The following is a 230,686-nucleotide window of genomic DNA, read 5'->3' on the forward strand; positions in this document are numbered from 1 at the left end:
GCAAGTTATTGTGAAAGCGGCCAACCTACTCGACCGCACTATCGACTTCGAACTGGTAGATGAGCGCCCTATGTCGCAGCGCCGCAACGATGCTCCCCGCCGTGAAGAGAGCGGCCGTGGCCGTCGGTCGGAGCGAGGACCTGAGCGCGAGCGTGGCGGCAAAAGCAGTGGTGGCCCAGGTGGCGGTGGTAAGCATCGGCGCTAAGTAATGCCTCCTGAGTTATGAAAGCCTGACGGCTGCACGGTGTGCGGACGTCAGGCTTTTTCTGTGATACAAATTTGCCCCCAGTACCGCCTCTAAGCCACTCCAAACCGTTCCTCCGTACCTTGCCTGCCCAACACAATTTGCCCCCTGTGAGCCCCACTGATTTCACGCAGAAAATAACCGCCGCCCTGGCTAGCCTTGAGTACGGTCAGCAGCCAGTTGCCCTCTACGAGCCCATCCGCTACATCATGGCGCTGGGGGCAAACGCATACGCCCGTTGCTTACGCTCATGGGCGCCCACCTCTTCACCGACGAGTTGGAGCCCGTGCTGCGGCCGGCCCTGGCCACGGAGGTTTTTCACAACTTCACCCTGCTCCACGACGACATCATGGATCAGGCTCCTTTGCGCCGGGGCCAGCCGACGGTGCATGAGAAGTGGAACGCCAACGTAGCTATTCTGAGCGGCGACGTGATGCTGGTGCGGGCCTACGAGTTGTTCCTGGATGTACCACCGGTGCTATTGCCTACGGTGCTGCGCAAGTTCAGCCAGACGGCTGCCGAAGTCTGTGAAGGCCAGCAATGGGACATGGATTTTGAGACGAATGAGCAGGTCACCATCGAGCAATACCTGGATATGATCCGGCTGAAAACGGCCGTGCTGCTGGGCTTCTGTCTGGAGCTGGGCGCTCTGCTCGGCGGCGCTTCCATAGAGGATGCCGACCACCTGCGCCAGTTCGGCACCGACGTAGGCATTGCCTTCCAGCTCCGCGACGACCTGCTCGACGTGTACGGCGACGCGGCCACCTTCGGCAAGCGTGTGGGCGGCGATATCGTATCGGATAAGAAAACCTTCCTGCTGCTTACAGCCCAGGCTCAGGCAAATGCCCCCCAGCAAGCCGTACTGGCGCAGTACCTCGGTCAGCCCATCACCGATGCCGCGGCCAAGGTGCAGGCCATCACAGAAGTATATGACCAGCTCGGCATTCGCGCCCAAACCGAAGCGCTTATCAACGACTATTTTCAGGATGCCCTTCAGCACCTAGAGCGCGTGGTTGCGCCGGCTGAACGTAAGGCTATCCTGCGGCAGTGGGCTCTGGAACTGATGGCCCGCGAAAGCTAAGCCTGGTTTTTGGCTTAATTTAGGCTCTCTGCGCGCATTTTGCCCCCCAGCGCACTTTCCCGCCCACCAAAGCCGCCGAAAGCGCCGGGAAGCCGTATAGGCGGCTTCTTTCTTATTACTTCTTACTTGTCTTCTGATGCTTAATCTGAATGTGGTGCTTGTGCTCGTTATCCTCACGGGGGCATTTCCTTATACGCTTGGTCAAACCCCACCTTGCGGGAAAGCTGGATCATGACGCCCTTCCTGGTGCGGCGTCGAAATGAGTGGTACCGCTTCCTCACATCCGGCTTCCTGCACGCCGACTGGATGCACCTTATCTTCAACATGCTGGCCTTTTACTCCTTCGGCGGCTTGATTCAGGACGTCTTCGTGCAGGTGTTCGGCGTCATGGGCGGCATCTGGTGCTTCCTGCTGCTGTATCTGGGGGGCATTATTGTGTCGGATATTCCTACTTACCTGCGCCACCGCAACGACCCCAACTATCACAGTCTGGGTGCGTCGGGTGGGGTAGCCTCCGTCATTTTTGCAAGTATCCTGTTCCGGCCCATTGAGGGCGGCATCTACATCTTCCCAATTCCTTTTGCCATTCCAGGTGTCCTTTTTGGTATCCTTTACCTGGCTTATTCCTACTATCAGGGTCGTCGGCAGGGCGATAATATCAACCATGATGCTCACTTCTATGGGGCTATCTACGGTATTATCCTGACGCTGCTACTCGTCCCGATCTCAGGATCAATTTTCTGGAAGGAAATCCAATCTTATTTATTTAACTAATTGATTGTTAAGAGCTTATATAACAAACATAAGCAAAATAATATCTAATATCTCAGCAGGTGCGTAAAGGGCATCATATCATACTTTTCTCTCCAACGACACCTGCTATGAACAAGCTTCTTTCTCTTACCAATCGACTGCCCGCAGTAGCCATGCTTTTCACTCTGGCTTTGGCTCCTCTGCTTGGCGGTTGCTCGGGCCGCAGTTCCAACGGTAACATCACCATTGCCGGTATTATCTATCTTTTGCTGGCTGTGCTGGCCGTTGTCAGCCTGATCAAGCAGGACTGGTCTATCGGCAAAAAGATCATCTGGGGTCTGGTGATATGGTTCTTCCCTTTCCTGGGCTCCATCATCTACTTCCTGTTCTCAGGACGCAAATAACTCCTGCTTGATTCAACGGAAAGGCCCCGGCGCTCTCTTGCGCTGGGGCCTTTTCGTGTTTATTAATGCAGGTCTCAGAGTTCTGAATAGTTAGTTAAAATGACTCGGTTAGCTATCTGTTTTTCAGTAAGCGTTGCTTTTCCAATCGAGCTGTATGCTTAATCAGTGTGCCCATATTGGCAATTTCCGTTACGCGCCAGTAGTCACCTTGGTCGAGCATTTTTAATTCCAGAACCAGAGTAGTGTCATACTGTGGCTGCGTTATTTCTAAGCCAACCAAAGTTTGATCATCCTTCTGATTAACGTATTTGATGCCTTTGAATTGGGGGTTTGGCCCAATCACCCGGCCAGCCAATCCCAGCACCGACACGTTCATTCCACCAATATTTTGTCCTGCTGCTGCTGCTTCCGCCGAGCCTGATTCGATATAAAGTCTTACTTCTTGCGTCGCAGATTGTGCCAGTTGCGGCTTCAGTAGTCGTAGGGCGCTTTGAATAATCGCTCCGTTTACATTCAGTCCTTCCAGCGCGGAGCTTTCATCCGACACCTGATCTACTAAGTTGCGCGCTACCCTATTAACGTCAACATAGCGCTCGAAGGTGGTAACATCGTGGGTACGCACAGCATTGGCGGCCTGCGCCAGCGAGTACTGCGGACTTGCCGTTACTACCGTACGATAGTACCAATAGCCACCTACTCCGATAATTATCAACAGGGCGAGCAACAATACTTTCTTCATAGAGTGTGGTAATAAAAGGAAATGATTTCGCTTTAAAGAAGGGCCAAAGTACCGCATTTCATAGCTGGCATCGGGTTCGAATAACTGCCTGAAGCATTCTCTGCTCAAATATCATGTAAGGTATTCTGGGGGGCTTTTTCCCAACTAAACCCAGCCAAGCAAGCTGGGCATGCGTATTCAGGATCTCGTAGTACGCTAAAAAATGCCCCCCAAGCCTTTTACAATTCCTGAAGTACATGGCCATCGCGGTTGCCGTGGCTTGCGTCCTGAGAATACGCTTGCGGGCTTCCTTCATGCCTTAGAGTTGGGGGTAGATGCCCTGGAATTAGATGTCGTCATCTCAGCCGATGAGCAGGTAGTTGTATCGCACGAGCCCTGGCTTTCAGCCGCTATCTGTCGGGATGCGGCCGGCGAGCGCATCGACCCCGCTAGTGAGCGTCTGCACAATCTTTTTTTGATGCCATACGCTGTCATCCGCCACTGTGATTGCGGCTCTGTTCGAAACCCTCGCTTCCCTCATCAACTGCTTAATACCGCTTACAAACCCCTGCTTCAGGAGGTCATTGCGGAGGCAGATAAGTATGCTCAATACCTCGGCCGACCGTTGCCATTTCTCAGCATCGAGATAAAAAGCAGTTCGGCTGGCGACGGCATATTTCATCCTTCCCCAGCACGCTTCGTCGAGTTGGTCTCGGCAGTTGTGCATGCTGCTGGTGTAGCTAAAAGAACCACCGTCCTGAGCTTCGATAAACGGGTCTTGCAAGCCGCCCGGACCCAAGTTCCATCACTGCCCTTATGCCTATTAGTCGAAGATGCACAGCCGCTTGCTGAGCACCTGAAGGAGCTGGGTTTTGTGCCCGCCGTCTATGGCCCAGAGCACTGCCTCGTTGATAAGAAGCTCGTAGCCGAAGTTCATACTCTTGGCATGCGAATTATTCCCTGGACGGTAAATGAACTAGCCGATATGCACCGCCTCATCGCGCTTGGCGTCGACGGTATCACCACTGACTATCCCGACCTCCTGGTGAGTTCACTAGTGCGATAGCAAAAAGCAGAAGTGTAGCTCTGTTCAGTGTGGCGTATCGCGCCGCCTTCGGGGTAAAAATTAACTGAGTCCTTATACTGGCAGGTTTATCTCAGGTGTACTGTAGGATGCTACAAGGTCTATAGCCTAAAAAGTGCTTTTCCAGCCTTATAAGGCGGGTTTATCATATTGTTATACATATGTAACACTAATTGTAACGATATGTATTGTTACAATGTACTTGTAAAGTGTACAACGTTACGCGTTACAGGTTGTATCAGTGTATTGTATCTGTTCACGATGTAACTGTCCGTTTTTACGAACATATTTGTACATATGAAACAAATTAAACACCTTTACAGCCCCACTAATACATAACGCTTACTTATGCCGCACCAGGGCAAAATCCTTCAAGATGCCATCAAAAACAGTGGTATTTCCATCACGCGCATCGTGGAGGAGCTGGGTATTACGCGTCCAACTATCTATCGCAAATTCAAGGAGGAAACACTTGATTACGGTTTTGTAAAGCAGGTTGGCGAGATCATTACACATGATTTTTCGCATGACTTTACATCGTTACAGCAGGCAGTGTTACCTTTTGTGTCTGTTACACCCAGTGTACCTGTTACAAGTGGTGTATCGCAGCGCTCGGCACCGTTACAATCTAATGACAATGATCCTGTTAAGCAGCTTATGGCTCTTCAGGCTAAGTATATAGCCCTATTAGAGGACTATAATGAGCTCTTGCTGAAAGTGTACAGCCCTAAGTAACAAATATGTTCCACGTGAAACATGTGGCCGTTACGGGCGTGTATTAGGGATAGTCTTTTAAGCCGTGCTTTTGCTACTAAAAGCAACAGGTTTTAGTAGCCCAATTGGCAGTTCTCGTTGCGTAACAGATCGGCCTGCTGAGCTACGGCCAGCCTAGAGCGGGCGTTGTCAAACTCGACGCTGTATTGCGTTTTGAGCTCCTTGCGTTTGATAGCTTCCATGAAGCGCCGCGTGTCATCTGGAGTCTCTAGTAGGAGGCCCGGCACCGGAGTTGGGCGACCATTGTCATCCTTGGCAACCATAGTAAAATAGCAGGTGTTAGTATGCTTCACGGTGCCGGTTCGCACGTCTTCGGCTATGACTTTGATACCGATTACAAGCGAGGTGCGACCGACGTAATTGACGGAAGCAAGCAGTGATACTAGCTCTCCCACTTCCACTGGCTGGAGGAAGTTTACGCCATCTACACTTACCGTCACGCAGTATGTGCCGGCGTGCTTTGCGGCAGCAGCGTAAGCCACCTTATCCATAAGCGATAGCAGAATCCCACCATGAATTTTGCCCCCCAGATTGGCATAGGATGGTATCATAAGCTCGGTGAGAGTTACCCGTGAATGGGATACTAATCGGAAGTCGGGTCGGAGGGAGGATGACATAAAATGAAAGTTCAGGACAAGATGTAGAGACCTAAATGCAGAAGGCCATGGCCCATGAGGAAAAGGGTGCCGGTAGAATCAGGGGGTGTTTAACATGAAGCAACGCCAGCTGACTGACGTGAAGATATACAGCTCACCATATAGCCTTGGCGCAGCCGTTGGTGAACAAGAATAGAATGATGAGAGCAGGAGAGTCGGAACCGAAACGAAATGAATGGCCGACTTAATGATGACGATAAGCCTGGCATACCTTCTTATTGAAGCCGCGATAAGTCCCGGCTCACATAAAATACAGGAAGTGCCAGAAAGCATTATGCTTCGAGCCGCGAAGGATGATATAGGAATGAGGAGTAGCTTACTAGAGGAAAATCACCTCTTTAATAACGGTTTCGCCTACCTCATCATTAATAAGCTCCATGACGCGCGTCTTGGCCATAACGAGTTCGTGCTTGAGAGGAGCCGAGTTCAGGCGCACGAAGAGCTTGCCATTGCTTATATAAATCTCCTGGGTCTTGAGGGCTACAGCCTTCCCCATGATGCGTTCCCAACTCGACACGACAAACACCTCGTTCAGCTTTCCCTGTAAGCGATACGCTTTAAGCAGTGCCTTGATACCGTCCTTCAAAGGGACAATATCAGCCTGACGCGAGTTGTCGGAGTTGCTTGGTTTTTTCAAGTGAATACAATACAATAATGCGCGAGCCAAGTAGCGGAATAGCCGTTGGGAGGCAAAATTGAATGATTACAAAGGTACGTGATTCAAGCTCCGCTAAAGGGCCGTAACGGTTCCGTTGTGCACCGCGAAGCGAGCTACTTGCTCCGAGATAGTAGCAAGAATTCGGTCGGTGCGCTCCAGGTGTGTATCCGTAAGGAATACCTGGCCAAAGGTATGCTCCGCTACTAACTGCATCAGGCGCGTGATGCGCTTCTCGTCGAGCCGGTCGAAGATGTCATCAAGCAGGAGTAGAGGCTTGTGTTGCTTACGGCTGGCAAAGATCTCGAACTGAGCAAGCTTCAGTGCAATAGCATACGACTTCTGCTGGCCTTGCGAGCCGTAACCCTTAACCGGCAACTCATCCATTAGAAAAGTGAAGTCGTCTTTGTGAGGTCCAACAGTGGTGCGCTGCAAGGTGATATCGCGCCGCTCATTGGTGCGGAGCAAATGGGCAAAGTCGGCGCCGGGAAGTTGGCTCTTATATGCAAGCGTTACCTGCTCGCGGCCATCAGCCAGCTGCTGGTAGTGGCGTTGAAAAAGAGGAGTGAACTCTGTCAGAAATTGTTGGCGACGCTCCACAATTTGCCCCCCAGCGGGCACTAGCTGTTCATCTAGCACCAGCAGATAATCGCGGTCATAGCCGCGGCCGTCGGCGGCAAGCTTGAGTAAAGCATTGCGTTGACGCAGCAAATTGGAGTAGGTGATAAGAAGCTCCAGATAGTCATGATCCAGCTGAGAGATCAGGCTGTCGAAGTACTTGCGCCGCTCCTCGCTGCCCTCCCGAATCAGGTCGGTATCGTAGGGCGAGATAAGCACAACGGGGTAGCGTCCAATATGGTCCGCGATGCGCTCATACGCTTGCTTGTTGCGAGTGACCAGCTTCTTTTGCCCCACCCGGAGGCTGCACTGAATAGTATCGGTGTCGCTGAGGGGCGTTTGGAAGCGGCCCTTCACTACAAAGAACTCGGCACCTTGCTTAATGCTCTGAGCATCGGCGGTAGCAAAGGCGCTGCGAGTAAGCGACAAATAATGGATGGCATCGAGCAGATTCGTCTTGCCACTTCCGTTGTCACCGACAAAGCAATTGATGTGGGGCGAGAAAGCCAATGTGGCTTCGTCGTAGTTTTTAAAGAACAACAGGTGTAGGCTTTCCAGAATCATCCGGTTCGAAATTGCAATCCTTTTGCGTACTTTCGCATCCCAAACGCGAACAACCGAAAGCACGATGGCGGAGACGAAAGTAAAGGCTGACTCAAAAGCGACTAAGTCGGCAAAAAAAGCGGCAAGCCCGAAAGGCACTTCCAACGGTAACGACGCGGCGTCGGTTACCAAAACGGTGAACCAGCCTGACTCGGGTATGCCACCCTCTAACGAGGAAGCGAAAGAAGCGACTGGTGCGCCCAAGGCTACTGTGCCCGCCAATCCAAAGTTTCCTAAGGAGACTTACTTGCAGTGGTATGAGCAAATGCAGCTCATGCGCAAGTTTGAGGAGAAGGCCGGGCAGCTTTATGGTCAGCAAAAAATTAAAGGCTTCTGCCACCTGTACATCGGTCAGGAGGCTTGCGTAGCCGGTGCGGTATCAGCCTTAACTAAAGATGATAAGTGGATCACGGCTTACCGCGACCATGCTCATCCGCTGGCACTCGGTACTTCGCCTAACGCCATCATGGCCGAGCTGTTTGCGAAAGCTACCGGTTGCTCCAAAGGCAAAGGTGGCTCCATGCACATCTTCGATAAAGAAGTGAATTTCATGGGTGGACACGGCATCGTAGGTGGTCAGGTTCCGCTGGGTGCTGGTATTGCTTTTTCAGAAAAGTATAACAAGACCGGCAACCTCTGCATCTGCTATATGGGCGATGGTGCCGTACGTCAAGGTGCCTTGCATGAGGCCTTCAACATGGCCATGCTCTGGAAGCTGCCGGTTATTTTCGTTATCGAAAACAACGGCTACGCGATGGGCACAGCGGTACAACGCAGCTCTAACGTGACGGAGCTATACACGCTGGGCGAAAGCTACGACATGCCATCATTCCCGGTGAATGCCATGAACGTGGAAGACGTGCACGAGGCCGTAGCTCAAGCGGCTGAGCGCGCCCGCGCCGGCGAGGGACCTACGCTGCTCGAGTTTAAAACTTACCGCTACAAGGGCCACTCCATGAGCGACCCAGCGAAGTATCGGACAAAAGAAGAATTGGAAGACTATCGCTCACGCGATTCCATCGAGGCTGTTCGTCATACCATCCTGACGAACAACATGGCCACCGAGGACGATCTGAATGCTATTGACGAGCAAATCAAAGCGGCCGTAAACGAGTCCGTAGAGTTTGCTGAAACTTCTCCATATCCCACTGCCGACGAGCTCTACAAGGACGTGTACGTGCAGCAGGACTATCCTTATATCCGCGACTAACTGTCGAATTTCCCCAGCCGCGAGGCTGCCTTTTTGCCCCCCGCAATGTCGAAGATTCCCTACACGCGCAATACCCCTAACGCCCGCCAGCGAACCGAGGTGCCCGCAGATCCAAACCAACCTATCACGGACGGTGTGACCGAGCATCCGTTGATGGAAGACCCCGACGCGCTGGCTCTTCGGCTGGTAGAGTCCGAGGACTTTGTTCGGCGCAACAAGACGGCCTTGCTAAGCTTGCTTGCGGTGGTAGTGCTGGCCGTCGTTGGCGGCTTTGCTTTCTACACATGGCGTAATACCCAGAACGAAAAGGGGCAGGCTGCCATGTATCAGGCGGTGAACTATTGGGAAGCTGATTCGCTGAACAAAGCGCTCAAGGGTGATGGGCAATACGATGGTTTGGCTACCATCACTTCTGAGTACAATGGTACGCAGGCAGCTAATCTGGCTAACTTTTATGCCGGTGTAGCTGCTCTGAAAGAAGGTAAACACCAAAACGCCATTGACTATCTGGAAGACTTCACTTCCGATGATTTGCTGGTGCAGGCCCGTGCTTACTCCCTGATCGGTGACGCTTACCTGGAACTGAATAAGTTTAAAGAAGCAGCTGATCAATATGAGAAGGCTGCCAACTACAAGTCCAATGAGTACTTCTCGCCCAGCTACCTGATGAAGGAAGCTACGGCCCGTGAGCTTGCCAAAGACTATGAAGGAGCCATTAAGGCTTATACAAGAATCGTTGATGAGTATCAGAATGCTGCTGAAGTAACAGAAGCTAAACAGTATCTGGCTCGCGTTCAAGCTTTGGCTGGTAAATAGTCATTCCAAGCCGTAGATTCTGCGGCTCAATAAAAGGAAAAGGACGGTTTCTTACCGTCCTTTTCCTTTTATTGATGGTGAGTTTATTCATATTACTTCAAAGAATAGGCAGCCTTAAGCTTTCCTAACCTTCGCAAGACCGACCGTTCTGCAAATCTCTGATCCATGGCAACCGCTCTTAAAAATCTTAGCGATTACAATTCCGACCACTTTGTTGATGTTACCGATAAGCGCTTCGGCCTGGTGGTAGCCGAGTGGAACCGCGAAATAACGGATATACTCAGCACCGGCGCCTACGAGACCCTGCTCAAGCATGGTGCCCAAGCCGACAATATTTTTCGCAATACGGTACCGGGCAGCTTTGAGCTAACCTTAGGCGCTCAGCTGTTGGCCCAGCATGAGGAAATTGATGCTGTCATCTGCTTGGGCGTGGTAATTAAAGGCGATACAAAGCACGACGATTACATCTGCCATGCCGTAGCCAATGGTATTACCAATGTAGGATTGAAGTACAACAAGCCCATCATCTTCGGCTTAGTAACAACCAATACGTTGGAGCAAGCCTGGGATCGGGCGGGGGGCAAACACGGCAACAAAGGAGTGGAAGCGGCGGTAGCGGCTATTCAGATGCTAGGCTTCTAATAAGCACAAGATTAGGGTTTTGTTAAGATGAAGGTATTGTGGTCAATTAGCGCACAAAAGCGTAGCTTTGCGGCCAAATGCACCATAGGAATCCGTAAGAATACCAACTCCGTAACTCCCTAAAGCCATTTTATCTTCTAACAACTAAACTGCTTATACCAGTGTTAGAAGGGGTACAAAGCTGATCTTGGTTCTGAAAAAGGTTGGCTAATTAATTCACATTCAATAGTTTACTTTCCTTAGCTAACATGAGTGAAGAAACCATACGCTACTCCAGAGAAGATCTAGCGGAGTTCGAAGAAATCATCCAAGACAAGCTTACGGCCGCCCGTAAGGAGGTGTCATTTATCAAAGAAACACTGAGCCGCCGCAACGATTCGGGTACCGACAATACTGCTTCTTCTTCCAAAGTATTGGAAGATGGCGCTGATACGGCCGAAAAGGAAAGCATGAACCAGCTGGCTTCGCGCCAGATGAAGTTCATTCAGCAACTGGAGAATGCGCTGGTGCGCATCAAGAACGGTACGTACGGTGTGTGCATCGGCACCGGCAAGCTGATTCCGAAGGAGCGTCTGCGGGCTGTACCGCACACTCAGCACTCCATCGAGGCTAAGATGGCGCGCCGCGACTAACAGCTTTCCTGCTACCTACAGAATTGCCCGGACTTGCGACCGGCTACCCACAGCAGGGTTGCGGCGCAGGTTCGGGCACTGTTTTGTTGACTAGTACGTTAGCATCACCTCGTCTTATTTGACGATATTTACTTCTTAACCGTACCGTAGCGATACGGCACTTAATTCCCCGACCATGGGCAAAAAGCACAAACCTGATTTTAACGCCGGCCGCAACAGCCGCAACGACTCTCGCCCATCCGGTAATACGGGCGGCTCTGAGGGTTTCCGTAAGTTTTCGGACCGACCCGCTAATCGGGATGGCAACGACTCTCGCCGGGGCAGCGACTTTCCTTCGCGCCCTGCTTTTGGTCGGCCTAACACTGGCGGTAGTACCGGCGGCGGTGGTCGCTTTGGTGGAGGCAACGCGGGGGGCAAATTTGGCGATAGAAACAGCCGGCCAACTGGTGGAGACTTCAACCGAGGTGAAGAGCGCGGACAACGCGGCAACTTTGCCCCCCGGCGCGATGACGACAGCCGTCCTCCATTCAACCGAAACAATAACGAGCGCCCGCACGCTCATTTGACCGCGATGCTCCCCGTCGCTTCGACGACCGCCGCGACAGTGGCTTCGGTCGTGACCGTGACCGCGCCGATGAGCGGCCAGCGCAACCTTATCAGCCAAAGGCTAACTGGCCCGGCCAGCCGTATCGGCAGGAAGGCAAGCCAGCCGTTCCACGCGGTGGGGCAGGTGAGCGCAACCGGAAGTTTAATAAGGTCAATCCTTTTGAAACTGATAAACCGACGCCGGCTAAAGCTCCATACGAGCCCGATACGCGTCGCGACTCACGGACCGACGAATCGGGTCCGGACCGGCCGATACGCCCGGCGCGTCCTTTCGATTTCAAAAATGCCCCCAAGACAGAGACACTGTCCGCGACGACCAGCGTCGGGAAGGCAGCTACGAACGGCGCGACCGAAACGAAGGCAGCTTCGGTGGCCCGCGCCGTGATGATGAGCGAGGTAAATTTGCCCCCCGTGGCGACCAACGCCGCGAAGGTGGATTTGGCAACCGCAACACGGATGACAGGCGCGGTAATTTTGCCCCCCGCAGTTCCGGTGAGCGCGGTAGCTACGGCGACCGGAGCAACGCCGGTGGCCGCGACTTCGGCCCCTCTGCTCCCCGCGACGCCCGCCCATTTGGGGAGCGTCCGGCGCGACCTGAGGGTCGGCCGACGCGTGATGCCGGCAGCAACCGGGCAGATAAGCCCAAGCGCGATGAAGTACCCGGCGAGGCGCCTGCTTATAAGAACCTGAAGTTTTACGAAGAAGATAAAACCCGCGGCAACAAGCGTCGGCGCGAGGAAGACGATTCGGCCGGCGACACGCTGCGCTTGAATCGTTATATCGCCAACGCGGGTGTTTGCTCACGGCGTGAGGCGGATGCGCTTATTGCCGCCGGTGAAATTCGCGTGAATGGCGAGGTCGTTACCGAAATGGGCTACCAGGTGCAGCCCACGGATACAGTGCAGTATGGCAAAACCAACCTCAAGCGTGAGAAAGAGGTATATGTGCTGCTCAATAAGCCGAAAGACTTTATCACTACCACCGACGACCCTGAAGGCCGCAAAACGGTAATGGATCTGGTGGCCACTGCCTCGAAGGAGCGTATCTTCCCAGTTGGCCGCCTAGACCGCAACACGACTGGTCTGCTGCTCTTCACCAATGATGGTGAGGTGGCCCAGAAGCTTACTCATCCGTCGCACAAGAACAAGAAGATTTACCAGGTAGAGCTGAATACGCCGCTCACCGAAGACCATCTGCGTCAGATTGCCGAAGGCGTTGAACTGGAAGATGGCAAAGCGGAGGTGGATGATGTGGCCGTGGTGGCCGGCAATGCGCACTTTGTGGGCGTAGAGCTGCATATTGGTCGTAACCGTATTGTGCGCCGCATCTTCGAGCACTTGGGCTATGAGGTAGTTTCCCTGGACCGGGTTCAGTATGCAGGGCTTACCAAAAAAGACTTGCCCCGCGGTAAGTGGCGCTATCTGAACGAGAAGGAAGTTATCCGCCTGAAGTATTTCTTGTAAAAAGCAACCTACGGACGCTTTACCGACTCATGATTAAAGTCGGTAAGGCGTCCTTTGCTTTTGACCCTTCCCGCCGCTTTTAGCTTCTGTATTTCATTCATCCCGACTGCTTTGGTGGCCGTTATGATCGGTTACTTCTTTCCGGGAAGAACTGACTTAGCTAGTGCCTTTCATAAGCTCTGTTTTCATGCGCACCCTCACCCTCGACATTGGCAACACCACCGTGAAATACGGTTGCTTCGAGGACGATGTACTGCGCGAAACCGCCATTGCTCAGACCAAAGAGCAAGTTGGCGAGGTGGTGCAAAGGTGGAAGCCAACGCACGTGATTCTGGCGTCGGTGGCGGGGCCGACAGATACGTGGGCTGCTGATCTGTGCGCGCAAGTGCCGGGGCGGATAGTGGAGTTTAAACCGGCATCTACGCCTCTGCCTATCCGTAATGGATATGCAACTCCTCAGACTCTCGGCGCTGATCGGCTAGCGGCGGCAGTGGGCGCGGCGTGGCTCCGGCCGGGCCGCGACACACTGATAATTGACGCGGGTACGGCCATCAAGTGCGACTGGGTGGAAGGCGGGCATACGTTTCGGGGCGGTAGCATTGCACCGGGGCTGCGGCTGCGCTTTCAGGCGCTACACACGTTTACGGGCCGGCTGCCGTTACTGGAAATGCCCCCAACCTGCTGACCGATATTCCGCTGACCGGTGATGACACAGAATCGGCTATCCGAAGCGGCGTGCTCAATGGGGCCGTGGCGGAAGTGAATGGACTCCTTGATCAGTACCGCGCTCAGCGGCCCGCGTTGGGAGTACTCCTGGCGGGCGGCGACGCGGCCTTTTTTCAATCGCGGCTCAAAGGCCCTATCTTTGTAATTCCCGAACTCGTGCTGCTCGGGCTTCACCGAATACTGGTGCATACCATTGACTATGTGGAAGAATAAATTAGCCGGCCTGGTCGGTGTAGGGTTGATGGGTTTGGCAACAGCGCCGCAAAGCCAAGGACAAGGGCTCGGCAACTCGCCGTACTCGCGCTTGGGCCTGGGCGATTTCAACCTCAATACTGGCGGGGCGCGTCAGCAAGGAATGGGCGGTGTCGGTTTGGCCGCGCCTAACAGCGTTCATATAAACGAGCTGAACCCGGCTCTGCTTTATTACACAGCTCGAACTACCTACGAAATGGCTGTGAATGGGCAAATCAAAACGCTTCGTAACCAAACTAATTCTCAGCGCGATGGAAGCGGTACGCTGGGCTATCTGGCCCTGGCCGTGCCGCTGTCTAAGAGTTGGGCTGGCGCTGTTGGCCTGAAGCCCTACAGCGCCGTCGATTATGAGAGCAATGTAATCGAAACCGTAGCTGCCGGACCTGCTGGCACGCAAGTACTCAAGCGCTATCAGGGCGAGGGTGGCCTGTCGGAGGCTTACATAGGGCAGGCCTACCGATTGGCTAAAGGCCTGACGGTGGGCGGTACGGCCGCATACGTATTCGGCAGCATCGACCAGCGCGTAGCTACGCAGGTAGCACCCGCAGGCGTTACCGACCCTTCGCAGCTGGCCAGTGTAGTATTGCTGGAACACGTGCGCTACTCTGATTTTACCTTCCGGGGCGCGGTGCACTACCGGGGCGCAATCAACAGCAAGCTCAACTATAGTCTGGGGGGCGTTTATACCTTCCGCTCAAGCATAGACGGCGTGCGCAATACTTCCCTGGACCGCGAAGACGTTGCCGGCAATCAGCTGGAGCGTATTCAGCTGGAAGACAGTCAGAAAGGTGAGGCCCGCGTGCCCGCCATGGCTCAATTCGGCATCAGCATCGACAACAACAAAAACTTCAGCGCCAACCTCGATGTAGCTCACCAGCAATGGTCGAAGTTCCGCTCCTTTGGTATAACTGGTGGGGCCGGCATCGGCACTCCTCTGGATAATACGGTGCGCGTAGGGCTGGGGGCGAATATACCCCCGATCCGACCTCCGTGGATAACTACTTCAAGCGAGTGACTTACCGTGCTGGCATTAGTGCCGCGCAGCTGCCATACCGTCCGGCTGGCCAAACGCTCTACGACCGCGCTGTAAGCTGGGGTTTCAGCCTTCCTGTACCATCGGCTACGCCTTTGGAAGCCGCCAGCATGAACCTGGCCTTCACCTACGGGCAGCGCGGCAACACCGACCCCAACGTGGATAACCCCAATGGCAACGTGCGCGAAGACTATGTACGGGTGCAACTGGGCCTAACGCTCAACAACCGCTGGTTTATCAAGCGGCGCATTGAGTAACCAAGGTACGCTCGTGCAAACGCTTAGTCGTAGTTGGATGAGGCTCCTGGGGGCATTTTAATGGTGGCCGGTTTAAGTACGGGTTGCCAGAAAAATGACGCCGAGGTCAAAAAGAAAGTAGTGTACAATGGGCCACTACTGGAAGCCACCAACGTGACCATGCTGGTCAGCGACTCGGCCAAACTCCAGATCAAGCTGACGGCTCCTGTGTCGCAGCAATTCGAAAGCGGCGACCAAGTATACCCGAAGGGCATGAAGGTGACCTTCTACTCAAAGGATGGCGGCATCGTGAATACGCTGCAGGGCAAGTACGGCCGGTACGACAAAGCCAAAGACCTTTACCTCGTGCGCAGTGATGTGCGGGTGAGCAATGAGGAGAAGAAGCAGAAGATGAACTCCGAAGAGCTGTATTACGACAAGCAGAAAGCCATCATCTACACCGAAAAGTTTGTGCGCGTCGAAACGCCTACCGAAATTCTGACAGGCACCGGCCTGACCGCCAACCAGAATTTCTCGCGCTACAAAATTCTCAAACCCGCTGGCGTCTTCACCGTCGAAACGCCGGTAGAAGAGTAACGAAAAAGCCCCTCAGCCATGCTGGTGCATTACTTCCTACGTGGCTGGGAGCTTTTTAAGCGACTAAATAAACTAGCCAACGCAATCCGTTGGTTTATACCATAGCAACCGCATGGATTTTAAATTTGATAGAGCGCTGGGGCGCACCGTGCTGTTTTCCGTGGCGGTAGTAGCCCTGGTTATTGGCGTCTATGAAACCATTCTGTCGAATAGTCTGGACGCCATTTCGCGCAATTACTGGCTGTTTATGGTGTCGTTTGCCTGCATGATGTGGTACCGCTACCTGGGCCAGACCAAAGCCGATACGCCCGGTCCGGCTGCGCCAGCCAAGTCTGCACCCACCAAATCACAGTCGCGCAACCTTGCTCCCCGCAAGAAAGGCCGCCGCTAGGCAATCGTCTGCTGGGGCATTCTGGCAATGCGCTTTGAATGTCCGGCGGATTCTGGTTATTTTGCGACTCTTTCCACTTTTCTATACTGCGCTTTTTTTCAAGTACATGGCATTAATTAACACGATTCGAGAAAAATCGGGCTGGGCCGTCGGCGCCATCGTTTTTGGCCTACTGCTCTTCATTATCGGCGGCGACCTGATTTCGGGCCAGAACCGACTCTTCAATCGCAACGATACGACGGTAGGGGAGATATCCGGTGAGAAAGTGGAGCTCAATGACTTCAACAATACCCTTGAGCAAGCCAAGCAGGCTTTTATCGCTCAGCAGGGCCGCCAGCCCGACGAAAACACCCTCGGCTACCTTCGCGATCAGGCCTGGAATCAGACCATTTATCGCATTGCTTTCAAGGAGCAATTTGAGGCGCTGGGCTTAGCGGTAAGCGACGATGAACTCTACGACATGGTGCAGGGCCGCAACGTGCACCCTAGCATTCGCCAGGCCTTCTCCGATCCGCAAACCGGCCAGTTCGACCGCAATAAGGTGGTTGAGTACCTGAAGAACCTCGACAAATTGCCCCCCAGGCGCAGGATCAGTGGCGGAATTTTGAGGCCGGCCTGACTCCCGACCGCTTGGCTACAAAGTACAATAACTTGCTTAAGCTGAGCACCTACGTAACCTCGGCCGAGGCTAAGCGCTTCCATGAAGCTCAGAACACCCGCGCCAATATTCGCTACCTCATCGTACCGTACTTCTCTATTTCGGATTCGGCGGTGAAAGTAACGGACGCTCAATTGCAGGCTTATCTGGACAAAAATAAAGGCCGCTATAAGGTGGAAGACGGTCGTGACATCGAGTACGTGACCATCCCGGTAACGGCTTCAAAAGAAGACAGCGCCGCCGTACGTGCTTCCGTTGATCAGCTGACGGCTCAGTTCCGTACGGCTCCTAATGACTCGCTGTTCGCCAAGCTCAACTCCGACCAGCCTTACAGCGGTGCCTACGTTTCGCCCGCCGATTTGCCCGAGAAGCTCCGCGAGCAGCTGCCGTTGCAGGTAGGCCAGGTGTATGGCCCTTACGCCGAGAATGGTGTGTACTCCATCTTCAAAGTGACGGGCCAAAAAGCCGGCACTCAGCCAGCCGCCCGCGCCAGCCACATACTTATCAAGCCCGAAAACACGACACCAGAAGCCAAAGCTGCCGCGCTGGCGAAGGCCAAAGACGTATTGGCCCAAATTAAAGAAGGTGCTGATTTCGCCGCTATGGCCCGTCAGTACGGTACTGATGGTACTACCGCTACCGGCGGCGACTTAGGCTGGTTCACGCAGGGCCGCATGGTGCCGGAGTTTGAGAAAGCTATTTTTGGTGCTACTGCTGTTGGCTTGCTGCCTAACCCGGTTGAAACCTCATTCGGCTATCATATCATTAAGGTTACGGCTCCTAAAACCACCCAAACGTATCAGATAGCCGCTGTGCAGAAGAACCTTGTGCCGAGCGAAGCTACCCGTGAGACTGCTTACCAGAAAGCGCAGGAGCTGAAAGGTGCCGCCACCAACCTGGAGACTTTCCGCAAAGCAGTAGCTGCTGATAAGTCGCTGCAAAAGCTGGAGGTGAAAGGCCTTGGCCGCGGTGACCAGGCTGTGAACAACCTGCAAGGTGCTCGGGCAATCGTGCGCTGGGCGTATGGTGCAAACCAAGGCGGACCAGAAACCAAAATCGGTGATGTATCGGAGGTTTTTGAAATTGGTGACCAATACGTGATTGCTGCCCTTACCGGCGAGCGCACCAAAGGCACTGCTGACATATCCAGCATTCGGCCTGAACTGACTGCCGCGGTTCGCAATGACCTGAAGGCCCAGCAGATCATGGAGAAGCTGAAAGGCAAGACCGGAACGCTGGAGCAGATTGCTGCTGGCTACGGCTCACAAGCTCAGGTGAAAACGGCTAACGACGTAGTTGCCAGCTCTGGTATTATTCAGGGCTTGGGCGCTGAGCCAGTAGCTGTAGGCAAGGTATTCGGGTTGAAGCCCGGCCAGAAGTCAGCCCCCATCCAGGGTGAGCAGGGCGTAGTAATCGTGGAGCCTGTAAGTATCACGCCCGCTGCTGCCCCTGCCGATCTGAAAGCCGTTCGCCAACAGCTTGCTTCGCAGCGTACCGCCCGCACCGATGGCGCCACCTACGAAGCGGTAAAAGCTAACGCCAACATCAAAGACGAGCGCACGAAGTTCTTTTAAATCGAGTGTTACTAGGTAAGTGAAAAAGGGTCGCAAGAGCGACCCTTTTTTGTTGAGTATATATACCGGCAGTATCCGTTGTACCTCACACACTATTAACCAAAGTGTGCAGTTTTACTAAGTAGATTATTACGATCTTTTACTTGGTCATTGCGTTACTTTCTTCTCGGTGGTGAAATGAAACTGGCCCGTAACCAGTTATTTGCACACGTCACTAATCCGCTGCTATGCTGTTCCCTGATCTTCGTCAGCTTCGTTTCGCTCTTTTAATCCTGCTAAGTGTGGCGCTGGCCGTGCCACTGCATGCTCAGCAGGAGGGCGGCGACATTGCCCTGGCCCGCGAGTACGTCCGTAAAGGCGAGTTCGAGAAAGCGGCTTTCCTCTTCAACCGCCTGCGCGCCGACGAGCAATTGGCCCCCAACGTGCTGCCCGATTACGTGGGCGCTTTGCAAAATCTGAAGCGCCACAAAGACGCGGAGAAGCTGGTGAAGAAAGCCATTCGGCAGCAGCCCAAGGAAATAAGCTACGGCGTGCTGCTGGGGGGCATTTATACCGCCAGCGGCGACCAGTCGGCAGCCAACAAGCAATATGAGAAGGTAGTAAGCCAGCTCGCGGCCGAGCAGGTGGTACCCGTAGCGACGGAGTTTATGAAGCGTAAGCTGCCGGAGTGGGCTGAGAAAACCTATCTGCGCGGACGCCAGCTGGCCGGCAACGAAACCGAATTTGCCCCCCAGCTTATTCAGCTTTACACCCAGAGCGGGCAAAATGCCCCCCTGATGGCCGAAACCCTGCGCCTCATCCGCGACGACGACCGGCAATTGCCCTTCGTGCGCAACATGCTTCAGAACAGCCTGCGCGAGGAAAAGGACTTCGAGGCGCTGGAGAAAATCCTGCTCACCAACGTGCAGCAGAACCCCGATCAGGTAGTGTACAGCGAACTGCTGCTGTGGCTGCAGGTGCAGCGCCGCGACTTCACCGGCGCCCTCGTGCAGGCCAAGGCCCTCGACCGCCGCGCCCGCGCCGAGGGTGGCCGCGTGCTCGACCTCGCCGCTATTGCCCAGCGCAACAAAGACTATGAAAGTGCCATTGCCGGCTATGAGTACGTGATTCGGGAGCATAAGCAGGGACCATTTTACCCGGTGGCCCGGCAGCGCCTGGTGCAAACCCGCGAGGAGCAGGTGCGCAATACCTTTCCCGTGGATGTGGCCAAAATCCGCAGCCTCATTACCGAGTATGAGCAGGTGCTAACCGAATTGGGCCGCACGCCCGAAACCGCTCCGGTGCTGCGCAATATGGCTACGCTCTACGCTTTTCAGCTCGCCGATAAGCCCAAAGCCATGGCCCTTTTGCAACAGGTAATTGATATGCCCCGCGCGAGCCTGACGGTGGTAGACGACGCCAAGCTCAATCTGGCTGATATCTATCTGCTGCGCAATGAGCCCTGGGAGGCCACGCTGCTGTATTCGCAAGTGGAAAAGTCGCACAAGGATTCGCCCGTGGGCTACGACGCCAAGCTGCGCAACGCCCGCCTGAACTACTACGCCGGCAACTTCAAGCTGGCCCAGAGCCACCTCGATATTCTAAAGCAGGCCACCAGCCGCGAAATCGCCAACGATGCCATGCAGCTCAGCCTGCTCATTACTGATAATACCGCCCAGGATACGTCTGGCGTGGCCCTGCGTGAGTATGCGGCCGTAGAGCAGCTGGTATTCCAGAACAAGTTGACAGAAGCGTTGAAGGGCCTCGATAACCTCTTGCAGAAATATCCCGGCCACGCCCTCACCGACGACGCCTGGTATCTGAAAGGCCAGCTTCAGCGCCGAACCGGCGACTATCAAGGGGCAATTTCGACGCTCAGCCGCATCACCGGCAATCCCAAATACGACGTGCTCAGCGACGATGCCCTCTTCCTGACGGCCACTATTATGGAAGAAGACGTGAAAGATCAGGCCAAGGCCCAGGAGCTCTACAATCAGGTGCTGGTGAAGTATCCGGGGAGTATTTATGTAGCCGAGGCCCGCAAGCGGTTCCGCAAGCTGCGCGGGGATAATTCGTAGGGGAAGAAAAGCAACGTCAAATCCTCCCGTCCGCGCTACGAGAAGAAAACGAACAGCAGCGCAATAAACAGGATGAAAACCAGGTACATCAGGCCATCGGTGAGGATGTATTGCCGGTATTGCTGGTAAAACGCGCGGAGCTTTTTCATAAAACGCTGGGACCGAAGGCTGGGGGGCAAAAATACGGATTCGTGGGCGGCGCGCGGTTTTTCTGCTTACTTTTGAAGTCGCCGCCGGCTCTCGGCGACCCCCGCCGAATAGTATGGAAAAGAGATGGATTCGTAAGCCCGTGCCTGAGCCCGCCACCGTGCGGCAACTGGCCGATGCACTACGCGTAAACGAGGCCATTATTAGCTTACTCTGTCAGCGAGAGGTGAGTTCTTTTGAGGAAGCGCGCGCGTACTTCCGGCCCGTGCTCCAGGAGCTTCCCAACCCCTTGCGCATGCGCGACATGGACCGTGCCGTGGAGCGCCTCGTGCGCGCCCTGCATGAGGGCGAGCGGGTGCTCGTATTCGGCGACTATGACGTGGACGGCACTACTTCAGTGGCCGTGGTGTACTCGTATTTGCTCCCGCTTTTTGGCCCCAAGCGCATCGACTACTACATTCCCGACCGCTACCAGGAGGGTTACGGGGTTTCGGAAGCCGGCATTGACTACGCCGCTCAGCATGGCTACGCGCTGATTATTGCGCTGGACTGCGGCGTGAAATCAGTAGATAAAGTAACCTATGCCAACACCCGTGGCGTCGATTTTATCATCTGCGACCATCACTTGCCTGGTCAGGAATTGCCCCCGCCGTGGCCGTGCTCGACCCCAAGCGCACCGACTGTGAGTACCCATATAAGGAGTTGTCGGGCTGTGGTGTAGGCTTCAAGCTTATGCAGGCCCTGGGCGAGCACCTGGGTCTGGACGAAGAGCCGCTTCATGAGCTGCTTGATTTGCTGGCTGTTAGTATTGCGGCCGATATCGTGCCCATTACCGGCGAAAACCGCATTTTGGCGTATCATGGGCTTCGCTTGCTCAATGACCCCCAGCGCTCCCAGCGCCCCGGCCTCGATGCCCTGCGCGAGTTGGCTGGCTTAGGCGTAAATGAGCTGAATATCACGAGCCTGGTTTTCGGATTTTCCCCGCGTATCAATGCCGCTGGTCGCATGGGCGATGCCAAACGCTCGGTAGCAATGCTGCTGGCGCAGTCCAAGGAGGAAGCTAAGGAGAAAGCCGGCGTCGTGGACAAAACCAATCAGGAGCGGCGCGGCTTCGACACCAGTACCACGAAGGAGGCGCTGCAAATGATTGAGGACGACGCGGTGCTGCGCACGGCTAGCTCCACGGTGCTCTTCAAGCAGGATTGGCACAAGGGCGTGGTGGGCATTGTAGCCTCGCGCTGCCTCGACAAATACTACCGCCCCACCATTATCCTCACGGCCAGCAACGACGGCAAAGCCACTGGCTCGGCACGCTCCGTGGTGGGCTTCGATGTGCACGAGGCCATCGGGGAGTGTGCCGACCTGCTCGACCAGTTTGGGGGCATATGTACGCGGCCGGCCTCACGCTGCCCGTCGAAAACGTGCCGGCTTTCCGCGAAAAGTTTGAGCGCATCGTGGCCAGCCGCATCCTGCCCGAACAGATGATTCCGCCCGTTGAAATTGACGGCGTACTCAAGCTGAAGGATATAACGCCGGGCTTCTTTAACCTGCTGCGGCAAATGGAGCCATTCGGGCCAGGCAACTCCAACCCGGTATTTGAGTCGCAAAACGTATATATCGTACCCCATTCGGCGCGTATTGTTGGCAACTCTCACCTCAAGCTCGTGCTCACCCAGGATGGTCACCACACGGTAGATGCCATCGGTTTTGGACTAGGTGAATACCTCGACCGCATTATGCAGGGAAGCCCCTTCAGTGTGTGCTACACGGTGGAAATGAATGAGTTCCGGGGCGCAAAAAAACTTCAGCTGCGCCTGAAGGACATTCGCTGGGAAGAGTAAATCCCGCTTCCGAATTAAGCAAACGTATAAAAAGCGTTAATCACGAAATTCCAGATCACGACTACGCCGGTAGAAATCAGCTTAGCGACGTAAAACGGCACTTTCCAGCGCTGATACAGCCAGCGCAGGAGCAAGGTGTTCAGGCCTAATCCGATAATTGCGGCCAGCGCGAAATATCCGAACTGACCCAGAATAGCAGGGTCGTGGCTTCGAAAAGTCCAGATGCGGTTCAGGAAGAAATTGACGCAGGTAGCCACGCTGAAGCCAATAGCATTGGCTACATACGGATTCAGCCGTAGCTTCTCTTTGGCCAGATATGTTAGGCTGAAATCGACTGCTACCCCAAAGCCTCCCACCACGCCATACTTGACCAGCTTCATCAATAATTGAGCGTATTCGGGGGCATAAAGCAGGGGAGAAGCTAGACGGAAAGAGAAGCGGCAGGCGCCGCCGTAGCGGGTATTTTGGAGGCTGAGGCAGGCTGGGGGGCAAAATCGCGGGTTAGCAGCTCCACCGTCAGGCGCGCCCACACAAAGATGCAGGGCACGGCTTTGAGCACGTAAGGCACCACGTAGGCCTTACGCAGGAAGCGCGGAAACAGATCGGTGGGGGAGAGCACCGTGAACAGAACGACGCTGCACAAAAGCACCAGATCGGGCCAGCGCCGGCTGGGCTGCAAGCTCCACCACAGCCCCACGCCGGCCACCGCAATAACGAACGTAGGCGACTCGGCCTTATGATTGAACACGACTACCCACAGCAGCACCGCCGCCAGCATGCCCGTCCGAAACGCTGCGTGCTGGTATTGCTGAAATCGCAGCAGCGGCAGGCAGAACAGCGCTGCTCCTACCAGTACCACGGCCGTCTTGGGGGGCAAAAATCCGAACCATGTTTCCAGCCAGCCCATCACTGAGAGCCCGAAGGAAGCCGAATGGTCAGCCTTGAGCATAACGACCCAGCTCTGATATTGGGCCAGTAACTCAGCGGGCGATACGACTACCAGCGGCAGCAGCGCCAGCACGATTCCCAGCCCCACCGACCACAGCACGAAACGCACCCGCTGCCGCGGATACAGCCAGAACAGCACGAAAGCCACCAGTCCGAACAGCTTCACGAACACGCTCAGCAACAGCCACAGGGCCGCTCTTCCCGGCCGGGCACGCTCCAGCGCCACTGCCGCCCCAATAATCAAACCTGCCACCAGCCCGTTGCTCTGGGCATTTTGCATAGAAGTCAGCAGCTCAATGGCCGACAGCCACAGTACCACGCGGCGGGCTCTGGTATCAATGGTGGGCAGTTGTTGCACGGCCCAGTAGAGCGCAGCGGCGTTCAGCGCATTCCAGCCCAGCAGGCCTATAAAATTGGGCAATACCGCAAACGGGCCCATGAGCAGGGCAAACGTGGGACTGTACTTATACAAATCGTACTGCTCCACCAGGTGCAGAATGTACATATCCTGGCCCTGCAACAGGTGGTAAAACGCGTTGCGGAAGATGATGTAGTTATTGTAGTTGGTATAAGGCAGATTGCTGCTCTTTAGAAACTGCACCACCGTAGCGGCCACCGTCAGCAGGACATAGACGGCCGGCAAACTGGCGGGGTGGTTCACCAGCCGCTGCCAGCGAGTAGAAGAAGACGGTAGAGTAGTGGTTGGCATATAACACGGAAAGCTGGGGGGCAAAAGTACGAGCTAACCTATAAGCTAAGGTTCTGAGTTAGTCCGGTTTTGTATGTCGCCATGCCCAGGCAATGAGCACCAGCTGCAACGGCAGCCGGCCCCACACCAGCCACTCAGGCAAATGAAATAAGGTGTCATTGGCCTGAGCCATATACATGTTTGCGGGCAGTACGGCTATAAATAAGGCCACCGTACCCCAGGCCGCCCAACGCCTGGTTTGTCGGAAAAAAAGCCCCAGTCCCAGCCCGATTTCGCACAGGCCACTCAGGTATACCAGCAGGAGCGGAGCTGGCAGATACGGCGGCATAATGCGCAGATACGGCGCCGGCGCTACAAAATGCAGCACTCCGGCCACCACGAGCAGCAGGCCAAGTGCATAGCGACTAACAGTAGTAGAACGAGTCATGCTGGGGGGCAAAATAAGGGCGTATCTGGCGTCGAACTGCAGTATAGGGAATCCGGCTCGGCTATTCTGCGTTGAAAAGAATTCGCGGAGAGCAATGGTTACCTTGTGCGCTCGTTTTAACCGCTCCTTCCCTTCCCTGATACTCTTATTGCATGAAAATTCTTGGTCTTGCCCTCGGGCTTGGATTAGGGGCCGCCGTAGCGGCTCAGGCGCAGAAGCCAGCTTCCGCAGGCTATCAGATTGCCGTCGATTTGCAGAATGTGACTAATGATCAGGTGCGCGTGGTCGTGAATACGCCCCCCGTGAAAGAGTCGCAGGTATCGTATGTGATGCCTTCGGTGGTGCCGGGCTCTTACTCCAAAAAGGACTACGGCCGCTTCGTTACCAGCTTCAAGGCTTTCGACAAAAAAGGCAGAGCCCTGAAAGTCACGCAGCCTAATCCTAACCTGTTTGTTATCAGCAAGGCCAAAAACCTGACGCGCCTTGAGTACTTAGTGGATGATACCTGGGACGCCAAGCAGGGCGACGATTTTATCTTCCAGCCCGGCGGCACCAACTTCGAAGCGGGCAACAACTACGTGCTCAACCACTACGGGCTGTACGGCTACCTGGAGGGCTACAAAATGGCGCCTTACCAGGTAACGGTAGCCAAGCCCGCCGACCTCTACGGCGCTACTTCCCTGGAAAAAAAGGCCCCCACGCCCACTCAGGATGTATTTACGGCGCCTAACTACGTCGATCTGGCCGACGGCCCGATCCTTTACAGCCGCCCCGACACAACCAGCTTCGCTACCGGCGGCGCCCGCATTGGCGTATCGGTGGTATCGGAAACGGGCCAGATAAAGGCCGCCGACGTGCGCGAAATCATGCGCCCCATGGCCGAAGCCCTGACCCAGTTTTTCGGGCAAATGCCCGTGCCGAAATACCATTTCCTGATGTATTTCCCGGCTTTAGGCTCCCCGCTGATCAGCAAAGACGGCGGTTTTGGCGCCATGGAGCACTCGTATTCCTCGGTGTATTTCCTGCCCGAGTTCCCCGACTCAGCGCGCCTGCGCAGCATGGTGCAGGAGGTAGCCTCCCACGAGTTCTTGCACATGCTGGCGCCGCTGAACATCCATAGCCGCGAGATAGGTGAGTTCGACTTTCGCGACCCCAAAATGTCGCAGCACTTGTGGCTGTACGAGGGCGTAACCGAGTACTTCGCTCAGCTCGTGCAGGTGCGTGGCGGCCTGGTAACGCCCGATGCCTTCCGGGAAAAGATGAAGGAGAAAATCGACAACGCCTCCAAGTTCAAGGATGTGTCGTTTACGGAGATGAGCCGCAATATTCTGGTGCCGCCCTACAAGGATATGTACCAGAACGTGTACGATAAAGGCGCCCTGATTGGCCTCTTGCTCGATATCCGCATTCAGGAGCTGAGCCAGGGCCGCCAGAGCCTGCGCGATGTGCTCCTGACCTTGCGCCAGAAGTACGGCCCCACGCGCTCCTTCGAGGACGATAAGCTTATCCCGGAAATTGTGGCCCTCACGAATCCGCAGATTCAGCAGTTCTTCGATCAGTATGTTATTGGCAATCAGCCTTTGCCTTACGCCGAGTATTTCGCCAAAATAGGCTGGCGCTACGCTCCCACGGAGCAAAGTAAAGTACTGGCCTTTGGCCGTTTAGGCTTTGGCTATGATACCGAAAAGCAACAGTTCAAAGTAGCTTCCACCGCGCCCGATCAGAACGCTTTCGGCCTGCAAGACGACGATGTGATTCTGGCTGTGAATGGCACCAAGCTGGATATGTCGAATGCCGAAAAGCTCCTGCGCCCGTTGGTAGAGCCAACCACGGCCGCGCCCGTGAAAGTGCGCTTTCAATCCAAAGACCAAAAAGCCCCCCAGGAGCGCCAGGCAACACCCCAGGAGTTTGAGGTAGAGCTGACCAACGTGGTAGAGGCCAGTCCGGCCCCACGCCCGCTCAGCAAGCTTTGCGTATGCAGCTGCTGTCTCCTAAGGCGTAATTAAATTTAAGCGTAATAAAGGCGGTTATGCAGAGGCGGAGCCGAAGCATCTCGCGCGCTGAAGTGAGATTAATAATCCCGCTAAACACGCGAGATGCTTCGGCGTCGCCTCTGCATGACCGCTAAGTTTAAAACCCGCCAACCGTCCTACCTTTACCCCATGATTTTACGCGCCGACCACCTGATCAAAACCTACAAGGCCCGCACCGTGGTCAACGACATGAGCGTAACTGTGGAGCAGGGCGAAATTGTGGGTTTGCTGGGGCCGAATGGGGCTGGCAAAACCACCTGCTTTTACATGATTGTGGGCATGGTGAAGCCGAACTCAGGCTCCATACACCTCGACAATGAAGATATTACGAAGCTGCCCATGTTTCGGCGGGCTCAGCGCGGAGTAGGTTATCTGGCGCAGGAAGCGTCCGTTTTTCGCGACTTGACGGTGGAGGAAAATATCTTGGCGGTGCTGGAGATGACGGATCTGCCAAAGCAAGCTCAGCGTGATAAGGTAGAGGAATTGCTCAATGAGTTCAGCCTCACCCATGTGCGCAAAAACCTGGGTCGGGTGCTTTCCGGCGGGGAGCGGCGCCGCACCGAAATTGCCCGCGCTCTGGCCGTCGACCCCAAATTCGTTCTCCTCGACGAGCCCTTTGCCGGCGTTGACCCCATCGCCGTGGAGGAGATTCAGGGAATCGTGGCCAAGCTCAAGCACAAGAATATCGGCATCCTCATCACCGACCACAACGTGAACGAAACGCTCAGCATCGTCGATCGGGCGTATCTGCTGTTCGAAGGCAAGCTGCTCAAAGCCGGCACCGCCGAAGAGCTGGCCGCCGATGAAACCGTGCGCCGTGTATACTTAGGCAAGCATTTCGAGTATAAGCGCAAGATCTAGCGCCGTAAATGGCCGTCATGCAGAGCATATGGCGCATCAAGCCAGGGACGAAACATCTCGCGTGCTCACGTCTGATTAGTAATCTTGGTAAACACGCGAGATGTTTCATCTCTGCTTCATGCGCAGAATGCTCTGCATGACGGTCACGAGAGTACAACCCCATTGCTTAGGCAACAATGATTGACTCAATTATTACCTGGGCCGTGCAGCGGCGATTGACTGCTATCAACCACTTTCGGAGCCACCCGCACGAGGTGCAGCGCGAACTGTTACGGGGGCTGCTCCACACGGCACAGGCTACGGAATGGGGACAGCGCTACGGCTTCGCCGACGCCTTCGACGGCCGCGAGCTGGCCCAGCGTCTGCCCGTTAGCAGCTACGAAGACTTGTACCCTGCCATTGAGCGAGTATTGAAGGGCGAGCCCAACGTACTGTGGCCGGGCCAGGTGACGTGGTTTGCCAAATCCAGCGGCACGACCAACGCGCGGAGCAAGTACATTCCCGTCACCCGCGAATCGTTGGATGCGGGCCATTACCGCGCCGGCCGCGACATGGTGGCGCTGGCTACGGCGCTGTATCCGTCGGAGCGGATTCTGGGGGCAAAACCTTGTCTCTGGGCGGCACGCACGGCCCCAACCCTTTTCGCCCCGACGACTCCAGCTCCCGCGTCGGCGATGTGTCGGCGGTCATCATGCAGAATTTGCCCCGGTGGGCTGAGTTCCTGCGCACTCCTCCGCTGGAGTTGGCCTTGCTGGATGAGTGGGAAGAGAAAATTGAGCGCATTGCCCGCCACGTACAGCACGTCGATGTGACTACGCTGGCGGGGTGCCTACCTGGATGATGCTGTTGCTGCGCCGCGTAACGGCCTTAGCCGGCGCCGATTATATCACGGAGGTTTGGCCCAACCTGCGCCTTTTTCTGCACGGCGCGGTAGCCTTTGGGCCTTATCGGGCGCTGTTCAAGGAGCTGATTCCGCACGAGCGCATGCGCTACCTGGAGATTTATAATGCCTCGGAAGGCTACATCGCGGTGCAGGACGAGCCTGACTCGGAAGATCTGCTGCTCCTGCTCGACCACGGCATTTTCTACGAGTTTATCCCTGCTGATCAGTTTGAGGCAGAGAATCCGCGCACCCTTCAGCTGGATGAAGTAGAGCTTGGGCGCAGCTATGCCTTGGTAATCAGTACCAATGCCGGACTATGGCGCTACAAAATCGGCGATACGGTGCGTTTTACCTGTCTGGCGCCTTATCGTATCCGCATCACTGGGCGCACCAAGCATTTTCTGAATGCTTTCGGCGAGGAAGTCGTGATTGAAAATGCCGACGCCGCTATTGCTGCCGCCTGCCAGGCTACTGGTACCACCGTGCGCGACTACACGGCCGCGCCCATCTACTTCGATGCGTCGGCTGGTTCCCGCGGCGGCCATCAGTGGCTTATCGAGTTCACAAAAATGCCCCCCAGCCCCGACCAGTTCGTTGCCGTGCTGGACCACACGCTGCGCCAGCTCAATTCCGACTACGACGCCAAGCGGCACCGTGACATGGCGCTGGCTCCGCCCAGCTTACGGTAGCTCCGGCGGGCACATTTGAGCGTTGGCTGGCCAGCAAAGGCAAGCTTGGCGGGCAGCATAAAGTGCCTCGCTTAAGCAACTCGCGAGAACTGCTAGACGAAATTCTGCGCATTTTATAGACTCATGACCAGCTAATTAAACCCGAATATGAGGTTTGAAAAAAGCGGTTCTTTAGTTGAAACTACCAGCGGCGTGCCGCGCGTTGTTGTTACTCCGCTTTAACTTCAACCAGCACCCGTATGCGTCAGAAACTTTGGATTGTAGCCCTGGGGCTGTGGCTCTCGTCCTGTGCTAGCTCAGCTTCTACCGCTACCTCACGCAACCGGCTACCCATCGGATTTTGGTCACTTAATGAGTACGACCGCACCGGCGAGCGACACGGCCGATGGAACGCCTATTATGATGAGCAGTACCAGAAAATAGGTACTAAAGGGCGTTTCAAACATGGCCAGCCAGTCGGGCGCTGGCGCTACTATGGTCTGTCAGGCGTACTAGAGCGGCAGGAGGTTTATTTGCGCCGGCCGGCTGGTCGGCAGCTTATTACTTATTATCACCCCAATGGCCGGGTGGCAAAACGCGGGCAAGCACAATTCGAGACCGACGCTACCGACGCGCACTTTTACTGGCTGGGCGACTGGATTTCGTACTCACCCAGCGGGCAGGCCGAGAAAGTAGAAACGTACCATACGGGCAAGCTGCAATCGGTGAGGAAGCTCTAAGTGCATTGCTGCTGAAACAGGACTTAAGGCTTAGCACTTTAGGTGGTTATTAAATGCGCGAAAATAAAGATGATATATAACTATTTTAGACGGCATTATTGTTGATATATTACGGGGGTATTGACTTTGTGCAAATCTCAAACGATTAGACTTCACACTGTGCCCGCCCCTACTACCCGCTCCCGCTCCTATGTTTCCCGCCGCAACTCTACTTCTAAAGAGGGCGAGCTTTCTTCGCTGAGTGCCATCCTGACTATGGGGTTTATCTGCGCCTTAGTTTGCACATTAGTCGTTAGCATTGGCTTCATAGCCACGCAGCTTTAGCAACGGTTGATAAGCCCGCGCAATAACATAGAGTCAAGAATGTGCTCCGTAGCGATGACGCGAGCTTACATGTGTGGTCTTACTCCTCTAGGAAGCTGCTCAGTATACCGCCGCTTTCCTTTTTGGCATTGCCGCCATTGGGCATGAGCGCCTGAATTAGTTTCTTGACGGGCATCGATTGGACCCATACTCTACCGGTGCCGCGCAAGGTAGCCAGCATCAACCCTTCGCCGCCGAAAATCATTGATTTTAGCCCCCAGCGCGCACAATGTCGAAGTCGATGCTGGGCTCGAAGGCAACTACGCAGCCGGTATCCACGCGCAGCAATTCATTATTCAGCTGCCTCTCAATGACGGTGCCGCCGGCGTGAATAAAGGCTTTGCCATCGCCCGTGAGCTTCTGGAGGATAAAGCCTTCGCCCCCGAAAAAGCCCGCACCCAGGCGGCGGTTAAAGTGAATTGCGACTTTCGTGCCGCGCGCCGCCGCCAGAAACCCGTCTTTCTGCACAATCAGTCCTTGCGGCAGCGTGCGCAAATCAAGCGGAAGAATGGTGCCCGGATACGGTGCCGAAAACGCCACCCGGCTTTTGCCATAGCCGCCACGATGCGTAAAATGCGTCATAAACAACGACTCGCCCGTGAGCAGGCGCGACCCCGCCGAGAAAATCTTGCCCATCAGTCCCTGATCAGGCTCCGACCCATCGCCCATCTTCGTTTCGAAAGCAATAGCCTCATCCATATACACCATCGCGCCGGCTTCGGCAATGACGGTTTCGTTCGGGTCGAGCTCTACCTCGAGCACCTGAATATCGTTGCCCAGAATGCGGTAGTCTACGTCGTGGGATTGCATAGCGAAAGAGAGAAAAGCAAAAGTTTCTCAAGTATAGTGAAATGCTATGATTGCATGGAAGATTGACCGCTGACTTATGATTTTCTACTATGTCAGTGCTCAGGCTAGGTAGTTGACACTTACTAAAAAAGCCCCCCAATGGTTGTTGGGGGCTTTTTTAGTAGAGTAGATGCGGCGCTATTCGGGCGATTCGGTGGTTGGAATCATCTCTTCCTCATCAGAATCATCGGCCGCGCCGCGTGGTGATTTCTTGGGCTTCTTGGCCTCGCGGCTCGTGCGGCGCATAAATTCCTCTTCCGTTTCTTCTGGCTCGGGCGTGCCCTCTTCCAGCGGAAACTCTTCGTCTTCTTCGATTTTCTCGCCGAACTGCCCATCGCGGTTCACCAGCTTCTTGTCACGCACGTGGCGGTTCAGAAACTGGTTGACCTCTTCGATGGTATAGGTGGAGGTGATTTCGCCCAGCGGATTGATTTTTATCTCAAAGCCTTCCAGGTCTTTGTGTACCCTAGCCTTCTTTTCCGGGTCGTTTTTCTTCTTTTTGACGGGTTTCTTAGCCATATCGTCGTCCTTTTTCGGTGTGTTAGGTCACAGCACCCTGCTCCAAAACGCAAAGGCCGCCCCGTAGCAATACGGCGCGGCCCCTGTAGTGGATGCAGAAAGTAGCAGCAGCACGAAATGATGCCCCTACATCAGAGTTATTGTGGCAATTTCTGCACGGCTGTTTCGATGCGCTGAGCCGTTTCAGCGGGCCCGATAATGCTCATCGTAGCCATCAGGTCGGGGCCGGCGCTTACGCCCGTTACCACCACGCGCAGTGCTTGTAGCACCTGCCCAATCTTGATGCCCTGGCGCTCAAGTACCTGGGTAAGCAGCGCTCTAATGCCATCGGGTGAAGTATCGGAAGAGTTAGGCAACTCACGGGCAAATTCGGTTAGCGCGGCGGCCGTAGGCGCGTTCCACTTCTTGGCTATCACCTGCTCATCGTAGGTGGTTGGGGCCTGAAAGAAATACTGCGCTTCCCGCCAGAAATCCTGAGGGAACGTTACGCGCTCCTTCATCACGCTGGCAATCAGTACGGCTTTTTCCTCCGAGCACTCGATGTTGTGCTCGCGCAAAGCGGCCAGCAGGTACTGCGCCAGCTCAGTGTCGGGCTTGGCTCGCAGGTACTGCTCGTTGTACCAGCGCACCTTGTTCTGGTCGAAGCGGGCCGGCGACTTGCTCACGCGCTCAATCGAGAAAGACTCGATCAGCTCGTCCATCGTAAACAGCTCCTGCTGCGAACCGGGATTCCAGCCCAAAAACGCCAAGAAGTTGATAAAAGCCTCGGGCAGATAGCCGCTTTCACGGTAGCCACTGCTGACAGTCGGTTCACCAGTTTCGGCGTCTATGCCGTGCCATTCGAGCGGGAAAACAGGGAAGCCGAGCTTATCGCCGTCGCGCTTGCTAAGCTTGCCAGTGCCATCGGGCTTAAGCAGCAGCGGCAAGTGGGCAAACTGTGGCATGGTACCTTCCCAGCCCAGATAGCGATACAGCAGCACGTGCAGCGGCGCCGAGGGCAGCCACTCTTCGCCCCGAATCACGTGGGTAATCTCCATCAGATGATCGTCCACGATGTTGGCCAAATGGTACGTCGGCATTCCATCCGACTTCATCAGGACCTTATCATCAATGGCCGAAGAATGCACTACTACCCAGCCTCGTATCAAATCCTGGAAGCGTACCTCTTCTTTGCGGGGCACTTTCAAGCGGATAACGTAGGGCGTATCGCTGGCCAATAGCTCTTTTACCTCATCTTCGGGCAAGGTAAGGGAGTTGCGCATCTGGTTGCGCGTGATGGCGTTGTACTGCGGATTAGGCACCTTGGCAGCCGTAAGGCGGGCGCGCATGGCGTCCAGGTCCTCAGGCGTATCGAAGGCGTAGTAAGCGTGGCCACTGTCGATGAGCTGCTGAGCGTATTGCCGGTACATGGGCTTGCGCTCACTCTGACGATAGGGCGCATGCGGGCCGCCTTGCTCCGGGCCTTCGTCAATCTGGATGCCGGCCCAATGCAGGGCTTCCATGATGTACTTTTCGGCGCCGGGCACGAAGCGGTTCTGATCGGTATCCTCAATGCGAAGCAGCATTTTGCCCCCCAGCTTGCGGGCCAGTAGGTAATTATACAGCGCGGTGCGCACGCCGCCAATGTGCAGCGGCCCCGTAGGGCTGGGCGCAAATCGCACCCGAACTTCTCTTTCCATACAAACAAAAATTCGCGCTCAGACTAAAAAAACGCGGCGCGAAGGTACGACAAAACCGCCCGTTGCCGGCTGGCTCGGGCGGGTTTGTCGTTGGGTGATAACAACGAAGATGCGCCTGATCTTATCAGGCTCGAACGGCTACGCAGGAAATTTCAACCTGTACGTCTTTGGGCAGTCGGCTAACTTCTACGGTTTCGCGAGCAGGCGCGTAATCAGCCTCAAAGTAGCTGCCGTAGATGTCGTTGATAAGACCAAAATTACCAAGGTCTTTTACGAAGATGCTGCACTTTACCACATCGCGCAGAGTGAGGCCAGCAGCCTGAAGCACGGCTTGCAGATTACGCATTACCTGATGCGTTTCGGCCGTCACGTCGCCGTTGCCAACAAGCTGGCCCGTGTGCGCATCCAGGGCAATTTGACCCGAAATATAAACCGTGTTGCCTGCCTGAATACCTTGGCTATAGGGCCGATGGGAGCCGGCGCGTCGGGGGAATAAATGATGGTGGGGGGCATTTTGGTAGGGTTGTGAGGAAGGAAGGTATCTTTAAGCCGAAACTTACGAGAAAATATGCACCTGCTGATTATTGGAGCAAATCATATGGAAGCTGAATTTCGCCAGAAGTTCGGCTCGGAGCATGAGTATACATTCCTGTCCTTGCTCTTCGATGACATCCAACCGGACAAAGATCATAAGCTTGTTTACGACGAGTATATGGCGGCATTTGAATTAGCACTCCGGACTGCTACTGCACTTTTCTTCTATAGATCCGATGGTTACTTTGGTTTTGAGAAAACAGCTAAGCATGTAGTGTTTTTTGAAACCTCATCTCAAAGTGTCGCCGATTTAGGAAAGGAAGCGCCCCTCACTTTCGGCTTCTGCGGCCTGCCAACGCTTCTGAACCGTCCGCTGCTGGAAGTCAGTCTAAACGACCCCGAAAATGCCCCCCAGCTTGCTGAAATCTGTGCCGCACTAGGGACTGATTACCGCGTGGTGCAGGACCGCGTAGGCCTGGTTACGCCGCGGGTAGTGTGCATGCTAATTAACGAGGCGTGCTATACGTTGCAGGAAGGCACAGCCAGCATTCAGGACATTGACAAGAGTATGAAGCTGGGCACCAGCTACCCGCGCGGGCCATTTGAGTGGGCCAATCTGATAGGGGTTGGTCGGGTATACGATGTGCTGGAGTCGCTGTGGCAGGATACGCATGAGGAGCGCTACAAGGTGTGTCCGCTGCTGAAAACCATGCATTTGCGCGGCGAGTCTTTTCGGCTTGCAGAGTAAAGCGGTATCTACTTGGAGCTGGTTTGAATACTGCTTTTACCAAAAAACTCTGCGTAAGCCAGATTTGTCCAGCTATTAGGGTTACTACCAAGGTCAAGAAAGAGTATAGTCCTGGGCGGATTCTGCAATGGTTCTACTATCTCCTTTCGGCGCGTTGAGGCGCGCAGATATGTATAACGAGCGGTTAGCTGAGCATCATAGCGTGCGCCGGCACCCCCAGCCAGTCCTGGTAGGCGGCAACTACATTGTTTTGTTGCCGATTAACGCGCATTTGAAAATGGGAGGTCATAAAAAACCCAAAAAATAACCACCCAAAGAGCACCCAGCGAACAAGAGTAGGTAGCGAATTTGGCAGCCAATGGAAGCGCTGCCACACCAACCGGGCCCAGGCATAGGCATGCAGAAACCAGCCTCCTATAAAGAATAGATACAGTACATTAAGCGACCGGGGTGGCATCAAGTGGTTGCTGATCGAGTAGCCCATTGTTAAGACAGCCACCATCGTAACCACCATGAAGAGCCCAATAAAAAAGGGTTTTGCGCCACCCGATTCAGTGGCAGGTCTGGTATGCGGCTTAGTCGGTGGCCAAGGGGCAGAAGGAGCAGCGTAATGGCTGGCAGCACGCCATTACCCGTCCAGTCAATCAAGCAACGATAAGCGGCCGAAGCGGCGTGGTGCACGCAATCGAGCAGCCTGATATAGCGAGTAGCCTGGTTGAGTCGTACGTAGTTGCCAGGAGCTGCAAACGCCACTATACAAGCACCTAACAGTACAGCGCACAGGAATAGATAATCCCAGTCGAGGCGGCGGTGCTGTATATAACGAAGCGCCGTAAAGCCAAGCAGCCCGATTAGCAGCGGTAACGAGTTTGTTTCGTTGCTGCCTACTAAAAGCACCGTCAGCAAAGCACTTATCAGTAGACATTTGCGCCTAGCTGCCCGAGTTGGCGCGCTAGCGTGGCTCACTAATGCAGCCAGCAGAATCAAGGTTAAGGAAGCTGGCAGCAGGTAATTGTAAGCGCTGGTAATCCAGTAGATCCCTTCGGCCGGACTCGGCATTTGAAGTAGAAACAGGGCTACAAACACGCCACTACTCAGCCACAGGTACTTTTGCTGAAACTGCTCACCCAGGAGGGCGCGAAATAGCAAATAGCATGCACCTAATAAAAGCAGCAAAACCAATAGGCAGACGAGCCCATAGCCCTCTGTGGTATTGCCATAAGCTACTGGATTAAGCAATGACTGAAATGCGAGAGAAGTGTATCTGCCCGACCATTGCAGGTAGGTGAACCCGATATAGCCCCAGTGTCCATGCTTTCGAACGTCATTGCCAGTGAGAAAGTCATCTCCCGAAGGATGAGCGTACCAACACAGGGCAATGAATGGCAGCAGGCTAAGTGCGACAATCAAAGCTATGGCTACAGCACTAAAGGTCTTGCTATAGTAAGTATTGGATAAAGCTTTTCTCATTAAATTCCGAAAGGAGGGCTGCTGAAGTTCATAGTTCATAAAAAAGCCCCCCAGAAATATTCTGAGGGGCTTTTTTATATAATAGACGTCTTACTCCACTGTCACCGACTTGGCCAGGTTACGGGGCTGATCGACGTTGCAGCCGCGCAGCACGGCAATGTGGTAGGAGAGTAGCTGCAACGGCACCACTGACACAAGCGGCATCAGCACCTCACTGGTAGCAGGCACTTCGATGACGAACTCGGCCATTGCCGGAATCACCTGGTCACCCTCGGTTACTACGGCAATAATGCGGCCCTTGCGGGCTTTCACTTCCTGAATGTTGGAAACAACTTTCTCGTAAGAGCTGTCTTTGGTCGCAATAACCACCACCGGCATGTTCTCGTCAATCAGGGCGATGGGGCCGTGCTTCATCTCGGCGGCAGGGTAGCCTTCAGCGTGTATATAGCTGATTTCCTTTAGCTTAAGTGCGCCCTCCAATGCTACAGGGAAGTTGTAGCCCCGGCCCAGGTACAGGAAGTTTGGAACGTCTTTGAAGATTTCGGCAATCTGCTTAATCTCAGTATCAAGGAGCAAGGCCTGCTCTACTTTCGAAGGAATATTGCTCAGCTCCACCATCAACTCCCGCAGCTTCACGTCGGATAAGGTGCCGCGCTTGTGGCCCACAATCATGGCCAACAGCGTAAGCACCGTTACCTGCGCCGTAAATGCCTTCGTGGACGCTACGCCGATTTCGGGGCCAGCATGGGTATACGCACCGGCATCAGTAGCGCGGGCGATGCTGCTGCCCACTACATTGCAGATTCCGAAAATGGTTGCCCCCTTGCTCTTCGCCAGCTCAATAGCAGCCAGTGTATCAGCGGTTTCGCCCGACTGGGAAATGGCAATAACAATATCACGCTCCGAAATAACCGGATTGCGGTAGCGGAATTCCGAAGCGTATTCTACTTCTACCGGAATGCGCGCCAAGTCTTCGAGCAGGTATTCGGCTACCAAGCCCGCGTGCCACGATGTACCGCAAGCCACGATGATAATGCGCTGGGCGTTTACAAACTTCTGCTCGTAGGCCCGCACACCGCCCATGTTCAAGTGGCCGGCTTCCAACTCCAGACGACCACGCATGGAATCGAGAATAGAACGAGGCTGCTCAAAGATTTCCTTGAGCATAAAGTGCTCGTAACCACCTTTCTCGATGCTTTCGAGCTCCAGCTCCAGCTTCTGAATATACGGCGTTTGGCTAACGTCCTCTTTCGAGCGGATTTCCAGCTTGCCATCCCGAATAACCACTAGCTCATAGTCATTCACATACACTACCTCGTTGGTGTACTCGATGATGGGTGTCGCGTCGGAAGCGAGGAAGAACTCGTCTTTGCCAACGCCAATAACCAAAGGCGAGCCTTTGCGGGCCGCGATTAGCTGGTTTGGGTTGTCCTTACTTAACACTACAATAGCGTAAGCGCCCACCACTTCGTGCAAAGCCAGGCGAACCGCTTCTTCCAGAGAACAGTTATTCTGCTTCTTGATTTCCTCAATCAGGTTAACGAATACTTCGGTATCGGTATCTGAATGAAATACGTGGCCTTGCTGCTGCAAGTGGGTTTTCAGTGCAGCATAGTTCTCAATAATGCCATTATGAATGATGGCAATACGCTCGGAGGTAGAATAGTGCGGGTGAGCATTGGCATCGTTGGGCTCGCCATGCGTTGCCCAGCGCGTATGACCCATTCCGATTTGAGCGTGGGTATCCTTCTCTTCAATGAAATCAACCAGCTCCTGAACCTTGCCTTTCTTTTTGTATACGTTCAGAGTATCATTGAGCAGGGCCACGCCGGCCGAGTCATAACCGCGATATTCTAGGCGGCGTAAGCCTTTGATAATAATGGGCAGGCTTCACGATAGCCGATGTAAGCAACGATTCCGCACATAGCGCGTCAGGAAATTATAGTTTTGAAAAAAGGAAGGCGGCCCGCCTCCGGCACAAAGGTCGTGCCGACGTGCTGAGGCCGCCTGGGGGCAAATTGCTAGCGCAATTTAGAATAATAGACGCGGAGCGTGATATTGTCAGCGTCGAGCACAGCTCGGTTAAGGGTGAGGGTGGGTAAAGTCCGAAGTGTGGGAGAAAGAATGAGGGTGGCCGGGCGGGTGGCGTCCGTCTGGGTGTAAATGTAGTTCTGTACGTAATTCGTAATCAGAACGCTATAATAGTTGTTGTTATTCCCTAAGTCGTAAAGACGAGCTTGCGCTTCTACGCGTTGACCTTGTCCGCCAATACTATCGCCTAGTATTACCCGGTCGGTCCGGAAATTATTGGTTAAGCTCTTTAACACCTGATTATTGGCGTTGGCTTCATACAAATAAAGCCGCCGTGGCAATGGAAACAGGGCATTAGCAAATGGCTTCACCGGTATAATCAGCTCCGCCCGGTTGATGGCAATGTCCTTCCGATCCTTCAGCGCCTTAAGACCAGCCGGAATATCCAGCCGAGTGCCAAAACCGACACCTTCCTGTACATAGGTGATACCGCCGACTTCAGAAGACGTTACCGCTGCCTGTCCGTTTGTGAGACGAGCAAACGGGCCAGCCGTCGATAAATCGCTGGTGATCTGGGTGAAGTAGCGCGGCGCATTCAGGTTGATGCTTGTCGCGGCTTCGCTAGCCCCACGAGGCGGGCTGCCAAAGTAAATTGAGTACGTTCGCCGCTTAGTGGGTGTAGTTGCAGTCGCGCCGCGGAAATAGAAAATTACTCGTAAGTCGTTAGAACGATTAAAACCAACAACAGTACCAGTAAAGTTATCAGTTGGTGCAACAGCTATTCCTTTCCATAGTGCATCCAGTTGAGCCTGAGAAAAAGTCTCGGCTTGCAAAGCAGAAAAAATGCTCCCCACAAAACCAGATATTTGACCTGGGCGCGAAAGCGCAAGCCTTACTGTCCGATCTTGCACTGTCACCACGGCAGTAGCAGTGTCAGTAGTAACGGTAGAGGCAATACGTTGGCGCTGGCGCCGCGTCCGGTTGAGCGAACCCGCAAGGTTGGCGCCAATCACCTGACCTACCGGCACAGAGGTATTGGCGTTGTAAGAGCTTCTGTCGTCTAACTTCTGTTGCAGGGCAGACACATCGAAGCGCACAGCTTGCGTAGCGCTACCATAGACCTGATTAAAGCTCATGATCATGACCGTCGAGTCCAGTACGGTGCCGCTGAACTTGGCAGGCAGTGAGTCAGCAGGCATGTTCACCTGCAAATTCAGAAATGAACGGGCCGTAGTAGTTCCTAAAGCTGCGTCACTGATTCGGCCAACCAAAAAGTTGTCGGCTTTCAGTGTCTCGAGCGAGTCTTGCAAAATAGTGGCTACGGGCGCTTTGAACTCGCTGTAGTCAGTGGTGAGAGAAGTCGGATCCGGCAACTCTACCCGAATGTCATTCGGATCGTCGCAGCTGGTAGTAAGCAGGAAAGCGGCGGAAAAGCAGAGGGTCGCGGTGAGGCGGAAGGCGCTAGCTGGCCAATTCATTATAAAGCGCGTAGTATGAAGTCAACAGGTTCTCGTCGGCGCCCACCTGACCGATGCACTTCTTCTGGGTATTCTGGGCATACTCAGTGAACATAGCGTTCATGTTGTCGCTGAAATCCTCGTCAGATTTTACTACTGAGTCAGCATAGTCCATCCCAACTTTGATGAAGCCCTCGTAGTCGGCTGATTTCAGCGCAGCCAGCATTTTGTCATCAATGTCCAGCATCTTGGCCTTCTCAATGATGTCGCCGCTGAATTTGTGGTCGAACTCGTTGTTGTAGATGGTGAACACCGACTTGGCGTCCTTGAAAATCGGGTCTTTCTTGTACGTCGTTTTCAGGTACATCGGGATCAGGCCGGTCATCCAGTCGTTGCAATGAACGATGTCGGGAGCCCAACCTAGTTTCTTCACGGTTTCAAGCACACCTTTGCAAAAGAAGATGGCGCGCTCGTCATTGTCGGCGTGAAACTTATCGTTTTTATCCACCAACACGGACTTACGGTGGAAATAATCCTCGTTATCGATGAAATAAACCTGAAGCTTAGCATTCGGAATAGATGCTACCTTGATAATCAACGGCTTCTCTTCTTCGCCTACGGCGATGTTGATGCCCGATAAGCGAACTACCTCGTGCAACCGGTTCTTACGCTCGTTGATAATTCCGAAACGAGGAACGAAAATGCGGATCTCCATCCCCATTTCCTGCATGCCTTGCGGCAACATCCGCAGAAACTCCGCTACCTTGGTCGTCTGCAAAAACGGGTTGATTTCCGTAGCAGCATAGAGTATTCTCAACTTGGACATATCGGGTTAGTAGAGGTGATTAAGTAAGAGGCAATAGTTTTGGATGCACAAAATTAAACATTTTTAAGCGGAAATTCAATAAAACCCACCTGCGGGTCCTTCCCCCAGGCCTTCTACCTTATGGAGATACTGCAATCGGCCGCCGCGTTGCAAGCCCAAACTGAAAAATGGCGTCGCGATGGTCAACGCATTGGTTTAGTGCCTACTATGGGTGCCTTACACGATGGCCACCTGCGGCTGGTACAAGCTGCCGCCGCTGAAAACGACGTAGTAGTAGTCAGTATTTTTGTCAATCCGACACAGTTCAATAATCCCGACGACTTTCGGCTTTATCCGCGCCTGCCCGAAGCCGATGCTGCTTTGCTTGAGCCGGCTGGCTGCACTGCGTTGTTTTTGCCATCGGTAGAGGAAATGTACCCTCAACCCAGCAAGCTGCGTTTTGATTTTGGCTCCTTGGAGCAAGTAATGGAAGGAGCCCACCGTCCCGGTCATTTTAATGGAGTAGCGACGGTGGTAAGCAAGCTGTTCCACCTGAGCCGTCCTCATCAGGCCTACTTTGGCCAGAAAGACTTGCAGCAGGTCGCTATCATTCGCCAGCTAGTGGCTGACTTATCATTTGATCTGGAGCTTATCACTTTCCCAACAGTGCGCGAGGCCGATGGCTTGGCTATGTCCTCACGCAATAGGCGATTATCAGCAGACGCTCGACAAATTGCCCCCCAGCTTTATGCAGCATTACTGTTAGGTCAAAAACTAGTAATGCAAAAACAATTAGTAGCTGCTATAAAGGATAAAGTACACTCCTTACTAACAGCTGATAAAGCAATTCAGGTGGAATACTTTGAGATTGTCGACACACAGACACTCCAGCCCATAGAAATATTGGTCCCAAGGCAAGAGGTGGCGTTATGCATAGCTGCTTGGTTGGCAGACGTTAGATTAATTGACAACCTTTTATTTGAGGTTAAGTGACTGTAAATATTGCAGTTATATAAAATATGCAATCTATATATAGTATAAAAAATAAAAAAGATTCAATTTTTTCCTTGTCAAATGAACGATATGAATTCCTAATTGAGTTATATTAGTGTACTGATTAATCACATAAACTTAAGTATGCAGAAGAAACAGTTTACTCCAAAATTCCTTTCTTGTTTAGGCCTTGGTCTTCTTTTCACCTTTGGGTGCAGCAAAGAAGATCTGACACCAAATGAAAGCCTCAATCAGCGCTCTGCCAATAGCGCTATTGACGCGTCTGTTTCGACTTCTGTCGTGCGCGAGGGCAATCAGTACATTATTATTTCGGCTACCGATGCTCTGCCAGCGGACATTGAGGGCAAAACCAAAGGAGCTAATGGCAAAGTAACTAAGCTGCTCAGCGGTGTAGGTATTGCTACTGCTACTTCCGACGACCCGAACTTCATTGCCAAGGCTAGCAAAATCAGTGGAGTCCGCTCGGTTATTCACGATTTTACTTATCAGGGCTACGACCCACAGGAGCAGAACGTGGAGGCAGCGAACACCAATCCCCCCACCAGTGCCGACAACGATCCTGTTTTCCCTATACAGTGGGGCCATACTGCTATTCAGGCGCCAGAGGCTTGGCTCACCGGAGCTCGTGGCCAGAACGTGCGTGTAGCCGTGCTGGACGGAGGATTCTATCTGGGGCACCCCGATTTGGTAGACAATATTGAGAAAAGTATATCTTTCGTGCCTGGCCAACCGGCTCAGTTTAATCGCGAGCTCGCCAGAAACAGAAGTACTTTTAGTCACGGTTCGCACGTAGCAGGCACTGTTGCGGCTGTGGATAATACTAATGGCGGAGTTGGCGTAGCACCAAAAGCTAAACTAGTTCTGGTAAAGGTGTTAGGTGACGCTGGCTCCGGGGCTTTCTCTTGGATAATTGCAGGCATCAAGTACGCTGCTGATGAGCAGGTTGATGTGATCAACATGAGCTTGGGTGCTCAGCTGCCCCGCAATGGTAAATACATGGACAACAATGGCACACCAAGTGATCCATCGGATGACTTTTTGGTGAAGGATAGCGAGGTTCAAAAAGAAGTCGCTGAACTGGTGGAGGCCATTAACAAAGTCACGACTTACGCAGCCAGAAAAGGCGTGACCCTTATAGCTGCGGCTGGCAACGACGGGATTGATGCTAAAGACCAGAACGCGACTTTTGTACCCGCCGACTCGAAGCACGTGATTTCTATTTCGGCTACCGCTCCTTATGGTTTGGCACTGAATCCTAACACCAACCTAGACCAGGTTGCTCCATATTCCAACTACGGTTCGCCGGCTATTGACCTCGCTGCTCCCGGAGGTAGTGCTGCGCATCCTAGTGCGACAAGCGTGTTCTATAAAATAGGATCCGCGCCTGTTTATGCGTGGGACATGGTGTATAGCAGCGGAAGCCCCACCGGCTATAACTGGGCGCAGGGCACAAGCATGGCCAGCCCACACGCAGCGGGCGTAGCCGCCTTGATCATCAGTAAAAATGGTGGCCCAATGGCTCCTGAGCGGGTAGAGGCTATCATGCGGGCTTCGGCCGATGACTTAGGTATCCCCGGTCGTGATGATAACTACGGTCATGGCCGTGTGAACGCCTTACGCGCCGTAACCAGCGGCAGCTTCGCCCAGGCCAAATAGGTCGGGTTTCGTTAGGGCGATTAAAAAAGCCCCCAACGAGTCGGTAGTGCTACCGGCCCGCTGGGGGGCTTTTTTGCGCACCAACATAGGCGACGAGTTCTTTCCTCGAGGCAAGACCACGCATTCAGGCTCGAACCCCTATCTTTGCCGCCCTTATTTCAACCGCATTTTCTTCTATGCATATCGAGGTTCTGAAGTCTAAAATTCACCGCGCCAAGGTCACACAGGCCGAACTGCATTATGTTGGTAGCGTCACCATCGACGAGGACTTGCTCGACGCTGCCAACATGGTAGAAAACGAGAAAGTGACGATAGTAAATGTGAACAACGGCGAGCGTTTTGAAACCTATACCATTCGCGGAGAGCGTGGCTCGGGTATGTTGTGCCTCAACGGTCCAGCCGCCCGGCGCGTAGCCGTGGGCGATATCGTCATCATATTTTCATACGCTCTCATCGACTTCGCGGAAGCACGCGCTCACAAGCCCACATTGGTCTTTCCCGATCAGCACAATCGGTTAGTGTAAGCTGAAGATGGCAGATGGGTAGCACGTTAATTCGCTACCCATCTGCCATCTGCCATCTGCCCATTCAGGTTATTATGAAGCAACTGATCACTATACTTAAGTACGCGCTGTTAGTATCCTTATCGGGACTGCTGATGTGGTATGCCGTGCGCGGGCAGGATCTGAGCCGTATCGGCGAGTATGTGCGGGAGGCCAACTATTTCTGGCTGTTCGTTACTATGGCTTTGTCTGTGCTGGGCTATCTGAGTCGCGCTTATCGATGGAAAATGCAGATAGACCCCACCGGCTACAAAGCTTCTTACTGGGATGTATATCATGCCATGATGGTGGGCTATTTGGCTAATATGGTGCTGCCACGCATGGGAGAGGTGATTCGCTGTTCAGTGCTGCGTCGTAGTAGTGGTGTGCCTGTGCAAGTGTCGTTGGGTACCGTCATTGCGGAGCGCGTCATTGATGTGCTTGTGCTTCTGGGGCTGCTGGGAACGACACTTCTACTGGAATTTGATAAATTCTGGTCGTTTGTAATGGGCTTACTGACTGATAACTACGAGTCATTTGCTGCCTACCAAACCACATTGCTGGCCATTGCTGCCATTTCCTTGATATTGCTGTTGATGGGTGTCTATGCCCTTTTTAGAAACCTGGAAAGGCTGCGTCAGAATGCGTTTTTCAACCGTATTGTTGGGCTGGCAAGAGGACTGCTGTCAGGCGTATTTAGTGTGCTGAAGCTCGAAAATAAGGGCGTTTTTTTGCTGCATACACTCTTTACTTGGTTGGTTTATTATCTCATGGACTACCTGGCCTTTTTTGCCTTCCCCGAAACCTATAACCTAAGCATGATGGCTGCCTTGGCAGTGCTCACCTTCGGGGCATTTGGGATGGCGGCCCCGGTATCAGGCGGTATTGGAACATTCCACATAATGGTGCAAGCTACGCTGCTGGTGTATGGTGTTTCAAAGGAAGCCGGTATTGCCTACGCGTTGGTAGTACATGGGTCTCAAACTCTGCTGGTAGTATTGATGGGCGGAATTAGCTTCATACTGAGCATGGTAAAATCAGGCCGGATAGCTCGCCGCAAGGCTGCATCTTTGGCCGTAGCTACAACTGCCGATGTGGAGCAAGGATAAGATCGTTGACCGTAATGACTTAACGCCATTGCTGGAGCAGTGGCGCGCGGAAGGCCGCCCGGTGGTTTTCACCAATGGCTGCTTCGACTTGCTGCATCTCGGACACGTCGATTACTTGGAGAAGGCGCGGCACTTGGGTGGGGCACTGGTGGTGGGCCTGAATACTGACGCTTCTGTCAGCTGTTTGAAGCCGGGAAGGCCTCTACAGGACGAAATGTCACGGGCGCGCATCCTGGCGTCCCTTTTGTTTGTGGATGCCGTAGTACTGTTCGATGAGCCCACTCCGCTTTCCCTGATTGAGTTGATTAAACCCGACATTCTGGTGAAGGGTGATGACTACGCAATTAGTGGAATTGTCGGCCACGAATTGGTGTTGAATAGTGGCGGGCAGGTACTTACCGTACCACTCGTAGCTGGCTACAGTACCACGCGGATCGTGGAGCGTATACGTCAGCTTCCTTCTTAATCATTCATTTTTCTCTCCAAGCCCATGTATCTATTCCTCATTCTGGCGATGGTTGTAAGCTGGCTCATTCAGTGGCGCTTGCGCAGCAAGTTCTCTGAATACGCCAAAATAGGTCTGCAATCAGGCTTGTCCGGTAAGCAAATAGCCGAGCTTATGCTGGCTGACCACGGCATTACCGATGTGCGCGTTATTTCTACCGAAGGTCGTCTTACTGATCATTACAACCCCGCCGATAAGACTGTAAACCTGAGCGAGGCCGTGTATGAAGAGCGTTCGGCGGCGGCGGCGGCTGTTGCGGCCCATGAGTGCGGCCACGCGGTTCAGCACGCTACGGCCTATAGCATGTTGCAGTTCCGCTCCGCTATGGTGCCCGCCTTGAGCGCCGTGTCGAAGTTTATGCCCTTTATTCTCATTGCTGGGGTATTCATGATCAATACCTCCATGATTCCGCTGGGTATTGGCATTGCCTTATTCGCTCTTACCACACTGTTTTCGTTTGTTACCCTGCCAGTTGAGTTTGATGCCTCCAAGCGGGCCTTGGCCTGGATTGATAAGCGTGGCATCGTGACGACTACGGAGCATGCAATGGCTAAAGATGCCTTATGGTGGGCTGCCATGACATACGTTGTAGCCGCGCTTAGCTCACTGGCCACTTTGCTTTACTACGTCAGCATCTTTATGGGTGGCCGCAGTCGCGACTAACCTTGATGAATTGTGAGCTTCATCAGATTCAGATAGCAAAAAAGCCCCCAGAACGACCGGGGGGCTTTTTTATTTTTTAAGCTAGACATTTGTGCCAGTAGATCGGTTATCAATGTAGCGAAGTGAAGCTCGAATGAGCGTAACTTGCCTGCCGCTGCCGAGTTAGTGATTAACTTTCCACCCTAGTTTCCCACCCAAGCTTTTTACGAATGGATTTTCAGTTCACCGAAGAACAACTGGCCGTACAAGCGGCTGCCCGCGACTTTGCCCAATCCGAACTTTGGGCCGGCGTTATTGAGCGCGACGAACACCAAAAGTTTCCTGCTGAGCAAATCAAGAAGATGGGCGAGCTAGGCTTCATGGGCATGATGGTCAGCCCGGAGTACGGCGGCGGCGGCATGGATACGGTATCGTATGTGCTGGCAATGGAAGAAATTTCGAAAGTAGATGCTTCCTGCTCAGTTATTATGTCGGTGAACAACTCGCTGGTATGCTGGGGCTTAGAAAAGTACGGCACGGAGGAGCAAAAGCAGAAATACCTGCCCCGCCTGACTAGCGGCGAGATCATTGGCGCCTTTTGCCTCTCTGAGCCGGAAGCGGGTTCCGACGCCACCATGCAGCGCACCACCGCCGAGGACATGGGCGACCATTACCTGCTCAACGGGACCAAGAACTGGATAACCAATGGCTCAACGGCTTCCGTGTATCTGGTTATTGCCCAGACCAACCCTGAGCTAAAGCACCGCGGCATCAACGCTCTCATTGTGGAGAAAGATACGCCCGGGTTTGTAGTTGGCCTTAAGGAGAATAAGCTTGGTATTCGGGGCTCCGATACGCACTCCCTCATGTTCACGGACGTGAAAGTGCCCAAGGAAAACCGCATTGGCGAGGATGGATTCGGCTTCAAGTTCGCTATGCATGTGCTGGCTGGGGGGCGTATTGGTATTGCTGCCCAAGCACTAGGTATTGCCTCTGGGGCTTTTGAACTGGCGCTGAAATATTCAAAAGAGCGCAAAGCCTTTGGCGTTGAAATCTCTAAGCATCAGGCTATTCAGTTCAAGCTAGCTGACATGGCTACCAACATCGACGCGGCTCGTCTGCTTTGCCTGCAAGCTGCGCAGGATAAGGATAACCATGTTGACTATGCTAAGTCAGGAGCTATGGCTAAGCTGTTCGCTTCCAAAGTGGCCATGGAAACCACTGTAGAAGCCGTACAGGTGCACGGTGGCTATGGTTTTGTAAAAGAATTCCACGTTGAGCGCTTCATGCGCGACGCCAAAATCACTCAGATTTACGAAGGAACATCCGAGATTCAGAAAATTGTAATCTCGCGGGAATTATTAAAATAAGAAGTTCATAGATTAAAATTTAGATTATTTGCATTAAACCCAGTCAGAAAATGGCTGGGTTTTTCGTTTTTGTGAATTTTTATATGTTGTTTTGCATTGTCTACCTGTAGACAACTGTGCGGCCCCTAGATATCCCTACCCAAAACATCCCCGAATATGGAAGATTACAATAAAGTGATTGAATCGCTTGGTGTACGTTACATCAAGGCGAAGAACCTGGTATTGCAGCAGCCGTTTACGGTGCGCAATTATTATGATGTTGGTAATAATCTGATATTGCTGCACAAAGGCCACATTGCTTTCGGCGACGAGGAGCAAGCAGTGGAAGAAGGCGAAATGCTGTTCATTCCGGGCGGCCGCGCTACCAAAGTGAACTACGGTGGCTCAGGGGGCAAATTGATTACCAACGACGACCTGATCAGCAATAAGGACAAGTTTTTCCACTCCAACTCTGACCTCGACCTCATCGGCGATGCGGAGGAGAGCCACAGCCACGTAAGCTTCGAGGCGAAAGTATTTGACTCGGTCAACTTCTTTGCCTCGCTGGATGTGCCAGCCTTCCTGATCACGAATAACTCCAAGCTGGCTAACCTCGTCATCAAGGTGGTGGAGGAAAGCTTGCAGGAGCTGCCTGGTCGTGAGCGTCTCATCACGATCTACACCGAGAACATTGTGGTGGAAATTGTGCGCTACATCTTGAAAAACAAGATGTTTGTGGAGCAGCTTGCTACCAACAGCACCTACTTCAAGGATCCACGCCTGATCGACCTGTTCAACTACATCAAGGAGAACATCGGTGGCGACTTGTCGAACAAGGTGCTTTCGAGCGTAGCCAATGTGTCGGAAGACTATGTGGGTCAGTACTTCAAGATGTTGACCGGCATCAATCCGCAAGACTACATCGAGTATCAGCGTATGGAGCGTGCTGTGTTCTTGCTCCGCACTACCAAGAAGAGCATCCGCGACATTGGTAAGGAAGTGGGCTACAAGGACACGGCTTATTTCTGCCGTCGTTTCAAGATGATGTTTGGTATTCCAGCTGGTAAGATGCGCCGCCGCGAATCAGCTATGAATATCTAATTTACTGTTTTCAGTATCAAAAAAGCCCCCAGACTAGTCTGGGGGGCTTTTTTGATACTGAAAAGGACCGAATTTCTAGAGCCTTGGCTTAGACGGGATCCAGGACCGCATTAAAGCTTTGAATTACTCCAGACATCTCAGCCAAGAACTGGGGGGCTTTTTCAATCTGATTACCAACCACAATAACGTCGGCACCGGCTTCTAAAGCTGCCTGGGCTTTCTCCGTGGTGTTGATGCCGCCGCCGACGATTACGGGCACCTCCACCGCCTCCCGCACCGCCCGAATCATCGCGGGTGCAACCGGATACATAGCGCCACTGCCTCCATCCAGATACATCAGGCGCAACCCTAGCTGCTCGCCTGCCATAGCCGTGCAAGCCGCAATGCTGGGCTTATCGTGAGGCAGGGGCGTGGTGCCGCTCATGTAGCTGGCGGTGGTCTGGCGGCCAGTATCGACGAGCATGTAGCCAGTGGGCAAAATCTCGAGACTACTGGCCCTCAGCAAAGGAGCCGCTACAACGTGCTGCCCAATCAGGAAATCGGGGTTGCGGCCCGATATAAGCGACAATAGCAAGATGCCATCGGCTTGAGTATCCAGGTGCAGGCTATGACTCGGAAATAGCAGCACGGGCACCGGGCTGTTCCTCTTTATAAAAAAAATGAGCGACGCCTGGTGAGTATTCATCACCAGGCTGCCGCCCACAAAAAAGTAATCAATAGGATGAGTCTCGCTCAGCGCTAGCAAATGCCGACAGCCGGCCTCATCCAGTTGATCAGGATCGAGGAGCACAGCCAGAGATTTCTGGCCGCGCTGGCGGCGGTTGTTAAGCGTTTCATAGAGACTGTTGCGCATCCGCGTCGTCGTGGTGATAAGTAAAGTCGATGTCCTTTGTTTCCGGTTCCATGTGCGTTACCGTCGGATTGTCTGCAAGGTCGGAATTTTTGTTCACTGGCAAATATTCACCGACTTTTTTGGCCACATAGGCCATCAAAACAGCTGTTACCTGGGCCGTCAGCATCTTGCCCGTATCCGACTGCAAAAAGCTGTGCAGCACGGAAGCTATCATGTTGGGCTGTTTGTTGGCAAACTGCTGATTGGCGTCGAACATAGAAACCGGTAAGCGGCGGGCGTCATCATAAGCGAGCGGCGGGAAGGGGTCAGTTTCGGCGGAGGCGTGATATACATCAGGCGCCAGATCGGCCCGACCGGCGGCCGCGTGTTGTTGGCCGCGGTCAAACTGATGTCCGCCACCGAAGCCATAGTCGTCGCCAACGCTCTGGCGACTAGCCTCGTGCACTGCCGGATTGGAAACATAAGACGCCCGATGAGCGTTTTTATTTTGCTTCCTTTCCAGCTTTTCGCGCTTCTTCTGTGCCTTGCGGGCTAAACGGTCGTCCTCAAACTCTTCGTAGCCTTCATCGTCGTCATCGTCCGAGTCGTTGCGGCTGCCTAGCGCTTTAGAAATCAGCCAAATGCCTCCCAGGATACCTGCTCCAATGGCGGCATATTTGCCCACTTCCTGCGTCTTCTCCTTGATGTGGTCAACGTCGCCCAGCAGGGCACGCTCGTATTCGAGCTTCTGGCGCTCCAGAAATTCCTTTTCGTCCTCGAATAACGGGTTGTGTAGCTCTGCCATGAGTTAGTTACGCTTATCAGATTTATAAATCGTGTTGTCCAATGTCTTGTCGGCCAGTCCCTGGAACAGCTTTTTATCGACCCCAACCACAAAGATGATCAGCAGCACCAAGTAAAAGCCAGCTATTATTCCGAAACCCCAATAAGGGCTGTCGAGCACCTCATTGAGGAGCAAGCCGAGAAACACATTGAGAAAAATGAAGAAGAATAGGCCAATTACCGCCATCGTGACACCGTGCGCAGTAGCCACGAAAGCTGTTTTTGCCTTCTCCTGCGCTTCGAGGCGCACCAGATCGAGGCGCGTATCAAGGTAGCCTTTGAGGTTGCCTATCAGGCTGTCATTGGGGGGCGTTTTAGAGTCGTCGTCGAAAGCCATACGGCGGAAGAATAGAATGGAAAGAAAAGTTGTTAGTAGGTCGGAGGCCGGAAAAAGCACCTGATAGCAGGTTTTTCGAGCCAATTGCACATACGAAAAAGGCGGGTTTGTGTCTGAAAATTGAATTACTTTTACCCTATACTGCCGTGTTTTGAGTCAGAATCATTATCAAGTTTTAGGTGTGGGAGCCACGGCGTCGGTCCGCGACATTAAAGCGGCCTACAAGCGCCTAGCCATTCAGTACCATCCCGATAAGCACGGCGGTAGCACCCGATACGAGGAGCATTTTAAAGCCGTAAACGCCGCTTATCGAGTACTTTCTGATGCAGGGCGCAGGGCCGTCTACGACCACCAACTGCGCCGCGCCGCTCAGGCGCAGGAGGCGCAGCGCCAGCAGCAAGCCTACCGTCAGCAGGGCCAGCGCGTATATGGCGTGCCAATGCCCCCCCGCCGGCCCCGATGCGCACGCGCCCCCGGCCGGGTCGGCGGAGCGCCACTACCGTACTATCCCGAAGCGCCGGAAGTTCACGCGCCGCGACTATCTGCTAACAGCCGGGTTCATCGGTCTATTTGTGCTGTTTATATTTTCGGTGAAAGTGACCATGGATCACGTAACGGCTGTGGGAAATTATGATGATGGCCTGCGTGCCTACGCCGAGGGGGAATGGAGCACCGCTCACAGCTTTTTTTCGGAGGCCTTGCACTTCAAGCCCGACTATACGGAGGCATTGCGTCGTCGCGCCGAAATCACGGAGCTGATTTATCATCAGCCGGCCATTGCACAAAATGATTACCGAGCAGCCCTGCCCCACACAAATCACCCCGCCGACCGCGCCTTTATTCTGCACCGCTTAGGCCGTTACGAAGCGCGCCAGCAGCAGCCCGCCCAAGCCGACCGGCTACTGACCCAGGCAGTGACGCTGGACTCCACGCGCGCCGGTGCCTGGATACTGCGGGGCGAAATACGACTGCTCACCCAGCGACAGTTTGATCTTGCGGTCCGCGACCTGAGCACTGGTCTGCGGCAGCGTACCGTGGCGGGCAAGGCCCCCACGCTTTATGCGCTCACCCTGCGGGGCCTAGCCTACTACCGCCTCGGCGACTACACCCGCGCTCAACAGGATTATCAGGTGGTAGCTAAAGCAAACCCCAATAATGGCCAGATTCACTATCTGTTGGGGCGCGTAGCCCAGCGCCAAGGCCAACTTGTGGAAGCATGCGCGGCATTCACGCAGGCGGTACGCTTAGGCTATGGTTTCGCTAATACAGCCCAAAAACAAACCTGTCAATAAAAAACCAGCCCAAAAAAGCCCCCAGCTATCTGATAATAGATTGGGGGCTTTTTGGGCTGGTTTAACCTTTGTCGAAGCGCTTTATAGGTTAATCGGATATGTGGTATTCGTTTCCAGTAAGATCTGCTAATCAATAATGCCAACGCACAAAAGCTTCAATGGCCTCATACTCAGGCAGACCTAGACGGTCGTAAATCTGGGCGGTGGTGCGGTTGCGCTCCTCGGCCCGCTGCCAGAACTCGCGCTGATCAGCACCAGGAAACAGCGGCCGGTCCTTCTGCGACTGATGCTTGAAAATGGCTCGCCGCTTACGCGTCAGCTCCTCCGGACTGATGGGTACTGCCATTTCAATCTGATCAATGTCCCATTCCTGCCAGGCACCGCGGTAAAGCCACACCCAACAATCCTGTAGCCATTCCGCACCTTCCGCTTTGAGGCGCTGCACGGCCTGGAAAATAGCCGACAGGCAAACGCGGTGCGTGCCGTGCGGATCGGATAAGTCGCCGGCGGCATAAATCTGCTGGGGCCTGATTTTATTCAGCAAATCAATAGTAAGCTGAATGTCCTCTTCGCCCAAAGGCTTTTTGCGCACCCGTCCGGTTTCATAAAACGGCAAATCCATGAAGTGCGCGTTCTCGTCGGGCACGCCAGCATACCGGCACGCCGACTTCGCCTCACCGCGCCGAATCAATCCCTTAATCTGCTGTACCTCACTTGAGTCGACCTGACCGGGAGCCTTATTTTGCAGGAAGTCGACCACGCGCCTGTATAAATTCTCGGCAGGCTGCTCATCGAGCCGAAAAGCCTCATCATAATCGGCCACAAACTCGGCAAAACGAATAGCTTCTTCGTCAAATACCGCAATGTTGCCCGACGTCTGGTAGGCTACGTGCACCTCGTGGCCCTGGTCAACCAAGCGCAGCAAGGTGCCGCCCATCGATATTACATCATCATCAGGGTGGGGGCTAAAAATGAGCACCCGCTTCGGAAACGGCTCCGCTCGCTCGGGCGGTGCGAGTCATCGGCGTTAGGTTTGCCCCCGGCCAACCCGTAATGGTGTGCTGCAGCTCATTAAACACCTTAATATTAATACTATACGCCTGCCCCGATTCGGCCAGCAAGCCCGAAAGCCCGTTCTCGTTATAATCCTGGTCCGTGAGCTTGAGAATCGGCTTTTGCAGCTGGCGGGCTAGCCACGTCACGGCCTTGCGCACGAAGGCCGCATCCTGCCAGTTACAGGGCAGATCGGCTAACCACGGCGTTTTCCGGGCGGTCAGCTCAGCTCCGGCAGCCTCATCCAGAACAACGCGCACGTTGGGGTGCTTCTGTAAGTAAGTAGCTGGCACCGAGTCCGTCATGTCGCCTTCTACCATTCGCTTAATCACGGCGGCTTTTCCCTCCCCCAAGCTAGCAATACTATTTCATGGGCTTCCAGAATAGTGCCTACCCCCATAGTTATAGCACGCCGCGGTACGTTTTCTTCTCCGTAAAAGTCGCTGGCCGCATCTGTTCGGGTAATATGGTCGAGCGTGATGAGGCGAGTACGGGAGGCTGCGCCCGAACCGGGCTCATTGAACCCAATATGTCCTGTGCGCCCAATACCCAAAATCTGCAAATCAATACCTCCTGCCTCCCGAATCTGCTCCTCGTAGCGCCGGCAAAATCCTGCTACTTCTTCTACCGGCACTGTGCCATCTGGAATATGCACATTGGCCACCGGAATATCCACGTGGTCAAACAAGTACTCGTGCATGAACCGAACATAGCTTTGTAAGGAGTCCGGCGCCATCGGAAAGTACTCGTCCAGGTTGAACGTGATAACATTCTGAAAACTCAGCCCTTCCTGTTGATGCAATCGCACCAGCTCCTCATAAAGGCGGGTAGGAGTGGAGCCTGTGGCTAATCCAAGTATACAGCTTCGGCCCTCTGCCGCCCTTTGCCGAATCAGCCCGGCTATGTCTTGGGCCACGGCTACGGAAGCCTGTTCTGAATCCGGGTAAACGGTGGTGGGAATTCGTTCGGTGGAGGCACTATGTGAGGTCATAGGGACGAATGAAAAGCCAGTAAAATTTATAACCTATAATTCAGTGTAATTATGAAATTGATGGTTAAATAAAAAATATTAAACATTATCTAATTTTTAAGGCATGAAATAAATTGGGTTATGCAATAGCTTTAATTGAAAAAAAATAACTATTAATTTTGTTTGTCAGATTTTTAATGAAGTTATAACCAATTAAATACTTTATATAGAATCTGGAGATTGAATAGAGTACTCTGATGTTCTTGCTCATTTTTAGAGCCCCTTTGCTTGTGTTAAAGCGGATGACAAATCGCTAAAGTAGAGTGTGTTTGCTAATTTAGCGCAGTATAAAGCGTAGTCTGTGAGCGCTATGCGCTTTAATTCCTTGCGCTTATTTAGTGGTAAGTATTTCTGAATGATATTGATTACTGTTGTAATATCCCGCATATTCTGCCCTGTTTTTATAGACTGCTGGGTTATACTATTATTAGTAAGATATCTGTAATCTGCTAAAGGTTTAGGTGAGTAAGCAACAGGAAAATGCGCTGCTATTCGAGTCCACATTTCCCAATCTTCACCGTAATGAACAGCAAAAAATCCTCCTAACTGTTCATATACTTTCCTTTTTACTACTATAGCAGGAGGTTGAACTCTAATACTAGTGGCCATTTTTAGTAAAAAGTCCTTTACCACTCCAGTTTCCGTTGATAGTGGAGGGTTAGTGAAAGTGCCTTGCTCCGTAATATATCTTATGTGAGTGAAAGCGGCACCGGCTTCGGGGTAGGCAGAAAACAACGTGTCGATTTCCTCATAAAACCCAAGTGCCACCTTATCATCACCATGTAGTATATGTACTCGTTGTCCTATGGAGAGATTTAGACAGCTTTCAAGATTACGTAAGCTTCCAAGATTTCTAGTCTGTTGAAAATATTCAACACGATTCTTGCCTACCTTTTCTACAAGTGCCCTGACATCACCGTCTGTACTGCAGTCGTCAACAACAGCTATTTGCATGAACTCGGGCCCTGGATCTTGGGTGAGCACACTCTCAAGAGTTTCTTGTAAGAATTGCAGACAGTTATAGGTGGGTATCATTACCGACCATAGTGGCCGTTGAACGTGTCTAGGAACAGCTGCAATTATAGGAGGAACGTTGGGTATACGCTCCAATCGAGCTTTCGTGTCTGTAGATGAAATCTTAGCCCCCATAATGCTTATACGCTAAAAACCGTACAATTAGTGTTCACCCCAGTTCTCATTGTATAGGTGAAAAGCTAGTGGATTTCTAGCCGCAAGTTAATTATTTACAGGAAAAATATAAAATTACCGATTTTGACAAGGCATCTTTTGTTTCATTTTATGCCTTTATTCACCTTCAAACTAATACTCTTTTACTGATGAGCAAGCGCGTTAAATTATTGCTATGCAGCTACTTAGCGATACCGTTGTTACTCACTACAGAAAATATCAGGTATAATTTCTTTAGAAATAAAAAACCCTCTCCGCTGTATGCGAAGAGGGTTTTTAGTGGTAACGGTTGGAATCGAACCAACGACACCAGCATTTTCAGTGCTGTGCTCTACCGACTGAGCTACGTTACCAACTTTCCTTTGCCTTTTACGGCTTAGGAGTGGCAAAAGTAGTAAACCAAAAGCAAGCTGCAACACTTACCTTAAAAAAGTTTTTGCCTAAAACCTTAAATTTGTTAGGCATAACGAGTACTTTTCGGTCGAACCCACCACCCAACTGCTTTCCTGTGACTATCGAAAACATTATTTTCCTGCTGATAGCCATTGCGGGCTTCGGCTTGTTTGCCTGGCAAGCGCAAAAGATTCGCGCCAATATCCTTGTCGGCCGCGACCGGGATATGTCGGGCAATATCGGAGACCGGCTGCAAAAAACATTGCTGGTAGCTTTTGGGCAGCAGAAAATGTTCAAGCGCATCACTCCAGCCCTGCTGCACTTAGTAGTGTACGTGGGATTCTTGGTGATAAACATCGAAGTGATCGAAATTGTGATTGATGGTGTGTTTGGTACGCATCGTGTGTTGCAGTTTCTGGGGCCAGTGTACGATGTACTGATGGCCACCAACGAAATTCTGGGGGCGCTGGTAATTCTGGCGGTTATTGCCTTCTGGTGGCGTCGCAACGTGAAGAAAGTTCGGCGCTTCTCGGGGCCTGAAATGCGCGCCTGGCCCCGCATCGACGCCGACATGATTCTCTATATCGAATTAGTGCTGATGGTGGCGCTGTTCGTGATGAACACTTCCGATTTGAAGTGGCATCGTCTGCAAAATCTGGAGATGCCGGGCTCATTTCCGGTCAGTTCGCTGCTATTGGGCATTTTTCCTACTGATTTGAACCTGCTGCACTTCTTGGAGCGTGCGGGTTGGTGGGCGCACATTGTAGGTATCTTGATTTTCCTGAACTACCTGCCCAGCAGCAAGCACTTCCACATTATCATGGCCTTCCCGAATGTATACTACTCGCGGCTGGTGCCGCAGGGGCAGTTCTCGAACGTGGACAGTATTACCCATGAGGTAAAGGCCATGATGGACCCCAGCTACGAGGTGCCCGCCCCACCCGTAGGCCCCGACGGCTCCGCGCTGGCGCCCACTTCCTTTGGCGCCAAAGACGTGGAAGACCTAGCCTGGACCAACCTGCTCAATGCCTACTCCTGCACCGAGTGCGGACGCTGCACAGCTTCCTGCCCGGCCAATATCACCGGTAAGCTGCTGTCGCCGCGTAAGATTATCATGGATACCCGCGACCGGATGGAGGAGAAGTACAACTCTCCGCTGATTTTTCAGCCTAACCAGTACGGTGATGCCAGCAAAGGAACCGAGCGGGTAAAAGTAGAAGTCGACCAGAATACGCTGCTTCGTGGCAAAGTGACGCCGGAGGAGCTATGGGCTTGTACCACCTGCAACGCCTGCGTGGAGTCATGCCCAGTGAATATTAATCCGCTGGAGTCCATCATTGAGATGCGCCGCTTTTTGGTGCTGGAAGAATCGGCTGCGCCGCATTCGTTGAATGTGATGTTCTCTAATATTGAGAATAATGGGGCGCCGTGGGCTTTCTCACCTTCCGACCGCTTCAATTGGGCTGACGACCTGTACTTGGCCGACAAACAAGCTGTAACAGCATAAACCAAAGCGTCATGCGCGTATTGCTGCGCATGCCAAACGATATCAACAATCAACTAAATGGCTGAGCAAATCACCAAGCGTCAAGTTACCGTTCCCGTTATGGCCGATTTGGCCGCCCGCGGCGAGCAGCCCGAAATTCTGTTTTGGGTGGGTTGTGCCGGCGCCTTCGACGACCGCTACAAGCGCGTAACCCGGGCTTTTGTGCGCATTCTGGAGCACGTAGGCATAAAGTACGCTGTATTGGGCATGGAAGAAACCTGCACCGGCGACCCCGCCAAGCGTGCCGGCAACGAGTTCCTGTTTCAGATGCAGGCGATGCAGAATATTACCACCCTGGATGGCTATCAGATTAAGAAGATAGTAACGGCCTGCCCGCACTGCTTCAACACGATAAAGAACGAATATCCGGCGCTGGGGGCAATTATGAGGTGATTCACCACAGCACCTTTCTCCAGCAGCTTATCAACGAAGGCAAGGTGGGCGTAGCTGGCGGTGGCGAGTTCAAAGGCCAGCGCATTACGTTCCATGACTCGTGCTACCTGGGTCGGGCCAACAATATTTACGAAGCTCCCCGCGACGTACTGGCTACCCTCGACGCCGACTTAGTGGAGATGAAACGGAGCCGCGCCAATGGCCTGTGCTGTGGGGCAGGCGGCGCCCAAATGTGGAAAGAAGCCGAGCCTGGCAACAAAGAAGTGAACATTGAGCGCACTGAAGAGGCTCTCTTTACCCTCGACGGCAATGCTCCCGCGCTAGCCCAAACGCGTGGCGTGGAAGATGGCAATGCTGGCGCTACGCCCAGCCCACGGGCCAACACGCGGGGGGCAATTATTGCCGTATCGTGCCCGTTCTGCATGACCATGATGAGCGACGGCGTGAAGAACAAGGAGCGCGAGTCGGATGTGCAAGTTTTCGATTTGGCAGAGTTGATTGCTAGTGCGGAAGGTCTGAACGCATAGCGCCGGGCCGGAAGGCATTTTTGTTTATTCGAAACAGCCTCGTCGGAACTTCCCGGCGAGGCTGTTTCTTTGTAGGAGTAGAGTGTGTATTTCTAAGTTTTCAAGCTATCGTCCATGTTCGTTCCGTTCGAAGAATTGCCCCCCAGTGCCCGCGTTTGGATTTATCAGGCCGACCGACCGCTTACGGACACTGAGCTGGCGGCCGTGGAGCCTGCACTGGCACAGTTTGCGGCGGAGTGGACCAGTCATGGGCGGATGCTGCGCGCTTCGGCCGCCTTTCGGCACGGGCAGTTTTTGGTATTGGGGCTCGATGAAGCGGTTGCCGGTGCAAGTGGCTGCTCCATTGACGCTTCCGTTCGCTTTGTGCGCAGCCTAGAGGAACAACTGGGCCTGAACCTGCTGGAAAAGTCGCACTTGGCTTTTCTGGTTGACGGCCAAGTGCAGCTACTCGACCGGCGTGAGCTGCGCCAGTCAGTCGCTACTGGCCAGCTTCAGCCCGACACGCCTTACTTCGACAATACCATTGCCCAGCATGGCAAGCTAGCGGCCGCGTGGCCTGCGCCTGCCGCCCACACTTGGCTGGCCAAATACTTTCAAACCTCTCCTCAGCGTTAACCTTACGGCTCTATTCCTGCCGAAACTTAGTATTATTGCTAGGCATAACAGCATTGCTGGCCTACGCCAAGCGCCTTACTCTTCCTACCGCCTTCCTTCTATGAAGAATTCTATTATTGTATGGGCTGCCGCCGGATCTGTGGCTGCGCTGGGCCTCAGCGGCTGCGCGACCTCTGAGTCGGGTACGAAAGCTGATAAACGCTTTGCGCGTGGGGAATATGAAACGGCTATTGCCTTATACAAAGCGCAGGCAGAACGCGGCAAAAATGCCCCCCAGAGCAATTTTCGGGTAGGCGAGTCGTATCGTTTGTCCAACCGCATCGAGCAGGCCGAGCTATATTATAAAATGGCCGTGGGAGCGGGGCTGAAAAACGCTGATGCTGGCTTTTATTATGGATTGGCGCTCAAAGCCAATGGTAAGTACGACGAGGCCATTGCCCAGTTTGATGACTACGTAAAGCTGGGCACTAACCGCGCCTTGGCGGCTCGGGCCGAAATAGAGGCCAAAAACACACGGTTGAGCAAAGAGCTGCTGGCGCTAAAAACGCGCGATGAAATTCAGCCTCTTGACCAAATAAACTCCGAGTCGGCCGACTTTAGCGCCACCATGATTCCGGATACCAAGGAAATCGTGTTTGCCTCGGGCCGCGATGGAAAGAAGTACCTCGGCAATGGCGAAGGATTCAACGACTTGTACGCCATTCGCTTCGAAGATGCGGAGAAGATGACCGGCGGCACCGTCCGCAAGCTAGAGCCCATCTTCAACACCGAAGGCACGCACGAAGCCAGCGCTACATATAGCCCCGATGGCAAAATGGTGGTGTTTGCGCGCTCCAACAGCGGCAAGAAAAAGGGTTACCTAAGCGTTGACTTATGGGCTTCTTATTACCGCAGCGGTGCCTGGACCGAGCCCGCGCTCATCAATATCAACGACCGCACCACCGACGACTTCTCGCCCGTTTTCTCCCCCGATGGCGAAACGCTCTACTTCGCCTCCGGCCGTAAAGGCGGCGAAGGCGGCACCGATCTTTACAAAGCGACCATAGCCGCCAATGGCCGTTTCGCGCCCGCCGAAAACTTGGGTCCTGAAATTAATACGCCAGGCAATGAGAGCTTTCCTGCTGTTGCTCCCGATGGCACGCTGTTTTTCTCCTCCGACGGGCACCCCGGCATTGGTAAGCTGGATGTGTTTGTAGTCGATAAAGGCAAAGTGCGCAATCTAGGCGCGCCCTTCAATAGCAGCGGCGACGATTTTGCTCCCTACTTCACGGCGCAGAACGTGGGTGTATTCTCTTCGAACCGGGCAGGTGGCAAGGGCAGCGACGACTTGTACCGCTTCCGCCGCAACACCACCAAGCTCGTCAACTTCTTCGTTGATGGCACTGTGCTAGAGCGCGACGCCAAAACTGGCACTACGAAGCCCGTCGCCTCCGAAAACGTGGAGCTATTTGCCAATGGCAACCGTAAACTTCTGGAAGTCACCACCGATGCTGAAGGTAAATTTAGCTTCAAGCTCGACTCGGCCACGACCTATGCACTGGTGGCTGACCGCCCCGGCTACTTTACGGCCCGGACTTCCGTAACGACGGTAGGCAAGATGCCTGCCCAGGATCAGCTGCCGGATCTAGTGAATGATATTCGGCTGCCCGCGACGCTCACGCTCAATAAGATCGTGAAGAATGTGGCCATTGTAGTCGAGAATATCTTCTACGATTACAACAAAGCCGACATTCGTCCCGATGCCGCAATCGAGTTGGACAAGCTGGTTGAAACGCTGAATGACAATCCCAAAATTACCATTGAGCTAAGCTCCCACACTGACTCGCGCGGTAAAGATGCCTACAACGCCAGCTTATCGCAGCGCCGCGCTCAGTCGGCCGTCGATTATATTATTTCCAAAGGCATTGCGAAAGAGCGCATTACGGCCAAAGGCTATGGCGAAACGCAACCAGTAGTTCGCAACGCTAAAACCGAGGAGCAACACCAGCGCAACCGCCGCACCGAATTTAAAGTGACGCGCATCGAGGAGTAACATTTCGTAGTATAAAAAAAGCCCCCTGCATACATACAGGGGGCTTTTTTGTGTTTAGATGCGTGACCAATCTCTATAGGAATTGTTTTTAGCCAAGCATATAAATGTAAGCAGTAGAGATAGTTAGAAATGGCCTAAATCATAAAGGTCTGATATTTAAAACTCTACTGTTACTGCGAAATCGAATAGGATTTACTATATTCAAAATGGCATAATACTTGGCTTAGAGAAGCTATCGGGAGCGTCCCTGTTGCTCTCACATTCTTCACACATGAAAAAGGCCTTACTTCTGAGCTTCAGTTTGCTGATGCTGTTATCGGCCCAGCTGCGGGCGGCGCCGGTTATTGTCAATTTTGCCTCCGAGCGCGGGGTGCCGTTTCACCTGGTGTTTGATGGGCAGCCGCTGACGCGTGGTGGCGTGCGCCAAGTGTCTATCGACCGGCTTACTCCTGGTTTCCACTGGGCTGAGTTCCGAATTCCGACGCCTTATGGTCGGGCTGTTAACTACCGTACGCGTGTGTTCCTTGATCCGGGCCTGGAGACCAGCTACGTGCTTATTGCCCGTAATGGCTTTGCCCCGGCCTTGCGGAAAGTGGCGGCCGTACCGCTGGGCCTGGGGCGCGGTCCTGGTCGCCGGGCGTATCCTGACGACGTGATTTATGAGGATGACCGCCGGGAGCCGAACGCGCCCATTGACCCTTACGGCTCATATCATTCTGGTCCGGGCACGGCCTATCCCGGCGCTTATCAGGTGATGACACCCCGGGACGTGGATGCCTTAGCGGATGCCCTAGCGTCTCGTTCCTTCGATAGCGATAAGCTGCTGGTGGCGCGCCAAGCCTTAAGCGAAACAGGTATCCGGGCCGATGATTTGCGACACCTGCTCACGCAGTTCGACTTCGATAAAGACAAGCTGGAGTTGGCCAAATATGCGTATCCCGCCGTCGCCGACCGGCAAAATTTCTACCGGGTTTACGATGTGTTTCGCTTTAGCGCCAGTGCTCGTGAGCTGGAAGAGTTTGTAGTGCGCAACCGAGGTCGATAGCTAAGTATCAATGCATAAAAAAGCCCCCAGAGTAGCTGTGGGGGCTTTTTTATGCATTGATACTTAGGTAGGCATTACCGAAGCCGATCCATGCTGCGTACAAGCTGCTCGTCGCGGCGGATGAAGCGATTAGCCAACACATTGAGCAGCAGGGCTAAAGTGGGGAGGTAGAAGCCGGCCTCAAACTCGCCGGGAACTTTGATGTTGAGCAGCTGCTCGCCTACCCCGGAGTAGTAGAAGCCCGCCCCGATAGTAGCCACAATGAGCAGAAAGTTGAGCAAGCCTATCTTAAGCTGGCGGAAACGGTTTTTGAACTGGAAAATTTCGTACACCGCTACTGCCGCCGAAACCAGCGCCAGAATAGCAATAAGATAGGCAGGCGTAGGGGCTGGTGAGCCCGGTTGCGGGTTCGTAAAGGCCAGCTTATATGCCGATAGTACCACTTCCTGCCCGGTCAGCGGGTCAGTTTTGCTCCAGATGGGCAGCACTAATACACTCAGCATGGCCAGAGCCAGCAAAAGAAGGAACACGCTTTGGATTCTTTGTATCATCTTTGTGGTTTGACGGTTCGCGCCGCGTAGCCGAAGCCTACGGGCCGGCAAAAGTAGCCAACAACGACCGTAATAACCGCATTCCAAGCCAATGCTAAGTGCTTATATAGTAGATGCCGTCCGCACCCCTATCGGACGGTTTGGCGGTGCGCTCAGTAGCGTCCGCCCCGATGACCTCGCCGCACACGTATTGCGCGAGCTATTGCGCCGCAATCCAACCTTGGATAAGGCAGCCGTAGAAGACATTATTATTGGTGCCGCCAACCAGGCCGGTGAAGACAACCGCAATGTGGCCCGCATGGCTGGTCTGCTGGCTGGCTTGCCCACTACCGTGCCCGGCAATACCGTCAACCGCCTGTGTGCTTCGGGCTTGCAAAGCATCATTGATGCTTCGCGGGCGGTGCGCTGCGGCGAAGGCGATGTGTACTTGGCCGGTGGCGCCGAAAGCATGACTCGCGCTCCTTTCGTGATGGCCAAGTCAGAAACTGCCTTTGGTCGTGAGCTTACGGCTCATGATACGACCTTGGGCTGGCGTTTTGTGAATCCGAAACTCTCGAAGCTGCATCATCCCTATGCTATGGGTGAAACGGCTGAAAACGTGGCCCGCAAGTACGGTATCACGCGTTTGGAGCAGGATGAGTTCGCCTTTAACTCCCAGCGCAGATATCACCGTGCTAACGAGAAAGGCCGTTTCCGCCGCGAAATCGTGCCCGTATTTGTGCCCAATCCGAAGGGCGACGCTGCTTTGTTCGACACCGATGAGCCGCCACGTTTGTCTACCTTGGAGAAATTAGGTACCCTGAAGCCTGCCTTTCAACCCCAGGAAGGAACCGTAACGGCCGGCAACTCAGCCGGTATCAACGACGGCGCGGCCGGCGTGATAGTGGTGAGCGAGGAAGCCTTACGGCGCTACAACCTCAAGCCCCTGGCCCGGGTGGTAGCCGCTGCCGTAGCCGGCGTAGATCCGGCCTATATGGGTCTCGGACCAGTGCCTGCCAGCCAAAAGGTATTGCAGCGTGCGGGCCTAACCATGAATGATATGGATTTGATTGAGCTGAACGAAGCATTTGCTGCTCAGTCGATTGCCTGCATGCGCGATTTGAATCTGGATCCTGAAAAAGTAAACGTCAACGGCGGCTCTATTGCCATAGGTCATCCGCTCGGCGCTAGTGGTTCGCGCATCACGGCTACGCTGTTGCACGAAATGCAGCGCCGCGAAGGCGTGCGCTATGGACTAGCTACAATGTGCGTAGGTGTAGGACAAGGCGCAGCAGTGATTTACGAGAAGGTCTAATTTGCCCCCCAGCTTTATGTCTGCTGCCCGGCTGCGCCCCACGATGGAATTACCCGTGCATGGGCGCGGCTGCGGCCTTGGCAACTAAGTGACGCCCAATCATTAAGCACGCACGGCAACAGCCGCGCCATCTGGCTGAACCTGCGCGACCGGTTTCCGAACCCCTATACACTTACCGATGCGGAGCACCATCTGCGCTTCGTGCTCAGCCCGGAAGGCATGACCGATGTGCACCTGTGCATTGAGGTAGATGGTGAAGCGGCCGGCAGCATCAGTATATTATTCAAGCAGGACGTCAACCGGCGGTCGGCGGAGATTGGGTACTTCCTAGGTCAGCAGTTCTGGGGGCGAGGCATCACAACGGCGGCGGTAGTAGCGCTGACGGAATACGCGTTTGCCAACTTTGATCTGTGCCGCTTATATGCTGTAGTATTTGCCCCAAACGTTGCCTCCGCCCGCGTACTGCAAAAGGCTGGATATGAACTGGAAGCACGCTTGCACAGGAGCATCACGAAAGATGGCCAAACTATGGACTCTTTGCTGTTTGCGATGGTAAAATAGCGCAAGCAGCAGCTTGTGTACGAATTAAACGGCCCCGTACCGCGCCGTAATTGTTTACACTATACATGCGCTATTTTCTTCATCTGGCCTACGATGGCACCCGTTTTCACGGCTGGCAGGTGCAGCCCAACACGCTTACGGTACAACAGGAACTGGACCGCTGCCTCTCGCAGGTATTGCGCCAGCCCATCTACACGTTGGGTAGTGGCCGCACCGATTCGGGGGTGCACGCAAGCCACCAGGTAGCGCACTTCGACGCCGATTTGCCCCCCAGCCTGGATGAGGCCACAATTTTGTATCGTCTCAACCGCGCGCTGCCGCCTGATATTGCCGTGCGCCGCCTGCACGCAGTGCCCGACAAAGCCCACGCCCGCTTTGATGCCGAAGCCCGCACCTACGAGTACTTCGTGCGCCTCATTCCTGATCCTTTTGGTGTTAATCAGAGCCTATACTTGGACCGGGCTCCGGACGTAGCCGCCATGAATGCCGCCGCTGCCTATCTCGTTGGTTCCCGCGATTTTACCAGTTTCTCGAAAGTGAAAGGCGGCGAAAATCATTATATCTGTGTGTGTTATGAGGCCGGCTGGCACCCTATTCCGGGCGGTTTGGTATTTCGAATTCGGGCCAACCGGTTTGTGCGCGGCATGGTGCGCTTGGTGGTAGGCACGCTGCTGAGTGTGGGCCGGGGCAAGCTAACCCCCGAGGAATTTGGCCACATCCTGCATACGCAAAGCCGTATTGCCGCGAGTGGCGCGGCGGTGGCGAAAGGCTTGTTCTTGAGCAGGGTGGAGTACCCGGTGGAATTGGTTGGAGCGGAAGAGCCTACCGGAATGCCGTACTTTGTGCTGAATTCTTAAGGCTCTTCCTTCGTGGGAATGACGAGCTTGGGGGCAAAAGTGAATGTAAGCCGATGCTGTTTTTGCAACCTCTGAGGCTTATGTGTGGTTACTTCTCCTTAGTACCCTGTATTGATTAAAAAATCCTCTGTGGAGCAAACAACTACCGCCACCAAAACCGGCAACATCTTCGATTGGCAGGTTCTGAGCCGCCTAATGAAGTATGTGCGGCCGTACCGGCGGATATTTTATTTTCTGATTTTCCTGACCGTTGCCACGGCCGCGCTGGGGACTCTACGCCCTTTTCTGATTCAGAAAATGGTGGACCGCAGCATCGAGCAAGGCGACCTGACGGGCGTAAACCAGATGTTTGGGCTGCTGCTGGTGTTGCTGGTGGGTCACACCCTGGTAAGCTATCTGCAAACCTACTTTGGTGGCTGGCTGGGCCAGTATATCGTGCGCGATATCCGGGTTGATTTGTATCAACACATTCTGAATCTGCGTCTTAAGTTCTTTGACCGTACGCCTATTGGGGTGCTGGTAACCCGCAATATTTCCGACGTAGAAACCCTGTCGGATGTGTTTAGTGAAGGCTTGGCGGCCATGATTGGCGACATTCTTCAGTTGCTGTTCATCATGGGCTTCATGTTCTGGATTGATTGGCGCCTGACGCTGGTAAGCCTGTCGGTTATTCCGCCACTGATCATCAGCACCTATGTGTTCAAGGAGAAGGTGAAGCAGTCGTTTCAGGAGGTGCGCACAGCGGTAGCTAACCTGAATTCCTTCGTGCAGGAGCACCTGACGGGCATGAACGTGGTGCAGATATTTAACAACGAGGAGCGCGAGTTCCGGAAGTTCAAAGCCATCAATCAGGAGCACACGCGGGCCAACGTGAGGTCGGTGCTGTATTACTCCATCTACTTTCCGGTGGCCGAAGTGCTGGCCGCTATCGGCGTGGGTTTGCTGGTATGGTACGCCGCGCAGGGGCAGATCGAGGGCACTATTTCAAAGGGCGCGCTCATTGCCTTTATCTTGTATAACGCCCTTTTCTTCAGACCTATCCGGCAAATTGCTGACCGCTTCAATACCTTGCAGCTTGGCTTGGTAAGCACCGACCGTTTGTTGAAGCTGCTGGATAGCAAGGAACTCATTGCCGACACGGGTACGCTGGCGCCGGCCGCCATTCGCGGCGACGTGGCGTTTGAGAAAGTCTGGTTTGCTTACAACGACGAAGAGTACGTGCTGCGCGACATCAGCTTCGATGTAAAAGCCGGTCAGACCATTGCTTTTGTGGGCGCTACGGGCGCCGGCAAAACGTCCATCATCAACCTGCTCAGCCGCTTCTACGAAATCAACAAGGGCACGATCCGCGTTGATGGGCACGATTTGCGCGAGTTCGACCTCAAGGAGTTGCGCCGCCACATTGGAGTCGTATTGCAGGATGTGTTCTTGTTTGCGGGCACCATCGCCGACAACATCACGCTCGGAAACAAGGATATTACCGAAGCTCAGATTTGGGAAGCAGCCGATTTGGTAGGGGCCCGCCGCTTTATTGAGCGCCTGCCGGGCGGCCTGCATTACCCGGTAATGGAGCGCGGCGCCACGCTCTCCGTAGGTCAGCGTCAGCTTATTAGCTTTGTGCGGGCCATGGTGTATCAGCCGCGCATTATTATTCTGGATGAGGCTACTTCTTCGGTGGATAGTGAAACGGAGGAGCTGATTCAAGCAGCTATCGACAAGCTCATGGAAGGCCGCACCTCGCTCGTAATTGCGCACCGCCTCAGCACTATTCAGAAAGCCGACCGCATCATCGTGCTCGACCGGGGTGAAATCAAGGAGTCAGGTACGCACGAAGAATTGCTGCGCCACGGTGGATTTTATCAGCAGCTCCATCAGATGCAGTACAAAGACGTGAGCATGGAGCTGAACAATGAGAAAGCAGATATAGGGAGCAGCGCCCGTACTTCTTAACTCATACCGTACTTTGTTGTCCTCACTTTTAAACACACCATAATGCGTTGGTTCTGGCTTATCAGTTTTGCTCTGGCACTTATTCTGGGCGGCGTTTATGCGTATCTGGGGGGCTTTCGTCAGCCGGAAGTAGCGGTTATAACAACTGCGAAACCCATCTTTTTGGCTGGCCGCTACTACAACGGCCCCGTTCAGGGAGACGAGTTTGGGCCTTTGTTTCGGCAGGCGCAGCAGTACAAGGAGAAAAATCACCTCCAGGGTACACTAGGCAATATCTACTACAACGACCCTGAAGCGGCCGGCGACACGGTGAAAGCCTTTATTGGCCTTATCGTGGCGGATACGGTTTCGCAGAATTTGCCCCCCGGCTACCGCTACAGCACCTTCAGCGGCGGGCAGCGGGTGGTGCAGGCCCGCTTGGATGCCAGCTATATGCTGGCGCCCGGCAAGCTATACAGTGGCATTAAAGAATACGCGAAGCAACACAAGATACCGCTGCGCCAAGTGTACGTGGAGCAATTTCCAGACACCGGGCCTGCGGAAGTGCTGGCGGTTGTGAAGTAGGTAACATAAAAAGCCCCCCAGATAGTCTCTGGGGGCTTTTTGCTTGATAAGCAGTCGTGATTACTGGCGGCCGATGTAATAGGAAGCTCCCAGTGTGAGATTGCTCAAACCAAAATTTGCGGCGAAGCCCGAAATTTTAGCCTCAGTATCATTCTGACCAGTCTGCAAATCTTTAGGCTTAATATGAGTGCGAGTGTAGCCAAGGCTACCCGCAGTCAATTCTAAACCGAGTTTATTAATGGGGAAGAAAACGAATGCTGGAGTAATGCTTACAAAAGCTCCATTGGTTTGATTTCTAGGTGAAGAATAGCCCGGAAAATCAAACTTGGTAGTCGTTGTTTGACGAGACAGTCCAGCTGAGAGTTGGCCATAGAATCCAAAATTCTCAGCTGGCAGATAATAATAGCGCAGAAAAGGTGCGCCACTAAAAGAAGTCGTTTTTGTTGTTCGCTTAACTGCTTCGTCGGGAGCCGGAGAGTAATAAGGGCCGGTTTCTTTACCAGATCCAAAACCAAAGGATAAACCTACGGCAAGGTTCTCAGCTAAAAAGTAACCCACGTTTGGGTTTAAATTCAGATTGCGGGAGGTGAATTCTGTAGTGCTTTGCCCTGCAGAGGTAGCAGATCCGACATATTTGTTTTCAGAATTAGACTGGCTATATCCAACGCTTCCCCCAACTAGGGTAGTACCCTTGCTGATTTGGGCCTGAGCTGTTGAAAAAACTAGAGATAAGAATAATGGCAGAAAAAGATTCTTCTTCATACAGATAGTGAAAAGGAAGTAAAGGGATAAGGTGAGTGGATACCAAGCTGGCAAAGAACGCAACCAACGCTGCATTTTGTATAGAGAATATGAAATAAAGTATAATGCATAAAAAGCCCCCCAGATAGTCTCTGGGGGCTTTTTTATAGTCTTCGATTAAGTCGGGGTGGCAGGATTCGAACCTACGGCCTCGTCGTCCCGAACGACGCGCGCTACCGGGCTGCGCTACACCCCGAGAATGGTACCGCGTGCGGCACCGGACCTTACTTATACGGCCCAAAAAAAGCCTCCGAATCGAAATTCGAAGGCTTTTTTTTAACAGTGAACTGTTTTTGTCGGAGTGGCAGGATTCGAACCTACGACCTCCAGCACCCCATGCTGGCGCGATACCAGGCTACGCTACACCCCGATGGAATCGAGTCGCAAAGATAAGAGACGATTTGGGTTTGGCACAATCTTCGGAAGGATAAAATTTGTGGCCCAAACTGATAAAATGCCCAAGCGTTTCCCAAACCCAAATCGAAAAGTTTGATGAAAGGAAGAAGGCGTTTCTCCGCAAATGGGTTAGCGCCTACTTATCAGTTGAGGCTGAATAGAATGCAGTTGTAAAGAGGAAAATTAGAATAGAAGAATACCAACTGCATTATACTTTTACAGGATATTGGCTTTGTCCCTTTCGTTTCGAATGCATATGAAAAACTTTACTGTATTGCTGGGCTTTGGAATGGTCTTTTTGCTAACGCTGCCCACCCAAGCCCAAACGAAACCCGCTGCGAAGCCCGCTACACCTGCGCCAACCGCGTCGGCCGCCGTTGAGAAGCCTGCTGATGCTGCCGTGCCTGCTGGTGCGCCCTCCCTGATATCTGATAAGATGGATGCCCCGGCTTCCACTTCCGGAGCACTTAAAGTGAGCCTGGATAATAACCCGCTGACCAAGAGCCTGATAGTGCGCACTGACGCCGCAGGCCCTACCCGGGTAGAAATAAACGACGGGGAAGGCCGCCCCGTGCTGACCCGCAATATGATGGTAGGTAATAAGCCCACTGCCCTCGACGTCAGCCGCTTACCCGCCGGCTACTACATTGTGCAATGCACCGCCGGCGAACGAAAAGGCATGCGCAGGGTAATGCTCGGTCAGTAATAGCACCAGCCAACAAAAAAGCCCCCAGAGTCGTCTGGGGGGCTTTTTTGTCTAGTAGCGCCAGCCTTACACTTCTTCCGTCTGCAACTGCCGCTCGTAGAGGGCGCGGTAGAGGCCATTGGCGTCTGCCATCAGGGCGGCGTGCGTGCCGTGCTGCACAATCTGGCCGTCATCAAGCACCAGAATCTCGTCGGCCAGCTTCACGGATGATACCCGGTGGGAGATAATCAGGCTGGTACGGTTGGCCATAATGCGTTGCAGGCTACCCAGAATGGCGTTCTCCGTGTTCGTATCAACGGCCGAAAGCGAATCGTCCAGAATAAGGATTTTGGGCTCCTTCACCAAGGCGCGGGCAATGCTGACGCGCTGTTTTTGCCCCCCAGAAAGCGTAATCCCGCGCTCACCGAGCTTCGTATCGAAGCCCAGCGGAAACTGCACGATGTTCTCGTACACGTTGGCGTCTTTGGCCGCTTGCAGCATTTTTTCTTCCGTCGGGTTTTCGAGGCCGAAGTTGATGTTGTTGCGGATGGAGTCAGAGAACAGAAAAACATCCTGGGGTACGTAACCGATTTGCTCCCGTAGTGAGGTGAGGGCGTAGTCGCGGACGTCGGTGTTATCTACCAGAATGCTGCCGTCGGTGACGTCGTAGAGGCGACAGAGCAGGGCGGCTATGGTGCTTTTGCCCGAGCCCGTATTGCCGATAACCGCCAAGGTCTGGCCGGGCCGAATGCGGAAGCTCACGTTTTTAAGCGCCTGAATACCAGTATCGGGATACGTAAACGACACGTTGTCAAATACAATATCGCCCTGAATGTCGCGCTCTACGTTCTGGCGGGAGATGATATCCGTCTTCTGATTCATAAATTCGTTGATGCGCGCCTGCGACGCTTCGGCCCGTTGCACAAGGCTGCTGGTCCAGCCCAGAGCCGTAACAGGCCAGGTAAGCAGGTTTACATAAATCAGAAATTCAGCAATACTGCCCGTCGTAATCGTGCCCCGAATCACTTCCTGGCCGCCAATCCAGACCGTGATAATCGTGCTTAAGCCCACCAGGAAAAGAATCAGCGGGAAAAACAGGGAATTCACGAAGTTCAGACTCAGCGTTTTCTCGCGGTAATTGTCGCTGGCTACCGTAAACTGCTGGTGCGAGTCTTCTTCGCGTACAAACGACTTCAGCACCCGAATGCCCGAAAAAGCTTCCTGCACAAAAGTGGTCATGCTGGACAGCGAGCGTTGAATCTCGTCGGACTTGCGCTCAATCAGATTGTTGACGTAGAAAATGCTGACCGACAAAATGGGCAGCGGCAGGAGCGTATAAATCGTCAGCTTCACGTTCACCATCAGCATCAGCGGGATGATGAGCACAAACAGAATCACGAGCTGCATAAAGTACATAAGCGCCGGCCCAATGTACATGCGCACACGGCCCACGTCCTCGGAGATGCGCGACATCAGGTCGCCGGTATTATGGCGCCGATAGAAGCTCAGCGGCAGCGACTGATAATGCTGGAAAATCTCGTTCTTCTGGTCGTTCTCCACCCGCCGCGACATCACAATGAGCGTCTGGCGCATGAAGAACAGAAAAATGCCCCGCAGCAAGGCCATAATCACAATGAGCAGACCGTAGAGCAGCACGTTGCGCCCAAACAACTCATACACGCCACTTTGCGCCCGCGTACCGGCAAACAGGTGGTATAAGTCGATGCCTTCATTCACCAGATCGAAGGCGTAGCGCACGATTTGGGCCGGGAAGATTGCCAGCAGCGTGGAGAGCGCCACGAACAGAACGCCGCCCAGGAAATGCCATTTATAGCGGTATAAATACTTATTGGTAGAGGCAAGAGCGCGCACAGGTCGAGGGGTTGGAAAGGGTAAGCGAAGGGAGCCGCTCAGCGGTGTAAGCCCGACGGCTGGGGGGCAAAATCAGAAAAACGGGTTACTTTTGCCCCCAAATTGAGGGCTAATACCAAGCGCCAGCTCAGTAATTCGCCGTACGTCTAACGTTAGTTACGACCACAACGATTCACTACACGGGAGCTTCCGTTCGCCTTCAAAGATACAACAACCGCTTTCCACCCATTTTACCTTCCCACCCACCCATTTTTAATTTTTGTCCCGCATGGTTGAAATCCAGGAGTTGACCGATACCTCGGTCTTCGGTCAGATTGCCGAGCATCAACACGAACAGGTCGTATTCTGCCACGACCACGAAACTGGCCTCAAGGCTATTATCGGTATTCATAACACGGTGCTGGGCCCCGCCCTGGGCGGTACCCGCATGTGGGAGTACGCCTCCGACGCCGATGCTCTAAACGACGTGCTGCGCTTATCGCGCGGTATGACTTATAAAGCTGCCATTTCGGGCCTGAACTTGGGCGGCGGCAAGGCAGTCATTATCGGCGACGCCAAAACGCAAAAAACCGAAGCCCTGCTGCGCAAGTTTGGTCGCTTCGTGAAGAATCTCAACGGCAAGTACATCACGGCCGAAGACGTAGGGATGACGACTAAGGATATGCAGTATATCCGCATGGAAACCAAGCACGTAGCTGGCCTGCCCGAGAGCATGGGCGGCTCCGGCGACCCCTCGCCCGTGACTGCTTTTGGTACCTATATGGGAATGAAAGCTGCTGCTAAGAAGGCCTTCGGTTCTGATAGCCTGGCCGGCAAGCGCATCGCGGTACAAGGCGTGGGCCACGTGGGGGCTATTTATTGGAGCACCTCATTAAGGAGGGCGCCAAAATTGTGCTGACCGACTACTACGAGGACCGCAAGCTGGAAATGGCCGCTAAGTACAATGCCGTAGCCGTAGGCCTCGATGAGATATACGACCAAGAGGTTGACATTTATTCGCCGTGCGCGCTGGGTGCGACCATCAATAATGATACGATTGACCGCCTGAAGTGCCGCGTAATTGCGGGCTGCGCCAACAATCAGCTGCAGGACGAGAACGTGCACGGTCCAGCGTTGGTAGAGCGCGGTATCATTTACGCGCCCGACTTCCTCATCAATGCTGGGGGGCTAATTAACGTTTACTCCGAGGTAATTGGTGGTAGCCGCAAGTCGGCCCTCAGCCAAACCGAAAAAATTTACGACTTCACTACGGAAGTGCTTAACAAGGCTGAACAGGAGGGAACTCACCCCCAGAAAGCCGCCATTCGCCAAGCTGAGCAGCGTATTGCTGCATTAGGCAAGGTAAAATCAACTTATTAATTGTGTTGCGCGTTGTGAGTTGCCTTTTGACAGCTAGCAGAAATGCTTCTCGGCAAACAGGCAACTCACATCTCGTAACAGACACCACACCAGAATGCTCAATCGTCGCTCGCTTCGCATCAAGGTTATGCAGGCCCTATACGCTTACCATCAGGCAGTAGGGTCAGATTTTCTGCTGGCCAATGACCGCATTGCCGAGGAATTTGCCCCCGACCTCACTTCCCCCGAACCGCAGGACCGCAAGGTGCTGCAGGGCCAGCGCAAGCTGGCGGAGGTTATTTTTAAAGAGTGGCACAAGACCAAGGAAACGCCGGAAAAAACCGAAGATGCGGCTGTGAATGAAGCCGTAGCCGATGCCATCAGCTTCTACGAAAAGCAGGTGAAGAAAGAAGGAACCTTCTTTGAGGGCCAAATGCTGCACGCCGCGGAAAGCATTCACGACCAGTACATTCATCTGCTGAACCTGCCCACGGCTTTGCTGCGGGTGATGGAAGACGAGCGCGACCGGGAAGCACGGCGGTTTACACCGTCCAAGGAAGCCCTGCTCGACACTACTCGCTTTGAGCAAAACCAGGTGCTGGAAAAGCTCGTGGGCAACAAGCAGCTGCAGGACCTCACCATTCGGCGCAAGCTGCAGTGGAACGGCGAGCAGGAAATGGAAGCGCTACGCACGGCTTGGCGCCAGGAAATAAAGCAGGATGCTGATTTTCAGGCGTATCTGGCCGCGCCGGGGGGCAATTATGCCGAAGACCAGGAAGCGCTGAAGCATTTCTATAAGACCTTCGTGTTCAAGGAAGGCGCACTGGCTACCCAGCTGGATGAGGCTGACCTGAATTGGGAGGAAAACCGCTCGGTGGTCAAAAACCTGGTGGTCAAAACGGTGAAAATGCTGGACGAGGCCGCCGACGAAAACCTGGAGCTTATGGCGCTTTCAGCCAACTGGGCCGAGGACAAGGAGTTTGCGCAAAGCCTGTATCAGCAGACGCTCGCCGACGATGAGCGCTACGAAAAGCTGATTGCCGAATCGGTGCAGAACTGGGACGTGGAGCGCGTGGCGCAGCTCGACAAGATTGTGCTGAAAATGGCCCTCTGCGAAATGCACCTTTTCCGCAGCATTCCGGTGAAAGTGACCATCAACGAATACATCGAAATCAGCAAGATGTACAGCACGCCCAAAAGCAAGCAGTTCATCAATGGTATTCTGGACAAGCTGGCTCAGGATTTGACGGCTAGCGGTGCTATCCGTAAGTCGGGCCGCGGCTTGCTCGACAATCAGTAGGGAGTAAACCTGCGTAGAAAGAATAGAAAGCCGGAATTTTGCCCCCCGCGGGCCGGACTATATATCCCATTTTGCGTCTTTGCGTACTCATTACTAATTAGCATCTCATCTCACATCTGTTTGTACTCACTTCTCTAAAAAATATGGGTAGCAAAACCACTACCGGCCTTGTGTGCTTCGCGGGCGGTGCCCTTACCGGAGCCGTTTTGGGTCTGCTGTACGCGCCTGAAAAAGGCCGCGAAACCCGCAGCTGGCTTAGTTATCAGCTCGAAAAGTACCGCGAGGTGCTAGCTGATCTTACCGAAAGCTTAGTGACGAGCCGGGTAGATGCCGGTCCTTCGTCAGCCAAGTCAGAAGGCCAGAAAGTAATCCGCGAAGCCAAAGACAAAGCCGAGCAGCTGCTCGGTGACGTTGACCAGCTCATCAACCAAATCAATTCCCGTAAGACGGTTTAATTTTGGAATGGCTAAATGACGGAAGGTTAAATGGCTGATCGTTCGTAATGATTGAACGGTCAGCCATTTAACCTTCCGTCATTTAGCCATTTAGCCATTTAACCATTTATCAATCAGCTTTAATGCACACAATCACCCTTATTCCCGGAGACGGCATCGGGCCCGAAATCACGAAGGCCGTTACGGATATTTTCAGTGCTGCCCAGGTGCCCGTGCAGTGGGAAGAGCAGAACGCCGGCCAAACGACTTTCGACCAGTCGGGCGAGCTTATTCCTCAGGCGTTGCTGAATTCATTGGAGAAAAACCGCGTGGCTTTGAAAGGCCCCATCACTACGCCCGTAGGCAAAGGCTTCCGCAGCATCAACGTATCGTTGCGCCAGAAGTACGACCTCTACCAGAATGTGCGCCCTGCCAAGACCAACGCCGGGATCGTGACGCGTTATGAAGGAATTGACTTGGTGCTGTTTCGTGAAAATACCGAGGGCTTGTACTCGGGCCTGGAAACCTGGGATGAGCGGCTGGGCATTGCCGACTCTACGAATCGCATCACGGTAGCGGGTTCGCGCAAAATCTGCCGTGCGGCTTTTGCTTATGCTGCCAAGCACAACCGCAAGAAGGTGACGCTGGCTCACAAGGCCAACATTATAAAGATGGCGGGTACGCTGATGCTCAACGCCTGCAAAGAGGCAGCGGCGGAGTTTCCGCACATTCAGTTTGAGGACAAGATTATTGATAACATGTGCATGCAGCTGGTTAATAAGCCGGAGCAGTTTGATGTTATCGTGACTACCAATCTTTTCGGTGATATCCTGTCTGACCTTTGTGCTGGCCTTGTAGGTGGCCTGGGCGTAGTAGCTGGTGCCAATATCGGTGACGATATGGCCATATTTGAAGCAGTGCACGGCTCCGCGCCAGACATTGCTGGCCAGGGCAAAGCCAACCCTACGGCTCTGCTTCGCTCCGCTTTGATGATGCTTCACCACCTCGGCGAGCACACCAATGCCGACCGCATCGAAGCCGCTCTGGATGCTACTTTGCTACAAAAGGAAAAATGCACCGGCGACCTGGGGGGCAAAGCCTCAACCAGTGAGTTTGCCCAAGCGGTAATTGATAACTTGAAGTAGAAAAAAGCCCCCCGGCGCCTAATTTTGCGCGCCTTAACAGGATCAATTGGATGCTAAGTGCCGGAACCCAGCACCGCATTCACCTGTTTTAGTTTTTTTGATTGAAAACGAAGAACTTAGGCTGTCCAAATAAGACGGTCTGCTAACAATCTCCATGAAACGTACCCTGATTCCTTCCTTATTCGCCTTTGCCGTGTTGCTGGGCGCTTGCAACAATGACAAGTCCGCTGATGTAGGCACCGCTGGTATGAACGCCGCCGCCACCGCTGCCGATGTAACGGCCAGCCCAGTAGTTGACAACCCCAACGTGGCCAGCGAAACGGAAGCGCCCAACCCGAATGCACCGGTGATGACCTTCGCTGAAACCGAACACAACTTCGGCGACATCAAGCCGGGTGAGGTAGTAAAGCACACCTTTACGTTCACCAACACTGGAAAAAGCCCCCTGCTAATTGAAAATGCAACGGCTTCCTGCGGTTGCACCACTCCCAACTGGACCAAGGAGCCTATTGCTCCCGGCGGCAAAGGCACCATTGATGTGCAGTTTGATAGCCAGGGCAAAACCGGCCTCCAGAACAAGCAAGTATCTATTCGGGCCAATACGCAGCCCACAATCACCCAGATTGCAATTCGTACCAACATCCTGCCTGACGGCCAAAACGGTCCGTTAGCTCAATAAAACGGTAAGCAAGGGCGGCCCACAAGCCGCTCTTGTTATTTTTGCTGACTCGTGCGCAGCCGGCTACTTGGTGGCTTCGGCGTTTTCTCCTTAACCCAACACCTCTCCAATGTTCCTCACGCTTTTATTGCAAGCCCCGGCGGGGGGCATTACCCAGTTTCTGTTTCCGGTGGCTATTGCTGCTGTGGTTTATTTCTTCATGATCCGGCCGCAGCAGAAGCGGGCCGCTACGGCTCGTAAATTCCGCGAGTCGCTGACCAAAGGCGCTACGGTAGTTACCATTGGGGGCCTGCACGGCAAAGTCGTGGATGTGCACGAAGAGTCGGTAATTGTAGAAGTAGACCGGGGCACCCGCCTCAAGTTTGACCGTAGTGCTATTGCGCGGGAGGTAACTCCAGCCGCCAAGGCACCCGTAACAACGCCATAATTGCCTTAACTATACCGCTTTGCCGCTCACTCGTGCTGCCCGTCTGGTTCGCTGGTTCACCAGCCCGTTTTACGGGCAGGAGAGCAGCTACTGGCGGGCAGTTACGGTTTGTTTTATGGCAGCTTCCACGTTTTGGCTGCTGAATGCGCTGAACAAGACCTATTCTACCCGCATTACTTACCCCCTGACCTGGCGCTACGACACAACGCGCTACATACCAGTGCAACCACTGCCCAGCGAAGTAGCTGTAAACGTGACGGGGCGTGGGTGGAAGCTGTTGCGCAAAAGCCTCATGCTGGACGTGAAGCCGGCGGAGGTGCCCATCAGCCGTGTGCCTACGGCTACTCGCTTTGTTACGGGCAGGTCGTTGCGGCCCGCGCTACAGGCTGCGATGGAAGGAATGCAGTTCAATTATATTCTGACCGATACGCTCTGGGTCGAGTTTGATCAGCTGATCACGCGCCGCCTGCCGCTGGGACTCAGCCCGGATATTGATGGCTCCGCTTTGCCCTACGCCGCGCGCTTTGTGCCCGAAAGTATCGCATTCAGAGGCCCAGCCCGCACCGTAAATCGACTGGCCAGCCCTTACCCCGTGCACCTGCCCAAAGCGCCAGCCGGTAGCAGCGACGGCGCTATTATAGTGCCCATCGGTGGCCCAGCCTCAGTTGAAACGAATGTGCAGGAAATTCAGGTGCGGCTGCAGCCGCGCCCCCTGCTAACGGTGCCTGTGCAGGTGGTGCCTGAGCTGAACAATTTTCCGGTGGGAGAGAAGTTTGGGTTTTCCCCCGCTACCATAACCGTGGAAGTGCAGTGCTTCCCAGAAGACACTGCTCGCTTAAACCTGCAGGAACTGCGTGTAATGCTGAACTACCGCAAGTTAACTGCCCCCGATTCCAGCCTGGAACCCATGCTTGTACAAGCCCCTGCATTAGCCCGTGGTACCCTTATCAAAACGCCCGCCGTGCGGGTTTCACGGGTTCAATGAGTATGCTGCGGATTGGGATTACTGGTGGTATTGGATCGGGGAAAAGTATAGTATGCCGGTTATTTCAGCTGCTGGGCGCGCCGGTTTACGATTCCGACTATCGGGCCAAATGGATCATGGCCAATGACTTGAGTCTGCGGGCAGAGCTAGTAGCCACATTTGGCCCCCAGACGTTTAGCGACGCGGGCCAGCTGGACAGGCCTTATCTGGCCCGCGTCGCCTTCTCCGACCCCACACAGCTAGCTCTGCTCAACGCCCTAGTGCATCCGCACGTGGGCCGCGACTTTGAAACCTGGGCCGCGGCGCAGCAGCAGGCGGGGCACGTATACTCGCTGAAGGAAGCGGCCTTGCTTTTTGAGTCGGGCGCGTATCGGCAGCTCGACCGTATCATCACGGTTTTTGCCCCCCAGACCGTGCGGCAGGCCCGGGTATTACGCCGCGACCCCCACCGCACGGCTGCGGATATTCTGGCTATTGTCGGCAAGCAAATGAGCGAGGAAGAAAAGGTGCAGCGCGCCGATTACGTCGTGCATAATGATGATCAGCATCTGCTTATACCGCAGGTGTTGGCGCTCGATACGCTGTTTCGACAGCAGGCTTAGCGCTCTGCTACCTGATTATCGCGCTGCGCTCGAAGCGCCGGGTCGGGTCGAAAAGCTTGCGGTACGTAACGTGCGTTTTGGAAATGCGGGCCCCAATGGCGCGGGTAAGAGCCAACATGCGGGGGTTAAAGTCGCCGATCCAGTTCATCTCAATCTCGGTGTACCCGGCCGCTACAAGTGCCTCCTGAGCATGTACCAGCATCGCCGACTCGACGCCCTTGCCTTGGTGAGCAGGCACAACCCCAAAGATAACCCCAAACATCTTGCGCGGCTGCCGGCGTTCGTAGCGCCACTTCTCCCACACAAACCGAATTTTGCCCCCCAGATTTAGCCGTGGCCCCACGTGCTTAAAAATCTGGTTCAGCTCGGGCAGGCTCACAAAAAAAGCCACGGGCTCACCCTCGTGATAGGCAAACCAAAGCAGGCGCGTATCCATTACAGGCCGCATTTGGCGCACTAGCTGGTGTGCTTTGTCCAGCGTCATCGGGTTGATGCCCGAATGATTGGCCCACGCCAGGTTGTACACGTGGTGAAAATCCCTGGCCATCTGGTCGGCGGAACGGCCCGCGGAGTGAGCAAATGTGTAGTCCGGCTCTTCCTGTGCGTAGCGCTCGGCGGTGCGTGCAAAGCTTGGGTGCAGAGGCTCAGCTACTTCCCGATGGCAGGTGTACTGCTTGAAATATACCTGAAAGCCGTAGTGCTCAAAAAGCTGCTGATAGTAAGGCGGATGATAAAACATCCCATAGTTGGGCTCCGTGAAGCCCGAAACCAGCAAGCCCCAAAACCGGTCGCGCTCCCCGAAGTTAATCGGCCCATCCATCGCTTCCATTCCCCGTGCCATCAGCCATTCCTGGGCAATGCTGAATAGCTGGTTGGCTGCGGCCTGATCATTAATACACTCAAAAAAGCCGATTCCCCCGGTTGCTAAGGTAGTGTCGGCGTGCGCGGTAAGCTCATTCACAAAGGCAGCGATGCGGCCAATAGCCGAGCCTTGCGCATCGGTCAGAACCCAGCGGGTGGCGGTGCCATGCTGAAAGTTGGGATTGCGCCGTGGGTCGAATGCGGCCTCAATATCGTTGTCTATAGGCGAAATCCAGTTGGGATGGTTTCGGTAGATACGGGCAGGCAGCTCCAGGAATTGCCGCCGGTGCCGGGCAGTAGAAACTTCAAGCAGTGACATCACGAATTATGAAACGACACCAAGCAGGCGAGCGGTATAGTATAGAAAGGTTAAATCGCCGAAGCGCAACCACCCCGCTTACTTGCCGGAGCGTTGAAAAACAGACAGGATGCGCACACCATTAACCCGAATAGTATGCACTTCCCGCCCGGTAGTGTCGGGGAAGGGCTGCGTCCGATAACGGTAATTAGTGAGGATATAATCGGCGTTTGGGTGGTTCGTAAAGCGTAAGCGGGCTCGGTCGGTGGGGGGCAAAATTAGCGAGTTTGTATAAACCAGGTGGCCACTGGGCCAGGGCGAGTACACGCTGATTGTGGGTGCCAGGTCGTGAGCAAGCACCCACTCAAGCCCTTGGCGGTAGGAGAGGCCCCAGTAGTCGAGGTCGAAGTTGCGCTGGGCAAAGCTGGGGGCAAAATACTGAAATACGTCTGCTGGTGCGGGTGGTCGCGGGCTATGCGCCAGGCCGCGTGTATCATTCCACCCCCAACAAGCAGAATAGCACTTATAGCTACCGGACGCCATGGGGGCCGCTGCCGCGCCACTGTAGCGAGCGTATGTACGCCACGCACTGTTAGTAGCACCAGCGCCGGATAAATGAAGTATAAGTGCCGCCAGCCATCATACACTACCGGGCGCAATCCGATAACCAGCAGCACGGGCACCAGCAGCCAGCTAATGAAAAGCAGATCGAGGCGCCCGGCAAACGTGCTCAGACTTGCTCGCCCCCGCTGACTTATCTCCCACATCCAGGCACCCACTCCGGCTAAGGCAGTAAGTATGTAAGGCAAAGGCGTTGTGATGATTATCCATACCGGGATATAATGCCAAGGAAGCTGCGTACCCCGCAATACTTGCCCAAAGTATACCACCCGCCCCTCCCAAGGATATTGGCTGATTCGCTGCGTAGCCGCTAAAAGTTCTTGCCAGGGCAATGCCCACAAGTAGGGCCACCCGAGCACCGTAAACACCAACGCGGCCACACTGTAAATTCCGCCCACCCGCAGCAGGTGGCTGCGCTCAACGCGCGGGCGGTAGCGGGCTTCCAGGCTCAGCATTAATAGTGTAACGAGCACCACCAGCAAGCCCTGCACGCGTACATCCACTGCCAGCGCCGTAGTGAGCCCATGCACCACTGCCCGGCCAAGAGTAGGGCGCTGCAACAGGCGCGTGAGTGTATAAACAGCCAGCGTGAACAGAGCCATATACACGATGTCCTTGCCATTATAGAATGCTTCAGCAAAGAATCGGGGCGAGAGTACCAGGAGCAGTGCAGCCAACAATCCCCAGCGCCAACTCTCAAATCGTTGCTTCGCCAGTTGATACAGAGCCCAAATCCCAAGCACGAAAACGAGAAAGACGCAAGCGTGACGAAGACGATAGAAGGCTTGCGAATCGCCGTGGGTAAAAACAAAGCTGAGCAGGGCCAACGGCAGCTCGAAAGCCACGCCATGATCTGCATCGGCAAAGTTCTGGATATCAGGAATCAGGTGGCTGCTGGGTTGGCGGGCTACCAACTCGGGAGCCACCAGCTGGGCCAGGTACTTGGCACTCACCAGTCCGTTCAGGTGGTTGTTCGGCTCGTCCCACGATACGCCGTAATCATCATGCAGCCAAAGACCCAGGCCAAGCAGTATCGCAAAAAAGCCCCCCACAATCCATTGGCTGCTCGACGTAAAGAACCGGAAACGAAACAGATCGGGCATAAACAGGACTACTGTGGCGGCGCAAGTTAATAGCTAACCATGCAAGAGTTATGAAGCCACTTGTTTTTGAAAGGCTACATAACGGTCACAAAAAAGCCCCCAGATGTTCTCTGGGGGGCTTTTTTGTGACCGTTATGTAGCCTTAAATAGACCCATAAGTAACGGTACGAACAGTCGTTGCGCCGTTGCTGGTCGATGTTTGCTTAACAGTCATAGTAGAGGACGTTAAATCAGCCGGACCGCTGAGCGTGGAGGGGAAATTAGGGCATAAGCACGGTTCAGTAAAGGTGATGACCGTGCGGTCAGCGTTCCAACTCCAGCTGCCCTTTGCCGACTGCGGATCAGCGGCAGCGCATTTGCTAGGGCCTTCATTTATCTCCAGTTCGCCATTATCGTTGAAGCGGATGAAATCATCCTTGCCACAAGCTTGTAATGCCGCATAATTGTCAACGGTGGTAGTAGCGCCGGCACTAGTGGTTGTTACACTAACATCGGCCGTTGCCCGCCAGTCTTTATTAACCAACAGAGTAGTCTTCGGATCTGTTGCTTCTGGCTCATTCTCTTCGCTACAAGCAGTGAAAGTGACAGCCAACAATAGGGAAAGGCTAAAGGTGAGTAAGTGTTTCATAATTCAAAAACGGTAAGGAGAGATGATTTTGCTTGTACTGCGATGTAGTAGCTGCAAAGACAAGCTGAATACGCTATACGCCTCGGTAGGTTACTTTATTATAAAGATCCCACTAAAACGAATAAAAATATTGATTTTTTGCGGGTTTAATCGATCATCTCTCCCCGACCTTAAAAAGGCAAAACAAAAAAAGGACAGCCGTTACCGACTGTCCTTTTGGTGGGAGATACTGGGTTCGAACCAGTGACCCTCTGCTTGTAAGGCAGATGCTCTGAACCAGCTGAGCTAATCTCCCTTTGTTCCCGTTTGGGATGGCAAATATGGCAGGTCATTTTCGAATACGCAAAAAAAACCGCGACCTTCGGGATATTATTTTCAGTGAGGGAGACCAGAAAACCTCTCAACTGTTTCACTACCAGAAAACTTCGGTTGTTGATTCGCTTAAAAAAGTTTTTTCTGTACTCGTTGCTGGGGGGCATTTTGCTGCTGTTGGGGAGCATTTTGGGAATCTGGCTGGGGGAGGAGCGCATCATTGCGCTGTTTGTGCGGGAGGCAAACCGGCACTTGCGCACGCCCGTGCAAGTAGGTAAAATTGACCTTTCGTTAATCGACCAGTTCCCGCGAGTGTCCGTAACGCTGCAAAATGTAGTGGTGGGGGGCTCTTTTCCTCAAGATACCGTGGCGTTGGCCCGCGCCCGTCGCTTGTACTGCGCGTTTGACATTTGGGACCTTGTAGCCGGCCGCTACCGCGTCCGTGCCGTGACCTTGGACTCCGCAACGGTTCAGGTGCGCTACGACGCGCAGAGTCAACCGAATTGGGATGTGTTTCGCTCCGACTCGTCGGATGCTTCTGATGATAAGCCCTTCGCTTTTGACCTGGAGCGGATCGTGCTGCGCCGCGTGCTGGTAATATATGACGATGTAGCTCGGCGCCAACGACATACTATTCGGGCCCACGACTTGCGGGCGGGCCTTTCAGTGACCGATGAGCTGATTGATGTTCAAGCCGACGGGAAGGCGCGCATCGAAGCCATAGAGCTGGGTCAGGATAAATACTTCCGGCAGAAGGAATTGACCCTCAAAACGCTGATAGCCATTGACCGGCCTGGCCGGCGGGTTACCATTCAGCCCTCCGATTTGCACATTGGGCCCGCTACGTATAGTGTGTCGGGCACGGTAGGGTATGGGGGCGAAACGCAGCTAGATTTACGCTTGGAAGGTCGGCAGACCGATATACAATCGGTAGTGGCGCTGCTGCCGCCGCGCCTTGCGGGCAACCTGAGCGGTTACCGCAGTCGGGGGGAGGTGTACTTTCGAGGTACGGTGCGCGGAACGATGTCTGCTTACAGCAATCCGCGAGTAGACGTGCAGTTTGGCTGCCGCGATGCTTCCTTCTATCACCCGGAGTACCGCGAAACCGTGGAGCATGTTTATCTGACGGGCACTTTTGATAATGGAAACCAGCGTTCACTGCGCACCTCTACATTGGCTTTGCGGCAGGTGCGCGGCACGCTGCACGGGCGGGCGCTGGGGGCAATTTGCGCTATCATAACTTCGATGATCCTACGGTTCAGCTCGACCTGCGGGCGGACCTTGACGTGGCCCGTGCGCTGCGCTTCTATCCGGTAGCGGCCGTGCGTCAGGCCAGTGGTGATGCGCGTTTGGCAATGCGCTTCAACGGCAACCTGCGGGCCTTTCGGGCCCAGCCTGCCGCTGCGGCGGTGCAATCCAGCGGCGACCTGACGCTGCGGGGGGTGAGCTTGCGTCTACGCGATTTTGGGCAGCCGTTTACGGGGCTCAGCGGCAACTTTATTCTACGTCGCAACGATGTGGCCGTCAGTGATTTTAAAGGCCGGATTGGTCGTTCTGACTTTCAAATCAATGGTCTGTTCAAGAATGCGCTGGGCTGGCTGCTGCTGCCCCGCCAACAGCTACTAGTGGAGGCTGATGTGGAGTCGCGGCTGCTGGATTTTGACCAATTGCTGAGTGCCCAATTAGCGGATGCTGCTCTGCAAAAAAGCCCCCCAAAGGGCAAAAAGCATGGCCGGCAGTCAGAATACGAGTTTCATGTAGCGCCCAATCTGGCGTTGGATGTGCAGGCTAGCGTAAGCCGGGTGCAGTTTCGGCGGTTTCGGGGGCGCAATTTGAATGGCACGATACGGCTGCGCGACCAGGTTATTTCCTCGCCCACGCTGAGTGTAGCGGCCGCTGGGGGCCAAGCCAGTATTAGGGGGAGCATCGATGCGCGCCAGCCCGATCTGCTGAAGGTGCACACCACCATGGCCTGCTCGCAGCTGCCCCTCGACAGCTTATTTTACGTGTTTGAGGACTTTGGCCAGAAGTTTATCACGGCTCGCCACCTGCGCGGGCGCCTCACGGCCTCAGGTGAGTCGGACCTGTATTTCGACCGCCGCCTTACGCCCCTCACCGACCGTATGGAAGCCGAAGTAAGAGCAACGGTGCGCAATGGGGAGCTCAATAACTTCGAGCCGTTGCAGAAGCTTTCCATGATAGCGCGTCGGGAACAGCTGCGGCATTTGCGCTTCGCAGAGCTTACCAACAACTTTTATATTCAGAGCCGGACCGTATACATGCCGGAAATGGAAATTCGCTCCAATGTGCGCACGGCTTCCATTATTCGCGTTACGGGTACCCATACCTTCGACCAGCAGATGGATTATCATCTCTCCATTCCGGTGTTGCCGGGGCTGCTGCATCGGGCTTCGATGGGAGGGAGTGGCACCACTGGCCCTAACCTGCTGCTGGCTATTCAGGGAGACGAGAACGATTTCAAGGTGAGCTACGATCGGGCGCGGGCGCAGGCCAACCGGGCCGCCGCAACGCCCCCCAGCAGTGGTCCGCGGCCTACTCTGGGTGATTTACTGAATAATCCGGCCGCTGCTCCCGACCCGGCCGCGCTGCCTGCTGAGGCGCGCAAGCCATTCGAGCTAAAAAAGCCCCCCAAGAAGCCCGCGCAGCCGCAACCAGACGAGTATTTCGATTTCTAAGGTTTCGAGCCTTTTTCATAAGGCCGTAAAAGCGCTTGTAATACAGTGTCTTGCCTTATGCAACAGTTGAGCATCAACATTTCCGGGTGGTGTGCGTTAAGGAGAACGGTATTTCCTTTCCTCCCAACCTCAACCGCTATGGACAACAGCACGCAAGTATTACAGAACTATTCCGAACAGGAAAAAACCGCTTACCTCAGCGTAATCGCCAGCCTAGCCTCAGCTGACCGCCAAGCTTCAGACGCCGAAATCGAGTTTTTGCAGCAGCTCTCTCAGGCTGCCGGTCTTTCTGGCGCTGCCACTCAGCAGGTAGTGAGCGCCGCTCAGGATGCTAATAATAGCACCGTGCAACAGAACCTGGACGCACTAAAAGGCAGTGAGCTCCGCTTTTCTCTGGTAACCGACCTGATCAGCTTTGCCCGCGCCGATGGAGCTTATTCCAACGACGAAGAGGCCATGGTTAACAAAATTTCCACGTACCTCGGCATCAATCAGCAGCAGCAGCACACGCTGGAGCAAGTAGTTGACCAAGCCGAAAAAGTGCCCCACGATGCTAATGACCCCGCTAAGCAAAGCTTCTTCGGCGGCATTACTGATAAGCTCGAAAGCGCCGGCATCCCCAAAGGCGCCCTGATGGGTGGCCTGCTGGGCGTAGTGGCCCCGATGGTACTGTCGCGCGTAATGGGTGGCGGCAACCGTGGTGGCATGATGGGTAGCGGTGGTATGGGCGGCCTGATGGGCGGTAGCACCATGGGTGGCCTGATGGGCGGCATGGGTGGAAGCGGCATGGGCGGCCTGTTGGGCGGTCTGCTCGGCGGCGGCTTACTGGGTAGCGTGATGGGCGGTGGCGGTCAGCAGCTGCCTCAGCGGGGCTCACACGTGGGCAGCGGCGGCTTAGGCTCACTCACGTCTATCCTGGGCGGGTTGGGCGGACGTCCTAACTCAGCACCGCGCTCCGCCGGTGGTGGCGGGCTTGGCAGCCTCCTCGGCGGTGGTGGCAGCATGGGTGGCCTACTCGGCGGCCTGCTCGGTGGTCGCTAGAGCCAACGTTATATATTTTCACAAAAAGCCCCCTAGACTAATTCTGGGGGGCTTTTTTGTGGTCTTAAAATAAAAACGGTTATTTGCCCAGAATGGGCTGCTCCACTGATTCGAGGCCATGCAGCCGGTCGATGGGCGATTGAGCGGTGGCCAGCATATTAGCAAACTTGCCACCGTGACGCTCCACGGCCTCCACAATAGCGTAGTTCAACTCCTCTTTCACCGCCAGAAACTCATCGTAGTTATTCGTTTCGACGAAGTACTGCACGGCGGCTTCCTTAGCAGTAGGAGTGAGGGCCGTAAACTGCAACTGCACCTCGGTGGTCGTGAGCGGGTGCGCCCGGATGGTGGCAGTGGCATCGGCGATAATGCGGCGAAGCTGGTCGCTAGTCGTTTCGTGGCTGATGGTGAGCGTGAAATTGACGCGCCGAGCGGTGCGCAGAGACAGGTTATCCAACGGCTTGTCAATCATCGACTTATTAGGAACTGTGACGTAGCTTTTCTCTACCGTGCGCAGCCGCGTGCTGCGGAAACCCACCTTCTCGACGGTGCCGGTTACGCCACCTACCGTCACCAGGTCGCCAACGTTGAAGGGCCGGTCAAGGAAGATGGTGAAAGATGCTATGAGGTTTTCGAGGCTTTCCTTGGCCGCAAAAGCCACTGCCAGGCCACCAATGCCCAGACCACCGATTAGGGCCGTCACGTTCACGCCAAAGCCTTTGCCGAGGATAATCAGAAAGGCAATAATCATCACAAACACCTTCAGCAGATCTTTGGCAAAAGGAATCAGCTGGTTATTCAGCCGGGAAGGCAAAAGCTCGGCTCGGCGGCTGAACACCAGCACGAAAAAGTCGATGAGCCGCAGAACGACCCAGCAAATGGCTGTGATGAAGCCAATCTGGTATATCCGAAAAACAATCAGCTCTAACCAGTGCTCACTTTTATCCAGATCGGAGTTGCGAACCGGATAATCAAGCACTTTGAAGGCCAGAAAAACGGTGAGTAGAAATACGACCACTGCAATAGGCTTGATGAGCAAAGCCTGAAATTGCTTCTCGCTAACGCCCTCCGTTTGCTTGCGCAGAATGCGAAATAGCAAGTGCGACAAAAAGCGCGATAGTAAGGTTTTGAAAGCATACCCCACCAGCAGAATAGCCCCGCACACGAGGTAAGTGCCGACGTTGTTGCCAAAGAAGCGGTACTGAAGAAATTCGTTGACAGTCATTGTGTTATAAAATATGATTGCCTTGTTTAAAGAACAATCAACAAACTATACCAGCTCCCGCAGAGCCATCTCAAACGACTTCTGAGCCAGCCCCGTACGGTCGTCGCCCTGCAGGCGAGTGCGCTCCAAAGCCCGACGAATAACGCGTGACGTATCGCCGAAAATGGCTTGGTCGGTAATTTCGGCGTTGGTTTCCATCAAGTACGCGAATACCCGAGCCATCCCGCAGTTGGCAATAAAATCGGGAATGATGGAGGTGTGTTGGTCGGCATACTCGCCGGTTGGTCCAAAGAAGATCTCCGGATCCTGAAACGGTACATTGGCTCCGCAGGAAATCACTTCCAGGCCACCCGCCAGCATTTGCTCTACCTGATCCCGCGTAACCAGGCGCGACGAGGCGGCAGGAATAAATATTTCGGCCCCTGAGGACCAAATGCGCTGGCTTATTTCCTCAAACGAGAGTAAGCCGCTGGCAATAAGCGTGTTAGTTTTTCTGTCAAGAAATAACTGCCGAATTTCTTCCAGCGAAAACCCATTTTCATTGAGCATGCCGCCGGCCCGGTCGATGATGCCCGTAATGCGCACGCCCTGGCTTGCCAAGTAGTAGGCGGCGGCGGCGCCTACATTACCCCAGCCCTGAATGAGGGCGCGCTTACCCACTAGTTCTCCACCCCAAAGCTCATAGTAGTGGCGCACGGCCTCCGCCACGCCGTAGCCAGTGATAAGGTCGGCCACGGTGTACTTGCGGCTCAGGCTGGGCGTGAATGTCGCATCTTCAATCACCTTAACTACCCCTTGGCGCAACTGCCCCAGCTTCTGAATCTTCTGCGGCTCAGTGGCGCGGTAATGACCGTTTACAATGCCCTCCTGCGGGTGCCACAGGCCATAGTCCTCGGTAATAGGAATCACATCGTGAATTTCGTCTACGTTCAGGTCGCCGCCGGTACCGTAATAACTTTTGAGTAGCGGGATAACGGCTTTATACCAGCGTTCCAGCACGCCGCGCTTGCGCGGGTCATGCGGGTTGAAGTTGATGCCCGATTTTGCCCCCCGATGGCTGGCCCCGACACCGTGAACTTTACTTCCATGGTCTTGGCCAAACTCTCTACCTCGCGCTTGTCTAAGCCTTGGCGCATGCGGGTGCCGCCACCGGCTGCCCCGCCTCGCAGAGAGTTAATGACGACCCAACCTTCGGCCTCCGTTTCGGCATCCTTCCATTCAAAAACTATTTCGGGACGCTTATTTTCAAATTGGGCCAGCAGGTCTTTCATTATAAATACAAGAAAATTGATAGAGTGAAAAAAGTCGTGCAAAGGTAAGTAGACCCATGCTAGCGGTCAGGAATAAGCCTTTATAACAAAATTTTTTGTGAGCAAAACCACAGTAAACGCTGTCAGAATCAAATCTTTTCAGCGCTATGTTCGTTTCAAAGGAACTTTGCAGGTATAGAATATCGTATGATCCTTATTCTCTCCCTAAGTTTTCCACCTTTGTACTAGTATATGAAACCACTGCTGGCGCGCGTAGAATCGAAGAAAGTAGACAAGGCTGCCGCAATGCTGAAAGTGTTGGCCCACCCTAAACGCCTCGCAATCGTGGATCTGCTGGGTAAGGAGGACAAGATGACCGTAACGGAGATCTACCGTTCGCTCGACTTGCCCCAAGCCATTGCTTCTCAGCATCTTATCACTCTGAAAGACCGCGGTATCCTGTCGTCATTCAAAGTTGGTACTAAGATCTACTACTCCCTGTCCATTCCTAAGCTGCTCGATGTGATCGACTCACTCGAGGATTGCTGCGAATCTATGTAATCACCTGTTTCGCTCACGAAACCAAACGAAAAAAGACCGCTGATAGCGGTCTTTTTTCGTTTGGTGCCAACACCAGGCAAAGGCTTGGGCAATCGTTTTGGTGTAGCGCGTAGCTTCCGCGTCGCGGATAGCTGAACGACTCGCGTGGGGGGCTTTTTTTAACAACTAAACAACGATACGCGGTGCGGAAGCTATGCCGTAGTAGGCTGGTTTTCTAAGTCGAAGAGTTCGGTGATGATATCAATCACCTGATCGGCTTCGCCGCGCTTGCAGGCAGCTTTTAGCTGGAGCACCGGCTGCTTCAGAAACTTCTGCATCAAGGAACGGGTAATTTCGTCCATGCGCTTGGCTTCCTCGGGGGCCAATTTCTTCTGGTAGCGGTCCATTTCTTCCTGCCGAATCTGCTCTAGGGCATTCTTCAGCTTCTGAATGGTAGGCGACACCAGCATTTCCTTGGTCCAGTCGGAAAGGCTGGCAATGCTTTCAGCAATAATAGCGCGTACCTGTGGCACAGCAGCCAAGCGCCGCTCTAGCGCCGCGCTAGCCTTGCTATGGATAGCGTCGATGTTATATACCAGCACACCGGGCACGTTTTCTACTTCGGCCTCCACGCTGCGGGGCACCGAGAGGTCGATGAAAAACTTGTAGTTCAGTACGTCGAGGCGCGCCACCATATCGGTGGTGAAGAAGGGCGAGTCGCGGTTGATAGAGGAAATAACCACGTCGGCGTCTTTCAGGCCCGTTACCAAGTCCTCAAAGTCAAGTACACGCAGACCACACTCGAGAGCTAGCTCTTCGGCCTTAGTACGGGTCCGGTTGCATATGCTGACATTGGTGAAGAGGCTACTGTCGCCGAGGTGGCGGCATACATCAGCTCCAATTTCACCTAAGCCCACCACCAGAATGCGCGGGTTGGCTACATCGGCGGTTAGCTCTTCCACTAGTTCCAACGTGGCGTAAGAAGTAGACGCTGCCCCATCACGGAAGCTGGTCTCTTGCTGTACGCGCTTATTGGTGAAGAAGATAGTGTGCATAAGGCGGTGCAAAAACGGGCCCGCGGCGTCCGCATCGGCGGCCCACTGGTAAGCGTTCTTTACCTGATTGCTGATTTGCAAGTCGCCTACTACTTGAGCATCAAGTCCCATCGCTACCTCAAAAAGGTGCAGAACAGCTGTCTCGTAGGTGTCAAGCACATCGAAGTACGACGCATAGGCATGGCTCTCGGGCAAACCCTTGAGATGACCTAAAGCCGTAATGATGGCCGTGCTCTGGTCGTGGTCGGCGGCGTAGTATACCTCCGTTCGGTTGCAGGTGCTAAGCACGAGCAGGTCGCTGAGACCCAAATCGTGATGGAGCGTATGTAGGAAGCGGCGGCAAGCAGCCTCGTCTAATGCAATAAGCTCCCGAATTGCTAGGGGCGCTTTCTTGAAAGACAGGCTGACAGCCTTGAATGGGTGGAGCATAGCTGGTGCTAGTGCGAGAATCAGGGGGCAAAAATACGGCGGAAATCGCTAGTGTGAAAACAGCCGTTGCTCCATGGTGGTTCGAGATTACGTAAAGTATCGTGTCAAAGGGCGTATAACCAAGCTGGGGGCTTTTTGGTGCGCAGATAAACTTAAAAAATTCGTGTGGCACTCTCCTGTCAAGCACAACCCTGAAACTCCAACTGGAGCGAAAGCGTCTGCATCGGGCGCGGGCACGTATCTTCGTTGCCCGTGCGTTTATAGTTCTTTTGAGCCTCCCGTGGGGGGCATTTTTGCCTTACAGCTTTTCCGCCTTTGCTACCGATTTACGATCAGAAGTCCCGTATTAAACTTGTGGTGCTGGCTGGTGCCCTGCTCATCGCCGCCGCTACGGTTATCTACACCAATATTCTGGTAGGTCGCCTTTCTGAGCGCGAGCAGCAGCAGATAGACCTGTACGCCAAGGCCCAGCGCTATATTATCAGCACGGAGGAGGAAACCAATCTGGTGTTCGTGCAGGAGCAAATCATTGATGCCAACACCACCATTCCTATCATCTTCACGGATGATCAGGGCAATATTCAGGGCACCAAGAATATCGACTTGCCCAAGGGTATGTCAGAAGAAGCTACTATTCGGTTTCTGCGCGAGCGAATCGAGAAGATGAAGGCCCAGCACCCGCCCATTGTGGTAGAGTACGCGGCGGGGCTGCGGAATTATATTTATTACCAAGACTCCGTGCTGCTCACGCAGTTGCGCTACTACCCGCTGGTGCAGCTGGCCATTATTGCCTGCCTGGGCGTCATTGCCTACTTCGCCTTCAGCTACTCGCGCAGGGCCGAGCAAAACCGCGTTTGGGTGGGTCTTGCCAAAGAAACGGCCCACCAGTTGGGCACGCCCTTGAGCAGCCTGATGGCGTGGCACACTTACCTGAAAGAGTCGGAGACATTCCGAGATGAGCCCATTGTAGAAGAGCTAGGCAAGGATGTGCGGCGTCTGGAAATCATTACGGAGCGCTTCTCCAACATTGGATCGGTGCCCGTGCTCAAGGATGAGAACATCCTGCAAGTCACCCAAAACGCTATTGCTTATCTGCAAAGCCGGGTATCGAAGAAAGTGGTATTTAAGATTGAAACCAGCCTGCCTACGCACACGCCGGCTAAGCTCAACATTCCGCTGTTCGATTGGGTGATCGAGAATATCTGCAAAAATGCCATCGATGCCATGGATGGCCGCGGCAGTATTACCATTCATCTGCGCCGCCCCGCCCGCAACAAGTCCCAGATTGCCATCGACATCACCGACACGGGTAAGGGCATTTCCAAGAGCAAGATTGACCGCGTTTTCCTGCCCGGCTACACCACCAAAAAGCGCGGCTGGGGCCTGGGACTAGCGTTGGCTAAGCGCATCATCGAGAATTACCACCAAGGCCGACTGTTTGTGAAATGGTCGGAAGTGGGTAAGGGTACTACCTTTCGAATAATCCTGAACGGTGAGTAAAAGATTGATGGCCAGCAACTAACGAGCTATACTGCTGGCGGCCGGAGTTTCAATCGGCTTCGGGCGGGGCAGCTTCACCTCTTTACGGTTGGTGATTTCCACGTAGCTGTTGCCGCTGACCGGCTTGCCGTTGTGAGTGCCCGTCACGCGGCACATGCCTTCCCAGTAGCTCATCTTAATACCGGGCAGCAGCTTGAGCGTCAGCTCCTGGTCGAGCATAATCGGCTCAATGGTAAGATCATAGCCTTGTTTCGGTACGCGCAGTCGCCACTTGCTGGGGTAGCGCAGCTTGGTGGCCGGGCTGGTCCAGTAGTCGAGGGTTTCGAGCTGAAAATCTTCGGCGGCCAAGTGCGTATTTTCGGCCTGGGGGCCAAAATGCGAGCCCCCGCTTACGGTCTGGCCCGTGGCTTTGTTGAAAAGCTGATACGCCATAAGTTCCTCCCGAGGCTCGTCGAGCTGCACGGAAAACCAATCCCAGCCAAGATCTTTCGTGGTCACGGAGTTGCAGTTCCACTGGCGGTCGTACCACAGTTCGCCCTCCACCTCTCGGGCCTGCCCGTTGACTTCGATGGTGCCAGCGGCCGTGAGGCGCGGGTAGCTATAGTACCCAGCCTGCGCGACGGGGCCATATTTTTCGTAGCCCGTACCGCCGTGCAGCAAGATGGCTTTGGCCGGGGTCGTGGTCAGGTTCACCGCTACGCCCGGATGGGAAGCCATGCGCGCTTGCAGATGATAGCGCCCTTCCTGCCCGCTCAATGTCCAGCGCTCGTCCTTTTTCTTCATCGAGAGGCTAAGCGGGAGCGTGGCGGGCAGCAGCTTAGGCAGCCGCTCCACTTTATAGTCGTAGCGAAATTGCTTGGTTTGCGGGTCGGTGAGGGCAAAGTTCACCATCTGGTAATCCTGCTTGCCCGAGGGATTGAAGTGGAAGAATACGTACTCTACTCCGTAGGTTTCGCCGGTTGCTTTATCCTTCAAATGACCCGTAAAGTACCACCACTCCAGGGAGTTGCGCAGATGTGGTGCTTCTTCCTGCGGTAGCTGGGCGCGTTCGGTAAAAACATCATGTTTATTAGTTGGCTTAAGCGTGCAGGCAGTAGCAAGGAATAGCGATAGGGCAAGCAGCAGAATATTTCTCATACCCCGGAATAATGCCTTTAGGGGGCAAAAGGTTTGCTGCCTACTGGCGAAAAGCATTACGCACCCTATGCCATATAGCGCGCGGATGCCACGGCCAGGGTTTGCGAGAAGTGTAATCTGCTATTATGAATCGGCCTTTCGTGTCCGTATCGAGGCTTATCTTAATTGCTCTTTGTCGCTGTGGGGTGTCATCCAGGGTTATTTCTTTACTGACGTAGCCAATCGATGAAAAGACTAATGCTTGTCCAGCAGCCAGGGTCGAAATCTCCAGCTCAAAAGTACCGTCGCTGTTAGTCGAAGTACCGATTGAGGTGTTTTTGAGCAGCACTGTTACGCCCGGCAGACCCTCCCCCGAGTTATTATCTGTAACGGAGCCGCGCACCACCGTGGGGGGCAAATTCAGGGCAAGCGGCTCCACTCGGCGCGGTACTGCCACCATTCCCATCGTTATGATGTGTTGTTCCGTTGGGGTGATACGCTGAGCCTGGGTCTCGACGGCGGCTCCGGCCTGCAAACCGGCTACAGCCGCTGTGGCAGCCAGCCATGTAGGCCAGCGGGAAGCCCGTACGGCCACTACCAGTAGCGGCCTGTTCAGTTGCTGGGTTGCAAACCGCCCGCAGGTCCGGCCCGACTCTTCACGCTGAAACCACCCGATTACTTCGGCATCAGTCATACCTGAGAAGTCAACTACTTCTTTGTCGCAGGCGGCGCAGTGGCGACCTTGGGCGGCGGGCGTCATCTGAGCCCAGCTCTCGTGGCAGGGCTGCGGAATAGTGATGGTAGGGCGGTGCGGCATGGCAGCTAGCGTTTACAGGTTTCCCAGTTGATGCCGCCTTGCCACCGATTCCATACGGATCAGCCAGAATTTTTAAGCTGAAAGTTGAGTCAAGACGCAGTGCTCAGTTGCCTGCTTCTAAATCCAGAGGCTGGCACAGATGCAATAAGCTGCTGTCGGGTTATGCAGCCCCGCCGCAATATTCTTTATCTTTTGCCCCCAAACCTCCGCTTCTCACCTTCCGAATGAGTTCTTTCTCCTCCCTCTTCCGTCGTAAAGACATTTCCGCCATCCTGCAAAACCCGCCCGTCGATACGGCCGTCCACCCCGGCAGCACCGAGGAAGGCGCCCTGGAGCGCAACCTTACCGTGCGCGACCTCACGGCGCTGGGTATCGCTGCCGTCATTGGGGCCGGTATTTTCAGCACCATCGGCAACGCCAGCCACGATGGCGGCCCGGCGGTGTCGCTGCTGTTTATATTCACCGCTATTGCCTGCGCGTTTTCGGCCTTGTGCTACGCGCAGTTTGCTGCCACCATTCCCATAAGCGGCTCGGCTTACACCTACGCCTACGCCTCTTTTGGAGAGCTTACCGCCTGGATAATTGGCTGGGCCCTGATTATGGAATATGCGGTGGGCAACATCGTGGTAGCCATCTCCTGGTCTGATTACTTCACTGGGCTCATGCAAGGCATTGGCTTAGAGGTGCCTGCTTACTTAAGTATGGGTTTTCAGAGCGCCTACCAAGGCTACCACAACGTGCTGGAGCTGATGATGGCCGGGCGGCCGCTCACCGAAGCCTCACCGGCCGATATGGCCGGCTATCAAACTTGGATTGCCGCCCCCGAACTCACTGATTCCCTGCGCCTGGTCATTGATTTACCTGCTTTCGGCATCACGTTCCTCATTACCTGCCTTGTATATGTAGGAATTAAAGAGTCAAAAAACGCTTCCAATCTCTTGGTGCTGCTCAAACTCATTGTGGTGGCAATCGTGATTATTGTAGGCGTTTTCTATGTAAATACCGGCAACTGGACACCCTTTGCGCCCAACGGCGTGAGTGGCGTGCTCAAAGGCGTATCGGCCGTATTCTTCGCCTACATCGGCTTCGACGCCATCAGCACCACGGCCGAAGAGTGCAAGAACCCGCAGCGCGACTTGCCCCGCGCCATGATCTATGCGTTGATTATTTGCACCATTCTGTACGTGATTATCACGCTGGTACTTACCGGTATGGTGTCGTATAAAGAGCTAGGCGTAGGCGACCCGCTGGCTTTTGTTTTCACCAAAGTTGGCCTGCCTAAGCTGGCTGGCTTGGTAGCGGTAAGCGCCATTTTTGCTATGGCTTCGGTGCTGCTTGTGTTTCAGATTGGTCAGCCCCGCATCTGGATGTCGATGTCGCGCGACGGGCTTTTGCCCCCCGTGTTTGCCCGCGTACATCCCCGCTTCCGCACGCCATCGTTTAGCACCATCGTAACCGGCCTATTCGTGGGCATCCCGGCTTTGCTGCTCAACATGGACCTGGTAATCGACCTGACCAGCATTGGTACCTTATTCGCTTTTGCGCTGGTGTGCGGCGGTATTCTGCTGATTGACCCGCACGGCACTTCCGAGGCTCGGTTCAAGGTACCTTACCTCAACGGCAAGTTTCTGGTGCCGCTCGTGGTGCTTGTGGGGGGCTTTTTATTGCTGACTTACAACGGCGAGCAAGTAGCCGAGTTCGGTCGCGCCGTACGCGGCGACAGTGGCTACGAAGGCTTCCGCCACTACATCCCGATGCTGGTGTTCCTGGGCTTCTGCGTGTATCTGAGCATTGCTTCCTTCCGCAACCGGCTGTCGTTGCTGCCGGTGCTGGGCCTGCTCACCAATCTTTACCTGATGACGCAATTGGGCGTGAGCAACTGGCTGCTGTTTTTTGCCTGGCTGGTGATGGGCCTCGGCGTGTACTTTGGCTATGGCTACAAGCACAGCAAGCTGGGGATGAAGAAGCCCTGATGGCTAGTTATGATAGTCTGTATTTAAAAGTCAGGTAGTTACAAGCCATTGTAGCCTGTCGGGGCATTTGCTGCGCGTCAGATAGTTTGTATTTTGTAGTACCCAAACAGGCTCCTTATTATTCCTTTAGCAATTACTACCTACAGCTTTGCTGTCAATTATCCTCTGCATGATTAATGTAACAAAAACATATCTGCCACCCTTAGAGGAATATACAGCATATCTTCAGGGTATTTGGGATAGGACATGGATAACGAACTATGGACCGTTGGTGCTGGAACTGGAGGAAAAGCTAAAGGCTCATTTAGGCGTCAAGCATTTATTCTTTGTTGCCAATGGCACAATAGCCTTGCAAATCGCTATTAAGGCTTTAGAGCTAAAAGGAGAAGTTATCACAACACCGTTTTCCTACGTTGCTACAACCTCCAGCATTGTATGGGAGGGGTGCAAGCCGACATTTGTCGACATCCAGCAGGATACGCTTTGCCTTGATCCACAATTGGTAGAACAAGCTATTACCCCGCGTACGAGCGCCATTTTAGCCACACACGTTTATGGCAATCCCTGTGATGTAGAAGCCATTGAAGCCATTGCGCAGAAGCATCAATTAAAGGTTATCTACGATGCTGCCCATGCTTTTGGAGTGCAATACAAAGGTCAATCACTGCTAAACTTCGGCGATGTATCTACCTTAAGTTTTCACGCGACCAAGCTGTTTCACACAGGGGAAGGGGGGCAATTATTACCGATGATGATGAGCTAGCACATAAGATCTCATATATGAGTAACTTCGGTCACGATGGACCAGAAAGGTTCTTAGGACTGGGAATCAACGGGAAAAATTCAGAATTACATGCTGCCATGGGGCTGTGTGTATTACCCAAAGTGTCCGACTTAGCTCGTCGTAGGCAGGAAATCAGTAAGCACTATGATCAGTTGCTTGATGGCCTCGGGTTGGTGAGGCCACTGATTGCTAAGGATGTACTCTATAACTATGCATATTATCCTGTGATCTTTCCGAACGAAGAAAAAATGCTCACGGTGATACATGCCCTTAACGCTCAGCAGATCTTTCCGCGGCGATATTTTTATCCGCCTCTATCTGAATTGAATTATGTTGAGAAGCAGGAAGGCAAAGTTGCCCAGAGTATCTCCCCACGTATTCTTTGCTTGCCTCTCGCCCATGATTTGTCTAGCTCATCGGTTGTGCAAATAGTTGCTATAATAAAAGAAAACTTATAGAATGAAAATAGCGATAATGCAGCCTTATATTTTTCCTTATATTGGTTATTTTCAATTAATAAATGCTGTAGACAAGTTTGTTATATATGATGATGTTAATTATATCAAGCAAGGCTGGATCAATCGGAACAATATTCTAATTAATGGCGTAAAATCAATGTTCACCATCCCGCTTGAAGGGGCTGGCTCGAACAAGCTCATTTACGAGCTTGCGCCAAAAAATTTAGCTTATTGGAATAAAAATTTTATAAAAACGATTGAGCAAAATTACAAAAAGGCCCCGTTCTTTAGTAAGGCGTTCGACATAGTACGAACTGTTTTTGATTCGAACTATGCTAGCATATCAGAGTTGAATTATTGCAGCATTAAAAGCGTCGTTGAATATCTGGATATAAAAACTCAACTGATAAAAACATCGAGAATATATGAAAACAAAGATTTGCAATCCGAAAAGAGAGTAATAGATATTTGTTTAAAAGAGAGAGCGGAAGAATATATTAACGCAATTGGCGGGACTTCTCTATATTCCAGAGATAATTTTTTGGAAAGGGGACTTAAGCTCTGCTTTTTAAAATCTGATCCTATTGTTTATCATCAATCGAACAAATTCTGTATTCAAGATTTGTCGATGATAGACGTTATGATGTTTAATTCGCCTGCTGTCATTAGTGGATATTTAGCTAAATATAAGCTCATATGAATAGTGTTGGCGGCTATTTCGGACTGGAATTATCTAGAAAGAACGAGTACCACGATAATGCGATCAGGCTGAATACTGGTCGGAATGCTTTAGAATACATAATAAGGGCAAAAGGATTATTGAAAATATATTTGCCTTTCTTTAGCTGTGATGTGTTGCTGGAGCCAATAGAAAGGGTGGGAATAGAGTATGAGTTCTACTCTATAAGCGAATGTTTTGAGCCGATATTCGATTTTAAAAAAATAAAAAAACATCAAGCATTATTATATATTAACTATTTTGGCTTAAAAAACAAATTTATTAATGGGTTGCAAGATATTGCAGGTAATGTAATTATAGATAATTCGCAATCTTTCTTTTCTGCTCCACTTGCGCAGATGGATACATTTTATTCGCCAAGAAAATTTTTTGGTGTTCCAGATGGCGCTTATCTGTATACAGACACTTTATTATTCGATGATATAAAGATGGACACCTCATTCGAAAGGTTCGAGCATCTATTACGGAGGATTGATGTTGGAGCAGAAAATGGATATGATTATTTTATTAAAAATGACAAAAGCTTGTCAGGTAAGCCTATTTTGCAAATGTCTAATTTAACAAGGAGCTTGTTGCAATCAATTGAATATCCTTGTATTATTTTAAAAAGAAGGGAAAATTTCATTTTTTTACATCAATTGTTAAAAAAACATAACACTTTAAAAATTTATCTAGAAGATGAAGATGTGCCTATGGCTTATCCATTTTATTCAAAAAAGCCGAAAGTAAGGAGTCAGCTATTAGCAAATAAGGTGTTTACTCCCATTTATTGGAAGAACGTTCTTTCATGGGTTGATAATAATACTGTCGAGTACGATTATGTTGAAAACATAGTTTATTTGCCCATCGACCAGAGGTATGGCTTAGATGACCTTATAAGGGTCGTTGAACTAATAGAAGATGAATTAGGTAGATGAACCACAACCTTATTTCATTAAGTGCTCCTGAAATGTGGAGTGAGGCATTAAAGGATATTCCCCATTCCTTTAGTCATACATGGCAAAGTTGTTATGCAATGCATTTAACAACTGATTATGACACTTACTTATATAATTTTGTCAGCAATGATATTAAAGTGCTATGCCCTATAGCAATTCGTGAGTATAAAGGGGTTAAGGATGTCGTAACCCCTTATGGTTTTTCAGGTTTTATTGGCAATCGGAGTTGCCTCAATTTCCCAAACTATTGGAAAAAATTTGCATATGAATGTGGGTGGGTGAGTGGATATATTGGATTGAATCCGATATTAGAGAATCCCTCTTATTATGCTGAAGAAGATGTGTTTGAATATAATGAATTATATATCATAAATCTGAGGCTTACAATGGAAGAGCTTTTTCAGAATCTGTCGACGAATAGAAGGCGGCAGCTGAAGACATTTTCTGACAAAAGCCAAAATTTTACATTAGATAAAAATGTTATCAAAGAGTTTTTTCTTAACAATTATCACCAATTTTTTGCTGAGAGAAATGCATCGAGTGTATATAATTTCTCGGAAAACACTCTAAGTTATATTATAGAGTTAGATAACGTTATAATGGTTGGATATAGTGAGGGTAGCAAAATGCAAGCAGTTTCATTGTTTGCTTATACTTTGCATGGAGCAGAATATTTATTCAATATTTCCTTGCCAGAGGGTAGAGATAAAGCTGTTCCACTCATATGGTTTGGTGTGAGCTACTTAAAATCACTCAATATACCAACTCTGAATTTAGGTGGAGGGGTGCAGCGTAACGATTCTATTGCTCAGTTTAAACAGCGATTTGGCGCCGTTATTTGTCCATTGAGGTGCTTGAAACAAGTGTACAATGAACCTGTCTATTCTCAGCTTTGCCTGGAAATTTCTGCTGATCCAAGCGATAAGACTGGCTATTTCCCAGCTTATAGGGAACGTACATAATTGTTTCATGTATAATTTACACTTTCAAACCATAGAATAAATGTTTACCAAAACGGCTAGCTACTACGATGCTCTTTATAATTTCAAAGACTATAGTGAAGCATCTGACCACCTTCATCAACTTATACAATCATATAACCCCAATGCCAAGACGTTGCTTGATGTGGCTTGTGGTACTGGTAAACACATAGAGCATCTAAGAAATAGATATCAGGTTGTTGGTATAGACCTTAATGCTGAATTATTAGAGGTAGCTCACACACGATGTCCAGATGTACCCTTCTACCAGAAGGACATGACCGATTTTGATTTGTCAGTTACTTTCGATGTTGTAGTTTGCTTGTTTAGCTCGATTGCTTATGTGCAAACGGTTGACAACCTGAACAAAACCGTAAAGTGCTTAGCTCAACATTTAAATCTTGGTGGGTTATTGGTAATTGAACCTTGGATTACACCAGATCAATATGTCGTCGGAAAGATAACTGCTAACTTCGTTGATCAGCCTAATCTAAAAATTGCATGGATGTATGTTAGTCAGTTGAAAGATAATACATCAGTTTTTAATATAAATTATATGGTAGGAACACCGGAAGGCGTTAATAATTTTTCGGAGGAACATATAATGGGGTTGTGGACTGATATCGATTATAGAAGTGCGATGGAGAAAGCCTCTGTGGAAGTGAATTATGATCCTAAAGGTTTGTTCGGTAGGGGTATGTATTATGGTGTAAAACAGTAGGTATATTCCAGTTCGAGTAATTCCAACTTATAACTCTAGCTTCTGTAAATGGTAGACATAAGTATTTGGATTACTGCCTATAATCACGAAGAATATATAGCTGAGGCATTAGAAAGCGTGTTAGGTCAATTAACGACCTTTACGTATGAATTGGTCATTGGAGAAGACTTTTCCAGTGACCGAACCCGGGAGATTGTACTTGCTTATAAAGCGCGCTACCCTGATAGGATCAGGTTATATTTGCCCGACAAAAATCTGGGTATGATTCCAATGACAAAGGCCTCGTATGACCTTTGTACTGGAAGATACATTGCTTGGCTAGATGGGGATGATTATTGGATCGATCCATACAAACTTCAGAAGCAGGTTGAGTTTCTTGAAACAAATCCGGAGTTCTCTTTCTGCTTTCACAAAGTGCGTATTATAGATCGAATTAAAGATACTTTTGTTGATTCTGTAGATCCAGTACATAAAGGGATTGATAATACTTTTTCTACGGAGCATTTTTTGCAAGTCTATAATCCTGTTTATACTTCATCGGTACTACATAGAAACGTAGTAGGACACCCGTTGCCAGAATGGTTATTGAGCTTGCCTTTTACAGACTGGGGGTTCTATCTTATCTTATGTAAATATGGTAAGGGTAAGTATTTTAGTGAAACCATGAGTATTTATAGGGTTCACCAACGTGGGGCTTATTCAGGCCAGACAGATTACAACCAGATCTTGCAGATAATCAGCTTTTTTAAATTGATCAGAAATGCTGAATTTAGTCAATATAATAAATACACAAAAAAAGTAATTCAATACTATCGGTATAGGTTATATGAAATAGATTTGAAAAACAGAGATTTTGTAAATGCTATTAAAAACAGATTGTTTTCACGGTTCTGCATATAGTTACGGATGCCTTCCTGTCGATAAATATATTTAGGGTAGAGCCATATGTGTTTGGGTAAGGAAAAAAGGGAACGTTGGGCGAACTACTCCCCACCACTTGCCATACCATTGAATATTAGTGCGATAGTCTTCTAAGTCAAAACTCAGGCATTGCTCATAATCATATAGATTAATAGTAGTATCCTTCAGCACGTATAAGTTTATATAATAGGATCCATCATTGAGGAAATTGCCGGGAATAGTACATTCGCCACTTACCACTCCTTTCTGGCAAATTGTCGCAGTTGAAGCGACATCAAACACACAGTCACCATTATAGGAAAACAGCGTTAAATGGGTGCTAATGAGAATATCATCCGTGAAATTCCAAAATTGGAACCTAATGGTAAGTGGCGTGCGGATATCGAGGGGGGCATCTGGTTGAAGGAGTTGTGGAATAAGCTCAACCAGTTTAAACCGAATCTTGTCATTGCCTGGGGCTTCATTCGGATCAGTCCAGCTTTGTTTTGTTTTGAGCTGCTGATTATCAATTAAGTAACGATTCACTACGTCGTTTACGGGGCCGGTCGCTCTGACTTTGCCATGTTGCAGCCATAGCCCTTTGTCGCAGAGGTTGTTGATGGCTTGCATACTATGACTGACGAAAAGGATGGTGCGTCCGTCGTTGGTAGCTACTTCCCGCATCTTACCCAAGCACTTCTTCTGAAACTCGGCGTCGCCCACAGCCAGAACTTCATCGATGATCAGGATATCGGGTTCCAAGTGTGCGGCTACAGCAAAAGCCAATCGCACGTACATTCCTGATGAGTAGCGCTTTACGGGCGTATCTAAGAATTTTTCTACTCCGGAAAAAGCCACTATCTCATCGAACTTAGCTCGGATCTCGGCTTTGCTCATCCCCAGGATGTAACCGCTCAGATAGATGTTTTCCCGGCCGGAAAGCTCCGAGTGGAAGCCCGTACCCACTTCCAACAGGCTACTCACCTTTCCACGGCCTCGAACAAAGCCAGCGGACGGACGAATAATGCGCGACACTATTTTAAGAAGCGTGGATTTACCTGCGCCATTGCTACCAATGATGCCCCACACCTCGCCCTGCTTTACTTCAAAGTCGACATTCTGTAGAGCCCATAGGGCCTGGCTCTGGGTGGCATTTGGAAACTGGGCGTCGGGTAGCTGAAAAAATGGATCCTGCTGTTTGCGGACCGCTGTGGTCCACCAGCGCTGCAGGTCCTGGAGCAGATAACCCGTGCCAATGGTTCCTAGGCGGTAAACCTTGGATAGTTTCTCAATTTGGATAACTAATTCTGACATATGTTTTTATATCGTATCTATTAGCTTGTCTCCTTGCTTATTAAAAATAAGCAGCGCGGCCAACAAGAGGACAGCCGTAACGATGAAGCTGTAAGCGAAGAGGGGAAAAGTAACCACTCCCTGGCCCAGAAGCGCGCGGCGAAACAACTCAAATAGGGGGGTGAGAGGATTGAGTTGCACAAGCCAGCGCCACTTTTCCGATACGTAGCCGACGGGATAAATCACGGGAGTCAGGAACATGAGCAGACGGGTTCCTAATCCTATCAGGTAGTTCATATCCCGGTACTTTGCCGTCAATACAGAGAAGAATAAGCCTAGCGCGAAGCTTATTGTGCCAACGAGCAAAATGGCTACGGGCGCAAGCAACAGCCATTTAACATCCGGCACTGGTAGGCCCTGAAAAATGAAATAATAGGCCAGCACTAAGATTAGTAACCCGAACTGGATGCCGAAGTTGAATAGGTAACCGGTAAGGCGCGCAACTGGAATAATAAGGCGCGGGAAATAGACCTTGCTGAATACCTGAGCGTTGTCGCGGAAGGTGGATGAGATACTGGTGAACGTATCGTTGAACAGGTTCCAGAGAATAATGCCGGCCAGGTAGAAAAGCACGGGCGGGGTGCCGCCCGTTGAAATGCCGACTACTTTGCCGAAAACGACGACATACGTAATCAGGGTCAGGAGAGGCTGCAGCAACACCCACAGCGGACCCAAAATGGTTTGCTGGTAGACGAGCAGAAAATCGCGGCGCACCAGCCCTGAGGCTAAGTGTCGGTAAGCCCAAAGGTCAGGCAAACTGGTGCCCCACCAACTGGTTTTGGACCCGATTTCCCAGTCCCATTTGTTATCGGTGCGAATAGACATGTGTTGCGTGTGATACTGGCCCATGAGGCCCGGCAGTAGTGCTGAACTAAGAAAGAGGAGCTTTGAAGTAATCAAGCAACTACCCGCTTCTTAGGCGATAAAGAAAGGTAAGGCTGGTTCGTGTATAGACCAAACTACACAAAACGCGTCTGTGAGAAGCAAATGTAGCTGCAGGTTTACGGAATGATGTAAGATGGTTTTAATTAAATACTTGATTATCAAACCTGTTTCTATAAAGCATACAATGTGCGCCAGCTGGCAGATGAACTCCAAACTGAACTGGCCCTAGGCTGCGTACATAGCGCTCTATGCGCTACTGGCTGAGTACTTTGCTGCTGATTTTGACCCTTATTCGGACAGGACGGGCCCAAAAAATGCCCCCCGACAGTAGTGTTGTCAGCCCTGACCATCTCATCGCCTATTCTTTCGCAAACGACGCCTTTTTTCGCACTGACTATTATTTTACCCAAGGCATGAGCCTGAATGTGGTGCTACCCGCGCTGGCCAAGTCGCCGGTAAATAAAATCCTGCTGGGGGGCAAAATGGCGGCCGTGCGCTATCATGGCGTGAAGTTGTTTTATGATGGTTTTACGCCGCTGCGAATACAGGATGCGTTTATCCGGGTGGGCGACCGGCCATATGCTTCCTACATCTATGCTTCGCTGTACCGCATTGCTAATCAGCCCCGACAACGGCAGCGGCTGACTGCCGGCCTCGACCTAGGCTTTATCGGGCCGGCCGCCGGGGCGAAGGGCTTTCAAACCAAAGTACATGAACTGCTGGATGCACCCACGCCGCAGGGCTGGGATTATCAGGTGCGAAACGACTTGGTAATGGGCTACCACGTTGCCGCCGAGAAGCAAATAGCCGCGGGGGGCAAATTCGTGGAGCTGATCGGTACGGCGCGGGCCTCGGTGGGTACGTTGTACACGCTGGCGGCCACTGGCTTGCTGGTGCGCGCGGGGAAAATGAACCCGTATTTCAGCGACCTTGGTGTAAACTCAACAGTGGGCCGGGCTGGGGGGAAAAAACTACAGGTTTTCGCTCAGGGCCGCTTAGAAGGGCGAGTAGTAGGCTATAATGCTACGCTACAGGGCGGAATGCTTAATCGGCAGAGTCCTTATACGCTGAGTGCAAGCCAATTGAAGCGCGGGATAGTGCAGGGCAGCGGCGGTTTGGTGCTCACTTATGGTCGCGTACGCTTCGAGCCATCGGCTACCTGGGTTTCGCCGGAGCTTCGGGGTGGGCGCGCGCACCGGTGGGTTCAGTTTGACTTCTGGGGGCTTTTTAGGCGCTCGGGCTAGGCTCAGGTGCCAGAGCAGGCAAGCCCGACGCAGAGAATCCAGCAGCAATGCTTTGTACGTAGGTTCCAGCATGCCAAAAGCAGTGCGAAATAAGCGTCGTAAGCCGACTGGATGGTGGCGAGCCGTGAAAGCGAACTGGCCCTGGAGCCTAGCACTCGCCGCTTTCACGGTGCTGGGGCTGTTGGTGTGGCGCCACGGCTGGTAGTGGATACTTGGCTAAACAAGGCGGTAAACCAGGTTTTGCGCGGTCTATCTGGCTTTGTTTACCATAAAAACGCCCCCCAGAATGATAATCATGCCCAGGCAATGCAGCAGGTTGATGGTTTCGCCATCCAGCACACCCCAGCCCAGCGCCACGATAGGCACCAGATACGTATTGGAGCTGGCAAAAAGCGCCGTCGATTCCTGAATCAGCTTGTTGAACAGCACCATCGCTACTGCTGTGCTCATAAAGGCCAGCAACGCGATGTAGCCCAGGGCCGACCAGGCGCCGGGCACAGTAGAAAGCTTCACGAGAAAATCGGTGAAGCCGAAAAGGAAAACCAGGGCCGGGCCGCCGATAAGCATGAGGAGCAGGCTGGTAACTGCCAGCGACGGAATACCATGCAGATGGTGCTTAATCACGTTGACACTAACCCCGTAACCCATCGTGGCCAGCACGATGTAGAGGCCGTACCAGGCGTTGCCCAGGCCGGTAGGAGTGGCCGAGCCCCCGCTGCCGCCCAAGCCCATCAGAACCACCGTACCCACAAAGCCGAGCCCGATGCCCAGTGCCCGCAGCGGCGTAATACGCTGCCGGAAAAATAGAGCGCCCACCAGCAGCGTAAACACTACCGTAAGTGCGTTGAGTACGCCGGCCAGCCCCGAGGCCAGCTTGGTTTCGGCGTAAGCAAATAGGAACGCCGGAATAAACGTGCCTACTATGCCGCTCAGCAGCAAATACTTGAAGCGGCTGCGCTCTACGCGTTGCACGTGGCGCAGCCCAAACGGCAACAGCACCAACGCGGCAATGCTCACCCGCGCCGCGCCCAGCTCCAGAGCCGAAAAAACCTCCAGCCCCTTCTTCATCAGAATAAACGAGGTGCCCCAGATGCAGGCCAAAACAACGAGCAACACCCAGGCCGAGGCTGGAATACGTTGGGCAGGCGCGATGGTGGCGGTGGAAGCAGGAGCAATAGGAGGAGCAGTAGGCATAATGGCTACAAAGATCAAAACAAGTACTGAGGTATCGGGAGGATGCGGGTAAGTGGCACTAACTGCATGTGCAGCGCCAGACAAGTAAAATCAATAGTTGACTGGTTAATTATCACGCCGTTCTGTAGACTTGTAGCTGTGAAGATTCTTGTGCCAGACTGCTGCTTTACAACTTATGTTTTGAACCATACTATGGAGCCAACAGAAGCTAACAAATTAGTTGTACAGGCTTATGTAAAAGCCTTTAACCAAGGTGATATGCAAGCCTTACGCACTATTTTTGCCCCCGATGCGCTGGTGTATGGGGTGCTCGGCTGGGGTAGTATGGAGCAAGTAATACCAGTCTGGCAAGAGTTGCATAACGCCTTCAACATTCAGCTAGAGGTAGAGTCTATAATCGCTGAGGGCGATGAAGTGGCAGTGCGCTACACAGAGCGTGGACAATCGATCGGTTCGTTTCGTGGGAGCGCCATTACGGACAAGACGTATGAGATTGTCGCGATGGAACACTTCGTGGTCCGAGACGGCCAAGTTCAACGGCGCTGGGGTGCCCGCGACTCAGCGGCTCAGTTTCGGCAGATGGGCCTATCACTTGGTTAGCCAGAACTAGTCTGGGGGCAAATACCTGACTTCAGCCTTATCCCACCATTACCGGTTCGGCGGCGGCTATTTCTTCCAGAATTTCCAGAATGATTGCGGGCTGCTCGGCGTCTACTAGGCGGGTGCGCCACTGCTTGGCGCCTTCCAGCCCGCGGAAGTATTGGGCATAGTGCCGGCGCATCTCAAACACACCCACGCGCGGTCCTTTCCACTCGATGCTCTTCTCAAAATGCATACGGCACATCGCCACGCGCTCCTCAATAGTAGGCGGCGCCAGCTTTTCGCCGGTGGCGAGGTAGTGCTTTATTTCGCGGAAAATCCAGGGGTAGCCGATGCTGGCCCGACCCACCATGATACCATCGACGCCATAGCGCTCTTTATAAAGCGCCGCCTTTTCGGGCGAGTCAATATCGCCGTTGCCGAAGATGGGAATGTGGATGCGCGGGTTGTTTTTGATCCGGTGAATCAGGGTCCAGTCGGCCTCGCCTTTGTAAAGCTGCGCACGGGTGCGGCCGTGAATGGTAAGCGCCTCAATGCCAATATCCTGCAAGCGCTCGGCTACCTCCTCCACGTTTTTGGTGTCGTCGTCCCAGCCCAGGCGCGTTTTCACCGTCACGGGCAAATGGGTATTGCGCACCACCGCCGACGTCATTTCCACCATCTTCGGAATGTCGCGCAGCAGAGCCGCGCCGGCGCCCCGGCAGGCCACCTGCTTTACGGGGCAGCCGTAGTTGATATCAATCAGGTCGGGGCCAGCGGCGGTGCTGATCGCGGCGCACTCGCCCATCGTAGCTACGTCGGAGCCAAAAAGCTGGATGCCGATGGGCCGCTCATAGTCGAACACGTCGAGCTTTTTCTTGCTTTTGGCCGCGTCCCGAATCAATCCTTCCGAGGAAATAAACTCAGTGTACATCAAATCAGCCCCGTTGGCTTTGCACACGGCCCGAAAAGGCGGGTCGGATACGTCCTCCATAGGAGCCAAAAGCAACGGGAAATCGGGCAGAGCTAGGTCGCGGATGTGTACCACAAGTAGGCAGTTAGAGGAATTTGCGCAAATTTACGACACTTCCAAGTTTCCCGTAACCACCTGTCTGCTATGAAAGGTTTCGTGTCCAGCCGCTTGCACCCATTGCTGACTCTGCTCTTGCTCGTTGGCCTGATGGTGGGCGGCTTGTGCGTAGCCACATTTTTCATCGCTGTTCTGGCCAGCAGCATCTACGATATTGGCTTGCTGGAGATGGGCAACGTCACGCGCCGGCCCGGGTCGCACCCCGATGGCTGGTCGCTGCTTATGCTCAGTCAGGGCCTGACGCTGTTTATTGGCTTTGCCGGTTCGGCATTGGCGCTGGCCTGGATGCAGGGCTACCGCTGGGCCGAGTATTTTGCCCCCCGGCGGCCCACACACAATGAATGGCTGCTGCTCGCTGGAGTGCTCGTTATCGTCAGCCTGCCCGCCATGTCGAGCTTAGTAGAATGGAATGCCAAGATGCATTTCCCGCCTTTCATGCAGGGGTTTGAAACGTGGGCGCGGCAGCTGGAGGATCAAGCGGAAGCCATGACCAAGTCGCTGACGCAGTTCAATACGGTTACGCGTCTTCTGGTGGCTCTGCTGGTTATTGCCATTGTGCCGGCCATTAGTGAGGAGCTGGTATTTCGGGGAGTGGTACAGCGCAATCTGGTGCAGTGGACGGGCAGTCACCACGCCGGTATCTGGCTGGCGGCCGCTATTTTCAGCGCCATTCACTTCCAGTTTTTTGGCTTTATCCCGCGTCTGGCCCTGGGCGTAATTTTTGGCTACCTCTATGCCTGGAGCGGCAATATTCTGGTGCCCATGGCGGCTCACTTCACCCAGAATGCGTTTCAGCTCTTGCTGCTGTACTTAGTGCAGCAGCGCGCCCTGACTACCGATGCCTTCAATCCCGACTCAACCGAGAGTCTGCCCTGGCCGCTTGTATTGATTTCGGCCCTGCTCACGGCTGGCATACTGTATTATCTGTACCAAAAAATGGCCCCCACCGCCGAACCTACTGAGGCTCATACCATTGGCAGCACCGGGGTAGCCGTGCGCGCCGCCGACGCGCCCGTGCCGCATGAGCGCCACACGCTCAGCGGTCGGGGCATTGAGGTCGATGATGACAAGTCGGCTTCCTAACTTTTATCTTCCCTTAACCTCGCTATTTTGCCCCCCACGCCCGCCCCAGCCGAATCCGCTCTGACCGATCAGCCCCCAGGCAAGAAGCCGATGTCCAACCTAGCGCAGCGCGTTATTTTCGGGGCGCTGGGCGCGGTGCTGCTGTTCGGCTGCATCTGGTACAGCGCGTGGAGTTTCGCGGTGTTTTTTGCGTTGGTGCAGGCTAAGATGCTGCTCGAATTTTACCGCATGATGCGCAAGACCGGCTACGCGCCGGTCGCGGCTATGGGAGTAGGAGTGAGCGTGCTGCTCTTCATGGGCGTACACCTGATTGCAGGCGCCGGGCATTACAATACGGAAGGCAATTCGGCCATTCAGATTTACAACGCGGATGCAGCGCCGGGGAGCCCGGTGGCTTTTTATTCGTTCGGCTTTCTGATTCAGCGTGCTTTACTCAGTAGTCTGGTTCTCATCCCCGTCCTGCTGATTTTGCGGGAAATGATTCTGTGGCCGCGCTCAAAAAACCCGTTTGGGAATATTGGGGTGAACCTGCTGGGCCTGTTTTACGTGAGTATTCCGATGAGTCTGCTCAGCGTGCTGGCCTTTACCGATGCTGGCTACGACTTCCGCCGTGTTCTCGCCCTGCTCTTCCTCGTCTGGACCGCCGACATTGGCGCTTACGCCGCTGGCAAAACCATGGGCAAGCACAAATTGGCCCCCAACATTTCGCCCGGCAAAACCTGGGAAGGCTGGATTGGCGGAGCGTTGCTGACGCTGGTGATGGGCTGGGCCTTAGGCTATTTGCTGCCCGATATGCCGCTTTCACACCGCTTAGTGGCTGCGGCTGTTGTAGCCGTATTTGGGGTGCTCGGCGACCTAGCCGAGTCGATGCTCAAGCGTAGCGTAGGCGTGAAGGACTCCGGCCGGATTCTGCCCGGGCACGGTGGCTTGCTTGATCGGTTTGATGCGTTGCTGCTGGTGCTGCCGGTGTTGGTGCTCCTACAGCTATTAGTGGAGTAAGCCTTACTTTCCGGCTTACTAGGGGCAATTCCCAGAAACGCTTCGCATAGCTCTTGTTTCTAATAGTTTATTGCATAAGCTCCACAGCTTTCAACTGTGGAGCTGCAACCTGTTTCGTTGCCTCAAACAGGGCGTAGCGTCTGGATTGGGGCAATTATTGCATAGCAAAGCATCAAGGCGGTTTATTCAGCGTATGCACAAACCTAGTACCTTTGACCACCCCAAACCCAGGGGACATTTACGGCTCCACCCGGCCTTAATGTGCCTCCAATCATAATTCCCACCCTTTTTCAATCATTCCTCCTCTATGGCTGTCACCACGGTGTACAAAGAGCCGGCCCCTATCGTGGACCGCGAAAATCCACTTGAATCCATGATGTCGCGTTTTAATATCGCGGCGGAGATTCTGGGTTTAGACGAATCAACCTACAACGTTTTAAAAGCACCTGACAAGCAGGTAATCGTCAATATTCCCGTGACCATGGACAATGGCCAGATTCGGGTGTTTGAAGGCTACCGCGTAGTGCACAACACCATTCTGGGTCCGTCGAAAGGCGGCATCCGCTACGACATGCACGTGCACCTCGACGAGGTGAAAGCATTGGCCGCCTGGATGACCTGGAAGTGCGCTGTAGTTGATATTCCTTATGGCGGCGCCAAGGGCGGCATCATCTGCGACCCAACGAAGATGAGCGCCGGCGAGATTGAGCGCATGACCCGCGGCTATACGCTGGCTCTGAAAGACGTATTCGGCCCCGACCGCGACATTCCAGCGCCCGATATGGGTACTGGCCCCCGCGAAATGGCTTGGCTTATGGATGAGTTCTCCAAAACCACGGGCGCCACTTCACCCGCCGTCGTGACGGGCAAGCCGCTGGTGATGGGGGGTCTTTGGGCCGGGTAGAAGCCACGGGCCGGGGCGTAATGGTATCTGCCATTGCTGCTATGAAAAAGCTCGGAATGGATCCCACCAAGTCGTCGGCAGCGGTGCAGGGTTTCGGCAACGTAGGCTCGTGGGCAGCTAAGCTGCTCTGCGAGAAAGGCGTAAAAATTAAGGGTGTCTCTGACATCAGCGGCGCTTACTGGAACGAAGAAGGCATTAACATCGACGAAGCTATTGCCTACAAAAACGCGCATAACGGCCGCTTGGAAGGCTACACCGGCGCTACTTCCATGGACCCCGACGAACTGCTGACCAGCGCTGTAGACGTACTAGTACCAGCGGCCGTAGAGGACGTGATTACGGAGCACAACGCTGAGCGAATTCAGGCGAAGCTGATTGTGGAAGGTGCCAACGGCCCTACTTCAGCCAGCGCCGACGATATTATCAACCGCAAAGGCATTATGGTAGTGCCCGACATTCTGGCTAACTCCGGCGGCGTTACTGTGTCCTACTTCGAGTGGGTACAGAACCGCCTAGGCTACAAGTGGAGTGAAGGTATGGTGATTGAGCGCGCAGCGCGCATCATGAACGATGCCTTTGAGAAAGTGTACGCCACCAGCCAGAAATACAAAGTGCCTATGCGTATTGCGGCTTACATAGTAGCCATCGATAAAGTAGCGCAGACGTACAAATTCCGCGGCGGCTACTAAGCCTTTCGTACTCAGCGCCGATATCAGTTTCGTTGGTTAATTAGACCCTATAGCTGAATTGTGCGTATGCAAACAGAATAGCCCTAAAACGGTCTAATTGCTAGCCCGGACCATTTGGTCCGGGCTATCTTTGTCAGGCTTTTGTACATTCGTGACCAAACTCGGCAACAAAACCAGTTTTCTTTTCTGTTTGATTAGTTGAAACCCTGTAGCTGCGCATTTTGCTGGTTGGGTTCATCCTTAGGTCAGCGCAGCTAATCTGCGATTTATGAAGATTCACAAAGAAGGACGACGCATACTATTCTTTACGCTGCTGGCTCTGCTGGCCGTTAATTTGTTGCTGTTTCGGTTTAATAGTCGCAACGAAACCTTCAACTTCATATTTGTAGGGGCATCGGCCGTAGCCTTTTTGCTGCTGTTGCAATTTTTTCGCAGCCCTTACCGCAATCTGCTTACCCACGAAGATCTGCTTATCGCTCCCGCCGATGGCAAAGTAGTGGTGATTGAAGACGTGCACGAGCCTGAGTACTTTGACGATACGCGCAAGCAGATCAGCATCTTCATGTCGCCTATCAACGTGCACATCACCCGTAACCCGATTTCGGGTGTGGTGCGCTATTTCAAATATCACCCCGGCAACTATTTGGTCGCCTGGCATCCCAAGAGTAGCACCAAAAACGAGCGCACTACAGTCGTAGTGCAGTCGGAAGCCGGGCCCATGGTCCTCTTCCGGCAGATTGCCGGCGCTATGGCCCGACGCATTGTATGGTACGTGAGCGAAGGCGACGAAGTAAGCCAGGGCGAAGAGTTTGGCTTCATCAAGTTCGGCTCCCGCGTCGATATATACGTGCCGCTGGATACTGTATTGAAAGTGCAGCTCGGCGATAAAGTGAAGGGCGGCGAAACAGTTATTGCCCAGCTGAAAACGGAAACCCCGAGTCTTTTCTAACCCGCACAAACGATCTGTGATACCCAAAAAAGCCCCCAGACTTAGTCTGGGGGCTTTTTTATTCAATGTTAGTTAGCTGATAATGTAATAGCGTCATGCCATCAGGCCAAGTATGGGTACGCAGCAATTTAAGCGGTTGTGAGTGTTTTGGCTCATGCCACAGCGGAATACCGTTGCCTAGTAGCCTCGGAACCACAAACAGCATCAGCTCATCAACCTGCCCTGCGGCCAGTAAAGGGGCCACAAGCTTACCGCCTCCAATAAGCCAGATTGTGCCGCCTTCTTCCTGCCGCAATTCCCGGACAAACTCGGCTGCATCCGTCGTTACAAACCTGACGGACGGATGCACCGCTTCAGTGGGCGGGTTGCTGGTAAAAACGTAATTGATAAGCTCAGGGTACGACCATTCACCAAAGGTGAGCACCTGCTCATAGGTAGTGCGGCCCTGCAAAGTCGTGTCTATCGTTGAAAGAAAGTCGGCGTAGCCATAGTCCTCGCCCGGTAGGAGAGGTGGTAGCCAGTCTACTGAGCCATCAGGCGAGGCGATGTAGCCGTCGAGACTCGCGGCAATGTACAGGACCACTTTGCGCATACAGTTGGTATAAGGTTAACATAATCTGACCAGAAAATCTTCAGGCTTTTCGAGGGCTGAGCCCGTGAATTTAGGATGCTGTAGCCCTGCGCATGTCAAGCCATAAGCTTGGCTGAACAGTAAAGGCAAACTAGTCATAGAACATACTTAGCGTACGCCTGTGCCTTGGTTATAAGGCATATAAGCTTGTATAGACCCTTTGAACAAAGTAGGAGAATCTGCAAACTAGTGCAATACGATTCTTTAAGCCCAGCAACTTGCTACTGCATATGTTCTTTATAAAATACGGCTAAAACCAGGTCTTGAAGCCAAATAACAGATTCTTAGAAAGGTCCTGCTTAAAAATAGGCTCCTATCTGTTTATGCAAAGCATTAGTGATGAATCTCTGAATAGGCTATGTGCTTGTATGCAATGGCTTACTATAAGTTTGGAGAATTAAACATTTCCGGGTTTAAATTATATTAAGTGTGTTATCTGATTGCTTAAATCACAAACTTGTTTGTTGTATAAACAATTGATAAACAATGTATTAGACTATTATGATGATTGCAAACGACTATTTATTTCTAAGCTCAACAATTGCGGTAATCTAGGTACATAGTTTATATCAAATATAGATTTTATAAGTCTGTTGGTCGACTACAAACCGCTGTTAAGCGGGCAAAACACGTGCTTTACGGATAAACCATAAAAAATGTTGTAATTATTCTGAAGAAATTAGAAGCGTCACATTTTTTGTTGGATATTCACATAGATATTGGTCAATAGGCTCCAATTGTAAGCATTCTTCGCATTCCTGTTTCTTGCTCTCTTTAGCTTGTTGGTCAGCATTTAATTTTTGCACTTAAACAATACCTATTAGTACACATCTACCCCTCATACCACATCTATGAGTACACTTCTACCCACCCCCCAAAGCGGGATACATCGCAAGGCCTACGGGCTCTTGCTGTTCCTGCTGCTACTGGCTGCCCAGGTCTCGGCGCAAAATAGTATTAGTACAGGCCTTATATCTGGTAGTCCATTTTGCGCAGGTAGTACTGTGAATGTGACTTTCAACTTTGATGGCCCAAGGTCTACGGGTGCTACCTATACATTTAGAGCCGAGTTATCGGATGCCAACGGAGCTTTTAATTCTCCTGCAACAAACATTACTAGCCCTAATTCACCAACCCAATTTTCTTTAAATAATGGCGGCAATGGCAGTGGGACTATTAACGCCACTCTACCAAGTAGCACTAATACAGGCGAGGGATATCGTATTAGAGTGGTCACGAATGCGCTACCAAATGGTGGTCTATCAGCTAGTATCCTGAAGATAAATGCAACGGTAGGAAAACCTACTGCTATAACCATTGCGTCAGGAATCGAACCAACCTGCCAGTTAACGAATAGCACCACTACAACGAATTATGCCACCACGGCTACTAACAGCACAGGATTTAACTGGTCGCTGAGTAAAACCACAGCTGGTACAATTTCCTCGACAGGTGTCGTAACCTGGGCCAGTGGTTTTTCCGGCTCAGTTGATATTCAAGTAACGGCTAACGGCTGTAATGGGCCTTCTGCTCAAACTGTGAGGTCGGTGACCATCAATGCTGCACCTACGGTAGCCTCAATTACTGGCACAGCGGCGGCATGTGTAGGCGGCACTACCACCCTAAGCACCGCTACTACCGGTGGCGGGTGGAGCAGTTCAAATACGGCAGTTGCTACTGTTGATGCAGCATCAGGTATAGTTACAGGCGTTAGCGTCGGCTCAGCCATCATTAGCTATACACTCACCAACAATGGCTGCTCCAATAGTGCTACTCGAGCTGTTTCTATTACTGCTGTCCCTAATGCCCCCACGGCCAGCGTAACCCAACAGCCTACCTGCGCTTTAGCTACAGGCACTATCACAGTTAGCCTTCCAGCTCCAGCCACCGGTATCACTTATAGCATCGACGGCACCAATTACATTAATACAAGTGGTGTGTTCTCGGGTCTGGCAGCGGGCGACTATTTCGTGTCGACGCGCAGCAACGGCTGTACTTCCGGTACGACCAAAGTTACAGTCAATCCACAGCCTGCTGCACCTACTGCCTCGATTAGTGCGAGTGACCCAACTACCTTCTGCGCTGGCGGCTCCGTAACCCTTACTGCTTCAGAAGGCACAAGCTATTCGTGGAGCAGCGGCCAGACCACGCGAGCCATTACCGTAAGTGCCAGTGGTAATTATTCTGTTACGGTTACTAACAACGGCTGCTCGGCTACTTCGGACGCTACGGCTGTAACGGTTAATCCTGTGCCCAGCGCTGCCTTCACTTACAGCGGTTCGCCATTTTGTAAGTCGGGCACTAATCCATCGCCGGCTGTTACTGGTGCTATGGGGGGCAAATTTACCTCAACCAACGGTCTGACCCTGAATGAAAACACGGGTGAGATTAACCTGAGTGCAAGCACGGCCGGCACGTATACCGTAACCTATACGGTGTCGGGCACCTGCTCTAATAGCGCCACTGCCGCCGTCACGATTACGAACACTCCGGTGGCGACGTTCTCGTACGGTGCTGCTGCATATTGCACCTCTGTTTCCTCTGCTCCGGCCATACTGGCTACAGGCGCTACGGCTGGCACATTTACAGCTTCTCCCGCCGGCCTGACCCTGGATGCTGCCACCGGCCAGATCACGCCCGGCACCAGTACGCCGGGTACTTACGTGGTGACTAACTTGATTGCCGCCAGCGATGGATGCAATGTCACGTCGGCTACAAAGTCTGTAACGATAAATGCTGCCCCTGCTATTACCGCTCAGCCCCAGCCCGCAACCCAAACCGTAGGCGAGGCAGCCAGCTTCTCCGTCGCGGCAACGGGTACCGGCCTCACGTATCAGTGGTACAAAGGGCTTGTAGGCTCGGGTGCTCCTATCGGTGGCGCCACCAGCAGCACCTATTCAATTAGCTCGGTAACTACTGCTAATGGCGGTAGCTATTATGTGACGGTAAGCGGTGAGTGCACCCCACCGGTTACCAGCAGCGTAGCCACACTGACCGTAAACAAGCTAGACCAAACCATCACCTTTGCGGCTATAGACTCGAAAGTGTATGGCGTCAGACCATTTGCAATCAGTGCATCAGCTACTTCCAACTTGCCAGTGATTATTTCAGTAGCAAGGGGACCAGCTATTCTCACCAAAGGGGAGCTTTTTATCACAGGAGTTGGTGAGGTAATTATCGAAGCTTTTCAGGGCGGTAACGACACGTATAATGCTGCAACCGACGTAACGCGTAGCTTCACGGTAACCCCAGCTACGCCTGCTGTCGCGATTACCGGCGGAACCTTCACGTACAACACGCAGGCGCATCCAGCCACCGGCGTGAGCGTGACAGGCGTGAATGGAGATAACTTGACGATTACTTCCGTAACGTACGAAGGCACTGATGGTACATCGTACAGCGCCAGCACCACAGCTCCTCGTAATGCCGGCAAGTACCTAGCTACGTCCACGTATGCTGCCAGCACTAACTACACTACCAATAGCGCCACGGCAGCTATTACCATCGAGCGTAAAGAGCTTACTGCCACGGCTGACAATAAGAGCAAGTCCTACGGGGATGCAACTCCACCCTTGACGGTAAGCTATGATGGCTTTGCCGGAACCGAGGATGCCAGCGCGCTGACTATTGCTCCCGTTGCAGCTACGGCTTCTAACGAAAGCAGTGGATTTGGCACATATCCCATCTCTGTAAGTGGTGGCGTAGCTACAAACTACAGCTTCACTTATGTAGCCGGTACGCTGACTGTTGCTAAGGCCGCCCTGACGGTAACGGCTGACCCCGCAAGCCGCGTGTACGGAGATGACAATCCTTCTTTTACGGCCACGGTCTCTGGTCAGAAGAACGATGATACCTTCACAACCGGCGGCAGCAGCACAGCCTCGGTTGGCTCACCAGTGGGCAGTGCCTATGTTATTACACCCACCATCAGCGGGGAAGCGCTGGCTAACTACACGGTAAATCCTGTTCCTGCCAACCTAAGCATCACCGCTCGCCCTATCACCATTACGGCAGCTTCTGACCTGACAAAGGTATACGGCGACGATGAGCCAGCCGCTTTTGCTTATACGGTTAGCGGCCGTGGCTTAGCCAGCACCGACGTATTCACGGGTGCATTGAGCCGTGTGGGGGCAAAAATGTAGGTTCTTACGCCATTCAGCAAGGAACGCTGTCCATCAAAAACAGCTCGACCAATGCCTCGGCTATAAATAACTATACGGTTTCGTATAACACGAATGACTTCGTTATCACAACGAAAGCCGTTACGGTGACCCCCAGATCTGGTCAGAGCAAAACCTATGGCGCTACCGAGCCGGCTTTAGCTTACGAGCCAGTAGTATTAGTTGGAACGGACGCCTTCACTGGCAGCTTGTCCAGAGAACAGGGCAGCACGGTAGGTTCTTATGACATTACCCAGGGCTCCCTGGCCCTGAGCAATAACTACGTACTGAGCCTGACCGCTGGGGTGAAGTTTACAATCACGGCAAAAGCCTTAACAGCTTCTATCGTTGCCAGCAACAAAGAGTATGATGGCGGCACGACAGCAAGCGCAACAGGCAGCGTACCCGCCGCCGATGTGGTAACCGGTGATGAGGTAGCTATAGCAGTAAGCGATGCCGCTTTTGCTACCAAACAGGTTGGAACAAATAAAACTGTGACTGCAACAGTAGCTCTGACAGGAGAGGCTGCCCGTAACTACAGCTTGTCGGCCACCTCAGCCACAGCAACTGCCGAAATCACGGCCAAGCCGCTAACAGCTTCCATTACCGCTGACAGCAAAGTATATGACGGAACTACGCTGGCCAGCATCGCTACCCGCACTTTAGTAGGAGTGATTAGCCCGGACGCCGTTACCCTGACGGTTGGCACCGCTGCATTCGCAGATAAGAACGTAGCTGATAGTAAAACCGTCGCGGCAGCAGGCCTGCGCCTGGACGGCGCGGATGCCGGCAACTACTCGGTTAACACTACGGCTACGGCCACGGCCGCTATTACTGCCCGGCCTATTGTAGTAACGGCTGCTGCGAACCAAAGTAAGGTGTATGGTACGACTACTGATCCAGTATTAGGGTACTCGATTACTACGGGTTCAAAAGTAGACGGCGACAATTTCTCGGGCCAATTGGCGCGTGCTGGTGGCGAGAACGTGAATACCTACGCCATCGATCTGGGTACGCTCAGCCTGGGCACAAACTATGACTTGAGCATGACCGCTGGCAGCACCTTTGCCATTACCCGCAAAGCACTCACGGCATCGATTCTGGCGCAGAGTAAAGTATATGATGCTACTAGTAATGCCACTGCTTTGGGCAGCGTGCCCGCCGCCAGCCTGGTAGGAAGTGATGTAGTAACGGTAGCCGTTACAAATGCTCAGTTCAACGACAAAAAAGTTGGACAGAATAAAGCAGTAACCGCAACCGTAGCGCTGGGGGCAATTCTGCCAGCAACTACAGCCTGACCGCCAACTCAGCTTCAACAACAGCCAACATCACGGCCGCTGAGTTAACCCCCGTGTTCACCGCTGCTCATAAAGTATACGACGGCAGCACGGCAGCTACCATCACGACCCGTTCTCTGGATGGTGTGTTGGAAACTGACGCGGTAACCCTCACGGGTGGTAGTGCCAGCTTCGCCAATAAGAATGTAGACATCAACAAGATTGTAACCGGCAGCAGCTTCAGACTGGATGGTGGCGACGCCGGCAACTATAGCCTGCCGACTACTAATCCTACTGCCCAGGCTAACATCACTGCAAAAGAACTGACAATTGGCATTACGGCCACCAGCAAGCCCTATGACGGCAACAGAAATGCTACCGTAACGGCTATCATCACCAATGGCCTAGTTACTAATGATGCTGTAACAGTAAACGCTGTCGGCGGATTGTTTGATACCAAGAACGCGGGTACGGGCAAAACAGTGACGGCGGATGTGAGCATCACCGGGGGCGCCGATGCCGGCAATTACACTGCCAACACAATGGCTGCTACTACGGCTGCTATTACTGCCAAAACGCTGGTCATTGACATTGCCGCTCAGAATAAGGTGTATGATGGTAACAAAAACGCGGCTGTGACTGCTTCAATCGCCAGTGGCCTGGTTGAGAAAGACGCTGTAACAGTGAGTGTTCTCAACGGTCTGTTCGACAACAAAAATGTCGGTACGGGCAAAACGGTGACCGGTGACGTAAGCAAAGCCGGTGCTGATGCGGGTAACTACACAGCCAACACCACGGCCATTGCCACGGCTGACATCTCAGCTAAAGAGCTGGTTATTTCGCTTAGCGCAACAGACAAGGTCTACGACGGAAATGCTACGGCTACTACTTCAGCCTTCCTCGCTGCTACCAGCGGTCTGGTAGCCGGGGATGTAGTGACAGTAGCTTCTACTGGCGGCACGTTTGCCGACAAGAATGTGGCTCCGGGCAAGGCAGTTACGGCGACGGTAAGCAAAGCAGGTGCGGATGCTGGCAACTATACGGCTAACACCAGTGCTGCTGCTACGGCTGCTATTACCGCCAAAGCGCTGGTTGCTTCAGCAACAGCTGCCAGCAAGGTGTATGACGGCACCGGGGCCGCCACGATCCTGACCCGTACTCTGGAAGGCAAGGCAATGGGAGATGATGTTAGTCTGACGGCTGGCACGGCTTCCTTCTCCGACAAAGGTGTAGGTACGGCCAAAACTGTCTCGGTAGTGAATTTGGACTTGATTGGTGCTGATGCAAAGAATTACACCTTCAACAGTTCCACTACGACTACTGCCGATATCACGAAGTTGAGCACTACTGGCACCTTTGTATCAAAAGACAAAGTGTATGATGGTAAAACAACAGCTGATGTGATAAGTACCTCGGTTGTGAAAGCCATCAGTGCGGACGACGTAGTTCTGAGTGGCACTGCTACCTTCAGCAACAAGAATGTTGGTGCCGACAAAACGGTAACGCTTAATACGCCTTTGCTGTCAGGTAATGATGCTGCCAACTATCACTTAGCTACCGTAAGCACTACTACTGCTAGCATAAGCAAGCGCGACTTGCTGGTGACTGCAACCGGTATAGACAAACTGTTCGATGGCACAACGAATGCTACTGTAAGTCTGAAAGACAACCGGGTAGGTGGAGATGATCTAACGACTGCTTACACTAGTGCATCCTTCGCTGACTTTAAGGTTGGTGTGAATAAGCCAGTGACGGTGAATGGCATCAGTATTTCCGGCACAGATGCTGGTAACTACACAGCCAACACCACGGCGGCCACTACAGCGACCATCAATATGGCAGTTGCACAAATGGTGCTGGTCGTTAATACTCAATCAGTACAATATTCCGATAAAATCACACTAACTGCTAAGGTTACCTCGACTACTGCTGAGGCACCACTAAACAGCACGGGTGGTACTATCCTGTACAAGATAACCAGCAATGGTGGCTCGCCTGAAACATTAGGCTCTTCAATTATTGAAGACTGGAATGCTACGAATGGCACCATAATCAAGTCGTTCGCAATTATGCAGAAGCCTGGTACTTATAGTGTGTCGGCCGTGTTTACGCCAACCTCAGCTAACATAGCTAGCGCCACCAGCACTACTGCGCTTGGTGTTACAAAAGAGGATGCTGACTTAGTATACTCTGGCTTAGAGTACTTTGGTACTGCCAATTCCAGCTCCTACAATGCGAATGTGGAATATATCGCAACATTCACTGATAAGGCTGATGACTCACGCGGGGCTGTCAAAAACACGAATGTGGCTTCAAGTGTGGCCTTCAGAGAAGTAGGCACCTCCACCAATTTGTTTGGTAGTCTTTTTGAAGTCAACCTGCTGAATACTGATGATCCTACGGTTGGGGTAGCCCGTACTGATGTCAAGGTCATCGAGCTTACTGAAGGTGAGTTTAAAGAAGGGGGTAAGACGTTCAAGTTGAGCGCTATAGCACAGGGCAATTATTATGAGGGCAGTACGGTTGAACCCCAAACGCTGATTACGATAGCTGTACCCGGCCAAGATTATGTAACTGGTGGGGGCAGCATGGTGATGGCTAATCCGGGTGGCACTCATGCCGGCACTGTCGATTCGAAGATGAACTTTGGTTTCACGATGAAGTGGAACAAAAGCGGCAAGAATATCCAGGGCCAAGCCAATATCATCTTCAGAAAGCAGGTTGGCACCGAGTGGCGCACGTATCAGATCAAGAGCAATGCCATCAACACATTAGGCACTTTCTCGAATCCTGAAGGCAACCAGGGCGACTTCAACACGAAGGCCAACCTGTCTTACACCACGGATGCTAACCCGCTCACCAGCGTTACGGTCACTGGTAACCTCGACCTTTCCATACAGGCATTCGAGTCTGTTCTGACGGGCAAATCGCACCAGATTGGCGTTACGCTCCGGTCATCTACCGGCGAGCTTCTCTTCTCCAGCAATTGGATTGGCGGCAAAACGGTGATGAAGGAGTTGAAAGGTGGTAGAATCAGCGTACGGAGCACCTCAACGCTCAATGCCGTAACAGTTCAACAGACAAGTGTTGCGTCGGTGGGTGGTGTGAAGACTGCTGAGGTGAAGACAGCCAGCAACGTGCTGGAGGTTTACCCGAACCCAATAGCTGACCAGGCTACTATCCGCTTCCGCAGCACCGAAGGTGGCAAGGCGCAGGTATACATCTATAACAGCTTGGGTGGCTTAGTCTCAACGCTTTATAATGCTGAGATAGAAGGCAACCGTGACTATACTGTTAAGCTGACCCGTGAGGATCTGCCCAACGGTGTGTACTTCTGCCGCCTGATTGTTAATGGTAAAGTGGAAAACAAGCGCATTGCTATTGAGCGATAAGCTGAGCTTATCCCAACAGTAAGCACCAAAAAAGAAAGCCGGGATTTTCCTGGCTTTCTTTTTTACATCATGTATTAATTTTCATATCACTAATAAAAAAAGCCCCCAGAGTTTTCTGGGGGCTTTTTTGACTATACAAAATACAAGCGAGTTACTCAAAACCAGCTTGCCATCAGCTGCGCGAGTTGCTCCAGGGCCTGCTGATCGTCTTGGTCAAAGTCGTTGAGCTGGTCGCTGTCTACATCAAGCACCATTACTACCTGTCCATCTTTCAGCACCGGCACCACGATTTCAGACTTCGACTCGCTGCTGCAGGCAATGTGGCCGGGAAACTGCTCCACATCGGGTACAAGCAGGGTCTGGGCCTGGGCCCAGCTGGCACCGCATACGCCCTTGCCGTGCCGGATTCGGGTGCAGGCAATTGGCCCCTGAAAAGGCCCGAGCACCAGCTCATCGCCCTTTACCAGGTAAGCGCCTACCCAAAAAAAGCCAAAGGTTTGCTTTAAAGCGCCCATCGTGTTAGCCAGGTTGGCAATCAGGTCGGGCTCGCCGGTAGTCAGGGCCTCAATCTGGGGCAGGAGCTGACGGTATTTTTCGGCTTTGGTAAGCGTAAGGTCGAGAATGAGTTCTTCAGCCATGAGAAAAGCAGGGTAAGCTGCGGCTTTTGTGGTCGTGAGATGTAGGATAAAGTTGAGCTACGGCGAGGCAAGCTGCGGCTTACGCGCGGTAGTGGTGATAGACAAACAGCATATCGTCGCCCAGAGTTACCTGCTCGTGCAAATGCCTGATACCCAGTTGGGGTGCCGCAATGCCCGCGCCAAGGTTTTTAGGGCTGCGCAGTATTCGGGCTTCATCCCAAAGACCATCCTTTAATAGAGAAGTCAGCACAGTAGGGCCACCCTCCACCAGCACCGATTGTATCTGACGCTCAAAGAGGTTGGCCAGAATGCAAGGGAATAAGTCTTCCGCTTCGGGTAGCTTTATGTAGTCGATGTTGGGCCGGGCAGCCCGCTCGCGGTACGTGTAAACCAAGGTAGGCTGCTTGCCATCGAGCAGATGATGGCTGGGGGCAAACTGAGGTTTTTGTCGATGGCCACGCGCACGGGATTTTGGCCGGGCCAGTCGCGCACGTTCAGATTGGGGTTGTCGTGCAGGGCCGTGCGCGTGCCTACCAAGATGGCCTGCTCCTCGGCGCGCCACTGATGCACCGCCACGCGGGCCAGCGCCCCGCTTATTTGAATGGGCTGATAAAACCGTCCGGCCAATAGTCCATCGGCCGTTTCGGCCCATTTCAAGACCACGTAGGGCCGTTTCTTCTCCTGAAAAGTGAAGAAGCGCCGATTGAGCCACCGCCCATCCGCCTCCAGCACGCCTGTCTCCACGTGCACACCAGCAGCGCGCAACTTGTCGATGCCGCGGCCGGCTACAAGCGGGTTAGGATCGAGGTTGCAGATGACGACATCGCGGACGCCGCTTTCAATCAGTAAGTCGGCGCAAGGCGGTGTTTTGCCGAAGTGAGCACACGGCTCCAGCGTCACGTACACGCGGCTTTTGGGCAGCAGACTTTTATCAGCAACGGCCGCCAGGGCGTTTACCTCAGCGTGCGGACCGCCGTAGCGCTCATGCCAGCCTTCGCCGATGATGCGGCCGTTGTGGGTTACCACGCAGCCAACTACCGGGTTAGGCCGCGCATAGCCCAAGCCCAGCCGAGCTAGGTCGAGGGCGCGGCGCATTATCAATTCATCAAAATCACGCATACGGGGTGGGAGGAACGTAGCTTTATGGCCGAAGGTACAAACCCTGCTTCGTATGACCATCCTGGAGCTAACGCGCCGCCTCACCACCACTTTGGGGGGCATTTATCCTGAGCCTGAAGCCGCTGCCATTGCGGGGCAGATGGTGGAGCATTATCTGGAATTGACGCCTTTAAAGCGCCGCATGCAAGCCACTGAGCTGGTTTCCACAGAAAAGGCGCAGTTAATAGACGCTGCCCAAGCTCGGCTCCTGCGCCATGAACCCCTGCAATATGTGCTGGGTACTGCTCACTTTGCGGGCTTGGAGCTGGAAGTAACGCCCGCCACGCTCATCCCCCGCCCCGAAACGGAAGAGTTGGTGGCGCTTATCAGCAAAGAGCAGAAAAATGCCCCCAGCTTACCATTCTCGACATCGGCACGGGCTCGGGCTGCATTCCTATTGCCCTCAGCCAGGCCCTGCCAGCAGCCCGGGTAATAGGAGTGGATATTTCGGCTGAGGCACTGGCTGTGGCCCGGCGCAACGCGGCCCGCTATGCGCCAAACGTAGAGCTTCAGCAAGTCGATATTCTGCGAGCCGCACCGACCGGAATTGCCCCCCACAGCCTGGCGGTACTGGTGAGCAATCCGCCCTACGTGCTGGAAAGCGAGCGGGCCCAAATGCGGGCCAACGTGCTGGACTACGAGCCGGCTACCGCGTTGTTTGTGCCGGATAATGACCCGTTGCTTTTCTATCGGCGCATCGCTGAGCTGGGCCAGGAATTGTTGCGGCCGGGGGGCAAATTATACTTCGAAATAAATGAGCAATACGCCACAGCCGTACGCAGGCTACTCGCTGAGCTGGGGTACGCTGGGGGGCAAATTCAGCAGGATATGTTCGGTAAAGACCGGATGGTGACTGGGGTAATGGTCGAGTAGGGGCCCCCACGCTCACAGAATCCGAACTTCTCAAACTTAAAAAGTCCTACCTTTGCGGGCTCAAAATCGGCGGCCTGCCGAGCTAGTTATCTGCTTTCGTGACTGATACGGTTGCCTATTTTGCACATCCCACCGCTGTACTCGACGACGGCTGCCGTATTGGCGCCGGGTGTCGCATCTGGCACTTCGCCCACCTGATGGCGGGCTGTGAGCTGGGCGAAAACTGCAGCATCGGGCAAAACGTGATGATAGCGAATGGCGTCCGCTTGGGTAGCAACGTGAAAGTGCAAAACAACGTGAGCCTTTACTCGGGCGTGGAGTGCGCCGATGATGTTTTTCTGGGCCCATCCGTCGTCTTTACCAATGTGCGCAATCCGCGCAGCGCCGTGCCGCGCCGCCACGAATACCAGCCTACCGTACTGGAGCGCGGCGTAAGCGTGGGGGCCAATGCTACTATTATATGCGGAGTTCGGTTGGGTGAATACGCCTTTGTAGGCGCCGGTTCCGTAGTAACCCACGACGTGTCCCCTTACTCCTTAGTGTACGGTAATCCGGCCCGCCCGCAGGGCTGGATGAGCCGCGCGGGGCACCGTCTTATTTTCGATGCCAGCCAGCGGGCCACCTGCCCCGAAAGCGGCATGCAGTACGAGTTAACCTTTGATAATCAGGTAATACCTGTTATTGCGATCCAAAATTCATAAGTCAAAATTCAGCATTTCCTCTTCCTGTGTACGAGCAATTACTTCAGAAAAAAGCCAAGCTAGCCGTTATCGGCCTCGGGTACGTGGGCTTGCCTATCGCCCTTGAGTTTGCCCGCAAGCTCAGCGTTATCGGCTTCGATATAAACGCCGCCCGCGTCGACTTGATGCGCAACGGCATAGACCCCAGCGGCGAGCTGGAGGCCAAAGACTTCGAGGGCTGCGACATCACATTCACCGACTCCTTGGAGGTATTGCGTGAGGCCAATTTCTACATCGTGGCCGTGCCCACGCCCATCGACGAGCACGCCATGCCCGATTTGAAGCCCTTGTTGGGAGCATCAACCAGCGTGGGCAAAGTGCTCAAAAAGGGTGATTACGTAGTGTTTGAAAGCACTGTATACCCCGGTTGCACCGAGGAAGACTGTATCCCGGTGATGGAGAAGCTGTCGGGCTTATCATTCCCTCAGGATTTCAAGGTGGGTTACTCACCCGAGCGCATCAACCCCGGCGATAAGGAGCACACGCTGACCAGCATCATAAAAGTAGTGGCCGGCTGCGATGATGAGTCGCTGGATATCATTGCCAAGCTCTATGAGTTGGTGGTGAAAGCCGGTGTACACCGCGCCAGCAGCATTAAAGTAGCCGAGGCAGCCAAGATCATCGAGAACACCCAGCGCGACGTCAACATTGCGCTGATGAATGAGTTGTCGCTGATTTTTGACCGCATGAACATCAACACCTATGAGGTGCTGGAGGCCGCGGGCACCAAGTGGAACTTCCTTAAGTTCTCGCCCGGCCTAGTCGGTGGCCACTGCATTGGCGTTGACCCTTACTACCTGACGTATAAGGCGAAGGAGCTAGGCTTTGATGCCAAGGTTATTCTTTCCGGCCGGAGCACCAACGACAATATGGGAGCCTACATCGCCCGCAAAACGGTGCAGATGATGATTAAGCAAGGCAAGGACGTAGCCAAAAGCCGGGTGCTGGTAATGGGCGCTACCTTTAAGGAGAACGTGGAGGACATTCGCAACTCCAAGGTGGCCGACGTGATTCAGGAGCTGAAAAACTTCTCTGTCAATGTGGATATCGTAGACCCGCACGCTGACTCTGACGAGCTGCACCATGAGTATGGCTTCCGCCTCACGTCCGCCGAAGAGACTAGAACTGACTATGACGCCGTTATTGTAGCCGTGGGCCATAAGCCCTACCTCGACAAAAACGAAGCGTATTTCCAGTCTATCACGGCTGATAATGCCGTTTTGGTTGATATTAAAGGTCTGTACCGCAGCAAGATGCAGGATCTGCACTATTGGAGCTTGTGATATAAATAGTTAAATGGCTGGAGGGTAAATGGTTGAATGTTCAATAATCAACCATTTAGCCATTCAACAATCAGCAATTTAACCCCCAGCCATTTAACCACTCAGAAATGGAAAGGACGAAAATATTAGTAACCGGCGGCGCAGGATACATTGGCTCGCACGCGGTAGTAGAGCTATACGAGGCTGGTTATCAGCCTGTAATTGTTGATAACTTCAGCAACTCTTCCGAGTCTGTGATGCACGGCCTGAAAGAGATTTTGGGAACCAGCATCACGTGCTACGCCATTGACTGCGCTGACGAAATAGCACTGCGCGAGGTGTTTGCACACGAGAAAGACGTGCGTGGCGCCATTCACTTTGCCGCCTACAAAGCTGTGGGCGAATCGGTGCAGAAGCCACTGGCGTACTACCATAACAATATCGGCTCCTTGCTCACACTGCTGAAAGTGATGCAGGAGTTTGAGGTGCCGAACGTGGTTTTTTCTTCTTCCTGCACGGTATACGGCATCCCTGACCAGCTGCCCGTGACGGAGGAAACGCCCACTAAGCCAGCTACTTCGCCCTACGGCAACACGAAGAAGATTTGCGAAGACATACTGCGTGACGTAGTGGCCGCGCCTAATAGCAGCGTGCGCACCATTCTGCTGCGCTACTTCAATCCTATCGGCGCCCATCCTTCGGCTCTGATTGGGGAATTGCCGCTGGGCGTACCCAATAATCTGGTTCCTTTTGTAACCCAGACAGCGGCTGGCATTCGGGAGAAGCTTACCATTTTCGGCAATACATACGACACCCCCGACGGCACCAACGTCCGCGACTACATCCATGTGGTAGACTTGGCAAAAGCTCATGTGGTAGCCGTGGAGCGCTTGTTGAAAGGGGAGAGCGAGGCCGTTGAGACCTTTAACGTAGGCACCGGCCGTGGCAACAGTGTGCTGGAAGTGGTGCAGACCTTTGAGAAGGCAACCGGCCAGAAGCTCAATTATGTTATCGGGCCTCCTCGCCTCGGCGACGTGCCCGCCATCTACGCTGACGTTACCAAGGCCAATCAGGTATTAGGGTTTGAAACCACTACTACTCTGGAAGAAAGCTTGGCTAGCTCCTGGAAGTGGCAGCAGAAGCTAATGTCAAATGGCTAAATGGTTGAAGGTTAAATGGCTGGCCGTTCTGGCAAGTCATTAAGCGTTTAGCCATTTAGCAATTCAACCATTTATCAGATGAAGATAATTATCACCGGCGGGGCTGGGTTTATTGGGTCACATGTAGTGCGCCTGTTTGTAACCAAGTACCCGGAGTATCAGATTCTTAATCTGGATGCCCTGACGTATGCAGGCAACCTGGAGAATCTGCGCGACATCGAGCATGCACCTAATTACCGCTTCATAAAAGGCGATATTGCCGATCAGGCGTTCATTGATGAGCTGTTTGCGCGCGAAGAGCCCGATGCAGTAATCCATCTGGCTGCCGAGTCGCACGTAGACCGCTCCATTACTGATCCATTGGCATTTGTGAAAACTAATGTGCTGGGTACAGTGCACTTGTTGAACGCGGCCAAAAACCTGTGGAAGCCACTGGGGTATGAGGGCAAAACGTTCTACCACGTAAGCACCGACGAAGTCTACGGCTCTCTGGAAATGGGTCCTGAGATGTTCACGGAAGACACGGCGTATGATCCTCGCTCTCCCTATTCCGCCTCCAAGGCCAGCTCCGACCACTTCGTGCGCGCTTGGTACCACACGTATGGGCTGCCGGTGAAGTTGAGCAACTGCTCCAATAATTACGGTCCCAATCATTTCCCGGAAAAGCTGATTCCGCTGGCCATTCACCGCATCCGCACCCAGCAGCCGGTGCCGGTGTATGGGAAGGGAGAAAATGTGCGCGACTGGCTATTCGTGAAAGATCACGCGACGGCCATTGATGCCGTGTTTCATAAAGGCAAAGTAGGCGACACCTATAATATTGGGGGCGTAAACGAGTGGCAGAACCTAGAGCTGATTCACCTGCTGTGTGATGTGGTGGATGAGAAAACTGGCCAAGCTCCCGGCACTTCGCGCAAGCTTATCACCTTCGTGAAAGACCGCGCCGGGCACGACTTGCGCTATGCCATCGATTCCAGCAAAATCATGAACGAGTTGGGCTGGAAGCCATCCGTTACGTTTGAGCAAGGCTTGGCCCAAACGGTCGACTGGTACCTGGCCAATACTGAGTGGCTGGAGCGCGTGACTACGGGCGCCTACCAGGACTATTACCTTCAGCAATACGCTCAGCGCTAGCGCGCAACTGATAATTAAGAATTAGGAATGAGTAATTGGGTATAAGTTATCTGATTATTTAAAGCACGATTCTTAATTACTAATTACTAATTCTTAACTGAAAGAATGTACGATATCCCTTTTCACGACCAGCCACTCGATAACCTGACCTTTCTGGTGACGGGTGGAGCCGGCTTTATTGGCTCTAATCTGGTTGAATACCTGCTTAAGTACGGCGCCGGGCGCGTGCGCGTGCTGGACAATTACTCGAACGGCTTCCGCAAAAACATGCGCCTGTTTGAAGGGCATCCGGCTCTGGAAGTTATTGAAGGCGACATTCGGGATCCGCAAGTATGCCGCGATGCTTGCCGGGGGGCAAATGTGGTGCTGCACCAGGCCGCACTAGGCTCCGTACCGCGTTCTATCAATGACCCCATCACGAGTAACGATGTGAACGTGGGGGCTTTGTGAATATGCTGGTGGCCGCGAAAGAAGCTAACGTACAGCGCTTTGTGTACGCTGCTTCTTCTTCCACCTACGGCGACTCGCCCCACTTGCCTAAGATAGAAGACCGCATCGGCAAGCCCTTGTCGCCGTACGCCGTGACCAAGTATGCCAATGAGCTGTACGCCGACGTATTCGGTAAAACCTATGGCATGCCTATTATCGGGCTGCGCTACTTCAATATTTTTGGCCCCCGCCAAGACCCGAATGGCGCTTACGCGGCCGTAATTCCGTTGTTTATCGACGCGGTGTTGCAGGGAAAAGCCCCCGCATGAATGGCGACGGTGGACAGACGCGCGATTTTACCTTTGTAGAAAACTGCGTGCAAGCCAACATCAAAGCGGCGCTGACCACAAATCCGGCGGCGCTGAATGAGGTGTATAACATTGCCGTAGCCGACCGCACGTCGCTGAACGACCTGTTTACTATTCTCAAAGAAGAAGCCGGCTCGGATATTACGCCCGAATACGGCCCCGACCGTCCCGGCGACATCCGCGACTCGCTAGCTGATATTTCCAAAGCCAGAAACCTGCTCGGCTACGATCCGCAGATTCGCATTCGGGAAGGCTTGCAGCAAACGCTGGCGTGGTTTAAAGCAAACCAGAAGTTCATTCACGAGAGCAACTAACCCTTTGGCGGCCACGAAGCCCGCTCGCGCCCCATTCTTTTATACTTGGTTCGTCGTCCCTGACACATGAAAGGTATTATTCTCGCCGGTGGATCCGGCACTCGCCTGCATCCCCTCACGCTGGCCGTTAGCAAGCAGCTTATGCCGGTGTACGATAAGCCGATGATTTATTATCCGCTGTCTATCTTGATGATGGCCGGAATTCGGGATATCCTGCTGATCACCACGCCTCATGATCAGGCGCAGTTTCAGCGGCTGCTCGGTGATGGAAAGAGCTTGGGCTGCAATTTTCAGTATGCCATTCAGGAAGTGCCTAACGGCTTGGCGCAGGCCTTTGTCATTGGTGCCGACTTTATCGGTGATGATAAAGTAGCCTTGGTATTGGGGGATAACATCTTCTACGGTGAAGGACTGGAGCAGCTGCTTCAAAGCAACAGCAACCCCGACGGCGGCGTGGTATATGCCTACCACGTCAATGACCCGGAGCGCTACGGCGTAGTTGAGTTTGATGCCGACAAAAAAGCACTCAGCATTGAGGAAAAGCCCAAAACACCGAAGAGCAACTACGCGGTGCCGGGCCTGTATTTTTATGATAACGAAGTAATTGAGATTGCGCGCAATCTCAAGCCCAGCTTTCGGGGCGAGTACGAAATCACGGATGTGAATCAGGAGTATCTGCGTCGTGGCAAGCTGAAAGTGGGTATTCTGGGCCGCGGCACGGCCTGGCTGGATACGGGCACCTTTGAGAGCCTGATGCAGGCCTCAGAGTTTGTGCGGGTCATTGAGCATCGTCAGGGTCTGAAGATAGGCTCCATTGAGGAAGTTGCTTACCGTCAGGGTTTTATCACGGCGGATCAGCTACGCAAAATAGCAGAGCCCCTGCGCAAAAGCGGTTATGGCGATTATCTGATGAATCTGCCCGAAACGCAAATGCTGGAAGCCTAAACACAGATATACTATGTAAAAAAGCCCCCCAGGTCAATCTGGGGGCTTTTTTGTGTTTATACCAAACCAGTATCAGAACAAGATACCAGCTACCAGTCCGGCCCCGATGATAACGTAGGACGGAATCTTATTCCATAGGAGCAACAAGAACGTAGAAGCTACCAGTATCAGGTTGACGGGCGTATCGGGCAGCGGATGGTAGAGCAGAAAGGTGGCGGCCCACACCAGACCCGCACTTACGGCATTGATGCCTTCCAACGACGCTTTTACCACGCGGTACTGCTTCAGCTGGTCCCAGAAGCGAATCAGAAAGAAGATCAGAAAGGTGCCCGGCAGAAAAATACCCGCCGAGGCAACCAACGCACCCAGCAGCTGCCCGCTCACACCTGCATCTTCCCGGCGCATGGCAAGCGTACCGATATAGGAAGCAAAGGAAAAGTTGGGCCCCGGCATGGCCTGCACCAGTCCCAGCCCCGACAGGAACTCCGGGGCCGTGAGGTAGCGCTTAAACTCCACAAACTCAGCAAACAGAAGCGGCGCCAGCACTTGCCCGCCCCCAAATACGAGGCTGCCGTTGCGGTAAAAGTTCTCGAAAAGCCGCACGGGTAGCCAGCGCGTGTAATGGCCAAGCACGGCCGCCGCAATAAGTACGCCTAGCCAAAGAGCGAAGTTGGCCCACTCAACGCGCAACGGTTGCTTTTGCTCTATCTGAGGCAGTTTGCTGTAGCGAAAGGCCGTAATTAGCCCCCAGCCAGCAGTAGCAAGGGCAGTACGGCCGGCAGCTGGAAGGAATAAGCAAGCATAGCTCCCGATACCATCAGGGCGACGGAGGTCTTGGTGTGAATTACCTTTTCGGCAATTTTGTAAGCTGAATAAGCAACGAACCCAATGGCAATCGGCTGCACGAACTGCACCAGTCGAGCTACCAGGCTAGGGTCTAAATAGCTAATACTGAGTGCAAAGACGGTCATGAACGTTACGGCGGGCGTCATCCAGACCAGCAGCGTGAGATACGCCAGATTGGGGCCGCCCAGCCGGAAGCCGATTGCAGTGATCGTTTGGGTAGAGGAGGGGCCGGGCACAATTTGGCACAAAGCCGTCAGCTCCACCAACTCTGCCGACGTGAGGTAGCGTCGCTTATCAACTAGCAAGCGGAACATCATGGCTAGGTGCGCCTGCGGACCGCCAAAGCTGGTGAGAGCCAGCACGGCCACATCCTTCAGGAAAATGATACCGCGTACGCGCTTGGTGCGGTTGCCACTACGGCGGGGTGGGGGAACCAAGCTAACCTCTTCCGTTTCCACTTTTTTAGAGCTTGGTACTTTTAACAGCCAGATACTAAGGCCTTCATAGTGCGAAGAAAAGATACGGTATTATCAGAAAAAAGCCCCCAGAAAAATGCCGGGGGCTTTTTTACCTCAATTATCGGTTGTCAGTAATTAGCTGACAACAACGGTTACTTTTTCTTCAAGCCAAGCTCAATCAACCGCTCGTTCAGGAACTCGCCGGCGGTAATGTCTGCTTCCTGCTTAGGATTGTCGGGCGTAACGCAGTTTTCGAGTGCTGCCAAGCTCATTTCGGAGCGAGGGTGCATGAAAAATGGTACAGAGAAGCGCGAAGAGTTCATCTTCTCACGGGGCGGATTTACCACGCGGTGAATGGTGCTCTTGAGTACGCCATTGGTCAGGCGCTGGAGCATGTCGCCCACGTTTACCACGATCTGGTCGGGCAGAGCTGTGATCGGAATCCACTTGCCATCGCGGCGCAACACTTGCAGGCCATCGGCCGAAGCGCCCATAAGCAGCGTAATCAGGTTGATGTCGCCGTGTTCGGCGGCCCGTACTGCATCAGCCGGCACCGCATCGGGGTTCTCGATGGGGAAGTAATGAATGGGGCGCAGGATGCTGTTGCCGTTGCGCACCTTATCATCGAAGTAGTTTTCGGGCAGATTCAGGTATAAAGCAATGGCGCGCAGTACGTCCTTACCCGCTGCTTCCAGCGTTTTGTACGTGGTCAGCGTAGTCTGGTGAAAGGTAGGGACTTCCTTCGGCCAGATGTTGTCGGGGTACTCATTTTTGATGGGGTCATTCGGGTCGTCTACCTCTTGGCCTACGTGGTAGAATTCCTTCAGGTCGCCGGTGTTGCGGCCTTTCGCGTGCTCCTTGCCTTTGCCTATGTAACCGCGCTGCCCGGCCAAAGCAGGGTTCTCGTAGCTTTGCTTTACCTCATCGGGCAGGGAGAAAAAGGATTTTACGTCGGCGTAGAGCTGGGTGGTTTGCTCTTCGGTTAGGCCATGATTACGCAGGGCCACGAAGCCGATGCTTTGGTAAGCATCACCGAGTTGTTGGACGAAGCGCTGCTTGCGCTCCGGGTCGCCTGACCGGAAGTCGGCTAGATCGAGGGATGGAATTTCTTCCAGCAATGTTGGGTCCATAGCGGAAAATCAAGATACTTTTGAGCAATCATTTCGTGTTGTGCAAGGTACTCAAAAATCAAATGTCATCTTTGTAACTCAACATTACCCGATATTCGGCTTCTTTGGTACTATTTCCTTTTTCATTATGAAAGCATCAACTTTACTCTTAAGCGGCGCCATGTTTTTAGGCGTTGTAGCCTGCGACACAACTCGTCAGCAAACCGAAACTGCCACGCAGACCATCGCTGAGAATACAGCGCCGGGTGGATTGTCAAGCATGGAAAAGAATGGCATCCGCCTGACTCCTTTCAACGACTCGCCTAAATATCCGGAGTCGCAGATGCGGCTGAAGACGCCAACCTCTGGCAATACCGTAGCCTCCGGTGCTGTGCCCTTCGACTATGACTTAAGTAACTTTCAGCTGACCAAGATGACCGGCGGCATACACGCCGAGCACATGGCCAATTCGCAGCAAGGCCAGCACATTCATAATATCGTCGACAATGAGCCCTATACCGCTCACTACACGACCGAGTTTACCAAGAATATCCCTGATGGTCAGCACGTGGTGCTGTCGTTCCTGTCGCGCTCCTATCACGAAAGCCTGAAGCATCGTGGTGCCTATGACCTGCGCGTGATCAATGTTGGCTCGGCGCGCGCCACCCCGCTGGGGGCCGATTTGGCCGCTCCGCACATGTTCTATAGCCGGCCTAAGGATACCTATTCGGGTAACGATACCAAGAAGGTAATGCTGGATTTTTATCTGGTTAATACTACGCTCAGCCCTGAAGGCGCCAAAGTGCGCGCTACCATCAACGGAACCGAGTTTATGTTGGATCAGTGGCTGCCGTATATGATGGAAGGCTTGCCCGCCGGCCAAAACACCATAAAGCTGGAGCTGGTCGACACCAATGGTACTGTCATTCCGGGACCGTTCAACTCCGTCACCCGCACGTTCACCCTTCAGCCTTAAGCAGCTATTGCTGATTGCTTGATTTTCAGTAAAAAGCCTGTTCATGCTAAGCGTGAACAGGTTTTTTTTTATGTTTTAGCTTATATAGTTCATTTTTAATACAGAAAAAGTTCTATTTTTAAAAAAAATCTTCCCTTACGTTCACAGTTAGTAGTTTTGGCTTGGCTTTCGCAGACCGGAGCCGCTCCCTAGATTACTTGGAATGTGACGGGGCAAGAGAACGAAGTCAAAGATGAGCTTGTTGAGCTCTCTGGCAATATCTTTTTGGTGTTAACTATGCGTTTTTACAAGTCATTTTTTACGCTGGCGGTCGTGCTAGCTGTGAGCTTACAGGCTCAGGCCCAACATGCTGTATGGGCCAACAAAGTGGTAGAGGTATCATCGCAGAAGGCAGAAGGGAAAGAGGCGTTCTCGCCCGACAAGGTGTTAGGTGAGCCGAACGCCAAGCCGCTTGGCCAAGTGAGCAACGATGCCTGGATTCCGAAGAAAGAAGGGAAAGAGGAATTCGTGGAAGTTCGCTTCAGTAAGTCGTTGATTGCCCGTCAGGTCACGGTCGTGGAAAATTTTAATCCCGGATCGGTCACTAAAATTGAATTAATTGACACGCGCGGCGGCAAACATCAGGTGTATGAAAACAAGAACCCGGGCCCCATTCCGGAGCTATTTCGCTCTCTGCAAGTGACTTTTGAGCCGGGCACTTACCGGACCATCGGCGTACGAGTGACCATGAACACGCTTAAAGTGAATGGCGTGAATCAGATAGATGCTATTGGTATTGCCGACGTGGCCGCCACCATGGTAAAGGAGGAATTCAAATCGGCCGCCGCAGATGAGAACGGCGTGTCAGCTGATTCGTCGATGGTGAACCTCGGGCCTACCGTCAATTCCAAGTACGTTGATACCCACCCGGTTATATCACCCGATGGCAAAACGCTGTTCTTCGCTCGTCAGGAGAGCCCGCAGAATGTGGGGGCAAAGATGATGTGCAGGACGTGTGGTACAGCAATTTGCGCGACGCGGCCATGAAGTCGTGGAACCCTGCCAAAAACATCGGCGGACCCATCAACACGCCTGGTCCGAATGGCTTAGCCTCGGTATCGTCGGACGGTAATGCGGTGGTCTTGATCAATGTGTACAATCCCGATGGCTCGCTGGATCCCAAAGGCTTGAGTATGGCGCGACGTACGCCCACCGGCTGGACAAAGCCAACGAAGATTGAAGTAGAGGACTTTTATAACGACGACCCCGAAAACGTTGATTTCTACCTTGCTACCTCGGGCAAGGAACTGCTGATGGCAGTACAGCGCAAAGACGGGCAGGGCCAGCAGGACCTATATGTAAGTCTGCTCAAGAGTGATGGCAAAACCTGGGGAAAGCCTCGCAATTTGGGTACCTCGGTAAATACTAAAAAGGCTGAGTTTGCTCCTTTTCTGGCCGCTGATGGCAAAACCCTGTACTTCGCCTCTGAAGGCCACGGTGGGTATGGACAAAGCGACATTTTTTATAGCAAGCGCCTCGACGACACCTGGACAAGCTGGACCAAGCCCCGCAATCTGGGCTCCAATATCAATTCCTCTGATTTCGATGCTTACTATACCGTATCGGCGGCGGGAGAGGATGCTTACCTGGTGTCGTCGCGCAACGGTACAGAAGGCTCACGCGACATCTTTCGCATTGGCCTTACGCCTCAGTTTAAGCCGGAAGTAGTAACCCTGGTTCGGGGACGCGTGCTCGATGCCAGCACCAAAAAACCAGTTGCCGCCAAAATTCGCTATGAGAACCTGCTGACCGGCGAAGAGTTGGGTGTGGCTGAGACGAGCCCAGTAGACGGCTCCTATACGATTGTACTTCCTTCGGGAGCGCACTATGGCTACCGGGCGGAGGCTGCCGACTATATTTCAGAAAGCGACAACATCGACGTAACTGATCGGCAGAAGTACACCGAGCTAACGCAGGATTTGTACCTGATTCCGTTCACGGTAGGGCAAACCATCAAGCTGACCAATATCTTCTTCGCTCAGAGCAAGTTCTTTCTGCGCGAAAACTCTTATCCCGAGCTACAACGCCTGATCGGGATTATGAAAGAGTATCCGAACATGGAAATCAAGCTGGAAGGCCACACCGATAATCAGGGCGACCCGGCCTTGAACGTGAAGCTAAGCCTTGACCGCGTGAATGAGGTGAAGAAGTACTTGGTTGCACGAGGCATTTCTGCCACTCGTATTACCACGGAAGGCTTTGGCGGCAGCAAGCCCGTAGGCAGCAACGACCAAGAGGAAACACGCCGTCTCAATCGGCGGGTTGAATTCAGGATCACGAAGAAATAGTATTTCATTTATCTGATACTTTACCTATAAAGAATCCCCCAGCTGAGCTGGGGGGCTTCTTTATAGGTAAAGTATGGCCCGTGTCTACTTTACGATGAGGAGGAGTTTGCATGCTCTGCTAAACCAGACCTTCCCTTTTATCGTCTACTTCAACGAGTAGCTGTCCTTCGGTCAAAAACGAAAAGTCAGCGTATCTCTAAGCAAGCGGAGCATTTGAGACTGTCGGAAGCGGCAGTAAAGCCACGCTTCTCCTACGCTGATCGCCTGATACAACCTCTGCCCGTGGATAAGATTTCTTGCACCCTCTTAGTAGACGACGACCGAATTAATAATTTCCTCAACCAAAGGCTCTTGGAAGGCCTTAACATGACAGAGAAGCTGCTCACGGCCCTGAATGGGAAGGAGGCGCTTTCTATGTTTGAGAAGGAATGCCGGGAGTCTGGGTGCCCGGCGCTGGTATTGCTCGATGTGAATATGCCCGTGATGAACGGCTTCGAGTTTCTGGAAGCTTACGACCGGCTCGATATTACGCCCAAAGAACATGTGATCATCATTATGCTCACTACGTCGCTGCACCCGCGCGACGTAGAGCGCGTGCAGCAGCTAGGCATTGCAGGCTTTATGAATAAGCCACTGACTAAGGAGAAGGTAAACGATATTCTGAAAGCTCATTTTAATCGAGAGCTGCCGCTGGAGTAAGCACAAACAGGTTTTGTCCGAGCAGTGTAGTCTGATTGCAAAGACAAAACGCCCCCGAACGCTAAGTGTTCGGGGGGCGTTTTTATAAAAACTTAATTGCAAAAGCGCTGTCTGTTGCCGTTTCTTATCAGGTCTGACGGGTTTCGTCGCGGCCGGGCTTGATGCTGCTACTTTGCCCCCAGGATTTGCAATGGAGTCACGCATGTCCGTGTCTGACTGGATGTTGCGCATTTTGTAGTAGTCCATAATACCGAGGTTGCCGCTACGGAAGGCTTCGGAAATGGCCTTTGGAATTTCGGCTTCAGCTTCTACCACACGGGCCTTGGCTTCCTGCGTCTTGGCGCGGTTTTCCTGCTCCACGGCTACGGCCATGGCCCGGCGTTCCTCGGCTTTGGCTTCGGCCACTTTCAGGTCGGCGGTGGCTTGGTCTATTTGCAGTTTTGCCCCGATGTTTTCGCCGATGTCAATGTCAGCAATATCAATAGAGAGAATCTCGAAGGCAGTACCGGCATCGAGGCCTTTTTGCAGCACCAGCTTAGATATTTTATCCGGATTTTCGAGCACTTCCTTATGAGAGCGCGACGAGCCAATGCTCGTCACGATGCCCTCACCCACGCGGGCCAGAATCGTTTCTTCGCCGGCCCCGCCCACGAGTTGCGCGATGTTGGCCCGCACCGTAATCCGGGCTTTGGCGATAAGCTGAATGCCATCTTGCGCTACCGCCGCCACGTTGGGCGTGTTGATTACCTTGGGATTAACGGAAGTCGTGACAGCCTCGAATACGTCGCGGCCAGCCAGGTCAATGGCAGTAGCCTGCTTAAAAGTGAGCGGAATATTGGCCTTGTCAGCCGAAATAAGTGCTTTGATAACGCTTGGAATATTGCCCCCAGCCAAGTAGTGCGTTTCTAGATCGTTCGCGGTTAGCTCCAAGCCGGCCTTGGTGCTCGTAATCAGGGAGTTGACGATGAGCGTGGGCGACACCTTGCGTACCCGCATCAGCACCAGCTGAAACAGGCTGACCCGCACCCCCGAGAAAATAGCTGTAATCCAGAGCCCGATGGGAAAGAAGTACAGAAATACCAGCAGAGCTACGGCCGCGATGGCCAGCGGAATAAAGGGAAACTCCATTAAGTAAGGGTTAGACGTAGGTGGAAATAGGAGAAAAACGACTTGGGGGGCTTTTTAGAGCTAAGCCAGCGCTGCCTTCAAGGTTAAGCTTGCTCTACAATGATACGGTTCTGCTCGATGCGCAAAACGCGCACGGCGGTGCCAGCATCCAGAAACTCACCCCGCGTGGCAGCTTCTCTGCGGTCTTCGCCAAACAGAACAGTGCCGGCGGGCCGTAGCGCCGATAGAGCTCGTCCGGTAGCGCCGGGCTGCACATCGGGGCGGCGCACGTCGCGCACGTGGCTGTCATTCACATCGGTGAGGGCAAACCTGTGCAGGTTTTTCGGTCGGAGGCCCACGTACAGCATCACGCCCGCAGCCACCACTGAAAACAACAGCGCGTAGTGGCCAGCCGTGGTGCCCAAATCACGATAGCCCAGCCATACGCCCGCCACCAGTAACCCAAATCCAACCAGTCCGACCAACGTAGTGCCCGGAATAAAGAGCACCTCAACTACCAAAAACAGCAGGCCGAAAAGCAACAGTAAAACAACGGTAAGCCAGTCCATAGAAAGGAAAGTAGGATGTGTTCTTAAATATACACAAAAACAACCGCCGTTGCCAGAGCAAGCGCCGAGCTTCTGCTGCTATTAACTAGGCGGCTTGGTCCGTTAGTAGTTCCATGCGAAGTATCGTCAGGACGTATTTAGGGAAGCAAGATGAGGCATGTTGAGCCCACCAACTGCGCTCTAGTTTCGTATTGGGGTCATGATGAAACAACGTGAAATAACCGACGAATCAAATACCGCCTGGACCTGCGTGCAAGCCTACGCCGGCCTCGATAGCAAAACCGCCGAGCAAGCCACCAAGCTAGCCGAAGCCCAAGATGGAACCGTGACAGTAGTTTGTACGCCCAGCGGCGGCGCGCAAACCGTGCGTCTGGAACTGGATAAAGACTGGCTGGAAGAGCTTTCGGATGAGGAGCTAACTACTGCTATTACATCGGCTGGTTCTGGCAGCTAACATAATAAACAGCAAAAAAGCCCCCACAGTTATTTGTGGGGGCTTTTTTAAATAAAGGCAACACTCCTAATACGCTCGCGCAAAGTGAGCGCGCCGTGTGCTGGGCTTCCCAGTCACAATGCAGATGCCATCTTCATCAGGCTCGGCAAGCGCCAGGCAGCGAATCGTGGCTTTAGTTTCCTCTTTGATGCGCTCCTCCGTTTCGGGAGTGCCATCATAATGAGCTACAACAAAGCCGCCGGGGCCGTCGAGTACCTGCTTGAACTCCTCATAGCTTTCCACGCGGGTGGTGTGGGTTTCGCGGAAGTTGTGAGCGCGCTGGTAGATATTATTTTGGATGTCCTGAAGTAGCTGATCGATGTTATTCACAATGTCGGTGAGCGGCATGTTCAACTTCTCTTTGGTGTCGCGGCGGGCTACTTCTACCGTGCCGTTCTCCAAGTCGCGCATACCGATGGCCAAGCGCACGGGTACGCCTTTTAGCTCCCACTCAGCAAACTTAAAGCCTGGGCGCTCGGTGTCGCGGTCGTCGAGCTTCACACTGATGCCCCGCTCCAGCAAGCCCATCTGAATAGGCCGGATGCGCTCCTTTAGCTCATCTAGCTGGCCGGTTTTGTAAATGGGCACGATAACCACCTGAATAGGAGCCAGCTTGGGGGGCAAAATCAGGCCGTCGTCGTCGGAGTGGGCCATCACCAAAGCACCCATCAGGCGGGTACTCACGCCCCAGCTTGTTCCCCACACGTGCTCCAGGCTGCCTTCTTTGTTGGTAAACTGTACGTCGAAGGCCTTGGCAAAATTCTGCCCCAGAAAGTGGGAAGTGCCCGCCTGCAAGGCCTTGCCGTCCTGCATCAAACCCTCGATGCAGTAGGTTTCGAGGGCACCCGCGAAGCGCTCATTCTCGGTCTTCACGCCTTTTACCACCGGCAGGGCCATCCACTCTTCCGCAAACTCGGCGTACACGTCCAGCATCTGGCGCGTTTCGGCGAGGGCTTCCTCGGCCGTAGCGTGGGCCGTGTGACCTTCCTGCCACAAGAACTCGGCGGTGCGCAGAAACAAGCGCGTGCGCATTTCCCAGCGCACCACGTTAGCCCACTGGTTAATGAGCAAAGGCAGGTCGCGGTAGCTCTGAATCCAATTTTTGTAGGTGCTCCAGATGATGGCCTCAGAGGTCGGCCGCACTATCAATTCTTCCTCCAGCTTGGCATTGGGGTCGACGCGCAGCTTCCCCGGATTGTCGGGGTCTGTTTGTAACCGATAGTGCGTTACCACGGCACATTCTTTGGCGAAACCTTCGGCGTTTTTTTCTTCGGCTTCAAATAAACTTTTGGGTACAAACAGCGGAAAGTAGGCATTTTCGTGGCCCGTGCGCTTGAACATATCGTCGAGCTGGCGTTGCATCTTTTCCCAGATGGCATAGCCATACGGCTTGATAACCATACAGCCCCGTACAGCCGAGTTCTCGGCCAGGCCGGCGCGCTTCACTAACTCATTGTACCACAGCGAATAATCTTCGCTCCGCTTCGGCAAACTTTTACTCATCTTTGGAGTATCTTTAAATAAGCAAATCTGTTCGTACTCTGGTACAACATTTGACACAACAAAAGGCACCGTTTCGGGGCAAATTACGTTATTAAAACCCAAGCAGTCCGCTACATTAGCGGAGAAGAGCATGGGTCCGGTTAGGTTACCCTTATTCTCTACTTTCTTGGTCCACCCTTTCGCGCCAGCAGACATGAAAAATTTCCTCCCAGCCTTATTGCCCACTTTGGCCCTGCTCACGCTCGGGGGCTGCGTTGGCACGTCGGCGCTCACCTCCACGGAGAGCGACGGTGTTTACTATACTTCCAAGGATAAGACAACTCTCGTTGCTTCGGCAGCCCCCGCCTCGTATGAGGAAGGCGGCTACGAAGCTACCACCGATGAGGCGGCCAATCCTGATTACAACGAGGGTGCTGCCTCATCGAACGCGCGTAGTGGCTCAGATGAATATTATGATGAAGACTATGGCTACTCGACGCGTATTCGTCGCTTTCATCAGCCATACCGTGGCACCGGCTTGGGCTATTATGATTTAGCCTACACCGATCCTTTTTGGTACGGGTCTAATGCCTATTATGGCGCTTATTCGCCCTACGGCGGCTTCTACGATCCTTTCTACAACCCTTACGCTTTTGGCGGCGGCTCTTTCATTAACATTGGCTTGGGCTTCGGCAACCCATGGGCGCGCCCATGGCGCTATGGCTACGGTGGCGGCTATGGCATGGGCTACTACGATGGTTTCAACAACGGCTTCTATGGGGGCTGCGCGGTTATGGCTATGGGGGCTTAGGCTACGGCGGCCTGGGATACGGCAACGTGTATAATCGTAACTACACCGACAATCGCCGTAGCAACGTAAACGTGGCCCCGCGCCGCGACCGGAGCAGTCAGGCATATAATCTGGATCGTCCGACCAATAGCGGTCCGGTAATGTCTACCCGCAGCCGGGGCGGTAACGTGGTAGATGGTTCCGCCGCTCCCGCGCCAACTACTGCCGGCCGTGGTCGTGGTCGTGTGCTGAACGCGTCAGGCGCAGATTCACCGCAGCCTACTGCCCAGCCTTCGCAGCCCGGGGTAGTAACTGAATCGGCTACCAGTGCCAGCCAGCCACGCCGCTGGCGTACGGTAGAGCCAGCTTCGAATGATGGTACTGCTTCGCCTGCTCAATCTACTCGGGCTTTCCCATCACGCCGGGAGATGCGCAACGCGCCCAGTCAGCAAGTATCACGTCCTCAGCGCTCTGAGTCCTCAACATCTGAGCGCTCGACCCGGACGTACTCACAGCCTTCGCGCTCCGAGTCATATTCGCAGCCTTCGCGTTCGGAATCTTATTCTTCCCCTTCAATGAGCAGCCCTAGCAATAGCGGTGGCAGCAACAGTGGCGGAAGCCGTGGACGCATTCGTTAAGTCAAAGGCGTAAGCTCAATAATAATCTGCGCACGTTCGTTTACGCGAACCTGTCTATCTCTCCTTCATGAAAAACCTGAAATACTGGCTTGGTCTGACCCTTTTGGGTTGGGCCAGCCACGCCTTTGCCCAAAGTGAAACGGATGCGCTACGGTATTCGCAGCTGCAATTTGGCGGCACCTCCCGCACGCTGGGTATCGGTGGGGCCAATGTAGCCGTGGGCGCCGACCTCGGCAACCTGGTGAGCAACCCAGCTGGTCTGGGGCTTTTCCAGCAGTCGGAAGTGACTTTCACGCCGGGGCTGAACATGGGCAATTCTACTACTTCGGGCACGGGTGCCCAATTATCGGAATCGCGCAACGGCTTGCAGATAGGAAGTCTGGGGGCCGTTTTTGTGAATCGTCGCCCCGATGATGATAACACGTCGGACTGGCGGGCCGGGGCGTTTGCCGTAGGCCTGAACCGAATAAACGATTTCAACACGAGCTTCCAATACTCAGGTACTGTTCAGGATAACCGATCCTTCTTTCAACGCCTTCGTGAACCCCGCTTGCTGAATGGCTCCCTGCCCCAAACGCTGGATGATATTGTTAAGCAGTTCAACGATAATGAGTATCTGGATCTGGAAGGCTTAGCGTATGGCGCTTATCTGACTAACATTCAGGATAATGGTCCGGGCACGGCGGAGCAGATTGTAACGGTGCCACGCAATGGCCCTATCCAGCAGCAGGAATCGGTGGTGAACGAGGGCTCCCAGACGCAGTTTGATTTCGGCTATGGAGCCAGCTTCCGGGACAAGATTTATATCGGGGGCGCTATTGGGGTTGTAAGCACCCGCTTCATTCAAACCCGCGTGTTCAGCGAGTTCGGTACAGACCCCAATAGCGGGGTAAGCCTGACACTGCGGGATAATCTGGAGACGCGGGGAAATGGATTCAATGCACGCCTGGGGGCCATTTATCGGCCTAATGACCAGGTTCGTTTTGGCGCCTCCGTCCAAACGCCAACGTTTATGCAGCTTGATGACACCTACAGCACTTTGCTCACCACACAGTTCACGCCAGCCGTTGAGTTCGTGAACGAGAATGGGCAAGTCATAGAATCGATTTCTGATGGCTCAGCTTCCACCGGTGGCGAGTTTAGCTACCGCCTGACTACGCCTTTCCGGGCATCGGGGGGCGTGGCGGTGCTGATTGGCAAATTTGGTTTTGTGAGCGGCGACCTGGAATACGTTAACTATCCCAGCGCACGATTGAAGGACGATTCGGATACTGGTCTCTCCGGCTCTTTCAACTCGCAAAACGACGCCATTGCGGCGCTGTACCGCCCCACGGTGAATCTGCGCATCGGTGGTGAGGCCCGCTACAATGCGTTTCGCTTTCGGCTGGGGTACGCACGCTACGGCAGCCCGTACGAAGACAGTGGCTTAAATGGCACTCAAAACTACTTCACCGGTGGCCTTGGCATTCGCCAGAACAAGTTTTTCCTAGACGTGGCAGGTGTTTACAATACTGGTAATCAATACTATCGGGCTTATACCCTGAACTCTGGCAATGAGCCTGTAATTACCGTGGATGCCAACCGCTTTATTACTTCTTTAACCGCTGGTATTACTTTCTAGCCAGCAGTAGCTACCACAATAAAAAGGGCTGTTTCCACTTATGGAGGCAGCCCTTTTTATTACTTCTAATTTTTAGGTTTTTTCTCTTTTGCTGCCTTCGATTTCTCTGCCCCTTTCGGCTTCTTTTCCTTCAATTTCTCGCTTTCAGGCTTCTTTACGGCCTGCAGATACAATGCTGCACAATTGTTTTCACGCAGTACGGGGATAGTCTCAAAACGATCCTGCACGAAGGCTCTGTCACTTTCGCCACACACTAAGACAAGCTCACCGACATGTAAAGTATAGCCTTCGGAACGATACTTAATGGTGACATCGTGGCCATAGTCTTTGCGAGCTCCTATGGCGTAAAATGTCATCGTTGGCTCGTAGTTCTGATCACTAAAGACGGTGTATTTAGTTGCCTGTGGAACTTGCTCCCGTAGTGCTTTGATCTGAAACCCATGCTGCAGGTTATTGTCAGTAAAGCGCAGACTGTGGAGGTAATTTAGCTTGTCGACGATGCGCTGAACAGGATAAAAGAATAAAGCAGCGATGAACAGGAGAACAAGGCAAGTGCGTCTCCAGGGCGTGACCTGCTGGCGTAGGAGCACCTCAGCGGCGCGCCCAAATCCTAATCCCACAACTAAGGAGGCCAAAGGAAATACGGGCGCATCATACCACACCAACTTTGTTTTAGCTGTGCTGATGATAGTGATATGAAATACGAAGAGTAGCGCCACTAGCCAGGCTAGCTTATGGCTGAGCGTTTCACGTGGCTGTATGCCCAGCATGAACAAGCCAAACGGCAGCGCCAGCAGCCAGGGGGCAAATCTTCTATCGTAAAGATTCTGGATAAACCAGTACCAAGGGTGAGAGTGGTTGTCAAGTGTGCCCAGTAGGCGCCCACCCAGCTCATTGTCTGACACCGCTCTCCAGTAGCCAGGATTATACTGCTCCCTGGCTATATAATAGCTGGCAATAACCGCGATGACTGCTATCATTGCTACATATACCTCCCGGCGCCGCAGCAACCAGAAAAGGCGTCGGCGCCATACTGTATAAAAGACAAGCGGTGGTAGCCAAAACAGACCTGCTACCCCTTTGGTGAGAGCTGCCAGAGCTATAGCCGTGGCAAAGCCCACGAGTGCCCCCGGCGCCCCGATTCTAAATACCAAAAAAAGAACAGCGCAGCACTCGTGAGCATAAAGGTCAGCAAGGCATCATAATCGCCGGTGCGCGTAACATGCTGATCTATATAGCCATCGGAAGTGAGTAGTACGATGACGGCAAAAACGCCCCCAGCATCTGCCGTAGATAAAATCGGGCAAAAACATACAACACGATGACCGTAGCGAGGGCGGCGAAGGCCGATGGCAATCGGAGGGCAGTGTTAGAATAGCCAAACAGGCGTAAGGAAAGCACCTCTAGCCAGATCATAAGAGGCGGCTTCGTATTCCACATATCAGGTGCGCCGCCAAAATATGTTACTAGCCAGTTGTTATTCAGATCCATCTCAGCTGCGTTTACAGCTAAGCGGCCTTCATCCCACATAGGAATAGGATTGACCCCTAATTGATAGAATAATGAGTAGAAAATTAATGGCAGCAGCAGTAGCAATAGCAAGTGGGGCAACCAGCGCGGCCAAGGATCAGCAGAAGAGGGTAAGCCTGTTTCGGGGGAAGAAAGCATACAAGAAAATAGATGATTGAATAGCGCCGTTGGGTAGTGAGAATCGAAGACGTTTTGGTCAGGATGGATAGTAAGAGTGGTCACAAATATATTATCAACAGGCAGCTAGCCTGGCTTTTTTTGTTTTCAACTAAGAAAACGCTCTATTTTGCGGGCCTGATTTTAACTGAATAGCCATCCGGTTCCCCGTATTTCCCTTTCTACATTTTATGCGATTTCCCCTTTGTGTTCTATTCCTCTGCAGCCTGCTAAGTGCCTGTTCAAAGAAAAAACCGGAAGCTCCCCAGGGCAACGTAGTTGCTCATAATGACTTTGAGAACTTGGAGGGATGGATACCTGCGGAAACGGCAGGGAGCCTGACACAGGAGGCCGCGCACTCCGGTACTACCGCGCTAAAGGTGGGACCAGGCCTGAATTACAGCATGAGCTACTCTAACATGTTAGGTAAATTCAGTAAAGTTCGGCCCAACAAAATCCGGGTGGCGGCGTGGGGGCTGCTTCCCACCAAAAACTCTAACCCCGTACTGGTAACCGAACTAGTTAATCCTACGAATGGGACTAAGCTGATTTGGGAGGGCGTAACTTTTGGAAAAGATCAGAAGTATGGCCGCTGGATCAGACGATATGCTGACATTACGTTGCCTCCCGAAGCTACCTACGACACTCAGATATTTGTGTACGCTTGGAATAACGGCGGTATTGAGCCCGCTTATGTCGACGATTTGGAAATAACCATATTAGAGTAGTCCTACCACCCCAAAAGGCACGAGCCGGACCCGTGCTTACGGGTCCGGCTCGTGCCTTTTGGGGTATTCTTGCTTAGTTAAGAATTGCAATGCCTGTCTTGGCATTCGCTCAGACCAGATTGTCATTCACCCATGTCTCGGCAAGTATTAAGGCTGCTGCTTGGTAACGCGCACGCGCAAATCGACGGTGGGGCGGTCGGAGGTCGGGAGTTTCTCCACTAGTATCAATCCAGTTTGCCCCCCAGTAGTGCGAAAGGCAAATACCTGGTTGAGGGCCAGCGGTGCGGTGCGCGTGACGGTTGTGTTCTGTCCGTTGTCGAAAGCGGTGGTAAGGGCTTGTGGATTGGTAGCGCCAGCAAAGGCGGTAGGAAGAAGCTGGGTTTGCTTGAGGATGGTCTGGTTTCTTGCCGGCCACGCCCTGATGCCTAAGATACCGTTTGCAGTAAACAACGGCTCGGCGGGTGTAACAAGAATAGGCGCGTTGCCGGATGAGGGAAAGTACAGTACATCGACGCGCTGCTGAACAACAGGATTGGTGCGCACAGCGCTATTAGGGAACAGTAAGCCTGCATCCAGGTCCAGAAAGCTCAGCGTGCGTTGTGACGTGGGCGCTTGCAGGCGGGTAATGTATTCATGGTAAGTAACAGTCAGTGAGTCGGTTTTGCGGGTCGTGAGCTGGAAACGGCGACTGGCTTTGTTGCCATCAGCATCGGTGACCTCAAAGCGCCACGTTTCGCGGCCTGAAGTAGTGCGCGTACCAAAAGTGAACTGGTAGGCGAGCTTGCGAACTGTAAGCAAGGAGTCGAGATACACCACGCTATCCTTAGGAGCCAGATTGGGGTCGTAGGGGCTGGCGTAGACGAAGGGAACCGACTGGGGCTCGTACTTCACCGTGATGAGCAGGCGCTGGAGCAGCGGCCCGTTGGCTGAGTCGCGGTTATCGGTGAAGATGCGCGTGGAAAGCGTATCGCCGGGGGCCGTCACGAGGCGGTCGTTACTCACGAAGCGGCTGTTGCCAACAAAGTCAATCCGCGGGCCGGAGCTGGGGTCAGGGGTGCAGGCTGCCAGCAAGCTCAGCAGCGACAGAAGAAACAGAGACAGACGCATAGGCAGCAAAGGTCGGGGATGGCGGGCGAATGCTAACGCGCCTAACGCAGATGCTAGTACGCAATCATCGGAGTGGTGTCGGCTACTTTAATCCAAATTGCCCCCAGGGTCCAAATTTTACCACCACTTTGATTTATTGAATACCTTTAACCCACATAACTCCGCCGTCTTTTTATTTCACTCTATGAAGTTTCGCTCTTTCGGGCTGGCCTTGTTGCTCACCACGGCCAGTCCTGCATTAATACCCCAAATTGCCCCCAGGCCGTTGCCCAGCAAAAACAAGCCATTACCCTCGAAGATATCTGGTCAAAGCCCACCTTCCGGGCTCGTTCCGTACCCGGCTTCAACTGGATGCGCGACGGCCGCTACTACTCGGCCCTTAGCGAAGGCAACCTGGTACAGTCGGATGTGACCACTGGCAAGCCGGTAAGCACGTTGGTTTCAGCTCAGGATCTGCGTGTAGTCGGCAGCAACGAACCCTTGGCCGTAGATGGCTACAGCTTCAATGCCGACGAGCAGAAAATCTTGTTCTGGACTGCCGAAGAGCCGATTTACCGCCGCAGCTCCAAGGCCAATTACTTCGTGTTTGATCGGGCTACTAAGAAATTAGCCCCCCTGAGTGCCGGCGGCAAGCAAAGCTACGCCACCTTCTCGCCCGATGGCAAGCGCGTAGCCTTCGCCCGCGACAACAACCTGTTTGTGGTGGATCTGGCTACGATGCAGGAGAAAGCGGTGACCACTGATGGCGTCGTGAACAAAATCATCAACGGCTCGGCCGATTGGGTGTATGAAGAGGAATTTTCCTTTGCTCAGGGCTTTTTTTGGTCGCCGGATAGCCGGCAGGTGGCTTTTTACACTTTCGACGAAAGCCAGGTGCCCGAGTATAACATGCAGGAGTGGGGCGCGCTTTACCCCAAAGACTACCGCTATAAGTACCCCAAGGCCGGCGAGAAAAACTCAGTCGTAAGCGTGTCGGTGCACGATGTAGCGGCCGGCCGCACCACCAAGATGGACGTAGGACCTGAAGCCGATCAGTACATTCCACGGGTGCTCTGGACCAAAACGCCCAATCTGCTCAGCATTCAGCGCATGAACCGCCTGCAGAATAAGCTGGAACTGCTACACGCTGATGCGGCCACTGGTAAAACCCAGGTGGTACTCACTGATACTGACCCGGCTTACGTGGACGTAGCCGATGACCTGCGCTACCTCAACGACGGCAAGCAATTTATTTTCAGCAGCGAAAAGGACGGTTACCGTCATTTGTACCTGTATGACATGAAGGGCAAGCTGGCCCGGCAGCTGACCAAAGGCAACTGGGAAATCGGCGCCATAGAAGGCCTCGATGAGAAAAACGGGCAAGTGTATTTTACCAGCACCGAAGCTTCGCCCTTGCAGCGCCACTTATACCGCGTGAGCTTGAAGGGTAAAGGCAAAAGCCGCTTGGGCGAAACAGGCGCCGGTACCGACGTTGTAAATATCAGCCCCGATACCCGCTACTACCTTAACTACCACTCTGCCGCCGGCGAGCCTACTACCGTAAGCCTGCGAAATGGCCAGGACGGAAAACTGGTAAAGGTGTTGGAAGACAACGCTGCTCTGCGCCAAACCCTGAGCCAGTACAACATGGGCAAGGTGGAGTTCTTCGACTTCAAAACCTCTGAAGGCACCACGCTCAACGGCTGGATGATTAAGCCTGCCAACTTTGATCCTAGCAAGAAATACCCGTGCTCATGCACGTATACGGCGGCCCCGGCTCCCAAACCGTGCTCGATAACACCGGCGGTGGCGTGGCCTTGACCAACTACCTCTGGCATCAGATGCTGGCCCAAAACGGATACATCGTGGTGTCGGTGGATGGACGTGGAACGGGTGCCCGGGGGGCAAAATTCAAGAAAAGCACCTACGCGAATCTCGGTAAGCTCGAAACCATCGACCAGGGCGAAGGCGCCAAATACCTCGGCACGCTGCCCTACGTAGACAAAAGCCGCATCGGCATCTGGGGCTGGAGCTTTGGCGGCTACATGACGGCTCTGGCCATGACCAAGGAAGCTGATTTGTTTAAGGCCGGCATTTCGGTAGCGCCCGTTACCAACTGGCGCTACTACGACACCGTGTACACCGAGCGTTTCCTGAAAACGCCCCAGGAAAACCCCGGCGGCTACGACGACAACTCGCCCGTACAGTTTGCAGAGCAGCTGAAAGGCAAGTACTTACTGGTGCACGGTACCGGCGACGACAATGTGCATTTCCAGAACTCTGTAGCCTGGACCGATGCGCTGGTGAAAGCCAATAAAGACTATCAGACGCTGTACTACCCCAACCGCAACCACGGTATTTCGGGTGGCAACACGCGCCTGCACCTCTACCGCCAGATGACCGATTTTATATTGAAGAATCTGTAATAGGTTATTTGGGGGGCTTTTTTGTAGGACGATTTACCCTCCCATCCTACGCCATTCTCGTTGTTTATAAGCTGCTCTTTCTAATGGTCCGCATACCAAAAATCCTCGGCCTGGCTGGCTTTTTATTGATGGCAAGTGCGTGTCAGCGCGACAAGCCGGCTGTAACTGAAGCATCAGAACCAGAGCTGGCTGAGGATTTTTTGGATACCATTCCGGCAGCTACCCCACTGGACACTACATCTGGGTCTTGGCACCGCTTGGCCAAGCGTACCAACCCCAATGCGCCACTACTAAGCGGCCGGAGCTTGCGCGGCGTTATCAAATTGCCCCCCGGTGTGCCCCCGCCACCCGAAGCGGAGCTGCACGATATCACGCTGAAAGCCAGCGAGTATTTTCGCATTGACCCTACACAAGCCAGTGAAGTGCATGGTCGCGAAGGCACTATTGTGCGGATTCCGGCCGGCTCCTTAGTGACAGAAAAGCAAGCCCCAGCTCGTGGCCCCGTGTGGGTTGAGTTGAAGGAATGCTACTCCATGGCCGATATTCTGCTCTCCAACCTCTCCACCGTTTCCGACAATAACGACCTGCTCGAAACGGGTGGCATTGTGCTGGTGCAGGCATCGGCTCAAGGACAGCCGTTGCGGGTGGCCGAAGGGCAAACAATTCAGATTGATATGCCCGCCCCGCGCCGCCAGCCTGGAATGCGCCTTTCGCGTGGGCTGGGCGACCGCCGCAAGCTGCTACGATGGGTAGCGCTTACTCCAGAGGCAGAGCCAGCGGAAGAAAAATTCTATACGGAGCCCGAAAAGATGCCCGCCTACGGCAAAGGCCCGGCCGATATCAATAAGCTTATTCGGTACCCTAAGCAAGCCATTGCTAATCAAACCCAAGGGCTGGTTTTTGCCGCTTTTGTGGTAGATGAGGCCGGCCGCGTGGTAAATCCCAAGATTGTGCGCGGCATCGGCGACGGCTGCGACGAGGAACTGTTGCGCGTGCTGCGCCAAACCTCCGGCAGCTGGAAACCCGGATTGCAAGCTGGCAAAGCCGTGAAAGTAAAAATGGTGCTGCCTGTGCGCTTTGCCTTCTACGCAGGGTTGGCCTCGTCGCTCGATAGTACTGCCAATACAGAAGCCACGCCTGACTCAACGATGGTGCTGGCCAACGAAGAAATGCCCCCAGTGAGCCCAGCTTTAAAGCGGAGCCCACTGACCGTTACTTATTCAGCAGCGCCCAACTCGGCTGGCTCAACTGTGACCGGGTGTGGCACGCTACCGGCAACCCCTCCACCGACCTTCTCGCTACTGCCGATACCGACCCCGGCACTAGTGTTTATCTCGTGTTTCGGGAGGCCAAAACCTTGATAACTGGTCAGCCGGAAGAAGGAGGCTATGCTTTCCGAAATGTGCCGGCTAATAAGCGCGCCGTCCTCATTGGCATCCGCTATCAAAACGATGTGCCATTCGTGGCCCTGCGCGAAACCACGACCGGCCGCCACGCCACCGAAGCCCTAGCTTTCCGCGAAACGACTTTGGAAGAGCTGGAGCGAATGCTGGAGCGTTTAAAGTGAGCCGGTTTCATAGAAAACAGCTTATTAGAAGGGTTCTCGAATTAATGAATTGCCCCTACTAGCTATTATGCGGAGCTAAAGGCATTGTTGGAGTGGGAACTTCTTCCAGTGGGATATTAGTGTCAGAGATGATGTACAGAGGTCGTTGCCTTACGTTCGCGCTTAGCCTAGCGATGTACTCTCCGATTATACCGATGGCTATTAACTGAATGCCACCCATAAACAGAATGCTTACCATGAGAGACGACCAACCAGGTTCGTAATCTTTGGTTATAAATCGGGCATAAAGCGTATACACCATTACCAAAAAGGCAACTCCCGACACGATAAATCCGCCTATGGTTGCTGCTTTCAAAGGCGCATCTGAGAAGCCAGTAATACCATCTAATGCCAGGCGGATCATTTTGCGATACGTGTAGCCAGTTGCCCCACCTGCCCGCTCGGCCCGATCATATTCTAGATAGGTTTGACGGTAGCCAATCCAGGAAATTTGCCCCCTGATAAACTTGTTTTGTTCGGGCATTTGCTTCAACGCATTCACCACTTTACGTGAGATAATGCGAAAATCTCCCGTATCTACTGGAATGGATATGTGCGTAATACTAGCCAATACCCGATAAAATAATCTGGCTGTGAACTTCTTGGCAGCGCTTTCCCCCTTGCGTGAGCGACGCTTGGCATATACTACCTCATAGCCCTCCTGTAGCTTTTGGTACAGCTTAGGAATTAACTCGGGAGGATCCTGCAAGTCAGCATCAATGATTACCACAGCCGCGCCTGCTGCTAAGTCTAAGCCAGCAGTGACGGCAATCTGGTGACCAAAATTACGACTGAAATCAATGTAGCGAACCTGCGGGTCGCTAGCCGTTAAATCATGAATTAAAGTTAAGGAGCGGTCGCGCGAGCCATCATTAATAAAAATGAACTCGTATTGCACAGCCATTGGGTCGATCACGCTGCGCAACCGCTTGTAGAGGGCTTCAATGTTTGACTCTTCGTTATAGATGGGAACAATAATAGATAAGTCCATAAGTCAGGTAGTCGGAGGTAGGAAGCGAGTAAGTGCCAAAACGAGCGCTATGCGGATAGTAAGAAGGTTAAACCTACTTGGTAGAAGGTGTTAAATATCTGTTTTTCAAAATGTTGAGATGCTTGTAAAGTTATTCCGCCTTCTGCGCCAGAGCAAAGACGCTTACCCCAACAGGAAAATTTAAAACCCGCAGCAACCTGTTTTCAGCCTTTATTAAGCGAAGCAACCCCGTATTAGCCAAGGGTGGTAAAGGAACCAGGTCGCCCGTAATCGGGCCTTCAGGTTTTGGTAATACCCGCTGCATCAGGCGGACCATAGCAGTCGGGAAAAACAAAGTGAAATTCCAGAATGCTAGGCGTTCGACCCGTAAGCTAGCCTTTGTAATGGCCGTACGCAGTGACTTGGCCGAGTAACGGCGAAAGTGATGATTTACTTCGTCATGCCGGCTCCACAAGTATTGATGGGCCGGAACAAAAACCAGTAGGCGGCCACCTGGACGAAGCACCCGACGCCACTCGCGTAGAGCTTGCGCTTCATCTTCTATGTGCTCAAGTACGTCAGAGGCAATGACTAAGTCGAATGAAGCGTCCGGAAAGCTTAAGTGCGCGCCGTCCATTACAGCGACATCTGTCAACCCTCGTTCCTGAGCAAGTGTGATGCCTTTCTCACTTACATCAATCCCCTTTAGATGCTTATAGCCTGCCGCACGTAATGCCAGCAACAAAGGCCCCCAGAGCAACCTATTTCAAGAATAGGAGCAGTAGAAGGGAGTTTTAGGTGCTTTACTATATCAAAAACCATGTCTCGGCGACTGGCAAACCACCAATTTTGCTCTTCTAATTGGTGATAAGTGACTTCATAAGCTAAATCCATGTTGTGGTGGGAGGCTAAGCAAAAGATAGATAATGTGGAAGGTTCTAGTAAGCTACGTCAATAGACACAATGGATACAAAGGTAGTTATCAGTTTATGACTAAGAGTTACCACCTATAATACCAAGTATAGTTATAATAGCAAGTGGGGGTTCAAGGCTCTATGCTGTAACCATTTAAGATTAAACGGCGCTGCTCGTCATACCAGTACACATCTGTATCCAGCGGTCGAATAAGCAAGTCATCAACGAGCAATTCGCTATTGTCATACAACACCTCTAAGCGGTCTACTCGTGGTTTTACTCGAATAGGGAGCGCCACCCGCACCCAGTCGCCATCAATATCAGTGCTTAACCGGGCATCAGCTAATTGGTGATCTATTAAAGCGCCATCAGCATATTGCTTTACCTGCATATTGCCGTACCCTTCATCCATTTTGCCATGTATCCAGACGCTGACTTCATAGCGGCCCGTATCGGCTGGTGCGGGAACGGGGCCATCATATAGGATGGAGAATTTCTCTGCTGGCTCGTAAAAAGCTCCAGCTCCCAGCCGTCCCCGACGATCGGGACTAGTATCGAAGGATTGCAGAAATACACCTTTTGAGGTGGTTGCCCGCACCCCATTGGCACGCACTGGCAGTGTAGGCAGCAGATTGGCGGCCTTGGCCTTTTCCTGGGCCCGAGTTGTTGCTGTTAAAGCCGCCAACGATAATTCATACAGCTTCACCTCAGGCGATGAGATAAGGGGACGGGCCAAGCTTACCAAGCGCTGCTCAGCCGGCGATAGCACGCCCTCAGCTACCAAAAGCAGTATAGGCTTAGGTGAAGGGAAATGGCTCACTAAGTCCTTATCCAGCAATGGGCTACTCAGCAATTGCACGTGCTGCAGCACCTGCCCTACAGAAGCCCGAGGCATGTAGCTGGACAATTGGGGCAAGCCTGTTGCAATTGATAGTTTATAAACCTGGGCTATAGAAGATTCTGAGCCGGGTAAAGCAATCTTATCACTGCCATTATTAAAATAAGGCAACGGGAGAATAGCCTGAAAATCGCTGGGCTGGCGGCTCGCCCAACTCAAATGCTGAACCAGTAGATTATTCTCGCGGCTCATGTAGGCACGTGCGCCGGCCCCCTGAGCTACTTCCTTCGCTTTTGTGGCAATATTTATCCAGGCTTCTCCAGCCCATAATAACAGCAACAGCGGTAGCCAGGGTAATGCCAGCACCGCTACTTTGCGTTGTCGCTGATACCGCCACAGACGATATAAGTAGTAAGCTGTGTAGGTAGTAAAGACAAAATAGAAGGGCCAGGCAAAACGCCCTAAGGCCCGTAGTTGCTTCAACGGACCTAGATACTTTTCTAAGCCCGAGAACATTGGGAAAATAAAGGGTATTCCGAAGGAGAAAATCAATAGCAGGCCCGACGCCCAAAGCGCTGTATACAAAGGCGTAGGCATTGCGCGTCGGAGGCGTAACTTATGGCCGCGCCGCTTCCACACGTGTTGTGCCACACGCATACCCGAAACGAGTAGTACCCCAGTAGCTACTAGCCCTACATAGGACATGCCCTCGAAGCTAATATCACCGGCAGGTAATAGTGCCGTCCACACCTCGCGCATGGGCGATAAGGCTGGGGTAAATACGCCGCTAGGCGTTGCCTTGTATACGAGAAAGCCGTAAGGATTCGGTGGACGGTCAGTGACATAGTCTGTAAGCCAGAGCCAGCTTCGAAAGAGCACCAAGGGCAATAGTGCAGCTAAAGCCATACGCCATAGCAATGCTATAGGGCGCGGACGTTGAAAGCTCAGTACAAGCACGTGGGCCAAAAGGAAAAAGCAACCACAGGCCAAAAAGTACACCTGAACTAGTCCCATCAATAGGCTGCTTACTCCAAACAGAATATACCACCTGAACTGGCGCGGAGCCTCCTGCATCCGTAAAATACAGTACCATAATATCGGCACGAAGCAAGGGTAGCTTAACGACATATGCGCACCCAAGCGCTGGATTTGGGGCGATAAAAAACCGATCAGCAAAGCCATTAGGCCAGCATACAAAATTGGCATATGCAAACGCCGCAAAATAGCATATATAACCAGCGGAGTAAGCCACACGCCCAATAGCGCCGCTAGATTGGTGATGGCTATGGTGCGCTCAGCAGCTGGCAAACCCATGCGATGCAACCCATTAATAAACAACGCAATGAGTGGCTGTAAATTAGGATAAGTGAAGTTTTCCCCAAAGGGATAGTTCATTCCGCTGAAGTGAATGCCAGCGTCATAGAAAGCATAAAAGGCAGTAACATAATAGCTCTGAAGTCCATCGCCAGCTGCGAGAAAGAAATAGTCATTAGGGTTAGCTAGGACAAAGGAGAAAAGCACAGTGAGTAAACCGGCAGCAGCTAGCCCAACCCCAGCCATGCCAAGCCAATGCGCATTTCGACGAGATAGATTCATTCAATGAAATCACAAGAAAAAGTAGGAGAACAAAAGCTGTTAGCTAGTTAAATGAGGCGGCTAGAGAACAGCGAATGGCAACAAAACTACAGAATTGGGACCGATAGCCTTCAGCTACAGTTGTGGCATATCGGTCTATATTTGCTTCAAACTGCGTTTTTGTATACTCACCTCATTTATGCCTCGTCTGACTACTTGGATTGCCCTTGCTCTCTTAATGACTGCTTGCTCGCATGATGCTAATAAGACAAAGGAAAAGATTCCTGAAGTTGCTGCTGATCGGGTGCTATTCACTACCAGCTTCGAGGACTTTGAAGGGTGGGTAGCTGAGAACCCGTCACTGAATAAAGAGAAAGCGCATACCGGTCAATACTCGATTAAAGTTGACCAAAATATGGAGTTCAGCCAGACGTACACGAATCAATTAGCCCGCCTCTCGCCTAAGCGTTTTGATAAAGTGCGTCTAACAGCTTGGGGGTATCTGACTGCGCCAAGCGCTGCAGCTCTAGTTTTTCAAATCACACGAGCTGATCAGACCAGTGTTTTCTACGAGAAGATTGACATCAACAAGGTCAATTCCTGGGAGCAGGTAAGCAAGGTGTTGACCCTACCTACAGTCTTAGATCCTATGGATCAGGTCCGAATCTATTTATGGCGGGCTAGTGCTACTGCTCCGGCTTACTTGGATGATGTGAAACTAAGCGTTGAGCCTTAAACCCCATAAGCTTTAGCGGGACCGTAAAATCAACAGCGTATTGCAGTTTTCAGCGCTGTGCAAAGGCACAGTTTGGTATAGCGAATCGAGGCGCAGCGCCTCATTCGGGTCACATACTACTACTACTTGGCGTGGGCGCAGGGTTTTTTGCGCTCCGGGTGATATTATAGTTACGTGCTTCTGAAAACGCTGCGTAGACGTAAGTTGATAATAGGTAAGCCGGGCATCATAACCGCCGGGGTAAAGCACCTGTAGGCTGTCGGCTAACGGCTGATCATGATGTAGCTGCCGGAGGTAGCTGCCAATACGAGCATTAGGCCCAAGGCCATAGTCGCTATATCGGTACTCTCTTATTTGCTCCAGTACTCGTTGGTAGGGCGCATAAAAAACAAAGATTAGCAGTGCTGACGCCCCTAACCACTTGCTGTGTGGTGTAGCAAAGTAGGTTAGAACTACTGCGCGCCCCAGCCACCAAAGGCCCAAGCCTACTAACAAGCTGAGAGCTGGATATACAGGTGCATCATACCACTCAAGCTTTGTTTGTGCATTGCTAATGACAACGAGCCAAACTATACTGAACAAGGCCAGTAGCACCACAGCGTGCTGCAACGGACGACGGGACTGGCTCCATGCCAACACCAGCGTTGGTAGCAACACCCAATGCCAAGGGGTAAAGCGCAGTTCCTGCATGGCTAAAATATAGTAATCCGAGGGATGCTGATGACCACTCAATACTGTATCGAAACGGCCCCCAAGTTCGTTCTGCTGCACCGCCGCCCAGTAGCCAGCAGCCGCCCATTCGCGAAGACCGTAGTACCCTGCTACTATCAGCACGGTGCTGCCCGCTGCCATATAGAAACTTGGCTGACGTAACAGCCACCCTAGCCGCCGTCGGTACAGCACATATACGAATAGCGCTGGCAGACCTAATACACCTGCCACGCCTTTTGTCAGAATTGCCCCTGTAATGGCTACAGCCAACAACGCAGCCTCGCGCTTACGACCGGCAACCAAATAGCGATATAGGCTGCTCCAGAGTAGGGTCTGAAAGAAAGTAAGAAGGGCATCGTAGTCGCCGGTGCGGGCTACATGCAATCGTACATACCCTAAGCTAGTAACTAATACCAGACCAGCTAAAAAACCCACTAAGGGACGGCGTAAGGTACGAGCTGCAAAAAAGTAAACTATCAGGATGGTACCACCCGTAGCCAAGGCAGTAGGTAGACGCACGGCTAACTCAGAAAACCCGAAAAAGTATAGACTAAGCGCCTGCAGCCATATCAGCAGTGGGGGCTTCGTGTTCCATAAGTCGGGTTGGCCCTCAAAGTGTGTTACCAGCCAATTGCCACTGCGCAGCATTTCCACGGCATTCACTGCCTGCCGCGACTCATCCCAAAGTTGAATTGGATGACGGCCTAGGTCATAATACAGGGGAAAATAGGCAAGCGCCAGCAAGAGCAGTAGGAGCCCATTTGTAGGCGAAAAAAAACCTGCTGAGGAAGCAGGATACAAACTACTAGTACTAGTATTACTGGCTAAAGTAGCGGCTCGGAAGCCAGGACGGTAGTGCATAAAATAAGGAGACGAGCACTGCGACACACCTATCAAAGAGCCGCGAAGATACAGAAAGAAACATCCGTGCGGCTCTCCAGCAGCCTCAGGTTATTTAGGAAGAATAGGTAGTTTTGATGATAAAAAACAGCTCTTCACAGCTCTAAGAACAGCTAGCTGTGAAGAGCTGTGACTTTATTGCTTCTCCCATTAGTACCTAATCCGACTCTAGCAGTTTGACCTTATGAGAAAATATTTACTGCTGCTACTGCTACCACTAATCGCTGCCTGCTCCGGCTCTGATAATCAGGATGATAAGAACGCCAATTATATAATGACCAATGATTTTGAGGCCTTTGATGGCTGGATTCCAGCTAATGGCTCTCTTAATGCGGAGCAAGCACATAGTGGGAAGTACTCGATCAAGGTTGATAAGGCGCAGGAGTACAGCATGGGATTCAGAAACTTTCTGGGAAAAGTAAGTGCCCGTAAGCCCTATAAAGTAAAACTGTCTTGCTGGGCATATCTTCCTAGTAATAAAGCCACAGCTCATTATCAACTTCAAATACTGGACCCCGTGACTGGAGAGAAAATATTTGAAGATGGTATTGTTCTTACCAACATGATAAATGATTATAGAACTTGGGTAAAGGCCGAGAAGACAATTAAGCTGCCGGAAAACATTGCCTACAGCCACGAAATAAGAGTGTTCTTATGGCGCGCAACTGCGGAGGTGCCGGTGTATATTGATGATGTGTCGCTAATACTACTTGAGTAGTCTGGCTTGCCTAAGAGCTCGGCACGAAGCCGTCTTCGGTGTAAATTGCTGATATCAAAATAGTTGGCTTTGATTGCTTTTCTATTTTATCAGGCCGTACCGAAGAATGCACCACAGCGCCCAGAGCCCGTCGCGCCAGCTGATTTTTTTGCCCTCGGCGTACGTCCGTCCATAGTAGCTGATACCGACCTCGTAAATGCGGATACCGGGAACGCGCGCCATTTTGGCGGTTACCTCGGGCTCAAAGCCAAACCGCTTTTCATGGAGCGACAGGCCCTGAAGGATGTCGCGCCGAAACAGCTTGTAGCCGGTTTCCATGTCCGTCAGGTTCAGGTCAGTGAACATGTTGGAGAGAAAGGTGAGCACCGCGTTGCCGATGCTGTGCCAGAAGAACAGTACCCGGTGCGGTTTGCCCCCCATAAAGCGGGAGCCATACACCACGTCGGCAAAGCCGCGTACTACCGGCTCGATTAGGGCGTTGTAGTCGGCGGGGTCGTATTCGAGGTCGGCATCCTGAATGATAATGTAGTCGCCGGTGGCCTCCCGGATGCCGGTGTGCAGAGCCGCGCCTTTTCCTTGGTTGGCTGTGTGCTGTAGTAAGTGCAGCCTCAGCGCCGGATGGCGTGTGGCATAAGCAGTGATAAGCGCCGCGGAGGCATCGGTAGAGCAGTCGTCAATCAGAATGATTTCCTTCTTAATATTTCCCGCCAACTCCACCTCACGCAACGTATCGAGCACCTGCGTGATGGTGCGAGCCTCGTTGTAGACGGGAATGAGAATGGAGAGCGTATCGAATTTTACCAAAGCAGAGAAACTAAAACAACCGGCACCGCGAAAGTAGAAGGTTATGGCTGGAGTATCCGTTTGGTGGCCGCGCGACTTAATAAATTCAATAACGTATTAGGGCTATGGCGAAGCGGTAGCCTCCCGTCTTCACCCCAAACCAGGAGGTAAGGGCAGGCATGGTATAGTTGTTTACTTTTGCCCCTTACTTATTACCTACGATAGTTTCAGAGCCCTTTCATGAAGGAGTTGGCCAAAAAGATTATAAAACGCTTACCTATTGCTTTCACTAAAAACCAGCAATATGACCGCGACACGGAGCGGGTGCTGCGGGCGGTGTGCCACCCGCAGGCAAACTGCGTGGATGTGGGCTGCCACAAGGGCGAAGTGCTGGAGTTGATGCTTAAATATGCCCCCCAGGGCCAACACTATGGTTTCGAGCCCATTCCGGATTTATACGAGAAGCTGACCACACACTTTGCGGGCTACCCCAACTGCCACTTCTACCAGCTAGGCCTCAGCAACATGACCGGCGAAACGTCCTTCAACTATGTGCTCACCAATCCGGCGTATAGCGGCTTTGTGAAGCGCAAATACGACAAGGCCGATGAAGTAGACACCTTGATTACGGTGAAGAAACAGCCGCTTGATCAGATTTTGCCTCCCAGCACGCGCATCGATCTAATAAAGATTGATGTGGAAGGAGCGGAGCTGGAGGTATTGCAGGGCGCGGTAAAAACCATTCAGCGGAGCCGGCCGGTTATCATTTTTGAGCACGGCCTCGGCGCCTCCGATTGCTATGGCACGCGGCCCGAACAGATATATGAGTTGCTCGTGTGCGAGGGCCGCCTGCACGTGTCCACGATGGCGCGGTGGCTGGCCGGACAGCAGCCTTTCACCCGCGCTGAGTTTGTGGGGCAGTTCGAGAAGTCGCTCAATTATTATTTCATGGCTTATCCGGAAGAAAAGACCCGCAACGCTCAGGCTGCCGACTAAAAAAGCCCCCCAAATAACCTTGCGTTCGGAGGTGGCTGCAAATCAGTTGCTTCCGTAAGACAGACCCGTTAGTTGCCGGTTACATCGGCCTACGTTAACTAAGCAGCAAAACCTTATGGCTCTCGCCCGTCCTTTCAATTTTCAGCAGTGGATTGATGAACACCGCCATCTGCTGAAGCCGCCTGTTGGCAATCAGCAGGTCTTTACAGATAATAAAGATTTTATCGTGATGGTGGTAGGTGGGCCCAATGCCCGCAAAGACTACCACTACGATGAGGGTGAAGAGCTTTTTCTACAGATTGAGGGCGATATTGTTATTAAAGTAATTGAGGATGGCAAGCCGGTAGATATTCCGGTGCGGGCCGGGGAGATGTTTCTGCTGCCGGGCGGAGTTCCTCATTCGCCCCGGCGCCCGGCCGGTACCGTGGGGCTGGTGCTGGAGCGCTACCGCACGGCCGGCGAGCTGGACGGCTTCCTGTGGTTTTGCGAGAACTGCGGCACCAAGCTGCACGAAGAGTACGCCGAAATCACGGACATCGTGCAGCAATTGCCCTCCATCATGAACCGTTTCTGGGAGTCGGAGGAGCTGCGCACCTGCCGCAGCTGCGGAACGGTGATGGAAAAGCCTGCGCCGGTGCCCGCCTAGAAGAGCCTGTTCGGGTATGGGTAAGCAAACCCATTGTGGCTATCTTTGCTTTCGATGACCACTTTCCAAGCCACCCCGAATTCGCCGCCACCCTCGACGCCCAAGATCCGCTACGCCGCTTCCGCGAGCAGTTTCATATTCCGCCCGCGCCGGATGGGGGTGAGAGCATCTACTTCTGCGGTAATTCATTGGGTTTGCAGCCGCGCACCGTGCGGGCCGCTATTGAGCAGGAGCTGGAATCGTGGGAACGGCAGGCCGTGGAAGGACACTTTCGCGGGAAGTCGCCGTGGATGCCCTATCACGAAACCCTAGCCGACTCTACGGCACGATTGGTAGGCGCCAAGCCATTGGAAGTCATTGTGATGAACAACTTGACGACCAACCTGCACCTGCTGCTGATTTCTTTTTATCGTCCCACGGCCACGCGCTACAAAGTGCTGATGGAAGGTGGCGCTTTCCCCTCAGATCAATACGCGGTGGAATCGCAGGTGAAGCTGCATGGCTACGCGCCCGATGATGCCATTGTGGAACTGGTACCCCGGCCCGGCGAGCGCACCTTGCGGACCGAAGATATTGAGGCCAAAATCAGGGAAGTAGGCGATGAGCTGGCGTTGGTGCTGCTGGGGGTATTAATTATTACACGGGCCAGGCATTTGATATGCAAGCCATTACCAAGGCTGGGCACGCCGTCGGCGCTACGGTGGGCTTCGATTTGGCGCATGCGGCCGGCAACTTGGTCATGCACCTACATGATTGGGATGTGGACTTCGCCTGCTGGTGTTCTTACAAATACCTCAACTCCGGTCCCGGTGGCGTAAGCGGGGCATTCGTGCACGAGCGCTTCGCCAACCGCCCCGATCTGCCGCGCCTTGCGGGCTGGTGGGGCCACGATGCCTCTGAGCGCTTTCAAATGAAAAAAGGCTTTAAGCCAATGGCTGGGGCCGCGGGCTGGCAGCTGGCCAACGGCCAGATCATCGCGTTGGCCATGCACCGCGCGGCCCTGAATATTGTAGACGAGGCGGGCGGCATTGCAGTACTTCGGCGCAAAAGTGAGCAGCTCACGGCTTATCTGGAGTTTGTGCTGCGCAACCTGAATTTGCCCCCCAGCATCCTCGAAATCATTACGCCCTCCGAGCCCCATGCCCGTGGCTGCCAGCTTTCCTTGCTGGTGCATAAGGATGGCCGCGGTCTGTTCGACTACCTGTCGGAAGCCGGTGTGATTGGCGATTGGCGCGAGCCCAACGTGATTCGGCTGGCGCCGGTGCCGCTTTACAATACCTTTGGGGAGGTGCAGCGCGTAGGCGAACTGATGGCCGCGTGGGCGGAAAAGGTGGGTTAGCTGTTCGTTTTGGAGTGAATTTACGTAGAGGAATTTGTGGTTGCCCTTTTCGCAGCCTCCTCGCCCTTCATTACTAAGATGACTGAAGACTACGTGGCCAAAATGGGCCGCAAAAGCCTCGCTGAACTCCAGCAATATGTGAGCGGCCGCGCCCAGTACCGCGAAGATGCCGTGCTGGCGGCACTCGATGAGCTGGCCCGGCGCGGTGAGCCCCACCCCGACGACGCCCAGCTGCGCCCCGAGCTGGAGGCTGAAGTTCAAAAGCAGGTAGCGCAAACAGCTGAAGATCAGCAGCGCGCCGTGGATGCCACTGCCGCAGAAGAAGCTGAGGAAATAGGTCCAACGCTATACTCGCCCAGCACCATCACCTTGTTTTCGGTCGTGTTCTCGATGTTGGCTGGCGGAGCTTTGCTAGCGCTCAACTTCCGCGCCCTCAAGCGGACTGATGCTACCGTGCGGCTTGTCCTGTTTATAATAGCATACTTAGTTGTGGGTGGCCTGATTCTAAGCTGGGTTGTGCAGCGCTACGGACTAAATCCTTGGTTCGGGGCCTTCTTCGATCTGCCGGCCATTGTGGTGTATATCTTCTGGTTTTGGCCTCGCTACGTGGGCGCTACGCCTTATCAGAGCCGGAGCTGGCTGTTGCCTTTTATCATTTGTGCGGCTATAAAAATTGGCCTGACGCTATGGGCGGCTAGCTTTCTGGCTAAGTTCCTCGGCAAGCTGCCAGGGCAATAATTTGCTGTGAGGCATCGATATCAATGTCATAGATAATTGCCGTGCCGCTCACGCTGCTGCCCCTGCCCGATGCCGAAGTGCTGCTCGATCCGCACTTTTTGCCCCCCAGAGCAGCCATGGAGCTTCTTCAGGAGTTGCTCGATACTATTCCGTGGCGTCACGAACCTATTAAGATGTTTGGCAAGGAAGTGATGCAGCCCCGCCTGACCTCCTGGCACGGCGACCCCAATGCTCGCTACCGTTACTCAGGGCTCAGCCTGGAGCCGCAGCCCTGGACCCCAGCTTTGCAGCAGCTGCGCCAGCAGGTAAGCCATGCCACCGGGGCGGAGTTCAACAGCGTATTACTCAACCTCTACCGCACGGGCCAGGACAGCATGGGCTGGCACGCCGACAATGAGCCGGATTTGGGCCCGTGCCCTGTTATTGCTTCCGTAAGTCTAGGCGCAACGCGGCGTTTCCGGCTCCGACCCGGCGCTGGTACGCCGCTGCATGCTCCCCTTGGGCTGGATTTGCCCCCCGGCAGCCTGTTGGTAATGCGCGGCCTCACCCAGCAGCGCTGGCAACACGCTCTGCCAAAAACTAGTCGCCCAGTGGAAGCGCGTTTGAATCTAACTTTTAGGCGGATTGTTGAGGCCAAAAGTCAACTACGGTAGTCAGATAATTGCCTCCCAGCAGCCGTTATGGCGTATTCGTTTGTCCGCCGGGTCAAATAGGTCGTAAACGACTACTTTTGCCGCCCGTCGCTTTACTTGTCGGCTTTCAGCTTCTTTGCTTATGGGTACGCCTTCTTCCGCCGCCACGGCGGCTGCCACCGATCTATCTCCTTGTACCATTATGGGAGCGGGGCTGGTAGGGTCGCTGCTGGCGCTTTATCTGGCCCGTCGCGGCCACGTAGTCGATGTGTATGAGCGCCGCGCCGACCCGCGCCTGAGTGGGGCCGTGGAGGGTCGGTCTATCAATCTGGCGTTGTCGGATAGAGGCTGGCGGGCCCTGGAGGGCGTCGGCATCAGTGAGCAGGTGCGCGAAGTAGCCATTCCCATGTATCGGCGCGTGATGCACGACCAGCAGGGACGCCTCACGTATCAGCCCTACGGCCGTGAAAATCAGGCTATTTACTCCGTATCGCGCGGTGGGCTAAATCGGACGCTTCTCAACCTCACGGAGGCCGATCCGCGCATCCGTATGCACTTCAATGAGCATTGCCAGCACGTCGATTTGCGCGCCCGGCGGCTGGAAATGCACAACACGCTCACCGATCAGGAGCAAACGCTGCCCTTCCGGCGCCTGTTTGGGGCCGATGGCGCTTACTCGGCCGTGCGGGGAGCCATGCAGAAAACCGACCGCTACGAGTTCTCGCAGAGCTATCTGGAGTATGGCTACAAGGAACTGACCATTGAGGCGGGTCCCAACAGCGAGTGGCAGCTGGAGAAGAACGCCCTCCATATCTGGCCCCGGGGTCAGTATATGATGATTGCCCTGCCTAATCTCGATGGCTCGTTCAATTGCACGCTGTTTTTTCCCTACGAAGGGCAGGAGTCTTTTACGGCCCTGGAAACGGCTCCGCAGGTTCAGGAGTTTTTTAAAGAAAGGTTTCCCGACGCGGTGCCTTTTATGCCCGATCTGGCCGAGGAGTTTATCCAAAACCCAACTGGCTCCCTGATTACGGTTAAGTGTTTTCCGTGGGTGCACAAAGATGAAATAGTGCTGCTGGGCGATGCCTCGCACGCCATTGTGCCCTTCTACGGCCAAGGGATGAATGCCGGCTTCGAAGATTGCAGCGTCCTGGATTCCTTGCTCAACCAGTACGGCGAGGACTGGCACATGGTATTCAGCGAGTTTCAGCGCCAGCGCAAACCCAACGCCGACGCTATGGCCGACCTAGCTATTTATAACTTTGAGGAAATGCGCGACCGGGTAGCTAATCCGCGCTTTCTGCTTCAAAAGAAGATTGAAAGCAAGATTTCGGCCCAGTATCCCGACCAGTGGCTGCCGCTCTATTCGCAGGTTACATTCTCGGATACACCCTACGCCGACGCCTGGGCCAACGGACAGCGACAGGAAAGCATTATGCAGCGCCTTATGCCGCACATCCAAACCGAGGCAGATTATGATTTGCCTGCCGTGCAGGAAATGGTACGGCAGGAAATGGAGAAAATAGACGCGCTCTCCAGCATGGCCTAGCGTCCATTTAGTTTAAAAAAGCCCCCAGAGCTACTGCTAATTCAAATTAGGAAGAAACTGGAATTGTTCTAAAACAGCAGACACCCTTTTCAGCTTTACCAGAAGCATAATAGCTTGGTGCTTATATCAGTAATTAGATTGTTGTGTTAATATTTTTCAATCATTTTATTGGTTGATTGGATTATATTCATCAAAAAGCGAATGATTCGATAATCTGGCCGGTAATTTGGTTGTTTTGTCGACCGCTTTCAGGAGCGCTTTTTGTTTGCTCATACGTACACACTCTTCTGCTGTCCTGTTTGTTTAGTTATGTTGCTTGAAGGCCTTGTCTCCCCCCGCATTCTTACTTGTGCTATCATCGACGACGACGAGATTAATCGCTTAACTCTTCAGCATTGCATCGGCCTCACCGACTCCCTTCATCTGATGGCTTCCTTAAAAGGCGGTGTAGAAGGGCTGAACTTTTTCAGTTTAGGTCGGCGCGTTGATGTACTGTTTCTGGATGTGGAGATGCCCGACCTGAACGGTATCGAGATGATGCGCCTGCTTCCCGAGCCGCCAGAAGTGATTTTTACGACTGCCTACGAGAGCTTCGGCATGGAAGCTTACGAGTTGAACATAGCCGATTACTTAGTCAAGCCCTTTTCCTACAACCGCTTTCAGCAAGCTGTGCAGCGGGTAGCCGAGCGACTACAGCCAGCTATGCCGGCCGGACTAGATCTGCGTTACTAGCTTCTATAACAACCGATTAACCAGCCAAGCCCGGAACTGCCCCCACTATAAATGGAGGCAGTTCCGGGCTTGGCTGGTTAAGGAGCTACTGCTTACGATAGCTTCTGGCGGCGCTGCTCCAGGGCACGGAGCAGCTGCGGGAGCAGCTGAATAAGCTGTTTGGTTGCCTTAGCGCTTTCTTCTGGCAAGGAGTCGGGGGCTTCCAGCGTTCGGATAGGCGTCAGTAAGTCGTGAGCATGCAGTACCTTAAGCGAAGGCTTGATTTTGTGAACCAAGGCGCCAACCTGAGCCCAATCGGAAGCTTCGGAAGCTGCCGTAAGTTGAGTTACAACCTCCGGCGTATTTTCTAGAAACGAGTCGAGAATGCTGCGCACAAAGTTCGTCTGGCCGTGTGCCATCTGATACAGTTCACTTAAGTCGAACAGGGGCCGCGTGGCCTGCTGCGAGGCCTGACGCAATACACTCATTTTTTCCAGCAGCTCGGCCTCTTCGAAAGGCTTGGTCAGGCAGTCGTCGATGCCCACGGCCAGATATTTTTCATTGGCTTCGTGAAACGCGTTGGCCGTGAGAGCAATGATAGGCGTGCGGGCCCGCACAGCGTCAGGGTGCCGCCGGATTTGAGCGGTAACTTCCAGGCCACTCATGCCGGGCATCTGAATATCCATCAGAATCAAATCGTAGCGTTGCTCCCCGAACAGGCGGAGCGCAGTAGCGCCATTGGGGGCCGCATCTACTGTTACCCCATAGTTGGCCAATATCAGTTGAGCTACCTGGCGGTTCACGTCGTTGTCTTCCACTAGCAGCACGCGCATACCGTGCACCGCAGCGGCGGCGTATTCAAGCTCCGAATCGGCTTTATTCGTATTAATGGTGCCCTGGGGGCTTTTTCAAAGGTGAGCGTAAAGCTAAAGGTGCTGCCGCGGCCCGGCTCACTGCACATCAGCAGGTGCCCGCCCAGCTGTTCCACTAAGCTGCTGCTTATGGTCAGGCCCAGGCCCGTGCCCCCAAAGCGGCGCGTCGTATCGGCATAGGCCTGCGAGAAGCTGGCGAAGATGGCCTCCTGTTTATGTATGGGTACGCCCGGCCCGGTGTCGCTCACTTGAAAGCTGATGGTGACTTCCCTGGCCGTTTCATCCAATAGTTGGCACGCCAGCACAACGCTGCCTTTTTCGGTAAACTTAATGCTGTTACTCAGTAGGTTAAGCAGTACTTGTTTGAGTCTATACGGGTCACTGAGTATCAGGGGATCGGAGATGGGAGGAGGGGTTACATCGAAGCCAATACCTTTCTCAGCTGCCTGAAATGCAACAGTTTGGCCTGCCGTTTTCAGCGCCTGGCATAAGTCGAAGGGCGTGCGCTCCAACTCCAGGTTTCCCGAGGTGATTTTAGCTACATCCAGCACGTCGTTCAGCACACCCAGCAGGTGCTGTCCGGAGTTGCGAATAATGTCGAGGTACTCGCGCTGTTGAGCGTTCAGATCAGTACGCGCCAGCAAACCGGCCATGCCCAGCACCCCATTCATGGGGGTGCGAATTTCATGGCTCATATTGGCCAAAAAGTTTTCCCGCGAGCGAGCCGCCGATTCGGCTACCAGCTTCGCCCGCCGCAGCTCATCCTCGGCTAGTATGCGGTCCGTTATATCCTGAGCGTAAGCAATTACATAGGGTAGTTCGCCGGCCTCGGCTACTAAGCAGTTGTGATACAGCAAGTAGCGAGAACCAGGGCTGCCCAGCGGCTTTACGTTCACAATACCCGATACCTCCCGCTGTTTGCGAAATGCGGCAAGATACGCTTCCAGATCAGCTTCCTGGTCTACTATCAAGCCTTGCGCAAGCGGCCTTCCGACCATATTATTGATCGAGACGCCCATAAGGCTGGCCAGTGCCGGGTTGGCAGAAAGAATAATGCCGTTGAGGTCGTGAGTACAAATCAGGGCTTGCGTGTACTGCATGAGGTCGCGGTACTGCTTGGCCTTGCGCTCCAGCGTATGACGAATGCGCTTCACTTCTGTGATATCGGTGCTGACGGTGAGCACCTGCACCGTGCCCTCGGGGCGCACCAACGGCCGCTTTACTACCTGATAATGACGAGTTTCGCCGCTGGCCAGAGTAAAGGGCATTTCAGTCGATTGCTCTCGCCGGCTCGCCAGCACTCGCCGGTTGAGTACATTAAGCTGTTGATTCTCAGATTCTTCAGGTGATTCCTCGTTTTTCCGCACCCGCGTATGGTTGCTCCGACTGATCAGGTCATCAAATGCGGTATTAGAAAACATGATATCCCCTTCCTCGTCATTTACATATAGCAGGTTTGGAACAGTATTCACTATCTGACGAATAAACTCCTGCTGCTCACGCACAACCAGCTCGCTGCGGCGGTGCATCTCCTCGGCCTGATGACGCTCCGTAATATCGAGGCCGTAAGCCAGCATCAGGTGCAGCGCGCCGTCGGGGGTAAATATGGGCTGGAACCGGCGCAGGACATAGCGCGGCTCGTGGGTGCCAACGGTCAGTTCCTCCCACGTTACCTGGCCCCGGTCGCAAACGGCTTGCTCAAACATGCGCTGCCGGTTCTCGGCCACGTCGGTGGGGCGCTGGCGGTATGCGCAGTAATCCAGATCAGTCTTGCCTATTATCCATTCCCGAATGTCCTGATCTTTAATACTTACCGGATTCGCAAACACATAACGGCCCTGAGCATCGAGTACGGCTATATCGGCGGGTAGCTGATTGAGAACCGTTTCATAAAACTGCCGCTGTGCCGCCAGCTTCTCTTCTGCCTGTTGGCGGGCTGAGATATCCAGGCCTGAGCTGACCACCATGCGCAGGGAGCCATCGGGGTTAAATACAGGCTGGAAGCTGCGCAATACCTGAATTTGCCCCCCAGGTTCCTGAAAGCTTTCCTCCCAGCTTATGCCTTGGCGCTCCTGGATGGCTTGGGCGAAATAAGCGTCGCGCAGCTCAGCCAGTGCCGAAGGGCGCTGCCGATACAGACAAGCCTCCCGGTTGGTCATGCCCAGTATCGCGGTGCGGGTTGCGGGGTCGGGGGCCGCCGTGGGGTTGGCAAATAGGTAGCGGTGCTCAGCATCCAGGGCAGCGACCCCCACGGGCAGCTGATTGAGAATGGTTTCGTAGAACTCGCGCTGTTGGGTCAGCTTTTGCTCGGCCTCCCGGCGAGCCGTAATATTGGTCAGGTATAAGCTGGCATAGTTCTCACCGGGCACTGGAGTTACAATGAGCAGATAGTGCTGATTAGCTACGCTTATCTCACGCTGCTGATGAGCCGATGTGCGGAGCGCTATCGTTACCAAAGCTACCAGCTGAGTGCGCAGTTCATTGGGGCCATCCTGCTTATAGCTTTGCGCAAGCTGGCTGGCCGCCGGGTTGGCGTACAGCAGGTCGCCGCCGGGCGTGAGGCGCAGAATAGGATTGGGGCTTTGCTGAGCCAGCAGAGAAATAGTGTTTGCGCGGGCATTGCGGCGGTAGCGAATGGTGATGTCGCGGTAGCAAACCAGCCGGCCGGCCATCACATCATCAAGCACAATGTAGTCGCGCTCCAGTACCCGGCCGTCGGCCAGCATTACCTCCTCACTCATTATCGTACGACCCGCGGCTCTTACTTCTTTGGCCCGCGCCACATAGGCAGCAGGATCGGGGTAATTATGCTGACTACGCGCCGCGATTTCCAGGCCAGTAGATCCATACAGGCTTTCTGGCTCGTCGGGAATGCCAAAAAGCTTGCAATAGGGCCGATTGACCATAAGCACGCGTCCATCGTTGTCCAAGAGCATTATGCCCATTTTCAAGTTTTGAGCTAACGCGGTCAGGCGCGACTGATGGCGCTGGGCAGTGGCCTGGGCTACCTCAAGCTCATGCCGTAGGGCGGCGAGCTCCTGTTCGGCTTCCTCGCGCCGGCTTCGCTCCTGGTGCAATTGAGTGAGCAGAGCTTCTGCAGAAGCGGGGGCAGCCGATAAAGTGGAAAGGGACATGCGTGATACATACGACGGTTGGGTGGTCGGTAAAGATACACCGGCCGAGGCAGCGGTCAAGATCCAATTTTAGCACTAAAGCAAGGAGCTACAGGAAGGCAACTCCCAGCACCAGACTCATAACCACGCTGATTCCTAGGCCCAGTCCGGCCCAGGCTTGGGCGGGCGTGTGCGCATCAAGCGCAAGGCGGGCGCTAACCACGGCGAGGGCCAAAAAGGCAGCTGCCAGTAGCCACCAAAAGCTGGCCCAACCCGCCACATCTGTAAGGTGAAGCAATAAAAACAATGCAAAAGAGCCCCCCACACCCACGCCGTGGGCACTGATTTTCCAGCGCAGTGAAATGAGGAGCGTCAGCAGCACGGCCAGAGTCATACCCAGCATCATAGTACCCAGCAGAAGAGCAAAAGGTGGCTGGCGCAGCAGGTATGTGGCACCGGCAAAACTAATTGCGGCGAAAAGCAACGGCAGCGGCCGCTGGGCCCGCTCGCGAAGGAGCAGCGAGTCGAGGCGGCCAAACCAGTACAACGCGCCCGTACCTAAGGCAGGCAATAAAAAGGTAAAGCCAAACACGACGGCCAGCACTATCCAGCGGTCTGACAAGGCAGGCTGCGCCACCACGCCGGGCAGTTGGTAGCAGACCGCGTAAAACAGGTAGGACGGCACCAGCAACGGATGAAACGCCAGCGAAAGAGCCGTCGCCAATGATTTATTCAACAGCGTAGAAAGTAGGATTGCGGCCCTAAGCTACTGCGGCTTTCGCTTCCAATTCCAGAAACTATAAGTTGCCTACCTGCGCCAGCACGTAGCGCTCGGCCAAATCGCCGGTTATTTCCTGCCCGTCTAGATCAAGCTGTTGTAAGGCGCGGGGGCGCATGCGATAATCAGTAGGACCAGCGGCGGAGCGCCGCGTGAGCCGCACCAAGTTGGCCGACACCTGCGCCCAACGGCCGGAGCTTACCTGATCATTGTTGCCTTCCTTGGGCTGATCCAGGTAGGTGCGGCGCTCCACGTAGGTGCTGTCTGGATAAAGGTAAAGCACCGTTTCGATGCCGGCGCAGTCAGCGCAAGGTAGCAACCCCTGATAAATGCCCCCAGACCTTCGGTCGCGACTGCAATGGAGGGAGAGCCCGTGCTGGGCGACGCGGCGCGGCCAACCATGCCATCGGCCGGGAGCGATGCATCGTTAGAATTCATTGTGGACCCGGTTGGCCGGTCGCAGGCCGTGGCTAATAGGAGCAGGCAAGGGAGCAGAAGAAGTCGCATAAGCTGAGTAGGTTAAGCGTAAAAAAAGCCCCCCAGCTGCCCTGATTCTACAACTCCTTTCGAAGTCGGGCTACCGGAATATTGAGCTGCTCGCGGTATTTGGCCACCGTGCGCCGGGCAATGTTGTAGCCGCGGGCATTGAGCATCTTCTCCAGCTTATCATCGGAAAGCGGCTTGCCTTTGCTTTCCCCCTCAATGATTTCCTTCAGAATATGCTTCACCTCCCGCGAGCTGGCGTCCTCCCCGAATCGGTGGCAATACCTTCGGAGAAGAAGTACTTCAACGGATAGATGCCGAACTCGGTTTGCACCGACTTGCTATTCGCCACCCTACTCACGGTGGAAATGTCCATGCTGATTTCCTGGGCTATGTCCTTCAGAATCATAGGCCGGAGCTTACTTTCGTCGCCCTCCAGAAAGAACTCGCGCTGGTAGCGCACAATGGCATCCATGGTGCGCAGCAAGGTTTGCTGGCGCTGCCGGATGGCATCGATAAACCACCGGGCCGCGTCGAGCTTCTGCTTTACAAACGTCACGGCCTCCTTCATCTTCCGGTCCTTTTTCGAAGCCTTATCGTAGGCCTGAAACATCTCGGTATACGCCGGTGCCACCCGCAGATCAGGCGCGTTGCGCGAGTTCAACGTCAGGTTGAACTGCCCGTTGTCGTTGCTGAGAATAAAGTCGGGGATGATGTACTGTACCTTGCCCAAGCCTGTGGGACCGCTGCCGCCGGGCTTGGGGTTAAGCTTCAGAATCAAGGCAATAGCCTCCTTCAACTCGTCGTCTTCCAGGTCGAGCCGCTGCTGAATGCGTGGGTAGTGCTTCTTGGTAAACTCGTCGTAGCATTCGGAAAGAATGCGTTCGGCGGCTTCTACCGTGTCATCTACGGGCCGACGCTCCAGTTGCAGCAGTAGGCACTCACGCAGGTCACGGGCTCCGATACCGGCCGGATCGAAGGCCTGAATAACGTGTAGCACGCACTCAATCTCGGCCGGCGTAGCTTCAATATTTTGGGCAAACGCCAAGTCGTTGGCAATGGCCGATAGGTCGCGCCGAATGTAGCCGTCGCCGTCGATGGAGCCCAGCAGCTGGCGGCCAATGGCGAACTGCTTATCGCTTAAGTCAGCAAAGCCCAGCTGATCAAAAAGCGAGTCGATGAGCGTAGAGCCCGTGTCGGCCAGGGGCATTTCGCGGTCGTCCTCGGCGTCGCCGGGGCCGTCGCCCTGCATCTTGTAGCCCGCAATCTCATCGTCGTTGAGGTAGTCGCTCAGGTCCAGATCCTGGTTATCTGGTGAGTCGGCGATATCATCTTTGGGTAGCTCTACTTCGGGCTGCTCCTCCGAGCGGTCGTCGAAGTCTTCATCGAGGGTATTATCGTCGTTGTCGAACTCGGAGTCTGGGTCGTCGAAATCCTCGTCGCTGTCGTCATCGTCGTCGCGCTCCAGCTCTTCCTCATTCTCGTCGCCTTCTTCCAAAGCGGGGTTTACTTCCAGCTCTTCCTTAATACGCGTCTCCAATTCCGCCGTCGGAATTTGCAGCAGCTTAATGAATTGGATCTGTTGGGGAGACAGCTTCTGCGAGAGAAGCTGCTTCATATCAAGTCGTTGCATACACAGAAAACGCAATAAGCCCCAGCGACGGTGAAATGGGGCACTACTTCAAATGTAGCGTATTCTCTACTTGAGTTGATGTAAAAAAGTTGAGGCCTTCGGAAAGCATTAAAGATGAGTGCGAATTTCTGCGCTAGCGAAAAGCTCTACCTTTGCCCCCCACAGAGTATAAACCACAGAAATTCGAGTCCGATGTCCGTCAGAAGGTCGAGTGTACAGCAGCTGCTGCAAAGCCAGGAGCTGGAGCGCGAGGTAGTAGTAAAAGGTTGGGTGCGCACCCGCCGGGGCAATAAGTACGTGCAGTTTATCGCCCTGAACGACGGCTCTACCATCCACAACATTCAGGTAGTAGCCGACGCGGAGAAGTTTCCGGAGGAGTCGCTGAAGGACGTGGCCACTGGCGCTTGCCTGTCGGTGCGCGGCCAGCTAGTTGCTTCGCAGGGCAAGGGCCAGGCTGTGGAAATTCAAGCGCTTGAAATAGAAGTGCTTGGCACTGCTGACCCGGAAGAGTATCCGCTGCAAAAGAAAGGTCACTCCCTGGAGTTTTTGCGCGAAATTGCCCACCTACGGCCTCGCACCAATACGTTTGGAGCCGTGCTGCGCGTGCGCCACGCTTTGGCTTTTGCCGTGCATCAGTACTTCAACGACCACGGCTTCTATTACGTGCACACGCCCGTTATCACCGGCTCCGACGCCGAGGGTGCCGGACAGATGTTTCGGGTCACAACTTTGCCCCCGAGCACCCGCCCGCACCGCCGACGGCTCCGTGGATTTTAAGGAGGACTTCTTCGGCAAGCAAACCAACCTGACCGTTTCGGGCCAGCTGGAGGCTGAAGTAGCGGCCATGGCCTTGGGCAAAGTGTACACCTTCGGGCCTACTTTCCGCGCCGAAAATTCCAACACGGCCCGCCACTTAGCGGAGTTCTGGATGATCGAGCCCGAGGTAGCGTTCAACGACCTCCAGGACAACATGGACCTAGCAGAGGATTTCCTCAAAAGCCTCGTGCGCTATGCCCTGGAGAAGTGCGCCGATGACCTTCAGTTTCTGAACGAGCAATACGATAAAGAGCTGCTAAACCGCCTGCGCTTTGTGGTGGAGAATGACTTCCAGCGCCTCACTTACACCGAGGCCGTGGAGATTCTGAAAGCGGCCAAGCAGAAATTTGAGTTTCCCGTGGATTGGGGCACCGACCTGCAAAGCGAGCACGAGCGCTATCTGGTAGAAAAGCACTTCAAGAAGCCCGTTATCCTGACCGACTATCCCAAGGATATCAAGGCGTTCTATATGAAGCTCAACGACGACGAGCGCACCGTGCGGGCCATGGACGTGCTGTTTCCCGGCATCGGCGAAATCATTGGCGGCTCTCAACGCGAAGAAAGCCTAGAGAAGCTGCGCACCCGCATGGAGCAGATGCACGTGGAAGAGCACGAGCTGTGGTGGTATCTGGAGCTGCGTAAGTTCGGAACTGCCCCCACGCCGGCTTTGGCTTAGGCTTCGAGCGGCTGGTGCTCTTCGTGACAGGTATGTCTAATATCCGGGACGTAATTCCCTTCCCACGCTTTCCGAAAAACGCGGAGTTCTAAACCTGATTATCAGCGCGACTATTTCTTCATACAAAAAAGCCCCCGCACGTGCGGGGGCCTTTTTGTATGAAGAAATAGTAAAATTTACGCAAAGCAACGCTGCTCTATTGAAAAGGCAGCTCAATAAAAAAGCAGGTGCCTTCTTGTTCACGGCTTTCCAGCCAGATGTCGCCACCATGTAGCTGCACAATTTGCTTGGCTATGAACAGCCCAAGGCCAGTAGTCGTCTCGCCGTGCAGGCCAGTACGCCGGGTAGGATTGAATTTGTCGAACAAATGCGCGTGTAGCTTGCTGGGGATACCAATGCCCGTGTCCTGCACCGTCAGTAGGGCCCGGTTATCGTGCTCTCGCAGGCCAAGCGTAACTATTCCGGTGGCGGGGGTAAACTTCAGGGAGTTGCCGATCAGGTTGCTCAATACCCGGCTGAACTTGTCAGGATTGATCTTGGCATGAATGACCTCAGTGGGTAAGTCAAGAGCTAGACTTATGCCTTTATCCTGGGCTCGTAGGCGGTACTTTTCAAGCTGTGTTGTTAGGTATGCATTCAGATCGGTTGACTCTTTCTGTAGCCCATGCACATCAAGGTCGCCGACGTAAAGCACATCGTCCAGCAGGGAGCTAGCCTGAGCGCAGGACTGTTGAATGAGGGTCAAATAGTGGACCATTTCCGGTGCAGGCGGCTCGCTCCCGCCCCGGCCGTTCACTTCGCGCTGAAGAAGGTCTATCAGCAATTCAATGTGGGCAATAGGGGCCTTCATATCGTGCGTGGCCAGTTGCAGAATCGTTTCCTGCGCGTCGTAGAGACGTTTGAGCTTAGTCTCCAAGCTTTTGCGCTCAGAAATATCCTCTAAAATGGTATATCCAAGCTCGCCCCCATCATCGGGGAACAGTACGGACGTTACTTGGCACCAAAAGGTAGAGCCATCGGCGCGTTCTAGGCAGGTTTCTAAGGTGAAATGCGGAAGATTATGGTCCCACAGCTTCGTTTGCAATTGCTTCCAATCATCGCAATAGTGCGCATGCGAAAACTCAAGAATGCGCCGGCCAATAAGCTCGTCGGGCAGGCTGTAGCCCATCATGGCTAAGAGGGCTGGGTTAACCTGGCGAATGGTTAGGTCGGAGGTAATAATTTTCTGGCCTAAGGGCGAGTTCTCGAATACAGTGCGAAAGCGAGCCTGGCTTTGCTGATAAAGATCGGCCTCGGAAGCCTGCGCGCTGGCTGCTGCTTTGTCCTCGCGGAGCTGACGGATTTCTTCGCGCAAGACACGAATTTCTGCCTCGGGAGACTCTGGAATAGTAGGCAGTTGAGTAGCGTCAGGCATAGAGGCGAAGTGTGGCAGAACAGAAAGGTAAGCTTTATCAGCCAAGTACGCCAAGCTCAGAAGGGTAGTACAGAACTGCTCGTGGCAACGTGACTATATTTCTTTCCGTTCGATCTGTCGCCGTAATATTATTTCTCAAACTTTGGGCTTCGTGGCCGAATCTAGGGTAAAGAAGCACGCTCAACAGTAATTGCGCAGTTCTTTGTCATCCACTGCTACCAGCGCATCCAGCCGCAGCTCAAAGCCGTCCTGCAGGCGCAGGTATTCTACTTTATTCCTGATAAACAAGTCGCTGATGATGTTTTTGTAAGTGCTGGGGGCATATCGGGCTCTGGCCGGTAGGTGAGGGTGCAGGGCTGGCGAGTGGTGGCACGGGCCTCCAGCTCGTCGTAGAAAGAGCAGCTGATGGGTTGATAGATTTTCATGTGTGCTAAAACGCAAAGCACCCGGATTGGGTGAACAATCCGGGTGCTTTGTGCAGCAATAGAAAGAAGGATTAATGCTTGCCTTTACCCTTGCCATTTCCGTGACCCTTACCAGGGTGGCCGCCCCGCTGCTGCACCACAATTACATTGCCGGCAGGGTGGGCGGCACGCATCTTTTTAGCCTGGCCGGGGGGCATTCCGTGCGGATGACCAGCCTTCGGGTATTTCACTTTGTGCTCCCGGATAAGTACCCATGGCTGCGCACCCACGTAGTTGATAACGACCGGGTGAAAGCTGCTGGGATTGTAGTTGGAAACAGTCTTCAGGCGCTTCCATTTGCCTTCGCGCTGCACCACATAATGCTGGTCGCGCAGGTCGTAGTAGCCGCCCACTTCAGGAATGTAGTAGTACTGCGTGCCGGCTGGAGCCGCGGGTCCCCAGGAGGGTGGATTTATATTGATATTTACCTGGGCCTGGGCTGGTTCGGCAGTGCCTAACATAGCCAGCGCAAAAGCGGCAGCAAGCGTGAATTTGGGTAGGAAGGACATGAAGGGAGTATGTAGCGTGAAGGAATTATCCTACTATCGGCAAGAACAGCGCCAAACGCTATCCTATGCAGGACCCAGGGCGCGTTGGCCTAAGAACTACTGCTTAGCTGTTGCGTCACGCGCTGCATGGCAGTACAGCAAGTAGAATTTTAGTTCCCTCAAATCCCCGGTTTATTCTGCTAAACCCTCTGGCAAATAAGCTATTCTGAATAGCGAGAGGACTCAGTTTTGCCTACCTTTGCGGACTTATTCGATTCGCGCTGCATGGCTAAGAAAATATCTGCTTCCGTTGCCCCCGTCACTCCCGAAATTGCCCCCCAGCTTGCTGCTACGGTAGCGGCTGCCAACGGCCACGCGGCCGACGTGGAGGCGCCATTTATTGAAGTGTACGGAGCGCGGGAACACAACCTGAAAAACGTTTCGGTTCAGATTCCGCGGGGCAAGCTGGTGGTGTTCACCGGCATTTCGGGCTCGGGCAAATCCAGTCTGGCCTTCGACACGATTTATGCCGAAGGGCAGCGCCGCTACATGGAGACGTTTTCGGCGTATGCTCGCTCGTTTATGGGCGGTCTGGAGCGGCCCGACGTGGACAAGATTGAAGGATTGTCGCCGGTAATCAGCATTGAGCAGAAAACCACTTCGCGCAACCCCCGCTCCACGGTGGGCACCATCACCGAGATTTACGACTTCCTGCGTCTGCTTTACGCCCGTACGGCGGAGGCGTTCAGCTACGCCACAGGCGCCAAGATGATCCGGCAGAGCGACGAGCAGATTATCAACTACATTCTCAAGCACTTCAACGAGAAAAAGCTGGTGGTGCTGGCCCCCGTGGTGAAAGGCCGCAAAGGCCACTACCGCGAGCTGTTTCAGCAGATTGCCAAGCTCGGCTTTGCCAAAGTGCGCGTGGATGGCGAACTGCTCGACCTGACGCCCAAGATGCAGGTGGACCGCTACAAAATCCACGACATTGAAATCGTGATTGACCGATTGGTGGTCAAAACCGAGGACCGGTTCCGGTTGTCGGGCTCGGTGCAGAACGCGCTGACCCACGGCAAGGGCACCATGCTCGTGCTGGACCCGGACACCAAGAAAACGCAGTTTTTCTCGCGCTTTCTTATGGACCCCACCACCGGCATCGCCTACGACGATCCGGCCCCGAATACTTTTTCCTTCAACTCGCCCTACGGCGCCTGCCCCACCTGCAACGGCCTGGGTGAGGTGCAGCAAATCACGGAAGACTCGGTGCTGCCGGATAAGAAGCTGAGCATCAGCCGGGGTGGAATTGCCCCCTGGGCGAGTACCGCGACATCTGGATTTTCCAGCAGCTCCAGCTTATCCTCAAAAAGCAGAAGTTCAGCCTTTCTACGCCCATCGAAAAGCTGCCCGAAGACTTGGTGGAACGCCTGCTCTACGGCGTGCCCGAGGACGAAGACGCGGACCCCAAAAAGGCAAACTATACGGAGCCGTTTGAAGGCATTATTCCCTTCCTGCGCCGCCAGATGGAGTCTGACTCGGAAAACATTCGCGCCTGGATTCAGGAGTACACCCAGGCTCAGGAGTGCCCCGAGTGCAGTGGTTACCGCCTGAAAAAAGAGTCGCTACACTTTCTGATCGACGGCAAGAACATCGGTGAGCTGTCGGTGATGGATATCGCCCAGCTCAGCCAATGGTTCGTGGGGCTGGAAGAGCGACTGAGTGAGCGCCAGAACGTGATTGGGCGGGAGCTGCTCAAAGAACTGCGTAAGCGCATTGGCTTTCTGCTGGAAGTGGGCCTGGAGTACCTGAGCCTGCACCGCTCGGTGCGCACCTTGTCGGGGGGCGAATCGCAGCGAATTCGATTGGCCACCCAGATTGGTACTCAGCTCGTGGGCGTGCTGTATATCATGGACGAGCCTAGCATCGGCCTACATCAGCGCGATAATGAGCGGCTGATCAAGGCCTTGCAGCACCTGCGCGACATCGGTAACTCGGTGATTGTGGTAGAGCACGACAAAGATATGATTATGAATGCCGACCACGTGTTAGACATCGGACCGGGTGCGGGCATTCATGGGGGGCATATTGTGGCCGAAGGCTCGCCTACGGAGATTTTCAAATCGGGCAGCCTGACTTCGCAGTATCTGAGTGGGGAGCGGCACATTGAGCTGCGCAAAAAGAAGCGCAAGGGCGAAGGCAACACGCTCACGCTCAAGGGTGCCACCGGCCACAACCTCAAGAACGTGACCGTCAAGTTTCCGCTCGGCAAGTTGGTGGCCGTGACGGGCGTGTCGGGCTCGGGCAAGTCGTCGCTCATTCACGACACGCTGTATCCTATTCTGAACCAGCACTTTTTCAATGCCAAGCGCGACCCGCTGCCCTACGCGGGCATTGAAGGGCTGGAATTGATTGACAAAGTAATTGAGGTAGATCAGTCGCCGATTGGGCGGACGCCGCGCTCCAACCCGGCGACTTATACAGGCGTGTTTACCGAGATTCGCAGCCTGTTCGCTTCGTTGCCGGAGGCCAAAATTCGGGGTTATGGGCCGGGCCGCTTCTCTTTCAACGTGAAGGGCGGACGCTGTGAAACTTGCGAAGGTGCTGGCCTGCGGACCATCGAGATGAACTTCCTGCCCGACGTGCATGTGCCCTGCGAAACCTGCAAAGGCCGCCGCTACAACCGCGAAACGCTGGAAGTACGCTTCAAAGGCAAGAGCATCACCGACGTACTCGATCTGACAGTAGAGAAAGCCGTGGAGTACTTCGAGAATCAGCCGCGTATCATTCGCAAGATTCAGGTGCTCAACGAAGTAGGCTTGGGTTATCTGACCTTGGGCCAGCAGGCCACCACGCTTTCCGGTGGTGAAGCCCAGCGGGTGAAGCTAGCAACGGAACTCGGCAAAAAAGACACTGGCAAAACCTTCTATATTCTCGACGAGCCAACTACGGGTCTGCACTTCGAGGATATCCGCCACCTTTCTGATGTGCTGCAAAAGCTGGTCGACAAAGGCAACACCGTTCTCATCATCGAGCACAATCTGGACCTGATTAAAGTAGCCGACCACGTTATCGACCTGGGCCCTGAAGGCGGGGGAGGCGGTGGTACCGTTGTGGCCCAGGGCACACCTGAGCAAGTGGCTAAGGCCAGCAAAGGCTACACCGGGAAGTTTCTGGCCGAGGAACTGAAAGTGAGCAAGTACGCGGAGGAGAAAGTGAGCTGATTTTCCGGACTACTTAAGCAGCGCTGAGGCTTATCAGCATGTGTCGTATAAAAAAAGCCCCCAGACTATTTCTGGGGCTTTTTTTATACGTAACGCTACGAGCTACATAGAAGCGCTGTTGGCGTGCTTAGCCGCGGTAGTTGCGTGCATTTGAATGACGGGCAGGTTTTTAACCGCAAAATCCTTCACCTTCGGCGCTCGGGCCATATCTATCTCGCCCTGAAACAGTTTAAGGGTCTGGCGATGGTCGATGAGCATTTGCCGCCAGTACTGCTGCTCGAATGCTGACCCCGTTAGGGCAGCTAACTCGTCGTACATAGCTTTGTGGGCAGGATCCATACCGGTAGGCAAATCGGCTTGCAGATTGGCAGCTAAAGGCTTTATCTCGGCGGCGATTTTTTGGTGGTCGGCAATCATGCGGTTCGCAAAGGCTTTGGCCTCGTTGCTTACCTCCTTCTGCAGCGCCAGTTGGCTTAACTGAATTTCATTATTGCCGCCTTCGTACACCAGTTTCAAAAACTCTGGATCCGACATAGAATAAGCTAGGGGCGCGGTACCAGCCGCTTCGGCAGCAGTTGCCCGTGTGGCCGTTTCGGGCATATTAACAGCGGGTTCGTTGTTGCCCTCAGTAGCCGCGTTCATGTAATTATCGCCGGCATTGCCACCGGTCTCTTCTGAATCGGTCGGCTCGTTGGTAATGGCGGTTTTCTCGTTGCTGCAAGCACCGGTAGTAAGGAGCATACCCACGCATAGCAGGCTTAATAAGTTACGTTTCATAACGACAGGTAGTAAAATGAAGACGCGTACTATTGCATTACTGCCATTATCTGTACGCTTATAAGAAGTGATAAATAGCAGTGGCGTAAACCCTTGCCTTCTTATAGTTTACGATTAGGTTAGTGAAGGGTTGGGAACTTCCCAGTATCTAAGGGTGCAATGTAGAGAGCATAAGCCATCACTTCAGGGGGATGAAACAGTAAATGATGTTGTCTCCAGTAGGAGTTAAGCCACGAAAGGCTAGGAGATTCCGCTGCCTCTTACTGGCTCGTTATTACAGCTAGGCGAAAGTTCTCAGCGGCCTTTTAATGCGACACCTCAGCTTGGGTAATGACAAAGAGCGGCGAGCCGTTGCGATGGGGCTTCAGCTTCATTGGGCTGCGTTACTGGTTTGGTTATCAGTAAGGGAAAACAAAACCCGCCTAATCTGACAGGTTAAGCAAGTAAAAGCTATCAATTGCTATACCTACAAAAAGCTAAAAAGCCCCCAGAAGACTCTGGGGGCTTTTTTAGTTGGTTTCAAACCTTTACATCTTCATGCCAGCGTGCTGCTTCGACATATCCAAGTGCTTCTGAATGACAGGCGTAGTCTTCGTAATAAAGCCTTGTAGTTCAGTGTCTTTGGTCATCTTAGCGTGCGCTTGCATCGTATTCAGCGTCTTCTGGTGGTCGGTTACCATCTGCTGGAGGAAGCGTTGTTCTAACTGCTTGCCTGATAGCTTCCGCATCTGATCCGCAATGGTTTTGTGCTCAGCGTCCATATCGGTAGGCAAAGTCACCTTCTTCTTCTGGGCCAGCGTTTTCAGATCCGCGGTCGACTTGGTATGGTCCGTAATCATCATGTTGGCGTGGTCTTTCGCCATACCCGTTACGCCTTTCTCCAGTACCAAGCGGCTCAGTTGAATCTCATTCTGGTCGCTGTGCGCGGCCGATTTCATGAACTCTGGGTCGTCTTTGTGCGGCGCCGTGGGGCCGTTAGGATCTGCGCTGTTGGCATTCATCCCGGCAGGAGCGGTGCCAGCAGCGGCTGCCGAACCGCCGGCAGTAGTGTCGGAAGGCATCGTAGCCGTGGCGCTGTCGCCATCAGTAGCGGCGTTCATGTAGTTGTCGCCTGCGTTGCCACCTGCCTCTTCTGAATCAGTCGGGGTGTCGGTGGTGGCGGTTTTTTCATTGCTGCAAGCGCTGGTAGCTAGCAGCATGCCTGCGCAAAAGAGACTCATGATTGTACGTTTCATAGCGGTAGTAAAAGGTGGAATGGTTGAGCTTGTATTGTGAAAAAATAGGTCTGCCGCCAACCGTCGAATAAGTAAGTCGGCGATTAGCGGCAGAAAACAGCTGAGCAGCTGCCCAGAGTCGTTAGTGTACGGGTCAGTTTATCAGAAGGTTAGTCATTGTCGGCCGCTTCCAAAGAGTCGGCATCGGCAGTAACGGTGGCTCCTTCTTCGTTGTCGATGACGGTAGCATCAGCCTGTACGCCACCTTGCTCGGCGGCTTCTTCCTGGCCAACTACGGCCTCGCCGGCCGTGCCATCGGTGCGGGTTTCAGTATTGCCGCAGCTGGTCAGCGACAAAGCAGCAAATAAGGCAAGAACAGAGAATAATCGGTGTTTTGGGAAATGAAACATGGGTTGGAATTCAGGTTAACAATGAAAAATTAAGGCAAGTCTTCTAGTTGGTCTTCCACGACGCCCACATCATCCAGATGTTGTTCAATCGTGGGCAAGAATTTGGCGGCAAATCCGCGAATGTCGCCGTCGTAAGCGTCCTTGCTCATATCCTCGAACGCATCTGCATCGCTTTTATGAGCCTCCAGCAGCATTTCCACATACCGTTTGTCGAACTGCGTGCCGGTCAGGGCGCTTAAGTCGGCATATTGTTTTTGCTGGTCGCTGCCAAGTCCGCTAGGCAGCATCAGGTTTTTTTGCTGCGCTAAGTTTCGGAGCGCCGTGCTCACCTGCCCATGCTGCTGAACCAAGCGCTGGGCTAAGTTGCGGACCGCAGGCGTAGCTGATTTTTGCTGGGCCAGCTTGCTCATCTCCAACTCCAGGAGCCCGCTGCTGGCCGCGTTTACCATAAAGTCCGCGTCGCGCTCCTGCCGCTCGGTCACGGCGGCTTCCTTAATGCGTTTTTCGTTCTGAAACCTGGCTTCCGCTACCGGATCTTTTTGGCTGGCATCGGGCGAGCAGGCCCCCATGACAACGCAGCATCCTAGGAGCAGAAAACGGGCAGAAGCCATAGCGCACAAACAGTTAGAGGAATTGAAAATAAGCTATTGCCTATACGGCAGCCTCAGCAGGTGGTTATCAGGGATAGCAGGAAGGCCGCGAAATGTAGAAGCTAGAGCGAGTCTGGGGGCTTTTTCCCAGGAAAAAGCCCCCCAGACTCGCTCTGTATATTTAGTGCTTGCTTCGGTAGCCAAACCCCACCAGCAGATGCAACGCCACATTTGGTACGGTAGCGGTGCCGCCATCTGCCAATGGCATCCGGGCCCACGCCGCCGTTAGCTTTGCTTCTGGCCGAAAAAACCAGTGATCTGCTACTCTCATTGGCGGGCCGGCAGCGGCCTGCAAACCAACCCCCGCAATGTGGTAGCCACCACCCAGCAAGCTGCGCACCGGATTGATGGATTTGCCGCGAACGCGCCCCTCCGGATGGCCAATCACCATTCCGACACCAATCCGAAAAACGCTTGACTGTTCCAGCAAAGGCATCGTCCGGCTTACAATGACCATGTTGTAGCCATGTGATACCTCGAAATGCTCTATCTCAGGGGGCGGATTCTGGAGGTACACCTTGTGGTGCACCAGCTCCGCGCTCCACTGCCGGTAGCCTAGTCTGTAGGCGTAGTATGGCGACCCGTGCCAGGGCCGTGTGCGGTAGCGCGCTCGAAAGCGAATAGCTTCCTCCCCGGGCTGCTCTATTCGAAGGATAGTTGGTAAGCTCCAGGCAGTACCGCCAAAAAACTCGGCCGTTAGTCCCTGCGCTTGCAGTGGAGGGCTGCACACGGCTAGCAAAAGAACGAAGACGCCTCGTGCCACTACCGACCTGCTAAGTGTCGTCTTCATCACAAGTTGCTGGACTGCTGCTGGACAATGGAGAGCTTCTTCCGCCAGCGATTCTACGTTCTCTTACGAGGCTTTGATATAGCTGAGCATCGCAAAGTCAACTTACAAAGCATCCAACAGAAAGCGCCACCCTGTAGCGAGGGTGGCGCTTTCTGTTAAACCAAAATTGCAGTTTGATAGCCTTTGCTAAGCCCCGCGAAACTGCGGTTTGCGCTTCTCCAGAAACGCCTGTACGCCCTCCCGATAATCATCTGACTCGCCCGCAATCTGCTGGCAGTAAGCTTCGTAGTCCAGCATTTCGTCCAGCGTCGAGGCACTGGCTTTATTCAGCATTTGCTTGATCAGGCCAATAGACTTGGTAGGCGCCGCCGCATACCGCGCCGCTAGTGCGTACGTAGCCTCATCGAGCTGCTCGGGCGCCACCACCTGGTTTACCAAACCTAGCCGCAGCGCTTCCTCGGCCGAAACTTTGGAGCCCAGCGTGCATAGCTCAAACGCCTTTAGCGTGCCCACCAGCCGTGGGAGAAAGTACGATGAGCCTGAGTCGGGCACCAGCCCGATATTGATAAATACCTCAATCAGAGAGGCGTCGGTGGAGGCAATCAGCGCATCGCAGGCCAGCGCCAGCGAGCAGCCCGCTCCGGCCGCGACTCCATTTAGCCGCCCGATGATAGGCTTCGGTAAGGCGCGCATAGCCCGAATGATAGGATTGTAGCGCTTATGCAAAGAGTCATAAAAAGACCGTTTCTCTTCCCCTTGCGCTGCCTTAAGGTCCTGGCCTGAGCAGAAAGCCCGTCCGGCGCCGGTGAGCACCACGGCCCGCACCGAGGCGTCGCGCGCTACCTGCTTTAGGGCATCCTGCAGTTCGTAGCTCTGCGGGTCGTTGAAGGCATTGAATACATCAGGCCGGTTAAAAGTAATCGTCGCAACACCGTCGCGTACATCGTAGAGCAAGCAGGTATACATAGGAATCAGTGAAAGGTAGAAAGCGGCTCCGAGTAGGTAGTCTTCGCGTCGCCTGGAGGGCAAATTACATGAGAAAGTTGGCGTTCTGACAACACCCGGGACTAAAGCGCTGCACCGTGCTACCGACTACGCAGAATGGCTTCTGCCAACAGCATGTCTTCCGGTGTCGTGATTTTGAGGTTGCGATAATCGCCTTCTACCAAGTGAATTGGATGCAGGTCTTCCACTACACTCGCATCATCAGTGAAAGTAGGCAGCTCTGGCAGCCGATAGGCCCGCCGTAGTAGCTCCAGATCAAAGCACTGCGGCGTCTGTACTAAGCGCAGCCGGGAGCGGTCAATAGCGTAAGAGCCTTCCTTGGAGAGGCCGCGCACCGAGTCTTTGGGCACCACAGCGGCTATGGCCGCGCCGTGCTCAGCCGCGGCCGCATACGTATTTTCAATAACTGCTGCCGATACCAGTGGTCGCACGCCATCGTGCACCGCTACAATGCCCTCCGTGTACGTAGCCAGGTGTTTCAGGCCATTTCTTACCGAAGCCCACCGAGAATGCCCCCGCCCACCACCGCGTGCGGAATTGCGACCTGATGCCGGGTACAGAGGTGGTGCCACGTATCGAACTGGTCGGGGGCAAAACCACCACAAATTGCTGCACACCCAAGCTGGTCTCGGCAAAGCGGCGTAGCGTATGCAGCAGCACCGGCTCGCCGAGCAACTCCAGAAACTGCTTCGGCTGACCTGCGCCCATGCGCGTGCCGCTGCCGCCAGCCACAAGTATAGCAAACCGATTGGGAGTCGACATAAGCAGAAGCTACGAGAGTGGAAGATGAGTATAAAGCGCAACAAAAAGCCCGGCCACCAAAGGTAACCGGGCAATGCGGAAGGCTCGCAACAAAGTCTTGCCTCCCACTTCTTTGTACTCACTTCTAGCTTACAGAATCAGCATCGCATCGCCGTAGCTGAAGAAACGATACTTCTCTTTGATGGCAACCTTGTACGCTTCCGCTAACAGATCGTAGCCAGCAAAGGCGGCTGTCATCATCATCAGCGTGCTTTCCGGCGTGTGGAAGTTGGTGAGCAGGGTATTCGCGATTTTGAACTCGTACGGCGGGAAAATGAACCGATCGGTCCAGCCCTGGTTGGCTTTCAAACGGTTGTGCGCCGATACCGATGACTCCAGCGCCCGCATGGTAGTAGTGCCCACGGAGCAAACGCGCTTTTTAGCGTCCAGCGCCTTATTCACAATAATGGCAGCCTCAGCAGGTACAATGAAATTCTCCGAGTCCATCTTGTGCTTGGTCAGGTCTTCCACATCCACCGGACGGAAAGTGCCCAAACCCACGTGCAGCGTGACGGCGGTAGTTTCTACACCCTTGATTTCCAGGCGCTTCAGTACCTCACGGGTAAAGTGCAGACCTGCCGAAGGGGCGGCCACAGCACCGATGTGCTTGGCGTAAATGGTCTGATAGCGCTCTTTGTCGGCCGGCTCAGCATCACGGGTAATCGCCTCGCGGGCAGGGGCGTTTCGCCTAAGTCGTGGAGGGCTTTATAAAATTCTTCATCAGGGCCATCAAACAAAAACTTGATGGTACGGCCCCGTGAGGTGGTGTTGTCGATAACTTCGGCCACCATGTCGCTTTCGCCGAAGTACAATTTGTTGCCCACCCGGATTTTACGGGCCGGATCAACCAGTACGTCCCACAGGTGGCTTTCTTTATTCAGCTCGCGCAGCAAAAACACTTCAATTTTTGCTCCTGTCTTTTCTTTATTGCCATATAGCCGTGCCGGAAACACTTTCGTGTCGTTCATCACGAATACATCACCGTCATTGAAATACTCAATGATGTCTTTAAAAATACGGTGCTCGATTTTGCCAGTATCGCGGTGTACTACCATCAGGCGCGACTCGTCGCGGTTTTTGGCCGGGTGCTGCGCCAGCAGGTTCTCGGGCAGGTCAAATTTAAACTCGGACAGTTTCATGGTCGGATATGGGCAATAGGGGGGAAGCTAACAAAAATTTCAGGGGGCAAAAGTACGTAGAATGGCCGGATTAATCGTTATTTTTCGCCCGGAATCAGCATAGAATGCTCAAATGAATGAACAGCTAACTAGTTGTAATAGTGGCAGGTTAAACTGCTAACTTGTTCCTTTACTGATAGCTGAACTACTGCCCAGTCGAAACTGTATTAGTTCAGTCAGCCAACCATTTAGCTACTTAACCTCCCACTCCATGCTCGCCTTGCGCCTGACACTGGAAAGCTTCCGCTTCGCGTGGCAAGCTCTCAAATCCAATTTGCTGCGCACCATTCTCTCATTGCTGGGCGTCACAGTCGGGATCTTTGCCATCATCGCCGTTTTTACCGTCGTCGATTCGCTGGAGTCGAATATCCGGCAGAGCATGGATTTTTTAGGTGAGAAAGTGGTTTACGTGGGCAAGTGGCCCTGGAAATTTGAGCCCAATCGGCCTTGGTGGAAATATTTTAACCGCCCCGTACCCACCCAGCGCGAATTCCGTGCTCTACAGCGTACGCTGAACCCCAATAGCCACATGGGCATGGCCATTATGGCTAATACCGGCGGCAATACGCTGAAGGCAGGTAATAACAGCCTCACGGACTGTAATTTGCAGGGGGTCAGCTATGAGTTTCAGCAGGTTTCAAAAGTACCCATCGCGGAAGGCCGCTACTTCACCTCCCAGGAAATTGACCTTGCTCGCAACGTAGCTATCATCGGGGCTGACATTGCTGAAAATCTTTTTGGCGGAGGTTCCGCCCTGGGGCGCGAATTCTCGGCTCGCGGGCGCAAATTCACCGTGATTGGGGTGATGAAGAAGGAGGGGAAAAAGCTGATTGATACTCCCAGTAATGACACCAACTGCCTGATTACCTTCGGAATGTTCAGTCAGATCTTTGCCGTCAACAATGGTAGCGGCATGGGCGGCGTGTCGCCTAACATTATTGTAAAGGGCCGCGAAGACGATCAGAACCTCGCTAATTTAGAATCAGAACTGCAGGGCGTAATGCGCAACGTGAGGGGCCTGAAACCCCGGGAGGAAGACAACTTCGCTCTGAATCGGCCCGAAATGTTCGGGGAGCTTATTTCCAAGCTGTTCTCTGTGATTGGGGTGGCTGGCGCCGTTATTGGCAGCTTCGCCATGCTGGTGGGGGCTTTGGTATTGCCAACATCATGTTTGTGTCGGTGAAGGAGCGCACCAACATTATTGGTATTCAGAAGTCGCTGGGGGCCAAAAATTACTTTATCCTGTTTCAGTTTCTGTTCGAAGCCATCTTTCTGTGCCTGATTGGCGGCGCGGCCGGCATTTTCCTGGTTTTTCTGATCACACTGATTCCGCAGGAATCGTTGCCTTTGTTTCTTTCGGCCAGCAACGTGACGCTAGGACTCACTGTATCGGTAGTTATCGGTATTCTGGCCGGTATTATTCCAGCCGTCCTGGCTTCCAACCTCGATCCGGTTATTGCCATCCGCTCGAAGTAAAACAAGCAGGGTAAGTAAGCTCCTTGTCTTGCACAACAGAGCCAAACCCTTATCTTGCACGCCCCGGTTTTAGGTGGAGGGCAATTGCGCGTTTTGGTCGCTAGGCTTCTGATTATCTTTCTTTTTCTTTAAAAACAGGCTCGCGGCACCGAAAGGTGCTTGCTAATTCCCATCAGCGGGCTCAAAAGTGCAGTATCTATGACTAAGCTTAAAAAAACCAGTCGGACCAAAATCCACGACGAAACCCTGAATGCAGGTAGCGGGCAGACGATCAGTCAGCCCAATGTGAACGACAACAAGGTGACTTCTATCAGCGAAATCCGGGAGCAAACCAGCGGGCAGCGCACCCTGCAGCTCGATGATGAGCAGCGCATCCGGCGCGCATTCGTAGACAAGGACTGGAACGAGATTAAGATTGCTGACTCCTGGCAGATCTTTAAGGTGATGGCCGAGTTCGTGGAAGGCTTCGAGAAAATGAGCAAAATCGGCCCTTGCGTGTCTATTTTTGGCTCGGCGCGCACCAAGCCAGATAATCCTTACTACCAAATGGCCGAGGAGATTGCGGCCAAGCTCGTACGCCACGGCTACGGCGTAATTACGGGCGGTGGCCCCGGCATTATGGAAGCCGGCAACAAAGGCGCGCGCTCTGAAGGAGGCCGTTCGGTAGGCCTCAACATTGAGCTGCCCTTCGAGCAGTTTCATAACATCTACATTGACCCCGATAAGATCATCAACTTCGACTACTTCTTCGTGCGTAAGGTGATGTTCGTGAAGTATGCGCAGGGCTTTATCGGTATGCCCGGCGGCTTCGGCACGCTGGACGAGCTGTTTGAGGCTATTACTCTTATTCAAACCAAGAAAATCGGGCGTTTCCCTATCGTGTTGGTAGGTACCAAGTACTGGCAGGGCATGTTCGACTGGATTCAGCAAGTGATGCTGGAAGATGAGCGCAATATCTCGCCCGAAGACATGAACCTAGTGCAGCTAGTGGATGATGCTGCTTCGGCTGTCAAAATCATTGATGACTTCTACTCCAAGTACCTGCTCTCGCCAAACTTCTAATACCAAAAACAAGCTCAGGTATTAAGCCGTTATTTGAACCGGCGACGGAATGCTTCCGTCGCCGGTTTTTTGTGTTTGTGCAAACTGATTTTGACTATTTGATAGTGGGTGGCGGGGCCGCCGGCCTGAGCCTAGCGTATGCGCTGGCACAGGAACCACGCCTGCGCGACAAGCGCGTGCTGCTCCTGGAACCAGCGGCCAAAGACCAGAACGACCGCACCTGGTCGTTCTGGGCCGATGCGCCGTCGCCGTTTGACAGCATTGTAGCGCACGAGTGGGCGCAGCTGGCTTTTCGCAGTCCGGGCTTCGAGCGGGTGTTTGCGCTTAGTCGCCACCGCTACAAGATGATTCGGGGCCTTGATTTCTACCAGTTTGTGCACGCGGCGCTGGCCGGCAATCCACAGGTTACGTTAGTGCGCGCCACGGTCGATAGCCTCGAAAATTTGCCCCCCAGCGGTGTGATAGCGCATACATCAGCTGGGAAGTTTACGGCCCGATATGGCTTTGATAGTCGTCCGCCGGTTATGGATAAGCAACCGGATAAGCACCGCTATCTGCTCCAGCATTTTGTGGGCTGGGAGGTAGAAACCGAGCAGGATGTATTCGACCCGAAAACCGTGGAATTCATGGACTTCCGGGGGCCACAGTACCACGAGCCGCGCTTTATGTATGTGCTGCCCTTCAGCCCGCGCCGGGCGCTGGTAGAGTACACGCTGTTTTCGGGCGAAGTGCTGCCCAAAGCTGCCTACGAAGCAGCTATGCACGCGTATTTGACCACCACGCTTGGCGTAAAGAGCTACCGCATAGAAGCAGAAGAGGTAGGCGCTATTCCCATGACCGATCATCCGCTGCCGGCTCGCTGGGGGGCAAATATTATCAATTTGGGAACGCGTGCCGGCCGCGCAAAGCCCAGCACCGGCTACGCTTTCAAGCGTATTCAGGCCCACACGGCCCGGCTGGTAGAGGCGCTGGCTACCACCGGCGCGCCGCCGCCCGATCCAACCAGCGACCGGTGGCAATTTCGCCTCTTCGATACCTTGCTGCTCGATATCATGCAGCGCCGCGGCGAAACTACCCGCGACATTTTCACTGAGCTATTCCAGCATAACCCAGTGGAGCGCATCTTCGATTTTCTGGATGAGCGCACTACCTGGGTCGAGAACTTTCAGGTGATGAACTCGGTGACGCCGTGGCCATTTATGCGCTCTATCGGGCAGGTGCTGTGCGGCAAGCCGGGGCGGCGGTAAGGTAAAATGGTGAGGTAGTGAAATAGTGAGTTTGTTGTTATAACCACGCAGATTGAACAACAAACTCACTATTTCACTACCTCACCGCCAAGCTTTCTTCGCTTTCCAGATACGCTTTTGCCCCCTGCACGCTCTCAGGAGTCAATACTTCCAATTCTGGCTTCGGAAGCGACAGATTCAGCAGGTAGCCACGCATGGGGGCAAATTATCGAGGTCGTGGGTGATGCAGAGCACGGTTTTGCCAGTTTCGAGCACCCAGCTTTGCAGCAGATCGAATACGCGGCGGCGGTAGTACACATCGAGTTGTTGGGTGGGCTCGTCGAGGAGGTAGAGCTGAGCGTCTTGCAGGGCCAGCTGAGCCAGCCACACCAGCTGCTGCTCACCCCCGGATAGCAAAGTAAAGTCGCGGTGGGCGAGGTGAGGGGCGCCCACGCGGGCCAACGCCTCATCGGCTTGGGCGTAATCGTGGGGGCCGTAGGCGCTCAGGAAGCGCTGATGGCGGAAGCGGCCCATTACCACCAATTCGCGCACCTCAATGGGGAAGCTGACGGTATTGCGCTGGGGCAGATGAGCCAGCAGGCCGCTGGCAGCTGGCTGGCGCTCCGTGCGGAGGTCGTGGCCAAAAACCTGCACGCTGCCCTGGTAGGGAATTCGGCCGGTAAGAGCCCGAAATAAGGTGCTTTTGCCGCAGCCGTTATGCCCCACAATGGCTACAAAAGCCGGTGCCGGCACGCACAAAAAAAGGTTGCGGAGCAGAACACGCTGTTCATACCCCGCAACCAGATTCTCTATTAGTAAAGGAGTTAGGAGCTGAGAGCCAGGAGCCAGGAGCGATGGACTGACGAATAAATCCTTCATCAACGACATTCTATCTCCTGACTCCTAGCTTCTCGCTCCGCTCTTAGTACTCGTCTTCGTTGAACATGAAGTCTTCCTTGGTCGGATAATCCGGCCAAACTTCTTCGATGTTCTCGTAGGGTTGGCCGTCATCTTCCAGTGCCTGCAGGTTTTCCACCACTTCCATCGGGGCACCCGAGCGGATGGAATAATCAATCAGTTCATCCTTGGTGGCGGGCCAGGGGGCATCTTCCAGGTAGGAAGCAAGTTCCAGAGTCCAATACATAATGGTGTGCTACAAAAAAAGTGGGCAAATGTAAAGTTGTGATACGCCGATGAGCAAAAACCCGGCCGGCTGAAAACGCCTGCCAAAGCGGCGCAACGGCGTTTGCTTCCCGACAACGTAAAAAGCGCTGTAAGGTTCAGCCTAAGCAGGTAAGCGCTGGCGCAACAGCTCGATAAGATCGGTTTTTGTGCGGATTTTTCGCTCGAATCCCCGGATTTTTCCTTCCAGCATATTGCGGAAAGTTTCGTTGCCGGGTGAGTCGCTGAGCTTGCCCAGGTTTTCCACAAGTACTTCCTGCTCCTGCTTGTCGTACTTAATGAAGTCGCGGAGGGCCTGCACGCGGGCGTTTATTTTGTCTTCGGGCGAACCGGTTTCTGGGGTATTCGGCTGACGCTTGCGGATGAAGTGCTCCAAGGCGCTCATTTCAAATACTTTGTCGCAGGCCATGATGAACTGCTCCCACACCCGGTCCGATTCTTCGCCGCGCACGGGGCCCACCTTTTTCCAGGCCGCCTGTAGCTCCTTGGCGCGCGCCACGGCCGCCGACATCGGCTGATTGAGCAGGGCTTCAGCTTCAGCAACCAGGGCACGCTTGCGGCTCAGGTTGTCGTCCATGTAGCCGTCTTTGGCATCCACCCGCTTCGTGCTGATGTGCTCTTTCAGGCGGTCGAAAAAGTGGTTGTGAGCAGCCCGGAAGCGCGTCCACAATTCATTGGCTTGCTTGCGGGGCAAAGAGCCGCCCACCTCTTTCCAGTCTTGCTGCAGTTGCTTGAGTTGGCGAGTTGTCTCTTCGTAGTCTTCCGAGTTTTGGATGGCTTCCGACTTGCGGATCAGGTCGCGGTACTTGTCCACCACCCGATTCGACATAGCCTTTTTATCGGCCAGGAACTCTTTTTTGCGTACGAAAAACTGATCCACGGCTTCGCGGAAACGGTTTTCCAGCTCTTCGGTGAGGTGCTTCTCTACGGGGCCGGTTTTAATCCAGGCCTGTCGCAGTTCCTGGAGCTTTTCGCCGGCCGTCTGCCAGTCGATGCTGTCGCGCAGGGCCTCAGCCTCTTGAATCAGCGTAATCTTGGTGTTCAGATTCTTCTCGCGGTTGCGAGCTACTGTTACTTTAATGCCTTCTTCAGCTTCGGTGAGGCGGTGGTGCAGGGCCTCAAAATCGCCCAGAGCATCGTAGGAGGCCATTTGCTCCTTCAGGTGCAGGGCCTTCATCAGAAACGAGCCCTTGTTCTCCGATTCTTCAATCTTAGCCAATAAGTCTTCTACCTTGGCCCGAAAGCTTTCGAAGCGCTGAGCAAAGTACTGAAGCGAGGCCTCCTCGGATTCCTTAACCTGCCCAACCCGGCGGGCTGGCAAATCCATAAACGAGCGTAGCCACACTTGGTCGCCTTCGACGTAGCCGTAGCGCCGGGCTTCGGCTAGCAGGTGATCTTGTGGTTCCATACTAATGATAATAATAACGCGAAAGCGGCTAGGTGGTGGGATCGGAAGGGTAAAGAAACGGTATTAGCTGACTACAAGTTTACGGGATGGAAAGCATATTCGCTGCCTGTGAAACCCGGGGTTTAAACGGCGGAAACTTAGGGCAGGCTGCCTACCTTTGGCCGGTTCGCCGAGTTAGCCAGGGTTATCTGAACCGAACGTAAGCCAACGCCGCAAGGTTAGGCCATGGGCCGGTAACCAAGCTGAAACAGACGAATTGATCTAAGAGCTTATCTAGCAGAACGTCATGCAGCGCAGCGCGAAGCATCTCGCGTGTTTAGTAGCATTAGTAACCTCACATCAGCACGCGAGATGCTTCGCGCTGCGCTGCATGACATCCGTTTTTACACGAAATCTGACTGCCCAAGCCGGTTGGTTTGTTGCCTGAAAACTTTTAAAAAAGCCCCCAATCCCATTTCTATGAGCGAAACGATCATCTTTTCCATGGCCGGCGTGAGCAAAGTGTATCCGCCCCAGAAACAGGTTCTCAAGAACATTTACCTCTCGTTTTTCTACGGCGCCAAAATTGGGGTGCTGGGTTTGAACGGCTCGGGCAAGTCGTCGCTGCTGAAAGTAATAGCCGGCGTCGATAAGCAGATTCAGGGCGAAGTAGTGTGGTCGCCGGGCTACTCGGTGGGCTATCTGGAGCAGGAGCCCCAGCTCGACCCCACCAAAACAGTGATGGAAGTGGTGCAGGAAGGTGCGGCCGAAACCGTAGCGCTGCTCAAAGAATTCGACGAAATAAACGAGGCTTTCGGAGCCGAAGATGCCGACTTTGATAAGCTGCTGGAGCGCCAGGGTGCCGTGCAGGAGCGGCTGGACCAACTCGACGCCTGGAACCTGGACAGCAAGCTGGAGCGCGCCATGGACGCCCTGCGCACCCCCGACGGCGACGCCATTGTAGGCAACCTCTCGGGGGCGAAAAGCGCCGCGTGGCTCTGTGTCGCTTGCTGTTGCAAGAGCCCGATGTGCTGCTGCTCGACGAGCCCACCAACCACCTTGACGCCGAAAGCGTGCTGTGGCTGGAGCAGCACTTGCAGCAGTACAAAGGCACCGTCATTGCCGTAACCCACGACCGCTACTTCCTCGACAACGTGGCCGGCTGGATTCTGGAGCTGGACCGCGGCGAAGGTATTCCGTGGAAAGGCAACTACTCTTCGTGGCTGGAGCAGAAGTCGAACCGCCTGGCTCAGGAAGAAAAAACCGAGAGTAAGCGCCAAAAAACCTTGCAGCGCGAGCTGGAATGGGTGCGTATGTCGCCCAAAGCCCGGCAGGCCAAAAGCAAGGCCCGCGTGGCCGGCTACGATAAGCTGGTGAGCGCCGACGTGAAGGAAAAGGAGCAGAAGCTGGAACTGTTCATTCCCGACGGGCCGCGCCTCGGCGGGCAGGTAATTGAAGCCCACAACATTTCCAAAGCTTTCGGTGACAAGCTGTTATTCGAAAACCTGAGCTTCTCTTTGCCGCAAGGCGGCATCGTGGGCATCATCGGGCCGAACGGCGCGGGCAAGTCTACGTTGTTTCGCCTCATCACCAACCAACTGGAAGCCGATGCCGGCACCTTCGAGGTTGGCCCCACGGTACAGACGGCCTACGTCGATCAGCAGCACGAAACGTTGGAGCCCAACAAGTCGGTGTTCGAAACAATTTCGGGCGGCACCGAAACCATGCTGCTGGCAGGGCGCCCTGTGAATGCCCGTGCCTACGTGAGCAACTTCAACTTCCGCGGCGGCGACCAGGAAAAGAAAGTCGGCAGCCTCTCGGGCGGGGAGCGCAACCGCGTGCATCTGGCTACTACGCTGAAGCAGGGGGCAAATTTGCTCCTGCTCGATGAGCCCACCAACGACCTGGACGTGAACGCCATCCGGGCTTTGGAAGACGCCCTGGAGAACTTCGCCGGCTGCGCCGTTATCATCAGCCACGACCGCTGGTTCCTGGACCGCCTGGCTACGCACATTCTGGCTTTTGAGGGCAATTCGGAAGTGGTCTGGTTTGAGGGCAACTTCTCGGATTATGAGGAAGCCAAAAAGAAGCGCCTGGGTGATGTAGAGCCGAAACGCGTGCGGTATAAGAAGCTGGGGTAGATTGTTGCCATACTACGTTTCACAAAGAAGCCTTCGCTGCGGATGCAGCGAAGGCTTCTTTATATTTAGAGCGTGTTGGGGAATTGTCATGCTTCGGTAAGCGGACGCCGGATCAAGCATGACGGATTCGACGTCCGCTTACCGAAGCATGACAATTCCCCAACACGCTCTTAGCGCTCAGCCACCTTTTACTTCCTGATGACTACACATCAGCTTACCCAGGCGCTACATTATTTACACCGAGCTCTACGCCGCCACCCAGCCCTCCCGCATGGCCTGCACTACTAGACCCACCAGCGTTTTGGCTCCCGTTTTTTGCAGTAAGGCCCGGCGGTGGCTTTCCACGGTGCGCACGCTCAGAAACAGGCGGTCGGCAATTTCCTGGTTGCAGCAGTCGGCTATTACCAGGCGCAGCACCTCCAGCTCGCGGCGGCTAAATGGCGTGGGCGGCTCCACGCGGCGCCTGGTGGGTGTAGGATAGTGGCTGGAAGCGTCTGGGGGGCAAAGTAAGCCACTCACGCACTGGATTACTTCCGTGGGTGAGGCGTGGCGGGAAAGCAAAGGGTAGCCGGTCTGGGCTAGGCAGTGACGCACGGCGAGAGGTTGGTGCCGACCCGTAAGAACCAGCAGCTGCGGGCACAAACCGTGCGTGCGCAACTGCTGTAACTGGGGCAGCAAGCAGGAGGAGATAGTGGCATCAGCAATGACGAGCGCAAACCTCTGCTGAGTCAGGAGCACCAGAAGTTGGTCGGGGCCGGGGAGCACGCGAATAACCACCGTCGGCCATGTTTCGCGCAGTATCGCAACAAGGCCCAGGCGGTGCAGCGAGGGTGGGGCAGCAACTAATACATCCCCTGCGGGCATAGTCATATAAATTGTTAGGTCAACTCATGGATAAAAATGAAATGGTGTAGCAAAAGGTGGATAGGTAGTAGCGCGGGTATTCGAAGTATATAAGTAGCTGAATGTATAGAGCTTATAGGAAAAAGTCAAGTTTTTTATATTGAAAAAGGTAAAATTCATATCGGAATGATTAAATTATAAGCAGCTGTCTTTGATACCTTAATCCAGGATAAAAGCGTAAGCAACGCCAGTTATGTAACCCGCTTGCGCTTCGTTTTTGCCCCCCAGCGCCTTATAAGGGTGCGGTAGCGTACTTTTAGCCCTGCACTTCGCAAGTCTTTCCTTCTGGCTGGCTTCGGCCGCTCTCATCACGAGCAACATCCAAAGAGACGACCGCCGTATAAATCAGCACCACGAACTTCTCCTGCTATGTCTCCAATGCTTGATCCTGCGCCGTTTTTTCAAGATTTCGTGGAGAATCTGAGCCAGGTCTTCTTCGTGTATGACCCGGATGCTCACGAGGTTGTATTTGTGAATGCGGCCTACGAGCACCTAATGGGCGGCAACCGTAAGCAGGTGAACCAGGAGTTGCCCCAGCTGATTGCGCGCCTGCACCCCGACGACCGCCCTTACTTAGCTAATTGCTGGCGGCGTTGGCAGCGCGGCCGGCTGGAAGAAAAGGAAATTGAGTTCCGCCTACTAGATCCCGATGGCGCGGAGCAATGGTTGCAGTTGAAACCTTACCGCCAGCAAACCGGGACTGAGCAGGAGTTGCTGGGGGCTTTTTAGATGTAATTACCAGCCAGAAAGAGTATATAGCCAACGCTGATAAGTTCAACGCCAAGAAGAACGCCACCCTCGAAATCCTCTCTCACGACCTGGCGGGGCCTTTTATTATGCTACAGCAGCTGGCCGAATACATGGGGGAGCAAGTTAGCTCCTTGCAGAATGAGAGCCTCAATGAGATGATCCGCATCATGCAGACCACCTGCAAGGATAGCGTTGACCTCATCCGCGACTTCGTGGACCAGGAGTTTCTAGATTCAGCCAACGTGGAACTGAAAACGGAGCGCGTTGATATGGTGGAGCGCGTGCAGCAAATGATGAATAGCTACCAGCAAGCGGAGTCGCTGGTGGATAAGCACTTCCAGCTAATTGTCCCCCAGGAGCCCATTTATATAAGCCTGGACGTCAATAAGTTTATGCAGGTGCTCAATAACTTAATGTCGAACGCCGTCAAGTTTACGCCCGATGGTGGCCATATTACCCTAACGGTGGCACAGGAGCCCACCACCGTACGCTTCACCGTAGCCGACGACGGTATCGGCATACCAAAGGCCTTGCAGGCCGGCTTGTTTGATCGTTTTACTAAAGCCCGGCGGCCCGGCCTGCGTGGCGAAAAAACCACGGGTCTGGGGATGTCTATCATCAAAACCATTGTGGGGCTGCACCAGGGCCACATCTGGTTTGAAAGCGAAGAAGGCAAGGGCAGCACTTTCTACATAGATATTCCGCTGGATCTGGCCTCAAATCCTGATGGGCGGCAAAAGGCCTGAAGGGTAGGGCGGCCGCGAAGTTGAGTAAGTGACTAGTGAAGGGTAAGCGGTATATTATTTGAAGGCAGACACACGTTCCGTATTCTTGACTCTTACATATTTCTCCAATGCATACAGATTCGCAAAAGCAGACCTTGTTTCAGAAGACCGAGCAACAGCTTCAGGCCCAGGGCTTTACCATCGATAAGCAAGACCAGTCGCGCCCGTGGGGGGCTTTTTTGTTATTAATGAAGATCAGGCCCAGCCCTTTGCCGATGCTTATTTTGATGGAATGGCCGTAGAAGACCTGCGCATTTCGGGCAAGCTGAGCCCCAAGATTCTGATTGTAGCGCCCCAGAAGCGGCTGTCGTGGCAATACCACCGCCGCCGCGCCGAGGTCTGGAAAGTGCTGCAAGGCCCCGTAGGTGTCGTGACGAGCGCCACCGATGAGGAAGGCGAAGTGAAAACTTACGCCGTGGGCCAGCTGATTACCCTAAAGCAAGGCGAGCGTCATCGGTTAGTCGGCCTCGACGACTGGGGCGTACTGGCCGAAATCTGGCAGCACACCGACGCCACCCAACCCTCCGATGAAGACGACATTGTGCGCGTGCAGGATGATTTTGGCCGCTAATCAGGAGGCTGAACTTTAAACTTGCATCTACATAAAAGAGGCCGGCCCCACGTTGATTTGTCAGCGTGGGGCCGGCCTTTTTGTGAGATCAAGCTGTTATTTTTTCATTGAAATGGTCACGACTTTGGCGCCATTCACTTTGAACTTACACTCGTCGAACTCGGGAGCCCTCATCGTAGGCCACACGTTATTTGAGAAGGCATACGGCTCGGTGGGAATACCCAGAAAGTTGCGGTCTACCAGGTCGTTCTCGTTCATGTCTTGGGTAAGGGCTACAGCCCATTCGCCATTAGGCAGGTCGATGGGCAGCGTAATTTGTTTGCTGCCAGCGGGTTTCACATACTTAAGCATCGTGTAGTTACCCCGCTTCAGAAAATTCTCCTTCACGTTGTAGAAGTACAGCTTTAGCGTCGCCTTGGTAGAAGGCAGGTCGGTCACGACTACACTTACCGGGGAAGTGCCTGCAGAAGCAGTCGCGCCGAGCGGAGCCGCTGACAATGTAGTTCCAAACGCAAGTAGCGCGACTTCAAAAAACATCATAAGCTTAGTGTAAGAGCAAAGAACAGTCAACAAAAAGAATACACGGTTCTACCCCAGTGTGATACCGCCTCAAACAGATTTGCTAAGGCTGGCCGGCTTCCAGGCATTGGGCATACAGGCCACAGCGCCAATAAGTTTCCTATTGAGTCGCGCACTGATTTATACTGACTGTAATAAAGCAACGCATTGCCGGGCAATGGCTAGCTCCTCATTGGTGGGCACCACCAGAATCTTCACCCGCGCTTCCGCCTGGTTTATTTCGCGTAACTCCTTGGCCCGTTTCTCATTGCGGGCTTCGTCGAGGTGAAGGCCCAGGAACTCCAGGTTTCGGCAGACCAGGGCGCGAATCAAGGCGTCGTTTTCGCCCACGCCCGCCGTGAATACTACAGCGTCGAGACCGTTAAGCACGGCAGCGTACGCCCCGATATACTTCTGAATGCGGTAAGCATAAAGATCGTAGGCCAAGGCGGCGGCGGGGTCGCCGGCCAGCAGGGCCTTGGTAATGTCGCGCATGTCGCTGAAGCCAGTGAGGCCCAGCATACCGCTGTTTTTGTTGAGCAGATTTTGCACCTGCGCCGGCTCGTAGCCCCGCTCATTAATCAGGTGGAAAATAATCGACGGATCAAGGTCGCCGGAGCGCGTACCCATCACCAGGCCACTAAGCGGCCCAAAACCCATGCTGGTATCCACCGATTTGCCCCCAGCACGGCTGCCATGCTACAGCCATTGCCCAGGTGAATGGTAATGATTTTGGCCGCCGGGTTGCCCAGGTAAGCGGCCGCCTGAGCGGCCACATACTGATGGCTGGTGCCATGAAAACCGTAGGCCCGAATGCCGAACTCGGTATAGAAAGAAGCAGGCAGCGCGTAACGAAAGGCTCTGGGGGGCAAAGTTTGATGGAAAGCCGTATCAAACACCGCTACTTGCCGGGCCTGAGGAAACAGGTTTTCGGCCACCTCAATACCCAGATAGTTGGCCGGATTGTGCAGAGGGGCCAGGGAAAACAGCCGCTTGATTTCGGCCTTCACCGCCGGGGTAATGAGCGCTGTAGCGGCGAAAGCCTCGCCACCGTGCACCACCCGATGCCCGACTACCTCAATCTCCCGCGGATCATGGAGTACGCCTTCGGTCGGGTCGGTGAGCAGCCCCACCACTTCCCGCAATCCAGCCTCGTGGTCGGGCAGGGGCAGGCTGCGCCGAATAACCGGCCCGGCGTCGCTGGTGAAAACGTTGTGGGTGATACTGGCCTCAGGCAGGCCGATGCGCTCCACGAGGCCGCTACACACGGGCTGCTCAGCGGGCCAGCGGAAGAGCTGATACTTAATAGAGCTGCTGCCGGAATTGATAACGAATAAGTACATAGAAGTCGCTTACGTACCGGCCCCCACTTCTAGTTTACTTGAGTTGAATTCCCGGAGTTCATCGCCCAAACAAACCCAAGCCGGTGGACTTGCCCCAGCGCTCATTCATCTGTCATCCACGACTAGCCCAGCCTAGCACTAACTGCCGGCTCTAAACGGATAGAGGGCTGGGATTGAAGAATTTGCCCAACCCAAAAATAAAATTGCGGTTTTGTTTGCTAACTTTGAAAAACAAAGTACTTTTGAATTGCCCTTCGATGAAAGCCCCTAGCCATCATCGCCGCTTGAGGGAGGTCTGTATAGGTCGGCCGGAGTTAGGCTCAGCCAAGCACACTGCCCAAAGGTGGATTTAGCTTAAATACGTTGTGATCTGAAGCGCTTTTAATTCAACGACATGAGTATTGCTACCACACTTGACCGGCTTCATGCGAGGGTAAGACAAAATAAATGGCTCCGGGATTTCACCGTTTTTACCCGAATAGTGCTTGCTATGGGTTTTTTGCCTTCGGGCTATGTTAAAATTGTAGGTGAGCAGTTTACTGATTTACCCATTTGTCACCCGATGGGGCATTATCTGGAGGCTTTTCACCGGACCGGATTTTACTACACTTTCGTGGGTGTAGTGCAGGTAATCGCCGCTTGTTTGCTGCTGATTCCACGTACGGCGACCCTCGGTGCAATGCTTTATTTCCCCATTATATTAAACATATTTATTTTAACCCTTGCAGTGCGATTTGTTGGATCATGGGTTACGGCGCCTTTAATGGTGCTGGCTAATTTATACCTTCTTTGCTGGGACTATGATAAATTAAAATTTATTCTGCCATTTAATAAACAAACGGATTTAGTAAGCTAAAATTTTTAAACTTAAAAGGCGCGTTCGTTTAAAGAAAGCGGAATGAAAAGTTTGCTGGTGCTCTTAATTACTATGCTATTCGTTATATCTGCCTGCGAAATTATGCCTAGTAATAGTTTACTAGATTGCAGAAAGCAATGTAAGGACAGCAAAAAAGCTAAAGCCTGCTACGAGTTCTGCGATTGTATTCATCAAAATTGTCAGCCACTAGATAGCTGCTTGGCTGAATACGATAAGGCTTCAGAAGATACTATAAGAACACCTTAAAGCGCATTCCTGCCTTCAAAGTATTGAAATTTTAGTCTTCGGTCAGGTAGCTGATATCAATTTTAAACGGTAAAACGCCTTTTCAAAACATTTTTATCTCATCTTAAAAAGAAAATGGTCATGGATAACACTTCAAATGCTTCGTTTACTATTTCGAGCTTAGTCGGCTGGCTATTTGGCCTGCTCGCCTTACTCATTGGCGTAGTGAATACGTTTTGGGGCAATGACCCCGGCTTCGGTATTTTTATTATTGTGCTGTCTCTTGCTTTCTTTCCTCCAGTAAATTCTTTTATCAAGGAAAAAACTGGATTCTCTATTCCCAGAATAGTAAAGTGGCTCCTGGGCTTCTTTATTCTCTGGGCATCGCTAGGTGTTGGGGAGTTGTTCGATAAGATTGACCTGATGATGGCATCTTTCTAATCCTTCAGCAATGCCTTTGCGGCAAATGCAGAGAATTGAAAATAAATTGTTTAAACCCTTTATTTGGCTGTTTGTCGAAGCATCCACAAAGACCATGAAAGAAAATGCAATGCAAAGGAGGCTCACCCCTTCAAGTGTAATCGGTTGGGTGTTCGGTATAGTTGTTTTTGCTATTGGCGTAGCGAATGTGTTCTTAGTGCACCCAGTTCCGGGGATAGTTTACCTGTTCCTCTCCTTAATCTATTTTCCTCCTGCAAATGCGTTGCTCAAGGAAAAAACTGGGTTTTATATTCCCAGGATTGTAAAAATAATTTTAGGTATAATTATTATTCAATTCACGTTAGGCGTGAGTGATCTTGGAGATATGATTGATGATGTATTTATTAATAAATAAAATTATGCCTTGTCCTTAATTTAATGTATTGTAAGTGTATTGCTTTTAATTTCGATGATTTTAAATAGAATTAATTTCGATGTTAACATGATGGAAAGTAAATATGTAATGGTCTATATTTTATTTGTATTCTTTATCTCTTCCTGCGATTTAGAATTAAAAAATACTGGTTCTAAAGATGCTTTGATAAAAAATAATGAATTGAAAGAAGTTGCTGAGAGATCAAGCTCTGCCCTTAATAAGAGTGAAAATCATTTTAATTCAAAAATATTAGGTGCATGGACTAATAATAGTAGTGAGAATGCTATTTTCGATATAAGAAAAGATAGTATTTATTATGTTGATGATTTGATCTCATACAAATATTCAATGAACAGAGATAGTATTAAGATTGACTATCTGGATTGGGCTTTTGTTGGTGCAGTAAGCTTTGCTAGAGATAGTTTGATAATTAGTTCAAAAGATGGAGTGACAAAGTATTGGAAATTCGTGAACTGATATGATTAATAATAGTAACCATAATCATATTTTTAATTCACTTGCTTCGGAAATTCTTCCCGCACTACCCCTGCGCCTGAATAGCGGTGATAATCACCGTATTCACCACGTCTTCCACGGTGCAGCCTCGGCTTAAATCATTTACCGGCTTATTCAGCCCTTGTAATACCGGGCCGATGGCCAAGGCGCCGGTTTCGCGCTGCACGGCTTTGTAGGTGTTGTTGCCGGTGTTCAGATCGGGGAAGATGAGCACGCTGGCCTGGCCGGCTACCGTAGAGTCGGGGAGCTTCTGGCGGCCCACGATAGGGTCGACGGCGGCGTCGTACTGGATAGGGCCTTCTACTTGCAAGTCGGGGCGCAGTTGGTGCACGAGCTGGGTGGCGCGGCGCACTTTTTCTACTTCCGCGCCCTCGCCGGAGGTGCCCGAGGAGTAGGAAAGCATGGCTACGCGGGGCTCGATGCCGAAGCGCAGGCTGCTCTCGGCCGAGGAAATGGCAATTTCGGCCAGCTGCTCGGCGGTGGGGTTGGGGTTCACGGCGCAGTCGCCGAACACGGCCACGCGGTCGGGCAGGCACATAAAGAACACCGATGACACGACCGATACGCCCGGCTTGGTTTTGATAAACTGCAAGGCCGGCCGGATGGTGTGCTGGGTGGTGTGCACCGCCCCCGATACCATACCGTCGGCGTGGCCCTGGTACACCATCATGGTGCCGAAGTACGAGACATCCGTCATCATGTCGCGGGCCATGTCGAGGTTCACGTTTTTGGCTTTGCGCAGCTCGTAGAGGGTTTCGGCGTACTCGGCGAAGCGGGGCGCGTGGGCCGGATCAAGCAGCTGAATGCGGCTTAGATCGAGGTTCAAACCCAGGCGATTGACGGCCGCCGCGATGGCCGTGGGGTCGCCGAGAATGGTAAGGTCAACTACGTCGAGCTGCTGGAGGCGGGCGGCGGCGCGCAGAATCCGGTCGTCGTTGCCTTCGGGCAGCACAATGTGGCGGCGCTGACTTTTGGCCCACTGCATGAGCTGGTACTGAAACATGTGCGGCGTCATGCCCTCCGCTTTGAACGTAACCAGCTTTTCTTCCAAAGCGGCCACGTCTACGTACTGCTCGAAGGTGTTGATAGCCAGCTCAATCTTCTTCGGATTATCGGGCGAAATGCGCGACTGGATAGCACCTATCTGGGTGGTAGTGAGGAAAGTGCCGGTCGAGACGGACAGGATGGGTATCACGGTTTCGAGTCCTTCGAGGAGGCGCACCACGTACTCATCCGGGACGATGTCGCCGGTGAGCACGATGCCCGCCACCTTCGGGAAATTAGCCGAGGCGTTGGCCTGCAAAGCGCCCAGAATAATATCGGCGCGGTCGCCGGGCGTCACGATGAGCACGTTTTCCTTGATGCGGCGCAGAAAGTTGGGCACCTGCATGGCCCCGGTGATGAAATTGTCGACCTGGTTGCTCAGAAGGTGTTCGCCGAGCAATAATTTGCCCCCAGCTGCTCCTGAATCTCCTGCATGCTGGGGCTGCGCAGGCTTTGGTTTTCGGGAATGACGGTCAGGACGATACCCGCCGGCAATTGCCCCCAAGCAGCTCGCGCACGGTGTCGGCTTCGCTGGGGGGCATTTTGTTGACTATAATGGCCAGTACGGGCACTTCGCGGCCTTCAAAGCTGCGCAGCATCGTGAGGGCGGCATTCACTATTTGATTGGTGGTTTTTGCCTCGCCCGAAATCATGAGAATAGCCGGCGCCCCCAGATTTTTGGCAATGGAAATATTGGCGTCAAATTCAAACGCTGTTCCCGCGCCCAGAAAGTCGCTGCCCTCCACCACGATAAAGTCGTAGTGCTCCTCCAGGGCCTTGAACTTGTGGATGATCGTGTCGATAATCTCGCCTTGCGTGTCCGTTTCCACCAGGTGCATGGCGTCCGCGCGGGTGTAGGCGTAGGCACCATCGTAGGTGATGGGCAGCCCAAAATGACCGATTATCGTCTCGATGTGGGCGTCCTTTTTTTCGGCCGGCTCAAAGTTGATGATAGGCTTGAAGTAGCCGACTTTGGGCGTTTTGCGCAGCAGCATGTTAATTAAGCCCAACGACACAAGCGACTTGCCGCTGTACGGCTCGGCGGCGGCAATAAAAACGGTTTTGGTCATAATGCGAAAGCGAGAGTAGGTACTGCTGTACGGTTTGGAAGCGGAGTGAGGCGGAATAGAGTTGAGGTTATGAAGTAGACGACAGGTTCAACTAGTTACAAAACGTTGTGCAGAGCGAAGCGAAGCATCTCGCGTATTTGGCTGGGTTACTAACTCAATTCAGATAGAACGTCATGCTGAGCTTGTCGAAGCATCTCTCCTGCAATGGTAATCTCAACGAAGCGGTAGAAATGCTTCGACTCCGCTCAGCATGACAGTTAGCGTAGCAACGACTGCGAGCGAGATGCTTCGCTCTGCATGACCACCTATTTACTTACAATAAACCAGCAACCAGAAACAATAGCTACTGTCGAACTTCCAGCGTATTCAAGCAAGTCCGACGCGTAGCAAGCCTGTTTTATCCTAGCCTTTATTCTGATGCCGACCAAAATGCCACCCAGTACTTATACCAATCCTATCCTCAACGAGGACTTTCCCGATCCAACCATTATTCGGGCCGCCGATGGTTATTATTACGCCTACGGCACCCAAACGAAATGGCGCAAGCAGCTGATTATCAATATTCAGGTAGCGCGCTCTCACAATCTGATTGATTGGGAACTGCTGGGTGATGCGCTGCCGCAAAAGCCCACCTGGGCCGATACGACCCAGAAGCTGTGGGCGCCCCACGTGAGCGAGCACGACGGGCTGTATTACCTCTACTTTTCGGCGTTGCCGAACGGCGCTACTAAGGAAGATCTGTGCCTGGCCGTAGCGGTGGCTGAGGCACCTGCCGGCCCGTTTGTGGATATTGGTCAGCCGCTGCTTTGCGGCAAAAGCTTCATTAACATTGACCCGATGAGCTTCGACGACCCCGCTACCGGCAAGCGCCTGCTATACTGGGGCTCGGGCTTCGGGCCCATCAAAGTGCGAGAGCTGGCCCCCGACCGCGTGTCTTTTGCCCCCAGAGCATTGCAATTGACCTGATTCAGCCGGTACCGGATGCGGCTCCGACCAACTATCAGCGCCTGGTAGAAGGCGCGTGGGTGATTCTGCGCGATGGGTGGTACTACCTGTTTTACTCCGGCAACAACTGCTGCGGCCCCGATGCTCACTACGGGGTGCTGGTCGCCCGCTCGCGCAGTGCCACCGGGCCGTTCGAAACCTTGCCCCAGGCCACCGGCAACCCGAACAGTATGCTGCTCGAAGGCAATGAGTACTGGCACGCCCCCGGCCACAACTGCGTAGTAACCGACGCGGCCGGGCAGGATTGGCTGGCCTACCACGCCATCGACCCGCATCAGCCGACCTTCGACGCCATCGACGCCGAGCAAGGCTACTCCCGCCGCATCATGCTCCTCGACCGGCTGGAATATCAGGATGGCTGGCCACGTTTGGTCAGCGGCGGCACTCCTTCGCATCAGGCCCAGCCTGCTCCGATAACCGAGTAAACGGCCCGAAAAAGCCCCCCAAGCCTTTTGCTCCACCCGTCATCAAGTGGATATATGACGCACAAAGCAAGTGGTCTGGGAGGCTTTTTTGTCGGCTTTACTTACGCTGAAAGCCGGCGCTCTGCTGCGGTGGCTAAACCTCAGGAAGGCACTACCTCTTCCGTTATTCGGCGAGCATAGAATAATATAATTTTACTATGTATGCGGTCGTCTTTCTTTAGATACATACTGTCACGTTTTCAGACTAATAGGCAATTGTGCCTCATGAAAAATTTATAATAATCATCAGATTATTAACCCGCTAATCTTGGAATTGTGGAATAAAAATGGCGTAACAACAGGCGCTGCGCTAGAGCAGAAGCGAGCATGTTGGCTACCCTTTTTATCTCCCTTTTTTGAAGAAACTCTACACGCTCGTTTTACTGCTGCTTTCCTTGCGCGCTGGCGCCCAAACGGGGGTGTCGGTACCAGAACTCGCCCACTTCGATACCGCTATCCAGCAGTTTGTGCAGCGGTGGGATGTGCTGGGCGCGTCGGTAGCGCTTAGCCGCGGCGATAAGCTGGTGTACGCCCGCGCTTTCGGCTACGCCGATCAGGCCCGCACCACGCCGCTGCAACCACACCATCTGATGCGAGTGGCCAGTTTGTCGAAGCCCATCACAGCGATGGCCATTATGAAACTGGTGGAGGAAGGCCGCCTCGACCTCGCCCACAGAGCCTTTGGGCCCGAGGGCTATCTGTCAACTGCCTACTACACGGAGGTTATCGACGACCGCCGCATCTATGATATTACGGTGCAGCAACTGCTGGAGCACAGCGCCGGCTGGGACCGCGAGAAAAGCTGCGATGGTTTTGCCAGCTGCGACCCCATCGATTTTCCGGAGCATGTAGCCCAGGTGATGAACGTGCCCAATCCCGTGGGCGACTCCACGCTGGTGCGCTTTATGCTGAGTAAAGGCTTGAATTTCAGGCCCGGCGCTCGCTATGCCTATTCTAATATTGGCTACCTGGTGCTGGGTAAGATAATTGAGGCCGTAACCCTGCAACCGTATGAAGCCTGGGTGCGCGACCACCTGCTGCTGCCCAGCGGCGTACGCGAAGCTCACCTCGGGCGCAACTTATTGTTAGATAAGCAGGAGCGCGAAGCCGAGTACGACAGCCATTTTCAACAAGCCTCGTGCTATGGCACCGGCGAAACGGTGCCGGCGGCCTACGGCGGCTGTAACGTGGAAGCCATGAACGCCCACGGCGGCTGGATATTCACCGCCCGCGACCTTACGCGCCTGCTCATGGCCGTGGATGGCTCCAAAGGCCGCCCCGGCTTGCTGAGTACCGCCACTATTGCCACGATGGTAGAGCCCTCCGCCGTGAATGCGCGGTATGCGAAAGGCTGGCAGGTAAACCCCGCCGGCAACCGCTGGCACAGCGGCTGCCTCGATGGTACGGCCACCTATCTGGTGAGGGCAGAAAAAGGCTATACCTGGACCATCCTGCTGAACACCAGGCGCGACGATGCCGCCTTCTGGACCGAGCTTGACCGCCTGGGTTGGTCTTGTGTTCGCCGCGCCTCCAGATGGCCTGCTCATCACTTGGTTGGTCCTGACCAGAACGCTGCCCAGCTTACGGGCACGCCGCTGAGTAAAACGAGCGCCTTGCTGAGGTGGGCCAATGGTACCGGCAACCGCCGCCTGGTGTTTATGAAAGCAGATAGCCCCGTCGATGATTTTCCCCTTGATGGCGCCGACTACGTGGCTGATGCCCGCTTTGGGAAAGGTCAGGCGTTGGCCGGCGGTAGCTTTGTGGTAGCCGATGGCGAAGCGGATACGGTGATGGTTAAAAACCTGGACCCCAACCGGGCTTATTTCGTGCGCGTTGTGGAGTATGCCAAATCGGAGACGACCAGCCATCAGGCACTTTATGCGCTGGAGGAGAATGCCACCATGATTTTGAATGAGCACCTGGCCGAACCGAACCTGGTTGCCGCCCAGACCGAGCTGCAACTGGAGCCTAACTCAGCCTACACGGAGCTTGCGCTGCAATTAGTGCCTACTGCGCTTTCCAACCAGGCTTCTTACCTGCCAAATGATATTTTGCCCCCCGGCTCCGCTTCCCCGTCGCTGGAGGCAGTGGGCACTCAGCCGGGCCGAACCCGCGAGCCGGGGCGCGCAGTGCTGCGCCTGTTTACCAAGTAATGGTAATGCCAGCGGGTAGCTTCCGGCCGGCTCAATGAATGCGAGAGTCGGTAGTCAATACCAAAAAAGCCCCCGGTACTCAGCTGGGGGCTTTTTTTCGTGGCTATGATAGGCAGGATGAATAAAGAACTGCGCTTGGATGCGTATGCGAAGAAGAGCCTGCTTGCCTGACCTGGCTGAAATGGGGGAGATTTCGTACTTTTTAAAAACCTGCCGCATTCAAGCCTACTACTGATGAAAAGACGGTTGCTCCTGCTTCTGCTATTTCCGCTGATTATCAGCGTTCATGCCCAACAACTCACGCCCCGACAGCTATATCCGGGGCTGTTTGAGGAAGTACAGCTGGGCCGCATCTACCCCGACAACAAAACCTTCGTAGATGCCCTGCCCAAAGAGGACCCGGAGACTATCATGCAGGCGTATGCGCAGCAAAAGAATACACCGGGCTTCCAGCTTAAGGCATTCGTTGACGCACATTTTTTGCCCCCCACAGCCGCTACTACGCTGTATAAAAGCAATGTAGCCGCCGGGCTGCGGGCCCATATCGATACGCTGTGGTCGGTGCTGGCTCGCCCCGCCGATGCTGGGGGGCAAATTTCGTCCTTGGTGCCCTTGCCCCACCCGTACATTGTGCCTGGGGGGCGTTTTCGGGAGGTGTATTATTGGGATTCCTACTTCACGATGCTGGGCTTGAAGGAAGATGGGCAATTCGCACTTATCCGGCAGATTCTGAACAACTTCAGCTACCTGATCGGCAAGTATGGATTTGTGCCCAACGGCAACCGGACGTACTACCTTACCCGCTCGCAGCCGCCGTTTTTTTCGCTGATGGTGGGTCTTTTGGCGCAGAGCCAGGGCGATACGGTGCTGGTGCGCTACCAGGAGCCCCTGTTGCGGGAGTACGCCTATTGGATGGCCGGGGCCGAATCGCTGGCCGTTGGGCAAGCCGACCGCACAGTGGTGAAAATGCCCTCCGGCCAGGTGCTCAACCGCTACTGGGATGCCAGCGACCAGCCCCGCGAGGAATCGTACGTGGAAGATGTGACGGCCGCCAAGCTCAGCTCCCAGCCAGCCGCCACGTTTTACCGCAATGTGCGCGCGGCGGCCGCTTCCGGCTGGGATTTCAGCACCCGCTGGTTCGACGAATCGGGGAAGCTGGCCTCCATCCAAACGACCAATCTGGTGCCCGTCGATTTAAATTGTCTGCTGTATAACCTCGAAAAGACCCTGGCGCGCACCTACGAGCTGCAAGGCAACGCGGAGCAAGCGCGTAGCTATCAGGAGAAAGCAGCTGGGCGTAAAGAAGCCATTCTGGCGTATTGCTGGGATAAGAAAGCCGGCTGGTTTCAGGACTACAACTGGGTGCTGGGGCAGCGCTCGACTATCCGCACCCTGGCGGGCGTTTTTCCGCTGGCTTTTGACGTGGCCACCCGCAAGCAGGCCCGGCAGGTAGCGGCCGGGCTAAAGAAAGATTTTCTGAAGCCAGGCGGCCTCGTAACAACCCTCAACACCAGCGGACAGCAATGGGATGCGCCCAACGCCTGGGCTCCCTTGCAATACATGGCTATTCGGGGGCTGGAAAACTACCGCCAAAAGGAGCTTGCCAGCACAATTGCCAGTCGTTGGGTAACGCTTAACAGCAACGTGTTTCAGCAGACGGGTAAGCTGCTGGAGAAATATAATGTGGTGAATACAACCCTGGAGGCCGGAGGTGGTGAGTACCCTCTGCAGGATGGCTTTGGCTGGACCAATGGGGTGCTGCTCAAGGTAATGAACCAATACAAGATGACGGGAAAAGAGGCCGCGCGAAAGTTCAGGTAAGAAATAACGCCATAGACAATAGCAACGGCGGTTATGCTACCAGCCGGCCCCTTTGGTTAGAGTGCGCACGCGGCACAGATAGTTGCTCGCCGTCAGATAGAGCGTGCTGCCGTCGTCGCCCCAGGCTAGGTTGGCAGCTGCTACTGGCAAGCTGATGCGCCCCAGATGCGTGCCATCGGGGCCCAATATGTGCACGCCGCCGGGGCCCGTGGTGAAGACGTTGCCCTGCCGATCTACCTTAATGCCATCGGGCATCCCTTTTAATTCTTTGGTAAGCGGGGTGGCGTCGAAAAAAACGCGGCCTTTTCCTAAGCTGCCATTCTCACGCACCGGATAGGCCATCACTACCGCCCGCTTCGGGTCCGATTGGGTGACGTACAGGGTTTTTTCGTCGGGTGAGAAAGCCACACCGTTGGGGCGCGTCAGGTCCTGAGTGAGCAGCGTTACCTTCCCGGATTTTGCGATGTGAAATACACCACTGAAATCCAGCTCGCGCCGTGGGTCTTTCTCCTGCTCAGGCAGGCCGTAGGGCGGATCGGTGAAGTAGATGTCGCCGTTCGATTTGATAACCAAGTCATTGGGGCTGTTCAGGCGCTTGCCTTCGTAGCTGTCGGCCAGAGTGCGCTTGCCACCATCTTTTAGCAGCACCGATATACGCCGGTCGCCGTGCTCACAGGCTACCAGCTGGCCTTGCTTATCGAAGGCCAGGCCATTGCTGCCCGGCTCCTTACTGTAAGTGCCCAGGCCAGTGTAGCCGGCTGGCTTCAGGTATTCGCGCAGGGGCTCGCCTTCCTTCCACCGATAAATAACGTTTTGCGGGGCGTGAGAAAACAGCAGCGCACCTTCCTGCTTCGACCAGACCGGTCCTTCGGGCCAGGTAAAACCCGACGCCAGTACTTCGATTTCGGCATCGGGCGCAACCAGCTGATCCATGGCTGGCTGGTCGCGGATAATGCTGCCCAGCGTGGGATACACGGGCGGCGTGGGCTGCGCCCGGGCGGGTGCGACGTGAGCCAGCAGCAAAGAGGCGACACCAAGTAAGCAAAGCAGAAACGGCTGGTCCATAAGCGGAAGAGAAAGGCTACCCTAGTCGTTACGGGCGCCGCCGTATCGTGTTGGGGTGGAGCAGCGGCAAAAAGCCCCCAGCAGCTACATTGCTCCACTGCCTGGCTGAGAGGGGCGTTTCGCTCACAACTTCTACGGGCGGGCCGGCGTAACCAGATACGTGCTTTCAGCGCCTTAAGAAGCCTTCTCTCTCACTGATTTTCCTGTCAGCTTATGTGTGGCCGCTATACATTTATTTCGCCTGCTCCCGCCATCGAGGAGCGTTTTGACGCCCGCTTCACGGAGGAAATGCCCCCCAACTATAATGCGGCCCCTTCGCAGCATCTGCCCATCATTACCAATAGTGCTCCCGGCCAGATTCAGCTGGTACAGTGGGGCTTGGTGCCGGGGTGGGTGAAAGACATTAAAACGGCGCTGAAGCCTATAAACGCCCGCGCCGAGACCCTGGCCGAGAAGCCCTCGTTTCGGCAGCTGCTCCAGCGCAAGCGCTGCCTGGTGCTGGCCGACAGCTTTTACGAGTGGCAGCAAGTGGCGCCGCCGGCCGGAAGCAAGGGCAAAAAAGCCAAGGTGCCCCACCGTATTCTGCTGCGCAACGAGCAGCCGTTTGCCTTTGCCGGCCTCTGGGACGAATGGGCCGACCGCGAAACGGGCGAAGTGCTGCCTACTTTCACCATTATCACCACGGAGCCCAACGACCTGATGGCCAGCCTGCACAACCGTATGCCCGTGATACTGCCCGACCGGAAAGCGGAGCTCGCCTGGCTCGACGACGGCGTATCGGTGGATGAACACCAGCACTTGCTTTGCCCATACGCCACCGAGCTTATGCAGGAATATACCGTCAGCACCCTCGTCAATTCGCCCGCGCACAACTCCCCCGAGGTGCTGGCTGCCGCTTAGGAAGTACCACAAGATCCAGATCTGACTTCACAAAAAAGCCCCCAGAGTTTATCTGGGGGGCTTTTTTGGGAGCTACCTAGTAGATAGCGCGTACGAGTGGACGGCCTTTGTGGCGCGGGGCTTTTTTGTGTTTGTACTGCGCTTTAATGGGCTTGCGCTTGGCGTAGGGCCCGATGGCGACAGGCGCTGTTACGGCCAAAGGTCTTATCGCGGCAGCCACTGTGCCAACTGTTTCGCCCAGAGCCATAAACAGCAGGGTGCCAAAAAGCAGAAAGTATTTGTGCGGCATAGGAGGAAGGAAAAGTGAAAGAAGGTGGTTGAGGTAGGTGCAGTGTGCTAAACATAGGAACTTATATGTATTATAAAAAATATTTACTTTTTTATATAGTAGAACGCTGCTGCACTAGCGGTTCTGTTCATTGGGCTACAAAGGATAAGCATACAGCTACAAAAAAGCCCCCGGATATATCCGGGGGGCTTTTTTCGGGCTATACCGAAAAGCTTTATGCGCTTTACCAGTCGGCCAGAAGCTTACGACGCCTGGCTAGCCTGAGGCTTGGGACCGTTGTTTTGCTTTTTGTTCTTTTGCTCCTCAACTGGCTCAGCTGACGTATCGTTGTCGTCGGCGGCTTCCACCACTTGGTTTACTACCACCACCGCTATGGCGGCAATAGCAGCGATTCCGAAAATCAGCTGGGTAGTCGTCAAACGCTGAGCGGTCTTTTTTAGCAGCGTGCCACCATGAAGGAGCAGATCGTCAATGCGGTCGTGGTTGCCCTGAAAGATAACGTGGTAGGCACTTTCGAGCGTCCGGGTTACGTCTTCGGGCAGAATTTTCTCTAATTGAGTTTCTAGTTGTGTTTGGTTGTCCATAGCGGAGGTTAGCGAAACGAGTGAAAAGTCGATACAGGATAGTGGCAAAGCCACCGGGAAGCGTGTACGCAAAAACTCATTCGCGGGCTGTCCTTTTTTCAATTAACCTCGAATAAGCCTCGCTGCCAATGCTTCAGGTAAAGGAAAGCCAACCCCCGGCATTAAGATTTGAAACCATCAAAAAAGCCCCCCAACATTTGGGGGGCTTTTTTGGGATAAGAAATAGGAGGGCTTATTCGTAGACCTTTACCACGAAGACAAAATCCTGTAGCTTGCGCAGCTGCTGCGGACGGGTGTTGCCGGTCAGCTGATTGAAACGCGGCAGGTTATACGGCTGAGCGGGCTTTGCCGTGGCCAACGAATCGACTAACCGCATCAGGTACGACGACTTGGTGGCGAAAGCGGCGCTTTGCACATCCATCTGCCGGCCACTGATGATACCAATCAGGTTGCCCCGGTCATCAAGCAGCGGGCCGCCGCTATTGCCCGGATTCACAGGAATAGAAATCTGATAAAACCCGGTATCGCCTTCGAAACCCGAGCGGGCGCTTAGCGAACCATCGTTAAACACCAGATCCTCACGCGGATAACCCAAGGTATATACTCGCTCGCCTAGCTCGGCCAAGCCACGCTTGAAGGAATACGGCAAGCGGCCAAAGCCATTAAACTTTGGATCAGTGATGCGCAGGATAGCTAGGTCGTGGGCCACATCGGAGAAAACAGGCTCGGCGCGGAAGCGCTGCCGGTCGCGGCTCTCAATCAACACCGAGTCAGCTCCTTGAATAACGTGGTAGCTGGTTACCAGGTAGCCGTCGGTGGTCAAAGCAAAGCCTGTTCCGCTGAATTTGCCTGGGTTTGCTTCCTCGTTGGGGCGCGGCTCATCCATCAAGGTGAGGGCCTTATTCATCGCGCGCTGGTTGCGCTTGATGCGTTCTACCTCCCGCCGCAGCACGGTGTAGCCATACAGCGAAGGCTTTTGCTGGGCGGTGCGCCACATCTCCAGACCAAGCAAGGTAGCAAACACCGCCAGTATAGCCACCGAAGCAGCTACCGCAATAGTGGCGCGATGGCTGCTCCAGAACTCGCGCAGATGCTGCTCCGTGCGCGAGATGCGCATGATCGGCATAGTAGGGTGGCCCGTTTCGATAATGGCTTCCGTGGCGGCCTTCTCGGCATCCAGAGCGGCTTGCATAGCCCGCAGCTTGCGCCGCGTAGTCAGGCGCTGGCCGTAGCCATACAGCGTATCAGTCAGCTCATTAAAGTCGGCTAGCTGCTGGGCTAAGTCCGGCTCGGCAGCCAACCGGCGCTCCAGGGCATCCTGCTCCTCGGGGGGCAGCTGTCCGCTCTGATAAGCGTCAAATAAAGCGTAGTAATCAGCTTCAGTTTTCATAGGACTGGTCGGAAGCGAGCTTCCTCTATACTGGGAACCGAGCTTGTCGCTAAAAAGATTCTTCCTCCTTATAATGGGTGAAAAACAGCTTTTTTAGACGTACCAGGCACTTGTACTTTTGATTTTTGGCGTTGTCGGCATTGGTGTAGCCAAACTCAGCCGTGAGTTGCTGCATAGATTTCTCCTGCAGGTAAAAACCTTCAAGCAGCGACCGGCAAGGCTCTCCCAAGTGGTTGAGGGCTTCGGCCATGGTGGCAAAACGCTGGTCGCGCTCCTCCGCCTGGTCTACATCCGCTTCCGCACCGGTTTCGAGGTAAGGCTCATGGTCTTCGAGACGACCGTTAAAACGGTTTTTCTCAGCTAAACGCTTGAGCCACAGGCGGCGGCACACTGCGTAGAGGTAGGTTTTGATCTGGCAGCTCAGCTCCAAAGAGCCTTCGCGCACCTTTTCATAAAACACCATTACGCCCTCCTGATACACGTCCTTGGCTTCGTCCTCGGTGCCGCTGTTTTGCAGCACCAGGTGCGAAATCATGGGCAGATGCAGGCGGTATAGTTGTGCCAATGCCCGATCGTCGCCGCCCTGAATGGCAGCCACGAACTCTTCATCAGTGTAGGAAGGTTGACCCTTACCCATTCGCTTTGGTCTTTAATACAAGGAGAATGACTTAGTAACCCTCCCAAAATTTATTTTCTATCGTCGGGTTACCTTTCAGTCGAATGGGTATGAAGGACGTTTTTAGACAACATTTCAAACCTAACACCAAAATGAAGAACTTCCTGAAAGTATCTGCCCTGGCTTTTGTATTCGCTGCTGCCCTGACTTCTTGCGAGTCGAAGCCTGCTGAGACGGAAACCACTACTACCGAGATGAGCACTGAGACTACCGTTCCTGCTACGGGCGACTCTACTATGGCTGCTCCTGCTGACTCTGCTGCCATGACGGCTCCCGCTGACGGCACTTCGACTTCGACCACCACGACGACGACCCAAGAGTAAAAGTAAGCAGCTGCCGGTTCAAACCGGTAAGTTGCCAAACGACCCGGCTTCCTTAAACAGGAAGTCGGGTCGTTTTTTTGTGCGCTTACTGTTCTGTAATTGCTTCAGCGAGAAATCAGTAGCTGCAATAAGTGCGTCGGCTGTGGCGTCGGGGCTACAGTTTTTCCTCCAGCCACAAAAAGCCTGCCCCCAGCAAAAACAAGCCAAAGAACCAAACCGCCGGCCACGCCTGACGAGTGAGTATCGGTGAAGCCATCGTAGAGCCAGGCGAATCGGCCAGCCACACTTGTGCCGCCTGTTGGCGTAGGTCAGCTTCAGGGCCGAGCCAATTTTGCCCCCCAAACACGTAAAACGAATGCGTCGCCTTACCAGCCAGCGCCACGCGGTGCCACCCCGCCGAGTCGGGCCAGAATTGTCCGGTGCTCCACTCAGCCAAGCGCGTATCCTGACGCATAGCCAGGCGTATGGGCTGCGCTGCGCCCTGCACCGTAGGCGCGGTAGTAGGAAAGGGGGCCGCAGTTAGCTGTACTTCTACCGGGGTATTGGGGCGAGGCCAGGCAGTTGTCACCCGCCAGGCCGCCGTAGAAGTCTCGGGCCGGGCCACGGCAGTCAACAGGCGGCTCCAGTAGGCATTATACGTCAGCGAATCATTCTGCAGAGCCCACCGGAAGGTTTCGGGTAGCACCGATACGACCATCGTTCCGGCCCCCAGGCGCTGGGATGCTACCACGGCCTGCCCCTGGCCCGTGGTAACCATGGGGCGCAAGCGGGCCGATGGCCGCAAGGTAGCCGGTACTGTAGCAGTGGTGCGGCCCGAAGCCCCGGCCACTGAATAGGCTGAGGCTTAGCAGAAGCTGCCATAGCAACAGGTACAATACTAAAAGTCGCCCGAGCCGGCGTGAGGCGAGGCAGGGGGGCCGCGTCGGCCAACACAATCAGGCCCGGCCCACCAGTGCGCAGTGCGGTGGTAAGCTGTTGAACTTCGCCCCCTGAAAGCGTGGATAGCGTGCCCGCATCGGCTATGACAGCATCATAATGTGCTAGCAAACTGGGTGTAAGCCGGGAAATGTCGTGGGTGGGCTGATTGAGAAACTCCGTCTGCGTCAGGCCACGGCTGATGCCTACGCGCAAGGCTACCGCGTGCTGCCGCGTGCCGAGCTGATTTTTCAGGAATTTGAATTCAAAAGACGGTGTGTTGGCCAGCAACAACACCCGTAGGGCGCGGGTGGGTACTACCTCCACCGGCACGGGCTCAGAGGTCAAAATTTGCCCCCCACGCCGCGCTACCAGCTCGTACACGGCCAAGCCGGCCGCCTTCGGCACGTAGCTCAACCGAAAAGCCCCCGGCCACGCGTCAGGCGCACCGAGTCGCGCGGCGCGCCTGCTGCCCGCAGGTGGACCCATGTTGGCGTGGTGTTGCCAGCGCTGGGGGGCAAATTATCAAAGGAGCCCGCTATCTGCAGCGCCTGCCCTAGCTCTACGCGGGGCGTCCAATTGGCCACTCGAAAACCGGCCCGGGCGGGCGGTGCATGCCAGACTAGGCGGACCGGGCCGAGCAGGGGAAGGTCGGCGGCGGGCAAGCCTTTCCCCAGCACGTGCAGGATTCGCAGGTTGGGCTGCTGCTCTCTGATTTGCAGAATGTTGGCGGCCGTAACCGTGTCAGCTCCCGATACGGAACTGGTGCGCCACAGGCGGGTAGCCGGCCCCAGCTGGCGCAACAAAGCTCGTAGCGTATCTGGCTGGAAGCCCTCGGTGAGTAGAATGGTTTCGTGCTGTGCGCCTGGTATGCTGCGGGTGGGCGGAAAGGCTGTAAACCAAAGCCCGGCTCCGGCCAGCACGCCCGCCAACAGGCGCAAGGCAAGCCGCTGTCGGTTGGGTCGGCGCAGGGCGCTCCAGGTCAGCCCTGCTACTAAAAGCACGCAGAGGATAAGTAGCGCGTAATACAGAAACGTGGGGGGCATTCTAGACAAAGCTTACCGGCTTAATTCCTGGAAATAGCGCTGGGCCAGCGGGTTGGCGGCCGGCACCCGCGTGGGCGTCGCCGCCGGGGTGGGGAGAAGGCCGGTAAGCGCACGCTCCACGGATGGCACAAGCTCTAGGCGTAGCGGCCGGCCGGCGCGCACATCTGATACCAGGCCACGCAAATCGCGCAGGGCAGTGAGGTAGGCCCCCGGACGTTGCAGCGCGGCCTGCGCCAGGGCCTGACCCGCTTGTTCAAGTACTAAGGCATCAGTTGGTTTGGCAACCTGCCCGCGCCGAGTGGCGCCCAGCCAGCGCAAGGCAGCACGCACGGCAGGCTGCATGGGCGGGGGAGCAATTTTCTGCTCCCGGCGCGGCGCGGCGGCGTTGCCCATCTCGCCGGTAAGCCGAAGAGTAGCTTCTGGCAATATCGGCGGCGTAAAACCCGATTTCTTGACGTAAGCGCGCGTTTGCTGCTGCACTTGCTTGAGCAGGCGCAGGGCCCGATACTCGTATGGCAAAGCTTCCTTCAGCCGGCTGGTGCGCAGCCGCAGCTCGGCTTCCCACATTTGAGCCAGCACGCCGCGCAGCTTGGCTTTCACTTCTGGCTCCAGAAAGTCGGCCGTTTCGCTGTCGTCGTGCAGGTGCATGTAAGGCTCCATAAGCGCAGCCGTGGCAGCCTCGCCGGGAACGTCGGTAGCGGAAGGAAACTTGTCGCCGCTGTGGTCGTGGCCATCATCGGCCGAGTGCTCTTCCTGTTCGGTGCTTGGTTCCTGCTCGGCGGTAGCAGGATTGTCTTCCTCTTTTTTCGCTGCGGCCGGCCGGGTGGCCGTTTCGCCAATGCCCTGCTCAAACTCTTCGCCCAAAAACTTGCCATAGCGCATGCGCAGAATCTTCTGATCGAAGCCCAGATTGTTGCCGCGCTCCGCAACCGTAGTAGCGGGCAGGCGGGGCTGCTCGGCAATCAGCTTTTCAGTATCAATAATGATCTGGCGCTGACTCCGAAAGTACGCCGGAACCACGTTCACGCCCAACGACAGGTCGGAAGTGCCGTCTACCACGGCTGTATCTTCCCACTGCACTAAGTACGTGTCGGAGCGGGTGCTGCCGCGGGCGTTGTCCCAGGCCTGCACATAGAAATATACCTCGTCACCATAGGTCAGGCCAAGTTTGGGCAGACTAAGCAAATGGGTGGCCGTGGCTTGGGCGGGCTGTCCACGCAGCGGGCCGCTGAGGTCCGTAACTACTTCCGTAAATTTCACTGCTTCGCCCTGTCCCTGGGCTACTGTCGTTACCAAACGGGCTCGGCTCAGGCCGTAGTCGTCGCGCAAAGCCACCCGAATTGCTATTTGCGGCTTGTCGCCAAACTCAATGAGCGTATACGGCTTCGGGTTCTGAATCTGAACCACAGGAGCCTGATCGGGCTGCACATCAATGGCATAATCATCGGAGGCTTTGCCGGCAAAACGTATTCGATAAAGCACGGAAGCCGTCAGGGTTTGCTCTGCTGTGAAGGTGTTGGCTTGGCCGGGAACAGCCCGAAAAGCCACCCGCCGCGTGCCCAGCTCCAGCTGCGGCGGCGCGTCGGCGGCGCGGTTTACGCGCACCGTCCAGCGCACCTTTGACCCGCTAGGGCAGCGGAAAGAAGCCATGGCGGCACTCGTAGCGGCGCGGCGCGTATAAGGCGGCGGCGTCACGTTGATGCGCGTATCCGTAACGCGCGGCGCGGCTTGCGCGGCGGGATTAATCTTTTCTTCAGGAAAGTTCAGCGCTACGGCAGGGGCTACAGTTGGTGCCGGGGCCTGCGAGGTTGGCCGCAGCCACCAAGCTGCTCCCGCCAAAATAAGCAGCAACCCAGCCCAGCCCAGCGCCGGCTGAAAATCAAACGGGAGCAAAGTTTTCTCCGTGGCTTGCAGCCCCTGCAAGCGGCTGCTTACGCGTTGGTGCTGAAGGCTTTCCAGCAAATTCAGTTCCGATGGCTCGCGCAGCAATAAGCCAGTGCTGTCTTCCAGTTGCGGAAAACGCCGGTCGAGCTGCCGGGCTGTGGGCACCAGGTCAGCGTTCCAGAAGTGGCGTAGCTGAATGATGGCGTAAGCGGCCAGCAGCAGCGCCGCTCCTCCCACTGCCCACATCGGCACGGGCCAGTAGCGGGCAATTACCGCCAGCAAAATGCCCCCCACCCCAACAGGCAGCAACAAGGCGCCCGTTCGGCGCAGAGCATAACGGCGCCACTCGGCCCGGAGTGCGGGCGAGGCGGCCAGAGAAGGCGCTACAGCAGCTTGGGTTGTGGGTGTCATGCGGGAGAAACGGGGGAAGAAATAGGTCGCCGCCGGGCCAGCAGGCGCTCCAGGCCAAATAGCAACGCCGCTGCCAGCACCGCCCAGGCCCGCAGATCGGTGAAGGTGTCAGGGGCCGGCCGCACTGCTTTCCGGGGGGCATTTTCAGAAGAATCTGAACTGCGCTGAATAGCCGCCTGAACCTGGCTTGGCGCAATTACCCGCTGATCATTACGGGCCAAATCAAGTGTTGGTGCAGATGGCTGCAACAATTCAAGCAGCAAAGCCGGCAGCTCCGGACTATCCGGCAAGCCACTCCAAGCGGGGTTCAAACGCGTGTGCAGCGTGTATACCTGCCCGCGCCCTTCAGTTCGCCGCGACATTACTGCTTGGCCCGAGCCGTCAGTCCAAACAGCAGTGCTGGGGGGCAAAATAGCAGCCGTATCGCGACGCAAAACCGGAATCAGCACCTCCGCCCCGCAGGCCCGAATGAAGATGTTACGGCAGTTCCTGGCCCAGAAGCTTGTTGCCACCAGCTCAACCCTTTGTCTAGGCGCCGCTTCCACGCCGTCGATATAGGAGCTTTGCTCAGCCAGAAAACCCACGTCAGTGAGTCAGAAGGGGAGGGCTCCGAGGCTGAAACGGTAATGACCGGCGGCACTAAAAGGCCACTGCCCGCCGCCCGCAACGCCGCCGCCAGATAGCGCGCGTCCTCGGCCTGGTCGGCCGTGTAATATACTCTTAGGCGCATGGCTGCTTGCACCGGTACAGCCATCGAATCGTCTGCTCGCCGCACTACAGCCTGCTTGGTCGCACTTGTTTCATAGCGCAGCGGTGGCAGACCCGGCACAGACACAGCGCCCGCGACATCGGGCCGAGCTACTGTAATAGGCTGAAACGTAGTTTTTTCCTCATCACTGCGCCCAACCAGCAGGCGCAGCTTGTCTGCTCCGCTAAGGCCCGCCGCCTGCACCCAAGCCCCCGAATCAGGAGAAGGAATAAGCTGCCAGGTGAGGTTGGGGGCAAATTGGAGCGGGTGCCTTGCAAATCAGCCAGCTTGGCCGGTGTAAGCAAGTGCACCGGTCTGTCTGCGAAACGCTGAGCGGCCTGCGCGGCGCGGGCCCACAGAAAGTCTGGCTCTGTTGTATAGCCAGCACTGTCCGAAGCCGTTGGATTAGCAACTATAGCGGTCCATTCTTCCGCTGAGATTAGCGGAAACCTCTTCTCCAAACGACTTACCTCATACCCTCGCCGTCGCAGCGAATCGACTAGTGGCCGCACACTTGGCAGCGTAGCCGACGTCAGCAGCTCCGGGCTCACCAGCACCTGCCCCCGCGCGGGTGGGGCGGGTCGTTGCCACGCCGGTCCGGCCAGAGCTACCGCCAAGACTGTCACTATAGCCGCCCGCAACAGCAGCAGCAACAGCTGCTCCAGCTTCAGGCTGCGCAGGCGCCGATTGGCCGAGGCCGCCAGCCACCGCACGCTGCCCACCTGCACCGTGCGGCCCGGCCGCCGGTTCCAGAGGTGGATGGCCAAGGGCACCAGCAGCCCCAGCAAAGCCAGCAACGCAGATGGAGTGAGAAGGGTGAACAAGGTTGACTTATGAATTAGTAATGAAAGACTTTTCTAAACGACCGTCATGCAGAGCATCTCGCGTGTTTGGTTGGATTATCATTGCAACATCAGCACGCGAGATGCTTCGCGGCGCTCTGCATGACGGTCGTTTTGATTGATATATAATGAAGAAAACATCACTCATCTAAAAGTACAAAATAGGTCGAAAAAGCCCCCCACGGCTCATATCTGGGCTTCGCGGCGGCGCAGAAACTCGCGCATGGCCTGATCAAGCGGGTCGGTGGTGCTGAGCTGATGGTAATCGAAACCGTGGCGCCGGGCCGATTGAGCCGTGTTGCGCAGCCATTCCTGGTGGTTTTGCTGATATGCGGCCCGCTGCTGGTCGGCGTCGAGCTGAAGAATCTGGCCGGTTTCGAGGTCTTCGAAGGTGATAGAGCCGCGGTAGGAAAACTGTAGCTCATTTTGGGCCACCAAGTGCAGAACCAATACCTCCCCGGCTACGGCCTGCAAGCGGGTGAGTAGTTGATCCATCTCAGCATCTTCCTCATACAAGTCACTCACAAAAACCGTCAGAGCACGTTGGCGCCGGGAGGTGAGCGGAGCCAGCGTAGCAGTACTCGGAAAGCGACCTATTGCCTCCGTTTTCTCCAACATATGAAAAAGTCGCGGCAGCTGCCGAGTCTCGGCCTTGGGGGCAAATGTTGAAGTCCTTCCGGTCGCAGGATGCTGAGCGCTACTGCATCGCCCTGATTAGTGGCTAGATATGCCATACTTGCCAGCACCAGCCGGGCATAATCCAGTTTGGTCAGGCCGTTGTCGTCGCGGTGATTCATGCTGGCACTCGCGTCGAGCAGCAGATGGATCATTAGACTCGTTTCCACCTCCGACTCGCGGATGTAGTAGCGGTCGGAGCGGGCGGCCAGGCGCCAATCGAGGCGGCGCAGGTCGTCGCCGGGCTGGTAGGGGCGGTATTGGCTAAACTCCAGGCCCACGCCGCGTCGCCGGCTCCGGTGCTGACCCGCCAGAAAGCCCTCCGCCGCCAGTTTGGCGGCTAAAGGCAAGTTGCGCAGAGCGTGTAGGGTTTCTGGAGCCAGCATACAATTCTAGGCTAAACGGCTACGGCTTTCAGCAACTCAGCTACGGCGTCATCGGCCGTGATATTCTCGGCTTCCGCATTAAAATTTAGCAACACCCGATGCCGCAACACTGGCGGTGCCAGCGTCCGCAAATCGTCCAGGGTTACGGCGAAGCGGCCTTGCAGCAACGCCCGCGCTTTGGCGCACAAAATGAGAGCTTGTCCGGCCCGCGGGCCCGCGCCCCAGCGGCCGTAATCCTGAATAAACTTTACCTGCGTAGTGGCCGGCCGCGTGGCGCGTACCAAGCGGTTCACAAAATCGAGCAGCTCCGGGCTCAGGCTCACTTGGCGCACAAGCTGCTGCAACTGCCGGATATCGGCGCTGCCCAGCACTGGCTTTACCTCGGCGCGGGCCGTGCCCGTGGTGCCGCTGAGTACTGCTAACTCTTCCTGCTCGGTGGGGTAGCCAATGCGCACGTACAACAAAAACCGGTCGAGCTGGGCTTCGGGCAATGGGTAAGTGCCGGCCTGCTCAATGGGGTTTTGGGTAGCCAGCAGAAAGAAGGGCTTGGGCAAAGCGTGTTCCTGACCAGCATACGTCACGTGGCCTTCCTGCATGGCTTCCAGCAAGGCCGCCTGGGTTTTGGGTGGTGTCCGGTTGATTTCGTCGGCCAATACTAAGCTGGCGAAAATCGGCCCCTCGTTAAACTTAAACGAGCGGTGGCCCGTGCCGTGGTCTTCCTCCAGTACTTCGGTGCCCAGAATATCGGTGGGCATCAAGTCGGGGGTGAACTGAATACGCCGAAACGACATATCGGTAGCCGCAGCTAAGGTGCGCACCAGCAAGGTTTTGGCTAGTCCCGGCACGCCTTCCAGCAGGGCGTGGCCGCCCGCTAGCAGCGCGACGAGCACTTCATCGAGCACTTCGCTTTGCCCTACAATGACTTTGGCAATTTCTTCTTTAAGCGGAGGAAGTTTAGCTAACAGACGGTGTACTTCTTGTTCGGTCATGCAGGGGGCTTTTTCGGGCAATATTCAGGCGTCGGTTCCCGCAGAGTTTCGCAGAGGAAAGGCGCAGTGTTCTTTAGGATTAAGCGGTTAGCGCATACATCAGAATGTTGACGCCAAATTTGGTGTTGTCTTCGGCCAGCCAGCGCTTGTTGCGGTAGTCGTAGTCCCACTCGCAGCCGTAGTCTTTGTTGGAATACAAAACCCCGATGCGGCCGTTGATTTCCACCGCTTTCAGGTAGTCGTGTATCAGGTCGTCGCCCCAGCCATTTAGCTCGAAAGCCGTGGGGGCGGGCCATCCTTGAAAGTAAAGAAGGACTTATAAATCGGGTGCGTCTTGGCGATTTTCTTGAGGGCGCCTGCACCAAAGCACTGGCGCATCTGTTCTTCAAACGAACGGGCAAAGAGGCCGTCGATGTCATGGTTGCAATCGTCCACGAATACGAAGCCGCCATTGCGCACATACTGAGTGAAGTTCTGCTTTTCAGCCGCCGAAAACTGCACCAGGCGGTGCCCCGACAGGTAGCAGAACGGATAGCTGAAAAGATCGGGGCTGTCTAGGGCCACCACCTTCTCTTTCTGATTGACGGGCACCGTAGTGTACTGAATCAGAGAGTGTAGCAAGTTGGTGGGCATTCGCTCATCCACAGAATCCCAGTCGCCGGAACGGTATTGGAGGCGCACGAAGGTAAACGGAGCGGGCATAGAAGCAGGTAAGCGACGGAAAAGAGACGGCGGGAAGCCAACAAAGTTGCCTGGGGGGCAAATTCTGGTTGGAAAATACAACCTGCCGCCGACTCATCCGGCAAATCTTAATAAGTCGTGGCTGGCTGCTGATTTTATTCTGGCCCAATTAATGCAAAACAATCATGTATAAATAATACGCTATTGCCTACAATACAATTTAAGGTTGAAGCGTATTACACTCACACTCTTATCTGCAACTACTATGAAACGCACTGTCTTATTGCTGTTTAGCTTATTTTCTCTGGCACTTAGCGCCCACGCACAGTTTGGGGTGAAAGGTGGAATCAACCGCGCCGTGCTCAGCGGCAACGTCGGCGACGATGCTGAGTATCAAACCTCGTATCATGCCGGTATTTTTTACGAAGCAAAGATTCTCGGCCCGGTTTCGTTGCAGCCCGAGCTGCTGTATTCCATGCAGGGTGCCCAGGCCCGCAGCCTCATCCGCGACCAGTCATTGGAGGAGTTCGACACTAAACTGCACTACCTCACCCTGCCCGTACTCGCGAAAGTGAGCCTCGGTCCGGTGTTCGTGGAGGCTGGTCCACAGTTCAGCTATCTGGTTTCGGCCCAAGACAATGGCCGCTTGCAAGTGGATATGACAAGCTCTGGCCCGAGCGAATACCTTGACTTCGACCGCGATTCAAGCGGTGATTTCAAGAAAAGCGACCTGGGCGTGGCACTAGGCGCAGGCATCAAGCTGCCGCTGGGCTTATCCGTGGGTGGCCGCTTTACCACCAGTCTCAACAACATCAGCGACTACCGCAACATCAGCGGCGTAAACGACCCGGAGCTGAAAAACCGCGTGTTTCAAGCCTATGTAAGCTTTCAGCTGGGGAGGAATAACTAAGCCTTCGCCTTTGGTTTAACTTCATCAAAAAGCCCCCAGAAATCATCTGGGGGCTTTTTTATTGTCGAACAATACTTATACAGCGTCCGACAAACTGGTGAAGGTGAAGTCGCGAATCTTCAGAGGTGGCACTAAATTGCCCCCCAGACGTTGCGGCTTGCCTATTGCCTCGATATTATTCAGCATAATAATCGGGCTTTCGTTGAAGCGGAAGTTCTTCACCGGGTGCTTGATCTTGCCGTTCTCGATGTAGAAGGTACCGTCGCGCGTCAGGCCAGTATAGAGCAAGGTTTGTGGGTCAACGTCGCGGATGTACCACAGGCGCGTTACCAATATTCCTTTCTCGGTGCTTTTGATCATGTCCTGCACCGTTTGGGTGCCGCCTTCCATGATGAAGCCACTGGGGAAAGCGGTGGGCGCGACGTTATTTTTCTGGGCCCAGAAGCGTGAATAGTACATATTCTTCATCACACCCTTCTCAATCCAGGTCATACGCTTCGTTGGCAAGCCATTACCGTCAAACACGTTGCCGGGCGCCTCTGCATTGAGGGGGTCAGAGTAGATGGTTATACGCTCATCAAAGAGCTTTTGACCGAGCTTATTGCCACCGCCTTTTTTGCTCAAAAAGCTGCGCCCCTCATCCGCTGAGCGAGCGTCGAGCGAGTACATCAGATTGTTGAGCAACCCTTCATCGGAAACCAGCGCAGCCGGCTCCAGAATTACGGTGTACTTGCCCGGCTCAATGGCTTTTGCATTCACTGAACCAGCCGCTTTATCGGCCGCAATTTTGGTTAGAGCCTTGGCGTCGAGCTTGTTGGCATCCGTGAAGTCAGCTACGGCGTAGCCCGAACCTGTACCGTCAGGTGTGCGGACGGTGACGGAGAAATCGAGGCTGGTGTCTTGCTGATACGCTTCGAGGCCCTTGCTGTTGCGCATGGCCAAGAAGCTGGCACCATCTTCTAAGTAGCCCGCCGCCGTAAGCTTGCGGTCTTGGCATAAAGCAATACTATCAGCGGCAGCTTTAGCGCGGAAATCAGGTGTGATGTTGGCAGTCGTCTGAGCAAATGATACTGGCGTGAGGTACTGCTGCGGACCTAGTAGCGGCACATAGTCAGGATCTTCGGGGCAAGGCGGGCAATTTCTTCGGCCCGCTGTACGCACCGGCGCAGCGTAGCTTCGTCGAACTCATTGCAGGTAGCCACGCCCGAGCGTTTGCCAAAGCCTGATTCCACTACCAGCGACACGTTGTCGGTGGCGCCGGCGGTGCTCACGTTGTTACGGGCGTAGCGGATGTTGCCTCTGGTGCGTCCTTGCAGGGTTACGGTACACTCATCGGCCTTACTATAGCTCAGAACTTTCTTGAGAATAGTCTGAGCTTCGTCTTTTGAGAGAATGGGCATTGCTAGCTGATTTTATGATAGTTATGCAACAATTGGCCTCAAGCCTAGCCATTTTCTTTTGCAAAATGGCTAGGCCTGAATTTCCCATTATCCAATCTTACGGGCCGTGTTGATGACGTTCACGCCGTTGAAGCGCGTAGTGGAACTGCCGTGGCTTACGGCGCTGCTCTGCGAAGGCTGACCTTTGCCATCGTTGAAGAAGCCCGAGAACCGGTAGTCCGACTCGTCGCAGATGGCGGCGCAGCTGTTCCAGAACTCCAGGGTGTTGGTCTGGTAAGCCACGTCTTCCAGCATCCCCGTGATTTTGCCTTTGTTGATCTCGTAGAACACCTGACCACCGAACTGGGAGTTGTAGCGCTGCTGGTCGATGGAGAAAGAACCGTGGCCGGCAATGTAAATGCCTTTGTCCACACCTTTTACCATGTCGTCCACGGAGAGCTTCGTCTTGCCCGGCTGCAGGCTCACGTTCGGCATGCGCTGAAACTGCACATCGGCCCACGACTGCGCGTAGCAGCACCCATCTGACTCATTCTGACCCACCATCGCGGCCTGGTCACGAATCTTCTGGTAGTCGATGAGCATGCCGTCTTTAATCAGGTCCCACTTCTTGGTTTTCACGCCCTCGTCGTCGAACCCAACGGCACCGAGCGAATTTGCCTGCTGCTTGTCAGCTACAATGTTCACCAACTTGGAGCCGTAAGGCTGCTTTTTGGCGCGCCACTCCAAAGTAGCGAAGGAAGTGCCGGCGTAATTGGCTTCGTAACCGAGTACACGGTCCAGCTCCGTCGGGTGACCTACGCTTTCGTGGATGGTCAGGCCCAGGTGATGGGGATCCAGCACGAGGTCGTATTTGCCGGGCGTTACCGATTTGGCAGTCAGCTTTTGCTTTACCTGCTTGGTAGCGGCCGTAGCGTCTTCCAAAATGTCGTAGCTGTTTTTGTAGCCTACCAAATCGGAGCCGGCGGGGCCAGCTACTTTATCAGCCGCTTTCGGCGTGAGGTACTCGTAGCCCATGCCCATCGGCGCACTCAGCGCTTGGCGGCTGCGGAATTTGCCTGAGGCCCGGTCAATAGCCGTTACGCTGAAGGTTGGCCAGATGCGGTGAATGTCCTGGTCGATATAAGAGCCGTCGGTAGAGGCAAAGTACTTCTGCTCATTAACCTGGAACAGAGATGAGTTCACGAAGCTGGCGCCGTTGTCCATAGCCTTCGCATTGGCTCCCAACAGCAAATCCACTTTCTGAGCAATCGGTACTTCGAAAGCGTTCTGCTGAATTGGAGTTTTCCAGCTTACCTCGCCGTGGCCTTTTACCGGCGCCAGCTTCACCTGCTCCTTCTGCACTTTGGAGTTGGCTTTGGCAATCTGCACCGCTAGCTGGGCGGCTTTGGCCAGGCCGGCTTCACTTACAGTATTGGTGGCTGCAAACCCCCAGGTGCCATTGGCCAATACGCGCACGCCGGCGCCGTAGCTTTCGGTGCTGGCAATGTTCTGCACCTGCTTTTCGCGGGTGAAAATGCCTTGGTTCAAGGAGCGGCCAATGCGTACGTCGGCGTAGGAAGCACCGGCCGACTTAGCGGCATTGAGCGCGGCGTCGGCCAGACGCTTTTTCAGGGCTACGTCGGCGGCAGGAATCAGCAATTGCTCGGGCGTAACCAAATTGCCCCCCAGACTTGGAAAGCTGGGCAAAAACAGGGCGCCGGCCGCTAAGCCCGACAGCCCGACAAAATCGCGTCGTTTCAAGAAAGTAGAAGTTTGAGTGAGGAGTAGAATTTAAGTACAAAACCCGCCGGACAAGCCCGACGGGTTTCGTAGTGACCAATCGCTAAACAGCGTCCGACAAGCTGGTGAAGGTGAAGTCGCGAATCTTCAACGGCGGCACCAAATTGCCCCCCACGCGCTGGGGCTTACCGATAGCCTCCAGGTTGTTGAGCATAATAATGGGCGACTCATTGAAGCGGAAGTTCTTCACCGGATGCTTGATCTTGCCGTTCTCGATGTAGAAGGTACCGTCGCGCGTCAGGCCCGTGTACAAGAGCGTCTGCGGATCAACGGGGCGGATATACCACAAGCGCGTTACCAAGATGCCTTTTTCGGTACCCTTAATCATGTCCTGCACCGACTGCGTGCCGCCTTCCATAATCCAGCCGCTGGGGCGAGGAATATCAGGCACACCCGATTTCTGGGCCCAGAAGCGGGAAGTGTAGAGGTTTTTTACTACGCCTTTCTCGATCCAAGTCATTTTCTGCTGAGGGCGGCCGTCACCGGAGAAGGTGAGGGTTGGAATCTCAGCGTTCAGCGGGTCGGAGTAGATAGTGACGCGCTCATCAAACAGCTTTTCGCCTTTCTTATTTCCACCACCTTTTTTGCTCAGGAAAGAGCGGCCTTCATCAGCGTTACGTGCGTCGAGGGCGTTCATCAAAGCGGCAAGAAGGGATGCATCGGTGTTGGCTACCAGCGCAGCAGGCTCCAGAATAACGGTGTACTTGCCGGGCTCAATGGCTTTGGCACCTACCGAGGCCGAGGCCTTATCGGCGGCAATCTGGGTGAGGCGGGCGGCGTCGAACTTGCTGGCGTCGTTGTAGTCGGCGGTGGCGTAGCCCGAGCCGGTACCGTCGGGCGTGCGTACCGTTACGGAATACTCTAGGTTGGTGAGCTGCTGGTAAGCTTCGAGGCCTTTGCTGTTGCGCTTGGCAATGAAGCCAGCCTCGTCATTCAGGAAGCCAGCGGAGCTTAGCTTCTTCTGCTCGCACAGCTTCATGCTGGCGGCGGTTTGCTGGGCGCGGTAGTCGGGGGTAATGTTGGCGGTAGCGGCGACAAATGCGGCGGGCGACGGAGCCATATATTTCTGGGCACCCAGAAATGGAACGTACTCAGGGCTTTCAGGAGCAAGGCGGGCAATTTCTTCGGCCCGCTGCACGCAGCGGCGCAGCGTGGCTTCGTCGAACTCGTTGCAGGTAGCTACGCCCGAGCGTTTGCCAAACCGCGACTCCACGGCCAGCGACACGTTATCAACAGCACCGGCGGTCGAAATAGCATTACGCGCCGAGCGCACGTTGCCGCCCGTTGTGCCGTTGAGCGTGACTTCACACTCATCGGCTTTGCTGTAGCTCAACACCTTGGTCAGGATAGCCTGAGCTTCTTCTTTGGAAAGTATGGCCATTATATGTGGTTGTACTGATTTATTTATGTGTGAATTTGCCCCCCAGGAATAGAGACAATCATTACCCGATTTTGCGGGCCGTGTTGATGACGTTGACACCGTTAAAGCGCGTGGTAGCGCTGCCGTGGCTCACGGCTGACACCTGCGAAGGCTGACCTTTGCCATCGAAGAATGACCCGAACAGGCGGTAGTCCGACTCATCGCAGATGGCGGCGCAGCTGTTCCAGAATTCCAACGTATTAGTCTGGTAAGCTACGTCTTCCAGCATGCCGTCAATCTTGCCCTTGTTGATGGCATAGAACACCGTGCCGCCAAACTGCGAGTTGTAGCGCTGCTGGTCGATAGAGAAGGAACCACGACCGGCGATATAAATGCCTTTGTCCACGTTCTTAATCATCTCATCTACCGAGAGCTTCGTTTTGCCGGGCTGCAGGCTGATGTTCGGCATGCGTTGGAACTGCACTGAGCTCCAAGAGTCGCCATAGCTGCAACCGTCCGATTCATTCTGGCCCACCATCGCGGCCTGGTCGCGGGTTTTCTGATAGTCAACCAGTATCCCGTCCTTGATGATATCCCACTTCTTGGTCTTCACACCTTCATCATCGTAGCCAACGGCACCCAAGGAACCGGGCTGTAGCTTATCGGCCACGATATTCACCAGCTTGGAGCCGTAGGGCTGCTTCTTGGCGCGCCACTCCAGGGTAGCGAAGGAAGTGCCAGCATAGTTGGCTTCGTAGCCCAGCACGCGGTCGAGCTCCGTGGGGTGACCTACGCTTTCGTGGATGGTCAGGCCCAGGTGGTTCGGGTCGAGCACCAGATCATACTTGCCCGGTACTACCGACTTAGCAGTAATTTTCTCCTTGGCCTGCTTGGCAGCCAAGGCAGCATCCTCCAGAATATCGTAGCTGTCTTTGTAGCCGATAAGACCGGTGCCGGCAGGACCAGCAATCTTGCCAGCAGCCTTAGGAGTCATGTATTCGTAGCCCATGCCCATGGGGGCGCTCAGGGCCTGCCGCGTCCGGAATTTGCCCGAGGCGCGGTCGATGGCCGTTACGTCGAATGTGGGCCAGATACGGTGCACATCCTGGTCAATGTAAGAGCCATCAGTCGAGGCAAAGTACTTCTGCTCGTTTATCTGAAAAAGCGCCGAGTTCACGAAGTTGGCGCCGTTGTCCAGGGCCTTGGCGTTGGCAGCGAGCAGCAAGTCTACTTTCTGGGCAATGGGTACCTGAAAGGCATTCTGCTGAATCGGCGTTTTCCAGGTCACATCGCCAACGCCTTTTACGGGCGCCAGCTTCACCTGCTCTTTCTGCACTTTGGAGTTGGCTTTGGCAATCTGTACCGCTAGCTGAGCAGCTTTGGCCAGGCCGGCTTCCGTCACCGTGTTAGTAGCGGCAAAGCCCCAGGTGCCGTTGGCGAGCACGCGCACGCCGGCGCCAAAACTCTCACCGCTGGCAATGTTCTGCACCTGCTTTTCGCGGGTGAAAATGCTTTGGTTTAGATACCGGCCAATGCGCACATCGGCATACGAAGCACCAGCTGACTTAGCCGCATTGAGCGCCGCATCGGCTAAGCGCTTGTTCACTGCGGCATCCATTACTGATTCAAGCAACCGCTCCGGGCTAACCAGAGTGCCACCGAAACCGGGGAAGTTGGGCAGGAACACAGCCCCCGCCGCCAGGGCCGAGAGTCCTACAA

The 230,686-nt window shown here is 53.8% G+C and carries 199 protein-coding genes, 4 tRNA genes and 28 pseudogenes (2 of these 231 cut by a window edge); 129 read left to right on the forward strand and 102 right to left on the reverse strand.

Annotated features, from left to right (window positions below; genetic code table 11):
- From H9L05_RS23340 to H9L05_RS07115, 4 genes and pseudogenes are all read left to right on the forward strand, one after another.
- On the forward strand, window positions 1-205 hold the end of the coding sequence (locus H9L05_RS23340; protein WP_223284791.1) for a S1 RNA-binding domain-containing protein. 308 nt of this gene lie to the left of the window's left edge; the window shows 205 of its 513 coding nt (coding positions 309-513); the start codon falls outside the window, past its left edge; the stop codon is at window positions 203-205.
- Between the two features lie 149 nt (window positions 206-354).
- Window positions 355-1,325 (forward strand): annotated as a pseudogene (locus H9L05_RS07105) (polyprenyl synthetase family protein).
- Between the two features lie 231 nt (window positions 1,326-1,556).
- Window positions 1,557-2,099, forward strand: a complete 543-nt coding sequence (locus tag H9L05_RS07110) for a rhomboid family intramembrane serine protease (RefSeq protein WP_317175144.1) — start codon at window positions 1,557-1,559, stop codon at window positions 2,097-2,099.
- A gap of 107 nt (window positions 2,100-2,206) precedes the next feature.
- The gene (locus tag H9L05_RS07115) at window positions 2,207-2,482 is read left to right on the forward strand and encodes a PLD nuclease N-terminal domain-containing protein (protein ID WP_187733583.1); all 276 of its coding nucleotides are present in this window, start codon (window positions 2,207-2,209) and stop codon (window positions 2,480-2,482) included.
- A 112-nt stretch (window positions 2,483-2,594) separates the two neighbouring features.
- Here H9L05_RS07115 and H9L05_RS07120 read toward each other — a convergent pair whose 3' ends face one another.
- A complete protein-coding gene (locus H9L05_RS07120) occupies window positions 2,595-3,221 on the reverse strand; it encodes a DUF2939 domain-containing protein (protein ID WP_187733584.1) in 627 nt (208 codons plus the stop codon).
- A 202-nt stretch (window positions 3,222-3,423) separates the two neighbouring features.
- Here H9L05_RS07120 and H9L05_RS07125 point away from each other — a divergent pair, with 202 nt between their 5' ends.
- Complete coding sequence (locus tag H9L05_RS07125; RefSeq protein ID WP_187733585.1) at window positions 3,424-4,266, forward strand: glycerophosphodiester phosphodiesterase family protein; 843 nt, start codon at window positions 3,424-3,426, stop codon at window positions 4,264-4,266.
- Window positions 4,267-4,632: 366 nt separating this feature from the next.
- Window positions 4,633-5,019 (forward strand): helix-turn-helix domain-containing protein, encoded by a 387-nt coding sequence (locus H9L05_RS07130; RefSeq protein ID WP_187733586.1) that lies wholly within the window; start codon window positions 4,633-4,635, stop codon window positions 5,017-5,019.
- A 92-nt stretch (window positions 5,020-5,111) separates the two neighbouring features.
- On the opposite strand, the gene H9L05_RS07135 is transcribed toward H9L05_RS07130, so the two are convergent.
- The 3 genes from H9L05_RS07135 to recF all read right to left on the reverse strand — a co-directional run bounded on the left by H9L05_RS07135 (window position 5,112) and on the right by recF (window position 7,551).
- Window positions 5,112-5,609, reverse strand: a complete 498-nt coding sequence (locus H9L05_RS07135) for an acyl-CoA thioesterase (protein ID WP_223284792.1) — start codon at window positions 5,607-5,609, stop codon at window positions 5,112-5,114.
- A 424-nt stretch (window positions 5,610-6,033) separates the two neighbouring features.
- Complete coding sequence (locus H9L05_RS07140; RefSeq protein WP_223284793.1) at window positions 6,034-6,351, reverse strand: DUF721 domain-containing protein; 318 nt, start codon at window positions 6,349-6,351, stop codon at window positions 6,034-6,036.
- A gap of 93 nt (window positions 6,352-6,444) precedes the next feature.
- Window positions 6,445-7,551: a DNA replication/repair protein RecF gene (recF, locus tag H9L05_RS07145; protein WP_187733588.1), complete on the reverse strand. Its 1,107-nt coding sequence runs from the start codon at window positions 7,549-7,551 to the stop codon at window positions 6,445-6,447.
- 196 nt (window positions 7,552-7,747) lie between these two features.
- On the opposite strand from recF, the gene pdhA reads away from it, so the two are divergent.
- The 5 genes from pdhA (at window position 7,748) to H9L05_RS07170 (ending at window position 11,456) form a co-directional block, all read left to right on the forward strand.
- A complete protein-coding gene (gene pdhA / locus H9L05_RS07150; protein ID WP_187311980.1) occupies window positions 7,748-8,800 on the forward strand; it encodes a pyruvate dehydrogenase (acetyl-transferring) E1 component subunit alpha in 1,053 nt (350 codons plus the stop codon).
- 45 nt (window positions 8,801-8,845) lie between these two features.
- Window positions 8,846-9,616, forward strand: a complete 771-nt coding sequence (locus tag H9L05_RS07155) for a tetratricopeptide repeat protein (protein WP_187733589.1) — start codon at window positions 8,846-8,848, stop codon at window positions 9,614-9,616.
- 165 nt (window positions 9,617-9,781) lie between these two features.
- On the forward strand, window positions 9,782-10,258 hold the full coding sequence (gene ribH, locus H9L05_RS07160; RefSeq protein ID WP_187733590.1) for a 6,7-dimethyl-8-ribityllumazine synthase: 477 nt from the start codon (window positions 9,782-9,784) through the stop codon (window positions 10,256-10,258).
- A 248-nt stretch (window positions 10,259-10,506) separates the two neighbouring features.
- Window positions 10,507-10,890, forward strand: coding sequence for a TraR/DksA family transcriptional regulator (locus tag H9L05_RS07165; RefSeq protein WP_084443474.1), 384 nt, complete (start codon window positions 10,507-10,509; stop codon window positions 10,888-10,890).
- A 299-nt stretch (window positions 10,891-11,189) separates the two neighbouring features.
- Window positions 11,190-11,456 carry a hypothetical protein gene (locus H9L05_RS07170; protein WP_187733591.1) on the forward strand — a complete coding sequence of 89 codons (267 nt, stop codon included), beginning with the start codon at window positions 11,190-11,192 and terminating at the stop codon, window positions 11,454-11,456.
- 90 nt (window positions 11,457-11,546) lie between these two features.
- Here H9L05_RS07170 and H9L05_RS23345 read toward each other — a convergent pair whose 3' ends face one another.
- Window positions 11,547-11,918 carry a hypothetical protein gene (locus H9L05_RS23345; protein WP_223284794.1) on the reverse strand — a complete coding sequence of 124 codons (372 nt, stop codon included), beginning with the start codon at window positions 11,916-11,918 and terminating at the stop codon, window positions 11,547-11,549.
- Window positions 11,919-12,263: 345 nt separating this feature from the next.
- On the opposite strand from H9L05_RS23345, the gene H9L05_RS23350 reads away from it, so the two are divergent.
- The 11 genes and pseudogenes from H9L05_RS23350 (at window position 12,264) to recJ (ending at window position 22,471) form a co-directional block, all read left to right on the forward strand.
- Window positions 12,264-12,959 (forward strand): pseudouridine synthase, encoded by a 696-nt coding sequence (locus H9L05_RS23350; protein ID WP_223284795.1) that lies wholly within the window; start codon window positions 12,264-12,266, stop codon window positions 12,957-12,959.
- A 187-nt stretch (window positions 12,960-13,146) separates the two neighbouring features.
- Entirely contained in the window at window positions 13,147-13,644 is a 498-nt protein-coding gene (locus tag H9L05_RS07180; RefSeq protein ID WP_187733592.1) for a type III pantothenate kinase, read from the forward strand.
- 50 nt (window positions 13,645-13,694) lie between these two features.
- Window positions 13,695-13,898 carry an acetate and sugar kinases/Hsc70/actin family protein gene (locus H9L05_RS07185; protein ID WP_187733593.1) on the forward strand — a complete coding sequence of 68 codons (204 nt, stop codon included), beginning with the start codon at window positions 13,695-13,697 and terminating at the stop codon, window positions 13,896-13,898.
- Window positions 13,885-14,952: a hypothetical protein gene (locus tag H9L05_RS07190; RefSeq protein WP_187733594.1), complete on the forward strand. Its 1,068-nt coding sequence runs from the start codon at window positions 13,885-13,887 to the stop codon at window positions 14,950-14,952. The genes H9L05_RS07185 and H9L05_RS07190 overlap by 14 nt, the downstream gene beginning before the upstream one ends.
- Window positions 14,949-15,227, forward strand: coding sequence for a hypothetical protein (locus tag H9L05_RS07195; RefSeq protein WP_187733595.1), 279 nt, complete (start codon window positions 14,949-14,951; stop codon window positions 15,225-15,227). Before H9L05_RS07190 ends, H9L05_RS07195 begins: the two co-directional genes overlap by 4 nt.
- Before the next feature lie 33 nt (window positions 15,228-15,260).
- A complete protein-coding gene (gene lptC, locus H9L05_RS07200; RefSeq protein WP_187733596.1) occupies window positions 15,261-15,803 on the forward strand; it encodes an LPS export ABC transporter periplasmic protein LptC in 543 nt (180 codons plus the stop codon).
- 112 nt (window positions 15,804-15,915) lie between these two features.
- Complete coding sequence (locus tag H9L05_RS27160; RefSeq protein ID WP_229743046.1) at window positions 15,916-16,194, forward strand: hypothetical protein; 279 nt, start codon at window positions 15,916-15,918, stop codon at window positions 16,192-16,194.
- A 106-nt stretch (window positions 16,195-16,300) separates the two neighbouring features.
- Entirely contained in the window at window positions 16,301-16,813 is a 513-nt protein-coding gene (locus H9L05_RS23355; RefSeq protein ID WP_223284796.1) for a SurA N-terminal domain-containing protein, read from the forward strand.
- Between the two features lie 11 nt (window positions 16,814-16,824).
- Window positions 16,825-18,426 carry a peptidylprolyl isomerase gene (locus tag H9L05_RS07210; RefSeq protein ID WP_223284797.1) on the forward strand — a complete coding sequence of 534 codons (1,602 nt, stop codon included), beginning with the start codon at window positions 16,825-16,827 and terminating at the stop codon, window positions 18,424-18,426.
- 227 nt (window positions 18,427-18,653) lie between these two features.
- Window positions 18,654-20,483, forward strand: a complete 1,830-nt coding sequence (locus H9L05_RS07215; RefSeq protein WP_187733598.1) for a tetratricopeptide repeat protein — start codon at window positions 18,654-18,656, stop codon at window positions 20,481-20,483.
- Window positions 20,484-20,745: 262 nt separating this feature from the next.
- Window positions 20,746-22,471 (forward strand): annotated as a pseudogene (gene recJ, locus H9L05_RS26790) (single-stranded-DNA-specific exonuclease RecJ).
- Window positions 22,472-22,485: 14 nt separating this feature from the next.
- Here the strand turns inward: recJ and H9L05_RS07225 are convergent.
- The 3 genes from H9L05_RS07225 to H9L05_RS07235 are packed head-to-tail and all read right to left on the reverse strand — an operon-like array spanning window position 22,486 to window position 24,555.
- A complete protein-coding gene (locus tag H9L05_RS07225; RefSeq protein ID WP_187733599.1) occupies window positions 22,486-22,851 on the reverse strand; it encodes a GtrA family protein in 366 nt (121 codons plus the stop codon).
- 41 nt (window positions 22,852-22,892) lie between these two features.
- The gene (locus H9L05_RS07230; RefSeq protein ID WP_187733600.1) at window positions 22,893-24,128 is read right to left on the reverse strand and encodes a glycosyltransferase family 87 protein; all 1,236 of its coding nucleotides are present in this window, start codon (window positions 24,126-24,128) and stop codon (window positions 22,893-22,895) included.
- 58 nt (window positions 24,129-24,186) lie between these two features.
- Window positions 24,187-24,555 (reverse strand): DoxX family protein, encoded by a 369-nt coding sequence (locus H9L05_RS07235; protein ID WP_187733601.1) that lies wholly within the window; start codon window positions 24,553-24,555, stop codon window positions 24,187-24,189.
- Between the two features lie 152 nt (window positions 24,556-24,707).
- On the opposite strand from H9L05_RS07235, the gene H9L05_RS07240 reads away from it, so the two are divergent.
- From H9L05_RS07240 to H9L05_RS07255, 4 genes and pseudogenes are all read left to right on the forward strand, one after another.
- Window positions 24,708-26,561 (forward strand): M61 family metallopeptidase, encoded by a 1,854-nt coding sequence (locus H9L05_RS07240; protein WP_187733602.1) that lies wholly within the window; start codon window positions 24,708-24,710, stop codon window positions 26,559-26,561.
- Window positions 26,562-26,717: 156 nt separating this feature from the next.
- Window positions 26,718-27,449, forward strand: coding sequence for an LPS export ABC transporter ATP-binding protein (gene lptB, locus H9L05_RS07245; protein WP_187734211.1), 732 nt, complete (start codon window positions 26,718-26,720; stop codon window positions 27,447-27,449).
- A 176-nt stretch (window positions 27,450-27,625) separates the two neighbouring features.
- Window positions 27,626-29,140, forward strand: a pseudogene (locus tag H9L05_RS07250) (GH3 auxin-responsive promoter family protein).
- A 120-nt stretch (window positions 29,141-29,260) separates the two neighbouring features.
- Window positions 29,261-29,740 (forward strand): toxin-antitoxin system YwqK family antitoxin, encoded by a 480-nt coding sequence (locus H9L05_RS07255; protein WP_187733603.1) that lies wholly within the window; start codon window positions 29,261-29,263, stop codon window positions 29,738-29,740.
- A 403-nt stretch (window positions 29,741-30,143) separates the two neighbouring features.
- Here the strand turns inward: H9L05_RS07255 and H9L05_RS07260 are convergent.
- The 4 genes and pseudogenes from H9L05_RS07260 to H9L05_RS07275 form a co-directional block, all read right to left on the reverse strand.
- Window positions 30,144-30,913 (reverse strand): annotated as a pseudogene (locus tag H9L05_RS07260) (TIGR00266 family protein).
- Between the two features lie 177 nt (window positions 30,914-31,090).
- Window positions 31,091-31,471, reverse strand: coding sequence for a hypothetical protein (locus tag H9L05_RS07265; protein WP_187733604.1), 381 nt, complete (start codon window positions 31,469-31,471; stop codon window positions 31,091-31,093).
- A 137-nt stretch (window positions 31,472-31,608) separates the two neighbouring features.
- A complete protein-coding gene (gltX, locus tag H9L05_RS07270; RefSeq protein WP_187733605.1) occupies window positions 31,609-33,150 on the reverse strand; it encodes a glutamate--tRNA ligase in 1,542 nt (513 codons plus the stop codon).
- Between the two features lie 124 nt (window positions 33,151-33,274).
- Window positions 33,275-33,663: pseudogene (locus H9L05_RS07275) on the reverse strand (RidA family protein).
- Window positions 33,664-33,718: 55 nt separating this feature from the next.
- Here H9L05_RS07275 and H9L05_RS07280 point away from each other — a divergent pair.
- Window positions 33,719-34,432: a 3-hydroxyacyl-CoA dehydrogenase family protein gene (locus H9L05_RS07280; RefSeq protein ID WP_187733606.1), complete on the forward strand. Its 714-nt coding sequence runs from the start codon at window positions 33,719-33,721 to the stop codon at window positions 34,430-34,432.
- A 486-nt stretch (window positions 34,433-34,918) separates the two neighbouring features.
- On the opposite strand, the gene H9L05_RS07285 is transcribed toward H9L05_RS07280, so the two are convergent.
- From H9L05_RS07285 to H9L05_RS07300, 4 genes and pseudogenes are all read right to left on the reverse strand, one after another.
- Window positions 34,919-35,941: a DUF6056 family protein gene (locus tag H9L05_RS07285; protein ID WP_317175148.1), complete on the reverse strand. Its 1,023-nt coding sequence runs from the start codon at window positions 35,939-35,941 to the stop codon at window positions 34,919-34,921.
- Between the two features lie 51 nt (window positions 35,942-35,992).
- A pseudogene (gene glmS / locus H9L05_RS07290) lies at window positions 35,993-37,827 on the reverse strand (glutamine--fructose-6-phosphate transaminase (isomerizing)).
- Window positions 37,828-37,923: 96 nt separating this feature from the next.
- On the reverse strand, window positions 37,924-39,411 hold the full coding sequence (locus tag H9L05_RS07295) for a DUF4270 family protein (RefSeq protein ID WP_187733608.1): 1,488 nt from the start codon (window positions 39,409-39,411) through the stop codon (window positions 37,924-37,926).
- Entirely contained in the window at window positions 39,395-40,216 is an 822-nt protein-coding gene (locus H9L05_RS07300) for a glycogen/starch synthase (RefSeq protein WP_133271191.1), read from the reverse strand. The genes H9L05_RS07295 and H9L05_RS07300 overlap by 17 nt, the downstream gene beginning before the upstream one ends.
- A 120-nt stretch (window positions 40,217-40,336) precedes the next feature.
- Here H9L05_RS07300 and panC point away from each other — a divergent pair, with 120 nt between their 5' ends.
- The 8 genes from panC to H9L05_RS07340 all read left to right on the forward strand — a co-directional run bounded on the left by panC (window position 40,337) and on the right by H9L05_RS07340 (window position 48,113).
- Complete coding sequence (gene panC / locus H9L05_RS07305) at window positions 40,337-41,188, forward strand: pantoate--beta-alanine ligase (protein ID WP_187733609.1); 852 nt, start codon at window positions 40,337-40,339, stop codon at window positions 41,186-41,188.
- 144 nt (window positions 41,189-41,332) lie between these two features.
- Window positions 41,333-42,865, forward strand: a complete 1,533-nt coding sequence (locus H9L05_RS07310) for a S8 family peptidase (protein ID WP_223284799.1) — start codon at window positions 41,333-41,335, stop codon at window positions 42,863-42,865.
- Window positions 42,866-43,041: 176 nt separating this feature from the next.
- Window positions 43,042-43,389 carry an aspartate 1-decarboxylase gene (gene panD, locus H9L05_RS07315; protein ID WP_187733610.1) on the forward strand — a complete coding sequence of 116 codons (348 nt, stop codon included), beginning with the start codon at window positions 43,042-43,044 and terminating at the stop codon, window positions 43,387-43,389.
- 74 nt (window positions 43,390-43,463) lie between these two features.
- Window positions 43,464-44,516 (forward strand): lysylphosphatidylglycerol synthase transmembrane domain-containing protein, encoded by a 1,053-nt coding sequence (locus H9L05_RS07320; protein ID WP_187733611.1) that lies wholly within the window; start codon window positions 43,464-43,466, stop codon window positions 44,514-44,516.
- Window positions 44,500-44,982, forward strand: coding sequence for a D-glycero-beta-D-manno-heptose 1-phosphate adenylyltransferase (rfaE2, locus tag H9L05_RS07325; RefSeq protein ID WP_187733612.1), 483 nt, complete (start codon window positions 44,500-44,502; stop codon window positions 44,980-44,982). Before H9L05_RS07320 ends, rfaE2 begins: the two co-directional genes overlap by 17 nt.
- 24 nt (window positions 44,983-45,006) lie before the next feature.
- Entirely contained in the window at window positions 45,007-45,684 is a 678-nt protein-coding gene (locus tag H9L05_RS07330) for a zinc metallopeptidase (protein WP_187733613.1), read from the forward strand.
- A 209-nt stretch (window positions 45,685-45,893) separates the two neighbouring features.
- On the forward strand, window positions 45,894-47,033 hold the full coding sequence (locus H9L05_RS07335) for an acyl-CoA dehydrogenase (protein ID WP_187733614.1): 1,140 nt from the start codon (window positions 45,894-45,896) through the stop codon (window positions 47,031-47,033).
- A gap of 156 nt (window positions 47,034-47,189) precedes the next feature.
- On the forward strand, window positions 47,190-48,113 hold the full coding sequence (locus H9L05_RS07340; protein ID WP_084443435.1) for a helix-turn-helix domain-containing protein: 924 nt from the start codon (window positions 47,190-47,192) through the stop codon (window positions 48,111-48,113).
- 88 nt (window positions 48,114-48,201) lie between these two features.
- Here the strand turns inward: H9L05_RS07340 and H9L05_RS07345 are convergent, their stop codons facing one another.
- The 3 genes from H9L05_RS07345 to H9L05_RS07355 are packed head-to-tail and all read right to left on the reverse strand — an operon-like array spanning window position 48,202 to window position 50,215.
- Window positions 48,202-48,966 carry a geranylgeranylglyceryl/heptaprenylglyceryl phosphate synthase gene (locus H9L05_RS07345; RefSeq protein ID WP_187733615.1) on the reverse strand — a complete coding sequence of 255 codons (765 nt, stop codon included), beginning with the start codon at window positions 48,964-48,966 and terminating at the stop codon, window positions 48,202-48,204.
- Complete coding sequence (locus H9L05_RS07350) at window positions 48,947-49,750, reverse strand: hypothetical protein (protein WP_187733616.1); 804 nt, start codon at window positions 49,748-49,750, stop codon at window positions 48,947-48,949. Before H9L05_RS07350 ends, H9L05_RS07345 begins: the two co-directional genes overlap by 20 nt.
- A 3-nt stretch (window positions 49,751-49,753) precedes the next feature.
- On the reverse strand, window positions 49,754-50,215 hold the full coding sequence (locus tag H9L05_RS07355) for a phage holin family protein (RefSeq protein WP_223284800.1): 462 nt from the start codon (window positions 50,213-50,215) through the stop codon (window positions 49,754-49,756).
- Window positions 50,216-50,306: 91 nt separating this feature from the next.
- On the opposite strand from H9L05_RS07355, the pseudogene H9L05_RS26795 reads away from it, so the two are divergent.
- A pseudogene (locus H9L05_RS26795) lies at window positions 50,307-50,414 on the forward strand (DnaJ domain-containing protein); the annotation flags it as partial.
- A 139-nt stretch (window positions 50,415-50,553) separates the two neighbouring features.
- On the forward strand, window positions 50,554-51,417 hold the full coding sequence (locus H9L05_RS07365; protein ID WP_223284801.1) for a tetratricopeptide repeat protein: 864 nt from the start codon (window positions 50,554-50,556) through the stop codon (window positions 51,415-51,417).
- A 130-nt stretch (window positions 51,418-51,547) separates the two neighbouring features.
- On the opposite strand, the pseudogene nagB reads toward H9L05_RS07365, so the two are convergent.
- The 3 genes and pseudogenes from nagB to H9L05_RS07380 form a co-directional block, all read right to left on the reverse strand.
- Window positions 51,548-53,461, reverse strand: a pseudogene (gene nagB / locus H9L05_RS07370) (glucosamine-6-phosphate deaminase).
- A gap of 252 nt (window positions 53,462-53,713) precedes the next feature.
- Window positions 53,714-54,649: a glycosyltransferase gene (locus H9L05_RS07375; RefSeq protein WP_223284802.1), complete on the reverse strand. Its 936-nt coding sequence runs from the start codon at window positions 54,647-54,649 to the stop codon at window positions 53,714-53,716.
- Window positions 54,650-54,968: 319 nt separating this feature from the next.
- Window positions 54,969-55,041 (reverse strand) — tRNA-Phe (locus H9L05_RS07380).
- Window positions 55,042-55,196: 155 nt separating this feature from the next.
- Here H9L05_RS07380 and H9L05_RS07385 point away from each other — a divergent pair.
- The 6 genes from H9L05_RS07385 (at window position 55,197) to H9L05_RS07405 (ending at window position 61,239) form a co-directional block, all read left to right on the forward strand.
- A complete protein-coding gene (locus H9L05_RS07385) occupies window positions 55,197-56,588 on the forward strand; it encodes a (Fe-S)-binding protein (protein ID WP_187733619.1) in 1,392 nt (463 codons plus the stop codon).
- Window positions 56,589-56,645: 57 nt separating this feature from the next.
- Window positions 56,646-57,020, forward strand: coding sequence for a (Fe-S)-binding protein (locus tag H9L05_RS26800; protein WP_394368478.1), 375 nt, complete (start codon window positions 56,646-56,648; stop codon window positions 57,018-57,020).
- Window positions 57,021-57,064: 44 nt separating this feature from the next.
- Window positions 57,065-57,547: a heterodisulfide reductase-related iron-sulfur binding cluster gene (locus H9L05_RS26805; protein ID WP_394368488.1), complete on the forward strand. Its 483-nt coding sequence runs from the start codon at window positions 57,065-57,067 to the stop codon at window positions 57,545-57,547.
- A gap of 114 nt (window positions 57,548-57,661) precedes the next feature.
- Window positions 57,662-58,162: a hypothetical protein gene (locus H9L05_RS07395; RefSeq protein WP_187733620.1), complete on the forward strand. Its 501-nt coding sequence runs from the start codon at window positions 57,662-57,664 to the stop codon at window positions 58,160-58,162.
- A 100-nt stretch (window positions 58,163-58,262) separates the two neighbouring features.
- Window positions 58,263-60,194, forward strand: a complete 1,932-nt coding sequence (locus H9L05_RS07400; RefSeq protein WP_187733621.1) for an OmpA family protein — start codon at window positions 58,263-58,265, stop codon at window positions 60,192-60,194.
- Between the two features lie 271 nt (window positions 60,195-60,465).
- Entirely contained in the window at window positions 60,466-61,239 is a 774-nt protein-coding gene (locus tag H9L05_RS07405) for a DUF4476 domain-containing protein (protein ID WP_187733622.1), read from the forward strand.
- Window positions 61,240-61,313: 74 nt separating this feature from the next.
- On the opposite strand, the gene H9L05_RS07410 is transcribed toward H9L05_RS07405, so the two are convergent.
- Window positions 61,314-61,790 carry a DUF4293 domain-containing protein gene (locus H9L05_RS07410; RefSeq protein ID WP_187733623.1) on the reverse strand — a complete coding sequence of 159 codons (477 nt, stop codon included), beginning with the start codon at window positions 61,788-61,790 and terminating at the stop codon, window positions 61,314-61,316.
- Between the two features lie 91 nt (window positions 61,791-61,881).
- On the opposite strand from H9L05_RS07410, the gene H9L05_RS07415 reads away from it, so the two are divergent.
- The 5 genes from H9L05_RS07415 to H9L05_RS07435 all read left to right on the forward strand — a co-directional run bounded on the left by H9L05_RS07415 (window position 61,882) and on the right by H9L05_RS07435 (window position 67,016).
- A complete protein-coding gene (locus H9L05_RS07415; protein ID WP_187733624.1) occupies window positions 61,882-63,084 on the forward strand; it encodes a thiolase family protein in 1,203 nt (400 codons plus the stop codon).
- Between the two features lie 69 nt (window positions 63,085-63,153).
- Window positions 63,154-63,645 (forward strand): GNAT family N-acetyltransferase, encoded by a 492-nt coding sequence (locus H9L05_RS07420; RefSeq protein WP_223284923.1) that lies wholly within the window; start codon window positions 63,154-63,156, stop codon window positions 63,643-63,645.
- A gap of 65 nt (window positions 63,646-63,710) precedes the next feature.
- Window positions 63,711-64,502, forward strand: a complete 792-nt coding sequence (truA, locus tag H9L05_RS07425; RefSeq protein WP_187733625.1) for a tRNA pseudouridine(38-40) synthase TruA — start codon at window positions 63,711-63,713, stop codon at window positions 64,500-64,502.
- Window positions 64,503-64,697: 195 nt separating this feature from the next.
- Window positions 64,698-66,452 carry an ABC transporter ATP-binding protein gene (locus H9L05_RS07430; protein WP_187734216.1) on the forward strand — a complete coding sequence of 585 codons (1,755 nt, stop codon included), beginning with the start codon at window positions 64,698-64,700 and terminating at the stop codon, window positions 66,450-66,452.
- 42 nt (window positions 66,453-66,494) lie between these two features.
- Window positions 66,495-67,016: a hypothetical protein gene (locus H9L05_RS07435; protein ID WP_187733626.1), complete on the forward strand. Its 522-nt coding sequence runs from the start codon at window positions 66,495-66,497 to the stop codon at window positions 67,014-67,016.
- 60 nt (window positions 67,017-67,076) lie between these two features.
- Here H9L05_RS07435 and H9L05_RS07440 read toward each other — a convergent pair whose 3' ends face one another.
- From H9L05_RS07440 to H9L05_RS07450, 3 genes are all read right to left on the reverse strand, one after another.
- Window positions 67,077-67,778, reverse strand: coding sequence for a porin family protein (locus H9L05_RS07440; protein ID WP_187733627.1), 702 nt, complete (start codon window positions 67,776-67,778; stop codon window positions 67,077-67,079).
- Window positions 67,779-67,939: 161 nt separating this feature from the next.
- Window positions 67,940-68,013, reverse strand: a tRNA-Pro gene (locus tag H9L05_RS07445).
- Window positions 68,014-68,113: 100 nt separating this feature from the next.
- Window positions 68,114-68,187 (reverse strand) — tRNA-Pro (locus tag H9L05_RS07450).
- A gap of 282 nt (window positions 68,188-68,469) precedes the next feature.
- Between H9L05_RS07450 and H9L05_RS07455 the strand changes: the two genes are divergently transcribed.
- Window positions 68,470-68,919 carry a T9SS type A sorting domain-containing protein gene (locus H9L05_RS07455; protein ID WP_187733628.1) on the forward strand — a complete coding sequence of 150 codons (450 nt, stop codon included), beginning with the start codon at window positions 68,470-68,472 and terminating at the stop codon, window positions 68,917-68,919.
- Window positions 68,920-68,985: 66 nt separating this feature from the next.
- Here H9L05_RS07455 and H9L05_RS07460 read toward each other — a convergent pair whose 3' ends face one another.
- Window positions 68,986-70,770 (reverse strand): ABC transporter ATP-binding protein, encoded by a 1,785-nt coding sequence (locus H9L05_RS07460; protein ID WP_187733629.1) that lies wholly within the window; start codon window positions 70,768-70,770, stop codon window positions 68,986-68,988.
- 268 nt (window positions 70,771-71,038) lie between these two features.
- On the opposite strand from H9L05_RS07460, the pseudogene H9L05_RS07465 reads away from it, so the two are divergent.
- The 8 genes and pseudogenes from H9L05_RS07465 (at window position 71,039) to coaE (ending at window position 77,680) form a co-directional block, all read left to right on the forward strand.
- Window positions 71,039-72,129 (forward strand): annotated as a pseudogene (locus H9L05_RS07465) (Glu/Leu/Phe/Val dehydrogenase dimerization domain-containing protein).
- A 94-nt stretch (window positions 72,130-72,223) separates the two neighbouring features.
- Window positions 72,224-73,408, forward strand: a complete 1,185-nt coding sequence (gene nusB, locus H9L05_RS07470) for a transcription antitermination factor NusB (protein ID WP_187733630.1) — start codon at window positions 72,224-72,226, stop codon at window positions 73,406-73,408.
- A gap of 143 nt (window positions 73,409-73,551) precedes the next feature.
- Complete coding sequence (locus tag H9L05_RS07475; protein ID WP_187733631.1) at window positions 73,552-73,863, forward strand: YtxH domain-containing protein; 312 nt, start codon at window positions 73,552-73,554, stop codon at window positions 73,861-73,863.
- 122 nt (window positions 73,864-73,985) lie between these two features.
- On the forward strand, window positions 73,986-74,987 hold the full coding sequence (locus H9L05_RS07480; RefSeq protein WP_187733632.1) for an isocitrate/isopropylmalate dehydrogenase family protein: 1,002 nt from the start codon (window positions 73,986-73,988) through the stop codon (window positions 74,985-74,987).
- 154 nt (window positions 74,988-75,141) lie between these two features.
- Window positions 75,142-75,666 (forward strand): DUF1573 domain-containing protein, encoded by a 525-nt coding sequence (locus tag H9L05_RS07485; protein WP_187733633.1) that lies wholly within the window; start codon window positions 75,142-75,144, stop codon window positions 75,664-75,666.
- A 109-nt stretch (window positions 75,667-75,775) separates the two neighbouring features.
- Entirely contained in the window at window positions 75,776-76,093 is a 318-nt protein-coding gene (yajC, locus tag H9L05_RS07490; RefSeq protein WP_187733634.1) for a preprotein translocase subunit YajC, read from the forward strand.
- 19 nt (window positions 76,094-76,112) lie between these two features.
- Window positions 76,113-77,078, forward strand: coding sequence for a YbbR-like domain-containing protein (locus H9L05_RS07495; RefSeq protein ID WP_187733635.1), 966 nt, complete (start codon window positions 76,113-76,115; stop codon window positions 77,076-77,078).
- A gap of 2 nt (window positions 77,079-77,080) precedes the next feature.
- Window positions 77,081-77,680, forward strand: coding sequence for a dephospho-CoA kinase (coaE, locus tag H9L05_RS07500; protein WP_187733636.1), 600 nt, complete (start codon window positions 77,081-77,083; stop codon window positions 77,678-77,680).
- A gap of 7 nt (window positions 77,681-77,687) precedes the next feature.
- Here the strand turns inward: coaE and H9L05_RS07505 are convergent, their stop codons facing one another.
- The 5 genes from H9L05_RS07505 to H9L05_RS07525 form a co-directional block, all read right to left on the reverse strand.
- Window positions 77,688-78,860: a GNAT family N-acetyltransferase gene (locus H9L05_RS07505; protein ID WP_187733637.1), complete on the reverse strand. Its 1,173-nt coding sequence runs from the start codon at window positions 78,858-78,860 to the stop codon at window positions 77,688-77,690.
- Between the two features lie 78 nt (window positions 78,861-78,938).
- On the reverse strand, window positions 78,939-79,115 hold the full coding sequence (locus H9L05_RS07510; protein ID WP_187733638.1) for a hypothetical protein: 177 nt from the start codon (window positions 79,113-79,115) through the stop codon (window positions 78,939-78,941).
- A gap of 2 nt (window positions 79,116-79,117) precedes the next feature.
- On the reverse strand, window positions 79,118-80,563 hold the full coding sequence (locus tag H9L05_RS07515; protein WP_187733639.1) for a glycosyltransferase family 39 protein: 1,446 nt from the start codon (window positions 80,561-80,563) through the stop codon (window positions 79,118-79,120).
- A gap of 142 nt (window positions 80,564-80,705) precedes the next feature.
- Window positions 80,706-81,191 (reverse strand): hypothetical protein, encoded by a 486-nt coding sequence (locus H9L05_RS07520; protein WP_187733640.1) that lies wholly within the window; start codon window positions 81,189-81,191, stop codon window positions 80,706-80,708.
- A gap of 217 nt (window positions 81,192-81,408) precedes the next feature.
- Window positions 81,409-81,486 (reverse strand) — tRNA-Val (locus H9L05_RS07525).
- A gap of 134 nt (window positions 81,487-81,620) precedes the next feature.
- Here H9L05_RS07525 and H9L05_RS07530 point away from each other — a divergent pair.
- The 3 genes from H9L05_RS07530 (at window position 81,621) to H9L05_RS07540 (ending at window position 85,240) form a co-directional block, all read left to right on the forward strand.
- Entirely contained in the window at window positions 81,621-82,820 is a 1,200-nt protein-coding gene (locus H9L05_RS07530; RefSeq protein ID WP_187733641.1) for an AsmA family protein, read from the forward strand.
- Window positions 82,730-84,199 carry an AsmA family protein gene (locus tag H9L05_RS07535; protein ID WP_187733642.1) on the forward strand — a complete coding sequence of 490 codons (1,470 nt, stop codon included), beginning with the start codon at window positions 82,730-82,732 and terminating at the stop codon, window positions 84,197-84,199. Before H9L05_RS07530 ends, H9L05_RS07535 begins: the two co-directional genes overlap by 91 nt.
- A gap of 138 nt (window positions 84,200-84,337) precedes the next feature.
- Entirely contained in the window at window positions 84,338-85,240 is a 903-nt protein-coding gene (locus H9L05_RS07540; protein WP_187733643.1) for a TerB family tellurite resistance protein, read from the forward strand.
- Between the two features lie 79 nt (window positions 85,241-85,319).
- Here the strand turns inward: H9L05_RS07540 and H9L05_RS07545 are convergent, their stop codons facing one another.
- Window positions 85,320-86,465, reverse strand: coding sequence for a mechanosensitive ion channel family protein (locus H9L05_RS07545; RefSeq protein ID WP_187733644.1), 1,146 nt, complete (start codon window positions 86,463-86,465; stop codon window positions 85,320-85,322).
- Window positions 86,466-86,510: 45 nt separating this feature from the next.
- Window positions 86,511-87,736: pseudogene (locus H9L05_RS07550) on the reverse strand (Glu/Leu/Phe/Val dehydrogenase dimerization domain-containing protein).
- Between the two features lie 231 nt (window positions 87,737-87,967).
- Between H9L05_RS07550 and H9L05_RS07555 the strand changes: the two are divergent.
- Entirely contained in the window at window positions 87,968-88,276 is a 309-nt protein-coding gene (locus tag H9L05_RS07555) for an ArsR/SmtB family transcription factor (protein ID WP_084443403.1), read from the forward strand.
- Between the two features lie 191 nt (window positions 88,277-88,467).
- On the opposite strand, the gene hemA is transcribed toward H9L05_RS07555, so the two are convergent.
- On the reverse strand, window positions 88,468-89,739 hold the full coding sequence (gene hemA, locus H9L05_RS07560) for a glutamyl-tRNA reductase (protein ID WP_187733645.1): 1,272 nt from the start codon (window positions 89,737-89,739) through the stop codon (window positions 88,468-88,470).
- 315 nt (window positions 89,740-90,054) lie between these two features.
- Between hemA and H9L05_RS07565 the strand changes: the two genes are divergently transcribed.
- Window positions 90,055-91,239, forward strand: coding sequence for a sensor histidine kinase (locus H9L05_RS07565; RefSeq protein ID WP_187733646.1), 1,185 nt, complete (start codon window positions 90,055-90,057; stop codon window positions 91,237-91,239).
- Between the two features lie 18 nt (window positions 91,240-91,257).
- Here H9L05_RS07565 and H9L05_RS07570 read toward each other — a convergent pair whose 3' ends face one another.
- Both H9L05_RS07570 and H9L05_RS07575 read right to left on the reverse strand, forming a co-directional pair.
- A complete protein-coding gene (locus H9L05_RS07570; RefSeq protein WP_187733647.1) occupies window positions 91,258-92,376 on the reverse strand; it encodes a lipocalin family protein in 1,119 nt (372 codons plus the stop codon).
- 40 nt (window positions 92,377-92,416) lie between these two features.
- A complete protein-coding gene (locus H9L05_RS07575; protein WP_187733648.1) occupies window positions 92,417-93,172 on the reverse strand; it encodes a carboxypeptidase-like regulatory domain-containing protein in 756 nt (251 codons plus the stop codon).
- Window positions 93,173-93,396: 224 nt separating this feature from the next.
- Here H9L05_RS07575 and H9L05_RS07580 point away from each other — a divergent pair, with 224 nt between their 5' ends.
- The 7 genes and pseudogenes from H9L05_RS07580 to H9L05_RS07610 all read left to right on the forward strand — a co-directional run bounded on the left by H9L05_RS07580 (window position 93,397) and on the right by H9L05_RS07610 (window position 100,665).
- Window positions 93,397-95,145 (forward strand): amino acid permease, encoded by a 1,749-nt coding sequence (locus H9L05_RS07580; protein ID WP_187733649.1) that lies wholly within the window; start codon window positions 93,397-93,399, stop codon window positions 95,143-95,145.
- A 169-nt stretch (window positions 95,146-95,314) separates the two neighbouring features.
- Window positions 95,315-96,387, forward strand: a pseudogene (locus H9L05_RS07585) (DegT/DnrJ/EryC1/StrS family aminotransferase).
- Window positions 96,388-96,403: 16 nt separating this feature from the next.
- The gene (locus H9L05_RS07590) at window positions 96,404-97,087 is read left to right on the forward strand and encodes a WbqC family protein (RefSeq protein ID WP_223284803.1); all 684 of its coding nucleotides are present in this window, start codon (window positions 96,404-96,406) and stop codon (window positions 97,085-97,087) included.
- The gene (locus tag H9L05_RS07595; RefSeq protein WP_187733651.1) at window positions 97,084-98,043 is read left to right on the forward strand and encodes a hypothetical protein; all 960 of its coding nucleotides are present in this window, start codon (window positions 97,084-97,086) and stop codon (window positions 98,041-98,043) included. Before H9L05_RS07590 ends, H9L05_RS07595 begins: the two co-directional genes overlap by 4 nt.
- On the forward strand, window positions 98,040-99,026 hold the full coding sequence (locus H9L05_RS07600) for a hypothetical protein (RefSeq protein ID WP_187733652.1): 987 nt from the start codon (window positions 98,040-98,042) through the stop codon (window positions 99,024-99,026). Before H9L05_RS07595 ends, H9L05_RS07600 begins: the two co-directional genes overlap by 4 nt.
- A 40-nt stretch (window positions 99,027-99,066) precedes the next feature.
- Window positions 99,067-99,765 (forward strand): class I SAM-dependent DNA methyltransferase, encoded by a 699-nt coding sequence (locus H9L05_RS07605; RefSeq protein WP_187733653.1) that lies wholly within the window; start codon window positions 99,067-99,069, stop codon window positions 99,763-99,765.
- Between the two features lie 48 nt (window positions 99,766-99,813).
- Window positions 99,814-100,665, forward strand: a complete 852-nt coding sequence (locus tag H9L05_RS07610) for a glycosyltransferase family 2 protein (protein WP_187733654.1) — start codon at window positions 99,814-99,816, stop codon at window positions 100,663-100,665.
- Between the two features lie 30 nt (window positions 100,666-100,695).
- Here the strand turns inward: H9L05_RS07610 and H9L05_RS07615 are convergent, their stop codons facing one another.
- Both H9L05_RS07615 and H9L05_RS07620 read right to left on the reverse strand, forming a co-directional pair.
- Window positions 100,696-101,979: an ABC transporter ATP-binding protein gene (locus H9L05_RS07615; RefSeq protein WP_187733655.1), complete on the reverse strand. Its 1,284-nt coding sequence runs from the start codon at window positions 101,977-101,979 to the stop codon at window positions 100,696-100,698.
- A gap of 6 nt (window positions 101,980-101,985) precedes the next feature.
- Window positions 101,986-102,867, reverse strand: coding sequence for an ABC transporter permease (locus H9L05_RS07620; protein ID WP_223284804.1), 882 nt, complete (start codon window positions 102,865-102,867; stop codon window positions 101,986-101,988).
- Window positions 102,868-103,151: 284 nt separating this feature from the next.
- Here H9L05_RS07620 and H9L05_RS07625 point away from each other — a divergent pair, with 284 nt between their 5' ends.
- A complete protein-coding gene (locus H9L05_RS07625) occupies window positions 103,152-104,147 on the forward strand; it encodes a lipid A deacylase LpxR family protein (protein WP_187733656.1) in 996 nt (331 codons plus the stop codon).
- A 249-nt stretch (window positions 104,148-104,396) separates the two neighbouring features.
- Here H9L05_RS07625 and H9L05_RS07630 read toward each other — a convergent pair whose 3' ends face one another.
- On the reverse strand, window positions 104,397-105,341 hold the full coding sequence (locus tag H9L05_RS07630) for a DMT family transporter (RefSeq protein ID WP_187733657.1): 945 nt from the start codon (window positions 105,339-105,341) through the stop codon (window positions 104,397-104,399).
- 192 nt (window positions 105,342-105,533) lie between these two features.
- Here H9L05_RS07630 and H9L05_RS07635 point away from each other — a divergent pair, with 192 nt between their 5' ends.
- On the forward strand, window positions 105,534-105,941 hold the full coding sequence (locus H9L05_RS07635; protein ID WP_187733658.1) for an ester cyclase: 408 nt from the start codon (window positions 105,534-105,536) through the stop codon (window positions 105,939-105,941).
- A gap of 37 nt (window positions 105,942-105,978) precedes the next feature.
- On the opposite strand, the gene dusB is transcribed toward H9L05_RS07635, so the two are convergent.
- Window positions 105,979-106,968 carry a tRNA dihydrouridine synthase DusB gene (gene dusB / locus H9L05_RS07640; protein WP_187733659.1) on the reverse strand — a complete coding sequence of 330 codons (990 nt, stop codon included), beginning with the start codon at window positions 106,966-106,968 and terminating at the stop codon, window positions 105,979-105,981.
- A 69-nt stretch (window positions 106,969-107,037) separates the two neighbouring features.
- Between dusB and H9L05_RS07645 the strand changes: the two genes are divergently transcribed.
- The 4 genes and pseudogenes from H9L05_RS07645 to H9L05_RS07660 all read left to right on the forward strand — a co-directional run bounded on the left by H9L05_RS07645 (window position 107,038) and on the right by H9L05_RS07660 (window position 111,634).
- Window positions 107,038-108,093 (forward strand): CPBP family intramembrane glutamic endopeptidase, encoded by a 1,056-nt coding sequence (locus H9L05_RS07645; protein WP_187733660.1) that lies wholly within the window; start codon window positions 107,038-107,040, stop codon window positions 108,091-108,093.
- A 27-nt stretch (window positions 108,094-108,120) separates the two neighbouring features.
- Complete coding sequence (locus H9L05_RS07650; protein ID WP_187733661.1) at window positions 108,121-109,092, forward strand: phosphatidate cytidylyltransferase; 972 nt, start codon at window positions 108,121-108,123, stop codon at window positions 109,090-109,092.
- 307 nt (window positions 109,093-109,399) lie between these two features.
- Window positions 109,400-110,685, forward strand: a pseudogene (locus H9L05_RS07655) (Glu/Leu/Phe/Val family dehydrogenase).
- Window positions 110,686-110,953: 268 nt separating this feature from the next.
- Complete coding sequence (locus H9L05_RS07660; RefSeq protein WP_187733662.1) at window positions 110,954-111,634, forward strand: phosphatidylserine decarboxylase family protein; 681 nt, start codon at window positions 110,954-110,956, stop codon at window positions 111,632-111,634.
- Between the two features lie 58 nt (window positions 111,635-111,692).
- Here H9L05_RS07660 and H9L05_RS07665 read toward each other — a convergent pair whose 3' ends face one another.
- Window positions 111,693-112,226: a dihydrofolate reductase family protein gene (locus tag H9L05_RS07665; protein WP_187733663.1), complete on the reverse strand. Its 534-nt coding sequence runs from the start codon at window positions 112,224-112,226 to the stop codon at window positions 111,693-111,695.
- A gap of 1,586 nt (window positions 112,227-113,812) precedes the next feature.
- Between H9L05_RS07665 and H9L05_RS07670 the strand changes: the two genes are divergently transcribed.
- From H9L05_RS07670 to H9L05_RS07680, 3 genes are all read left to right on the forward strand, one after another.
- Window positions 113,813-116,407, forward strand: coding sequence for an MBG domain-containing protein (locus tag H9L05_RS07670; RefSeq protein WP_187733664.1), 2,595 nt, complete (start codon window positions 113,813-113,815; stop codon window positions 116,405-116,407).
- 125 nt (window positions 116,408-116,532) lie between these two features.
- Complete coding sequence (locus H9L05_RS07675) at window positions 116,533-117,723, forward strand: YDG domain-containing protein (protein ID WP_187733665.1); 1,191 nt, start codon at window positions 116,533-116,535, stop codon at window positions 117,721-117,723.
- 29 nt (window positions 117,724-117,752) lie between these two features.
- Window positions 117,753-121,094, forward strand: a complete 3,342-nt coding sequence (locus H9L05_RS07680) for a YDG domain-containing protein (RefSeq protein ID WP_394368489.1) — start codon at window positions 117,753-117,755, stop codon at window positions 121,092-121,094.
- A gap of 155 nt (window positions 121,095-121,249) precedes the next feature.
- Here H9L05_RS07680 and H9L05_RS07685 read toward each other — a convergent pair whose 3' ends face one another.
- The gene (locus H9L05_RS07685; RefSeq protein WP_187733667.1) at window positions 121,250-121,732 is read right to left on the reverse strand and encodes a GAF domain-containing protein; all 483 of its coding nucleotides are present in this window, start codon (window positions 121,730-121,732) and stop codon (window positions 121,250-121,252) included.
- A 79-nt stretch (window positions 121,733-121,811) separates the two neighbouring features.
- A pseudogene (ribD, locus tag H9L05_RS07690) lies at window positions 121,812-122,953 on the reverse strand (bifunctional diaminohydroxyphosphoribosylaminopyrimidine deaminase/5-amino-6-(5-phosphoribosylamino)uracil reductase RibD).
- Here ribD and H9L05_RS23365 point away from each other — a divergent pair.
- The 8 genes and pseudogenes from H9L05_RS23365 (at window position 122,904) to rfbA (ending at window position 130,115) form a co-directional block, all read left to right on the forward strand.
- Window positions 122,904-123,323 (forward strand): class I SAM-dependent methyltransferase, encoded by a 420-nt coding sequence (locus H9L05_RS23365; protein ID WP_223284805.1) that lies wholly within the window; start codon window positions 122,904-122,906, stop codon window positions 123,321-123,323. The pseudogene ribD and the gene H9L05_RS23365 overlap by 50 nt on opposite strands.
- Entirely contained in the window at window positions 123,260-123,763 is a 504-nt protein-coding gene (locus tag H9L05_RS23370) for a N5-glutamine methyltransferase family protein (RefSeq protein WP_262892692.1), read from the forward strand. The genes H9L05_RS23365 and H9L05_RS23370 overlap by 64 nt, the downstream gene beginning before the upstream one ends.
- A 98-nt stretch (window positions 123,764-123,861) precedes the next feature.
- A complete protein-coding gene (locus tag H9L05_RS07700) occupies window positions 123,862-124,464 on the forward strand; it encodes an acyltransferase (RefSeq protein ID WP_187733668.1) in 603 nt (200 codons plus the stop codon).
- A 26-nt stretch (window positions 124,465-124,490) separates the two neighbouring features.
- The gene (locus tag H9L05_RS07705) at window positions 124,491-125,786 is read left to right on the forward strand and encodes a nucleotide sugar dehydrogenase (RefSeq protein ID WP_187733669.1); all 1,296 of its coding nucleotides are present in this window, start codon (window positions 124,491-124,493) and stop codon (window positions 125,784-125,786) included.
- 107 nt (window positions 125,787-125,893) lie between these two features.
- Entirely contained in the window at window positions 125,894-126,925 is a 1,032-nt protein-coding gene (gene galE / locus H9L05_RS07710) for a UDP-glucose 4-epimerase GalE (RefSeq protein ID WP_187733670.1), read from the forward strand.
- A 78-nt stretch (window positions 126,926-127,003) separates the two neighbouring features.
- Window positions 127,004-128,059 (forward strand): dTDP-glucose 4,6-dehydratase, encoded by a 1,056-nt coding sequence (gene rfbB, locus H9L05_RS07715; protein WP_187733671.1) that lies wholly within the window; start codon window positions 127,004-127,006, stop codon window positions 128,057-128,059.
- A gap of 105 nt (window positions 128,060-128,164) precedes the next feature.
- Window positions 128,165-129,170 (forward strand): annotated as a pseudogene (locus tag H9L05_RS07720) (SDR family oxidoreductase).
- Window positions 129,171-129,236: 66 nt separating this feature from the next.
- Complete coding sequence (gene rfbA, locus H9L05_RS07725; protein WP_187733672.1) at window positions 129,237-130,115, forward strand: glucose-1-phosphate thymidylyltransferase RfbA; 879 nt, start codon at window positions 129,237-129,239, stop codon at window positions 130,113-130,115.
- A gap of 72 nt (window positions 130,116-130,187) precedes the next feature.
- Here rfbA and chrA read toward each other — a convergent pair.
- A pseudogene (chrA, locus tag H9L05_RS07730) lies at window positions 130,188-131,278 on the reverse strand (chromate efflux transporter).
- Between the two features lie 293 nt (window positions 131,279-131,571).
- Window positions 131,572-132,549, reverse strand: a complete 978-nt coding sequence (locus tag H9L05_RS07735; RefSeq protein ID WP_187733673.1) for an isopenicillin N synthase family dioxygenase — start codon at window positions 132,547-132,549, stop codon at window positions 131,572-131,574.
- Window positions 132,550-132,676: 127 nt separating this feature from the next.
- Here H9L05_RS07735 and H9L05_RS07740 point away from each other — a divergent pair, with 127 nt between their 5' ends.
- From H9L05_RS07740 to H9L05_RS07755, 4 genes are all read left to right on the forward strand, one after another.
- A complete protein-coding gene (locus tag H9L05_RS07740; protein WP_187733674.1) occupies window positions 132,677-133,504 on the forward strand; it encodes a hypothetical protein in 828 nt (275 codons plus the stop codon).
- 276 nt (window positions 133,505-133,780) lie between these two features.
- Entirely contained in the window at window positions 133,781-134,530 is a 750-nt protein-coding gene (locus tag H9L05_RS07745) for a PD40 domain-containing protein (protein WP_187733675.1), read from the forward strand.
- Complete coding sequence (locus H9L05_RS07750; protein ID WP_187733676.1) at window positions 134,488-135,831, forward strand: OmpA family protein; 1,344 nt, start codon at window positions 134,488-134,490, stop codon at window positions 135,829-135,831. The genes H9L05_RS07745 and H9L05_RS07750 overlap by 43 nt, the downstream gene beginning before the upstream one ends.
- A 282-nt stretch (window positions 135,832-136,113) precedes the next feature.
- On the forward strand, window positions 136,114-136,530 hold the full coding sequence (locus H9L05_RS07755; RefSeq protein WP_187733677.1) for a response regulator: 417 nt from the start codon (window positions 136,114-136,116) through the stop codon (window positions 136,528-136,530).
- A 180-nt stretch (window positions 136,531-136,710) separates the two neighbouring features.
- Here the strand turns inward: H9L05_RS07755 and floA are convergent.
- From floA to H9L05_RS27170, 3 genes and pseudogenes are all read right to left on the reverse strand, one after another.
- Window positions 136,711-137,658, reverse strand: a pseudogene (gene floA, locus H9L05_RS07760) (flotillin-like protein FloA); the annotation flags it as partial.
- An 83-nt stretch (window positions 137,659-137,741) separates the two neighbouring features.
- Window positions 137,742-138,005 carry an NfeD family protein gene (locus H9L05_RS27165; RefSeq protein ID WP_444542855.1) on the reverse strand — a complete coding sequence of 88 codons (264 nt, stop codon included), beginning with the start codon at window positions 138,003-138,005 and terminating at the stop codon, window positions 137,742-137,744.
- A pseudogene (locus H9L05_RS27170) lies at window positions 138,003-138,230 on the reverse strand (hypothetical protein); the annotation flags it as partial. The pseudogene H9L05_RS27170 and the gene H9L05_RS27165, both read right to left, overlap by 3 nt.
- A 175-nt stretch (window positions 138,231-138,405) precedes the next feature.
- On the opposite strand from H9L05_RS27170, the gene H9L05_RS07770 reads away from it, so the two are divergent.
- On the forward strand, window positions 138,406-138,660 hold the full coding sequence (locus tag H9L05_RS07770; protein WP_223284806.1) for a hypothetical protein: 255 nt from the start codon (window positions 138,406-138,408) through the stop codon (window positions 138,658-138,660).
- A 66-nt stretch (window positions 138,661-138,726) separates the two neighbouring features.
- On the opposite strand, the gene proS is transcribed toward H9L05_RS07770, so the two are convergent.
- A complete protein-coding gene (gene proS / locus H9L05_RS07775) occupies window positions 138,727-140,202 on the reverse strand; it encodes a proline--tRNA ligase (RefSeq protein ID WP_187733679.1) in 1,476 nt (491 codons plus the stop codon).
- 193 nt (window positions 140,203-140,395) lie between these two features.
- Here proS and H9L05_RS07780 point away from each other — a divergent pair, with 193 nt between their 5' ends.
- The 3 genes from H9L05_RS07780 (at window position 140,396) to H9L05_RS07790 (ending at window position 143,230) form a co-directional block, all read left to right on the forward strand.
- Window positions 140,396-140,992, forward strand: coding sequence for a hypothetical protein (locus H9L05_RS07780; protein WP_187733680.1), 597 nt, complete (start codon window positions 140,396-140,398; stop codon window positions 140,990-140,992).
- 26 nt (window positions 140,993-141,018) lie between these two features.
- On the forward strand, window positions 141,019-141,609 hold the full coding sequence (locus tag H9L05_RS07785) for a hypothetical protein (RefSeq protein WP_187733681.1): 591 nt from the start codon (window positions 141,019-141,021) through the stop codon (window positions 141,607-141,609).
- Between the two features lie 67 nt (window positions 141,610-141,676).
- A complete protein-coding gene (locus H9L05_RS07790) occupies window positions 141,677-143,230 on the forward strand; it encodes an OmpP1/FadL family transporter (protein ID WP_187733682.1) in 1,554 nt (517 codons plus the stop codon).
- Window positions 143,231-143,295: 65 nt separating this feature from the next.
- On the opposite strand, the gene H9L05_RS07795 is transcribed toward H9L05_RS07790, so the two are convergent.
- Both H9L05_RS07795 and H9L05_RS07800 read right to left on the reverse strand, forming a co-directional pair.
- The gene (locus tag H9L05_RS07795; protein ID WP_187733683.1) at window positions 143,296-144,351 is read right to left on the reverse strand and encodes a hypothetical protein; all 1,056 of its coding nucleotides are present in this window, start codon (window positions 144,349-144,351) and stop codon (window positions 143,296-143,298) included.
- Window positions 144,352-144,460: 109 nt separating this feature from the next.
- Window positions 144,461-144,898 carry an ArnT family glycosyltransferase gene (locus H9L05_RS07800; protein ID WP_187733684.1) on the reverse strand — a complete coding sequence of 146 codons (438 nt, stop codon included), beginning with the start codon at window positions 144,896-144,898 and terminating at the stop codon, window positions 144,461-144,463.
- 422 nt (window positions 144,899-145,320) lie between these two features.
- Here H9L05_RS07800 and H9L05_RS07805 point away from each other — a divergent pair, with 422 nt between their 5' ends.
- Window positions 145,321-145,644 (forward strand): hypothetical protein, encoded by a 324-nt coding sequence (locus tag H9L05_RS07805; protein WP_187733685.1) that lies wholly within the window; start codon window positions 145,321-145,323, stop codon window positions 145,642-145,644.
- Window positions 145,645-145,791: 147 nt separating this feature from the next.
- Here H9L05_RS07805 and H9L05_RS07810 read toward each other — a convergent pair whose 3' ends face one another.
- A complete protein-coding gene (locus H9L05_RS07810) occupies window positions 145,792-146,751 on the reverse strand; it encodes a hypothetical protein (protein WP_187733686.1) in 960 nt (319 codons plus the stop codon).
- Between the two features lie 351 nt (window positions 146,752-147,102).
- Between H9L05_RS07810 and H9L05_RS07815 the strand changes: the two genes are divergently transcribed.
- The 4 genes from H9L05_RS07815 to H9L05_RS07825 all read left to right on the forward strand — a co-directional run bounded on the left by H9L05_RS07815 (window position 147,103) and on the right by H9L05_RS07825 (window position 150,723).
- Window positions 147,103-148,551, forward strand: coding sequence for a beta-propeller domain-containing protein (locus tag H9L05_RS07815; RefSeq protein ID WP_317175151.1), 1,449 nt, complete (start codon window positions 147,103-147,105; stop codon window positions 148,549-148,551).
- On the forward strand, window positions 148,485-149,156 hold the full coding sequence (locus H9L05_RS26010; protein WP_317175152.1) for an alpha/beta hydrolase family protein: 672 nt from the start codon (window positions 148,485-148,487) through the stop codon (window positions 149,154-149,156). The genes H9L05_RS07815 and H9L05_RS26010 overlap by 67 nt, the downstream gene beginning before the upstream one ends.
- 83 nt (window positions 149,157-149,239) lie before the next feature.
- Window positions 149,240-150,517, forward strand: coding sequence for an energy transducer TonB (locus H9L05_RS23375; RefSeq protein ID WP_223284807.1), 1,278 nt, complete (start codon window positions 149,240-149,242; stop codon window positions 150,515-150,517).
- Window positions 150,514-150,723 carry a hypothetical protein gene (locus H9L05_RS07825; RefSeq protein ID WP_187733687.1) on the forward strand — a complete coding sequence of 70 codons (210 nt, stop codon included), beginning with the start codon at window positions 150,514-150,516 and terminating at the stop codon, window positions 150,721-150,723. The genes H9L05_RS23375 and H9L05_RS07825 overlap by 4 nt, the downstream gene beginning before the upstream one ends.
- Window positions 150,724-150,781: 58 nt before the next feature.
- On the opposite strand, the gene H9L05_RS07830 is transcribed toward H9L05_RS07825, so the two are convergent.
- From H9L05_RS07830 to H9L05_RS07840, 3 genes are all read right to left on the reverse strand, one after another.
- Entirely contained in the window at window positions 150,782-151,753 is a 972-nt protein-coding gene (locus H9L05_RS07830) for a glycosyltransferase family 2 protein (RefSeq protein WP_187733688.1), read from the reverse strand.
- Window positions 151,754-151,883: 130 nt separating this feature from the next.
- The gene (locus H9L05_RS07835; protein WP_187733689.1) at window positions 151,884-152,477 is read right to left on the reverse strand and encodes a class I SAM-dependent methyltransferase; all 594 of its coding nucleotides are present in this window, start codon (window positions 152,475-152,477) and stop codon (window positions 151,884-151,886) included.
- A gap of 300 nt (window positions 152,478-152,777) precedes the next feature.
- On the reverse strand, window positions 152,778-154,391 hold the full coding sequence (locus H9L05_RS07840) for a hypothetical protein (protein WP_187733690.1): 1,614 nt from the start codon (window positions 154,389-154,391) through the stop codon (window positions 152,778-152,780).
- A gap of 868 nt (window positions 154,392-155,259) precedes the next feature.
- Between H9L05_RS07840 and H9L05_RS07845 the strand changes: the two genes are divergently transcribed.
- Window positions 155,260-155,796 carry a carbohydrate binding domain-containing protein gene (locus H9L05_RS07845; RefSeq protein WP_187733691.1) on the forward strand — a complete coding sequence of 179 codons (537 nt, stop codon included), beginning with the start codon at window positions 155,260-155,262 and terminating at the stop codon, window positions 155,794-155,796.
- Between the two features lie 12 nt (window positions 155,797-155,808).
- On the opposite strand, the gene H9L05_RS07850 is transcribed toward H9L05_RS07845, so the two are convergent.
- Window positions 155,809-157,251, reverse strand: coding sequence for an ArnT family glycosyltransferase (locus H9L05_RS07850; RefSeq protein ID WP_187733692.1), 1,443 nt, complete (start codon window positions 157,249-157,251; stop codon window positions 155,809-155,811).
- 340 nt (window positions 157,252-157,591) lie between these two features.
- Between H9L05_RS07850 and H9L05_RS07855 the strand changes: the two genes are divergently transcribed.
- Window positions 157,592-158,125, forward strand: a complete 534-nt coding sequence (locus tag H9L05_RS07855) for a carbohydrate binding domain-containing protein (RefSeq protein ID WP_187733693.1) — start codon at window positions 157,592-157,594, stop codon at window positions 158,123-158,125.
- Between the two features lie 81 nt (window positions 158,126-158,206).
- On the opposite strand, the gene H9L05_RS07860 is transcribed toward H9L05_RS07855, so the two are convergent.
- Entirely contained in the window at window positions 158,207-158,929 is a 723-nt protein-coding gene (locus tag H9L05_RS07860; protein ID WP_187733694.1) for a glycosyltransferase family 2 protein, read from the reverse strand.
- Between the two features lie 219 nt (window positions 158,930-159,148).
- Between H9L05_RS07860 and H9L05_RS07865 the strand changes: the two genes are divergently transcribed.
- The 7 genes and pseudogenes from H9L05_RS07865 (at window position 159,149) to H9L05_RS07895 (ending at window position 165,540) form a co-directional block, all read left to right on the forward strand.
- Complete coding sequence (locus tag H9L05_RS07865; RefSeq protein WP_187733695.1) at window positions 159,149-159,904, forward strand: FkbM family methyltransferase; 756 nt, start codon at window positions 159,149-159,151, stop codon at window positions 159,902-159,904.
- A 115-nt stretch (window positions 159,905-160,019) separates the two neighbouring features.
- Window positions 160,020-160,550, forward strand: a complete 531-nt coding sequence (locus H9L05_RS07870) for a 3-hydroxyanthranilate 3,4-dioxygenase (protein ID WP_187733696.1) — start codon at window positions 160,020-160,022, stop codon at window positions 160,548-160,550.
- A 41-nt stretch (window positions 160,551-160,591) separates the two neighbouring features.
- Window positions 160,592-161,889 (forward strand): annotated as a pseudogene (gene kynU, locus H9L05_RS27175) (kynureninase).
- Window positions 161,890-161,967: 78 nt separating this feature from the next.
- A complete protein-coding gene (locus H9L05_RS07880) occupies window positions 161,968-162,627 on the forward strand; it encodes a hypothetical protein (protein WP_187733697.1) in 660 nt (219 codons plus the stop codon).
- A gap of 41 nt (window positions 162,628-162,668) precedes the next feature.
- Entirely contained in the window at window positions 162,669-163,280 is a 612-nt protein-coding gene (locus tag H9L05_RS07885) for an alpha-ketoglutarate-dependent dioxygenase AlkB family protein (RefSeq protein WP_187733698.1), read from the forward strand.
- Between the two features lie 121 nt (window positions 163,281-163,401).
- Window positions 163,402-164,808 (forward strand): FAD-dependent oxidoreductase, encoded by a 1,407-nt coding sequence (locus tag H9L05_RS07890; protein ID WP_187733699.1) that lies wholly within the window; start codon window positions 163,402-163,404, stop codon window positions 164,806-164,808.
- Between the two features lie 309 nt (window positions 164,809-165,117).
- Window positions 165,118-165,540 carry a LytR/AlgR family response regulator transcription factor gene (locus H9L05_RS07895; RefSeq protein WP_187733700.1) on the forward strand — a complete coding sequence of 141 codons (423 nt, stop codon included), beginning with the start codon at window positions 165,118-165,120 and terminating at the stop codon, window positions 165,538-165,540.
- A gap of 92 nt (window positions 165,541-165,632) precedes the next feature.
- On the opposite strand, the gene H9L05_RS07900 is transcribed toward H9L05_RS07895, so the two are convergent.
- The 5 genes and pseudogenes from H9L05_RS07900 to rpoN all read right to left on the reverse strand — a co-directional run bounded on the left by H9L05_RS07900 (window position 165,633) and on the right by rpoN (window position 172,398).
- Window positions 165,633-166,352, reverse strand: coding sequence for a response regulator (locus tag H9L05_RS07900; protein WP_187733701.1), 720 nt, complete (start codon window positions 166,350-166,352; stop codon window positions 165,633-165,635).
- The gene (locus H9L05_RS07905; RefSeq protein WP_187733702.1) at window positions 166,337-169,525 is read right to left on the reverse strand and encodes a sensor histidine kinase; all 3,189 of its coding nucleotides are present in this window, start codon (window positions 169,523-169,525) and stop codon (window positions 166,337-166,339) included. The genes H9L05_RS07900 and H9L05_RS07905 overlap by 16 nt, the downstream gene beginning before the upstream one ends.
- 88 nt (window positions 169,526-169,613) lie before the next feature.
- Window positions 169,614-170,240, reverse strand: coding sequence for a hypothetical protein (locus H9L05_RS07910; RefSeq protein ID WP_187733703.1), 627 nt, complete (start codon window positions 170,238-170,240; stop codon window positions 169,614-169,616).
- A 61-nt stretch (window positions 170,241-170,301) separates the two neighbouring features.
- The gene (locus tag H9L05_RS07915; protein ID WP_187733704.1) at window positions 170,302-170,601 is read right to left on the reverse strand and encodes a copper resistance protein NlpE; all 300 of its coding nucleotides are present in this window, start codon (window positions 170,599-170,601) and stop codon (window positions 170,302-170,304) included.
- A 235-nt stretch (window positions 170,602-170,836) separates the two neighbouring features.
- Window positions 170,837-172,398 (reverse strand): annotated as a pseudogene (gene rpoN, locus H9L05_RS07920) (RNA polymerase factor sigma-54).
- A 192-nt stretch (window positions 172,399-172,590) separates the two neighbouring features.
- Here rpoN and asnS point away from each other — a divergent pair.
- Window positions 172,591-173,982: pseudogene (asnS, locus tag H9L05_RS07925) on the forward strand (asparagine--tRNA ligase).
- Window positions 173,983-174,086: 104 nt separating this feature from the next.
- Here the strand turns inward: asnS and H9L05_RS07930 are convergent.
- The 3 genes from H9L05_RS07930 to H9L05_RS07940 form a co-directional block, all read right to left on the reverse strand.
- Window positions 174,087-175,304: a PAS domain-containing sensor histidine kinase gene (locus tag H9L05_RS07930; protein WP_187733705.1), complete on the reverse strand. Its 1,218-nt coding sequence runs from the start codon at window positions 175,302-175,304 to the stop codon at window positions 174,087-174,089.
- A 180-nt stretch (window positions 175,305-175,484) separates the two neighbouring features.
- Window positions 175,485-175,745 carry a hypothetical protein gene (locus tag H9L05_RS07935; protein WP_187733706.1) on the reverse strand — a complete coding sequence of 87 codons (261 nt, stop codon included), beginning with the start codon at window positions 175,743-175,745 and terminating at the stop codon, window positions 175,485-175,487.
- Between the two features lie 55 nt (window positions 175,746-175,800).
- Window positions 175,801-176,277 (reverse strand): hypothetical protein, encoded by a 477-nt coding sequence (locus H9L05_RS07940; protein WP_187733707.1) that lies wholly within the window; start codon window positions 176,275-176,277, stop codon window positions 175,801-175,803.
- A 264-nt stretch (window positions 176,278-176,541) separates the two neighbouring features.
- On the opposite strand from H9L05_RS07940, the pseudogene uvrA reads away from it, so the two are divergent.
- Window positions 176,542-179,474: pseudogene (gene uvrA / locus H9L05_RS07945) on the forward strand (excinuclease ABC subunit UvrA).
- A gap of 102 nt (window positions 179,475-179,576) precedes the next feature.
- On the opposite strand, the gene H9L05_RS07950 reads toward uvrA, so the two are convergent.
- From H9L05_RS07950 to queA, 9 genes and pseudogenes are all read right to left on the reverse strand, one after another.
- Window positions 179,577-180,251 (reverse strand): DUF4142 domain-containing protein, encoded by a 675-nt coding sequence (locus tag H9L05_RS07950; RefSeq protein WP_187733708.1) that lies wholly within the window; start codon window positions 180,249-180,251, stop codon window positions 179,577-179,579.
- 527 nt (window positions 180,252-180,778) lie between these two features.
- On the reverse strand, window positions 180,779-181,486 hold the full coding sequence (locus H9L05_RS07955) for a DUF4142 domain-containing protein (protein ID WP_187733709.1): 708 nt from the start codon (window positions 181,484-181,486) through the stop codon (window positions 180,779-180,781).
- 149 nt (window positions 181,487-181,635) lie between these two features.
- Window positions 181,636-181,875: a hypothetical protein gene (locus tag H9L05_RS07960; protein WP_187733710.1), complete on the reverse strand. Its 240-nt coding sequence runs from the start codon at window positions 181,873-181,875 to the stop codon at window positions 181,636-181,638.
- A gap of 29 nt (window positions 181,876-181,904) precedes the next feature.
- A complete protein-coding gene (locus tag H9L05_RS07965) occupies window positions 181,905-182,486 on the reverse strand; it encodes a DUF4142 domain-containing protein (protein ID WP_187733711.1) in 582 nt (193 codons plus the stop codon).
- A 160-nt stretch (window positions 182,487-182,646) separates the two neighbouring features.
- Window positions 182,647-183,255, reverse strand: coding sequence for a hypothetical protein (locus H9L05_RS07970; RefSeq protein WP_187733712.1), 609 nt, complete (start codon window positions 183,253-183,255; stop codon window positions 182,647-182,649).
- 246 nt (window positions 183,256-183,501) lie between these two features.
- A complete protein-coding gene (locus H9L05_RS07975; RefSeq protein ID WP_187733713.1) occupies window positions 183,502-184,281 on the reverse strand; it encodes an enoyl-CoA hydratase-related protein in 780 nt (259 codons plus the stop codon).
- A 119-nt stretch (window positions 184,282-184,400) separates the two neighbouring features.
- The gene (locus tag H9L05_RS26020; RefSeq protein WP_317175183.1) at window positions 184,401-184,802 is read right to left on the reverse strand and encodes an IspD/TarI family cytidylyltransferase; all 402 of its coding nucleotides are present in this window, start codon (window positions 184,800-184,802) and stop codon (window positions 184,401-184,403) included.
- Window positions 184,720-185,082 carry a 2-C-methyl-D-erythritol 4-phosphate cytidylyltransferase gene (locus H9L05_RS26025; RefSeq protein ID WP_317175154.1) on the reverse strand — a complete coding sequence of 121 codons (363 nt, stop codon included), beginning with the start codon at window positions 185,080-185,082 and terminating at the stop codon, window positions 184,720-184,722. Before H9L05_RS26025 ends, H9L05_RS26020 begins: the two co-directional genes overlap by 83 nt.
- A 129-nt stretch (window positions 185,083-185,211) precedes the next feature.
- A pseudogene (gene queA, locus H9L05_RS07985) lies at window positions 185,212-186,260 on the reverse strand (tRNA preQ1(34) S-adenosylmethionine ribosyltransferase-isomerase QueA).
- Window positions 186,261-186,510: 250 nt separating this feature from the next.
- On the opposite strand from queA, the pseudogene H9L05_RS07990 reads away from it, so the two are divergent.
- The 3 genes and pseudogenes from H9L05_RS07990 to H9L05_RS08000 all read left to right on the forward strand — a co-directional run bounded on the left by H9L05_RS07990 (window position 186,511) and on the right by H9L05_RS08000 (window position 190,084).
- Window positions 186,511-187,775 (forward strand): annotated as a pseudogene (locus tag H9L05_RS07990) (ABC transporter permease).
- 198 nt (window positions 187,776-187,973) lie between these two features.
- Window positions 187,974-188,837, forward strand: coding sequence for an LOG family protein (locus H9L05_RS07995; RefSeq protein ID WP_187733714.1), 864 nt, complete (start codon window positions 187,974-187,976; stop codon window positions 188,835-188,837).
- 77 nt (window positions 188,838-188,914) lie between these two features.
- Window positions 188,915-190,084 (forward strand): lycopene cyclase family protein, encoded by a 1,170-nt coding sequence (locus H9L05_RS08000; RefSeq protein WP_187733715.1) that lies wholly within the window; start codon window positions 188,915-188,917, stop codon window positions 190,082-190,084.
- Window positions 190,085-190,261: 177 nt separating this feature from the next.
- Here H9L05_RS08000 and H9L05_RS08005 read toward each other — a convergent pair whose 3' ends face one another.
- The 3 genes from H9L05_RS08005 to H9L05_RS08015 form a co-directional block, all read right to left on the reverse strand.
- A complete protein-coding gene (locus H9L05_RS08005) occupies window positions 190,262-190,816 on the reverse strand; it encodes an ABC transporter ATP-binding protein (RefSeq protein WP_262892654.1) in 555 nt (184 codons plus the stop codon).
- Window positions 190,817-190,985: 169 nt separating this feature from the next.
- Window positions 190,986-191,207, reverse strand: coding sequence for a DUF2795 domain-containing protein (locus H9L05_RS08010; protein WP_019948259.1), 222 nt, complete (start codon window positions 191,205-191,207; stop codon window positions 190,986-190,988).
- Window positions 191,208-191,348: 141 nt separating this feature from the next.
- Window positions 191,349-192,653: a DUF349 domain-containing protein gene (locus tag H9L05_RS08015; RefSeq protein WP_187733716.1), complete on the reverse strand. Its 1,305-nt coding sequence runs from the start codon at window positions 192,651-192,653 to the stop codon at window positions 191,349-191,351.
- Between the two features lie 459 nt (window positions 192,654-193,112).
- On the opposite strand from H9L05_RS08015, the pseudogene ettA reads away from it, so the two are divergent.
- A pseudogene (ettA, locus tag H9L05_RS08020) lies at window positions 193,113-194,773 on the forward strand (energy-dependent translational throttle protein EttA).
- 246 nt (window positions 194,774-195,019) lie between these two features.
- Here ettA and H9L05_RS08025 read toward each other — a convergent pair.
- A complete protein-coding gene (locus tag H9L05_RS08025; protein ID WP_223284810.1) occupies window positions 195,020-195,637 on the reverse strand; it encodes a helix-turn-helix transcriptional regulator in 618 nt (205 codons plus the stop codon).
- Between the two features lie 408 nt (window positions 195,638-196,045).
- On the opposite strand from H9L05_RS08025, the gene H9L05_RS08030 reads away from it, so the two are divergent.
- The 3 genes and pseudogenes from H9L05_RS08030 (at window position 196,046) to H9L05_RS08040 (ending at window position 197,782) form a co-directional block, all read left to right on the forward strand.
- Window positions 196,046-196,405, forward strand: coding sequence for a PAS domain-containing protein (locus H9L05_RS08030; RefSeq protein WP_187733718.1), 360 nt, complete (start codon window positions 196,046-196,048; stop codon window positions 196,403-196,405).
- A gap of 107 nt (window positions 196,406-196,512) precedes the next feature.
- On the forward strand, window positions 196,513-197,172 hold the full coding sequence (locus tag H9L05_RS08035; RefSeq protein ID WP_187733719.1) for a sensor histidine kinase: 660 nt from the start codon (window positions 196,513-196,515) through the stop codon (window positions 197,170-197,172).
- Window positions 197,173-197,279: 107 nt separating this feature from the next.
- A pseudogene (locus H9L05_RS08040) lies at window positions 197,280-197,782 on the forward strand (phosphoheptose isomerase).
- A 96-nt stretch (window positions 197,783-197,878) separates the two neighbouring features.
- Here the strand turns inward: H9L05_RS08040 and H9L05_RS08045 are convergent.
- On the reverse strand, window positions 197,879-198,322 hold the full coding sequence (locus tag H9L05_RS08045; RefSeq protein WP_187733720.1) for a DUF2141 domain-containing protein: 444 nt from the start codon (window positions 198,320-198,322) through the stop codon (window positions 197,879-197,881).
- 159 nt (window positions 198,323-198,481) lie between these two features.
- Window positions 198,482-199,683, reverse strand: a pseudogene (locus H9L05_RS08050) (acetate/propionate family kinase).
- 394 nt (window positions 199,684-200,077) lie between these two features.
- Between H9L05_RS08050 and H9L05_RS23380 the strand changes: the two are divergent.
- From H9L05_RS23380 to H9L05_RS08070, 4 genes are all read left to right on the forward strand, one after another.
- On the forward strand, window positions 200,078-200,539 hold the full coding sequence (locus H9L05_RS23380; protein WP_223284811.1) for a hypothetical protein: 462 nt from the start codon (window positions 200,078-200,080) through the stop codon (window positions 200,537-200,539).
- 387 nt (window positions 200,540-200,926) lie between these two features.
- Window positions 200,927-201,226 (forward strand): hypothetical protein, encoded by a 300-nt coding sequence (locus H9L05_RS08060; protein WP_187733721.1) that lies wholly within the window; start codon window positions 200,927-200,929, stop codon window positions 201,224-201,226.
- 10 nt (window positions 201,227-201,236) lie between these two features.
- The gene (locus H9L05_RS08065) at window positions 201,237-201,620 is read left to right on the forward strand and encodes a hypothetical protein (protein ID WP_223284812.1); all 384 of its coding nucleotides are present in this window, start codon (window positions 201,237-201,239) and stop codon (window positions 201,618-201,620) included.
- Between the two features lie 87 nt (window positions 201,621-201,707).
- Entirely contained in the window at window positions 201,708-202,118 is a 411-nt protein-coding gene (locus H9L05_RS08070) for a hypothetical protein (RefSeq protein WP_187733722.1), read from the forward strand.
- Window positions 202,119-202,182: 64 nt separating this feature from the next.
- Here H9L05_RS08070 and pta read toward each other — a convergent pair whose 3' ends face one another.
- On the reverse strand, window positions 202,183-203,601 hold the full coding sequence (pta, locus tag H9L05_RS08075) for a phosphate acetyltransferase (protein WP_223284813.1): 1,419 nt from the start codon (window positions 203,599-203,601) through the stop codon (window positions 202,183-202,185).
- A 73-nt stretch (window positions 203,602-203,674) separates the two neighbouring features.
- On the reverse strand, window positions 203,675-204,271 hold the full coding sequence (locus H9L05_RS23385; protein WP_223284814.1) for an AAA family ATPase: 597 nt from the start codon (window positions 204,269-204,271) through the stop codon (window positions 203,675-203,677).
- A 429-nt stretch (window positions 204,272-204,700) separates the two neighbouring features.
- On the opposite strand from H9L05_RS23385, the gene H9L05_RS24920 reads away from it, so the two are divergent.
- The 4 genes from H9L05_RS24920 to treF all read left to right on the forward strand — a co-directional run bounded on the left by H9L05_RS24920 (window position 204,701) and on the right by treF (window position 209,714).
- Entirely contained in the window at window positions 204,701-205,237 is a 537-nt protein-coding gene (locus tag H9L05_RS24920) for a family 43 glycosylhydrolase (RefSeq protein WP_262892655.1), read from the forward strand.
- A 41-nt stretch (window positions 205,238-205,278) separates the two neighbouring features.
- Window positions 205,279-205,701: a family 43 glycosylhydrolase gene (locus H9L05_RS24925; protein ID WP_262892693.1), complete on the forward strand. Its 423-nt coding sequence runs from the start codon at window positions 205,279-205,281 to the stop codon at window positions 205,699-205,701.
- A 395-nt stretch (window positions 205,702-206,096) separates the two neighbouring features.
- A complete protein-coding gene (locus H9L05_RS08085; RefSeq protein ID WP_187733723.1) occupies window positions 206,097-207,893 on the forward strand; it encodes a serine hydrolase domain-containing protein in 1,797 nt (598 codons plus the stop codon).
- Window positions 207,894-208,127: 234 nt separating this feature from the next.
- Window positions 208,128-209,714, forward strand: a complete 1,587-nt coding sequence (treF, locus tag H9L05_RS08090; RefSeq protein WP_187733724.1) for an alpha,alpha-trehalase TreF — start codon at window positions 208,128-208,130, stop codon at window positions 209,712-209,714.
- A gap of 36 nt (window positions 209,715-209,750) precedes the next feature.
- On the opposite strand, the gene H9L05_RS08095 is transcribed toward treF, so the two are convergent.
- Entirely contained in the window at window positions 209,751-210,779 is a 1,029-nt protein-coding gene (locus tag H9L05_RS08095) for an SMP-30/gluconolactonase/LRE family protein (protein ID WP_187733725.1), read from the reverse strand.
- Window positions 210,780-210,992: 213 nt separating this feature from the next.
- Here H9L05_RS08095 and H9L05_RS08100 point away from each other — a divergent pair, with 213 nt between their 5' ends.
- Window positions 210,993-211,679, forward strand: a complete 687-nt coding sequence (locus tag H9L05_RS08100) for an SOS response-associated peptidase (RefSeq protein ID WP_187733726.1) — start codon at window positions 210,993-210,995, stop codon at window positions 211,677-211,679.
- Between the two features lie 76 nt (window positions 211,680-211,755).
- Here the strand turns inward: H9L05_RS08100 and H9L05_RS08105 are convergent, their stop codons facing one another.
- From H9L05_RS08105 to H9L05_RS08120, 4 genes are all read right to left on the reverse strand, one after another.
- A complete protein-coding gene (locus tag H9L05_RS08105; RefSeq protein ID WP_187733727.1) occupies window positions 211,756-211,968 on the reverse strand; it encodes a hypothetical protein in 213 nt (70 codons plus the stop codon).
- 242 nt (window positions 211,969-212,210) lie between these two features.
- Complete coding sequence (locus H9L05_RS08110; RefSeq protein ID WP_187733728.1) at window positions 212,211-212,552, reverse strand: hypothetical protein; 342 nt, start codon at window positions 212,550-212,552, stop codon at window positions 212,211-212,213.
- Window positions 212,553-212,784: 232 nt separating this feature from the next.
- Window positions 212,785-213,942, reverse strand: coding sequence for a S1 family peptidase (locus H9L05_RS08115; protein ID WP_187733729.1), 1,158 nt, complete (start codon window positions 213,940-213,942; stop codon window positions 212,785-212,787).
- Window positions 213,943-213,991: 49 nt separating this feature from the next.
- Window positions 213,992-214,579 (reverse strand): RNA polymerase sigma factor, encoded by a 588-nt coding sequence (locus H9L05_RS08120; RefSeq protein WP_187733730.1) that lies wholly within the window; start codon window positions 214,577-214,579, stop codon window positions 213,992-213,994.
- Window positions 214,580-214,710: 131 nt separating this feature from the next.
- Between H9L05_RS08120 and H9L05_RS08125 the strand changes: the two genes are divergently transcribed.
- The gene (locus H9L05_RS08125; RefSeq protein ID WP_187733731.1) at window positions 214,711-214,941 is read left to right on the forward strand and encodes a hypothetical protein; all 231 of its coding nucleotides are present in this window, start codon (window positions 214,711-214,713) and stop codon (window positions 214,939-214,941) included.
- 154 nt (window positions 214,942-215,095) lie between these two features.
- Here the strand turns inward: H9L05_RS08125 and H9L05_RS08130 are convergent, their stop codons facing one another.
- From H9L05_RS08130 to H9L05_RS08150, 5 genes are read right to left on the reverse strand one after another with little or no spacing between them, the layout of a single operon-like run.
- Window positions 215,096-215,698 carry a hypothetical protein gene (locus tag H9L05_RS08130; protein ID WP_187733732.1) on the reverse strand — a complete coding sequence of 201 codons (603 nt, stop codon included), beginning with the start codon at window positions 215,696-215,698 and terminating at the stop codon, window positions 215,096-215,098.
- A complete protein-coding gene (locus H9L05_RS08135) occupies window positions 215,665-216,345 on the reverse strand; it encodes a hypothetical protein (RefSeq protein ID WP_187733733.1) in 681 nt (226 codons plus the stop codon). The genes H9L05_RS08130 and H9L05_RS08135 overlap by 34 nt, the downstream gene beginning before the upstream one ends.
- Window positions 216,270-216,902, reverse strand: a complete 633-nt coding sequence (locus H9L05_RS08140; protein WP_187733734.1) for a hypothetical protein — start codon at window positions 216,900-216,902, stop codon at window positions 216,270-216,272. The genes H9L05_RS08135 and H9L05_RS08140 overlap by 76 nt, the downstream gene beginning before the upstream one ends.
- A 12-nt stretch (window positions 216,903-216,914) precedes the next feature.
- On the reverse strand, window positions 216,915-219,197 hold the full coding sequence (locus H9L05_RS08145; protein WP_187733735.1) for a DUF4175 family protein: 2,283 nt from the start codon (window positions 219,195-219,197) through the stop codon (window positions 216,915-216,917).
- Window positions 219,194-219,709, reverse strand: a complete 516-nt coding sequence (locus H9L05_RS08150; RefSeq protein WP_187733736.1) for a hypothetical protein — start codon at window positions 219,707-219,709, stop codon at window positions 219,194-219,196. The genes H9L05_RS08145 and H9L05_RS08150 overlap by 4 nt, the downstream gene beginning before the upstream one ends.
- A 12-nt stretch (window positions 219,710-219,721) precedes the next feature.
- Here H9L05_RS08150 and H9L05_RS08155 point away from each other — a divergent pair, with 12 nt between their 5' ends.
- Entirely contained in the window at window positions 219,722-219,880 is a 159-nt protein-coding gene (locus H9L05_RS08155; protein WP_187733737.1) for a hypothetical protein, read from the forward strand.
- A gap of 175 nt (window positions 219,881-220,055) precedes the next feature.
- Here the strand turns inward: H9L05_RS08155 and H9L05_RS08160 are convergent, their stop codons facing one another.
- The 5 genes and pseudogenes from H9L05_RS08160 to H9L05_RS08175 all read right to left on the reverse strand — a co-directional run bounded on the left by H9L05_RS08160 (window position 220,056) and on the right by H9L05_RS08175 (window position 223,539).
- Complete coding sequence (locus H9L05_RS08160; RefSeq protein WP_187733738.1) at window positions 220,056-220,769, reverse strand: BatA domain-containing protein; 714 nt, start codon at window positions 220,767-220,769, stop codon at window positions 220,056-220,058.
- A 204-nt stretch (window positions 220,770-220,973) separates the two neighbouring features.
- A complete protein-coding gene (locus tag H9L05_RS23390) occupies window positions 220,974-221,405 on the reverse strand; it encodes a DUF58 domain-containing protein (RefSeq protein ID WP_223284815.1) in 432 nt (143 codons plus the stop codon).
- Entirely contained in the window at window positions 221,381-221,848 is a 468-nt protein-coding gene (locus H9L05_RS23395; RefSeq protein WP_223284816.1) for a DUF58 domain-containing protein, read from the reverse strand. Before H9L05_RS23395 ends, H9L05_RS23390 begins: the two co-directional genes overlap by 25 nt.
- 11 nt (window positions 221,849-221,859) lie before the next feature.
- Window positions 221,860-222,837, reverse strand: coding sequence for an AAA family ATPase (locus tag H9L05_RS08170; protein ID WP_187733739.1), 978 nt, complete (start codon window positions 222,835-222,837; stop codon window positions 221,860-221,862).
- A gap of 79 nt (window positions 222,838-222,916) precedes the next feature.
- Window positions 222,917-223,539 (reverse strand): annotated as a pseudogene (locus H9L05_RS08175) (DUF4159 domain-containing protein).
- 244 nt (window positions 223,540-223,783) lie between these two features.
- On the opposite strand from H9L05_RS08175, the gene H9L05_RS08180 reads away from it, so the two are divergent.
- Window positions 223,784-224,428 (forward strand): porin family protein, encoded by a 645-nt coding sequence (locus tag H9L05_RS08180; protein WP_187733740.1) that lies wholly within the window; start codon window positions 223,784-223,786, stop codon window positions 224,426-224,428.
- A gap of 75 nt (window positions 224,429-224,503) precedes the next feature.
- Here H9L05_RS08180 and H9L05_RS08185 read toward each other — a convergent pair.
- From H9L05_RS08185 to H9L05_RS08200, 4 genes and pseudogenes are all read right to left on the reverse strand, one after another.
- Window positions 224,504-225,828, reverse strand: a pseudogene (locus H9L05_RS08185) (TldD/PmbA family protein).
- 87 nt (window positions 225,829-225,915) lie between these two features.
- Complete coding sequence (locus H9L05_RS08190; RefSeq protein WP_187733741.1) at window positions 225,916-227,568, reverse strand: TldD/PmbA family protein; 1,653 nt, start codon at window positions 227,566-227,568, stop codon at window positions 225,916-225,918.
- 82 nt (window positions 227,569-227,650) lie between these two features.
- A complete protein-coding gene (locus tag H9L05_RS08195) occupies window positions 227,651-228,988 on the reverse strand; it encodes a TldD/PmbA family protein (protein WP_187733742.1) in 1,338 nt (445 codons plus the stop codon).
- A 61-nt stretch (window positions 228,989-229,049) separates the two neighbouring features.
- A protein-coding gene (locus tag H9L05_RS08200) for a TldD/PmbA family protein (RefSeq protein WP_187733743.1) crosses the window boundary here: on the reverse strand, window positions 229,050-230,686 show its 3' portion. Its footprint extends 16 nt past the window's final position; only the last 1,637 of its 1,653 coding nucleotides appear in the window; its start codon lies beyond the right edge, outside the window — the gene reads right to left on this strand; it ends in the stop codon at window positions 229,050-229,052.

Origin of the sequence: Hymenobacter qilianensis, from assembly GCF_014489555.1 — a bacterium.
GTDB classification, from domain to species: Bacteria; Bacteroidota; Bacteroidia; order Cytophagales; family Hymenobacteraceae; genus Hymenobacter; species Hymenobacter qilianensis.

Bases quoted from the DNA above. Each gene is read 5' to 3' on its own strand.
- H9L05_RS07180 (WP_187733592.1), top strand. From the start codon at position 13,147: ATGCGCACCCTCACCCTCGACATTGGCAACACCACCGTGAAATACGGT.
- H9L05_RS08045 (WP_187733720.1), bottom strand. From the start codon at position 198,322: ATGATGTTTTTTGAAGTCGCGCTACTTGCGTTTGGAACTACATTGTCA.
- H9L05_RS07400 (WP_187733621.1), top strand. From the start codon at position 58,263: ATGAAGAATTCTATTATTGTATGGGCTGCCGCCGGATCTGTGGCTGCG.
- H9L05_RS26800 (WP_394368478.1), top strand. From the start codon at position 56,646: ATGGCTGAGCAAATCACCAAGCGTCAAGTTACCGTTCCCGTTATGGCC.
- H9L05_RS07685 (WP_187733667.1), bottom strand. From the start codon at position 121,732: ATGGCTGAAGAACTCATTCTCGACCTTACGCTTACCAAAGCCGAAAAA.
- H9L05_RS07580 (WP_187733649.1), top strand. From the start codon at position 93,397: ATGAGTTCTTTCTCCTCCCTCTTCCGTCGTAAAGACATTTCCGCCATC.
- H9L05_RS07120 (WP_187733584.1), bottom strand. From the start codon at position 3,221: ATGAAGAAAGTATTGTTGCTCGCCCTGTTGATAATTATCGGAGTAGGT.
- H9L05_RS07345 (WP_187733615.1), bottom strand. From the start codon at position 48,966: ATGCGCAACAGTCTCTATGAAACGCTTAACAACCGCCGCCAGCGCGGC.
- H9L05_RS07965 (WP_187733711.1), bottom strand. From the start codon at position 182,486: ATGGCTTCTGCCCGTTTTCTGCTCCTAGGATGCTGCGTTGTCATGGGG.
- H9L05_RS07155 (WP_187733589.1), top strand. From the start codon at position 8,846: ATGTCGAAGATTCCCTACACGCGCAATACCCCTAACGCCCGCCAGCGA.
- H9L05_RS07960 (WP_187733710.1), bottom strand. From the start codon at position 181,875: ATGTTTCATTTCCCAAAACACCGATTATTCTCTGTTCTTGCCTTATTT.
- H9L05_RS07630 (WP_187733657.1), bottom strand. From the start codon at position 105,341: ATGCCTACTGCTCCTCCTATTGCTCCTGCTTCCACCGCCACCATCGCG.
- H9L05_RS07870 (WP_187733696.1), top strand. From the start codon at position 160,020: ATGGCTCTCGCCCGTCCTTTCAATTTTCAGCAGTGGATTGATGAACAC.
- H9L05_RS07350 (WP_187733616.1), bottom strand. From the start codon at position 49,750: ATGGCAGAGCTACACAACCCGTTATTCGAGGACGAAAAGGAATTTCTG.
- H9L05_RS07545 (WP_187733644.1), bottom strand. From the start codon at position 86,465: ATGACTGTCAACGAATTTCTTCAGTACCGCTTCTTTGGCAACAACGTC.
- H9L05_RS07125 (WP_187733585.1), top strand. From the start codon at position 3,424: ATGCCCCCCAAGCCTTTTACAATTCCTGAAGTACATGGCCATCGCGGT.
- H9L05_RS07830 (WP_187733688.1), bottom strand. From the start codon at position 151,753: ATGGACTTATCTATTATTGTTCCCATCTATAACGAAGAGTCAAACATT.
- H9L05_RS07335 (WP_187733614.1), top strand. From the start codon at position 45,894: ATGGATTTTCAGTTCACCGAAGAACAACTGGCCGTACAAGCGGCTGCC.
- H9L05_RS08100 (WP_187733726.1), top strand. From the start codon at position 210,993: ATGTGTGGCCGCTATACATTTATTTCGCCTGCTCCCGCCATCGAGGAG.
- H9L05_RS07665 (WP_187733663.1), bottom strand. From the start codon at position 112,226: ATGCGCAAAGTGGTCCTGTACATTGCCGCGAGTCTCGACGGCTACATC.
- treF (WP_187733724.1), top strand. From the start codon at position 208,128: ATGAAAAGACGGTTGCTCCTGCTTCTGCTATTTCCGCTGATTATCAGC.
- H9L05_RS07295 (WP_187733608.1), bottom strand. From the start codon at position 39,411: ATGAATTGGCCAGCTAGCGCCTTCCGCCTCACCGCGACCCTCTGCTTT.
- H9L05_RS07320 (WP_187733611.1), top strand. From the start codon at position 43,464: ATGAAGCAACTGATCACTATACTTAAGTACGCGCTGTTAGTATCCTTA.
- H9L05_RS08130 (WP_187733732.1), bottom strand. From the start codon at position 215,698: ATGGTTACCACGGGCCAGGGGCAGGCCGTGGTAGCATCCCAGCGCCTG.
- H9L05_RS07995 (WP_187733714.1), top strand. From the start codon at position 187,974: ATGACTAAGCTTAAAAAAACCAGTCGGACCAAAATCCACGACGAAACC.
- H9L05_RS07375 (WP_223284802.1), bottom strand. From the start codon at position 54,649: ATGGGGGCTAAGATTTCATCTACAGACACGAAAGCTCGATTGGAGCGT.
- H9L05_RS07130 (WP_187733586.1), top strand. From the start codon at position 4,633: ATGCCGCACCAGGGCAAAATCCTTCAAGATGCCATCAAAAACAGTGGT.
- H9L05_RS07555 (WP_084443403.1), top strand. From the start codon at position 87,968: ATGAAACCACTGCTGGCGCGCGTAGAATCGAAGAAAGTAGACAAGGCT.
- H9L05_RS23395 (WP_223284816.1), bottom strand. From the start codon at position 221,848: ATGCTGGCTCCAGAAACCCTACACGCTCTGCGCAACTTGCCTTTAGCC.
- H9L05_RS07905 (WP_187733702.1), bottom strand. From the start codon at position 169,525: ATGTCCCTTTCCACTTTATCGGCTGCCCCCGCTTCTGCAGAAGCTCTG.
- H9L05_RS07880 (WP_187733697.1), top strand. From the start codon at position 161,968: ATGACTGAAGACTACGTGGCCAAAATGGGCCGCAAAAGCCTCGCTGAA.
- H9L05_RS07455 (WP_187733628.1), top strand. From the start codon at position 68,470: ATGAAAAACTTTACTGTATTGCTGGGCTTTGGAATGGTCTTTTTGCTA.
- H9L05_RS07605 (WP_187733653.1), top strand. From the start codon at position 99,067: ATGTTTACCAAAACGGCTAGCTACTACGATGCTCTTTATAATTTCAAA.
- H9L05_RS23385 (WP_223284814.1), bottom strand. From the start codon at position 204,271: ATGACCAAAACCGTTTTTATTGCCGCCGCCGAGCCGTACAGCGGCAAG.
- H9L05_RS07255 (WP_187733603.1), top strand. From the start codon at position 29,261: ATGCGTCAGAAACTTTGGATTGTAGCCCTGGGGCTGTGGCTCTCGTCC.
- H9L05_RS23390 (WP_223284815.1), bottom strand. From the start codon at position 221,405: ATGTTGGAGAAAACGGAGGCAATAGGTCGCTTTCCGAGTACTGCTACG.
- H9L05_RS08035 (WP_187733719.1), top strand. From the start codon at position 196,513: ATGCTACAGCAGCTGGCCGAATACATGGGGGAGCAAGTTAGCTCCTTG.
- H9L05_RS07190 (WP_187733594.1), top strand. From the start codon at position 13,885: ATGTGGAAGAATAAATTAGCCGGCCTGGTCGGTGTAGGGTTGATGGGT.
- H9L05_RS08180 (WP_187733740.1), top strand. From the start codon at position 223,784: ATGAAACGCACTGTCTTATTGCTGTTTAGCTTATTTTCTCTGGCACTT.
- H9L05_RS07940 (WP_187733707.1), bottom strand. From the start codon at position 176,277: ATGTCCTTCCTACCCAAATTCACGCTTGCTGCCGCTTTTGCGCTGGCT.
- H9L05_RS07235 (WP_187733601.1), bottom strand. From the start codon at position 24,555: ATGACTCGTTCTACTACTGTTAGTCGCTATGCACTTGGCCTGCTGCTC.
- panD (WP_187733610.1), top strand. From the start codon at position 43,042: ATGCATATCGAGGTTCTGAAGTCTAAAATTCACCGCGCCAAGGTCACA.
- H9L05_RS07620 (WP_223284804.1), bottom strand. From the start codon at position 102,867: ATGGGCCAGTATCACACGCAACACATGTCTATTCGCACCGATAACAAA.
- H9L05_RS08010 (WP_019948259.1), bottom strand. From the start codon at position 191,207: ATGTATTGGACTCTGGAACTTGCTTCCTACCTGGAAGATGCCCCCTGG.
- H9L05_RS08140 (WP_187733734.1), bottom strand. From the start codon at position 216,902: ATGCCCCCCACGTTTCTGTATTACGCGCTACTTATCCTCTGCGTGCTT.
- H9L05_RS07310 (WP_223284799.1), top strand. From the start codon at position 41,333: ATGCAGAAGAAACAGTTTACTCCAAAATTCCTTTCTTGTTTAGGCCTT.
- H9L05_RS07330 (WP_187733613.1), top strand. From the start codon at position 45,007: ATGTATCTATTCCTCATTCTGGCGATGGTTGTAAGCTGGCTCATTCAG.
- H9L05_RS07780 (WP_187733680.1), top strand. From the start codon at position 140,396: ATGAAAAATTTCCTCCCAGCCTTATTGCCCACTTTGGCCCTGCTCACG.
- H9L05_RS08025 (WP_223284810.1), bottom strand. From the start codon at position 195,637: ATGCCCGCAGGGGATGTATTAGTTGCTGCCCCACCCTCGCTGCACCGC.
- H9L05_RS07225 (WP_187733599.1), bottom strand. From the start codon at position 22,851: ATGAAGCTGGTCAAGTATGGCGTGGTGGGAGGCTTTGGGGTAGCAGTC.
- H9L05_RS07410 (WP_187733623.1), bottom strand. From the start codon at position 61,790: ATGATACAAAGAATCCAAAGCGTGTTCCTTCTTTTGCTGGCTCTGGCC.
- H9L05_RS07735 (WP_187733673.1), bottom strand. From the start codon at position 132,549: ATGGACCCAACATTGCTGGAAGAAATTCCATCCCTCGATCTAGCCGAC.
- panC (WP_187733609.1), top strand. From the start codon at position 40,337: ATGGAGATACTGCAATCGGCCGCCGCGTTGCAAGCCCAAACTGAAAAA.
- H9L05_RS07415 (WP_187733624.1), top strand. From the start codon at position 61,882: ATGCTAAGTGCTTATATAGTAGATGCCGTCCGCACCCCTATCGGACGG.
- H9L05_RS07645 (WP_187733660.1), top strand. From the start codon at position 107,038: ATGAAAGGTTTCGTGTCCAGCCGCTTGCACCCATTGCTGACTCTGCTC.
- H9L05_RS07815 (WP_317175151.1), top strand. From the start codon at position 147,103: ATGCGCGACGGCCGCTACTACTCGGCCCTTAGCGAAGGCAACCTGGTA.
- H9L05_RS07570 (WP_187733647.1), bottom strand. From the start codon at position 92,376: ATGAGAAATATTCTGCTGCTTGCCCTATCGCTATTCCTTGCTACTGCC.
- H9L05_RS08095 (WP_187733725.1), bottom strand. From the start codon at position 210,779: ATGGACCAGCCGTTTCTGCTTTGCTTACTTGGTGTCGCCTCTTTGCTG.
- H9L05_RS07575 (WP_187733648.1), bottom strand. From the start codon at position 93,172: ATGCCGCACCGCCCTACCATCACTATTCCGCAGCCCTGCCACGAGAGC.
- H9L05_RS07435 (WP_187733626.1), top strand. From the start codon at position 66,495: ATGCGTTGGTTCTGGCTTATCAGTTTTGCTCTGGCACTTATTCTGGGC.
- H9L05_RS08170 (WP_187733739.1), bottom strand. From the start codon at position 222,837: ATGACCGAACAAGAAGTACACCGTCTGTTAGCTAAACTTCCTCCGCTT.
- H9L05_RS08125 (WP_187733731.1), top strand. From the start codon at position 214,711: ATGAAGAACTTCCTGAAAGTATCTGCCCTGGCTTTTGTATTCGCTGCT.
- H9L05_RS07480 (WP_187733632.1), top strand. From the start codon at position 73,986: ATGCACACAATCACCCTTATTCCCGGAGACGGCATCGGGCCCGAAATC.
- H9L05_RS07615 (WP_187733655.1), bottom strand. From the start codon at position 101,979: ATGTCAGAATTAGTTATCCAAATTGAGAAACTATCCAAGGTTTACCGC.
- coaE (WP_187733636.1), top strand. From the start codon at position 77,081: ATGCTGCGGATTGGGATTACTGGTGGTATTGGATCGGGGAAAAGTATA.
- H9L05_RS07135 (WP_223284792.1), bottom strand. From the start codon at position 5,609: ATGATACCATCCTATGCCAATCTGGGGGGCAAAATTCATGGTGGGATT.
- gltX (WP_187733605.1), bottom strand. From the start codon at position 33,150: ATGGAAAGAGAAGTTCGGGTGCGATTTGCGCCCAGCCCTACGGGGCCG.
- H9L05_RS07340 (WP_084443435.1), top strand. From the start codon at position 47,190: ATGGAAGATTACAATAAAGTGATTGAATCGCTTGGTGTACGTTACATC.
- galE (WP_187733670.1), top strand. From the start codon at position 125,894: ATGGAAAGGACGAAAATATTAGTAACCGGCGGCGCAGGATACATTGGC.
- H9L05_RS07115 (WP_187733583.1), top strand. From the start codon at position 2,207: ATGAACAAGCTTCTTTCTCTTACCAATCGACTGCCCGCAGTAGCCATG.
- H9L05_RS08030 (WP_187733718.1), top strand. From the start codon at position 196,046: ATGTCTCCAATGCTTGATCCTGCGCCGTTTTTTCAAGATTTCGTGGAG.
- H9L05_RS07895 (WP_187733700.1), top strand. From the start codon at position 165,118: ATGTTGCTTGAAGGCCTTGTCTCCCCCCGCATTCTTACTTGTGCTATC.
- H9L05_RS07955 (WP_187733709.1), bottom strand. From the start codon at position 181,486: ATGAAACGTACAATCATGAGTCTCTTTTGCGCAGGCATGCTGCTAGCT.
- yajC (WP_187733634.1), top strand. From the start codon at position 75,776: ATGTTCCTCACGCTTTTATTGCAAGCCCCGGCGGGGGGCATTACCCAG.
- H9L05_RS07165 (WP_084443474.1), top strand. From the start codon at position 10,507: ATGAGTGAAGAAACCATACGCTACTCCAGAGAAGATCTAGCGGAGTTC.
- H9L05_RS08135 (WP_187733733.1), bottom strand. From the start codon at position 216,345: ATGGGTCCACCTGCGGGCAGCAGGCGCGCCGCGCGACTCGGTGCGCCT.
- H9L05_RS07265 (WP_187733604.1), bottom strand. From the start codon at position 31,471: ATGGCTAAGAAACCCGTCAAAAAGAAGAAAAACGACCCGGAAAAGAAG.
- H9L05_RS07975 (WP_187733713.1), bottom strand. From the start codon at position 184,281: ATGTATACCTGCTTGCTCTACGATGTACGCGACGGTGTTGCGACGATT.
- H9L05_RS07520 (WP_187733640.1), bottom strand. From the start codon at position 81,191: ATGAAACACTTACTCACCTTTAGCCTTTCCCTATTGTTGGCTGTCACT.
- H9L05_RS07405 (WP_187733622.1), top strand. From the start codon at position 60,466: ATGAAAAAGGCCTTACTTCTGAGCTTCAGTTTGCTGATGCTGTTATCG.
- H9L05_RS08120 (WP_187733730.1), bottom strand. From the start codon at position 214,579: ATGGGTAAGGGTCAACCTTCCTACACTGATGAAGAGTTCGTGGCTGCC.
- hemA (WP_187733645.1), bottom strand. From the start codon at position 89,739: ATGCTCCACCCATTCAAGGCTGTCAGCCTGTCTTTCAAGAAAGCGCCC.
- H9L05_RS07600 (WP_187733652.1), top strand. From the start codon at position 98,040: ATGAACCACAACCTTATTTCATTAAGTGCTCCTGAAATGTGGAGTGAG.
- H9L05_RS26010 (WP_317175152.1), top strand. From the start codon at position 148,485: ATGCACGTATACGGCGGCCCCGGCTCCCAAACCGTGCTCGATAACACC.
- H9L05_RS07950 (WP_187733708.1), bottom strand. From the start codon at position 180,251: ATGAAACGTAACTTATTAAGCCTGCTATGCGTGGGTATGCTCCTTACT.
- pdhA (WP_187311980.1), top strand. From the start codon at position 7,748: ATGCCACCCTCTAACGAGGAAGCGAAAGAAGCGACTGGTGCGCCCAAG.
- H9L05_RS07595 (WP_187733651.1), top strand. From the start codon at position 97,084: ATGAATAGTGTTGGCGGCTATTTCGGACTGGAATTATCTAGAAAGAAC.
- H9L05_RS07280 (WP_187733606.1), top strand. From the start codon at position 33,719: ATGCACCTGCTGATTATTGGAGCAAATCATATGGAAGCTGAATTTCGC.
- H9L05_RS27165 (WP_444542855.1), bottom strand. From the start codon at position 138,005: ATGCTGTACGTGGGCCTCCGACCGAAAAACCTGCACAGGTTTGCCCTC.
- H9L05_RS08060 (WP_187733721.1), top strand. From the start codon at position 200,927: ATGGATAACACTTCAAATGCTTCGTTTACTATTTCGAGCTTAGTCGGC.
- H9L05_RS23365 (WP_223284805.1), top strand. From the start codon at position 122,904: ATGACCATCCTGGAGCTAACGCGCCGCCTCACCACCACTTTGGGGGGC.
- H9L05_RS23375 (WP_223284807.1), top strand. From the start codon at position 149,240: ATGGTCCGCATACCAAAAATCCTCGGCCTGGCTGGCTTTTTATTGATG.
- H9L05_RS07745 (WP_187733675.1), top strand. From the start codon at position 133,781: ATGCGTTTTTACAAGTCATTTTTTACGCTGGCGGTCGTGCTAGCTGTG.
- H9L05_RS08015 (WP_187733716.1), bottom strand. From the start codon at position 192,653: ATGGAACCACAAGATCACCTGCTAGCCGAAGCCCGGCGCTACGGCTAC.
- H9L05_RS07740 (WP_187733674.1), top strand. From the start codon at position 132,677: ATGAAAGCATCAACTTTACTCTTAAGCGGCGCCATGTTTTTAGGCGTT.
- H9L05_RS08145 (WP_187733735.1), bottom strand. From the start codon at position 219,197: ATGACACCCACAACCCAAGCTGCTGTAGCGCCTTCTCTGGCCGCCTCG.
- H9L05_RS08070 (WP_187733722.1), top strand. From the start codon at position 201,708: ATGATGGAAAGTAAATATGTAATGGTCTATATTTTATTTGTATTCTTT.
- H9L05_RS07300 (WP_133271191.1), bottom strand. From the start codon at position 40,216: ATGTCCAAGTTGAGAATACTCTATGCTGCTACGGAAATCAACCCGTTT.
- H9L05_RS07800 (WP_187733684.1), bottom strand. From the start codon at position 144,898: ATGCTTTCTTCCCCCGAAACAGGCTTACCCTCTTCTGCTGATCCTTGG.
- H9L05_RS07440 (WP_187733627.1), bottom strand. From the start codon at position 67,778: ATGAAGAAGAATCTTTTTCTGCCATTATTCTTATCTCTAGTTTTTTCA.
- H9L05_RS07505 (WP_187733637.1), bottom strand. From the start codon at position 78,860: ATGTCACTGCTTGAAGTTTCTACTGCCCGGCACCGGCGGCAATTCCTG.
- H9L05_RS08105 (WP_187733727.1), bottom strand. From the start codon at position 211,968: ATGCCGCACAAATACTTTCTGCTTTTTGGCACCCTGCTGTTTATGGCT.
- proS (WP_187733679.1), bottom strand. From the start codon at position 140,202: ATGAGTAAAAGTTTGCCGAAGCGGAGCGAAGATTATTCGCTGTGGTAC.
- H9L05_RS07365 (WP_223284801.1), top strand. From the start codon at position 50,554: ATGGCGTGCCAATGCCCCCCCGCCGGCCCCGATGCGCACGCGCCCCCG.
- ribH (WP_187733590.1), top strand. From the start codon at position 9,782: ATGGCAACCGCTCTTAAAAATCTTAGCGATTACAATTCCGACCACTTT.
- H9L05_RS07430 (WP_187734216.1), top strand. From the start codon at position 64,698: ATGAAGTATGTGCGGCCGTACCGGCGGATATTTTATTTTCTGATTTTC.
- nusB (WP_187733630.1), top strand. From the start codon at position 72,224: ATGCTCAATCGTCGCTCGCTTCGCATCAAGGTTATGCAGGCCCTATAC.
- H9L05_RS08065 (WP_223284812.1), top strand. From the start codon at position 201,237: ATGCCTTTGCGGCAAATGCAGAGAATTGAAAATAAATTGTTTAAACCC.
- H9L05_RS07170 (WP_187733591.1), top strand. From the start codon at position 11,190: ATGGCAACGACTCTCGCCGGGGCAGCGACTTTCCTTCGCGCCCTGCTT.
- H9L05_RS07805 (WP_187733685.1), top strand. From the start codon at position 145,321: ATGAGCTACTCTAACATGTTAGGTAAATTCAGTAAAGTTCGGCCCAAC.
- H9L05_RS23355 (WP_223284796.1), top strand. From the start codon at position 16,301: ATGGCATTAATTAACACGATTCGAGAAAAATCGGGCTGGGCCGTCGGC.
- rfaE2 (WP_187733612.1), top strand. From the start codon at position 44,500: ATGTGGAGCAAGGATAAGATCGTTGACCGTAATGACTTAACGCCATTG.
- lptB (WP_187734211.1), top strand. From the start codon at position 26,718: ATGATTTTACGCGCCGACCACCTGATCAAAACCTACAAGGCCCGCACC.
- H9L05_RS07515 (WP_187733639.1), bottom strand. From the start codon at position 80,563: ATGCCCGATCTGTTTCGTTTCCGGTTCTTTACGTCGAGCAGCCAATGG.
- H9L05_RS07845 (WP_187733691.1), top strand. From the start codon at position 155,260: ATGCCTCGTCTGACTACTTGGATTGCCCTTGCTCTCTTAATGACTGCT.
- H9L05_RS24920 (WP_262892655.1), top strand. From the start codon at position 204,701: ATGCCACCCAGTACTTATACCAATCCTATCCTCAACGAGGACTTTCCC.
- H9L05_RS07930 (WP_187733705.1), bottom strand. From the start codon at position 175,304: ATGCCTGACGCTACTCAACTGCCTACTATTCCAGAGTCTCCCGAGGCA.
- H9L05_RS07110 (WP_317175144.1), top strand. From the start codon at position 1,557: ATGACGCCCTTCCTGGTGCGGCGTCGAAATGAGTGGTACCGCTTCCTC.
- H9L05_RS07770 (WP_223284806.1), top strand. From the start codon at position 138,406: ATGATGAAACAACGTGAAATAACCGACGAATCAAATACCGCCTGGACC.
- H9L05_RS07625 (WP_187733656.1), top strand. From the start codon at position 103,152: ATGCGCTACTGGCTGAGTACTTTGCTGCTGATTTTGACCCTTATTCGG.
- rfbA (WP_187733672.1), top strand. From the start codon at position 129,237: ATGAAAGGTATTATTCTCGCCGGTGGATCCGGCACTCGCCTGCATCCC.
- H9L05_RS07395 (WP_187733620.1), top strand. From the start codon at position 57,662: ATGTTCGTTCCGTTCGAAGAATTGCCCCCCAGTGCCCGCGTTTGGATT.
- H9L05_RS08110 (WP_187733728.1), bottom strand. From the start codon at position 212,552: ATGGACAACCAAACACAACTAGAAACTCAATTAGAGAAAATTCTGCCC.
- H9L05_RS07810 (WP_187733686.1), bottom strand. From the start codon at position 146,751: ATGCGTCTGTCTCTGTTTCTTCTGTCGCTGCTGAGCTTGCTGGCAGCC.
- H9L05_RS27160 (WP_229743046.1), top strand. From the start codon at position 15,916: ATGGATTTTAAATTTGATAGAGCGCTGGGGCGCACCGTGCTGTTTTCC.
- H9L05_RS07900 (WP_187733701.1), bottom strand. From the start codon at position 166,352: ATGCGCGTGCTGCTAGTGGAAGACAACGACGTGAACCGCCAGGTAGCT.
- H9L05_RS07610 (WP_187733654.1), top strand. From the start codon at position 99,814: ATGGTAGACATAAGTATTTGGATTACTGCCTATAATCACGAAGAATAT.
- H9L05_RS07475 (WP_187733631.1), top strand. From the start codon at position 73,552: ATGGGTAGCAAAACCACTACCGGCCTTGTGTGCTTCGCGGGCGGTGCC.
- H9L05_RS07890 (WP_187733699.1), top strand. From the start codon at position 163,402: ATGGGTACGCCTTCTTCCGCCGCCACGGCGGCTGCCACCGATCTATCT.
- H9L05_RS07790 (WP_187733682.1), top strand. From the start codon at position 141,677: ATGAAAAACCTGAAATACTGGCTTGGTCTGACCCTTTTGGGTTGGGCC.
- H9L05_RS07660 (WP_187733662.1), top strand. From the start codon at position 110,954: ATGAAGATTCACAAAGAAGGACGACGCATACTATTCTTTACGCTGCTG.
- H9L05_RS07840 (WP_187733690.1), bottom strand. From the start codon at position 154,391: ATGGCTTTAGCTGCACTATTGCCCTTGGTGCTCTTTCGAAGCTGGCTC.
- H9L05_RS07230 (WP_187733600.1), bottom strand. From the start codon at position 24,128: ATGCCAACCACTACTCTACCGTCTTCTTCTACTCGCTGGCAGCGGCTG.
- H9L05_RS23380 (WP_223284811.1), top strand. From the start codon at position 200,078: ATGAGTATTGCTACCACACTTGACCGGCTTCATGCGAGGGTAAGACAA.
- H9L05_RS08115 (WP_187733729.1), bottom strand. From the start codon at position 213,942: ATGAAAACTGAAGCTGATTACTACGCTTTATTTGACGCTTATCAGAGC.
- H9L05_RS07285 (WP_317175148.1), bottom strand. From the start codon at position 35,941: ATGAACTATGAACTTCAGCAGCCCTCCTTTCGGAATTTAATGAGAAAA.
- H9L05_RS07855 (WP_187733693.1), top strand. From the start codon at position 157,592: ATGAGAAAATATTTACTGCTGCTACTGCTACCACTAATCGCTGCCTGC.
- H9L05_RS07240 (WP_187733602.1), top strand. From the start codon at position 24,708: ATGAAAATTCTTGGTCTTGCCCTCGGGCTTGGATTAGGGGCCGCCGTA.
- rfbB (WP_187733671.1), top strand. From the start codon at position 127,004: ATGAAGATAATTATCACCGGCGGGGCTGGGTTTATTGGGTCACATGTA.
- truA (WP_187733625.1), top strand. From the start codon at position 63,711: ATGCGCTATTTTCTTCATCTGGCCTACGATGGCACCCGTTTTCACGGC.
- H9L05_RS07485 (WP_187733633.1), top strand. From the start codon at position 75,142: ATGAAACGTACCCTGATTCCTTCCTTATTCGCCTTTGCCGTGTTGCTG.
- H9L05_RS08195 (WP_187733742.1), bottom strand. From the start codon at position 228,988: ATGGCCATACTTTCCAAAGAAGAAGCTCAGGCTATCCTGACCAAGGTG.
- H9L05_RS07865 (WP_187733695.1), top strand. From the start codon at position 159,149: ATGAAGGAGTTGGCCAAAAAGATTATAAAACGCTTACCTATTGCTTTC.
- H9L05_RS07635 (WP_187733658.1), top strand. From the start codon at position 105,534: ATGGAGCCAACAGAAGCTAACAAATTAGTTGTACAGGCTTATGTAAAA.
- H9L05_RS07590 (WP_223284803.1), top strand. From the start codon at position 96,404: ATGCAGCCTTATATTTTTCCTTATATTGGTTATTTTCAATTAATAAAT.
- H9L05_RS26025 (WP_317175154.1), bottom strand. From the start codon at position 185,082: ATGTCGACTCCCAATCGGTTTGCTATACTTGTGGCTGGCGGCAGCGGC.
- recF (WP_187733588.1), bottom strand. From the start codon at position 7,551: ATGATTCTGGAAAGCCTACACCTGTTGTTCTTTAAAAACTACGACGAA.
- H9L05_RS07215 (WP_187733598.1), top strand. From the start codon at position 18,654: ATGCTGTTCCCTGATCTTCGTCAGCTTCGTTTCGCTCTTTTAATCCTG.
- H9L05_RS07540 (WP_187733643.1), top strand. From the start codon at position 84,338: ATGGACAACAGCACGCAAGTATTACAGAACTATTCCGAACAGGAAAAA.